Source organism: Veillonella sp. AF36-20BH (assembly GCF_003602765.1).
GTDB classification, from domain to species: domain Bacteria; phylum Bacillota; class Negativicutes; order Veillonellales; family Veillonellaceae; genus Veillonella; species Veillonella hominis.
On the sequence record NZ_QTLR01000003.1, the window covers coordinates 1 to 230,686 of the forward strand.

Genomic DNA, 230,686 nt, shown 5'->3' on the forward strand with positions numbered 1-230,686 from the left:
AGATCTCCAATATGAGTCTTTTTATTTGTCGCAATATATTTTACAATTCATCACATACAAAAAAGGCGCCCCAAAGGGCGCCCTTATTGGACTATTAGATATAACGTATCTTATTTTAAGTTATAAAAAACGTCATTACCTTTATATTGAGCTGTTTCGTATAACATTTCTTCAATGCGAAGTAATTGATTATATTTTGCTACACGTTCAGAACGAGCCGGTGCGCCAGTCTTGATTTGACCAGCATTTACAGCTACAGCAATATCAGCAATGAATGTATCTGCAGTTTCACCAGAGCGGTGAGATACTACGCAAGTGTAACCAGCACGTTTAGCAAGTTCCATAGCATCAAAAGCTTCAGTGAGAGTACCGATTTGATTAACTTTTACAAGAATAGAATTACCTACACCAAGCTCAATACCACGAGCCAAACGTTTTGTGTTAGTCACAAATAAATCATCACCAACAAGTTGTACGCGGTCACCAAGGCGGTCTGTCAACAATTTCCAGCCTTCCCAATCTTCTTCAGCAAGACCATCTTCGATGGATACAATTGGGTATTTACCTACTAGGTATTCGTAAAAGTCTACCATTTCAGCAGCTGTTTTAACTTTGCCTTCGCCAGCTAGATTGTATTTACCATCTTCGTAGAATTCAGAAGATGCAGAATCAAGTGCCAATTTGAAATCTTTTCCTGGTTCATAACCAGCAGCTTTAATAGCTTCACAAATTACTTCTAATGCTTCTTCATTAGATGACAAGTTAGGTGCGAAACCACCTTCATCACCTACTGCAGTACTAAGACCTTTATTGTGAAGTACGGATTTCAAAGTATGGTATACTTCTGCACAGCTACGAAGAGCTTCTGCAAAAGATTTAGCGCCTACAGGCATGATCATGAATTCTTGAATATCTACGTTGTTATCTGCATGTGCGCCACCATTCAAGATATTCATCATAGGAACTGGCAACTCTTTAGCATTGAAGCCACCAAGATATACAAATAATGGCAAGTCCAAAGATTCAGCCGCCGCACGAGCTACTGCCATTGATACGCCAAGAATTGCATTTGCACCAAGGTTAGATTTATTGTCTGTACCGTCAAGTTGCAACATCAAGTTATCGATTGCCACTTGTTCTGTAGCGTCATAACCGATAAGTGCAGGACCAATTTTAGCATTTACATTATCGATAGCTTTTAAAACACCTTTACCGGAGTAACGGGATTTATCTCCATCCCGTAATTCTACGGCTTCAAACATACCTGTGGAAGCACCAGATGGAACAGCTGCTGTCGCAATAGTACCATCTTCTAAACATACTTCAACTTCAACTGTTGGATTACCGCGGGAATCTAAAATCTCTCTTGCAATGACTTGTTCAATTACTGCCATTTTTTCACCTCATATAATCTAATGGAATAACTGCCATCTGACAGCCATTATATATATTGAGCTAAACCTTATAGGCTTATAACTCTAATTAACTACTAATATAGTGAAAGCTCCATATTATGCTTTATGTACCAAGCTGTGACCTGTCATAGCTTTTGGTTGTTGTATCCCAGCTAAATCTAATAATGTAGGAGCAATGTCACATAATTTACCAGCTTCTAATGTAGCTGTTTTTAAACTGTCGCTCATTAAAATTAAAGGAACCAAGTTCGTTGTATGTGCCGTATGTACCTTACCTGTTTCATGGTTAACCATAAGCTCTGCATTACCATGATCTGCTGTAACTAACAGATGACCTTTCTTGCTACGAATAGCCTCCACGATACGACCTAAACAAGTATCTACTGCTTGAACCGCTTTAACGGCAGCTTCAAAGCTACCAGTATGACCAACCATATCTGGATTTGCAAAGTTCAAGATGATCATGTCATATGTTTCATCTTGTATTGCTTGTACAACCTTATCGGTCACTTCATAAGCGCTCATTTCTGGTTGTAAATCATAGGTGGCCACTTGAGGGGATTTTACGAGAATGCGGTCCTCCCCTTCAAAGGGTTCCTCTTCACCGCCATTAAAGAAATATGTAACATGAGCATACTTTTCTGTTTCCGCGATGCGCAATTGGCGATAACCACCTATACTTAGAACTTCACCTAATGTTTCAGATAATGTATCCTTTTGATACACAATATGTACGGGCAAACCATCCTCGTATTTTGTCATAGTTGCCATATATATAGATAGTGGCTCCCGTTTAAAGCCATCAAAATCAGGTAACACTAGTGCCTTTGTAAGTTCACGACCACGGTCTGGGCGGAAGTTACAGAATATAACCGCATCTCCATCTTTGATAGTCCCTGCAGCATCAATCACCGTAGGAAGTACAAACTCATCTGCCGCATCTTTATCATAAGACTGTTGCACTGCTTCACATGCAGATGTAGCTATTTCACCTTGACCATGTACGATGGCATTATATGCCAATTCAACGCGGTCCCAACGATTATCGCGGTCCATTGCATAATAGCGACCACTAACTGTAGCAATTTTACCACAATTGAGATCAGCCATATACGTTTCTAAGTCCTTTAAATAGCCTTGTGCACATTGTGGAGCTACATCACGACCATCGAGCAAAGCATGGACATACACATGCTCGATTCCATTATCATGAGCCCCCTTGATGACTGCCTTAATATGATCTAAGGAGCAATGCACATTGCCATCTGAAACTAGGCCTATAAGATGTAAGCTTTGCTTCTTAGCTACTTCGTATAGTTCCTTCATAACAGGGCGATTATAAAACTCACCAGACTCGACATCTTTAGTAATACGAGTCAAATCTTGATACACTATGCGACCAGAGCCAAGATTTAAATGGCCAACTTCAGAATTTCCCATTTGACCTTCTGGAAGGCCTACCGCAAGCCCTGATGCTTCTAATGTTGTATGTGGATACATATCCCATAATCGATTAAAACAGAGCGGCTTCGCCTGTACTACAGCATTGGTTGTGTCTGATTTATCCCCCAAGCCAAAGCCATCTAGGATGACTAGCATTACGGGAGCCTCTAATTTAGCCATTTGTAACCTCATATTAAGCGCTTACTTGGTTTGCAGCTTTAATAATATCAATAAATTCATCGACCACAAGTGATGCACCACCTACGAGAGCACCGTCAATATTAGGCTCTCCAAGGATTTCTAGTGCATTTTCTGATTTAACGCTACCACCATACTGGATGCGTACTGCATCGGCAGTTTCATTATCATATAAAGATCGAATGTAATTGCGGATTTCTTTGCATACCTCTTCAGCTTGATCAGCCGTTGCTGTCTTGCCCGTACCGATAGCCCAAATTGGTTCGTACGCAATGATTAATTGACTGACTTGTTCTTTCGGAATATCAGCCAAAGCCCCTTTTAGTTGAGACGTAATCCAATCAAGTGTATGACCCGTTTCACGATGTTCTAAACTTTCACCAACACAGACAATAGGATTCAAATTATGATGAAATGCACTTTTAATTTTTGCATTAACGGTCTCATCTGTTTCGCCATAATATTCACGGCGCTCAGAGTGACCGATGATTACATAATTAACGCCTACTTCTGTAAGCATAAGTGGTGAAATCTCACCAGTAAACGCACCAGCATCATGATAATCCATAGTTTGTGCACCTACTTCAATAGCTGTATTTTTCGTCAATACTACAGCACGTTCGATAGCTGTAAAAGGCGGACATACAACTACATCACAGGACAATTCCATATCTTGTAACACGCTGTTAAACGCTTCGATCAGAATTGATCCAGATGCAATGGTGCCATTCATTTTCCAATTCCCTGCAATAATGGGTTTTCTCATATTATGCCTCGGACAATGCAGCAATACCCGGTAGGATTTTGCCTTCTAAGAATTCTAAAGATGCACCGCCACCTGTGGAGATGTGGCTAATTTTATCTGCTAAACCACTTTTTTCAATGGCTGCTACAGAGTCGCCACCACCAACGATAGTCATCGCATCAGATTCAGCTACAGCTTTCGCTACTGCATTTGTACCAGCTGCAAAGTTTTCCATTTCAAATACGCCCATAGGACCATTCCAAATAATAGTCTTCATTGGCGCCAATGCTTCTACATAAAGTTCGCGGGTTTTAGGCCCAATATCTAATATCATCCAGCCATCTTCGATTTGATCAACATCAGCGATTTTAGTATTAGCATCGTTGCTGAAAGCATCTGCTACTACAGCATCAATAGGTGTTAGTAATTTAGCACCTGCTACACGAGCTTCCATAACAAGGTCTGTAGCGATAACTTCTTGACCTTCTTCAAATAAGGAGCTACCAATATTGCAACCTTGCGCTTTAATGAACGCATTAGCCATACCACCGCCGATGATCATTACATCAACTTTAGGCAATAAGTTAGAAATAACGGAGATTTTATCTGTAACTTTCGCGCCACCAATAATAGCTGCCATAGGTGTTTTGGGATGTACTATAGCTGCACTTAATGCGTCAATTTCTTTTTTGAGCAAGAAACCTGCTGCCATAGGGATATAATCAGCAATACCGACTACAGATGCCGCATTACGGTGAGATACACCAAACGCATCATTGATAGCAACATCTGCAAGAGATGCCAATTGCTTAGCAAACTCAGGGTCATTTTTAGTTTCTTCATTGTGGTAACGCAAATTTTCAAGCATCAATACATCACCAGATTGTAATGCTTTTACAGCTTCTTCAACTTTAGGACCAATACAGTCATCTACGAATGCTACAGACTTGTTGATAAGGTCAGATAAATGCTTAGCACATGGTGCCAAAGACATTTCTGGTTTGCGTTCTCCCTTAGGACGACCAAAGTGAGAAGCAAGGATAACCTTTGCCCCTTTTTCGATTAAGTAATTGATAGTAGGTAATGCACTACGAATACGAGTGTCATCAGTGATGACACCGTCTTTCATAGGAACATTAAAATCAACACGAACAAATACTGTTTTATTAGCTACTTGTAAACCTTCAATTGTTTGTTTCATCAAAGCCTCCTGATTATAAGCCTTTGCTTGCTACAAATGCGGCCATGTCGATAAGACGTTCGGAGTAACCCCATTCGTTGTCATACCAAGAAACAACTTTTACCATGTTGCCATCCATAACCATTGTCAAATCAGCATCAACAATGGAGCTACGAGGATCAGAGCTGAAATCACAGGATACCAATGGTACATCAGATACACCAAGAATACCTTTTAATTCACCGGCTGCTGCTTTGCGAAATGCTTCGTTGATTTCTTCTTTAGTAGCCGGTTTTTCAAGTTCGCAAACAAGATCTGTAGCAGATACGTCTGGAGTAGGAACGCGCAATGCAAAACCATCTAATTTACCTTTTAATTGAGGCAATACTTTAGCAACAGCTTTCGCTGCACCAGTTGTTGTAGGAATGATGGACATTGCTGCAGCACGAGCACGGCGAGGGTCTTTATGACGTGCATCAAGAATTTTTTGGTCATTAGTGTAGGAATGAATTGTAGTCATCATACCGCGTTTGATACCGAATTCATCACATAATACTTTAGCAAATGGAGCCAAGCAATTTGTTGTACAAGATGCATTAGAGATAATGTGATGTTTTGCAGGATCATACATATCTTGGTTAACACCCATAACCATAGTTAAGTCTTCGTTTTTACCAGGTGCAGAGATTAATACTTTTTTTACAGTAGGTTGATTCAAATGAACCTTTGCTTCCTCTGCATCACGGTATTTACCAGTACATTCCATAACAATTTCTACGCCTTCTTCAGACCATGGTAATTTAGAAGCGTCGCGGTCATGGAATACACGGATTTTTTTACCATCAACGTAGATATTTTCTTCATCAAATGTTACTTCATTAGGAATTGTACCGTGTACGGAATCGTATTTTAACAATAATGCAGTACCTTCATTATCACCAGTTGCATTAATTGCCACTACATCCACATCAGGATTATTAATCGCTGCGCGAACTACACATTTACCAATACGACCAAATCCGTTAATACCAACTTTTACTGCCATTGTTAGATCCTCCTAATAACAAAAATTCTAACCAAATTCAAACTAAAATTTATAACTACTAATTCGCCTATAAGGCAGAAATTTGTAACAATTGACGCATACCTTCGGCTGCTTGCTCATCAATGATAAGTATCCCTTTCTGGCAAGCTCGCATCACACCTATAATAGCGCTCGCTTTTTCTTGTCCGCCAGCTACAGCAATAACATTGGGAACCTTTACTACATCGGGAAGTGATAAACCAATATTATTAGTAGAATAAATTAACTTACCCTCAATGTCACAATATTGGCCAAGTGCTTCACCTACCGCATGATTATCTACCAACTGCTTACGCACATCATCGGCAATATGGCGCTGATCCGCCATGCGCATTGCAGTACCAATACCAAATAATAGTACGTCAGTCCTACTAATGAGGTCTCCAATTTCTTTAATTTGTGGTTCACAAGTCATGAGCATATGTAATGAGTCTTGTGAAAGTCCATCAGGTAAATGGAGCATCTTATAGGAACCACTTAGTCGTTCAGCAAGCACCGAAGCAATTACATTAGCTTGGTATTCCACTACTTCACCAACGCCACCACGGGCTGGTACCACAGTAGGATTGAAAGGTAAGATAGGCATTTCTTCAGCTATTGCTGCCATGGTGCTACCGCCACTGATGGCTACTACTGCATTAGGTTTCAATAGGTCTTGCAATAACTTTGCCGCTGTAAAGCCTAACTTTTTAACCATCAAGGTTCCTTCTGTAGGTGTAATAACAACTCTATCGATATGAAGTGCTTCAGTCAATCGATGTTCTAGCTCGTTAATACGATCTAGCTCATTTAAAAAATTTCGTAACTTTGGAACAATTGCATGTCCCTCATCAGTGAGAAAAATCCCTGGTTTATAAATGTCTACAAGACCATTAGCACGCATTAACTCAATATGACTTCTTACGGTTCGCTCTGGAAGATCCGTTGCGGTAGCTAATGTTCTACGGCCTATAGGCTCTTCATAAACAAGGTGGTTTAGTATTTTGTATCGCTCCTTCAATACGCTAACAATTTCAGGAACAATACGTTCACATATCATTAGAAATTCGTTCATCGGGTCCCTCCTTTACCCGTTGGGATTACATGAATCGTTTTTCGTCCCATGTGAACAAAATCCGTCCCACCTAAAATAAAAAAATACTTTTACACTTGTATTGTATACCTTATGTAATTTTTATTCAACCCTAAATAAGAGAAAACGACATACGCCTTAGATAATTTGTTATTATTTCAAATCTAATAATATGTCGTCATGTCCCCTTATTATATTCTAATATGTCGTTTTATTGTATTTTATTTTGTACCGAAGATACGGTCACCTGCATCCCCTAAGCCAGGCAAGATGTAACCATGATCATTAAGCTTTTCATCAAGTGCTGCTACATAAATAGGAACATCTGGATGTTCTTTATTTACTGCTTCTACCCCTTCAGGAGCAGCTACTAAGCACATTAATTTAATATGTTTAGCACCTTTTTCTTTTAGCAATGTAATCGCTGCAGCTGCACTACCACCAGTAGCAAGCATTGGATCAGTTACGATGAAGTCGCGTTCTCCTACGTCAGATGGTAGTTTACAGTAGTATTCTACTGGTTTCAAAGTTTCAGGATCACGGTACAAACCAATATGACCAACTTTTGCAGTTGGAATTAAACTAAGCATACCATTTACCATACCTAGACCAGCGCGAAGAATTGGAATAATACCCAGTTTTTTACCTGCAATTCGTTTGCCAGTCATTTTAGTTAGTGGTGTTTCTACCTCCACATCCTCAAGTGGTAAGTTGCGTGTAATTTCATACCCCATCAACATAGTAATTTCATCAAGTAGTTCTCTGAAATCTTTAGAGCCTGTTTGTACGTCACGCATCAATGTAACTTTGTGTTGAATCAATGGATGTGTCATAACATTAACTTTCATGACTGTCCTCCTATAAAACAATATACATATCCCATTCTAGCGATTAACTATCATATTTACTCTATCACAGATTAGAAAATCATGCCATAAAAATATTGAAAGGGATGTGCCGATGGCACACCCCTTTTACACTACCTATAAACTTATAGGACTATAAATATATATTTAATATTAATACAATCGATTAGTACAATGGATACGCTTCACAAAGTGCAGCAACACGTTTACTAGCTTCTTCATGGAGCGATTTATCCTCAGGATTTTTAAGAACCACTGCAATAATATCGGCAATTTCTTCCATATCTTTCACTTGCAAACCACGTGTTGTAAGAGCTGGCGTACCAAGGCGAATACCACTTGTTACAAATGGGCTAGCTGGATCAAATGGAATTGTATTTTTATTACATGTAATACCTACTTCATCGAGTAAGTGTTCAGCTTCTTTACCAGTTAAACCAGTATTACGAACATCTACAAGCATAACATGAGTATCTGTACCGCCAGAAACAATTGTTAAGCCCTTTTCTTGTAATGCTGCAGCCAGCGCTTTTGCATTGTCGATGACTTGTTGTGCATATACTTTGAACTCAGGTTGTAAAGCTTCACCAAATGCTACAGCTTTAGCAGCGATAACATGCATCAAAGGACCACCTTGGATGCCAGGGAAGATGGCTTTATCGATTGCTTTAGCATACTTTTCTTTGCAAAGAATCATACCACCACGAGGGCCACGCAATGTTTTATGAGTTGTTGTAGTAACGATATCTGCATATTCCACAGGGTTTGGATGTAAACCAGCTGCTACAAGTCCAGCAAAGTGAGCCATATCTACCATGAAAATAGCATCTACTTCGTGTGCCACTTCAGCCATTTTCTTAAAGTCGATTTGACGGCTATAAGCACTACCACCAGCGATAATCAACTTAGGTTTTGCTTCCAATACAATTTTACGGAACTCATCGTAGTCGATTTGTTGTGTTTCAGCATCTACACCATAAGGTACTACATTGAAATATGTACCAGATACGTTAACTGGAGAACCATGAGTCAAATGACCGCCGTGGGACAAGTTCATACCCACAATAGTATCACCTGGTTGTAATAATGCGAAATACACGCCAAAGTTTGCTTGAGAACCAGAGTGAGGTTGTACATTAGCATGTTCTGCACCGAACAGGCGTTTTGCACGTTCGATAGCCAATGTTTCAATAACATCAACATTTTCACAACCGCCATAATAGCGTTTGCCAGGATACCCTTCTGCATATTTGTTAGTCAATACGCTACCTTGAGCTTCCATTACAGCTTGAGAAACAAAATTTTCAGAAGCAATCATTTCTAATTTATCGCGTTGGCGTGCTAACTCTTGGTTGATAACAGCTTGAATATTAGGGTCTTGTTTTTCTAAGAAACTCATGAGTATCCTCCTCATATAGAACAACTATCTATAAAGTAATGATGTATTATTTCTCTAATGCTTTTATTTTCTCTACACGACGTGCATGACGTCCACCTTCAAACTCAGTTTCCATAAAAATGGTTACAATATCGTTAGCAAGGCCTGGTCCAATAACGCGTTCACCCATAGTAAGGATGTTCGCATCATTATGTTCACGACATGCGTGAGCAGAAAATGTATCATGACAAAGAGCAGCGCGAATGCCCGCTATCTTATTTGCTGCAATACCGATACCGATACCAGTACCACAAATCAAAATACCGCGATCTGCTTGACCAGATACAACTGCATTTGCTACAGGTACTGCAATATCAGGATAGTCACAAGACTCAGCTGAATAACAACCAAAATCCTCTACTTCATGTCCCAATGCACTCAATACTTCTTTAACAGATTCCTTCAGATTTAATCCGCCATGATCACAACCGATTGCAACTTTCATAATTTCATCTCCTACGCCTTCTGAGGCACTGATGTAAGACCGGCCTCTACTAAGTGATAAATTTGTTCCGCACATTGATTATATACGGTTTGGTCAGATCCATATGGGTCCGTAACATCACCATCTAGACCACCCCACTCGGAAATCGTTTTGATTTTACTTTCCTCAAATGGGAATTGGCGAAGCAGTACAGATTTGTGATCTTTCGTCATACCAATGATAAGATCTGCTGCATTCACGAGTTCCATCGTCAATGGTCTCGATTCATGATCAGAAATATCTGCAATGGAACGGACGGCTTCCACGGCTTGTTCAGTTGGTTTTGCGCCATAAGCGGCAAATAACCCAGCCGATACAGTGGTAACATCCTTATGTTGCTCCGCTGCAAGTGCCCGTGTAATACCTTCAGCCATAGGGCTACGGCAAGTGTTACCGGTACACACAAATAAAATATTCATAATAACATCCTTACTTAATCACATTTTGTGATTACTTTATACATTATAGCAAATCCATCCAATATGTAAAGACATATTTCTATTATCAGTGGACATTTTTATGCTAGTAAATTTACTTATAAATGATATGATGGCTCGATGCCTTCTCCATACGATTCATAATAGCAACACCAAAACCGTCATCATCAACACCTTCTGCCAAGATTAGGGTAACATGCTTTTCATTAAAATGTAATAGACTTTTGTAAAAGTCATGACCTAATGATAAAGCATCACTATGATGGCCAAAACAATGGCATATAAAGCGTGTATCCCCTTTAATCAGGTCGTACGTTTCATGACTTACCAAACAACCTATGGGACCTTCTACCTCTGCAGAAAGCTCTTTGAAAGTACTTGCTACACCTTCTGGACTACCTACAACAACTGTCATAGGTACATCAGGAGCATAATGCGTATACTTCATACCGGGAGCCTTTGGCTTAGTGTTAGCATTAACTAGAGCAGTATCATACTCAACCGTAGACACAACATTTTCAAGCTGTGCTTTTGTAATTCCACCAGGTCTCAATATAATGACCTTATCATCATGGACTTCCACAACAGTAGACTCTACACCAATCGTACATGAACCAGCATCTAAAATATAGGAAATACGGTCCTTCATATCATGATAAACATCTTGTGCCGTTGTGGGACTTGGCCGTCCAGATATATTAGCACTAGGAGCCGCTATAGGTACACCAGCACGCTCTAATAAAGCTCGACAAAGCTCATGATCAGGGCAACGTAAAGCAACACGAGGTAATCCGCCTGTAGCACGATCTGGCACTAAATCTGATTTAGGCAATGTGATTGTCAACGGACCAGGCCAAAACGTATCCATTAATAATTGTGCCGTATTTGAAACCTCTGTTACTAAAGGTTTTATACTTTCACTATTAGGAACATGTAAAATAAGTGGATTATCGGAAGGGCGACCTTTAGCGGTGTAGATTTTATCCATCGCCTCCGGATCTAACCCATTAGCACCTAATCCATATACAGTTTCTGTAGGAATGGACACTAATTCGCCATTACGTAAAGCGCGAGCAAGCATATCTAGTTCTTGATCTGATGGATTTGTAATAATTTGAGTATCCATATTATCCCTCATACACAGCTATTATAACGCGATCATTTCCACCAAGGTCAGTAATACATCGAATATTAGAATACTGCCCTGTTTCCTCTAATAAAGACTTTACAGCCTCAGCTTGATCAAAACCTATTTCAAAAGCTATACGGCCTTGCGATTTTAAATATATACCGCATGATTTAGTCAAAATACGATAAAAATCAAGTCCATCTTCACCACCAAATAAGGCAATATGAGGCTCATTTAACACGTCCTGAGACAATAATTTAGCATCCCCTGTACGGATATATGGTGGGTTCGATACGATGAGGTCAAACTTCTCAGTTTTACCTACCAAACCAGAAAACATATCGGATTCTATAAATTGAACACGATCATTTAAATTAAACCTTTCACAGTTTTTCTCAGCCACTGACAAAGCATCGGTAGATATTTCAAGTCCTACTCCACACGCATTCGGCAAGTAGTGTAATAGACTTAACAATATCGTACCAGGACCTGTACATACATCGAGGACACGCATATCGCTATCTTTTGGATATGTGCCTAGTACATACTCAATCAAAGTTTCTGTATCAGGTCGAGGAATCAATACTTTATCATTCACCTTAAAGGTCAACCCCATAAAGTCCTTTTCCCCAATGATAGCCGCTACACAATGCCCCTTAGCCCGTTGTTGAACGAGAGGTCTAAAGGCATCGAGTTCATCTTGAATAAGCGGTTGGTCATAATGGGTATATAGATAAATCCGATCTTTACCTAAAACGTGAGAAAGCAGTACTTCCCCATCAAGTCGAGGTGTATCCATCTCCTTGCTTTGAAAGTACTGCTCTGTCCACTGGAGAATACGACCGATTGTCCAAATCTCCTTATGCATTTGTATTGGCCTCCTGCATTTTTGCCGCTTGGTCTACAGCATTTAAGGCTTGAATAATTTCATCAAGATCGCCATTTAAAATAGCATCTAATTTATATAATGTTAAATTAATACGATGATCTGTGACGCGTCCTTGTGGGTAATTATAGGTGCGAATACGTTCACTACGATCACCTGTACCGACTTGACTCTTACGATCTGCAGCCATACTAGAAATGGCCTCTTGTTCAGCTTGATCCTGTAACTTAGCACGTAATACACGCATAGCTTTTTCACGGTTTTGTAATTGAGATCGTTGATCTTGACACGCTACAACGATACCAGATGGTAAGTGTGTAATACGAACAGCAGACTCAGTTTTATTGATATGCTGACCACCGGCACCACTCGCACGATATGTATCAATTTTTAAATCTTTTTCATTAACTTCAATATCAACATCTTCCATCTCTGGCAATACGGCTACTGTAACTGTAGATGTATGTACACGGCCTTGTGTTTCTGTAGCCGGTACACGTTGTACACGATGTACACCAGATTCAAATTTCATCTTAGAGTATACATTTTCACCATCCACAGAGAAAATAACCTCTTTAAAGCCACCAAGCTCTGGTTCATTAGCATCGATAATCTCACAACGCCAGCCTTGGCTTTCCGCATATTTTGTGTACATCCGGAACAAGTCGCCTGCAAATAATGCAGCTTCATCACCGCCAGCGCCCCCGCGAATCTCAATGATAATATTTTTATCATCATTAGGATCCTTAGGCAATAATAGAACTTGCAACTTTTCTTCCAATTCCTCTTTTTGAGGTTTTAACTCTTTCAATTCCTCTTGAGCCATTTCTCGGAATTCTTCGTCCATGGATTTATCTTCAATAACTTCCATAGCTTCATCAATACCAGATAAAACTTTTTTGTAAGTACGGAACGTTTCAACGGTTTCAGATAATTGAGCATGTTGACGGGTCAATTTACGCCATTCATCTTGGCGAGCAATGACCTCTGGGTCACTAATGCGCTGCTCAAGATCCATAAATTTATCTTCAATAACTTGTAATTTATCAACTAACATGTTTATTCCTCTTCATATGCGTCACTCTCAGGCGGACGGACCTCTTCTAAAGCTCGTATAGCAACTTCAATTTGATCATCTTCTGGTTCACGCGTTGTCATATATTGTAACGCAAGACCTGGTTTAATAAGAGCTTTCACAAAAGAATGATCGCTACGTCCAGCAAGACGAATTACCTCGTACGCAATACCAGCTACTACAGGCATAAGGAGTACGCGGCTCACGATACGTTCCAACAAATTGGGCCAACCCAAGAAAGCAAATACAAAGATACTAACTACCATAACAATAAGTAAGAAATTTGTACCACATCGCGCATGCAAGCGACTTTGTTGGCGAACGTTTTCTACAGTTAAAGGCAAATCTAATTCATAAGTATGAATCGTTTTATGCTCTGCCCCATGATATTGGAAAACTCGTTGAATATCCTTCGTAAGACCAATCCCCCAAATATAAAGTAAGAAAAGTATTAAACGAATGACACCTTCAATGAGATTTAATACTATATGATTATCCTGTACACCAGGAATAAATTTTACGATAAATGTAGGCAATGCCAAAAACACAGCTATCGCAAACAGTGTAGAAATGACCATGGTAATGGCGATTTCACTATTAGACATTTCTTCCTCTTCATCGCCAGCAGCCTTAGCAGAGAAGGATAAAGCCTTCATGCCTATCACTAGAGATTCATAGAGAGCTACACAGCCACGAAGAAATGGTTTTTTCAATATTGGATATGTGTCAGCAATGGACTTTGTAGCCTCTTTTTGAACTACAATAGTTCCCGCAGGCTCACGTACGGCAGTTGCCGTATAGCCAGGGCCTCTCATCATGACACCTTCGATCACAGCCTGTCCTCCGACAAACTTTTTTATACGTTCTCTGTTCACAAGATCTCCTCTCATAAACAAATATAGGCAGAGCCAACAGCCCTGCCAATACATGTTACATTACAATACAAATTATTTGCCGTAACGTTTGTTAAATTGTTCAATACGACCACGAGCTTGAGCCGCACGTTGTTGACCAGTGAAGAACGGATGGCATTTGGAGCAAACGTCTACACGAAGGTCTTCTTTTACAGAGCCAGTTTTGAATGTGTTGCCACAACCGCAAGTTACTGTAGCTTCTTTATAGTCTGGATGAATACCTTGTTTCATTCTATACACCTCTTTCCAGCAATCAATATTATTCTTATAGATTATAGCATGACACCTGTACAAATGCAAGTAACCAATACTATTCCTTGGACGCTTGCTTTTCTTCAATAGCCTCAGCTAAAATAGCTTCCAAGTCACTTTCGTTGAGGATGTCACGCAATGCAATAAGCTCCTCTAAAGAAAGGGTAATACCTTTTTTCATGCTTGTATATTCACTATCCCAAGCACGAAGATCAAACTTAGGATTGTATTTTCCCCAACTAGTACATGTTAATTGTTTTTTCCAACCATCTTTATCTTCAGATAAAGTACCAATAACCTTGAAGATTTCAAAATTAATAACTGCCATAGGTCCTCCTTTCTTACATATTCATATGCTATGTTTCGTATCTACTATATTTAGTAGTTTATATTTTTTAGGATACGATATATTTTAAACCAAAATTATATGATTTACAATTCTTTTTTATAGTCACTATAATCTTCAATATCAATAGAAGCTGTAGGTGGCATAACTTGTGCCCCTAATGAATCTACGGTCTCTTTCCAACTCCTTGTAGCCTCCGTAACAGCCTTGATATATGCCTCGTCAGCAGCCTGTACAGATTTAATTAGTTGGGCTTCATTCTTTACATCTAATACGCGACGACGTACGCTACTAAGCATATAGCCAAAGGATTCATCTGTTTGAACGAGCATGGAGATTTCTTGAATCAATGTTTGACCCGTAGTGCTGCAGAAATAGGCATACCACATATATGCTAATTCAGCATCTGGGAACATCCAGTACATATCATCTACAGGCACTTCTGTCGTAATATCTACATCAATATGATTAGTATGACGTTTAAAAGTAAGAAAATAAGCTCCACTTTCAATAAGAGCAGTGCGACCTAATTCAGATACACGGCTATCAATGCAATAAATACCATCTTGACCTAAGGCTACGTCCGTTTGACCGCCGGGCAACAAAATAGAACGCAAGGACAAGCCATAATTTAATACCGTAAATACTGGCAATTGCGCAAATACACCATGAGGTAATGGAATATAATTAATTGTTTTCCACTCATCCCCTACACGTTCACGAAGACCAACACGCATTTTTTTTACATCGTATTTACCATATACGATTTCATAAGCCCCTAATGGAGTCCATTCTCGTATAGCTTCTACTCGTTTTTGGTTCAAGAAAAATTGCAACGCCATATTATTTAAGCCCAATTGATTTTGTGCCATTGTAGCAGGTAAGAATAATTGAGCAGTCCCTTCTGGAACCAAGTTATGTAATCCGTTAGCGACCTCTTCTACAATATCTTCAGAGGATTGGAACATACCAACTGTGCCTGTAAAGATATGATCAAAATAGCTACGATGAGGCCATTGATTAATGATTTGAGCCATCGGATATAAACGTGTCAAAATGCTATAACACACGGGAGATGCCGTATACAGAACGACTTTTTTATCTTCATAAGATTGAAGAATCTCTTCAACCATGCCTGCATATTCTTCTACATAAGCATACAGAACCAATTCTCCCGTTTTACTATGAGCTTCGATACTTTCACGAACAGGAGTTTCCCAAATAGTGCCTACATCTAGACCTTCTAAAATGCCTGTGTCACTAATAAAATCAAACAATTCCACTCTAAAGGATGGTCCATAAAGAGCTTGGAATGTATTCAAATCATATGGTACAGGACCAAAGGATTCTACTGTGGATTTTTCTGCTAACGCATATAAATCATCTGCCGTTACCCCCCACTCACGGGAGCTAGCATTACTAGAAATCAATTGATCTAGCACTTTAAAACGCATTAACTCATTTACAATATCAATTCCCTCAATACCATGATTAGCACAAAGGGCAATAAATTCTTCGTTATTTACTTTCATATTAAACCTTTCCGGCTGAAGGACATAGATGATTTAAAAAACATTCATTACACAAAGGCTTACGAGCCTTACACACTCTACGGCCATGATAGATTAACCAGTGGTGTGCAGCAGCCCAATCCTTTTTTGGAATTGCCTTTTGTAACTTTTGTTCCATCTCTTCTGGCGTCTTAGCAATACCTAATTTTAATCGGTTAGACACGCGAAATACATGTGTATCTACCGCAATGGCTGGTGTACCAAATAAAACGGATACCACAACATTTGCTGTTTTACGCCCCACACCAGGCAATTCAACGAGTTGATCAAACTCACGAGGCACCTCTCCATGATATTGTTCAACTAAAATTTGACAAGTAGCAATTAAGTTTTTTGCCTTGGACTTATAAAGGCCGCAATCTTTAATGAGAGTCTCTAACTTAGCAACTCCGATTTCAAGCATCTTTGCAGGATGATTAAGTTCTGGGAACAGTCGTTTAGTAACAATATTAACCCGTTCATCCGTACATTGTGCAGACAAAACTACAGCAACTAATAATTCAAATTCATTTGTATACTCAAGGGCAGGTTTTGCATCAAAATAATGCTCTTGTAACAGTTTCAACTGCTCTGCCTTTATCGCTTTTGTTACACGCATACAGTTCTCCTTTCTCACCTGTGAAAGTACAGACGCGTACAACTTATATCTTACCATACGTATTCATTAAGTTCTATGTTATAATAAAACATGCTATTCTAATATAGAATACAGGAGGCGCATATGAGTCATATTAACGATACATTAAAACGAATAAATGAACTAGCTGCAAAGAAAAAATCTGGGCAAGAATTAACACCAGAGGAATTAGCAGAAAAAAAAGAATTATACGAAATCTACTTAAGCTTCATTCGTGGTCAAATTACAAGCACCTTGGATCGCGTTGAGTTTGTAGACCCAGATACAGGTGAAAGAACCGCTCCTAAACGAGCTCTTGAAAACTTGGCCAAAGAAGCTGAGCAAAACATTAAGGAACATAAGGATATTCATTAATATAAAAAGCCACTTGATACGTGTATCAAGTGGCTTTAAATATAAGTTTTACTTATCGATTATAATTTGCCAAGACGTTTCATAGCGGTATAAATTTTTCCTGCAAGTCCTGTCATTTGTTTTTTAGGAATACCACAGGCAGCTATACGAATACCATTTGCTAATGCAATAATATAAATATGTTCTTTCTTCAACTCTTCACAGATAGCATTTGCAGAGTCTGTAGGAATTGTAATAAAGAAACCACCGCGGTAAGGTAACATGGGAAGTCCCACTTGCGCTGCTTCTTGTTTAAAGATATCAGCACGATCGCGAATTAATTGATAATAGCAATTGCGTTCAGCTTCATATTCTTTAAACTTAGCTTGATCAGCCACAATATTAGCCATTGTACGCATTGCGGGACGACAAATATTGGACCATGTGGCACGACTTGTAGATTTGTTAACTTCAAAAAACTCATCAGCTATTTCTTCATCGTCAGAGATCCCAATCATCGCACCAACGCGCTGACCATACATAGTGAATCCTTTAGATAAGCTATAACACACACAGGTGAGTATTTCTTTTGGTAAATGACTAAATTTATTGAAGAACGCACGTACCTCATCTTTTTCACCAGAGTAATCAAGATATGCTACATCAATACCAATAATCACATTATTTCGACCAATAGCAACTAAATCCTTCAGGAAATTAAGGATAGAATCCCAATCTTTATCCTCAATAGAGTAGCCGGTTGGGTTATTACCAGGTGTATTAAAGATAACAACCACATTTGTTTGTTTAGCCGCCAATTCGTTTACACGATTTTGGAATGCTTCATGATTAAAGTTATTATGTTCATCAAATAAGGAATACGTAACTAGTGTACGTCCAGTATCACTACAAATAACACGGTATGCACCCCAGTACCAATCCGCTGTTAATACTTCATCACCAGGCTCTGTATAGTTATGAATCAAATGATGAATGCCACCAGTGCCACCTGCGGTAGCAATGCTACGAATATGACCTTCTGGACGGAAATTTCCAAAACATTCTTTTTCAGCAGCACACAAAAAATCTGGAATACCCGCAATTGGTGCATAACCAACATGTTCACAATCCGAAAGACTCAAATATTCTTCTTTAACGGTCTTAAGAAAAACTAAGTTTCCCTCTTCATCATGAATAGCACCCAACGTACCATTTACAACATTCTCACGGCCATTTTCTTTAGCATCAGCTTGAGCTTGACCAGCAGTTACGAAGATCACATCTTTTAATTTTTTTCCTTTTGCATGCTTTGCAGCAACACTTGTCATAACTAGCACCATCCTATCTGAAATGAATATTACATATTTATCATACCTAAACTAATTTAAATATACAACGTATATTCAGTAAATATATTGTATACATAGAAGATTTAACTAACTATTAGTAACTCAACACTTATTAAATATATATAGAATATATTAAGTACCTTATTTAGGAAGAATAATTAACAAATATACAATAAAACAGTAAATATATAAAAAAAGACCACTCAAAAGAGTGGTCATCATCATCCTTAGAAGGAATAGCCTACACCAGCGTGTAAACCTTTTGCAGTTTTATCATTGCTATCTACACTATATTTATCATAGCCATAGTATACATTCAAATCTACATCAGGGCGTACTTCATATTGAGCACCTACTTGATAAGTTTGCTTAATATCATTACCCCAACCAGCCTTAGCAAAGCCGTTTACTTTATTAGTCAAAGGTACATGACCGATAACACCAGCTTGGAAACCAAGTTCAGTATCATTTGTACGAATCGCAGTACCTGCACCATATAAATTTACATTTGGATGTACTTTATAAACCAATGCTAATTGATGATCTTTAATATCACCATTTTTTGCATTTAATTTATCGTAAGAGTATTGTAATGCGGCTTTATTGGAAAGGTCGTGTTGTAAAGAAACACCGAAACCATCATTACTATTGCCGCCACCATTAGATACGTGTTGTTTAAAAGCATAATCAGCTTGTACCTTAGTGGATCCATCACTAATTTTCGTTACAGGAGCTGCAGCAAATGCACTACCGGCTACAACTGTAGCTGCTAAAGTTAATAATACTAATTTCTTCATTTTTACCTCCTATACACATACCAACGGTATGTCTTAATAAGTTACTAATCAATAGGTATAGTAATTATACAATCTATAAATTAGCGTTTCATGAATACAGGGATATCAGGGATACCACTGTTAGTATTTGTAGTGGATGCCGGACGGGATGTAGTTGTTGTTTTACCGAATTCAGGTACATTCTTAGTATTTGAATTAAAACCAGTTGCCACAACAGTAATTTGAACTGTATCGCCTAAGCTTTCATCGATAACGGAACCGAAGATAATATTTGCATCAGGATCCGCCGCTTCAGAAATAATTTCGGCAGCTTCATTAATTTCAAACAAGCTTAAGTTAGCACTACCAGAAATATTGAGTAAGATGCCTTTTGCACCATCGATAGATGTTTCCAACAATGGGCTATTAATAGCCATTTTAGCTGCGTCAGCAGCGCGGTTTTCACCTTCGCCAACGCCAATCCCCATCAATGCTTCGCCTTGTTCAGTCATGATAGTTTTAACATCTGCAAAATCAAGATTGATCAAGCCAGGAACTTGAATCAAGTCTGAAATGCCCTTGATACCTTGGCGAAGTACATCATCAGCTGTACGGAATGCATCGCTTAAGGAACATTTTTTATCTACAACTTGCAACAATTTATCATTAGGAATAACGATAATAGTATCTACTTTTTGAGTCAAGAATTCAATGCCTTTTTCCGCTTGTGCACGACGGCGTTTACCTTCAAAAGCGAACGGTTTAGTAACGACACCGACTGTCAATGCACCGATTTCTTTAGCACATTCTGCAACGATAGGAGCAGCACCTGTACCAGTACCACCACCCATACCAGCAGTTACGAATACCATATCAGCACCTTCAAGAGCTTTTATAATTTCTTCGCGGCTTTCTTGAGCAGCCTCTTCACCGATTTGTGGATTTGCGCCTGCACCAAGACCTTTTGTAACCTTCTCGCCAATTTGGATCGTTACATCCGCTTTAGATAATTCAAGCACTTGGCTTTCAGTATTAGCGGATAAAAATTGAACACCTTTAAGATCGCTATCTACCATGCGATTAACAGCGTTATTACCGCCGCCACCAACACCGATAACTTTAATATTTGCAAAATCAGACATTGAACTTCCTCCTCTTATCGTTATCTATCGTATCAATATACGTCCCAATGTATCGATTTATATACTGACAATCTTATAACAATTACATTTATTTTACACTAAAATTTAAAAACTTTCCACTATATAGAATGTGATTTATTAGAATCGCTTAGTCATAATAATCTTGCGTATAGCGCCTACATTAATAAATACATGCAATCCAAAGCCAATAAGAGCTACGTAATATAGGTTAATTCCTATGAGGTCACCTACATATACAAGAATAACAGCTAACACAACATTTGAAAAGAACCCAAGCACAAAATTACTAAGATCAAAGGTTCGTTCCAATGCAGCTCGGCTACCACCAAATACAGCATCTAGTGCAGCCAGAACAGCAACTGATGTGTAATTTGCATAACTTATAGGTATATGAAATGGTGAAAGCCACCCTAATGTAGTACCTACAATTAAACCAACAATGGCAAAGATATAAATATTCATTCTTTACCTCCTGTTTCATTAGGCTTTATATGCTCTTCTCTGAAGGTTCCTGTAAAAGCTGGAATAGCTAATTCATTTTCTTCCTTTATGGTTACCTTTATGCCCCAGTGTTTCAAGGAATCTACCACACCGCCTCGCATGGTGAGCGCAGAATTTAATGTTTTTGGATCACCAATCGCTTTAACTGTAAAAGGAGCCCCAAAAACCTTACCATTCACAGTAATAGTTGGACCAGAGCATCGTATTTCAGAAGTTCCTATGAGACGTTGATCATTGATAGCTATCGCCTCAGCCCCACCAGCTCGTAATTCATTAACAATACGTAAAATATCTTCATCATGAATTACATATAAATTAGGATTTTCACCACTTTGAATTGGCTTTAAGCTATCCTCGATTAATACACTAACACCCGTACCTTTAACATTTGTTAAAGCAGCTTTCATCATCAACTGTTCGTCTGCTTTAACATTGCCAGTAGCACCAGACTGTTTAAGCTCTTCTATTTGTTTTAACAATGCATCACGTTCACTTTGGGCCTCTCGCAATTGTACAGCTAAATCACCAGCTCGTTGTAAACGGATATTTTCTTCTATATTATCTTGAGTCATCTTATATTGGGTGACAACCATGAAACCCAATATACAGCTGACTAAGGCTATTGCCCACCGTTCGTGTCTCACGACAATCATCTACCTTTTATCTTCAACATGACCTTGCTTATCTTGTTTTTTATCATCCTTCTTAGTAGATGAATCTTCTGTATTCTTTGTTCCAGGCTGATGCTTTTTAACTTCCGGTATTACATCAGTTTTTATATATGGCGATGAAACATTAACATCTATATATTGTACATTGCTATGTGTTGTCTTAATATCTTGTAACATGGACTGAGTTAACTCAGCTTTTTTAGGTAAGTCTTTACTATCCCCTAATCTAATTTGCACCCCCGATACGGTATAAGCCATTATTGCATCAGGATCTCCTATATTGACTTCTGCAATATTCTTGAATGTGCTCTCATCAAGAGAGTTTAAGTATTCAAGAGCCGCCAAAATGGGCTTATCCACAACGGTATCACCTAACAAAATATTTCCCGCCTTAACGCCTGATATCATTGGTACCGACGTATCTTGTATTGCAGGCTCTGATGCAATCACTTGACCTTTACTGTCAAGTGTTAAATAACCAAACTGAGCTGGTACAACTGCAACAGCCTTGCGTTCTATGACACGTACAACCATTGTAAATGGTAATTGATAACTAATTTGGGCCTCTTCAACCCGTAAGTCTTTCGCCAATCTAGTTTTTAATTTCTCTGTACTAATTTGCAATATATTTACAGGTTCATGAATATCCCCTGCTACCATTACATCTTGTACAGTTACCTTATCCGATCCTATAATTTTTAAGGATCCAAAAGGAATAGGTAGTGTAAACAATCCCACCAACACGAGAGTAACTGCACCACCGATTTTTAACACTCGTTTTCTAAATACAGCCCGTTCATCTTGAACAGGTGTAGAAGACTGCATCTCCCCAGAGTTGGATGGATGGTATTGCTTATCATCCATAGATAACTCCTTATGTTCTATTCAGCCCTTAAAATTTCCCTATACTAGCTGTTAATAGAATCTTTTCACATAATGTTGGAAAGTCAATTCCCATTTCTTTAGCTGCCTTTGGTACTAAAGACGTTGCCGTCATACCTGGCACAGTATTGTATTCTAGAACATACATATTATCTGCATGATCTGTCATAATATCAACACGAATAACCCCACTGCCTTGTACTTCGCGATACACAAGTTCCCCTATGCGTTGCATTTCAGCAGTCATTTCTTCACTAATAGGCGCAGGTACTAAATATTCTGTAGCACCTACAGTATATTTACTGGTATAGTCATACTCACCAGAATGTGGACGGATTTCAATTACTGACAATGCCTTCCCGTCAAGAACGGATACTGTAAATTCGCGACCATCAAGAAATTGCTCTACTACAAGAATCGGATCATATTTTAGCGCTTCTGTAACAGCAGCCTCCAATTGTGCCTCATCACGAACGATGGTAACGCCAATACTAGAGCCTTGAGTAGCAGATTTCACCACTACAGGAATCGTAAACTGTTTACGAATATGTCCTATAATGGCTTCTGCAGATTCTAAATTACCATTAAAGGATTCAGAAGTAGCTGTTGGAATATTAGCCCCTTTGAAAACATCTTTGCTTACTTTTTTATTCATTCCTACCGCATGAGCCATGATGCCCGATCCAGTATATGGAATTTCTGCCATTTCAAGTAAGCCTTGTAATGCACCATCTTCACCATAACGACCGTGAATTGCATTAAATACAATCTCTCCACCTAAGGATTCAATGTCTCTTAAAACAGTACGAGGATTAAGTTCTAATGTTTGGGCATTATACCCTTTACTTTCGAGTGCTTCCGCAATAGCAGCGCCAGTACGACGAGATACTTCAGCCTCTTTGGAAGGGCCACCCATCAATACGATTATTTTTCTATCTTTCATTGTAAGCCTTCCTCCAATATAGCTAATAATTTAGGTCCATATTGATTAATAGAACCGGCACCCATTGTGATAACCAGATCATTAGGTCGCACAATTTTTGCCAATACAGCCGGTATATCATCAACAGATGGTACATAATGTACAACCTTATTTGTAGCAGCTTCAACAGCGTCAGGAATAGTACGTCCATCGATACCTGCAATCGGATCTTCACCAGAACTGTAAATATCTGTCATATATATTTCATCAGCACTTGTAAAAGCAGTGGCAAATTCATCTTTCAACAAGCTTGTACGTGTATACCGATGCGGTTGAAACACACAAATAACGCGATGTTTTTCAAGTTCTTTTGCTGCTCTTAAGGTCGCTTTAATTTCTGTTGGATGATGTGCATAATCATCGACAACCCAGACGCCAGCAACATGACCTTTTGTTTCAAAACGTCGTTTTGCACCGATAAATTTACCTAACGCTTTTGTAATAAAGCGATTTTCTACACCGCAACATTCATGAGCCACAATAAAGGCTGCCAATGAGTTTAATACATTATGTTCTCCAGGCACGCGCAAGCTGATACGGCTTATATTAATACCTTTATGATATACATCATATACCAAGGAAGAGTCCACATAATGAATATTTTTTGCTACATAATCATTATTATCCTCTAAGCCATACGTAATAAAAGTACGTTTTACGCGGCTCATAACATAACGAATATTTTCATTATCACCACATACTATAGCCTTGCCTGCTTCTGGTAACGTTTCGACGAACTCACAGAAAGCGTTTAACAAGTTATCCATAGTCTTATAATGATCCATATGATCATCTTCAATATTAGTTATAACGATAGTATGTGGATGCAATTTTAAAAATGAACCATCGCTCTCATCCGCTTCCACAACTGAAAAATGGCCTTTCCCAAGGCAACTGCTACCTTTGAGATAATCTACTTCGCCACCGATAATTACCGTAGGGTCCGCATTAGCCTCCACTAAAATTTGTCCAATCATTGAAGTTGTAGATGTTTTACCATGCGCACCAGCTACTGCGATACCATCTGTTACATCTAATACAGCCTTTACAATATCAGAACGATGTAAAATGGTAATCCCTTGCTCTTTAGCGGCAACAATTTCAGGATTGTCTTCACGAATCGCTGTAGAACGAACTATGGCATCAACACCATTTACATATTCTTTATTATGACCGATATGCACCGTGGCACCCATATCTCTAAACTTAGAAATTACTGCAGATTCAGCAATATCTGAACCAGATACATCATAACCTTTTTGAATCAAAATATTCGCTATCGCACGCATACCAGATCCACCAATACCGATAAGGTGAATTTTGTGAATACCGTCTAACATAAAACCTCTCCTTGTTACTTTGCAATAGATAAAGCTAATTTTGCAATATCATGAGCCGCATTCGGTTTCCCCAATTGCAATGCTCGGTCTCCCATTTGTGCCAACAAATCACGGTTGGCCATAAACATCTCGATTTCCCCTATTAAATCGTGAGCACTCAACATTTTATCTACAATCATATGCGCCGCCCCTTCTTGTACAAAGATACGTGCATTATAGGTTTGATGATCTTCCGCTGCGTATGGATACGGTATCAATACGGATGGAATACCGCGAACTGCTAATTCTGCAAGACCTATAGCACCAGATCTAAATACTGCTAAATCGGCTGCTGCTAGTGCTTTTGGCATATCATGTAAATACGGCAAAATCAAAGATGAACTACCTAAACCATCCCCATCGGTAATACCCAATTGGGATAAAACAGATTCATATTCTCCGTTTCCCGTAATATGGATTAATTTAATACCTTTCACACCTTGGAAGTGTTTATGTACATCTATCATAGCATTGTTAATAGTTCTCGCCCCTCGAGAACCTCCAGCTATGAGTACTGTAAAGGTATCATCACTTAAATTGAAATAGTTACGTCCCGCTGTTCTCGAATCAACTAGCACATCTGGACGAACAGGATTCCCTGTATAGACTACGCGCTTTGCTTTAGAAAACGATGCTTCTGCATCCTTATAGCCTAGGGCTACCACATCAACAAAACGACTCAGAATTTTATTAGTAATGCCTGCTATGACATTCTGTTCTTGAATTATAGTAGGAATATTATGTAATGCTGCAGCCAAGAGAACAGGCCCACATACATAACCACCAGTACCAATAACCACATCAGGTTTAAACTTACAAACTATGGCATTAGCTTTTACAATGCCTAAAGCAGTTTTACCTAATGTAACTAATGTACCTAACGATAATTGACGCTGCAAGCCTTGCACAGGAATCGTAGTAAACTCTATCCCCTCTTTAGGAACTAATGTAGCCTCGAGACCTTGCTTGGTACCAACATATAACACCTTTGCATCAGGATTTTGTTTCATAATTTCCTTATATATAGTTATTGCTGGATATATATGTCCACCAGTGCCACCACCTGAAATAATAACACGTTTCATTAATGGTGTCCTCCCTCTTGCAACATATGAACACAACGTTTAAAGTCATCTCCACGCTCTTCAAAACAGCTGTACCAATCAAAGCTTGAGCAAGCCGGAGATAATAGCACAATATCGCCAGTCTCTGCCAATTTATAGCCTTGTTCTACGGCTTCTTTCATGGATAAAGCACGATAAATCGGCTTCACACCAGCCTCTTTTGCAGCCGTCTCAAAACGATCTGCTGCTTCCCCCATGAAAATAACAGCTTTAGTCTTCTCCTTAACTAACTCCATGAAGTCTTCTAAAGGCGTCATTTTATCATGACCACCAGCTAATAGAATAACTTGTTGATCAAAGGATTCTAATGCTTTAACCACAGAATCTACATTAGTCGCTTTAGAATCATTATAAAATGTAATACTATCAATCGTCTTAACGCGTTCTAAACGATGTTCAACGCCATGGAACTCACTAATAATACGATGAATTGTTTCTACAGGTACGCCCAATGCATGAGATAAAGCAATAACGGTCAATATGTTTTCAATATTATGACTGCCTGGAATATGAATATCTTCATTTCCAATAACAAATTTTGCTACCCCATCTTTAGCAATATAACATTGCCCATCAGCATAATAAGCGCCATTCTCTACGGCTTTTTTTTGACTAATTTTTAGAATATGACTAGGCGCACGATGTTCCATATCAGCTACAACGGGATCATCTATATTCAACACTAAATAATCTGTACTTAATTGATTTTCAAAGATGCGTTCCTTCGCAGCAATATAGTTTTCCATCGTCTTATGACGAGCTAAGTGATCTGGAGTAATATTGAGCATAATAGCCCCAATAGGCCTAAAATGCTTGATTGTCTCTAATTGATAACTAGATAATTCAGCTACTAAAAAACCGTCTGCAGGCATAGAATACGCCACTTCACTAAGAGAATCACCAATATTTCCACCGACGTGGACTGGTTTTCCAGAGCCTTCTAGTACTTTAGTTAATAAGGTTGTTGTCGTAGTCTTACCATTTGTACCAGTAACAGCTACGATAGGTGATTTAGATACTTCATAAGCTAATTCTACTTCGCTGACCACGTCAATACCACGGGCCTGTGCTGCTTTTACAATCGGAATGTCTAAAGAAATACCTGGAGAAATAACGATACGATCCACGCCATCTAGCAAGGATTCATCTTGACGCCCTGTAATAATATTTACCCCTGCCGCAACGAGTCGTTTCTCCTCAGCCGTAGGCAGTGTCATAGGCTTATAATCATTTAACACAACATGCGCACCCACTTGGGCTAATACCCAAGAGGCACCTATACCGCTAGCTCCAGCGCCAAGAACAAGTATATGTTTATCTCCATATTCCATCTATATCACCTAAATTATTTATAAAATTAATGTATCCTATCTAATAAGCATACCATTATTTACAACTTCCGTTAAGTATTATCTTATAAAGTTATAGTCGCTAAAAGTACACCAATAATGGCTAAAACAGCGCCACCAAACCAGAAACGATTAACAACTGTTTGTTCTGCCCATCCGGAAAGTTCAAAATGGTGATGAATAGGACTCATCTTAAATACACGCACACCACGTGTTTTGAAAGAAATAACTTGAATAATAACAGATAATGCTTCCATAACAAAAATGCCACCAATCACCACAAGTAGCAATTCTGTTTTAGTTAAAATAGCCATTGCTGCAAAAGCACCACCTAATGCCAAAGAGCCTGTATCCCCCATGAATACTTTTGCAGGGTTCACATTATATACCAAAAAGCCAAGACATACAGCTGCTATTATAGCGCCGAAGTACGCAACACTTTCAGCACCAATAGAATTTGTCATCGATGCAGCCATCAAACCAATAACAGAGAATGCTATCGCCGCCACTGCTGATGTACCACCAGCAAGACCATCAAGACCATCTGTTAAATTTACTGCATTTGTAGCTCCTACAATAATCAAAAATGCCAATACATAATAACCCCATCCCAATTGTAATTGTGTATCTACAACAGGAATCCATAATGTGGTAGGAACAACCATAATCTCAGTAATGCAATAACAGAATACGGCAGCCAATATAAATTGTCCAAGTAATTTTTGCTTCGCTGTTAAACCAAGATTGCGTTTTTTTACAGCTTTTACAAAATCATCAAAAAAACCTAATAAACAATGACCCAGTGTTAAAAATAATAACATTCCTGTGCCCACATTCCATGGTGCAAACAATGCCACGCCAATAATAAGGGCCACCATCATGAAAGCACCACCCATTGTTGGCGTACCGGCTTTTGCTTGATGACTTTCAGGGCCTTCTTCACGAATACTTTGTTGTGCGTGCAAAGAACGCAACATAGGAATAGCAATTTTACCTAGCACTACCGTAATGATGAAAGTCGCTACGAAGGCTAATAGAATGTGATTTATCATATGAATCCTCTACTTATTAATAAATAGGACGGCTAGATATAACTAGCCGTTACCTATTATTCTCGATCCTTTAATTCTTCAACAACGCGCTCCATTCGTAAACCACGGGAACCTTTCACAAGAATAACATCCCCTTTTTCACGAATATCACTATATGCGTTGGCCATTTCTAAATGGCTGTTACAACGGAATGTAGTTAAACCTGCTTTTTTTGATTCCTTTGCAATGAAGGCAGCAGCATCACCAAAGGTGAATACAACACTATAACCCTCTTCAGCAAGCAAATGACCGATTTCACGATGTGCTTCTTCAGAGAAGTCGCCGAGCTCGAGCATATCGCCTAGCATCGCAATTTTACGCTTACCTTCTAATTGACCAAGTGCTTTAATAGCTTCTGCCATGGATGACGGGTTTGCATTATAAGCATCATTTAAGATAACAATATCTTCAAATGGGACGATTTCTTGACGCATTGGAGTTCCACTAAACTCACTCAAACCTTTGCGAATTGTGTTAGATTTAATGCCTAGCACTCGACCTGCAACGATAGCCGCCAATGCATCATATACATTGTGTTCACCAATCATAGGCAAAAAGATATCAAAAACTTCATCATAACACTTACAAGTGAACTTAATACCGTCTTTTTTATAGCGCAGATGGCTACCAATACAAGTAGCATTCCGTTCAATACCATAGGTAATTGTTTTACCCTTAGCTAAACGATCCATAGCTTTTACATATGGATCATCTTCATTAAGGATAGCCACACTATTTTCAGGCAAGCAACGAATCAACTCACCTTTCGCTTCAGCAATGGCTTCGCGAGAACCTAAAAGCTCGATATGACTAGTACCAACATTAGTAATAATCCCCATCGTTGGTTCTGCAATCAAGGCCAGTTCTTCGATTTGTCCGAGCCCACGCATACCCATTTCAACAACACAGGCTTCATGCTCAGCGGTCAAACGTAACAAGGTTTTTGGCAAGCCAATTTCATTATTAAAATTTTTCTCAGTTTTTAATACATTAAATTCTGTGCCAAGTACGGCTGCCACCATTTCTTTTGTTGTTGTCTTACCAGAGGAACCAGTAATAGCAACTACAGGAATATCAAAGCGGCGACGATGATATCGTGCTAAGTTTTGATATGCTACCAAAGTATTGTCTACCTCGATGCAAGCAATACCTTCTACAGAACGTCCTTTTTCAACGATAGCCCCTGTAGCACCTTTTTCGATAGCCGCATTGATAAAATCATGGCCATCAAAGGTATCACCTTTTAAGGCTACAAATAAAAAGCCTGATTCAATAGTTCTTGTATCAGTAGATACATCTAAAAACTTAATATTGTCGGTATGTGCACTCGTCCCCTGTGTGGCTTCCAGTACTTGAGACAATGTAAATTCTGCCATATTAGATCTCCTTGAGGGCTGCTCGCGCCTCTTCACGATCATCAAAATGAATCGTTTTATCCTTTAAGATTTGGTAATCCTCATGCCCCTTACCTGCAATGAGTACAATATCCCCAGGTTTTGCATGTTGTATTGCATGTTGAATCGCTTCTCGACGATCAACGATAACTTCATAGTGAGTTCCTTCTCGAAGGCCGTCTTTAACGCCGACTTCCACATCTTTAACAATTTGTACAGGATCCTCTGTACGTGGATTATCAGATGTAACATACACAACATCACCGTATTGTGCCGCAATGCGTCCCATAATAGGACGTTTCGTTGCATCTCGGTCACCGCCACAGCCAAAGACTACAATAATACGATTTTCTTGAATAGCCTTTGCTGTTTGTAAAATATTTTCTAACCCATCTGGTGTATGTGCATAGTCTACAACAACAGCAAATGGTTGACCTTCTTCAATCAATTCAAAACGACCAGGTACAGCACTAAATGTTTTCAACGCTTTATCGATGTCTTCCATGGAAATACCTTCTAATAGGCAGGCACCAATAGCTGCTAATGTATTATACACATTAAACAAGCCAGTCGTATTCATTGCAACTGTATAATCATGACCATCATAAGATACAGTATAACAGCTAGACTTTGGCGTCATATCTACGTCATGAGCATTCAATGTGCCGCTACCATCAATACTATAGGTAATGATAGGGGCTGTAGTTTTTTCAACAACCCGATGCCCATAGGTATCATCGATATTGATAACAGCACCTTTACCAGATTTTATTTGGTTTGATTTGCTAACTTGTTCAAATAGTTTACATTTAGCTGCCAAGTAATTCTCAAATGTTTTGTGAAAATCTAAATGATCTTGTGTAAGATTTGTGAATACAGCCGTATCATACTCAACACCAGATACGCGTCCTAAAGCCAACGCATGAGAAGATACTTCCATTACACAATGTGTAACACCCTCTTCTACCATTTGATGCAAAATATGTTGTAAATCCACTACGTCAGGAGTCGTATTATGAATCGGATATGATGTATCACCAATCATGATATGAACAGTACCAATCACACCGACCTTATGACCTTGAGCTTTCAAAATATGACGAATCATATGAGTTGTAGTCGTTTTACCATTAGTACCAGTGACACCAATCATGCGCATGGAATTGGCTGGATAATCAAAAAAGTATGGCACACAGGCCATCATAGCCGCACGTGTATCTTCAACAGTGATAACACAAACGTCACTACTTATCTCAACAGGTTTAGATACTAATACGGCTACTGCCCCAGCCTCAACAGCTTTATTAACATAGTCATGTCCATCGACAGTAGCACCATCTAAAGCAATAAATAAACTACCTGCTTTTACAGCACGAGAATCAGCGGTTACATCTAAAATTTCAACAGCTGTATTACCTTCTACATGCGGTGCATGTAAGGTTTTTACTATATCTTGTAAGTGTTTCATATACAATCTCCTTTACACGCAAAGGAAAGCAGCCCAATACGAGCTGCTTCGCCTGCTAGTCTATAATTTGCTGTTTCTCTTGTACATTACGTTCAGTAACAGCGCTTTTTGTGCTATAAACAAAAGAATCAGGCAAAACCATTCCTAGTTGTTCTTCTGCGATTTGTTGGATACGTACAGGAGACTTCAAGGAAGCCACTTCAACGTCCAATGCATCGTTATCTTTTGTTAATTGTACTACAGCTTGCTGTGTTTTAACTACCTCATAGCCCAACTTTGTACTGTATGCATTCATAACCATCATGATAAGTAAGCATGCAACTAATGCAGCAATACCATATACAACTTGCCACATCATAGGGCTTAAATCTAAAGCTACGTTTGCACTACGTCTTCTCCCTTGTGCAATGACCAACATATCACCTTTTACTTGGCCCACAACAGCCTTTCTCGCTAACATAACACTTAACCCCTTCCAAATCTACGACTTTACTGCTACGCGCAATTTAGCGCTTCTAGCTCTCGGATTAACTTCAATCTCCCCTATACTTGGCTCTATAGCCTTATTCTTTGCCTTTACAACTGCCTTGTGATTACAAACACACACAGGCAATTGTGGAGGACATATACATGCAGTACTTAACTCTTTAAAAGTTTGCTTTGTAATTCGATCTTCCAAGGAGTGGAATGTAATAACTCCAATCTTTCCCTTTGGTTTTAACATCGATACAGCATCTACAAAACTATCATGCAAAATTGCTAATTCTCTATTTACTTCAATACGTATGGCCTGAAACGTCCGTTTTGCCGGATGAGGTCCATCTTGTCGCGCCTTTGCAGGTATTGCATTCTTAATAATTCTAACTAACTCACCAGTAGTAGTAATTCTTTTTTCTTGACGTGCTTCAACAATAAACTCGACAATTCGTTTAGCCCATCGTTCTTCCCCATAATCGCGGATAATTTGCAGTAATTGTTCACTGTCATATTCATTGACAATTTCCTCTGCCGTGAGAGGTGCATCTTTATCCATTCGCATATCAAGAGGTCCATCATTCATATATGAAAAACCTCGTTCAGGAGTATCTAGTTGATAGCTGGATACACCAAGATCAAATATAAAACCATCGACTTCATAAATGCCCGCATTTTGGAGGGCTTCTTTTAAGTTAGAAAAGTTTGTAGGTATCGTTAACACCTGACATTTCAAATCAGATAAACGCTGTCGAGCTACACTCAAAGCATCTTCATCTTGATCTAAACCTATAATCATGCCTTCTGGATCTAGCATCTCGCCCACTGCATGAGCATGTCCTGCCCCACCAAGGGTACAGTCCACATAAATGCCTTTTGGATTAGTTACGACGGAGTCCACCGTTTCACGTAAGAGTACGCTAGTATGATTAAATTCCATCATAGCCTCCTATAACATAATCCCTTCAAGCCCTTCAACTAATTCTTCCATACTTTCAGCCACTTGCTCATCATAGAAATCGTATTTTTCACGGCTCCAAATTTCAACGTGGTCTCCAGCACCTACAATAACAGCCTGTTTATCAAGGCTTGCATATTCACGTAATGGTACAGGAATGAGGACACGACCTTGTTTATCATATTCAAGTTCAGCGGCACTACCAAAAACAAAACGTTTTAAAGCACGCACGCTAGCTTTAGTGGAGGATTGTGATTGTAAAGCAGTAGAAATTTTTTTCCATGCCTCTTCGGTGTAAATAGCCAAGCAGTTATCTAGGCCTTTTGTAACGATGCACAAATCGCCTAGTTGTTCACGTATTTTAGCAGGTATAATCATCCGCCCTTTTGTATCAATGGTGTGATTATATTCGCCCATGAACATATGTATCACCGCCTTTACTATTTCTTATCCACCACTATATGGTAAATTCTACCACAATTCCCCACCTTTCACAACAAAAAATCCATTTTTATCCCACTTTTTTATATTTTTCTTGTTTAATCTCTATTTTTCTCCTCTTTTCTACAATACATATGTTCGATTAAATATTAAAAAATAAACAATTTAAACCACTCTCCACCACAATTGCGTAATGTCACTCCTTAAATGGACATAAACCCCACTTTTAGATGTATTATGTTTAGCAATTCAATATATTATGTTTAGTAACGCATAAACGTTAAATATATTTAGGTCTATATTAAAAAAGCAAAAAAACCTCATCAATGTACAACACATACATTGATGAGGTTTTCCTCTATTTATATAATTTTAATTATAGTATCAGAATTTAGATTCGATAGCCGCTTGAAGATCGCCTTTAGGCAAGAAACCAATTTTACGGTCTACTACTTCACCATCTTTTAGAATAACGAATGTAGGCAATACTTCAACTTGTAAGTTACGTGCTAATTCTGGTTCTTCATCAGCGTTTACTTTTACAAAGTTAGCTTTACCTTCAAGCTCACCTGCAATTTCTTCAATGATTGGCATCATACGTACGCAATAACCGCACCATGGAGCCCAGAAGTCAACAACAGTAACACCACCTTGGTTTACTAAATCTTGATATTCAGCAGTTTTTAAATCTTTTAATTCGCTCATTGTACCCTCCTACGGTAATTGAACTAATACACAATCTTGAATGACATGCAGATCTAAAGCATGTGCTTTTTCAACAACAGATGGTTTATCCGCCCCCGGTTGCAACCACACAACAGAAATGCCAAGTTCTTTGCATTCATCAAGTGCAGCTAACCCCGCTACTTCTGGTACAACAAAATCTACCACAGCAGGCACAACGGGAAGTGCAGAAAGACTAGAGTAACAAGTGTCTCCATCTATTTCTGCAATATTAGGATTGACTGGATATACTTCATATCCGTGATCTTTAAGACATTTATAAATCTTATAACCGAACTTCTCGGTTTTATGGGTAGCTCCAATAACGGCCCATACTTTTTGATCTAAAGCTTGTTGAATTGTCATTTCGACCACCTCTTATATACTATTATAAATAAATATCGAATATTGTCAATATATTATATCGAATTATATAGTTGAAGAATTATTCTCTTTTAGCAAACATCCTATAACATAAATCAATACTATTTTATTACTCTATTCTTTAATTTGTATCTCAATCGTTTTCTGACTAAGACTAGGTACATTTAAATCAATCTCAATTAATTCAGATAAACTGATTTCTCTACGACTTAATGTATGAGCTTCAACTAACCCCCCTACAATAGCCAGCTCACCTAAAATCCTATTAGGAGACCATTGATTTTCACGTAATTCACGAATAGTAATACTCTTTTGTCGCTTAGATAATCTATGCCCTTCAGAATCAATTAATAATGGAGCATGCCCATAAGAAGGTAGTTGTATATTTTTAGATTTGAAACTGGTTTGTAATGTTCTATATAAATATATTTGCTGCCCTGTAGTCTCTAGTAAATCGTCTCCACGAATGACCTCCGTTATCCCCATAGCAATATCATCCAGTACAACAGCTAAATTATAGGCATACATACCGTCACCACGACGCAATACATAATCATCTAATTCACCTTCCAAATGAATATGTTGAAAGCCTTGCCAACAATCTACGAAATCTATATCACAGGAATTAACGGCTAAACGCAAAGATGGCTCCTTAGACATCATAAACTCTTTTATCAATTTATCCTCTAGATGACGGCAACGGCCATCATATCGATGTACTACCTCTCCTACATGGGGCGCCGAAGCAATAGAATGCAGTCTCGTGCGATTACAAAAGCAAGGATAAATTAGTTTTTCTGATGCAAGATGTTCTAATATATCTCCATAAAATGCTTGTCGTTCACTTTGCCAATATGTTGATTCTGAGCCACCAACGCGAGGTCCTTCATCCCATTCAAATCCTAGCCACTCTAAATCATCTAATAGAGCTTCCCCTAACTCACGTTTAGAGCGTTGGATGTCTATATCCTCCATTCGCACAACATACTGCCCTTTTTGTTGCTTCGTAGAAATATAAGATAAGAGGGCTATCCATACATTTCCGAGATGGATATATCCTGTGGGGCTTGGAGCAAATCGACCTTTCATGATGCCCTCCTACAGTACAAAACAAGTGGCATATCCCGTAAACTTACACAGAATATGCCACTATAAATAATATAAAACGATTATCCTAGAGAAATAATGTTATCGAATACCTTACCAGCGTCTTTAATTTTTTGTTCGTTCCCCATTGTACAAATGTGATTGTCCTTCAACACTGGTTCAACCACATCTGCTAAAGCAACGATATCCTCTGGCTTACAAGCGATAACTTGTTTACGAAACTCTACCTTATCCTCTAGTTTAGCACCGCTAAAATACATCCCCATCGCACGTGGACCACGCAACGCAGGAGTCATAGGCAAGTCCAAGGAGCTCATAGTACCGATAATATATTTACGCATCTCACGATCAGTCAACGCAAACTCACGAAGGTATTGAGGTAATTCTTTATATACATTTAATGTTTCTACCAAGTTTGGATCGCGATAGCTACAGAAAATCATATTACCATCGTCATAGAAGTTTGCAAAGGCACCGTAAGCACCGCCTTGTACACGAATACGAATCCAAAGATACTCATAACGTAAAATCGTTTCCAATACACTCATTGGGCCTACGTGTTTATACCCATGGTCTATAAAGTTACCACCTTGAGCTACGTATTGAACCTTACCAGCTGTAACGATACCATCATTACCAGACAAACGTGTAATTTTTAATGTATCATTACTTAAGTCAGTAGTATCCCAGGTTTCAATCAATGGTTTCATAAGATTTTCAAAGGCTTCTAATTCTCCTTCTTCACCAACGAACATGATATCCACATTATTAGCACGAAAAATCTTACGAGCCACATCAGCTAATTTTTCCGGCAATAATGGTAATGCCGCAGGATTAGAAGCCAATTCGCTAATCTTTTGATAGTAACCGAAGTTACCATTATCTCTAAATTTACCAACTGCAGATACTTGTGCCATAACACGTTGACTTACAATGGAGTTGCCACGACGAAACGCTTCATTATCCCAAATAGCTTTGCTTTCTTGAACAAGTTCGGTCAAGCGTCTATGGTCACTATAATCTGCTTTTTGTACTACTTCGTTAATCAAACGGCATAAGTCAGGTAATTTAGAATGCAAGGCTTTAGCTCGAACAATCATGAGAGGCGTAAATTCATCACGCTTACCATCTTTGCTAATAGCCGTAATATCTGAGCTTAAACCACCAAGATTCATATTGATATCTTTCGCCAATGCTTCATAGCCACGTTCAGATGTGTTGATACGACCGATAATATCACTTAGAATATCGGCATAGAACAACTCATCTTCTGTAAGACAACTTAAATTAAAGTAAAGACCTACATAGTTGATGCCTTTTGTGAAAGTAGGTACAAAATGTACTGTAGTATTGCCAATTTTACTTTCACGACGTTCTACTTCTTCAATATTAGGATTTAAATCTGATAATTCAAGCAATGGAATCGACGCTAATGCTTCGTCGCTATCTGGAGCCTCTTGACGAAGTTTAAGTCGTTTTGTTTGCTCTACAATCGCTTCGATTTCTTCTGGAGTCATCTTAGCTTTTACAGAAGCTAAATATTCTTTAACCTCTGCATCCTTGCGCTCTTGAAGACCACGTTCAGGATAAATAGAAACAAGCACTTTATGATTGTTATTTAAGATAGATTGACGAATTAAATCTTCAAAGTACGTACCGGATAAGCCCTTGCGAATATTCACTAATGCTTCTTCGTAGTGTAATAACTCAAGTGGGTCATTGTCATATAGCCAATTATCCATCATACGGATAACATAAGCAAGACCAATTGGGCGACCACCAAAGTCGCTTTCACGAAGAGCAAACTCAATGCTATTCAAGGAAGCTTCTAATAATTCTTTATCTAAACCGTTATCACAAAGTTCTTGCAATGTAGATTCCACAATACGCTGCAAGTCAGCTTGTTTATCGAGATTAGAACCAGTTGCTTGCACGGTCCACAAAGGTTGACGAATGCTATCAAGATAATAACCACTCACATCAGAGCCGATACCGGCTTTCACCAAAGCCTGTTTAAGAGGAGCCGCAGGAGATGTCAACAATGCATGTGTTAATACCTCAAAAGCCAAGCTATGCTCAGGAGTTACATCAGGTAACACATAGGCAAAGGAATGTAAAGTTCGGTTGTCTGTTGGCTCTTCAGAACCTACGCTATATGGATAACTTACCACTTTACCTTCCGTAAATGGCGTTTGTATACCAACCTCTGTATTAACCTCAATAGCATCAAAATGACTTAAGTACTCATCATTCAAGAATGCCAATTGCTCTTCAATATTCATATCACCATAAAGGAAGATATAACTATTGGACGGATGATAATGAACTCGATAGAACTCTTGGAACTCTTTATAAGTTAAGTCTGTAATATGGTCAGGATCTCCACCAGAATCAACACCATAAGTGGTGTCTGGGAAAAGTTCACGCATCATTTGGCGCTCTAAAACGGAATCCGGAGAGGAATAAACACCCTTCATCTCATTGAAGACAACGCCTTTATAGGTAAGTTCATCGTCCGCACTATCTAACTCATAATGCCAACCTTCTTGCATCACGATTTCCGCATCTTCACGAACGCGTGGATAGAATACAGCATCAAGATATACGTCCATCAAGTTGTGGAAGTCTTTATCATTCTTGCTGGCTACAGGATACATTGTTTTATCAGGGTAGGTCATAGCGTTTAAGAACGTGTTTAAAGACCCCTTAACAAGCTCAACAAATGGCTCTTTTAAAGGAAACTTACGAGAACCACATAAAACGGAATGTTCCATAATATGTGCTACACCAGTACTATTATGTGGTGTTGTTCTAAAAGCGATATTGAATACTTTATTAGAATCTGGCGAATCAATATAAATTAAACGTGCACCAGACTTTTCATGTTTCATTTCATAAGCGGTACCATTGATCTCATCAATGCGCTCAATACGGTCAAGGCGAAAGCCAGAATAAACCTTATTTATTTCCATGCTGTCCCTTCTTTCTATACTAATATAATGATTTCTCTCTGAATAATTTATTATATCATATCGATGACTCTATATATAGATGTTAAGAATAATTATCGAATTATAAAACCCCATAGGCAAGTATTCCCATGGGGTTCATATTATTTATTATGTTGCATCTGCCACTTTTGATTGCGACGCAAGGTTAATAAGCCTTCTAACACGGCTTCGAATTGTATAAAACTCAATGTATATGGTTGATACATATCTGGTACAACCTTGTAAGTAATAGTAACCTCAGACTTATCGTAATCATAGAAGATACCATGTAAATTACTCATTGTTGTGTAACCAGTTTGAGCTTGTTCCAATGTTGGAATAGGCTGATTTTTTAGATTTCCTAGTAGATCGCTAATGAAACCTTCCTTACGACCTTGGTCATTGAGCATTTCATCCATAAAACTACGTAGACTATCCATGCAGTGATTAACCTCGTTGATCTAACAATAAGCCATTATGAATTACACGAACAGCATCTTTTACGCGATCTTCAGCAACAAGGCAAGAAATACTAATTTCAGAAGTAGAAATGATTTCAATATTGATACCTTCTTGGCTCAAGATATCAAACATTTGCGCAGCTACACCAGGTTGTCCTAACATACCTGCACCAATAATGGAAACTTTAGCCATTTTTTCATCAATATTAACAGCTTCAATATCTACTGCTTTTTGTAATTCTTCTAATACTTCTCGAGCTAATACCACATCATCCATAGCTACTGTAAAGATAAGATCAGTTTTTGGTTCTCCTACGGAACGGATAGATTGAACAATCATATCTACGTCAACGTTTCTGGCAGCTAATGCTTTGAATACAGTCGCTGCAACGCCTGGTTTATTTTCAACGCCTACAAGGGCTACTTTTGCTGTATTTGTATCATCAGCTACGCCAGTAATTACGTGTTTATTTGCTTCCACAGTATAATCCTCCCGAATAATAGTACCTGGTTTATCACTAAATGTAGAACGTACATGAATAGGTACACCATAACGGAAACCCATTTCTACGGCACGCGGTTGCATTACACCGGCACCAAGGCGTGCCATTTCAAGCATTTCGCCATACGTTACTTCTTCTAATTTGAAAGCTTCCTTCGCCACGCGAGGATCTGTAGAATATACGCCGTCTACATCCGTAAAAATCTCACATACATCCGCTTTCATAGCACCTGCCAATGCAACAGCTGTTGTATCAGAGCCACCACGGCCTAATGTCACCATATCACCATATTCAGTTATACCTTGGAAACCAGCAACTACTACAATTTTACCTTCATCCAAAGCTTCAAACACACGATTAGGATCAACGCCCAAAATGCGACCTTTATTAAACGTATCACTACTTGTAATACCTGCTTGATCACCTGTTAAGGATACAGATTCCTGACCACGTTCGTTAAAAGCCATTGCCATCAATGCAATTGTTACTTGTTCACCGGTAGACAACAAGCGGTCCATTTCGCGACCATACGGCTTGGATGTAACTTGTTTAGCTAAGGCCACCAAGTCATCAGTTGTATCACCCATAGCAGATACAACAAGAACGATTTTATCGTCAGCTTGCTTCTCACGAAGAACGCGATCAACAATATTAAATATTTTTTCTGGTGTAGCTACGGAACTACCACCAAATTTTTTAACGATTAAGGCCACAATAATCCCTCATTTAACTATGTTTACTAAATATCAATATGCATATACTTTACCACAAACAAATAGCACTGTAAAGGGATGTATAGCAATTAATCCACTGGAGTGATACAAAACTCCTTTTTATGCGGACATTAAAAATCAAATAATATGTCTATAATATTATGAATATGCATTAAACAATCCTAACATGTATTAGCCATAATGCCATTAAATATCTACTATTAAAAGTTTAACTTTGCCTCATTATTAAACTATGTGAACACATAGATATACAAAAAGACCAGCCCTAGGGCTGGTCTTTATTAGTTGTTTTAGTTAATTAAGCAACTACGATATCTTTTTCGGATTCCCACAAGCCATGGATATTGCAGTAGGAAACAGCAATCAATTTACCGGATTTTTTCAAAGCTACTGCTAAAGTACCTTCAGAAACTGCTGCTACAGGACCTTCGTTTGCAGTTGCACCGTCACCATGAACGTTGAACTCGATAGCGCCAACTTCGAATGGTAATTGAGTGCCCTCAGCTACGAAGTACAATTTAATCCAATCAATGTGATGTTCTACAGTGTTTGGATGTGCAATGTCTTTACCTACGGATAAAGTAACGTGGAATGTTTCACCTGCTTTTACAGTGTCAACTGTTTCGATAACAGGAACGTGTTTTTCAGTAGCGAAATCGCCAGATTTAATGTAATCATGTACAGCCATAGTTAACCTCCTGGTTAGTCTTATATACATACTTAATGTCAAGAATATTGAGCACCTCTGTGCTTATGACTATATTATACATTTTCGATATAGTTTTAGCAAGTTCTTTTTCGATTTTTTTCGATTTTTTTGAATTAAATCAAAATTCTATTCCTTTAGCAGCTTTTATGCCCTTTTCATAAGCATGCTTTACTACCTTCATTTCTGTTACAGTATCCGCCATATCAATGATTTCAGGTTTAGCATAACGCCCCGTCAAAACAACATGAAGCCTTTTTGGCTTATTGTTAAGCATTTCCACTACAGAATGCACATCGATAAGCTCATAATTAATGGCATTATTTATTTCATCCATAACAATTAGATCCCATTTATCGGAGTTTACTTCCTCTACTAATGTACGCCAAGCGGCTTGTGCTGCTTCTTTGTGGCGAGCAAGCTCAGCTTCCCCTACTTCATCCCGTTTATAGTAAATAAAGCCTTTTCCCATAGAGCGAATTTCAACTTGATCACCTAGTTTAGCGAGACCTGCCAATTCACCATAGCCATTGCCGCTCTTAATAAATTGTAATATAAGAACCTTGAAACCTTGTCCGACAGCACGTAAAACAACGCCTAATGCCGCTGTTGTTTTACCTTTACCATTCCCTGTATTAACTAGAATTAATCCACGTTCTTCCATAATAGCTCCTTTAATACGAACTGTCCCACAGAATGTAATTGTGATAACACATAGTCATATAAACCTATTAAATACATTTATACATCTATTACTTTTGGGCTTTATAAGCAGCACATGTATCAACAAAATGTTGTGCCCCTTCATCAGAGCCAGCAAAGTTCAAATGTAAGTAAGAAGCTAATACATTTTTTGTTGCATAGCCGCCGTCATACGATTGAGGTTTACGGCCTCCTTCTAAATGAAAAGCCCATGGGAAGTCATCTATAGTTGGCTCCATTGTAGAGAAATGGAACTCATGACCACGAATAGCTGTATTCATAGCGCCTAATAAAGTATCTCTCTTTGCAGTTGCTGTAACATACCCCACCTTTTGAAGCTTTTGTTGCATCACACAATTGGCAGGTACAATACCTACAGTTTTATATACAGAGCCTTCAAAGTCATGAATGCTTTCACAAAGATACATAAGGCCACCACATTCGGCATAAATAGGCATACCTTGTGCATTAGCTTGGCGGATAGATTCCTTCATAGACTCATTGCTAGATAACTGGAATAAAAACATTTCTGGAAAGCCACCCCCAAATACAAGTCCGTCTACATCGGGAATTACCGAATCATTAAGCGGACTAAAGTAAACAAGCTCAGCCCCTTTTTCCTCTAACGCAGCAAGACTAGCTGGATAATAAAAAGAGAATGCCTCATCATAAGCTACACCGATTTTCACACGTTTTTCAATGGATTTAACATCTATAGCATCTGGTAGTTCGATAGTTGGTGCATTGGTAGCAATTTCCAATAGTGCATCGAGATTTACCATCTTCTCAACAGCTTCTCGAATCGTATTAATCGCCTCTGTTGGATCGATTTCAGTAACTGGTGTAAGTCCTAAATGACGCTCTGGAGAATGCATACGATCATCACGATAAATGGCACCAATAACAGGTACACCAATTTTATCCATCCCTTCACGAACCATACGCTCATGATTAGCAGAGCCTAAGCGGTTCAAAATGACACCACCAAAGTTTACCTCTGGGTCATAGTCACGGAACCCTTTAGCAATAGCTGCTGCACTTTCACCCATAGCCTTACAATCAATAACAAGCACCACCGGTGCATTTAACTGTTTAGCAATTTGAGCCGTAGAACTAACGCCTTCTCGACCACCATCGTAAAGGCCCATAACACCTTCAATAATGGCAAGGTCTACATCATGTGCCATTGTAGCAAAGAAAGGAGTCAACTTGTGAGGTGGCACAAGCCACGTATCTAAATTATAGCTGTCACGGCCGGATGCAATTTTATGAAAGCCCGGATCAATATAATCCGGGCCCACTTTAAAAGATTGCACCGTACGTCCACCATTTGCATAAGCGGCCAATAAACCCGCTACGATAGTTGTTTTACCAACACCAGAGTTGGTACCAGCAATGACAACACGTGGAATCTGTACTGTGTTCATAGATATTACCTCGTAATACGATGTGTTTGTTAACGATCCTTGCGTTTTGCAAGAATTGTAGATAAGTAGTTGAGTTTAGTATCTTTTGGCATATTATCTAAACCTACGAATACTTGCTCATCAGGCAAACCTACACGGCTAATCATAACCGCATCATCTGCCATATTATGTTTAATCAAGGTTTCTTGTACTTCATCAAAGTTTTTATATACCTTCATAATAACTGCATCATCTGCAACAGCCAATACAGCATCGATTTTTTCTTTAGGCGCTGTAGCTGGAACGATGGCCAATACCTCTTCCTTCTCTACGATTGGATAGCCAAGGTGAGATCCGATAGCACAGAATGCAGTAACGCCAGGAATTGTTTCAATTTCATGCCCTGTGTTTTCAATCAAACGGTATACATACATATATGTGCTGTAGAACATAGGATCACCTAATGTTAAGAATACAACACTTTTACCTTCATCCAAATAAGACAAGATAACGCGTTTAGCCTCTTGCCAGCCTTCCTCTTGCGTAGAATCATCCAACACCATTGGGAATACTACGGGAACGATTTCTGTATGTTCTTGGATATATGGGGATGCGATATCAAGGGCTACGGAACCATCTTTCTTTTCTGTTTTAGGTGTGATAATAATATCTGCTTCTCCTACGATGCGAGCAGCTTTCACAGTCATTAATTCAGAATCGCCAGGGCCTACGCCAATACCATATAATTTACCTTTCATGGGTATCTCCTATTCTTATAGTCACACTCTATTTATAATTGCAATATCTTTTATTATAACCAATTTATACAATATATACAAAGATACTATTTAATATTTGGTATTGCAGGACGATGTGGGCTACGTTTGCCATACAAATCGTCGATACAATCTTGCACATGTTGACGGAAAATATCATGAATCGCTTCATATTCACCTAGAGCACTATGAATTGGTTTAACCTCATATCCTGCTCCAGCGAGTTCATTCACTATGCTATCCTCTTCGTCACCAAATAAATCATTTTGTGCATGATCCCCGAGTACCAATAATAAAGGATGTACATAAATTGTTTTTGGGCGTTTACCATCAAGCCATTCCCAAGGCATTGCTACATCTGACACATATGGTGCGTTTTCAAGTACAGCAATACGCACATTCGTAAGTCCATTACGGATTAGCTTAAACTGTAAATTACCATATGAAGAATTGCCAGAACCAAGACCTCCATGACCAACCAATAACAAACCATCATCTTTGGAAATATTAAGAGATTTAATGAAACGGTCAATCAAAATTTGGTAATCATCTGGATGCTCTTCTTGTCCCATGTAGTATACGAGAGGTCTACCTACACGCAACACTTCGAGTTGTCCTTCACCTTCATGAGCAAGGATATTATTTTTTAATTTATCGAACTCTTCACCACCGGTGAAATGAAGTGGCTGCACATATACATGTGTATAACCTTCTTGAATCAGTTTCTCTAACGCCCCTTGTTCAGTAGGAATCTCAATACCACGCTCACGTAAGCGCTTAACGATGATACGAGACGAAAAAGCTAATTCTACAGTATAATCCGGATACGATTTACGAATATGTTCTACTACAGAATCGATATTATGTACACGAGCACTGTCCACAGTGGACCCAAAGGCAACAACTAAGATAGCTTGTTTCATGAATGTCTCCTTATATTAACTAATAATGTATCTTAATCATACCATAGACCATTCTCTAGGGGCATACCATGGTACGTATAAAATGGAAATTATTCTTATCTTTCATGGTAAAAGTAAAAATCCTCCTCATTGGATATCCAACAAGGAGGATTTTTATTAATGTGAAGGAGTGCAGTAATGTATGTCTAATTATGTAATAGCAAATATCAAGAAATCAAACCTTGCGCTTCCAAGCGAGAATTTGTCATCACAGGTTTTACGGATTCTCTAGGCATGGGCCGCTTCCGATCAGACATGCGGATAGCTTGACCTAAATGTTTCAAAAATAAATCTTGTACATGTGGGTTTTCCCCAAGCCCTTCATTCCAGATATCAACATTATAGCCTTCCTCAGCGAGTAAAGCATAAATGGAATCGGAGCGTTCACCGCCAAGATAGTCCATTAAATGTGTAGAACCTATGAGAGCCAATGGTACAACTAATAAATCTTTATGCCCCATACGATCCAAGAAAGTAAGAGCTTGTTTAAAAGTAGGGAAACCATTTGTAGTAAATACTACTACGTTTGGTGCTGCACCATACATTGCCTTTAATTGCAATGTACTGAACTCTAATTGATTTTGGCCATTCGCCATGAGCACAACAGATTTATTAAGTGCTTTTGTATTAACGTGACGAACAATGCTTTCTAATGTTGCTTCATAATCATCGGCATAATTTTTTACACCTAAAGAGGTAAGCAATGGTTTACCGATATTTACCTGGCTAAAACCATATTCATTGCTATGTAAAAACTTTAATGCTTGTTTGCGCATTTGTTGGTAGCACTGATCTGCCACCAATGTAATAGGTTGAATGTACACCTCATCAATTCCCATGCGAGCGAAATCTTGCATAGCCTCTGTGAAAGAAGAAATCTTATCTTCGTACTTCTCATTCCACTTCTCTACTAATGCATCAGATAAGAATACGCGGCGTACCTCCATATCACTATACATGGAACGTACTTTTTTCTCTATACTGCCAATGGATTTCTCCACAGCATCTTGGTAAATTGATCCAAAGGATGCAATAATTATGCCTTTCATATGTGACCTCCATATTACTCATACATGAAACAACTTTCACAATTGAAAACTGTTATCAACTACTATGTAATAATAGTACAAGATTAATCTATAGAAGTCAATGAGAAAAAATATCAAAATTAATATTTATAACGATTAATTTAATTGTAGTAATATTATGGGGCCCCATCAAAATAATCCTAAATAAAATTACTTATATATTCACATATTCATATCCTTATAACCAACAAGAATATAATTATAAAATGTACTATCATACTTTATTCATCACATTAATTTATTAAGGATTTCTTAATTTCTCTATACTTCTAGGGGTATAGGGTTTATTGACACCCCTTTTCCCTTTTGCTACGATTGAAATAAGGTTATATATATGCGATGAATCCATAGTTTTCATTATAATAGAGCTATGTAAATGATTGCATATTAGTGTAGTTATAGTTATAGATAGGAGTATAGAAATGAAAAAACAATTAGCTTTAGCATCCGCTATTCTAGGTCTTGCAGTATCCTTTGGTGCACCAGTTGTATCTAATGCTGCATATCAATTAAATGAAGAAGTAAAAGATCCTACACCAGCATTGAAAGAAGCCGCTGCAATTGGTGTTCGTACACATAATACAGAAGCTTTACAAAACTTGCCAAACAAAGATGCTATGGTTGTTATGAGCTTTGGTACAACTTATAAAGATACTCGTGTGAAAACAATCGATGCTACTGTAGATGCTATTAAGGCAGCACACCCAAATACTAAAGTGATAACTGCTTTCACAAGCCATATTATTCGTGATCGTATCCAACAAAAAGAAGGTATAACATACCCTACACCTGAAGAAGCTTTAGCTGAACTTAAAAAAGATGGTTACACTCGCGTTGCATTGGCATCTCTAGATGTAATTCCTGGTATGGAATATAACTACGATGCAGCAGTATATAATTTATACAAAAATGATTTCAAAAAAATGACACTCGGTACTTCTCTTATGTACTGGATGGGTCAAGAAAACCAAACTGACCAAGTTATTGAAACATTAAAAGCTGTTCAATCCCAATTCCCTAAATTAGGTAAAGAAGATGGTCTTCTTATCATGGCTCATGGTACTCCAGATCCTTCCAATGCATACTATTCTGTAATTCAAGACCGTATCCATACTCTTGGCATGAAAAATGTATTCATCTACACAGTAGAAGGTACACCAAATCTTGAACAAGTTATCCCTCAATTGAAATTACATGGTATTAAACATGTTACATTGATGCCTTTCATGATGGTTGCTGGTGACCATGCAAACAACGACATGGCTGGTAACGAACCAGATTCCCACAAATCCATTCTTGAAAAAGAAGGCTTCAAAGTTGACACTTACATCCATGGTTTAGGTGAAAACCAAAACATCCGTAACTTATTCGTTGAACGTGCTAACGAAGCTTGGGATGCATTAGAAAAATAATCAATATAACTAAGATCGTTATTGCATATATAACATTCATAGGAGTACATCATGAAAAAACTACTACTCGGTAGTATCGCTTTGGTTATGATTGTACTAGCACTAGCTGGGTGTGGTAAAACCACATCCAGCTCTTCTGCTACTACGAAGGAATTGACCTTTAATGGCCAAACCTATACTGTACCAAAGGATCCACAAAAAATTGCTGTATTATCTAATTCTGTTTTATCTATGCTTTATGCTGTCGATGGTAAAGCCATTAGCCGTGCCAATACAACGGATAAATTAGCCCCAGAATTAGAAGCTCTACCCGCTCTTGGTCAAACTGCAAATATCAACATGGAACAACTATTAGGCTTGAAGCCAGATGTGGTATTGGGTTTAGTAAATCAACATAAAAAATATGAATCCCAATTACAAGCTAATAATATTCCAACCGTACTTTTTGATTACGATGGTATTAAAGATAATGTACCAATGTTAACATTCCTTGGCGAGTTAACCAATCATCAAGATAAGGCTAAATCTATTATTAATACCTATGAAAGCAATATTACCAAGGTAAAAGATGCTGTTAAGAATCAACAGCCTGCACGTGTTGCCGTATTACGTGCCACAGGAAAAGGTGTAACTGCCGAAACTGATGAAGCAGTTACTGCATCTATGGTAAAAGAACTAGGCATGACAAACGTTGTTGCCTCCCACTTAGAAGGTACAACCAAGGATAAAACTGTCCCTTACTCTCTTGAAACATTGACTGCAGATAACCCTGATATTATCTTTGTTGTTACAATGGGTAAAGAAGAAGAAATTACAAAAGCTATGAAACAAGCTATGACAGATAATCCTGCATGGGCTAATTTAAAAGCCGTACAAAATAACCGCGTAATATACTTACCATCTAAACTATTCCTATTAAACCCAGGACTACAAACACCTGAAGCTATGGCACGTTTAGTTAAAGAAGCATACGGTATTAATGTTACATTCTAACATATTGTATCATGCGAAAGAGGGCATCCCCCAAATAGGGAATGCCCTCTTTTTCTATTAGTATCAAGCTACTCAACTAATCCTTTTACGCGCACATATTTTTTATTATCAAATGTATCAAGTTGTACATCTACAGAGAATACATCTCTAAACAACTCATCCGATATAATTTTACTTGTCTCTCCTGATGCTACTAAATGGCCTTCTTTTATAACAGCCATATAATGTGAATATTGAACCGCCTGTGTTAGTTCGTGAAGTACCATGAGAACGGTTAAATCTTGTTCCTTATTTAATCGTTTCAATAACTCCATAATTTCTAATTGGTGATTAATATCTAAATATGTTGTTGGTTCGTCTAAGACTAATAATTTTGGTTGCTGTGCTAGCGCCATAGCAATCCAAACGCGTTGCCGTTCACCACCAGATAGGGATGGGATTAATTGTTCTCGCAAATGATTCGTTTTCGTGATATGTAACGCATAGTCAACAATCTCACGATCTTCTTTAGCCGTGTTTTTCCACCATGTTTGGTATGGATACCGTCCACAATATACCAATTCTTCTACAGTCATATCCTTTGGCATATTCGGTACTTGTGGCAAAAATGCCATTTGCCGTGCCAGATTGTTTTGAGAATATGATTGTAACGGTTTATCAAATATGGTAATACATTCATGAGGGCTATGAATATATCCGATCATAGATCGTAAAAGCGTACTTTTACCACAGCCATTAGGCCCTATTAATGTCGTAATTTTACCGATAGGAACCGATACATTAATGTCATGTAGAATATGACGATTGCCAAGAGTTACGGATAACTGTTTTACATCAATAGCGGTATTCATTAGTTATCCCTCCTCAATAGATACAAGAAGAACGGCGCTCCAAAGAATGCCATAATAATGCCCACTGGTACCTCTATAGGGCTCCACATAACACGTCCTATTGTATCACTAACAACAAGAACTAGAGCGCCTAATAATGCAGATCCAGGCAGTAAATATGCATAGTCATTACCGATTATAAGACGTAACATATGGGGAATAACCAAACCTACAAATCCGATAAGCCCAGCTATACTTACAGCACCAGCCGCTAAAAGAGCAGCCACTGCAGTCATAATAAACCGTGTTTGTTCTACCTTAAGGCCTAATCCCTTTGCAGTTTCATCACCCAAACTTAAAATGGTAAGTCGTTTAGCTCCTAAACAGGCAAAAATAAGGCCAACTATAGCATATGGAAACAGCACTTCTACCTGAGGCCAACTGCGTGCAGCGAGTCCTCCTACCATCCAAAGCAATGCCCCTTGTACACGATCACCGAAGAATACAAGTAGTGCTGAAATACCTGAGCCTAAAAAGGCTGCGACCGCAACACCAGCTAAGATAATACGACTAGGTCGCACTCCATTTTTCCATGCTAGTGCATACACCATGAGTGCTGCAGCCATAGCACCTAAAAAGGCTACCAACGGAACTATATGATCATACCCAGGGAATAAAATAAATATGATAACACCAGCCAGCCCTGCACCAGAGGATACCCCTACAATCTGTGGATCTGCTAGAGGATTTTTCATAACTGCTTGCAAAATTGCACCAGATACAGCTAGACAAGCCCCCACTAACGCAGCTACAATATTGCGAGGCAATCGAATATTCCAAATAATTTGTGAAGATGTGTCAGTTAGCTCACTAGACCATAATGTATGCCAAATCTCAGCTAATGATACGGATGTTGATCCCCAAATAAGAGATATAATCATGCTCATAATAACGGCGATGATTAAGATACAAATCACTGATACACGAAATAATTTTCGTTCATTACTAGATGCCATATGAACCCCCTCTCAAAACCTACCTAATGTAATATAAGTCTCTTATAAAATGAACTCTATTTTACAGATACTACATTATAAGAAATTTAATATAGCATAATTACTGTGTTTATCTAATTTATGTTTAGCAATTATTGTGAAAAATATATACAGTAAAACCCGAATCGCAAAACTACTAAAACACGATTCGGGTTTTGTACTATTTAGATTCTTTGCCTTCTACGAAGAGCATGTCATTGCGTTTTACGTCTGTGTAAAGTAATGCATTACATACGGAAGCAGCGATTGGGCTACCACCTTTGTTGCCTTTTACAGTGATGTAAGGAACTGGGGATACTTCCATCAAATAGTCTTTGGATTCTGCAGCACCTACGAAGCCTACAGGAATACCAATGATAAGAGCTGGTTTAATGCCTTCTTCTAAAGCAAGGCGCAATACTTCGTACAATGCAGTTGGCGCATTACCAATAGCTACGATTTGGCCTTCTAATTGTTTGCCAAATGTACGCATAGCTGCGATGGAGCGAGTCACGCCTAACTCTTTAGCCATTTTAGCTACGTTTTCGTCTTTAATCAAGCAGTGTACTTCGTTACCGCGAATTTTAAGAGCTGGTTTAGAGATACCTGTGCGAACCATTTCTACATCTGTATAAATATCTGCACCATTATCCAAGGCTTCAATACCTTTTTGAACAGCATCAGGGCTCATTTTTACAAGTTGAGCATATTCAACATCGCCAGACGCATGTACTGTACGAGATACAACGCGCACTTCATCATCTGTTAAGCCTAAATCCTTTACATAATCGTAAATGATTTCCATGCTTTTATCTTCAATAGCTTTAGGATTTTTAACGTAATCCATTAGTGTCCTCCCATAATTTAAAGAATTCATCATTTGATGATACCACGTGACTTTCAAGTTTAACACGCGGACGATCGATAACAATAACATGGATACCAAGATCCATAGCTGCTTGTAATTTTGTATCAGCACCACCTACAAGGCCAGAGTTTTTCATAACTACAACGCTTGCCTGTGTATCGTGGAACATGATGCGGTTCATATCATAAGAAAATGGACCTTGGACAGCAACAATGCGCTTAGGACTCACGTTGAGGTCTTCCATCATTTGTAACACCTCGGCGGTCGGCAAAATACGTGTCCATACTTCACAATCTTGTAAAGCCTCAGATTTAGCAAAGATGTGCATTGTCTTACTACCTGTGGTCAAATACACATGTTTATTGTTTTCCTTTGCCAATTTGCCAGCTAAATTAGCGGCTTCTACCTCATCCACTACGATATGCAATTTATCATAGTCTGGCAATGGCACCTCTTTACGTTCAAAGCGAACAAAAGGAATACCTTCAGCTTTTGCTGCATCTTGAGCCGTAGCTGTAACAATAGCAGCATACGGATGGCTTGCATCGATTAATAAACGTACGTTGTGTTTCTTAATCAAATTTTGCATAGCCTCTTGATCAAGACGGCCCGTATGAACAGTAATGCCTTTATGGGCAGCAAGCTCTGCCCCATACTGACTCACAACAGTAACGAGAACCTCTTCACCTGTCCGTTCTTGGATGTCTACCGCTAAGGTACGACCATCCAAGGTACCAGCGATGACCCAAATCATAATTTGTAGCCTCGAGGTGTAATCATGCGACCATTTTCAACATAGGTTTGACTATTGCCGATAATAACAAGTGTTTGCATATCCACTTCTTCGTTTGTGAAATTCTCAAGGTCAGAAATTACCATGTGTTGCCCTGGACGACCTGCTTTTTGCACGATACCAACAGGTGTTTTAGGATCGCGGTATTTAAGAACGATTTCACGAACTTCATCTAAATGAGTAACGCGTTTTTTACTGCGCGGGTTGTACAAGGAGATAACCATGTCACCTTGTGCACAAAGATCAGCACGTTTTTTAATTAAATCCCATGGAGTCATCAAGTCACTAAGAGAAATAACTGCAAAGTCATGCATCAACGGAGCGCCTAAAACAGAAGCCGCTACGTTTACAGCACTAAGGCCAGGTACGATATCTACGGAAGGACGTTTTTCTGCTGGTACTTTATTAGCAAGTTCCAACACAAGACCTGCCATGCCGTATACGCCAGAGTCACCAGATGATACAACTACGACTTGATGGCCTTCTACCGCTAAATCAACAGCTTGTTGGCAACGATCTACCTCTTGCATCATGGCAGTGCCTACAGTTTCTTTACCTTCGATAAGGTCTTTAATCAAGTCAAGATAAGTCAAATAACCTACAACACGGTCAGCCGCTAAGATGGCTTCGCGCGCTTGAGGCGTCATAAACTCTTCATCGCCAGGGCCGATGCCAATTACTTTGATGTTACCTGTGCAATGGCTACCGTTGTTTTTGGATAAATTGTTTTGTGCTGTATTAGTGTTCGGCTCTTGGCCGCTAGTAATGCCGTTGTCTCGCATACGTTTCCTACTCCTATAGTTCCTTTTACAAAATTAGATTCTTTTAATTTTTCTTCTTCAATGAGTGGTGCCATCTCGTCCTGTGTATAGAACACGATAGGCCACCCCATAATTTGCATAACCTCTAACAGGCCTACTTCATCTTGTTTAACGATGACCGATGCCGCCGTTACAATGCTCTTTGGTGAAAGCTTATGCTCTGCCAAGGATTGTTGAATGGCGTCAAGGATCAATTCCTTTGGTGTGTCTCGGCGACAACCAATGCCCATCGTATACGTACGAGGACGTAAAATCAATTGATAACCATGCTCGGTAATTACTTTATCCGTAATGACTACACGAAAAGCACCCTCTTCAGCGCTTTTATTTTTACATGGAATAGACTCTAGTTGCTCCAAAGAAACAACGTGAACTATACCATGTTCACCAATATGAGCTTTCGCAGCTTGTTCTAGTTCCTCTGCATTCGGTAAGCTTTCATCGATATAATAATCAATACGCTCTCCCCCAACGATGGCAGAGTTCACATTGATTAAGGTTTGAAAATCATCTACCAACAGATGCTCGTGGCGCGCTAACACATCAGGCGCTGGCAATCCGTTTACATCCGTTGCAGTTGTAATAACAGGGTCCGCATCGATGGCCAGTGAAATGGACTGTGTCCATTCGTTGGCACCCCCAAGGTGACCAGATAATAAACTGATTACATGATGCCCTACTTCGTCCATTACGACTACCGCAGGATCCTTAGATTTATGCTCAATATACGGTGCAATCATGCGCACTACAATACCGAGTGCCATGATGCATAATACTTGATCGTAATCCTTAAAAATCTGTCCGATATGGCTTTTGAGGGAATCAAAATAAATAGCCTCACCACCAGAAGGACGGTTTTCTTTTTCAAAGCAGTCTGCATGAGGTGCCACCAAAGACTTGATGCGTTGACCTAGCTTTGCACCTCGTTCAGATACAGAAAGAATAGCCGTTCTATTCTTCTTAGCTCCCGTCATAGGCACAACAGTTTCTAGTTCTTTCATTATACTAGTCCTTAGCACTGCGGTACATATGAGCAAAGCCTTTATCATAGAGTTTAGACAATTCGTATTCACTATCTAATACATGGCTTACAACGATCATAGCTTGGCGCAATACGCCTTCTTTAGCTACGATGTCCGCAATAGTTTCCAATGTGCCACGAATAATACGTTGGTCTGGCCAAGAAGCTTTTACCACGATAGCCACTGGAGTCGTTTTGTCATAACCGCCCTCGATGAGTTCAGCTACAACCTTATCTAACATTTGAACGCTAAGGAAAATACACATTGTCGCTTCATGAGATGCTAACATGCGCAATTTTTCCTTTGGAGGCATCGGTGTACGACCTTCCATACGCGTAATAATGACTGTTTGAGATACATTTGGCAATGTATATTCTTGTTTCAATGCCGCAGCTGTAGCAAGGAAAGAGCTTACACCTGGTACGACTTCATAAGAAATCCCCATGCTAGCAAGTGCATCCATTTGCTCTTGAATAGCACCGTAAATAGCAGGGTCACCTGTGTGAAGGCGAACTACGCTTTTACCAGCCTCAACAGAAGCTTTCATAACAGCCAATACCTCATCAAGGTTCATAGTAGCACTGTTATGGATTTCACAGCCTGGTTTACAAGCCTCTAAAATGGCAGGGTTTACCAAGGAACCCGCATAAATTACAACATCTGCCTCTTGCACTAAACGATACCCTTTGCGAGTAATTAACTCAGGATCCCCAGGGCCTGCGCCTACAATATATACGTCAACCATATTACTCTCCTTCTGCGATACGCGTTGCAGATACAATGAAAATTGGACTCAATGGGTCTAACAAATGATAAGGCCCAGCCTTGCGGTAACGACTGATGGACATTTGGTAACCTTCATACGTGAAAGGACGACCTTTCAACTCTTTAAGGATTGTATAGCCAGTTTCCATCGTTACAGCAGTTACAACTAAACGGCCACCTACTTTTAACAGACGTTGCGCCTCGTCCATGATGCCTGTCATGCCACCAGCGCTACCACCGATGATAACCGCATCAAGCTTAGGCAATTCTTCCATGCCTTCCGGAGCTTTGGACTTGATAACAGTCATATTAGTTACATTAAATTTCTTCATGTTCTCATTGATAAGGTCGATGCCTTTATCAAAGCGCTCAATCGCATATACATGCCCTTTAGGAGCTGCCAAGGCTGCTTCAATAGAAATAGAGCCCGTACCAGCACCTACGTCAAGGACAATGCTATCTTCCTCGATGCGTGCCTCGTTCATAACGGCTTTGCGAATCTCGCATTTCGTCATCGGCACGTCGCCGCGGATAAATTCCTCATCGGGAATTCCGAAAAAATGTCTCATCCTAGTACCACCATTACAGAGTGACCAAATCCTTCGAGCTCCGTTAACACCTCTAACGTAGAGTCTACAATTTTTTCATCATCATAACTCAAACGCTCTAGCGCTGCCGCTCTCGTTTCTTTTGGCCAACCTGCATCTATTAAAATACGCGCAATATGCGCTGGATTATATTCAGGATCCGTTAAGAATCCCATCTTTTTACCTGCTTCATATACGAGTTTTTCGGGCGCCGGTTGACGACCGTGAAAGCTCATTAAATCCGCATCATGCCATACCTCATTAAGACGGGCAAAGGCAAAGGTCATAGAGCTAATGCCTGGCACCACCTCAATAGGGTTAGCAGTAAATTTTTTCTTTAAATAGGGCAATAAGCTATAATAGCCTGTATCGCCACTAACCATAACTACAACGTCATGGTCGTTGAGTTCACGCTCAATTTGCTCCGCTAATACGCTGAGCTTACCTGTTACAGGATATGTAGTTTGACCAGGCTCTTGAAAGTCCTCTAAGGACCGTTCACTGCCTACCAATACTGTAGCATGTTTAATTAAATTAAGGCCTCTAGGCACCACATAATCAGGATTACCCGGACCAATGCCTACGATATACAAGGTATGTGCCAATGTTCAAGTTCTCCTATCTCTTTTGCATGCTTATCCATTGCCAAAATCTCGCCCTTTAAGGTCGTAATGATGATGCCCACCTCTGCTTCGTTAGCAATATAGCGCTCACTACGCAAAGAGGCACGATCTACAACACGTTGGTATACACCAGTCAATCCTTCTCGCTCCAGGATAGGGAATGTAGACTCTGTGGTTTGGCAATTAAATAACTCTTCACACACCTCTTGGGATGCTCCTTCTAAAGCAGCATAGGCCACGATACTTTCCATACGGCCATCACTCATGCGATTATGAGTATGGAAGCTACCACTAGCTAGTTTGATTAATTTACCGATATGACCGATGATTAATATTCGTTTGAATCCAATCTGTACAGCCTTTTCAAGCATAAATCCAATAAAATTACTCGTTTCTGCCATTTGGTTCTTATGAATACCTAATACTTGCTCTGCAAGATCTTGACCAATACGCCCCGGTACGAGAACAGCTGTTTCACATCCGTTAGCCTTCATAACTTTCAACTGTGGCACTAACGAGTTCTTAAACCCTTCTTCACTCATAGGCTTAACAATACCGGTAGTACCAATAATGGAAATGCCACCTTCGATACCAAGTGTATGATTTAATGTTTTCTTGGCTAATACCTTACCATTAGGAACACTAACGGTTACCGTCACACCTTGACCATGGACACAATGTTCTTCAAAAACTATTTTCATCATTGCCCGGGGCCCTGGATTGATAGCCGGTTCTCCTGGTGGCATAGCAAGGCCTGGTTTCGTTACAGTACCTACACCAAAGCCGGCTCGGAATCGCAGTTCACCAGTATTATCAATGGTCACTGTCGTTTCCACATCATTGCCATGGGTTACATCAGGATCATCGCCGCCGTCTTTCATAACAGTCACCTTCGCCTCTGTATCGGATATAACCTCTACCGCTTTAATAGGAACCTCAATGTACTGACCTTGAGGGTTCTCAATGACCACTTGGTCCACAATATTCTTATCTAAGAGGGCCAATAAACCAGCTTTCATACCTGCCGTAGCACATGAACCTGTGGTATAGCCACCCTTCATGTCCTCCACTTTCATAAGGCCTCCTACACTGATAGTATTAGCGACTCAAACGAGTCTAACTAACCCTATCCTATGAACATATGTTATTAGGAACGGAAGTTAACGAATTGCAATTCTACAGGAATATCCAATTGTTTTAACATTTGGATTACTGCTTGCAAATCATCTTTATCCTTACCAGATACGCGCACTTGATCCTCTTGGATAGATGCTTGTACCTTAATTTTCATGTTTTTAATTGCTTTTACTACTTCTTTAGCATTTTCTTTAGTAATGCCTTTTTTAATAGTAATGATTTGGCGAACTGTTGCACCTGCTGCTGGTTCAACTTTGCCGTAATCAAGATTTTTAATCGCTACATTACGTTTAACCATCTTGCCTTTTAAAACATCGATAATGGCATTCAATTTGTATTCATCATCACCGATGATCTTGATAGTGTCGCCTTCAAGACTAATTTCTGCTTTAGAGCCACGGAAATCATAGCGCGTACCAATTTCTTTTTTTGCTTGGTTTACAGCATTATCTACTTCCTGCATATCCACTTCAGACACAACGTCAAAGGAACAATCTTTAGCCATTTTATACCTCCTACACCTGAACCTGTTGGGCATAAGGTTCATAGCATTACTTTCATCATCCTCATATTCCAAGTGAAAGTGTAAAACTACACCAAATCGGAATACATCTCTATAATTATACCTTAAAACAGGCTTATTTTCTAGGTAAATCGATTTTCTTAATTATAATTGTTAGCTATGTATTAATGAAGCTTTTATAAGTATAGTGGAAGTTCTCTAATACGGTACACAATGCAATACATAAGGCCAATAACACAAAAAAACTAGCAACATACATAATACATGTACATTGCTAGTTTCTGTATAACGATATTATGTTGTATTTAGTTTATAGCTAAGAACTATAACTAAAAAATACTAATTAAGCCAGAACTAAAGACAATACAAATTCAAAAGAATTCTACAACCAATTATATTATAAAACGTTTACCGCATCATATGTAGGTTGTACAAGCCATTCACCTTTGGAGTTCATGATTCCCCATTTGCCTTTAGACTTAACAGAGCTGAAACCATGGTTAAAGGACTTAGCGTCTTCAATAAGTTTGTTTGTATCTCTAAATAAAATATGACCATTATTATCTATAATTGTATAGCCCTCTTTACCAGTATGAACCCATGTTACAGTATCGTTGTTGAATGGTTCAATAGTTGCTTCTGTTTGAGCAGAATACAAGGATTTACCACTATTCATATCGATAAGGTTTTTAACATGATCTTTCACAACTACTAAACGATCAGTCCCTGCAAAGGAAATAGAATCATATTTGAAGGTTACTACTTGCTTACCTGTTGATACATCGAAAATGCCCCATTTCTCAGTCTTATTGTCTCTTAACGCTAATAGACCATTTAATTTATCCATTTCACCTGCATCGTAATCGCCTGGTTGAATAACAACTTCACCTTTACGGTTCACAAAGTATAAGTTACCAGCATCTTTAATTACTGTGCCATAGGCTGTGATAGGCCATACTTTATCTTTTTTGCTGTCGATTACAATATTACCAGAGCGATCGATATAGCCACGTTTTGCACCATCATAAGCAAAACCACCTACGTGATAATGTTGACCACCTAAAAGCGCACCTCCAAGGATACCGCCCACGATGAAGCCACCTACAAGGCCACCTAAATTAAAGCCACTCACGGAGCGGCGGTATTCAGCCAGACCATTACGGTATCTATATACCTCTTTAGATGGAGCATTAAATAATTCTTTACCAGTACCATCAATAGCTACAATTTTACCTTTAGCATTTTTAACAAAAGCACGGTCTTCGCTAAATCCAGTCACGATTTGACGGAATTGTGGAGCAATCACTACTTTATCATCAGTAGTTTTAAAGCCATATTTACCTTTTTCTTTAAACTCTACATAGGAATCGCTTGGATACTCTTGAGTTGCTTCTTGTTTTACACGTTCTTTTAAAGCTTCCTCTTCAGAGATTTCTACCCCCTTAGGGGTAACCCAAGTGTCTGTTTTCTTATCTACTTGAGCTAACACATTACCCGTTTTATAATCAACATCTTTAATTTCTTTATATTTAGGCTCAATAGCAACGGTACCATCTGGACGGATAACACCCCATTTACCACCTTGTTTCATAGCTGCCAATACACCATGTTCAAGCACTTCGTCATTTTTGAAAGTAGTGCCTTTACCAGATTTTAAAGATTTAGGAGCATTGCGATAAGGGTTTAATGCGCTCGCCACATCAGCTGCGATATAGCCAGAAAGTGCACTACGCTCTTCAATTTTTTGAGGAGTCATAACGCCTACACTAGCTTTTGTGCTTTTAGAAGAGCTAGAGCTCTCTGTACGAACAGTAGAAGTTGATGTAGTCGTTGTATGTTCCTCACGAGTTACACGTGTACTAGTAGATGTTGGTGTATCGTGGTTTGTTACCGTTGTACTACTAGTAGATGTTGTAGTAGATGCCGCAAAAGTTGTTGTAGACATAGCCGCTAACACACATGCGACTAATACAGATTTCTTGTTAATATTCATAAACCTCTCCTTTTATAGAATAAGCTATAACCATATAGTCGTTAACATACATATATAGTTCATAAAATATACTGTTAGAACTAAACACACAGTATTATAGTAAAAAGTTCACACATAAATAATGTATAAAATTAATAATTCAAATTATACTATATGGACCTTCATAAATACAACGAATTATGAAAAATTCTTCATTTATATTTTATTTGTTATAATAATACGTATGAAAGCAGCAACGATAATCGATTTGATTGTAAACTCTGATGTACACACACAGTCTATAAATCATATTATAAAACAACAGCATATTTCCCAGCGCATGAGACGCCGTTTACGAAATGATGGCATCATAACAGTTAATGATAAATTTGCTACCTGGAATATGCTCATTCATGGTGGCGATCATCTCGTTATGAAGTTAACACCAGAGCAAGAGTTTAGTTTAAGCCCTATGGAACTAGATATCATATATGAGGACGAATATATTTTAGTCATTAATAAAGCGGCTGGTATTCTGATGCACCCTACTTCTACCATACGAGATCATACACTGGCAAATGGTGTACTTCATTACTACCAAGAAACAAATCAGTATTATGATTTCCATCCCGTACACCGATTAGATAAGGATACCTCAGGTATTGTCATCATTGCTAAAACATCGGTGGTCCAACATGCTTTTGATAAAAAACACACCCATTTTTACAAAAGCTACGACGCCATTGTAGAGGGACATCTCCCTGCTGTGCCTATAAGCATTAACTGGCCTATAGGTCGTAAACCAGGCAGTATCATTGAGCGTTGTTGTACAGGCCAAGGAAAGCCGGCTCGCACGAATATAACTATTATTAGTAAAAATACAAGCAAAATCAGTAGTGGTAAGATTAATTCTGATGATGTAATTACGATGAATAATAATAGTAATGTATGTTCAACTGACAATTCGCTTACATCTTATAATCAGTTTACCCATGTACGATGCTTATTGCACACAGGACGCACCCATCAGATTCGAGTTCATTTATCTCAACTAGGGTATCCACTAGCTGGTGATGACTTATACGGTGGTCATCTAGAATCTATCCAACGCCAAGCACTACACGCAGCGCGCGTAAGCTTTTATCATCCCATAACAAATGAATGGCTCGAACTGCATGCAGAAATGCCAGAGGATATGAACGTATTGCTAAACGATTGAGCTGATATAACACCAATAAATAAATGCTCCTACACAGAAATAACCCACATGGGTCACAAAACAAGACGAAATTTATGCATAAGTTATACAAAAAATATTGGCCCTTTATAGTGTTTCTTGATATACTTAACTTGAATTGATATATGATTGCAATAACACTAGTTTTTTATCTAGCTCATATGCGCTAGAAACACTAGCAGTCACAGTATTAATAACATGATATGACAGGCCCTATGGCCAAGGAGGACAACATGCCATTAGTTACTACTACAGAAATGTTCAAAAAAGCCTATGAAGGCGGCTATGCTGTTGGCGCTTTCAATGTAAACAACATGGAAATCGTACAAGGTATCGTAGATGCAGCGAAAGAAGAACAATCCCCTCTTATCTTGCAAGTATCTGCAGGTGCTCGTAAATATGCTAAACATATTTACCTTGTTAAACTCGTAGAAGCAGCTCTTGAAGACAGCAACTTACCGATCGCTCTTCACCTTGATCACGGCGATTCCTTTGAAATCTGTAAAGACTGTGTAGATGGTGGTTTCACATCCGTTATGATCGACGCATCTCATTATGATTTCGATGAAAACGTAAAAATCACAAAACAAGTTGTTGAATATGCTCACGCTCACGGCGTTGTAGTAGAAGCAGAATTGGGCCGTTTAGCAGGCGTTGAAGATGATGTAAACGTATCTGATGCAGATGCTCGCTTCACTGATCCTGAACAAGCTGCTGAGTTTGTCCATCTCACAGGTGTAGACTCCTTAGCAATCGCTATTGGTACTAGCCACGGTGCATACAAATTCAAAGGCAACCCTTACCTCGATTTTGATCGTTTGAAAAAAGTTGGCGAATTATTGCCTAACTTCCCAATCGTATTGCATGGGGCATCCTCCGTATTGCCTGAATTCGTAGCAAAATGTAATGAATTTGGTGGCAACATCCCTGGTGCACAAGGCGTACCTGAAGAAATGCTTCGCAAAGCAGCTCAAATGGCGGTTTGCAAAATCAATATCGATACAGACCTTCGCCTTGCTATGACTGCATCTGTACGCGAATACTTGGCTCAAAACCCATCTGAGTTTGACCCACGTAAATATTTAGGACCTGCTCGTGATGCTATTAAAGGCATGGTAGCTCACAAAATCAAAAATGTATTAGGTTCTTCTAACAAACTATAATCAATGGCTAGTGGATTTTTAAAAGGAACCTTAATTTTAACCATTGCCGGTTTCGTAGTGAAAGCCATCGGTAGTATCAACTGGATTCTTTTATCCCGCATCTTGGGCGGTGAAGGGATCGGCATCTACCAGATGGCCTTTCCTATCTATTTGTTACTATTGCAAATTTCGAGCGCAGGTGTGCCGATTGCCATCTCTATTTTGACGGCAGAACGATTAGCCTTACACGACTTTAGTGGTGCTAAGAGAGTATTCAATATTTCTTTTACAATGTTGACTATTACAGGTTTTATCGCCAGTCTTGCCATGTACTTTGGTGCAGATTGGTTAATTTCTAGTGGTCTCATTGCTGAAAGCCGTGCCTACTACTCTATCATCGCGCTCGCTCCGGCAGTATTCTTTGTAACATGGATTTCCTGTTTCCGCGGGTATATCCAAGGCTATGAAATGATGACGCCCACAGCGATTAGCCAAATTGTAGAACAATTGCTACGGGTTATCGTTATGCTAGGTGCTGCTGCTATTTTATTACCTTACGGTTTACCGGCCGCGGCAGGTGGCGCTAGCTTGGGTGCAGGTGTAGGTGCTTTTGGTGCCTTCCTAGTGCTCTTGTACTACTACTATAAATTACCTAAGGCAAGTAGTACTGGTGAAAGCTACGATGGTCCCCGTGAATCAGCTAAAGAAATTCTGTCACGACTCTTAACATTGTCCATACCAATTTCCTTAGCAAGTATCATGTTACCGTTGACGGCGAATCTCGACTTACTTATCGTACCACGTCGCTTATTAGATGCTGGGTTCCCAATGAACGAAGTAACAGAACTCTTCGGTTATCTTACTGGGATGGCGGTACCGCTCATCAACTTGGCTACCATCATTACCGCAGCCCTTGCGACAAGCATTGTACCAGCTATCTCTCATGCCTTTGCAAAACGCGATCATCAAGGTATATATGATCGCACTGCTGGCTCTATGCGTTTAACATTTATGGCAACCGTACCATTTACAGTGCTATTATATGTACTTGCTGCCCCAACTGTTACACTGATTTACAATGCGCCTAAGGCAGAACTAGCAACGCAAATCACGGCATTCTCTATATTCTTCCTAGGTGTACATCAAGTAACAACAGGTATTCTACAAGGTCTCAACAGACCACGTATTCCAGTCATAAATATGGGGATTTCCCTCATAATCAAGGTCATCCTTAACTGGACACTGACTGCTATTCCTTGGCTTGGCATCGGCGGTGCCGCCTGGGCAACCGTTGCTGATATTGGCTTTGCCGCATTACTTAACTTGATTTATATCAAAAAATACACAGGCTACTTTCTTGATATTTCCTTACTATGGAAAAATGTGGTCAGTGCCGGTATTATGGGTATACTTATTTTCATGAGTTACCATTACTTAATAGACATTCTACCAATGTGGGCTAACTTTATACTCACTGGTATTGAAGGATTACTACTGTACGTAATTATCATGGTTCTTTTAAAAGGCCTTAATAAAAACGATGGTGCTAGCATGCCTCTAGTGGGTAGATTCTTTAGATAAGTTGTATATACTTACATAAAAATAGGTTCCTAATAGTCACCTATATGACCATTAGGAACCTATTTTTTATTTACTTATTTTAATCTTTTCCTTATTTTAAGCCTGTATACCTATCATTGTTAAAATTTCCATTATAATTGGAATTACTACAACAAATAATATGGTACTAATCATAACTAGACCTGTAGCAAATGGCAAATCAGCTTTTGATTCATTAGCTACAATTGGCAATACTGCAATGACAGGTCCTGCTGATTGTACAACAAAGGTAATGATTGCAATTGGTTCTAGAACTATGCCTGCTCCATATTGTAAGACCGTAATCAAACAGAACATGATAATCGGGGAAATGACAAATCGTCCTACAATCCCACCGATGGAGTCTTTATTTAAACGCATGCTTTTTAAGCCCGCATCATGAAGTACAATACCTATATAAATCAAGGATAATGGGGTTACCATATCACCTAAGTAATTCAAGGTAGTATGCAAAATTGGAAGTAAAGGAATTTCAAAAAACAAGAAGATTAAGGCCACAAAAAAACCTATCAATGGTGGTGGTAATAACTTCTTCCAATCAAATTTAGGTTTCTTGCTTTTACCTTCAGTAGATTCTGAACTATTATTTATACTATCAATCTTATAGGAGCCATTATTAAAATCTACTTCAGAATTTGGCAGTGGATCTAGTTCTATAAGGAATACTCCCACCATCCATACGGAAATAGTGTTACCGATGTAATATAACAAGAAATACGGCAGCGCATCTTGACCAAATAGTGCAATTTGCACTGGTAACCCAATAAACAAGCAGTTATCATTTACTACCATATTGATAAAAATACCACGTCGTCCTTTAGGAACTTTCAACATTTTCATCATAATAAACGCTACGATATATGCGATAACATATGTTAGGACAACCACTAACATGCCATATCGTAAATTCCATATATCAGAAGTATGTAGGTGATGTAATACAGATACAAATACTCCCGCTGGTAATGCAACCGACATGATAAATCGCGATAAATTACCGCTAAAGGTAGGATTAAACATGCCCCGCCCTTTTAATATATATCCTAACAAAATAAGTAGTACAATAGGTATGATACTTTGTAAGGATGTTAGAAAAACCATAGTAAACCTCCCGCACAGTTCATTCGTAGTCTATCATACCATGTTTCGCAATAAACAGATACAACTATATCTTGAAAGAAAATATAGTAAAATGTATCAACTTTAACATATTTTCTCTATTATAAGTCTTATAATTATATCTATTAGTAGTGTTTTTATCCATAAAATCTGATACACTAACATAAGGTTGTACAGTTTTTTACACATATGAGGTGATATTATGATGAAACCATTCATTGGCATATCTGGCAATATCTCACGAGATAATGGTGGTCCTTACGTAGATTTATTGCGTTCTTACGTAAACCAAGACTATCCTCGTTCTATTGAGGAAACTGGTGGCATTCCTGTTATAATTCCATTTACCGAAAATCTTGATGTAGCTCGCGAAACGGTAGCAAAGCTTGACGGCTTACTATTATCCGGCGGCCATGATGTATACCCTCTCCACTATGGAGAAGAACCTTTGCAAGGTATTGGCGATGTATTTCCGGAGCGCGATCAATTCGACTTTGCTTTAATCAAAGCAGCAGAAGAAAGACAAATTCCTATCTTTTGCATCTGTCGTGGCTTACAAATCTTAAATGTATATCGTGGCGGTTCTTTATTCCAAGACTTAAAATATGATCAAAACTGTATAATAAAACACTCTCAGAATCAAACACCTTCTCTTGGTACCCATACTGTAGAGATTGAGACCAACTCAAAACTAGCTAGTGCTATAGGTTGCAATACTTGGATTACGAATTCCCATCATCACCAAACAGTTAAAAATGTCGGTAAAGGATTACAAGTTGTAGCAAGAGCTAAGGATGGTACTGTAGAGGGTTTAGAGGATCCATCTTATCCTTGGTTAGTAGCCTGTCAGTTCCACCCAGAAATGATGTCTACAAATGACGATAATGCCAAGCGTTTATTTACTGCATTCGTAAAAGCAGTTCAAGAAAATATAACTAAATAGTAGGAAGATTGTATCATGAAAGAAACAGGAAAATTTGGCTTTTGGAGTATTGTACTCCTAGGCATCAATGGTATTGTAGGAACAGGTATTTTCCTACTACAAAACAAAGCATATTCTATAATTGGTTCCGCTAGCTTAGGCGTCCTGTTATTTGACGCCGTTATCGCAGGTTGTATCGCCCTTTGCTTTGCAGAGGCAGCCAGCCTATTTACACGTAATGGAGGTCCTTATCTATATGCAAAACATGCTTTAGGTGATTTTTGGGCCTTTGAAGTGGGCGTTCTAAAATGGATCGTCACCGTTATTGCCTGGGCGGCTATGGCCGTTGGCTTTGCTACAGCATTAGGTGCTGCAGTACCAGCTTTAAGTGGTGATTTTGCAAAGGATGTCATTTCATTTATCTTAATTGTAGGTCTTACCATTGTAAATATATTTGGTGTTAACGTATCCAAATTCGTTAACAACTTAATCACTATTTCTAAACTAGTCCCTCTTGCCCTATTTATTGCAATTGGTATTTTCTTTATAAATGGAGCTAACTTTACACCAGTCTTCCCTCAAGACATCTATGTAGATGGATCATTTGCTCAAGCTGCAGTTCTTCTATTCTTTGCCTATACAGGGTTTGAAGTTATTGCCATTGCTGCAGAGGATATGAAAAATCCTAAAAAGAATTTACCACGTGCTATTATCATGTGTATGCTTCTCGTATCGGTTCTGTATATGGCAATCCTCGCCGTATCTATTGGTGTACTTGGTACTGATTTAGCAAATACCAAGGCTCCAGTACAAGATGCATTCAACGTAATTGTTGGTCCTATTGGTATGTATATCGTATTAATAGGTACATTGATCTCTATGGGTGGTATCAACTTTGCCGAAGCTTACTATGCACCTCGTGTGGCAACATCCATGGCGGAAGATGGTATGCTACCAAGTGCTTTGGCAAAACGTAATCGTTATAATGCACCATATATAGCAGCTATCGTTACTGCCATTGCCAGTGTATTACTTGCCTGGTCTGGTTCCTTTACTACACTAGCAGCCATCAGCGCAGTATCTCGTTTTACACAATACCTACCAACATGTTTAGCTGTTATCATCTTCCGTCGTAAATGGTCAGATAAAGCTCGTTCCTACACAATCCCTGGTGGCTACTTAATCCCAGTCATCGCTATCGGCACATCCCTATGGATGCTTGCCCAAGCTCAAACTAACCAATTATTATGGGGTCTAGGCGGCTGTATCGTAATCTTGCCGTTCTACTACTCCTACTGGAAAAAGAAAAAAGCTGGTCTCATTAAAGACCATGATGAAATGTAAATAATACAAAAAACTACCAGTTATTCATAATATCTAGTGGCTTATCCTTCCATAGCAGAAGATCTGTTTAAAAGATATATGTTTAACTGGTAGTTTTTATTTTATCTATTAATTCTAATTAGATTAGATATATCAAATGAGTAGTATCGACTAATATAGATCCTCTTCAATAATAGTTTCCTTCGTTAAGTCCTCTTCGATATAACCAACCTCATCAGTCGCTTCATCTTCATCGCGTATATCGATATAGATACTGATAAGTGCTAATGCACCTTCTTCATTAAGTGTAGCAATAGCACTCATAGGACCATAAGTCAAAATAAGACCATCTTCTTCATCGCGAATAATATGAGGCACCGCATCAAAGTGTTGGTTCATTAATTGATCAAAGTAATCCTCTACATCAAGACCGCTTTCAAGAGTAATCGATTCAGCATCACCTTTTTGGAATACAACGCGCGTGTCTTCATCGATATATTGATAGAAGTCATCAATATCTACATTTGCCGTTTCTAACCACATACTAAGGACTGTAATCCAGTCTTTCACTGTGGTTGGCGAAGTCGTGAAAGCATATTCGCTTTCATCAGAACTAAAGCGGAGATCATCATACTCAATACTATAATTTTCTTGGCTTGAAACGATACGATCTACAAGGCCTTCATCATTTACATCTACAAAAATCATGTACACATAGTTATCGCCACTTTCATAAGAAACGGTTAAACCATGACGACCCTCGTGAAATAGCGCATCCTCCTCATACACATCGGTAATGTGCATCACCTTACATGTAACAGGCACATTATCGGCCTTAATCGACTCAGCCATAGAGGACAAAAATTCGATTGTTTCATTACGATTACGCCCAATAATGCCACGGCCCGTAGACATATATTCACAATCTTCACTTAAAATATGTTCAATACCATGAATATCTGCGGATTCGAGAATAGATTTTATTAATAAAAGAGCTTGTATTTCAGTCATAAGTTACCTCGCATAATACAACAGCCAACTACATTACATTATTGTAACATAGTCGGCTGTGTATAAATACAAAAAGCTATATTAAAGATCTAATTTAGCCATCATTTTATTAATTTGTTCTTGCATGGTATTGATTTTTTCGTCTTGTTGTTTAAGCTTTTCATCTTGGTCGTTAATAACCTTAATAAGCCCTGCCTTGGAATACTCCGCATAAGGATTACTTTTACCAAATTTCAGACTAACACCTAGGTTAAGGAGATCTTCGCCTCCGCCGAAGCTTCCACCAATAGAGAATAAAGCTTTACTATTAGGGCGATAGAAAACACCGAGCGCTATGGCATTAACGCCACGATAATTGCCATACCCGGCAGCAATATTCCATTTATCATATGGATCAAACTCTTGTGGATGTAATGCAGCCAATGCCGCTGCACCGGCCCCTACACGCTTAACTCGAGTATCCACCTGATTAATATGAGTATCCACTTGACTGAATCGGTGTTCCATAGTAGATGCAGATTCTGTGGCAATCCATTTTAATTGAGCTACATTGACCGCATCTGTATCTTCACTACCGGCTGCAACATTCGTAATTTGGCGTGTCAAAACCGTATCCCCTGTTGAATCCCCTACCGAAAGGGCTGCTGCAGTGGACTTCCAAGTTGGGGAGCCTTCTGTCGAGGTAGCGTTCCTAGAAGGATCATAGCCAGCAATCCCTTTATCTCTAGAAGCTACTGAATCACTACCTAACGCTACACCACCATTATTTTTAACATCCGTATTATATCCGAGCATAACAGCATTTTCAATATTAGCCGTATTGCGTCTCGTAGGAACTATTTCCTTAACCGTATATTTAGTTTCACTACCATCCCAAGAATTTTTAAGGGTCTTTGTTACTTCTTTTTCCTCTGAAGCCATAGAGCCTAGTACGACATTATGTTTGCCACCATCAAGCTTATGAAAGTCACCGATAACCACATTGTCTTCGCCATTTTTTAGACTATTACCTGTCCCAACTATTGTGGTTCGGCTAATGTTACTACCTTCATTGCCATATCCACTCATGTTATTATAAACATTCATGTGCCCTTCTTGGCCTTTTAACGCATTATTAGTACCCGATATTTGGGAACGCATCGTATAATCAACGCTATTACTATTGCCTAAAATAGATACGGCACCAGCATGCCCCGCCATATAGGCCTTCATGTTTTTACGACCAGCCTCTACGGTTCCTTCATGATTTCCATTTATCTTATCCATGCCAGCTATTTCAGCGCTTTCAAGATAAAAGTTCCCCAAAGTAGTCCCTAATTCAGGAAGAGGTATCACAGAGGCCTTAGAATTTGTTACTTCATTCCCGGAACCTACAATCATGGTTCCTGTTGATCCAGAGGCTCTATTCAAACTACCAGTTATCGTATTACCGATACTATCAGCTTCATCATTTTCAGTTGAAGTACTTTCAATACTATTAAAACTACCATAGGATGACGAAAATGCTCCCGATGAACGACTCATCTCTGTTCCACCCTCTATAACAGAACCATGACCGGTTAGGGTTTGAAAAATACTATTTGCCTTTGAGTGATTACCAATGACTACACTGCCTCCTGAAGAATTGGCTGAGTGATACCCAATAATAGTACTACTTCTACCGACTGTATATTTTTTATCCCTCGAATCACTTTCTGATTTTTCAGCCTGTTCCGCCGGAGACATACTGCCTATAACAACAGAATCTCTTATGGTATCAAGATTTTGATTGTCCCCGATAACAATACCTGCAGCAGGGCCACCGGCAGATTCTACACTATATTCAGCTTTGTTATTGTTCCCAATAACGGTCAATGAATCCCATTCATTTCGATAGGTGTCATTACCACGAAGGAAATTGCCTCTACCGATTGTCAAATCAGACGTATTCGGCTCCCGCCCTGTTTTATGCTTATAATCCGTAACAGTTCCCTTATCACGAGCAATTAATGTATTATTGTCACCAATAACATGCTGTCTACGACTACCTTGAACGGTATTGTTTGAACCTACAATTCGCACATCTTCGCTGCCCATGGAGTTAACTGGTTTCCCCTTCTCGTTTGGAAAGGTTTTACTGATTGTGTTATTATCCCCTACGATAGTAGCATTTTTACCACTAGTTACCGTATTCTTTTTACCGGTAATATTGGTATTATCACTAGCTAAATACTCATTACCATTACCATCAGTAACAGGAGTTTCGCCATAAACAGGACTACCCCATAAACAACCGCACGTACTTGTTACTAAAACAGCAGTCAAGAGAGCTTTATATCTGCTTGGCTGTTGCCCCATTTTCTTTTCCATGTTCTACGCCCCTTTTACATAACAACACAAAAAATACATCACATAATAACAAACGTTTCTAATTAAAGGGTACGCCTATTACATAGGGCTTGTCAAAATGTTAAAAATTATGCGCTAAGCCTTTTGATTTTCTCAACGTACATCATATATCAACACATCATTTATCACTAATTCTAATAAATGATTATGTGAATATAATTTTATAATTAAACTCAATTAGGAAATACCTAGGTCCTATGCACCAAATACATCGACAAGCGTTAAATAATATCCTAGATAGCATTGTACTCCTTAATCTATAACAAATTTATATACATTAGATACTAATTCTGATAAAAGCGTAGAAATATATAAGGTTAAAATCTTATTCCTCATTATTTCTTCGCTTTTTATATGTTTTTAACGTATTTCTTTATATGCGTTTTAGGCATACATCTATGACTCACTCTATTGCCTTAAAACTGTGATATATGTTACATTTATGGGGCAGTACTTTCACAATGGTTATCTGTCAATTCAGTACACACAGTATTTAATAGGAGATGACAATAGTTGTAATCATGTGAAGATTGGGCTGTGTAGTTGTAGTTAGTTGACGGAGAAATGAGGAACAAATGGAAAAGGAAGTAAGAAAAGTTGAAATGAGCGAAAATGTAGCGGATCCTACTGGTCTTGGTCTACTTGGTCTCGCTGTAGTATGTTTTGTGGTATCCACGTCCCGCGTAGGCTGGTCTGGTCCAACAACATCCGTTATTATACCTTGGGCAGTTTTATTAGGTTCATTGGCCCAATTAATCGCAAGTTATTTTGATTTCAAGAAGAACAATCCATTCGGCTCCGTTGTATTCGGTGCATACGGTTTATTCTGGTCCGCTATGGCTGGTGTTTGGTTGATTCAAATGGGCGCCTTCGGTCCTGAAATTCAAAAAGGCTTTGATGTAACGCAATTAGCATTCGCTTTTGTGGGCTTCTTAATCTTCTCTATTTTCGGTACTATCGCATCTTTGAAAACAAACAAAGTTGTATTCGCTATTATGGTTCTTATCTGCTTCCTATTCTTTGGTCTTTCAACAGATCTATTCTTGGGTGGTCGCACAGGCTTCTTTGCTCTTGCAGCATGGTCTGAATTATTCATCTCCCTCTTGGGCTTCTACGGTTCCGGTGCGGTACTTGTTAACAAAGTATTCGGTAAAACTGTATTTCCTTTAGGTAAAAGCATATTATAATAGTTTGAAAACTATATAAACTCTTGCACAACAAAAGAGGTTCCTAATGGTCACAAGTTGACTCATAGGAACCTCTTTTTAATTTACTTTTACTATACCCGTTCAGCTAAATATTACAGACTGACTAAATATATTATGATAAACAAATATGGGAGTCTACCTTATTTATAACTAAACTGCGCATCCATAATCATTTGGCGCAACTGCTCAATGCGAACACCATTTGGTAGCTTGTCTCTATAAAATTGCAACTTATAATAGTAACGAGTGTCTTCATAATCAGTAACTAATACCATGTCCGTCCTATTATGTAATGGCCAGCCATACATAAATTCGGCCAGTAAGCTGCGCACACCATCATTATAGACCTCTATTACATCATGCTTAACAGGCAATACCATCTTTACCGTAGGTTCAGGAACCGTTCTATCTTTAACAATTTTTTCAATCTCATTATCTAAGGTCGCATTTGTATTATCGATAGATCCAGCCTTCACATGCATAAAAACACCATCAGAGGTTCTAAAGGCTCTCCCATCTATATCTTTAGTTTCCCCCTTAGTCTCCACAGAGTCCTTCAATACACGGAACTGATACGGACCAAAAAACTTGGTTTCTGTAATAGCATCTAAACCCTCATCATATTGACCATTATGTACATTTGTAACATGCATAACAGGTTTGATATCACTAGCTTGTGAAAGCATTGGTAACGCTAAACATAGACCTAAAGTAAGTGCTGTAATATAACGTTTCATATACAATCCCCTCCCTATAAAACACTCATATTAACTGTATTGTAACATAATTAGACTGCTTTTATGAAAGTGGTTGTCCTCTAGCTGAAAGCTAGCTTTCTAATTGGGGAATGAAAAAAGGCCCGACATAGAAGTCAGACCGTTTCTTCAACATTAAATTCTAGAAGCGAGGTCTGGCGACCAAACTATTTATGCCTCACTTTAATATAAATTATATCATATCTAAACAGGGAAAGGAGTCTCATACGATTTCTTTTTTGTTTTAAAGCATAATGAACCTAAGAAAAAAATAATATGTAAACTAATCTTCAGTATCGTCAATATAAATATGTACAGAATTTGCTGGTCCCGCTAAACTACGGCCGATTTCAATCGTCATAGGTCCATACTTTATAAAGGATCTATTATTCTTATCATGAATTATATGTGGCATAGTATAGAAAAATAAATTCATTATCTTACTAAAGTCATTTATAATTTCTTCCTTACCTAACAATAAAATAGGTTCTTGATCTTTTCTTTGAAAATGTACACAGCACTCATCAGCAAGTGAATCATAAAAAGAATGCTCATCTACATGTCCAGTTTCTAACCAAATACTAATAGCCGTAAGCCAATCCAAAAAATCAACAGGCGTCTTATAAAAAATGTAATCTATAGGAGGGGACTTATGTTCAGCACGATATTTATCAAGTCTAAAACTCGGAATTTTATCACTAATAATAACTTTGTTAATAAAATTATTTGAATCTAACTCAATAAACATACCTATAGCATAATTGTCTATTTCATTGTATGCAATAGCGAGCCCTCTTTGACCTTCATAAAACAACTCTTTTTCTTTGATTTCTCCCCTAAGTGTCATCATATGTGCATACACGGCTACATTTTCATCTCTGGTTCTTTTTGCTATTGAATTTAGAAAATCATATACTTCTATCTTTCCATTTTTTAATATATTCCTCTCAACATTAATATACTGACAATTGTCTGCTAACAAATTATTAATCCCCTTAAAATCAGCATATTCTAATGCAGATTTAAATATTAATAATACATGATTTACATTCATCTAGGACACCGCTTTCAATAAAAGAAAAACTAATCATTAGCGCCTTAATAACTGAATTGGCTACAATAAAATAAATCATACCACGTGCATCTCATAATAATTTCATTATATAGTAAAAATTTATTGAAATAAATCTATAAAACCAAAAATTCAGAACGATAGATAGGCCCCTTTTTTGCTATAAGATGAATTCTAAAATATATTGCGAAAAATAAAGAGATATCGATAAAAATAATTACAAAGCGAAAGAGGTTCCTATTGGTCACCTAGGTGACTATTAGGAACCTCTAATCTATTTACTTTTATTATCAACAACACTATATTAAGCTTGAGTCCTCTAAATGGGTCCAGCCTTTGCTAATCTTCTAGAGATTGGCGGTGAGAAAACGCATGAAAAAAGGCCCGACATAGAAGTCAGACCGTTTCTTCAATTCAATAAATCTAGAAGCGAAGTCTGGCGTCGAAACCATTTATGCCTCACTTTGATATAAATTATATCATATTTAAATAAGGAAAAGAATCTAAGGATTTCTTTCCTTGTTTTCTTTTATAAATCCTCATAGTGCATACGATAGTGACTTATATCACCGACAAGATGTCCTTTCAATTGCTATATTTGTAATATATTCCTACTGGGCTGACGGATACGTAGAATTAACTACATGCACAGTAGCACACATCGTGTGACAGCCGACCGTCTGGGCAAGCTTTTGTTCAGATGGTCTTTTTTATCGCCTTCTCGTAACAAATGCTTCTTTATCTATATCTGAATATCTCACCTATATGAAAGGAGTTTTCTTATGAGAAATCGTTGGTTTATTGCATTAGCAGCCATTGGTTTGCACATATCCATTGGTAGCGTATATGCATGGAGTGTACTCACACGTCCTATTATGGCAGATATGGGTTTTACTTTATCGCAAACAACATGGACATTCTCACTAGCCATTTTAATGCTCGGGCTATCTGCGGGCTTTCTTGGATCCTTTGCAGAAAAAATTGGTCCTAAGAAAAGTGGACTTCTCGCTATGTTATTCTGGGTAACCGGATTATTGGGTACGGCCTACGCACTTAGCATACACAATCTTACCTTACTCTATCTCTTCTACGGCATCATCGGTGGCATTGGACTAGGCATTGGTTATATAACACCAGTTTCTACACTCGTGAAATACTTTCCAAATCGCCCAGGATTTGCTACTGGTTTAGCTATTATGGGTTTTGGGTTTGCTTCTCTCATTGCAGGGCCTCTTATGCAATACCTTGTAGCTCAGGTTGGATTGGTGGATACTTTCATTATCCTCGGTGTAATCTATCTCGTAATTATGGGCGCCTCTTCACTCTATTTGAAAGCACCTCAACCGAAACACCCAACTCGAACTACGAAAGATAAATCCACCATGTACGTTCATACCCATGGCATGCTAGCCAATGATGCCATGAAAACTTGGCAATTCAGGGCCCTTTGGTGGGTATTCTTTATTAATATTACCTGTGGTATAGGCCTACTATCCTTAGCGTCCCCTATGGCGCAGGAAGCCATTGGTATGACACCTACAGCAGCTGCATCACTGGTTGGTATCATCGGTATCTTCAATGGCGGAGGGCGCATTGCATGGTCTACTATCTCCGATTACCTTGGACGAGCACAAACTTACATACTATTCTTTATTATAGAAATCGTCGCATTCTATCTACTCGCCCAAACCAATAGCGCGCTAACATTCCAAACTTTAATCCTTCTCATTATCACATGCTATGGCGGCGGGTTCTCCTGCATGCCAGCATATCTAGCTGACCTCTATGGTATACGTCAACTATCGACTATTCATGGCCGTATTCTAACTGCTTGGGGATTAGCGGGCATCGCAGGCCCTATGCTCGTATCATACTTTCACGAAGCAGGATATGGCTATACTACTGCTTTAGAATGTTTTGCCGCTCTATTTGTGTTAAATACAATTATTGCTATAATCTTAAAAATATACAGTAAACGAGGACTGCATAACTAATACGTACTGCCAAATAAGGAAATCTCCCTAGTTGCTATCATATTACAACTAGGGAGATTTTTTACTTATGTATATATCTTTTACAATTACTATTAAGATATGATCGAATTATAATAGTCGATTACATCCTTAAGGTTTATATATTCCTCACGAATATATAGACCATCAATGTGTTGTCTATCAACGTGTACTACAGTTCTCCTTTCACCTGATGTAGGTATGATTAAAGCATTTCTAATAATGGCATCTTTATATTTACCACGCAAATAATAGTAATAAAATGCTTGCTTATAATTAAATGCATTCACATCATTAGAAAAATACTTGGAATCAAACAATAAGATTAATGGTTGAGTTCTACTAGTTACAATTTTTAAGTAATGATCAAACTGTATTGAAAATCGACTACGTTCACCATTTTTACGTTGCTCGATATCCATGTTATCTGGTTTTATTATATTTAGCTTGGTAGGTTGTAGCTCCGTTGTAATTTCATAATCATCACCCGAGATTAGTACATGATTAGACAAATACGAATGTACCATACGTTCCCAAAACCATTCAAAATACAGAGTTAGAAACTCAGAGGACTTACTATGATTACTTTTCCATTGAAAGTATCTTATCAAAGAGTTCAACAACAACCGTTCATGATCCTTGAAAAGACGACCAATTAATGTTTGTAATTTAGAGATGCAAAAATTGTACTCGTCAAAAATAGGATTATAAAATTTACGTTTATAAGGATGGATATCATCTAATAAAGATTGAAATGATTTATAAAAATCATATAAGACATAATCCATACACTCAGTTATAAAAATTGACTCATCATATTCACAGTTAACTATAAATGGAGAATATATAAAATTTCCATCACTTAATAAAGGACGAATTGAATTTATTGTTTGATGCCAATTGATGTGCCCTTTATAACCTTTAGAGGTATCCCTTATTTGACGATGATATAATCCAAGCTCTAAATAATATCTAAGAATATAATGATATGCATCTACAGGAATCGTGTCAGTTAATTGTCCAGGCTCAACCCCATACAATTGTCTATCTTGCTCTATAATATGTAATATGTCTTTCATCGATTGTAATATCCATAACTTCTCATCTCGTGAAGTGACTTTACCAACATTATAGTTCTTAGGAAAGGATAGTAGAATATTACCTTCTTTCACTACCATCCCTACAAACGAGCAGCTCAACCTCTCATTATATCGATCACAATATGGATAAATATCCCAATCATCGCAAAAAGACTCTGTCAAATTATCACCATCATTAATAATTTCAAAGTGATAGTCCAATACATCCTTTTCCATATCATAACTTCCCATATTGCTCGATTACAGATTTACTTAAAATATTTTCTCGCTTCTCAAATGCATAATATAATTGACTAAAAGATGTTATACCGTCAGCAAAAAGGCTTCCACTAGTATACGAAACACGCTCTACATCCTGCCATAAGTAATGTAATAATTTATTAGCAACTTGATCTCTATTTAAGTCATCATTACCTTTATCCTTTAAGAAGAAAGGCCCTAGCTGTTTGTCTTCTGCTAATCCTAAATCATTTATTATAACATGATTGATTGCTTGATATAGTTTTACCCACTCATACTGATTGTCACTTGTAAAATTAATACTAAAATTATTGACGTAGCCATTATTATTTGACTTAATAGGTTCAACTCCGACATATTTAAAATCGAATCTTCGTTTAAACGCAGTATCAATAACATTAACATTTTGATCACTTGTATTAACGGTACCTATGATATGTAAATTCTTTGGAATAACAATCTTATATCCTGGCTTTATAGCTCCATTTAAAATAAGGTATTCATAAATGGATTTATTGTTAATACCATACATGCTTTTACCTGTATCATCTCTATCCAATAGCTGGAATATGTCACCAAAAATACTAGCAATATCACCACGAGACATTTCCTCTAAAATAAGATATACATCTATACCACTATCTTGATTTCTTAACGCAGCAAATAGAGCAGTTGTAAAAATTCCTGGTACAAATTCATAAGAAATTTTCCCATCTTTTGTTACAGGCATAATATTACCTACAAAATCAAAGTAAGAGTAATCACGATAAATAGTGGTACGGAAAACATAAGGGTTATCATCACATTCATTGAAGCTTGGATAACTTTGTCTTATTAAAAAGCTTATACTATAACTTTTGCCAGTACCAGGTGCACCATACAACATTATCTGTAGTGGATGTTCTCTTTGATCTATTGGTAAAAATATTTTACTACTTTTTATAAAGGGTGATAATTTAGGTATAATACTTTCAAATTTATTAATAATAATATCTGCTTGAGTATCTGAAATTGAGGCAAGCCCACCTTGAAGATTTAATGAACTTCCATCATTAAACCAACTATTAATCTCATAAAGACTTATTGGGTTATCAAATTTATGTACACAACGTAATACGGCTTTGTTAGTTTGTAAATCAGGTAAAATTAAATAATCAACAATTTGAAAAACACAAACTATGGAACCCGCAGGTTGATTAGAGCCCGCTCCAGAATCTTTATTATACCCTAAGCCAAATCTTCCGATTTCTATGTTCTTTTCAGTTGCATAGTTGTACGTAACAACATCACCAACTTCAAGTTGATACCAAGAGAAACCAGATTCTTTAAAGTTTGCAGTTGCCCTCCATAGCAACCTATTTTCATTTTTTGCTACATTATCTGTCTTTGATTTTTTTCCAGTTACCTTTTTTCTTCTTTCCTTCCAATGATTTTGCGCTTTAACCCTAATTTCTTTCTCGACATTTAATGCTGATATATCTACATCTTGACCTTCTTGTGTTAGTAAAATACGGCTCTTTTTACCTTTCCCCTCACGACTTAAAAGCTTTAAAACCTCTAGCTCTTTAATTGCAAGACTAAATCTTTTAGTAAAATCCTTATACGGTTTTCCTGTTTTTCCTGAAGTATATAGAGCTTCAGCGTATTCAGCAATATATGGATCTAGCTTAATCATTTGAGAGCATATCTCTGCGGTCGTTAATGGCCTACTTGATTGACTAAGTACCTTTAAAATAGGTTTTATTAAATAAGAAACTCTTTCCTCTGTGTTTAAAGTATCAATATAGCCCATATTATCCCCCACATCGTTCCAATAAAGAAGTATACTAAAGCTCAAAATCTAACTATATTACTAATATTTTATCATAAACAGTTTAAATTATGAATATTTGGTGAAGTCGTATGGATATAGATTTTAGTATTGGAAATAAAAAAGCTCCTAACAGACAACTTAATGACTATTAGGAACTTCTAATCTATTTACTTCTACTATCATCAACATTGCTTAATATTTCTCACTTACTTTATACAAAGATTATGAAAATAAGCTATTAAGGCATACGAGAATATTTATCTATTCGTTTGGATAAATAATTCATTCTTTCATATTAAGAATATCGTATATGAATACTATATTTAAATAATATCAGTAAATTAAGATACTTTAATTCATCTATAACAATACAGCATTGAAGGAAACAATAGTATAATATCCAATGTTAACAATTATAACTCTATTCAATAAATAATCTTATTGCTTAATTGTAGAATGAAATTGAACAACCAAAAATCCATAGTGAACCTTGTGTTATGATTTAAGTGACCAAACATAATCTAACTGAGGTAATCACTATGGACTATATTAATCATAACACAACATTACGTACAAACACTTAAACCTAGAAGAACGCTTTTATGTAGAAAAGAGAATCGCCGCCAGCGATTCTGTTACAGCTATTGCAACCGTATTAGGACACTCTAGAACCACTATTTATACAGAACTAAAACGGGGTTCGGTTGTCCAAATCCGGTAAGGTAGAGCTCGTCTTGTCTATTTAGCAGATTCAGAGCAATTAACATATGAACAACAACGTCTTGGCTCATTTAATACAATAAAATTAGGCTTCATAGAGTCTTTCATACTCTGGATTGAAGAAAAAGTATGTAAAGAACATTGGTCCTTTGATGCTGCTGTCGGATATGCTAAACGTCATTGTATATTTGCACGTAATGAAATGGTTTGTACTAAAACTTTATATAACTATCTTCATCAAGGACTACTTGGGGGAAAAGCTATTGATCTATCTCTAGTAACACGTCGCTCACTAAGAAAGTCCGTTTTGAGTAAGTATAAACGTGAACTGGGAAAATCAATAGAACTTCGTGATGCTACGATTGAAACTCGAGAAGAGTTTGGTCATTGGGAAATAGACACTGTTCGTGGAGCAAAAGATAAAACAGATGATGTGTTGATTTCTTTAATAGAACGAAAAAGTAGATTATATATAGCTTTACGCTGTCCTTCTGCACGTGCTCATGATGTAAAAGAAACATTAGAAACGTGGTTAAGTACATTTAGAAGCAATGTGGAGTTAGGATTGTTATGTAAGACGATAACCGCTGATAATGGTTTAGAATTAGCGGATATATCTGACCTTGAAGATGAGATACTATCTATCTATTTTGCAAGGCCCTATTCAGCTTGGGAACGAGGCTCTAACGAAAGACATAACGGTTTACTTCGTCGTTTTATTCCAAAAGGAAAACGAATAGAAAATATCTCAGAACATACACTACGCCGAACTCTTCACTGGTGTAATAACTTACCACGTAAGATATTACATTACAAAACACCACAAGAAGTCTTTTTAGAAGAAGTTAATAAAATAGTGGATTTAAATACTGTTCAATTTCATATTGCAATTTAAGATAAAATTTTAAAATATAATATATCAAACTATCTCTAATTTATGAGATCTAATATTTTTAATGAACCCTTTAACTACTTCTTCTGTTAGATCAACATCTTGTAAATCATGTAAAAAATCTTCATTTCTATGATATACCGCTCCTAAAAAAAGTGGCCCGATTGCAATATATTGATCTTCACCATTATATCTCTCAAAGTCAATGTGAGTATCTACTCTAATCACTCCATTCGTCTCCCCTAGTTCTAGATACCCACTTCTAATATCATTTGTATCTACTTCTATCTCACCATTAACAATAGATTTATAATAAGTTTTCTTATCATTAATTTCATAAGGTTCCAGATTTTTAATTTTTAATATATATAGTGAAGTATAATCAGATACATCAGCATACAACCAAATTTGTTCCAAAGAAAATTCCAAAACTAAATTTAAATCTTTTAACATAAGCTGAACTATATTACTTTCAACATCATAGTTTATATTTTTTAAAATTTGATTACTCCAACCTGTAGAATACCATATGTCTATTCTCCCTATATATTTATTAATAAAAGCATTTAAATCAGTTAAAACTCGATTAAAATATGCTTCACTCTCAATAACGCTTATATGACTATGCGAATTAGGATAACTATGTCTAATCAAATCAGTAAAAAGCCTATTCGCCTCCAGCCTTTTTTCATAAATAAGTTCTGACTGATGCATAGACTCTATTCTAGCTAACCTTCGCTTCTCAGCTTCTATAAATTCTTCAATTTCTTCTATTGATTGGAATCTTTCTTCCACATTATACTTTAAGCACTTTATAAGCAATGGTTTTATAAGATTATTTTCATATTCATCAATATCAAGAGTGCCTGCATAGGTATGACCTTCAAGTAGCCAAAAAATTAATTGACCAAGCGCAAATATATCAGCAGATTTAGTAATTGGAGTACCTTTTTCACTTTGTTCTGGTGCAGAGAACTTATAATTAGCTAGCCTATCTCCAACTTTAGTCATACTGTTATCACAATATTTAGCTATTCCAAAATCAGATAAATAAAACTTGTCATTACAGTCCACTAAAATATTTTCAGGTTTTAAATCACGATGAATTATATCTTTGCTATGGATTTGTTTTAAACTTTTAAGCAAAAAATATAAGACTTTCTCACACAATTCAGATTTATCCCCTGTATACACCAAAACATAATCTTTTAATGTGGACTTATACCTTTTCATTATATATAAAAAAAATAAATCGTCTTCAATCTCAATACTATCAAAGTTTATATATGAAGCTAAATGTGTTTTTTCTGCATTCTCTAGTAACTGAATATTAAAATATTCATTTTTAAACCGTTCAAAATCGTTACTAGAAGAGTTTTTATAAAAAAACTTTAAAATCACGTCGTTATCATTATATTTTCCAGAATAAACAAGACCACTTCCACCTTGTCCAATTTGTCTTAGATCTGTAATAGCCCCCCAAGGAAAAGTTATCTCATTGTCTTTGTATTTTATAAATGAGCTTATTTTTTTTGCATAATTATTAATTAGTACCATCTAATTCACCTTACCATCCCAAACCTAAACTAAAATAAACTCACAACCTAAAAAATTTACTTAAAGTACTTATTAAAATTCATTTCATTTATGCCTAACTAACGTATAAAACAATACATTCAATTCAATAATAATCTATAATTAATCTATAAGCTAAATACAAGCATTATTTTTTATCTGCTTAACTATATTTGCAATTTCAACAGCTTCAGCTTGATCAAAAAGTTTCCACATATCAAAAGGTCTATCAAATGGAGGGTCCATTAACATATTGGGAGATTCCATATATCCATTAACCGCAATATAGTTAATAACTTGTTTAATAAAGTTAATTTGATCACTATTCATAGACTTGGTATTAATCAAATCTGAAAAGGCATTCTCAGCAGCTTGTGGGCTCATCTTTACGATATCTCGAACAACCAATCCAAACTCTTTACCTTTAAAACGTTTTTCATAGTCATCTTTACTTCCTAATTCATGAGTAAAAATGTATTCCAACGCTTTGTAATCTGATTCGTCAATTGGATAATTATTGATAAGTTTTTGAATTGTTGGATGATTTTGATGTGATAAGAAATAAGACTCAACTTTTTCTTGATAACTCTCAAAAACTTCAGGCATAAGAGTATCGCCTTCTCTAGTTAATAATACTGAATCCGTAATTGTTGTTATAATAACCCTACGTTCTGCAACATCAAGAAACTGGACTAAATCTCTGAGCTCTTTTCTCATATGATTTAACCGCAAAGCATCGATTATTTGCCAATACGCATCTTCTTTTATTAACTTTAAGAAATCTTGCTTCTTTCTAATTTGTTCAATGCTAATTTTTTCTAGTAAAGCATTGGAAAGGCTAATTACACGTTTCTTAAAATAGTCAATAGATTGCCCATTAAAAAGATTCAAAATCCCTTCATATACAAAGTTATCAAATCCTCGTGCCAAATTTTCTTTAACATCAGCACAAATCAAAGGTGCAACATAGGTAATTAAGTCATGTTCATCAATATTTGACAAATAATCAAATGAAGTTTTAACGCTATATTTGTCTACATATTTTAACTGTAAACGAACAACCGGTTTTGTTACGTCTAAATCAGTAATTTCCTTATAGCACTCATCTACAAGTTCTGAACGCCAACTTTGATAGTCTTCACTACCATATCTTTCTATTTGTAGTCGTGCAATAATTTGAATCCGCTTAGCAAAGATTCTTTCACCTAATGTAGCACTATTACCTTTTAGTTCTACCGTATTTTTTTGATTTCTAAAATACTCAAAATTTTTACAGTAATCAAAGATATAGAAGTACTTCTTACCTACATAATCACCATTGTTTTTATCAAAAAACTCCTTCTCTGGACAAAGTCGAGTCCCACGCCCTATCATTTGCCAAAATTTAGTCTTTGATTTTATACGTTTAAAAAATACCAAATTAACACATGCTGGCACATCAATTCCAGTATCTAACATATCTACCGAAATTGCTATATCCGGTTCACCATCTGAAAATTTAAATTGATCAATTAAATGTAATGCATGTTGATCAGAGCTAACAATAACACGTGCCTTCTTACCTTTTGAAGAACGATATAACCAATTAAACCTTTCTTCAATTAGACGAGCATGCTTTTTATTTTGAGCAAAGATAATTGTTTTGCCTAAAGAGTCTCCATTATGAATTTTAATACCATTCTGGTCTAATTCTCTTAGAACATAGTCTATTGTATCTGTACTATAAATAATAGAGTTTACTTCCGTAGCAGAATAATTACCTTGGAACTCCCCGGCCTGATCCATAGCTTCATCTTCCAGTCGTTCCTGATCTTCTTTTGAAAGTTCATCATAAACAATACCATCAGATAAAAACTTTGATTCCATCTCAAAGTTATAATATGGAACTAAATAATTATCTCTTATAGCCTCGTCATAGCTATATGCATATGTAGGAACTCCGTTTTCAACCTCAAAGAAGTCAAATGTATTTCTATCCACCTCAGATTTAGGCGTAGCAGTTAAACCAACAAGAATAGCATCAAAGTATTCAAATATGGCTCTATATTTTTTAAAAATACTACGATGGCTTTCATCTACAATTATTAAATCGAAATGACCCGGTGTAAAAAGGCGTTTTCCATCACCATCAAGAGATTTTTCGATAGCATTTAATATTGTAGGGTATGTAGAAAAAACTATTCGAGCATTTTTGTCATCTTTACTTTCACAAAGATTACATAACGATGCAGATGGTAAATGTTCTCTAAATGCATCCTTGGCTTGACTTACCAAAGCAATTCTATCTGCTAAAAACAATACATTCATCACTTGGTTACTACGGAAAAGCACATCAACTAAGCTTACCGAGGTTCTAGTTTTACCTGTACCAGTTGCCATAACAAGTAAGCTTCTTCTAACCTTGTTTTCAAGATTTTGACAAACGGCTCTAATCGCTTCCTTTTGATAATAGCGAGCTGAAATATCATCATTAATTGGAATTGTACTCAAGATAGGCTTAGTTAAATTTCTACGAGTAATCAGTCGTTCTAAATCACTTTCACCATATACACTACTTACACGACGCATATTCCATTCAAGATCATCCCACATATGAGTCTCATACCCATTAGAAAGGAAAATAATTGGACGCTGCCCATATTCACTCTCCAATGCATTTGCATAAGCTAAAGCTTGCGTCTTACCATCATTTATATCGCGACTTGTTTTCTTAGCCTCAATTAATGCAAGAGGCTTACCATCACGTCCCATTAATACATAATCTACACTAAGATTTGATCCCCCTGAAACATATGGGTTTGAAACTTTTAACTCTTCAAACACATTTTTATTGGGACCATCAAATTCCCATCCCATCAATTTAAGATCAACATCTATTATATACCTACGCGTTTCAGCCTCTGTTTCAGGAACTTTAGGTAAACTACGAGTTATAATATGCTCTGATTTTGCAGAAGATAGTAGCTTTGAAAGCTTTTCAATTTCTAAATATAGATTTTCAATTTGTTGGGCATTTTGAGCAATCAAACTTTCTTGCTCTTTGATTGTCTTAATATCTACTGGAATTATAGTTTTAGGAATTGCATTTTCATCAAATGTACGTTCCACATAGTCATAACCATAACAATAATCAATCCATTCAATAAAATTGAATAATGCCTGTAATGAAATAATAGCCGTTCTTGGCAAAATTTTTGTATCGGAATGGACAGCTAAATTCCCCATTTTTACGATTGGTTGTAATTCGCGCCACAAAGATTCTGGCAACTCATCTTTAAAGGATTTTGCATGTAAAAGTGATTGAAGATTATCTTTATAAGGCATAATCATGCTAGTATCTGCAGTATATACCCACTTAACAGCTAACTCTAACGCCTTACGACAACCAATTGCACACATAGATGGTGATGAGTGAAATACACGCTCCGCCTCAATAGCTGCATCTGCAAAAACCTTATACTCAACTATATCCTTAAGAAAATCAAAATTAGACATATATAATCCCCTATACATGTAACTTCATCTTTTTTATATAATACTTAGTTTAATTATACACTATTTAGGCAAATTTCAATTTGTTGATTTGATTTACAACTTTAATAAACTCGTATTGAAGATTCATATCAGGCACAAATCCTTTTAGCTTTTTAATTCTACCTTGAAATAGATTCGCTTGAGATGAGGTAGTTTTTAAACTGTTAATTTGTCTTTGAAACCAATCACTGGTTATCATATGCTCAGCAAAAATAGGGGTAATTTCACTTTTGAATCTTATTAATGCAACACTTCTTACTAATTGAAATTTTATTTCCATTGGTGCCATACAACAACGGCCTACAGAACCAGAGCAAGACAGTAATATATCTCCAGCTTTTGGGATAACTCTTTTAGAAATCCTATCATATTCGGCTTCATCAATATAGTCAACATCATCTAATTTAAGAGAATGGTTCAAAATATTTCTTGCAGAAAGTAAATAAATTCCCTTATCACATCTCTTTGGCGTTGAATGTTCACCGTCTGTCATTAACTCAGCTAACTCTTCAAGTGCTATAATAGGCCAATTCTTAGTATTACAGTCTATATCACCAAACATTTCAACAAATCGGGATTTAATAAGTAAATCGTATAATCTTAATAACTTCTCTCTAACCTCTATTTGTCGTTGCACAACTTGTAAGATATTACTAATCTTAATTTGTTCCGAATAAGGTTTATAGTCAATGATTAAATTTTCTAATTGACTTCGATTAATAGACTCAAATGTACTCCCTGTTGATATATGTCTTAATTGAGGTTTCAAATATTTTAAATGATAATATAGGTACATCATATCAACATCAGGTTTACATGTTATTGCCGCTAAGCCTCTACCAATACAGCTTTGCTCATTATTTATATTTAAATCCCCGACAGGTGCCCTAACAGAGATTAAGATATCGTTTGGTTTTGCCTCTTTTTTAGATTTACTACACCATATTTTAGGTGTAGGATTTATTCTACCAAAATCAGCTTTCCCCTGATAAAAAGGAAGCCCTATTTTATCATAATTATAGAACTTAGAGTCAGGAGATTGCCCCATTTGAATATCAACAAGATCTTTTAAATACATATTATCTCACCAAATATGAATTTGATTATCCGATAAATTTTCTATGAGATATTTTTACATTGGATTGATTAACCATTGCATAATGCATTGTAGTATCAATTTGTTGATGTCCTAATAACTTCTGTACTTGTTCAATAGGCATGCCTTTATCAATAGCCCTTGTTGCCATAGACCGTCTAAACTTATGAGGATGTACCCTCTGATCTAATAAAGCTAATCGACCTAATTTTCTAAGTCTAATTTCTACACCACTAATTTTTAATCTTTCAAAAGGACTATCTAATGTAACAAATAATGCATCATTATAATCATTTCTTTGTTCCAAGTATCGTTTAAGGTGAACTTTAGCTTTAGCATCAAAATAAACCTTACGTTGTTTATTTCCTTTACCATAAACAATACATTCTCTTTCTTCAAAATTTATATCACCTATATTAAGGTTTACTAATTCACCAACTCGAATACCTGTTGAGTACAAAAGATCTATCATTGCTAAATCACGAATATGTAAACATGAATCTCGAAGTCTTTCAATACACTCTTCAGATAATGTTTCTTTAACTTTACTACCCGTTCTTATCTTATGAATCCGTCTAATAGGACTTTTAATTATATAATCCTCCGCCTCAAGCCATGAAAAAAAACTAGAAAGATTTCTTCTAATATTATCTACAGTGGTTTTACTACAATTATTTCTTAACTGATATTCTACTAAATAAGCTCTCAAATCATCAGTATTAACTTGGCGTAATGGCGTAACTATTATACTAAGCATATGTTCAATCGTAGCTTTATAATAAGATAAAGTTCGCTCTGAGCAACCTTCAATTCTTTTAGCAGAAATAAACATATCCATATACTCAATATTAGTATATGGATATGTTTGATTATTCTGTGTATTTAGTTTCTTTTGTAAAACAATCTGTAAAGCATACAAATCTTTAGCAGATAAAACCTCACTCATATCATGTAAAATATCATTGATCAACTGTTGCATAGGTATACCTCTTTCCTTTTTATATCAGTATACCAAAAGAATCTTAACCAAAATATTCTTGCATTAATGAGTCCATTAATAACTGAGTCTCATCAATAGACTTTTGAACGTCAGATTTCAATTTGTTGATTTGAGAATGATATAAAGCAAATCTATTTATAGTATCCATATCAGGTAAGGGAATTACAATAGAATTAAGCATTCTAGTTGTTACCTGATTAATAGTAGTTGTAGCTCCAACTGAAATAAGTCGTCTAAAAGCCTGACTCCTAAAGTATTCAAGCAAATATACATAGTACTTACTAGATATTGCCATCATAAAAGCCCCATATGTTGTATTCGATATATCATTTTCAATAAGTGCAACTTTACCAACTAATGATTGGCTCCCATTTCTGGCACACATTAAAATATCATGCTTTTTTAACAGCAACTTAGACTCCACCTTACTATTAACATATATAGTATCTTCATAACATAATTGACTATTTTTTATGTTTCCTGATCTTAAAACAGCTATTCCACTACTTGATACCGCTTCTGGTTTATAGGTTAAGCCAATTCTATATTCTGCTATATCACTTAATTTAACTAATGGCCAATTCAAAGTATTAAGAACAACATCACCAAATAACTCAACAAATCGGGATTTAATTAATAAATCCAGTTCATTTATTATATTTTGTTTCTTCTCTATGATATATCTTACTAAATCTAATCTATCTACTATAGCTTTTTGATATTCTACTGATCTTTTAGGAATAATTAGTTTTCTTAATGCCGCTTGAGTTAGCTTTTGCCTTGTCGCGCCATTAATATAACCTTCAATTTTATAAAACATTAAACTATAGCAAATATATTCAGCTAAAAAGCCTTTTTTAGCACGTAATACGTGAGCATGATTATTAACCCAACACTTACCATTTACTAAATAAGCAATTGATTTTGTCTTCGAGCCAAAATGACCGCCATCCTCTGCAACAAGAACTAACTTACCATCAAAAATATATTGATTAATTGTGCCTTGTATCCCATTAGCACCATAGTATGGATACCTTCCGGGAACCCTTTCAGATTCTGTAATTGGTTTACGTTGTGAATCTAAAATCTCACAACAATCTTCCACTCTTATAAATTCCATTCATCTCACCAAATATGAATTTATTCATTTAATAATCGTTCTAGCTCAGCCATATCAGCCATAATTTGTTCATTTAAAGCCTTAATATTAGCTAATATTTCGCTAGTTGGAGGATATACGACCGGGATATATTCAATCTCTTTATATTTATTAATAGATAAATCATATCCATTATCCACGATTTCTTGTTTAGGTACTAAGAAACTTTGTTCAGTACGCTTGCGTTCACTTTCACTATCGATATGTTCAAAACGATCAATAATATCTGTAATATCATTGTCTTCAATAGGTTGTCGTTTATCATCTAAACTAAAACCATCTGCTTTCATATCATAAAACCAAACATTATCGGTTCCACCAGCTTGAGTTTTCGTAAAAATCATAATCGCTGTAGACACACCTGCATAAGGTTTAAAAACCCCTGAGGGCATAGATATAATTGCACGCAAATGATGATTCTCAATAATTTCTTTTCGTAAAGCTACATGTGCTTTAGATGAACCAAATAGTACCCCATCTGGTACAATACAAGCACAAGTACCACCTTTTTTCAAAATTCTTAAAAATAGTGCCAAAAATAAGAGTTCTGTTTTTTTTGTATTATTAGTAATACTTCGTAAATCACCATGAACTGTTGCTGCATCCAAACTTCCCTTAAAAGGTGGATTAGCTAAACAAATAGTATATGAATCATGTACATCATTTTGTTTTGATAGACTATCTTTGTAATCAACCTGAGGGTATTTAATGGAATGCAACATTAAATTCATTGCAGATATACGAAGCATTGTCGTATCTGTGTCAAATCCACTAAACATATTACTTTCATAGTGTTTCCAATCATTTTTATCCATTTTTTCACTATGATTAGCTCGAACATATTCTGCAGCAGATACTAAAAAACCAGCTGTTCCACATGCAGGATCACAAATTATATCCTGGGGTGAAGGCTTTAATAACTTAACCATCATTTCCCGAATATGCTTTGGTGTTCTGAATTGACCATTCGTTCCAGCTGTAGATAATTTTGAGAGCATATATTCATACAGATCACCTTGCATATCTAAATTTGCAATGTCATGAGTGTATAAATCATCTAAGCCTGTAATAATTTTTTCAAGTACTTGTGCGGTCGGAACTATAAAAGTAGCTGTTGACATATGCTTAGCAAAAAAATCAAAACCATCCTTTGTTTCATCCGTATCAGGAATGGGGATTAACTTTCCATGTTCATCAAAATCTGGCAATTTTCCATGCTTCATAGCCTTAATAGCTGGGAATACAAAATTAGAAACAATATTATAGATTTCATCAGCGTTTCTAAATTTAAAATTACCCCAACGCATAGCTTGACCAATATCTGACTCTGGGAAAATTAATTCCACATCCGCACCTAGTAAGGTCTTACTGCGAATATTATTAATTTCTTGATCATCCAATGCACGTATAAACATCAAATATGTAATTTGCTCAATTACAGATAAAGGATTTGTTAAGCCTGCAGCCCAGACATTCTCCCATATCTTATCTACTTTATTTTTAATTTCTCCTGTTATCATATATATTCCTTTCTTTTTGTTTATTATAGGCAATACGATGATCTAGTTCACGTCTTAAATCAGTAGGAGTATATAAATTTCTACGAATATCTGAATTAAATTGCTTATCTGTATAGTTTGGTAAACCAACAACATCGTTTATTTTTTTATGTTGTTGTAATGCATCATTAAACTTTAAACGCATTAATAACTTTAGAGTTACTCTAATTAATTTATACTGATAAGTATAATACTTTAAATTAGAGAAAGTATCTATATTATCATGAATAAATTGAATTTCCATCTTTATAACTTCTATGGCATCAGTAATACATAGATCTAATCGCTGATTTTCATTCAATATATGTACATTTTTTTTATTATATGAATCTTTAGTGTAACCTAAATCAAAAATAACTTTTAAAAAGCTACGTTTAATCTTTAGTAAATCATGTTCATTTAAAGATGACTTTTGTTTATAAAAGTATTTAAATGCCAATATTAAATAACAGTTTAATACTGCACTAAATTTATGTAAACCTATAGAATCAAGCAAACTAACAAAAAACTCAACTGCATCACCATTCAATGAAATCCCCGGATATTTTGAAGTGAAATATTCTCTTATCAGCTTAATATAATGTAAATTTGCTTCCTCTTTAGTCCAAGTATATATCAAAATTTTATATGTATCTAAATATACCATCCAAGGTTCTATATTATAAAAATAAGATACTTGCAATGTATCTTTACCCCAAAAATGTAATTTGAATATATTATAGGCATCAATTTTCCAAGTAGGTGACTTGAGAATATCTCTTAATCCAGAAGCAATTTGTTCATAATTTATTTGATAATCTAATCCAAACATAATATAGTGATACAATGCAGTTTCTAATCTTTTATATTTATACCAGGATTGAATATTAGAATCTAGGTCTTCAGGAATATTTAAAAGGAAATAAACTAGCATTTTCATAAAGTTTAGTCTATTAAATTTCAGAGAAATGTCTGAATATTTGGCTAACCCACAATGAAATTTGTGCTTAAATCCTTGTGGTAACACAATATTATTATCAACTTCTATCTTTAAATTATCTAAAAGTGATAAATTTGTATTTAGACTATTATATATCTCTGGAATAAAATGTTTAATATAACAAGCTATAATTAAAGTTTCTTTTAATATCACCTGGTTCTGCATACTATCAGGCATTGTTAAAGATACTGACTCTAACTCTTCTAGAAAAAACTTAATAGTCCTTATATTATGATAATCTCGAAAATATGCATTAATCTCTTCAGTATTTAATAAATTCAACCGATTATGGATTCTTGACAATATCTTCTCTATTAAAAATCTATTTTTATTTATAAATGAATTTGCTCCTATGTCTTGAACTATTAAAGTATTTAAAATAGAGTAAAAAGTTATATCAGTTAAACGGACTTTATTAGGAATATATTTTTGTAAATATATCTCACTAAAGCCTTGTTCTATTAACTTTTCAGAATTATAAAGCATTAGAAATTTTAAGTTACTATTACTAGAATTACTTAATTTCTCACTAATAAAAAATAGTTTTTTTAAATGATCAACTTGATTAATTCTATCCACATCATCCAAAATAACAATAATAGGTTTTCTTAGTCTACTAATCCCCACCTTAAATGACTCAAAAATATCATAATATGAATCATCATCGTCTAACAATACATTATATAAAGGTTTATATTTATTTTGTAGAATAGCCAATAACCGACTTGCACTAAAATTACGAATACCGTCCTTCAATAAAAAGAAGTTAATCTTTTTTATTAATAAATCAATTGTATTATCTAAATTTAAAGATAATACATCAATTACTATAAATCTATAGTTATTGTTTTCCTCTTTAATTAGATGATTTATTAAAGAGGTTTTTCCCATTCCCCATAAAGCATCAACACCGAGTAAATTAGATTTATTTTCCTTTATAAGCTTTCTAATATTATATAAATCAAGTTTCCGTTCTCTAAACAAATCATCCTTATCTATTTTGACTAATATTTCTTTAGGATATTCTAAAATTTCAAAAATTAAAACGCTCAAAAATGTGTACATATTTGCATAAACTAAACCTCCATACTTATCCATAAAAATAAATTCGGAAAATAGATTGCTACCAATACTTGGTAAAACAAAATTAGTTACAACATAAAATCCTATAGCACCTAGAATATATAAAATTAGATATCTAGGAACTTTAAAATAATACCCAGTAACCAAAATAAATATTCCTGAAAATAAAATACTTCCTATTATATTATCATTAATTAAAAGAAATACTAAAAACATAATTATTGTAGTACAAAGAATCAGTCGTTTTAATACGCCAAAACAGATAATTAGTTTATTCAAAATTAAGACTCCTCTTTTAAATAGAATTAATATATCCAACAAAGCACCTCATGTATTTTTCATTTTACTATAAAAAATACCACATATAAACACTTTACAATGATAATAGTGAATATATGTGGTAAAACTTGCATATATATTTTTATGAAATTAAACTTGAAATTAAGTCAAGATTATATGTGAGGTTGACTATTTTTCCCTTATTTTACAGATGAGTTTTCATATATACCTTTTGGCATAGCACCCATTCCAGCTTGGCTTTTAGCGTATTTGTCTTTGTCATTTGCATTGTCTACATATTGAACTATATCACGCAAGTCTTTTGCTGGTGTTTTATAATCTAAATCAGCCATTATAAAGTGAGTATATAAATATTTATCATCATATAGCGATTGAATGTACATTCTAGATTGAGATCGTTCTACTTCCATATACATAGCAGGAGTAGCATCATTCCAAACTGTTGCGTATTGAATTGGCTTAAAATCAGAATATGGCTTATACATAATGAAGAATCGTATCAATTTATAATTAATTTGATGACGATTAGCCAACTCTTCCGGTTTTAATTCTCTCACCATGATACCTTCACGATATTTTTTACCATCATAGATATAAATTGAATCATTATCAGGGCCATGATACACTAAATCACTTGATTTTAAAGTTTGGAAAGTAAATCCATTAATAGTTATGGGTTTAGTTTTTGAAAGTATTTGTTTTGCAGGTTCAATAGAAGGTAGTACATAGTTAACTAAGGGTGACATCAATTCTTTATACACATATTCCTGATCATGTGTCTTTAATAGCTCTAATTCCTTTTTCTTAATTAAATCATAACTAATATGATAAGACAGCGAAGGATCGGACTTTACGCCAAAGTTAATAGCCCCTTCTAAAGCTCCACTTTTAGTCTGCCCAATCTCCCATGTAGCATTTCTAACAGTAGGATACGAGACCGAATTTTCTTTAACTTGACTTTCACCACTCTTACGAATGGTATAATGTATATTGCCTTCAATTAAGCGGAAATTTCCTTTTTGAACATCTGTAGTTAATGGGTCCCCTTTTATAGTTTTACCAAATTGACTACTCTCTGGTACAGTAAATTTAATATTTACCCCATTATCCTTAAGAATAAAAACAGAAGATGACTGTTTTGTAGAATGATACAATTCTTTTGTAAAGTATAGCAATTCATCTAGTGTCCATTTTTTAGACCCATTATTGTTATATTCATCTCGTATTTGATTAGCTATAATATTTTCAGTCTTTTGGACTTCATTATCAGTCTTACGATAGTTTTGATATGCCTCCTTTGATATGGTAGGATCCGCACCTGGTATATTAATATCAATCGCATGACTTCCTAACGTAACACAGCTTAAGCATAGTGCAGCTATCAATACACGTTTCATAATAGACTCTCATCCTTTCACATAATGTCTCTCAAATAGTATATATGTATAGAATATCATATTTTATTTGACCTATAGTAGTACAATATAAGTATAGAATTAAGGAGATGATACATATGAGATTTACCAAACGTATGCTCGTCATGACCTTTTTAGCCGTGACTGCTGCAGTATCTACAGGATTTGCTTATGATTATGTATGCAATGGATCACAAGCAAATTGCAATACCAATGCTCAGTATAAATGTAATGCAGATACTCAATACAATTGTAATACAAACGCTCAATACAACTGTAATAATAACAATACAGTTTGTAACAATACTAGCCAAAGTTATTGCGGTCCAAACTCTAATACAAGAGGATGCGGCGGATATAGAAAATAATATACCAGATACGACAAAAGCCTATAGTACTGTATATGTACTATAGGCTTTTATAGAGTTTATAACAAGAATACTATTTAATGCATCAATGTACTGATAAGACACAATTTAAAGCTACACTTGTATTAGGAGTTCATGCGATTAAAGTATTCAATGGCTTTTGGTGTAAAACCAATATAGGTATTACCAGCTGCGTACGGTCCTAGTTCATATGGTTGGTAAACTAGATCAATGTTCCCCTTACCGCGTAAGCAATAGTTATCGGTTACATATTTTACACTCCATCCACTTGGAATATAGCTCTTTGTATGATTACCTGTATAATAACTTAATACATGGGATCGTAAGCCGTTATCCATTTGTGCTGCATTCGCAATTTTTATATAGTTATATAATGGAATGCGTTGACCTGTTACTTTATTATATACAAGACCTCTTGTATTATACATACCATGAGCAGCTCCGGCGTAGTAATAATAGGTAGTTAGTAGGATTGAAATAACTTGACTATCCTCATAGGTAACCTTATAGTTTTGAGAAACTTGATAAATATGTTGGTTGTAATACATATCCTTTGCTTCGAGTACATAATTTGCAATATCTGTATTAATAACTCTTTGAGCATAAGCATGATCTGTATAAACTAAAGGATACTTTAAATCTAAATTTACATCTGATTGACTGCCTGTAACAACAGTTGCATACGTTGGTACAGTTAACATAACACCTAACATAGAGGTCATACATAGCTTTTTAAAGATTCCCATAATAATGTCTCCTTTTACAAGCACCTTAAATAGGTTTATTACTATGTTAGTTCTACAAGCTATAATAAAACTCCTCTTTTATATTTTACTTTTTTGATAGTTTATTTCACTTTATAAAACAGCTAAAACGATTTAGTATTTTACACTAAAATATAAATGTAGCTATATCATACTTTCACCATACAAATAAGGACCCTCCAAAGAGAGTCCTTAATCTGTATTGCTATGCTATTAAGCATTTTTAGCTACTTCCATAAACTCATTTATTTAATTTCTTATGAAGAGTCATATTTTCAAAAGCTGTACCATAAGCTTCTTTAAAGATATAGTTACCTACAACATATTTAGGATCACGCAAAGCCACATCAACATATTGTTGTGGAATATTACCGAAATTCCCCAAAGCCACACCTTCATAATTAAAATCTTCCACACTATTTATTGTTAATTTCATACCAGAGTTAGCTTGTTTAGCATATATGAGACGTGAATAGTCTTGTGCATACTGTGGAGTACGTAATACGGTGGCTACAGAATGGTTTATATCATAACGATAAGTAACTAAAACCTTGTGAATATATGAGTTAGTTCTACTACTATTATTATTTTCAACCTCATATACAACTGCCTGTACTTTATAAATAAACTGGTTCTCTTCTACTCTTTTAATGGAACGCTTATCTACAAAATACGTAATAGTATTTTTTCCCCTAAGAATAGGAACATTATTCTTATCATTTTTAATAGCTTCCATTGATATAGCTTGGATCTGTAATGGTATTACCATACATACTAACAATAATATAGAAAATAACTTTTTCATTATTTTAATTCCCCTCTTTCAATATTTATCACACACATTCTATGTATAGAATATCATATTATATAAGTATTGATAATCTATTACTTTCACCACATAAAAAAAGGACCCTCTAAAGAGAGTCCTCAATGTATATTGTTATGCTATTAAGCGTTTTTAGCTACTTCTACAAGTTTAGCGAATGCTGCTGCATCGTTAACTGCCAAGTCAGCCAACATTTTACGGTTTACTTCAACGCCTGCTTTAGCTAAACCAGCGATGAAACGGCTGTAAGTTGTACCGTTGATGCGAGCCGCTGCGTTGATACGAGCGATCCATAATTGACGGAATTCGCGTTTTTTCGCACGACGGTCACGACGAGCGTAGTACAACGCTTTCATTACTGTTTCGTTAGCTTTTTTGAACAAACGGGAACGTGTACCGCGGTAACCTTTAGCTAATTTTAAAATCTTTTTATGACGTGCATGAGCTGTAACGCCCTTTTTCACTCTTGCCATTGTATATTCCTCCTAAATTACGATGTATCGATCTAATAGTTAACGATTAAGCGTATGGTAAGCATTTAGCTACGCGTTTGTGGTCAGCTTTTGCAACCAATGTAGCTTTACGTAAATTACGTTTACGAGCTGGAGATTTTTTCTCAAGAATGTGGCTTTTGAAAGCTTTCGCACGCTTGAATTCACCAGTACCAGTTACTGCGAAACGTTTAGCCGCTGCGCGACGAGTTTTAATTTTTGGCATAATATAATCCTCCCAATACCTTATTTACTTACTAAAATCATGGTCATGTTACGACCTTCTAATTTAGCTGCTTTTTCAATAGACGCCGTTTCTTTGAGTTCTTCAGCAAAACGTGTCAACACTGCCATGCCTAGTTCTGGATGTGAAAGTTCACGACCGCGGAACATGATAGTTACTTTTACTTTGTTACCTTCAGCCAAGAATTTGGATGCATTTTTCATTTTTACGTAAAAGTCATGGTCTTCAATATGTGGACGTAATTTGACTTCTTTCAAAGTTACGATTTTTTGTTTCTTTTTCGCTTCTTTCTCGCGTTTTTGTTGTTCATAACGATATTTACCGTAGTTCATAATGCGAGCTACTGGTGGTTTAGCGTTAGGTGCAATTTCCACAAGATCAAGATGCTGTTCTTCAGCCAATGCCAAAGCCTCACGGCCAGACATAATACCGATTTGTTCGTTTTCAGGACCTACGACACGAAGTTCACGAGCACGAATCTCTTCATTAATGCGTGGTGTATCCTTGCTAATAGCGTTCACCTCCAAGAGAATAAAAAAACGGACGGCAAACACCATCCGAATAGAATTCTCTATATTAACCTCATACTTCTTGGTATTAGGTGAGTGGCGGATGGCCTCTGCTTCATAAATTACTTAATTATAATAACAAATTAGATAATGAAAGTCAACAACAATCTTAAGTTGCTCTCAGCAATTTATTATTACAACTCTTATAGTATAACAGAGATTATAAGTTCTGTATATAGGCATACTTACTGACACCTATCCCCCTTTATGTATACAATATTTCTATAATATAATTATTAATTCTATAGAAAAATACAATACAATAATATATATAATATATTCTACCTAACTAGGTATTATACAGTAATAGGTATTACACAAACTGAAAGGGGTTTTATCATGAGTGTAACAACTAGTTCGCCTCCGCAAAAGGCTCGTACAACAGTTCAAAATATTGGCCTTATTCTCGCCTTTATTGTTCTAGGTAGTATTTTATTATTGCCTACGCCAGAAACATTATCTACCGGTGGTCATCGCATGATTGGTGTCCTCGCCTTTGCTATCATCTTGTGGATGACATCGGCTGTATCCTATCCGGTAAGTGCGACCATGATTACGGCACTCACTGCCTTATTACTAGGCTTCTCTCCAAATCCAGAAGCGCCAGCGAAAACTATGGGCACAGCCAATGCCTTGAAACTAATTATTTCAGGTTATTCTTCCCCTGCGATGATTCTCGTAGGTGCAGCGATGTTTATTTCCGTAGCCATGCGTAAAACAGGTCTCGATCGTCGCATTGCTATGCTCGTATTATCTAGTGTAGGTACAAAGGTCAGCCGCATCTATTTAGGTGTTATTATTACAGGCCTTATTCTCGCCTTCTTTGTACCAAGTGCAACGGCTCGTATTGCTTGTTTGGCTCCAATTATTATCGGTATCGTCGAAAACTTAGGTATTGAACGTAAAAGCCGTGTAGCAGCCCTGCTCATGGTAGGTGCCGTACAAGCAGATACATTTTGGAATATTATGATTCAAACAGCTGCCGCTCAAAACCTTGTAGCTGTTGGGTTTATGCAAGCACAGATGAATACATCTGTAAGTTGGATTGATTGGCTCACAGCAGCTGCACCGTTCTCCATAATTATGGCTATTATTACCTACTTTGTAACGCAAGCTTTTATCAAACCAGAGTTTAAAGAGCTCGTTGGCGGTGATGTACAACTCGCTAAAATGCGTAAAGAAATCGGTCCAATGACATTTGATGAAAAGAAACTATTATGCATCTCCATTGGTTTATTAGCATTGTGGGCCACAGGGGGTAAACTACACTCTATCGATACTACAACAACTACGATTATAGCAATTGCCTTATTCTTCTTCCCTAAAATTGGTATTATGGACTGGACGTTTGCACAGCCAAATATCGACTGGGGATCGATTGTTATGTTTGGAGCTGGTATAGGACTGGGTTCCGTATTACTTAAAACAAAAGCTGCTACTTGGCTCGCACAGGTATTTGTAAATGCCTTCTCCCTTGAAACAGCAAGCGTGTTCCTTTTGATTGCTATTATGGCTGCCTTCCTGATTTTAATCCATCTTGGATTTGCATCAGCTACAGCTCTATCATCTGCCATGATTCCTATCGTAATATCCATCGTTATGGGACATTCCGCAGAAGGACTTAATCCGCTTGGCGTAACAATGCTCATGCAATATGCAATCTGCTTTGGTCTGGTATTACCAGTAAACTCACCACAAGGCATGGTAGCTTATGGTACAGATACATTCGATGTAAAAACATTTATGACTACAGGGATTCCCTTAACCATCATCGGCTATGTCATGATGCTCGTATTTGCACTGACATACTGGCATTGGATTGGAATTGCGTAAGTCTAAATATTCTAAATAGACCAAACACTCTAAATAATTCTAATATTTTAAATTAAACATACTATAAAAGGCTCTGTCTTAAGACAGAGCCTCTTGATTTTTATATGAGTTTCAATATAAAACGTCTATATTCTTTTCGATGTAAAGCTTTCACAAACAATTATTTATTCTAATTCCTTACCTTTAAGTTCCGGAATCAAGAATACGGTTGCCAATATATCGATTACATAGATAATAGCCAAGAATGCAATTGCCACTTGGTACGAGTACATTGAGATAATCATACCTACTACCATTGGGCTAAAGCCACCTACAGCGCGACCGATGTTAAATAATACATTTTGAGCCGTTGCGCGAGCACTTGTTGGATAAGCTTCTGCCATTAAGGCACCGTAGCCACCCATCATGCCATTTACAGAGGCCCCTAGAATAGCGCCGGCAAATAGCATAGCTGTTGGATCAGATAGTTGAGAGTAAATCAAGATAGATGCCACAGCACATACTTGGAACAAGATAAATGTTGGTTTACGACCAATTTTATCCGCCAATCGTCCGAATAACCAAATGCCAAGCATCATGCCACATACAGTTACGGCAGTCCACAGACCCGATTTTGTAAGAGAAAAACCTAATTGCTTACTCAAGAAGTTAGGCAACCAGATCATAATACCGTAATAACCAAAGTTTTGAACAGATGTTAAAACAGCAACACCTATAGATGTTTTTGTAGTTCTTACATCTTTTACTAATAACTTGAATGAGTTCGTATAGGAATGGTCCTTAATTTCTTTACTTTGAACAAAGATTTCTGGTTCATGTAATTTCGCACGGAAAATCCATGCCACAAAGGCAGGAATAATGCCAACCAGGAACATACCACGCCAACCAATATAAGGAAGTAATACGGGAGTTAACAGTGCTGCGGCCAATACGCCTAACTGCCAACCGATGGCAACATAGCTTGTTGCCTTTGCACGGTGTTGTGCCGGCCAAACTTCAGCTGCTAAAGCCATACCAATACCGAATTCACCGCCTAGACCGATGCCGGCAATTGTACGATATATGAGAAGATCCCAATAACCTTGTGCAAAAGCACAAAGCCCAGTGAATACAGCAAATAATACAATAGTCCATGTCAACACACGAACACGACCAAACTTATCTGACAAGGTACCAAAGATAAAACCACCGATTACGGCACCTACCAAGGTCCACGTCACAAGTGAACCTGCTTGACCAGTAGTCAAGCCTAAGTCCCCTGAAATCAAGGTTAGCATAAAGCCAAGAATCAAGAGATCAAACCCATCCATGGCATAACCTATAGATGAACCAATAACAGCTTTCCAACCGTATGAATTTACTTCTTTCATAGTCATTTCCTTTCGCTACTCACAGGTAACAATTAAAGAGAATATAATAATAAAATCCCCCTCATATAATCTCACCACTAATAAATTATACAGACTAATTATAATTGTGCAAGATGTGAGGGGGATTTTTATCAATATAAACAATAGATATTTAATTAATTACGTTCTTTAATTTCAATCTTAATAGAATTAAAGAATTCTTCAAATGGTACAGAACCTAATTCATCACCACCGTGTTTACGAACGTTAACTGTGCCTTCTTCAACTTCTTTATCACCCACAACAAGCATGTAAGGAACTTTTGCCATTTGTGCTTGGCGGATTTTATAGCCGATTTTTTCACTGCGATCGTCTACTTCTACGCGTACATAGTCGCGGTGCATTTGTTTTGCCAATTCCTTAGCATATTCAACATGTTTTTCAGAGATAGGCAAAATTTTAACTTGTACAGGAGCCATCCATGTTGGGAATGCGCCTGCATAGTGTTCAGTTAAGATACCAATGAAACGTTCCATAGAGCCGAAGCATGCACGGTGAATCATGATAGGACGATGTTTTTGACCATCTTCACCAATGTATTCAATTTGGAACCGTTCAGGCAAGTTCATATCCAATTGAATAGTACCACATTGCCATGTACGACCTAAGGAGTCTTCGATATGGTAGTCAAGTTTAGGACCGTAGAATGCGCCGTCGCCAGGGTTGATTACGTATGGAATACCTTTCGCTTCGATAGCATTACGCAATGCTTCTGTCGCTGCTTCCCAAATTGCGTCATCACCCATTGCATTATCAGGTTTAGTGGACAGTTCTACATGATATTTCAAGCCGAATTGACTATAGATACGGTCGAACAATTCGATAACTTTCATCAACTCAGTTTGCATTTGATCTGGCAACATGAATACATGAGCATCGTCTTGTGTGAATGCACGTACACGGAATAAGCCATGTAATGCACCGGATAATTCATGACGGTGAACTAAACCGAGTTCAGCGTAACGCAATGGGAAGTCACGATAGGAATGCATTTCGTTTTGGTAAACCAAGATACCACCTGGGCAGTTCATAGGTTTAATTGCATATTCTTCATCGTCGATGATTGTAGTATACATATTTTCACGGTAATGATCCCAGTGACCAGAAGTTTCCCACAAATGTTTACTCAAGATGATAGGTGTACGAATTTCTTCATAGTCAAAATCATGGTGAACTTCACGCCAGAAGTTTTCTAATTCGTTGCGAAGAGCCATACCTTTTGGTAAGAAGAATGGGAAACCAGGACCTTCTTCTTTGATAACGAACAAACCAAGTTCTTTACCAAGTTTACGATGATCCCGTTTAGCCGCTTCTTCAAGCATATGAAGATACGCATCTAATTCTTCTTTTTTCTCGAATGCTGTACCATAAATACGTTGCAACATTTTATTCTTTTCATCGCCGCGCCAGTATGCACCTGCAATGCTTTGTAATTTGAAAGCTTTCACCTTGCCAGTGGATGCCACGTGAGGTCCTGCGCAAAGATCGATGAAATCCCCTTGAGAGTAGCAAGAGATGATTGCATCTTCAGGAAGGTCTTGAATCAATTCTACCTTGTAGTCTTCATTTTTAGCTTTGAAAAATTCGATAGCTTCTTGACGAGGCATAACGGATTTAGTAATCGGTAAATTTTCTTTTACAATACGGCTCATTTCCTTTTCGATTTTACCCAAATCTTCAGGAGTCAAAGTATGTTCCATATCGATATCATAGTAGAAACCTTTGTCGATAGCTGGTCCAATAGCCAATTTAGCTTCAGGCCATAAACGTTTGACAGCTTGAGCCAAGATATGAGAAGCTGTGTGGCGCAATGTATGTTTACCACCATCTTCTTCGAATGTTAAGAATGCTACTTCAGAACCATCTACAAGTTCTTCGCGAAGGTCTGTTAATTCGCCATTTACGTTAGCAGCTAGTACTTTTTTAGCCAAGCTGTTAGATAGTTGTTTTACTGCTTCCCCAAGAGTAGTGCCAGCAGCATATTCCTTCGCACTACCATCAGGTAAAATGATTTTTACATCTGCCATTTTTCTTTCCTCCAATTTATAAACTAGGATAGCATCGATTTTTTACTGTTACCAATATGCTCACGTGCCACACAATACATGTACATTGAGTAAATATCTTGAAGAAATTGGGTAATAAAAAAAGACCTTCTATCCCTACAAACAAGGGACGAAGATCATTCGCGGTTCCACCCTAGTTAACTACCTATACGAATATATGTGTATAGTTAATTCACTTCATTAAGCCCGATAACGGTGGCGGCCGTATTTGCCTACTTAGGTTCGACAAATCAGTTTAAAGGGGGTAACTCAAATATATGTGTAAGGCATTTCCAGCATCTGCCTCTCTCTGGTACACAGGGATAAAAGAATCATGTCCTTTGCATCACTTTTACTAGATTATAGTATCATAGAGAATTAAAAAATTCAATACAGTTTAACTGGAAATTTTATAAATTCTATACATTAAAAATAACGGCCCGAATGTATCGAGCCGTTTTGTAAGATCTATTAACCTTTGAAAATTTTGCTAGCTCTATTAACGTTTGAAGTTTGTAGACAGCATAGCACCAATTACTTTTTCCAATTTGCTAGTGGAAAGATCTGGACCTTTATAGAGTGTTAAGAGCACGTCATTAGAGTTATCTTGTTTAGATACCATCATAACGCCACTACCGCGAGCACCGTTATCATCATAATCTTTCGCTACGATAACAAGGTTCAAATAATGGTCCTTCATGTATGTATACACCTTGCTTGTACGCGCAGAAGAGCCGATCATTTTTGCCATATTCATACCACGGTTAAATACGATTGCATTTGCATTATGAGGATTTGCCGCTAATTGTTGCTTCTCTTCTTCATTTAGAGGCATGAGGTTTACCATGAGGGAGTCACCCATCTTGCCGCGGAACATGGCTGGCATCGTTTCGCGCACGTCATCAGGAATACCTGTGTCAGCAGTCAATTTCAATTCCTTAGGCACGGTCATGTATAAAACACCCTTGCTATTGCGGCCCACCTCTGTTGTACTGAGGTCTACAGCGCTAAGCATAATGGAGTCTTTAATGGTCGCCACTTGGTTAGCCAACGGTTTTTCAGGAACGCCACGGCTCGCCAATTGTACATCGCCAGATTTAGTTTTCTTCAATGTTTCCACATTCCAGCTTGCACCTTTTTTATCTGCATCGCTAGCTTCTGTGAAAGCATTCGCCCCGTCTTTTGTGCCTACATATACATAGGTTTGAGCCGGGATGATGGTATCTGGTGCACCAGATTTATTGAATGCCGCACCATATACTACATTAGGAATCACAGTAGAGCCAATTTGTAAATTGTTGTTAGTTTGGCTTTCCACATCAAAATTGATATTCCCTGTAAACGTCATATCAGGACCGTGGTTGATAACAACCACATCTCCTGCTTGAGGAATGATTACAGGACCAACAGGACCCGCCATAGCTACACCTGCCATCGATACTCCAAGGCAAGCTGTTAATAATGCGCGTTTCAAAATAGATTGTTTCATAGATATACTCTCATTTCTCTATAATTTGTATACATTTGATGTAATTGTAAATCTAGTATAGTCATAAAATTCCCTCATACGATTTACAATCAAAATTATACTTAACCTTCTATAGTGACATAGTCGGATAAGCTACTTAATACTTCAAGCGCCAAGGACCTTGTAGATGGTGTGCAACGCAACATGCAGCGCCCACTCGCCTCTACAGAGGTCATAACACCTAAATATTCATAGCCTTCAATGATGCGATTGATGAAATTCGTATGCTTAGGATCAATGTGAAAGTACACATACGCTTCTTCTCCAGAGGTTGCTAAATCGGGTACATCTGGAAATGCACCGATTGATTTACTCGGCTCTAAAGCTGTACTGCTCATAAACTATTCATCCTCTTTAGGTTTGCACTCACGGCGCATCATGGAGTACGTTTCAAGTGGTGTATCCATGTAAATGCGTACTTTCATTTGTGCATGCGGTGCTACATCGATAGGATTACCATCTTCATCTGTCATTTTTTCTATAACAGTTTCAACTAGTTCTCCTTTTGGCTGGCAGAATTCTACCTTATCGCCCACCTTGAAGTTATTACGTTGTTCAAGATCAACGTATTTTTCTTCTTCGTTGTAGCCCATAACTAAACCGATGAAGTCATGACTTTGAGTATTCGTAGATTTACCATAGTTTTGCGCCGTTTCATCAGGACGACCTTCAGCAAAGCCGTCTGTATAAGGGCGATGGGAAATCTTTTCTAATTCTGCAATCCATTCTGGACGAACGTACCAATCTTTACCTTCTTTAAGGTATGTATCAATCGCTGTGCGATATACTTTTGCCACTGTGGCACAGTAGTGAACGGATTTCATGCGACCTTCGATTTTAAGACTATCAATACCAGCTTCATATAGATCTGGAATGCGGTGAATTAAACACAAGTCTTTAGAGTTAAAGATATACGTGCCATGTTCATCTTCTTCGATTGGGTAATATTCACCAGGTCGATTAGATTCCACAAGAGAATATTTCCATCGACAAGATTGAGAACATTGACCACGGTTCGCATCGCGATTACCTGTCATATAGTTAGACAATAAGCAGCGACCAGAGTAAGAAATACACATAGAACCATGTACGAAGGACTCAATTTCAATATCTACATGATCCTTCATTTCTTTAAGGTCTGCTAAGGATACTTCGCGAGCCGCTACAACACGTGTGGCACCAAGTTCTTTCCACATTTGAACTGTATGCCAATTCGTAGTGGAAGCTTGTGTACTTACGTGAAGCTCTAAACCTGGAGCCACGCGCTTAGCAAGGCTAAAAATCCCCATGTCTGCAACGATGATAGCATCAACACCGATACTTTCAAGGAATTTCAAATAGTCCTCTAAACCTTCGAAGTCCTCGTTGTGAGGAATGATATTACATGTAACATGAATCTTTTTACCATGTGCATGTACAAATTCTACAGCTTCCTTTAATTCCTCGTCGGAGAAATTAGAGTTGCCTGCGCGCAAGCCAAAGCGTTTACCTGCGCAATATACGGCATCCGCACCATAGCGGATAGCCATTTTAAGCTTGTCCATATTACCTGCAGGACAAAGCAATTCCATAAAGTGTTCTGCCATTATTTGTTGTGCCCTTTCCACACACTCACACTCATACCATCACCCATTGGGTAAATAGTAGTGTTAAACAATTCTTTATTTTCAACATATGTTAAGTATTCTTGTAACCGTTTTACGATAGTTTTGAACCGTTTTGGTGGTTCCTTATCGCCCCTTACATAGCCTCTAAAGAGTACATTATCTGCAAGAATGACGCCCCCTTCTTTCACATGTGGCAGAATAAGTTCAAGTTGTTTTAAATATTGCCCCTTTGGACCATCTAAAAACACTAGATCATATTCGCCTGTGAGTTCCGTTAAGACTTGAGACGCATCGCCTTTCAGCAATGTAATTTTATCAGCATAATCGGATTGGTTAATATAGTATTTCGCCATTTCGTAACGCACATCATCCAGTTCAATGGATGTAATATGCCCCTCTTCCTCGTAAAGTAGCGGAGCCATCAACAAAGCGGAGTAACCAATGGCGGTGCCCACCTCTAACACAGAGGTGGGCCGGTACAAACCTATTAATTCTTCAAATAGATGAACCTCAGATTCTCGTAAAATCGGCACATCATTAATCATCGCGTAAATACGCTGTTCATTTAAAATATCATTTAATGTCATGAAAGTAGATTAAATCTCCTACATTATCTATTGTTAGTACCACTAGGAACTACCAACGTAGAGCGTTCAGCAGGATTTGCAGGTTCTACCTGAATTTGTGGTACTTGTTGTGCATTAGGAATAACGTTCTGCATCGATTCAGGTACAGGTGTCGTCGTTGGTACATACGTATTGGTATTTGTATTATTTCCATAGGATGGAGCAGTTGGCGTAACTTGCGTCGATGATTGATTTTGTGTTGAACCTGGTACCGGATCTGGAATCTCAGCTGCTGGAACTGTAGTTGGTGTGTATTTATAACTAGGTTCTACGTCAACATATTGAGAATCTGCTTCCACCGCTTCTGCAGAACTATAATTATAATTAGGCTCTGTAGTCGCTACTGCTACGTCATAGTTAGGACCAGCTTGTGCAGCTACTTCCGTATTAGCAGAAGAATTTTTTACTGTGTCAGCACCATAAATTTTATTAACCGCTGCTAAATGTTCTTCGTAAGATTTAGAGAAGTGATTATGCCCCTCTTTATCTGCTACGAAGTATAAATAATCTGTATTTTCAGAATGTAATACTGCATCTAGAGCTTTTTTACCAGGATTTGCAATTGGTCCTGGTGGTAAACCTTTAGATACATATGTATTATATGGGCTTTGCAATTGTGTATCACCAATCGTTACATTTTCTTTCGCATAGCCAAGTACATAGGAAATAGTCGCATCAGATTGCAATGGAATACCATGAGCTAGACGCTTTTTGAATACCCCTGCAATAGTTGGACGGTCTGCATCAAATAAAGATTCTCGTTCAACAATAGACGCCAAGGTTACAAAGTCATGAATACTCATATGTTGAGCTTGAATTTGTTTCTTCACAGCTGGTGTAAGGTAACGATTCATTTCGTCAGCCATCATTTGAATAACATCACGAGGCGTAGCACCTACAGGGATTTCATACGTGCTTGGGAACAAGAAGCCTTCTACAGGATATGTAGCAGGTTTTGTACCTTTCATATAAGGGTATGGTACATAGGTCTTAGCTTCAGCTAAGAAGTCCTTCGCCTTCATAATTTGATTCTTTTCAAGAACGATAGCAATATCACCAACTGTATATCCTTCTGGAATTGTAACACGAATAGATTCTACATGACCTTCTTGTAACAAAGAAATGAGTTCGCGCACAGTTACTTTATTAGGTATTTGATAATGGCCAGTTTGAAGCTTATCATTGGTACCGCTCAAATATAACCAGAGCTTAAAGCCTTGAGTTGAACGAATAAGCCCTCTTTCAAAAAGCATATCTGCAATTTCAGTACCCGTTTGACCTTTTTCAATAACGACTACTTGTGTTCCATCATCTTGAGCAAAGGTATTCGGTACAAAGTACAATGCACCTAGGCCTCCACCAATAATTAATATACCTACAATAACTAGGATCAAAATATATCTTAAGGCTTTTCTCACGTTGTTGAGTTCCTTTCTGTAACATAACAGTATATCAATTCATTATACCATAAACTCTATATTTCCCCTATATAAAAGGGCAATGATTCCACTTATTCCATTTTATGCAATATATTAATTTTATATATTTGTTATGCCCTTAGCATGAATGAAGTCCCTTCTTTGTACAACAATGATAAGGTATAACAAAATAAAAATAGCGCATTGTCCACTGACAACACGCTAAATTTATGCTAAAAACGATTATTCGTCTTCATCCATGTCTTCATACAATTTTACTAGAGTTTCAAAGTTTTCATCTTCTTCATCCAAAGGTACGTATTCTTCTACGCCTTCTTCATTTGTTTCGATGCGAGCCAAGATCATGTATGTGTCATCTTGACCTTCATGATCGGCATCTTCATCTTGTACATGTACAAGAACGGCATACTCTTGACCTTCATGGCTCAAGATAACATCTTCTGTGAAGTATTGTTTATTACCATGTTCGTCTTCGAATTCCAAATAATACACTTCACCTTCAAAATTTTGGTCAACCATTGGAAACCCTCCTTAAGGAAAAATACTTATTTATTAAACTGCAAGCGATCTAGATATCCTTGCAAAATTACAACCGCTGCCATTTTATCGATAACGGATTTACGCTTTTTACGGCTCACGTCAGCTGCGATGAGTTGACGTTCAGCCATAACAGTAGATAACCGCTCATCCCAATATGTAACAGGTAAATCGATGACTTCCTTCATTTTTGCAACGAATTCTTCAGTCTTTTCAGCCCGTTCACCTTTTGTACCATTCATATTTTTCGGCATACCTACCACAAGTTCATGTACTTCATATTCAGAAATGAGTTCTTGTAAGCGATTAAAGTCTTTTTCCAGAGATGTTCTACGAATGGTTTCAATACCTTGTGCAGTCATGAGCAGTGCATCGCTACAGGCAATACCAATAGTACGGCTGCCTACATCTAATGACATAATTCTCATTATAATTGTTTAGCCTTTGCGTATTCTTTCAACAATTCTTCAATCAAGTCATCACGCTCTAAACGGCGGATATCGGAACGCGCATTATTATAACTTGTTATATACGCAGGATCTCCAGAGATTAGATACCCTAAGATTTGATTAATTGGATTGTAACCTTTTTCTTGAATAGATTGATAAACACGCGTAAGCACCTCTTCAGCGGTCATCGGTTCATCGTCTACTTTACGGAATAACATGGTTTCATCTGAAACGTTCATCGTATCCCTCCTTTTTATTACATCGGCAGATTTCACTATACAAGTGAAATCTCACCTACTATTATACTTGAATTAAAGCTACAAAGTCAGTAACTTTTTATGCATTATAAAAAATTTCTATAACAGATACAAGTATAATTATAAAATTATATGCCTATTGTAACATAGATTTTAAGGCTTCACCACCAGCTTTTAATGCTTCCATTAATTTAGCTGGCTCTTTGCCACCTGCTTGTGCCATATCCGGACGGCCACCGCCATTACCTCCAGCTACTTGAGCTGCTGCTTTAACAATATTACCTGCTTTTGCACCTTTAGCAACAACATCTTTAGATACTTTACATACAAAGTTTACCTTATCATCACCCATAGCAGCGCCTACAAGAACCACACCAGAGCCATTCAATTTATCAAGGCCCATATCAGCTAAATCACGCAATTCATCGATGGAGGACGCCTTTACAGCTGCGGCAACAAATTCAACATCACCTATCACAACTTTACCAGCAACGATGTCAGCTGCACCCGCTGCAGAAACTTCTTTACGAATTTGTTCTAATTCTTTTGCTGTGTCTTTAGCTTCTGTCAACACTTGGTGTAAGCGTTCTTCTATTTGAGGTGCTTTAGTTTTAAGCTCGCTTGCCATGCGTTCAATAGTCAAACGATCTTGTTTTGCTGCATCGAGAGCTGCACGACCTGTAATCGCTTCAATACGACGTACACCAGAACCGATACCAGCTTCAGATGTTAAACGGAAGGAACTAATGAAAGCTGTGTTGCCTACATGAGAACCACCACATAATTCAACGGAGAAGCCAGGAACCTCTACAACGCGAACTACATCACCATATTTATCTCCAAAGAGTGCCATCGCACCTTTCGCTTTTGCTTCGTCCATGGACATTTCAGCGATAGCTAGGTCCGTAGCTTTTAAAATTTCTTCGTTTACAAGTGCTTCGATTTGATCAAGTTCCTCTTGTGTTACAGGGGAGAAATGAGTGAAGTCAAAACGCAAGTAATCAGGAGTTACTAGAGAACCAGCTTGGTTAACATGCTCGCCAAGAACCTTTTTCAATGCTGCATGTAACAAGTGTGTTGCTGTATGGTTGCGGGCCATTGCTGCGCGACGATTTATATCCACTTCAAGCGTTACATCGTCACCTTCAGAAATAGAACCTTCTACAACAGTACCGATATGATATACAGTACCTTCTGGTAAACGTTTTGTATTATGAACCTCTACCTTACCCATTGGGCCTACGATAAAGCCTGTATCACCTAATTGACCGCCCCCTTCAGCATGGAAAGGAGTAGTGCGTACGATAACAGTAATTTCATCGCCATCAGCTGCTGTTTGCAAGCGTTCAGAACCTTTACCAAGCATCAATACGGCGGATGCAGTTTCTGCCTCATCTTCAACAAGTTCTTCATCTTTCAAGAATGTAATGTCTGGTGTTGCTACCTTCGCATCTTCTTTTACACGAGCTTCACGAGCGCGTTCGCGTTGTTCTTTCATAGCAGCTTCAAAACCTTCATGGTCGATTGTAAAGCCGCGTTCAGAAGCTATTTCCTCTGTTAATTCCCAAGGGAATCCATATGTATCATATAGTTTAAATACTTCTGTACCAGGAACAACAGTTGCTTTTTCAGCAGCAAGTGTATCAATCAAGGAGTTTAATAACTCAAGACCTTGTTCCAATGTTTGGTTAAAGCGTTCTTCTTCATTTTGTACAACACGCTTAACGAAGTCTTGTTTTTCAGCGATGGATTTAATACCATGGCCAAGAATGTCTACGACTACATCAATAAGTGGTGTTAGGAAGATACCTTCAATACCAAGTAAACGGCCATGACGTACAGCACGGCGTAAAATACGACGCAATACGTAGCCGCGACCTTCGTTGGATGGCAATACGCCATCGGAGATCAATGCAGTGACAGCACGAGCATGGTCAGCAATAACCTTCAAAGAAACATCTGTATTTGGATCTTCGTTATATTTCACACCGGCCCGTTTTGCAGTGGCTTCAATAATTGGGAAAATCAAATCGGTTTCAAAATTTGTTTTACAACCTTGTAATACGGAAGCCAATCGTTCAAGACCGGCGCCTGTATCAATATTTTTGTGTTGTAATGGTTCATAAGACCCATCTGGCATTTTATTGAATTGTGTAAATACTAAGTTCCAGATTTCAAGATAGCGATCACAGTCACAACCTGGTGCGCAATTAGGGTCATCACAACCATGTTCAGGACCTTGGTCGAAGAAAATTTCACTGTCAGGACCACATGGGCCTTCACCAATTTCCCAGAAGTTATCTTCAAGGCGTGTAATATGGCTTTCCTCTACACCACAATCATTATGCCATGTATCATACGCTTCTTGGTCATCTGGATATACAGTGACATATAGTCTATTTTTATCGAGTTTAATAACTTCAGTTAAGAACTCCCATGCCCAGTGAATCGCTTCTTTTTTGAAGTAATCACCGAAGGAGAAGTTACCAAGCATTTCAAAGAATGTATGGTGACGAGCCGTACGACCTACGTTTTCAAGGTCACCGGTACGCATACACTTTTGGCTTGTTGTAATACGGTGACAAGGAGGTACCAACTTACCTGTAAAGAACGGCTTCAATGGCGCCATACCTGCCCCAATCAATAACAAAGACGGATCGTTTTCTGGTATAAGAGAAAAACTATCTAATTTTAAATGTCCTTTACTTTCAAAAAACTGCAAGTATGCTTGACGCAGTTCATTACCCTTCATGTGTATATTCCTCCTAAAATTATTTACTCTTCATTATAACTCAAAAACGATATAAAATCTATTAAAAACATTGAGATTATGCGGAATTTACGCACTTTCACACCAATTCAAGCAAACCGCAAAAAATATAATTTTAAATCCATATTTTTTACAATAAAAGTAAAGGTCAAATTTAGTCAATGCTAGTTAAGTCATAAATAATAAACATAAAAAGAGGTTATACAAATCAACAAAACAAAATTGATTCGTATAGCCTCTTTTATAGCTAGTTATTAAATTAGCGTACAACGCGTTTTGCGCCGATGTAACGTTCACCCCAATAGCCAGTATCAAGATCTGCTACTGCAACACCACGACTGGAAGTGGCGCTGATGAACTTGCCATCGCCAATATAAATACCGGAGTGAGATGGACCTGGTTCATAGGTTTCGAAGAATACCAAATCCCCTGCTTTCAAGTTCGCACGAGAAACTTCAACACCTACGTTATACTGTTCATCTGCCAAACGCGGTAAAGAAATACCTTGTTTTTCAAATACATATTTAACATAACCGGAGCAGTCAAAGCCACTTGGAGTTGTACCGCCAAATACATATGGTACACCACGGTATTTGTCAGCTTCTGCCAAGATTGCGTGAATGCTACTAGGTGTTTCATTTTTCGTAATATTGTTTAATTTAACGTTCTTGCCATTAATGGAATGACCAGCGATACGACGGGATGTCGCATTACTGTTTGTAAAAGCGGATTTCGTTGCTACTGCTTTAGTCGCTGCATTTTGGGTCAATACTGCCTTCGTAGAACGAGGCGCACCCATCAATGCATTATACGTAGCAGGGCCTACGATACCATCCACCGGAAGGCCACGATCTTGTTGGAACAGACGAACTGCCCACTTCGTTTCCTTACCATATACACCATTTTTATCTGTAGCATTATAGCCGTGTTTAATTAGTTGTTGTTGAACCGCTGTAACACTTTTGCCCTTATCACCATATTGTAATGTTGTTGCGCCAACCATGGCTGTTGTGGCACACACAAAAGTTAATGTTAATGCCGTTATTTTAACCTTACTATATTTTGACTTCATATGCTTCCTTTCCAAAAAACTTTTAAAGTAAGTTATTTATTCAAAATATACTAACCGTCTATTTATTTGCATTCACAAATACAGCTAGTCTTCTTTGCTTTTGTTAGTATAAGCCTCTGGTGCCATAAAAACATCTGCACTACTTGGTCCGAGTAACGGAGCCTCTTCATGCTCTTCAAAATTTATAGCTGACTTAACCCAATACAAAGGCCGTTGCTTCACCTCTTCAAAAATACGACCTACATACTCGCCAATAATTCCCAGTCCGACGAGTTGAATTCCACCAATAAACAAGATTGATACACCCAAGGTTGTCCACCCATTCAAAGCTTGTCCTGTAAGATATACATACAAAAGATGTAAGATGAGCAAAAAGCTCATTCCACCACAAAGTACACCTACATACAAGGCGGCCCGTAAAGGCACCCTTGAAAAAGCGGTTACACCATCGAGAGCAAATCGAATCATTTTACGCACACTAAACTTTGAGACACCTGCAAATCGAGGTGGTGCCACAAAGTGCAACTCTGCTTGTCTGTACCCTAAGGCGCCGACAATACCACGCAAAAATCGACCATGTTCTCTGAATCGTTTCAACGTGCCCAATGCTTTACTATTCATGAGGCGGAAATCGGACCCACCTTCAACAATAGGAACATCGGCCATTTTGTTCATCAGTTTGTAATAATACTTAGATGTGAAAGATTTAGCCCAACTAGCGTCATCAGTTGAATCGCGTATGGTACGCACCACGTCATACCCTGATTCCCACAACCGAACTAGTTCAGGAATCAATGCAGGTGGATGCTGCATATCACCGTCCATTGTAATGACTGCATCGCCATGAGCATAATCAAGCCCACATGTAAGTGCCGTTTGATGCCCAAAGTTACGAGCTAGCAATAACACTTTAACATGTTTATCATTGAATGCAATTTCACGCAGTATCATAGCTGACGAATCACTAGATCCATCATCCACGAAGATTAATTCATAATCATACGTGAGACCTGACATAACATCAGTTACAGCTTTATAAAAGTTCGCTATATTTTCCTCTTCGTTATATACAGGCACTACAATAGAAAGTAACATAAATCCTCCAAAGTATTTTACTCACATATTTTATGTTAATTAGTAAATTAAGGCAAATGCTAAAGGTTAACAATAGGCCTAATAATGTTTATAAAGCCAGTAAATAAGCTATTTCTCTGTAAAACGCCAATGAAGCACTTCATTTATCCTTTATATAAGCTAAACGAATTAATTTTATATTTATTTATTTGTAAGACTACTTAATAAAGCAATTTATAAAAAATATTTATTTTAATATTACATAAATAAATACGATTATTTCTGGCTTTATCAACTATTAATCAAAAATTTATATGAATTTTTATCATAAAATTATCAAAAACGCCTAATTTCATCTATTTTTCATGAAAAAGAGACCCGTTAAGGGTCTCCTTTACTATAATCCAGCAGCATCAATCCAAGATTGTAAATCTTCCTCCGCCAGTTCCATATCTTCTATATAAGCACCAGCTACAACTGGATATTTAGCAACCTCTACTGTATGTAAAATGGAATCATCGCGACCATTTTTATAAGTCCCAATCCAGATTCCAGAAAATTGTGATTCATACCATTCTACAGGTTGATCAGTTTCATTAAAGTTAATCGTAATATGACCGCGTCCAAGTGTTTCTAATACTTCAACTTGTTCTTCCTCTGTTAAACCTGTTTTTTCAATATAAATCGAATATGTCTCACCATTTTCACGCAAATTCTTTAGAGCCAAACGCAACTCATTTAAAACGGCGCGAACATTACCATAATTTTCAATCATAAATACTCCTATACAGAAACTATCTTTACATTCTATAAGCTATCTATACATTATATGAAATTTCCACGTTATGCTTTAGGCTCAACTGTTACGCCCCATTCTCGTAGGACATGCAAAATACGTTTTTTAACCTCAGGCAAGGCACATTGTACCGGCTCGCTAGGTTCAAAACCAATTTCCAATGATTCCGGTTCTACACCAATAACCACTGCATCTTCTAATGGATCTTCTTGAATAGCACGGATGCGTAAAATATCTTGCATTCCTACTTCATGTACAGAAATATGTTCCGTAAAATATTGTTCCAATTCCTTATGAGGAAATTCATATATAGTTCCTGGAGCATCTCCACCATTAATAGCGTCTACAAGAAGAATTTTCTTCATACCACGCATATACGTGAGTAATTCCATCCCCATAGTGCCACCATCAATAATGGAAATTGCAGGTGTAAATGTGAAAGATTCTTTCAATTCTTTTACTACATGAACACCTAACCCCTCATCGGTAAGCAAAATATTACCGACTCCAAGTAGGACAATTTCATTATCTCCATCATCATAAAGGCTGTTTAAATCAATACGCGGACCCTCTGAGTCCGCGTATTGTTTCAAGCCACTGATGATATCAGTACTTGTATTAGTCATTTTCTTGTAATTCTCTTTCTCTAGGATCATTAGGATCACTTGGACGATATGTAGTACCAGATGGTTTATCAATACGTTCCCCACGACGGCGTTTACCATTGAGGTCTTCAATATCAATTGGGTCATGAGCGTAATATTTCATACCCGAAACCATAGCAGATACTTCGCCGGATTCCTCCATAACGTCTTCTCGGAATGCCATATACACGTGAACAATAGTAAAGAACAAGAATCCCCACGCAATGTAGTGATGGATAACATGGACTTTATATTCACCACCAAATAATGTAATCACTGGTGCAAATAAAGTTCCTAGAATACCATTAGGATTAACCATCGAATACATTGCAAAACCCGTTAAAATTTCAAAGAAGAACATAATGTATACCATCATATACGCAGTTCTAGCTAAGGAATTACGAAGCCAATGATGTTCATGTTTTTGAGGAATCATTAAATAGTGCAATGTTGTTTCTTTAAGACCGTACCAATACCGTTTTTGACGGAATTTAGGTAATAATCTATCCCCTCGGTTCCAAAGAGCGCCTGCAAAACGGAAGATAAAGGAGAATGTTAAGATAACACCTGCAATGAAATGAATACGCCGCATAGTTTCCATAGAGAACCAGCCATCAATAGCAAAAGTTGGTTCAGGGTTACCCGTAATCGCAGCAAAGCCTGGATCACCAATATATAGTCCTGTCCAGAATAAAGCCGTTACACTAAGCACCATAGTCCAGTGGAATATGCGCAGCCATAGACTAAATACGACATACGCCTTTTTGTCAGTATGTATTAACATAAACCCACCACCCTTTATTTACACAATGCATCTGTATTGACGGAAACAATTTTTTCGCCTTTTTTATTGTATAAATGGGTTGCACATGCGAGGCATGGATCAAAGGAGTGAATTACCTTCAAAATTTCAAGTGGTTTATCTGCAATTTTTACATGTGTATCAATCATGGAATCTTCATAGGCACCATGTTCATTAGCTGCAGTTTTAGGGCACGCATTCCATGTAGATGGTACGATACATTGATAGTTTGCAGAGCGTCCATCTTTAATATGTATCCAATGACCCAAACCACCACGAGGCGCATCTACAAGACCAACACCTTTAGCATCTTTATCCCATGTGTTTGGCTCAAATTTAGTCATATCTGCTACTGTAGTATCACCATTTTTGATATTAGATACAAGTTTGTTAAAGAAGTATTGACTAATATTTGCTGCCACTTGTGCATCAAGGCCACGACATGCTGTACGTCCCACCATAGTAGTCATCCATACATGAGCTGGTACACCCAATACTTGTGATACTGTATCAATTTGACGAACAATCATAGATTCAGCCCAAGTTGGGTCTTTGATTATGCCTTGTTTTACTTTTGTATACACAACAATATATTTTGCTAATGGACCAACCTCTGCGGTTTTCCCTTTGAAAGTTGGAGATTTAATCCAAGAGTATTTTTTATCTTCATCAAGGAATTCCCATTTTTCTTTTGTACCAGATTTAGGACCCGTAAATTTAGGATCAGTAACACCTTCAATAGGATGAAGTGTTTTTGTTCCGTCCGGGTATGTAAACCAGGAATGATCAACCTCTTCACTAAGATATTGAGGATCCATAAAATCCTTACCTTCTAATGGGATGAAGGTTGCTTTATCTACACCTAACGCAAAGTTTTCAACGACGCCATTGGAACGAACAATACATTTCTTATGATAGTCACCATTAGAAGTGCCTGTGTAAGTATCATCTGGATAATCACCATAAGACATAACACGTTTCTTCGCAAGCCCACCACCATCAATCATACCTTTTTCTACATAGATTTTGCCAATAGCTAGTAAATCTGGTAAATAAAAATTATCTACTAAGTCTTTAGCTAATGCAATAGATTGTTCAACAGCTCCTAGGCGTTGTGTATTGATAGGTGCATTCATATCATTCATCGAGATAGAACATGGCATGCCACCTACAATGTAATGAGGATGAGGGTTTTTACCACCAAATACAACGTGAGGAATTACAATATCCCGTTGACGGTCAAGAATATTCAAGTAATGGGATACAGCCATCAAATGAACCTCTGGTGGCAACAAATTATAATCAGGATGATCCCACCATTGCGCAGAGAAAATACCTAATTGACCAGATTCAACTATTTTCTTAACCTTTTGCTGTACAGCCGTAAAGTAGGCTGTAGTAGCCTTAGGAAACTCTTTAGGATAAGCAGAGTCTTTGGATGCTGTTTCAGCAGGTGCTAAACCGCTTACATTATATGTAGCCAATACATCATTTTGTAATTGTGCGGTTTTAGCAGGGTCGGCACTAAGAGCTGCTACCGGGCTAACCCAGTCAAGGGCATGTAAATGATAGAAATGCACAATATGATCATGCACATCTAGACTACTATGCATAATATTACGTATATAGTTTGCATTTTTAGGAATTGTAATACCAAGCGCATCTTCAACAGCTCTTAACGAAGCCAAGGCATGTGTTGTAGTACATACACCACAAATACGTTGTACGAACGCCCAAAGGTCACGAGGATCGCGGTCTTTAGCAACAAGTTCGATACCGCGCCAAGCAGTACCAGAAGACAATGCATCCTCTACTTTACCACTCGCTTCATCAACTTTTATTTCAACCCGTAAATGACCTTCAATACGGGAAATCGGATCTACTACTACGCGTTTCATTAGTGACCTCCTCCATTATTATGTTTCTTTTCATCCCATAAGCCTTGTTCTTTTAAGCGTTTTTCTTCTTTCATATCAAGAATTTTATTACGCGTAAGAGTTGCAGCACCATGAACGATAACTGCTGCAGTAGCACCAACAGCAGCTACTGTACCGATTGTATCAGCAGTCGTGATGGTATTAGCCAATGGAATATCTGGTAAACGTTTGTAGAATACGTCATTATCCCAAAAGCCCTTTTCAGAGCAACCAATACAACCGTGACCGGATTGAATTGGATAGGATAAACCATTCCACCAACGCAAGTTACCACAAGAATTATATGTTTGAGGTCCACGACAACCTACTTTATACAAACACCAACCAGATTTGGATGCATCATCGTCGAATTTTTCAACAAAAAGTCCAGAGTCAAAGAAGGCACGACGGTAGCATGTGTCGTGAATACGATTGCCATAAAATTGTTTAGGACGGCCTTGAGAATCAAGAGGTGGAATTTGACCGAATAATGCATAGTGCATGATTACGCCAGTCATAACCTCTGGAATTGGAGGACAACCAGGGACCTTAATAATTGGCTTGCCAGATACAACGGAAGATACAGAAACTGTATTTGTTGGATTTGGTTTTGCCGCCTGTATACCGCCCCAAGAAGCACAAGAACCATATTCTATGATTGCTGCAGCTCCTTTAGCTGCTTCTAATAGGGATTCTTTAAATGTACGTCCACCTACTGTGCAATAAACACCATCTTCATCAAGTGGTACGCCACCTTCAACAGCCAAGATATATTTACCGGCTTTTTCTTTGATGATTTTTTCTAAATGTTCCTCTAATGGTGCACCAGACGCTGCCGCCAAAGTATCATCATATTCTAAAGAGATCATGTTTAAAATAACATCAGAAGTAAAGGGAGAGGATGAACGGATAAAAGATTCACTACAACCAGTACATTCATGACCATGCAACCAAATCACTGTAGGTAATTCAGTTGTTTCGGCAGCCTTAACAACGGTGTCTAACATCGTTGGAGGTAGTCCTAAAATAGCAGTGAGTGCTACACAGGATTTCATAAATGTTCGTCGACTCAAACGGCGTTCTTGGAAGAGTGTCCACAAACTATTTATACGATTCTTCATGGAATATAGCCTCCTTACAACAACTTTGCGCAATATAATTATATTACTTAATAAACTACAACGTTTATGACGGAAATCATTTTATTAGCGTCCTCTATCACTTTGAAGAAGTTCAACCAACATGATGACAATCATATTTCTACTATTTTATTATATCACTTAACATTTTTGAAAACTATGAAATTTAACAAAAAAGCTGTATATAAGAAATTAACTTTCCTTATATACAGCCTCATGTTATTCATTTCCTAAGAATTCCTAGTTATTAATTAATCAGATAACTTCCTTTATTAGAGACTCAAGCATATCTGCTTTTTTATAGCCCACAAGGGAATCGAGCATTTTGCCATCGCGGAAGAATACTAAGGATGGAATACCATCAACATCTTCTTTTAACAAAATACCGCGAAGATTTTTATCTTCTGCATTAACACTAAAGAATTCTACTTGACCTTTTAAACGCTCTGCTACATCTTCAATCTCTGGGCGCATAACAGTGCATGGTTCGCACCAACCAGCCCAAAAATCAACAATAGCTAAACCTTTAGCGCCAAGCACTTTCTCATCAAATTCTTGTACACTAGTAATTGCTGTAATTGCCATGAAGTTCTCCTAACAAAGATCTACAATCTTATATACTATCAATTATATGTTAAATATAGAAGCAAGCAATCAATAAGCCGAGTTCTGTTCCACTTGCGCGGTGACGATTATCTTTCTAGGCGTACAGTCACCTGCACGCTCGAGCGACACAACCCGGAAGGTAGGCGGGACCACCCTTAACCCTTCCCTATTCGGTCTTGCTCCGGATGGGGTTTACCGAGCCAGCCTGTTACCAGACTGCTGGTGAGCTCTTACCTCACCTTTCCACCCTTACCACTTACGTGGCGGTTTCCTTTTCTATGGCACTTTCCCTAAGGTTACCCTCGCCAGACGTTATCTGGCATCCTGCCCTATGGAGCTCGGACTTTCCTCGAGTCTTATAGACTCGCAACCGTCTTTCATACTTGCTTCAATTCAGTTTATCATAGCTAACAATTTGTTGCAAGAAAATGCATCATTACACAAAGAAGAAATCATTTTGTTCTGTGAAAGCTTTCACAGGAACAGCAAGCCCTGCAGAGATTAAATAGTCACGTAAACCATGTGCCACTATAGACTCAGTTCCAAAATGCCCCGCATCAACTACGAGTAAGCCTAATTCCTTAGCCATTTGCGCCTCATGATACTTCACATCACCTGTAATATAGGCATCTACATGTAACCGGGCAGCATCCTTAATAAATTCTGCACCTGCACCAGAGCATAAAGCAATGGATTGAATCGCTTTCGGCACAATACCAGCAAAACGAATGTTAGCATCAGGCAACGCTTCTTGTACCCACTCACGGAAAGAATCTAAGTTTAATGCATTAGGCAAGCGACCTACCCGTCCTAGATATTGAGTTGAACTAGTAGGCTCGACTATATTCAAAACCTCATAAGCAACTTCTTCATATGGATGAGCAGCTTTCATAGCCGCTACGACTTTGCTTAAATGCGTACCATCAACGATAGCATTCACTTGTACCTCAGGAACCACTGTCAAAGCACCAGCTGCCCCAATGACAGGATGAGAATCTTCATTACCAACAAAGCGTCCTTCCCCATGGATACTGAAACTGCAATGCTCGTAATTACCAATTCGGCCTGCCCCTGCATCACCCATCGCCAATCGAACCGCATCAGCCGAGCTTTCAGGTACAAAAGTGGTCACCTTATAAAGCGCCTCTTCACCAGTTTTAATGAAGCCCTTAATATCTATAAGTCCCAATTGCTTCGCCAACATATCATTTAGACCGCCTGGTGCGATATCAAGATTTGTATGAGCACTATATACGGCAATCTTATGTTGAATCAGCTTATTAATCGTACGCCCATGAGCAGTATCACATGATATCTGTTTCAACCCTTTAAAGATTAATGGGTGGTGGCTAACAATTAAATTACAATTTTGTTCAATAGCATATTCTACGGTTTCTTCTGTTACGTCTAACGTAGTCACTACACCTGTAACAACTACATTCCGATCGCCCACCATTAAACCTACATTATCCCAAGACTCTGCATAAGAACGCGGTGCTAATTGCTCCATCAAGGTAATAACTTGTTGAACCGTTATCATACAACTCACTTCTTTCTATTTATTCTCTAAAAGATTACGAAGAAAATTAACTTCCTGCTCTAAATCCTGATATTTATCAGTATGATTTAATTTCTCTGTCATATCATCTAATGCACATTGTCGTTGATATATTAAATACTCTATATATTTCATCCAAAGTGGTGGTCTATCTTGTTCCAATAAAGCCCCTACAGACCACAACAAGGAGTCTTCCGGTAACGATTGATAAACATCTACATATTCAGTCATACCTGTATAAGCTTCCACGCAGTCATTGCGCACGGCTAAAAATGCTGTATAGAGCTTACCAGCATCTTCTACGATAATTTCTAGAACAATAACATATCCCTTTTGAACCATATATTGACGTAATTCTTTTTGTCCATTCTGTGGTTGGAGTACATAGAACTCTAATGGTTCTGGGCCTGCATCTACAATATCTCGCATTAAAAATCCACCCATACCACAACAAATGGCGCCGTTCAACTCGCCCTTTTCTGTCACTTTAAGACCATCGCCTAAACGACAATCTACTTTATCGGCTAGTCCACAAGACTCAACATATGATCTTGCAGACTCTAACGGACCTTTATGTACATCACCGGCAATGACATATTCAGCGCGTTGACGGTTGATGAGCTCTACCGCTAAATAGCCATGATCGGTACCGATATCGGCAATGGCATGAGCCTTTGGTACGATTGAGAATACCGCTTCTAGGCGGTCCATCATAGGTCTAGGTTCCATAACTTCCTCTACTATCACTAATTATTTATTCGTAATTACTAATTCTTGATTATTTTCTTACTTATTTGTTCTCGTTTATATATGTCTAAATACAATACTATTCTGAAATAATATCTATTATGTTGCCTCAAAATGAGTTACATATAAAAATAACCGCCCTTGAAATCTCAAGGACGGTAGATATCAACATAATGGTGGGCCCACCTGGGTTCGAACCAGGGACCGACCGGTTATGAGCCGGTTGCTCTACCCCTGAGCTATAGGCCCTCAGTTAGTTTCTAGCTTATTAATTATACCGAATAGACTATTATTTAGTCAAGGCAACTCAAATCTTAAGACTGTTTCATTAGCATAAAACGGTGAATCATATGATCTTCGTTAAATACGCCTTTAGTAGTTAGTGTAGTCGTTTGGCTATCTGTAGATTTAATACCTCGTGCACTCATGCAGCTGTGAGACGATGTAATATGCACAATAACATCATCAGACCCTGTTGCTAAAGAAATTACTTCCGCAATATCTTCACCAATTTTTTCTTGTAGTTGTAAACGCTTGCAGCACATTTCAGCTATGCGGGGAATCTTAGATAAACCTATGACACGACCTTTTGGAATGTACCCAATACTGATACTCATATCATACATCAATGCCATATGATGTTCACAATGAGAGAAGCAAGTAATATCCTTTACTACTACCATTTGATTTGTATCTACAGCGAAGGTCTTACCATACATGTCTGCAATCTCAGCATTTGTATACTGAATGCCTTCATATACCTCTTCCATCATTTGAGCCACCCGTTTCGGCGTTTCTAACAAACCGTCCCGATTAGGATCCTCACCTAATGCTTCTAACAACTGATATATAAGCGATTCTATTTTTTTTGTATCCATATTTACCCCTTTATATCAAGATTTCATCAGACCTCATATCATACCATAGAAAAGATACTGATACTATACAGCCTAACAATACTATACACCCTTTGCATCTGGATCCCAGACAAATTTATGGATTTGCAGTTGGAATCGTACATTCTGCAAATTATATGCTTTCATATACTCGATAATTGATGCCGCCTCAATCTTCCCCCATACAGGAGATACATATATTTGAGCCTTTGTAGAATATTTACCAATTATGTGACGCATACGATCCAAATCTTCTGGAGAACCAACGACAAACTTAATCAAATCACGTTCTGTAGCCACCTTGAATATATCTATATTCATAGACTCTTCAGCTAAAGAGGACGGCGTTTTATAATCGTAGGTAAACCACACATTATCTCTATGAAAGCTCGGTACAATTGTGCCATTTGTTTCAATATTGAAATCATAATAGCTAATATTAGGTATCTTTCGTTTATCAAATTTATCTACATCATTGATAGGATTCAAATCACTTTGACTTGATGGACTGTTTTGTATCTTTAAAGCCTTCCGACGATTTAATTCATCAATTAACTCTACAACAGCAGCTTCTTGTAATAGAGGCTCCCCACCAGTAATAGTAATGCGATGATTGCCTAAGCTTTCAATAACATCCGCCACCTCACATATAGTCATCTCTGTGAAAACACTATCAATGCCATAGCTATAAGTCGTGTCGCAATAGGAACAGCGAATATTGCAATCATGGAGGCGTAAAAATGTAGTCAGCAAGCCTTGCCGACTACCTTCCCCATCAATAGAGGCAAAAATCTCAATCACGTTCATAAATAGCTGTGTTCCCTTCAGATTCTTGAATCTCTACTTTAAAGCATTTTGGGCCCAATTCATCAGCGATCCATTTTGCCATATTCTCCGCAGTAGGATTTATATCGCCTAGTACATCGTTGATATGGCGATGGTCCAATCGACCATGAATTTTTTCTTTAATAATCGTAAAGTCGATGACCATCCCATTATGATCTAACTCTTCAGAACGTGCATGAACTGTAATAATCCAGTTATGCCCATGAAGATTTTGACATTTACTCGGATAATCTAGTTTTAATTGATGAGATGCACTCACCTCTAACCGTTTAGTAACTGTAAACATTATATCTCCTATCTATTACATAAGCTTTCAACTTATATCTATTACATAAAACTTATCGCTATTACATGAAACGCTTGTCTATTACGTAAGTCTTATCATAAATTACTTTTTATTGTAAGATATTACCATTTTTTATTATAACACAAAAGGGTTGCAATACAGTGCTATACAACACTGCATTACAACCCTTAAGAGATTCAAAATATTATAAGAAATCTTTGATTTTATCACGTTTACCGCGGTTGCGCAATTTAGTAAGCGCTTTACCTTCAATCTGACGAATACGTTCACGTGTAACATTGAAATGTTGACCAACTTCTTCCAATGTACGAGGCTTACCATCCTTCAAACCAAAACGTAAAATCAATACTTGTTGCTCACGATCAGTCAAGCATGTAAATACATCTTCAATTTGTTCTTGCAATAAAATGTAGCTAGCTGCATCATCTGGAGCAATTGCATCTTGGTCCTCGATGAAGTCCCCTAAATGGGAATCTTCCTCTTCACCAATCGGAGTTTCCAAGGATACTGGCTCTTGGGCGATCTTTTGAATTTCACGTACCCGCTCTACAGTAATTCCCATACCTTCAGCAATTTCTTCTGGCAATGGCTCACGACCTTTGTCTTGCAACAATTGTCTAGAAATACGAATCAATTTATTAATTGTTTCTACCATATGTACAGGAATACGAATCGTACGAGCTTGGTCTGCAATAGCACGCGTAATCGCTTGACGAATCCACCATGTAGCATACGTTGAAAATTTATAACCTTTAGTATAATCGAATTTATCTACCGCTTTAATCAGACCTAGGTTACCTTCTTGGATTAGATCCAAGAACAACATACCGCGACCTACATAACGTTTCGCGATACTTACAACTAATCGCAAGTTAGCATCTACCAATTTTTTCTTAGCCTTTTTGCTAAGTTGAATATCTTTATATGTAGCATCCTCTTGTGCACCAGCTTCGATTTGCTTAGCTAATACGATTTCTTCGTCAGCTGAAAGCAATGGTACGCGACCAATCTCTTTTAGGTACATTCGTACAGGGTCATCAATATTAACACCAGAATCAACACTTAAATCGATAGAAATTTTCTTCTCGCTAGAAACTTCGTCTTCATCTTCATCCGTTTCAATTGTATGACTATCTGTATCATCAGCATCAATATCTGCCACAATCTCAACATTCAATTTACCCAAAGTCGTATAAATATCATCTAATTGTTCCGCAGTAATTTCCGTCTGCTCATGAAGAGCATCTGAAATCTCGGATTGTGTCAACACACCGCTCTTACGGCCTTTTTCAAGAAGTTGCTCAACAATCTCCTCTATTTGACTTTTTTGTACTTTCTTAGCCACAGCGCTCTCCTTTTTAACCATTAATGATTTACTTAGACCATTCTCTAATTAAATTCTGTATTTCCTGACACTTATGTAATTCGCTAATAAACGTCGAATCTCCTGCTCGTTTTAATTGATCCGCCATAATTGAATGCGCTTTATACTGTTCACGCAATGAATGGAGCCTTATCTTGCGGATTAATGCAGGCACTTGTACCTTGTAGTCATCGTCACTCATGACGACCAACCTAGAGTAAATATCGTATTCTTGAGAAGATAAAACAGATTGAATTGCAGTTTCATCTAGACGACCTTCGGACTTATACAAGGTGAATAGCTTTTCTATTATACCTCGATATTCAATTTTTTCAAAGTCCTCTAATGGCAAATAGCTCATCATATGTTGTAATACTTCGCCATCTGTGAAAGCTAAGGACAATAATTTTTCCGCATCCCCCTTTGGTAAATCCTGTGTTGGCAAAGGTGTTGATGCAGTATCCACTAATTCAATTTGTCCTTTTTTCACATAATCTCTAAAGTATCTAAAAATAGTACTATTATCAAGCCATAATGGCAATGCCAATGTTTTTAAAGCATCATCTCTCTGTGTTTGACTATCTATATTTGCAATATATGGGAAAACATCTGCCATAACAGCCTGCTTCCCTTCTGTATCATTTGTATCGTGTTTAATCAAAGACTCACTTAATAGATAATCAAGAGGTTTAACAGCTTTAGCAACTAACTCCTTAAATGCCTGTCCCCCATGATTACGCACATAATCATCTGGATCTTTACCGTCTGGCATGGCAAGGACACGCACCTTAAAATCCGTATTTTGCAATAATTCAATAGCCCTAGCAGCCGCTTGACGACCAGCACCATCCATATCATAAGCTAACACGATTTCTTCAGCTTGCCTCATCAAGATATGCCCATGATCTCTTGTATAAGCAGTCCCCAATGATGCGACTACATTAGTAACACCATGATTATGAGCGGATATAACATCCATATAGCCTTCTACAAGAATAGCTTGTTTTTCCTCACGAATAGATTTATAAGCCTTATCAAAGGCAAATAAGAGTTTACCTTTTTCAAAGATTGATGACTCTGGAGAGTTTAAATATTTTGGTGTACTATCATCCATAACGCGTCCACCAAAAGCAACTACTCGCCCTTTACCATCCATAATAGGGAACATAATTCTATTTCTGAAGAAGTCATAAAATTGACCCTTTTGGTTCTTTCGGACAAGATTCAACTCTAAAAGAATGGAATCATCAATGCCACGCTCATGAAAGGCACGATATAACTTATCCCAACCATCAGGAGCAAAACCAAGCTTAAATGTTTCTATGGTCTCTTGTGTGAGCCCTCGCTTTTTCAAATAATCTAATCCCACTTTACCAATAGACGTTTGAGTGAGACAGTTATGGAAAAAGGTAGACGCTAAATCAGAAGCTTCATACAGTTTTTTGCGCCTTTCATCTCTAGCTCTTTGTTCAGGTGAAAGTTTCGCCCCTGGCAATGGAATATTAGCTCGATTAGCTAGCCGCTCTAGGGCTTCTACAAAGGTTAAATGCTCTAATTCCATAAGAAATTTAATAGCATTTCCTGATGCATGGCACCCAAAGCAATAATAAAAACCCTTTTCAGGGGCTACACTAAAGGATGGCGTTTTTTCATTATGAAATGGACAACAACCCCAATAGTTCTTGCCGCGTTTCTTTAAGGCTACATGCTCGGATACAACTGACACGATATCATTAGCATCTTTGATTTGTTCAATCAACTCATTTTCAAAATATCGGCTCATAGCCAACGCCTCCTTCCCCATATATATATTAATTCTATATACAAATAAAAAATCCTCTATTTGTAAAGCATTTCAATCAATTAAATTATTAAAAAAGTATAAATAACTTGATACGAATCATAGGAATCATCATCTACAACGCAATGTAAATGATGATTCCTATACGCCGTATATAGCAATATATAATTACCGAAACTTTGATAACAATAGGCTGCAATGAAAACATTGCAGCCTATACTTATCGCTTATAGCATATTATTTTGCGTAATCCACAACGCGAGTTTCACGAATAATTACGACCTTAATTTGGCCTGGATATTCAAGTTCTGACTCGATGCGTTTTACGATATTCCGAACAAGTAATGTAGACTCAGCTTCATCAATCTTATCCGGTTTTACTACAACGCGAATCTCACGACCGGCTTGAATAGCAAAACATTTTTCAACGCCTTCGAAGGATTCAGCGATTTCTTCCAATTTAGATAAACGTTTTAAGTAGTTTTCTAATGTTTCTCGACGTGCTCCTGGACGGGCAGCGGAGATAGCATCAGCGGCAGCTACTAATACAGCTTCTACGGTTTGGAACTCTTCATCACCATGATGAGCACCAATACAGTTAATTACTGCTGCACTTTCACGATATTTACGAGCCACATCAACACCGATTTGAACATGAGAACCTTCAAGTTCACGGTCTAATGCTTTACCAATATCATGAATCAAACCACCTCGTTTAGCCAAAGTTACATCACAGCCTAGTTCAGCTGCCATTAAACCTGCTAAATGAGATACTTCAATGGAATGTTTCAATACGTTTTGACCATAACTAGTACGATATTTCAAACGGCCTAAAATCTTAACAATTTCAGGATGTAAGCCATGAACATCAGCTTCAAATGTCGCTTGTTCACCAGCCTCTTTAATAGTTTGGTCCACCTCTTTACGAGCTTTACCAACCATTTCTTCAATACGAGCTGGATGGATACGACCATCTACAATCAATTTTTCCAGCGCAATACGAGCCACTTCACGACGAATTGGATCGAAGCCGGAAAGAATAACTGCTTCTGGTGTGTCATCGATAATCAAATCAATACCTGTTAATGTTTCGAGTGCACGAATGTTACGGCCCTCACGACCGATAATGCGCCCCTTCATTTCATCATTAGGCAATGCCACTACGGATACGGTAGTTTCCGCTACATGGTCAGCTGCACAACGTTGGATAGCAGAGGAGATAATTTCTTTCGCTTTTTTCTCCGCTTCATCCTTAGCTTGCTGCTCCATTTCCTTAACCATAATCGCCGTTTCATGACGGATTTCTTGTTCCACATTCGTTAACAAGATATTTTTTGCTTCTTCGAACGTCATGCCAGAAATACGTTCCAATTCTGCCATTTGTTTTTCATACAAAGCTTCTACCTTTTCACGGCTTTGGGCTAAGTCAGCTTCTTTGCGATGTAAAGCTTCCTCTTTGTGCTCAATATTGTCTAATTTTTTATCCAAAGATTCTTCTTTTTGAAGAATACGACGTTCCATACGTTGAAGTTCAGAACGACGATCTTTATTTTCTCGTTCTACATCAGAACGGAGCTTATGAATTTCTTCTTTCGCTTCTAATAAAGCTTCTTTCTTTTTAGACTCAGCTGTGCGTTCACCATTTGCAATGATGCGAGCAGCCTCTTGTTCAGCTTGATTCAGTTTTCCTTCAGCAATATTTTTTCTTAAAAAATAGCCTACCCCTAGTCCAATCAGTACCATTACCACTGCAATTAGACTATACTCTAAAATTTCTTTCACCTCCTTTTTATTTCTCAAAATTGAGCTTTCATGCTCCTTTTTATGCCCTTTATGCATTAAATTATCAATTAGCCATATCATCATATAAATAAATAAGGCTATTATTAATTTTAGACTTCAAAGCCCTTTCTGTCAAGATTTTACAAGCCTACCAAGGCCTCTCAAAAAGCAGAATTTATTCATAAAAATCATTGCATACAACTTGAATTGTGCTTGTTGAGAACCCCCTGTATTTGAGAAAACTAAAAACTTTTACCCGAGGAGTCTTTTCTTCATTGAGAATAGATCCAAATTTTTTCTCTACCACCCGATAAGCAGCTTTTACCTCATCATAAGCAGAAATTTCTTGAGGAATCGCAAGTCCTCTAAGTTTCATTTTTTGCTTAATCATATAAGCACCGTATTTCTGTTCTTTCATCAAATACGCTAATACCTGCTCAGATAAACGTTCATCATTAATGTAATCATAATCTCTAAGGCGCTCAAGGACCCTCTCAATGATAGGGTCCTCGAATTGTTTACGTCTCATTTTTTTCGTCAGCTCATAAGAACTAAGGAAGCGTTGGGCTAGGAAGCGATACGCTTGATCCATAGCAGCTTGCATCGTTTCGTCACTCATGATTATACTTCTTCAGTTACTTCTTCACCAATTACATCGATTTCTTCAGTGCCAACAGCCAATGTATCACGAATAATGCGATCGATTTCATCAGCTATTTGTGGATTCTCTAACAAGTATTGTTTAGCCGCTTCCTTACCTTGCCCCATACGTTCCCCATTATAGGAGTACCAAGCACCAGATTTATTAATAATTTCCATATTTGTACCAATATCAATAAGTGTGCCAGTTTTAGAGATACCTTCGCCATACATCAAATCAAATTCAGCTGTCTTAAATGGAGGTGCCACCTTATTTTTGACAACTTTGACTTTTGTTCGAGCGCCAACATTTTCGTTATTTGCTTTAATTAATTCCCCTTTACGAACATCAAGTCGCACGGAAGAATAGAATTTCAACGCACGACCACCAGTTGTTGTTTCAGGATTACCGAACATAACACCTACTTTTTCACGCAATTGGTTGATGAAGATAACAACTGTTTTGGATTTACTGATGATACCAGTCAATTTGCGCAAAGCTTTACTCATCAAACGAGCTTGTAAACCTACGTGAGCGTCACCCATTTCACCATCGATTTCCGCTTTAGGAACCAAAGCCGCTACGGAGTCAACTACAACGATATCTACTGCACCACTGCGAACAAGAGCTTCTGTAATTTCTAGAGCTTGTTCTCCATTATCTGGTTGAGAAATCAACAAATTATTGATGTCTACCCCCAAGTTGCGAGCATATACAGGATCCATCGCATGCTCCGCATCAATAAATGCCGCAATACCACCTTGTTTTTGAGCTTCTGCTACAGCGTGAAGAGCCACTGTTGTTTTACCAGAAGATTCTGGACCGTAGATTTCAATTACACGGCCACGAGGGAAACCACCTACACCAACAGCAATATCGATAGCAAGAGAACCAGAGGAAATCACCTCTACATTCATGCGATCTGCCGCTTCACCAAGACGCATAATAGCACCTTTACCAAAATCTTTTTCGATTTGTTTTAACGCGTTATCCAACGCTGCTTGTCTGCCATCTACAGCCATTATTTTATTTCTCCTTTTCTGTTATATAAGTATAAACATAGTATAGTGCTAGCTCTGCCGCACTTTGTCTAATATCTTCTCGATTGCCAATTAAATTAGCTTTATGGGCCACTGTGCCATGTGGACCAGTAACACCAAACCACACTAGTCCAACGGGCTTTTCTTGAGTTCCTCCACCAGGACCGGCTATCCCCGTTGTAGAAACAGCATATGTTGTTTGGCCAACAGTTCGTGCCCCCTCTGCCATAGCCTTAGCCACTTGTTCACTAACAGCGCCATATATATCTAACATATCTTGTGGTACACCTAAAACACGATGTTTCAAATCATTACTATACGAAATGACACCACCCATATAGTACTCACTACTACCACTGACATTAGTAAGAAGCTTACCAACTAATCCTGATGTACATGATTCAGCAGTACTAATAGTACTATGTTTCTCTAACAAGGTTCGGCCTAGAGTTTCCTCCATAGAAATCGTTAAGTCGCGTCCTACGCGAGAACCTAATCGCTCTCGTATGATTGCATCCCATGGATTTAGTAGGTCTTGGGCCGCTTCTAATGTTTCAGCTTTAGCCGTAATGCGTACTTCGATATAACCTTTTTTAATGAGTAAAGCTATGGTTGGATTTGATTGCTGCTTAATGAGATCCATCAAGGTGCTTTCTAAATCGATTTCACGAATATCATACACACCATAACGATAAGATGTAACAACACCTTGAGAACCAAATCGGTTATTCAAATAAGGAACTACGCTCTCTTGGAACATACCCTTCATTTCACCAGGAGGACCTGGCAGAAGTATGTATGTAGTATCTCCATCTTCAACGACGACACCTGGTGCAACTCCAACAGGGTTATATAATACTTTCGCCCCTTCTGGTAATTGTGCTTCTCGCCGACTCGCATCAGGTATAGTACGGTTTACACTTTTAAAGAATCTTTCAAGCTCATCCATGGCCTCTTGATTAAATACAATAGGTCTGCCAATTGAATCGGCAAGTACATTACGTGTAATATCGCCCTGCGTAGGTCCTAGCCCACCAGTACTAATAATAATATCAGCCCTTGTACTAGCGAGCTGAAAAACTTCAGCCATTCGTTTCGGATTATCACCTACCACCGATTGATGGGCAATGGTATATCCTAGTTTATTCAACTCTTGTGCTAGCCATGATACATTCGTATTTACTGTATCACCTAACAATAATTCTGAACCTGTAGAAATAAGTTCTACAATCATCAGATCACCTCCACAATCGAATATATCGAACTGTGCATTATTCTACAACTGTAGCTACTACATCATAAGCAAAGCCTTGCTCTACTTGTACCTTAAGAATATCACCAGGTTGAATGTCTTCACCGCAGTCTTCAATGTACATATTACCATCTACATCAGGTGCTTGAGATTTCAATCGACCTTTTGCAAGCAATGTGTTATTCTCGCCTTCTTCGATTTCCTCTACCATCGCATAATCAATGGTACCTTCTAAATTGCGATTATTCTCTTCAGAGATAGCAGCTTGGATGGACATAAGAACGTGATAACGCTCTTCTTTGACCTCTTCTGGTATTTGGTCTTCACGAGCACCAGCTGGTGTACCATCCTCTTGAGAATACGTAAATACGCCCATATTATCGAATTTGATTTCTTTTACAAAGTCACAAAGTTCCTCAAATTGTTCATCTGTTTCACCAGGAAATCCAACGATGATAGAGGTGCGCAATGTAATATGAGTCGGTGCATTTCTAATCTTCTTAAGCAAGCGCTCAATATCATTGCGATCGTCTCGGCGATTCATTTGTTTCAAAATATCGTTATTAACATGTTGCAATGGAATATCTACATATTTACAAAGCTTTGGCTCATTAACGATAATATCTAACAATTCATCAGAGAAGAATGTCGGATATAGGTATAGCATGCGAATCCATTCTATACCTTCTACAGTTGTTAATTCCTTTAACAATGTCGTCAACAATGGTTTTCCATCATTAAGGTCAATACCATAACTTGTTGTATCTTGAGCGATAAGAACAATTTCCTTAACCCCTGTCGCAGCCAATCGTTCCACTTCAGCCTTAATAGACTCGATAGTACGACTACGGAATGCACCACGTACCTTAGGAATAATACAGAATGTACACCCGTTATTACAGCCTTCTGCAATTTTTACATATGCACTATAACGAGGTGTTGTTTGAATACGAGGCATGCGCTCATCATAGATATTCGTAATATTTTCCATGATACAACTGCGATTGCCGTGCTCAATAGCATCAACGGCTACCATAACTTGATCCCATGCACCGGTACCGATTAATGCATCAATTTCAGGAATTTCTTGGAATAATTCATCCTGATACTGTTGGCTAAGACAACCTGCTACGATGAGGCCCTTACAAGTACCATCCTCCTTATATTGGGCAACCTCAAGTATAGTATTTATAGACTCAGCCTTAGCTTTTTCAATAAAAGTACAGGTATTTACAACGATAAGATCTGCTTCGCTTAAGTCTTCTGTAATCGAATAGCCATTATCTCGCAATAAGCCTAACATTACCTCTGTATCTACTAAATTTTTAGCACAACCTAGGCTAACATATCCTAATTTTTTCCCCATTCTATATCCTTTCGTCACTAGATTCTTATTTATTTCTTGGATTTATACAACTGACTTAGTCCTTACGGAATCGTACTTGGCTAACCCAATGATTTAATAGTAACTTTTTACCTTCTAGAGTATAACCACCATTCACAGGCCATAATACTAAATCATGCCCCATAGAATCTTTTGGCTCATCCATCTCAGGATTAGTAAATATATAAGTAAAATTCTTTTCTACCATATATTTCGCCGTTTTAGAAGATAGTAACCAATTAATAAACTCTACACTATCTGCTTTATGTTTTGAATTTTTTAAAACGGCAGCACCAGTCACATAATAAGACGTACCATCTTTAGGATAAATGATCTTAATTGGATACCCATGATGACTATATTGCGCCGCATCAGACAAGTTACCAATACCAATATTTGTCTCCCCTAGCGCAGTTAGTCGTATTGGAGTAGACAAAAATTTAGCATGTTGAACCACATGGGGCTTCAAACTATACAAGTATTCAAGAGCCTCTGGTTCCCCTTTATACTCTACCATATTATATAGCAAATTGGCCGCATTCTGAGATGCTACAAAATCAGTCATAACGATAGACCAATCACCTTGTTTTCCCAATGTATCCCATGTAGTAATATATTTACCAATGCCATTATGGAAGGTATCATTCTGAACAAATACGATGGGATCATACCAAATACCAACCCAATAGCCATTTGGATCCTTTAGATTATCACGTACCTCGTCAATACGTTCATTGACGATGGGCATATATTTACCTGCATTGGCACCAATTACGAGATTATCTTCAGAAGTTAGCACCAAATCACCAGAAGTATCAGCCACTGTAGAAGCCGACCGTTGCGACATTTGTTCCTCTGTAAGAGGCATTACAGTGACTTTTACCTTTTGTTCCTCTTCATAACGCTCAGCAAGCATAGCTGTCAAAGTATTAGGTAAGTCCGTATAGACTATAATTTCACCACGAATAGGCTCTTTGGCCTGTTCTATTTGTTCTTGTTGGTAAAAGTTTATGCCATAGATCAACATTCCTACCACAAATAATGCTAAGATGCTCGGAGCAATCCATCGTTTCATATATGCCTCCCATAAGACATAAAGTATCTTAAAATGAGAGTAGCTAGAGCTACTCCCTACATGTAACGACCACCAAAACTTTTATTAGATGTACGAACTTTAGTCACATCTCTACTACGTTTTTTTCCAGTCTGGCATCGATTCCTAGATTCGCAACCTCGTTTGCCATTACGAGATTTACTAGATTGGCTAATACGCTTAGAATTTCCACCAATTGGTCGGGGTGGAATTAAACATTCTGGGCCAAAGCCAATTAAATCACGTCGATTGGCTTCTATGAGAGCCTCTTTAACAAGGTCATAGTTTTCAATATTTTTAAACTGCATCAATGCGCGCTGTTTTGCTTTATCTCTACCCTTTTTAGCAACATAAACAGGTTTTCCATCTAGTGGATTAATGCCCGTATAATACATACAAGTAGAAAGGCTACCCGGCGTAGGAATAAAATCCTGTACTTGCTCTGGGTACATATGGTGATCTCGTAAAAATTCCGCTAATTCAATAGCATCCTCTAGGGCACAACCGGGATGAGAGCTCATAAAGTACGGCACTAAGTATTGTTTCTTACCAAGCTTTTTATTTGCCTCTTCAAACCAAGACTTAAAGGTTAGGAATTCTTCTTTACCAGCTTTCCCCATCATATTGGTAACCCGTTTAGATACATGTTCTGGAGCTACCTTTAGCTGCCCACTTACGTGAAACTCGCAAAGTTCCCGCACAAAATCTTTATTGTTATCGGCTAGTACATAGTCATAACGCAAACCAGAACGAACAAATACCTTTTTTACACCTTTTAGTTTACGTAATTTACGCAGTAAAGCAATATAGTCATCATGATTTGTATTCAAGTTTTCACAAGGCTCTGGAGCCGCACAAGTACGACCTTTACACGCACCATAGACAGCTTGTTTATCGCAAGCTAGATGGCGGAAGTTTGCCGTAGGACCCCCTACATCATGAATATACCCTTTAAAATTGTCCATCTTGATCATCATGTGAGCTTCTTCAATCAAAGACTCATGACTACGATTCTGAATGATACGCCCTTGGTGATTAGTAATAGCACAGAAAGAACAACTGCCAAAGCAACCTCGTTGGCTCACAAGGCTAAATTGAACTTCGCTTAATGCTGGCACACCACCCTTATCATCGTATTTAGGATGCCACTTTCGAGTATATGGCAAGTTATAGACACCGTCCATTTCCTCCTGTGTCAATGGCAAGGCAGGCGTGTTCTGAATGAGATATCTATCACCATGCTTTTGGACTACAATACGTCCATAGAACGGATCTTGTTCATCGTATTGAATGCGGAATGCATCGGCAAAATCCATCTTATCCGCCTTAATAGCTTCATACGATGGGCACTCTACATAGTCAATGGTTGGAATTTCCTTTGCCATGTAGCAAATGCCACGTATAGATGGCAAAGACTCTTTAAATCGACCCTGATCTAAGGCATCAGCTAGTTCAACGATTTGAAGTTCTCCCATGCCATAGACGAGTACATCGGCCTTAGAATCTACTAAGATGGATCGACGCACCGTATCTGACCAATAGTCATAATGACCAAAGCGACGCAAAGACGCTTCTATACCACCAATGATAAGAGGTACATCACTGTAAGCCTCCTTCATACGGTTAGCATATACCAAGGTAGCACGATCTGGACGATGACCTGACTCACCACCTGGAGAATAATCATCTTGACGGCGAACTTTCTTTGCTGCCGTAAATTTATTAAGCATTGAATCTAAATTCCCTGCCGTAACAAGGGATGCTAGACGTGGTTTACCTAGTTTTTTGAAAGCCTCTACATCATTCCAATCTGGTTGATCTATAATGCCTACACGATAACCTTTGGATTCCAAGTATCTACCGATAACTGCAGGCGCAAAGGATGGATGGTCCACATAAGCGTCCCCACTGATGAGAACGAAATCTAATTCAGCCCAACCACGTTCCTTCATATCCGAAGGTTCTGTTACTAAAAATCTATCCATTGATTGTGTAAATGCCTTTCTATCATGCCTAATCAGATACTAGAACAGGAATAACCATAGTAAAAATAATGCCATACAAACTAAAATAATCCCTAAAATAATGCGTTCTTGTACAATAGAGCGTTGACGTTTTCGTTGACGCGTTTCTAAGGACATACGCTTTTTAGATGTTTGATATTCAACAAACTCACTTTGTACCAAATTAGGAGTTGCTTGAGCCTTCCGTCTTGTAACAGAACGTAAAGAAAAGGTATCTATGTCTCCTACTTGGCCCTGATATACTTTCACCAAGCGATCCCCATCAAGATCTAAGTAGTTACCATAATTTCGAATAAAACCTTTTACGTAGACTTGACCAGGAATGATATCATAGTTACCATCTTCGATAGCCTCTAAATAGGTTGTTTTAATGTGCAGCACTTGCTCCACATCTTTAAAGGTTAGATTACGTCTTACCCGTTCACGTCGTAATTCTTCGCCTAATTCAGCCATTTTCGTTCCTTTCTAAATCTACGTAATATTCATATAGTAATTAGCTAATTATTGCTCATCATTGGAATTGGAGAAATATCTAGCCTTAGCTTGTTCAGGGCTCATTAAAATTTCTCGAGCCTTACTGCCCATGCTAGGGCCAACGATTTTAAGGTCTTCCATTGTATCTACAAGACGTGCCGCACGGGTGTAACCTATACGGAAACGACGTTGCAACATCGATACGGAAGCTTGACCAGATTCCATAACGAGATTGACAGCTCGCTCTAATAATTCATCGCGGTAAACATCATTAGCATCATAAGATTCTTTTTCAGCTTCCTTTTCCACTTCTTGAGTTACCGTATTATCATATTCTGGTTCTCGTTGAGCTTTCACAAACTCTACAAGTTTTTCTACCTCATCATCAGAAATGAAGGCCCCTTGTACACGAATAGGTTTATTAGCACCAATCGGAGCAAATAACATATCCCCTTTACCCAATAGTTTCTCTGCTCCTGCCATATCAAGAATGGTACGGGAGTCAATTTGAGAGCCTACAGCAAAGGAAATACGGCTTGGTACATTAGCCTTAATAGAACCGGTAATAACGTTAACAGATGGCCGTTGTGTCGCAAGAACCATGTGAATACCTGCGGCACGAGCCATTTGTGCTAAACGACTAATAGATTCTTCAATATCATCAGGAGCCGTCATCATAAGGTCAGCTAACTCGTCGATAATCAACACGATTAGCGGCATAGCAGCCTTAGGATGCGCTTCATTGTAGCTCTTGATATCACGTTTACCAGATGCAGCAAACGCCTTATAACGAGCCTCCATTTCACGAACGGCCCAACGCAATACAGCTGCTGCTTTTTTCATATCCGTTACAACTGGAGCCATCAAGTGCGGGATCCCATTGTAAATAGACAATTCAACCATCTTAGGGTCGATTAATAATAACTTAACCTCTTCCGGTTTGCGGCTAAAGAGAATACTAGAAATTAATGTATTTACACATACGGATTTACCAGAGCCAGTTGTACCAGCTACGAGCAAGTGAGGCATCTTCGCAAGATCCGTAATAACAGGCTTACCTGCAATATCCTTACCAAGACCGACAGGAATACCTCCACGAGCATCTTTAAAGTCACTGCAATCAAGTACATCGCGTAAATGAACGGCTTCTGTCGTTTTATTAGGGACCTCAATACCGATGGCAGATTTCCCTGGAATCGGAGCCTCCATACGAATATGTTGCGCTGCCAAATTGAGGGCAATATCGTCTGTTAAATTAACGATACGACTCACTTTCACGCCTGGTGCAGGTTCAATTTCATAACGTGTAACAGTTGGCCCTTGTGTAGCATTAACAACCTTTGCAGTAATACCAAAGTCACTCAATACATGTTCAAGCATCATCGCATTTTGTGCTACTTCTTCACCATTATTTTGACTCCCCTTCCCTTTCGCCAAAATATCTAGGCTTGGGAAATGGTAAGGTCTATCATAGGACCGATGAATCTGTCCATCTTTAGATACAGCTACTTGCGCCGTATCTTCTGTAGTACTAATAATGGACGGTACTTGTAACCCCATACCTGCCATACCAGCTCCAGCACTTACAGAACTTGCAGCTGCACCCGTTCCTGGCACAGCGGAGGCAATAGCACCGTGATTCGTTTCCAATGGCTCTATTGTTGTATTTTGATAAGAGAATTCTGGTTCTTTATCATCAGAATTTTCTACAATTCCAACCTCATCTGAATACTCTTCATCTGGTGTATATGCATAGTCCTCATCTGGAACATATACATAATCATCACTCGTAGTTCTATGTGTATCAGAGAATTGTTCAAAATCATCAGCTTCATAAGACTTCGCATCACCAGATGCTTCAGATATATTAGCCAATTGCTCAGCCGCACGATTACGTGCTTCTATCTCAGCCAATTCCTTCCAAGATGTAGGAGTTTTTTGTGACTCCATAGTAGTAACTGTATCTTCAATAGGATCAACATCTATAGCTGTGGTAGAGTCAAAGAGGTCTCTACCAGTAGCAATACCTTGTTTTTCTAGTGCATCTAATGCTTGATCTGCTGCATCAGCAAAGCGTGTATCTTTTTCCCTGTTATAAGCTTTACGCTGTTCTGCCGCTTCTTTACGTTGTTCATTCCAATCTTCAAACACTTCTTTTGCAACAGCAACCTTCTCAGCAGCTACCTCTTTTGCAACATCAAGGCCAACCTGTGTTTTGTCCGCAGCCTTTTGTAATCCACTACGCAAAGACAAACGTGTCACCAGTAATCCAAAAGCTATGAGTAAGAATACATCAAGAATAATAGCCCCTAGGTTACCTAATAGTGTACGAAGGAATGTAGCAATTGCGCCACCTACGAAACCACCTTGATTAGCTAGTTGCGTAGTTATGAGTTCCTGCCCCTCAGGAACTCGCCACAAGGGAACAAGAGCTAACAAAAATAGGAAAAACAAGGTCATTACAACCCCTCGTTTTGTAATGGAAATAAATGTATCCTTATATAATAATCTCCAACCTAACCAGAAAACGCATAAACAAGGAATAATACCACCTAGGCCAAAGCCATAACGGAATATACCTGTTAAAATCTGTCCTACAAGGCCGAGTTCAAAGCCAAAAAAGCCCAGAAAGGAAATCACAGCAAAGGCAATGACAATAAGGCCTTTCACTTCGCTGCGCAAAGAAAAGCTTTGCGACTTTGATTGCTGTTTTGTACTTGTTCGCTTACGGCGTGTGTTGCGTCTTTTGGTGGAAGTATTTTCTTCTGCCATAAATCTATACAAACCCCTTACTTATATAACATTACAGTAAATTAACTTATCATTATATTATAGCATATATCGTAATATTAAGTTAATTTTTACAACGTTTCTCCCAGTCGTGAAGTAACTGTTCCTCAGTCCCTCTCTTTATGCCCTTATAGTAGGTTGCATCGACTAGAGGCGTTGGTAAATACTGCTGTTTTACAAATCCATTAGGATAATTATGAGCATACTTATAAGCTTTCCCATGGCCTAATTTACTAGCCCCGCTATAGTGACTATCTTTCAAATGATCCGGTACTTGTCCACAATCCTTATGTCGCACATCAGATATCGCGGCATCAATAGCTACATAAGCAGAATTACTTTTAGGTGCGAGAGCAACATAGCACGCAGCCTCAGATAATATAATGCGCGCCTCCGGAAAACCTACCATATGAGCCGCTTGAGCTGCTGCATTTGCGAGTATGAGAGCTTGTGGATCCGCAAGACCTACATCCTCTGCTGCACAAATAACAATACGACGAGCAATGAAGTTAGGATCCTCTCCGGCTTCAATCATACGCGCTAAATAATGTACTGTTGCCTGCACATCGGAGCCACGCATACTTTTAATAAAAGCTGAAATTGTATCGTAATGACTATCACCTTTTTTATCATATGTATATATGCGACGACCTACGACCTTTTCGAGAACTTCAATAGTAATCATCCCCTCATCAGGAACCATAGCTGCTGCTTGTTCAAGAATATTGAGAGCCATACGCCCATCGCCATTGACGAAAATCCCCACATCCTCCAGAACTTCATCGGTTACCTGTAGATGGCGTTTGCCAAGGCCTACCTCTTCATCGGTAATGGCGCGACGTAAAATTTGACCGATAGCCTTTGGTGTAAGTGCTTCTAATGTAATAAGACGCAAACGAGATAAAAGTGGTCTATTAACTTCAAAGAACGGATTCTCTGTAGTAGCGCCAATAAGAATGATAGTACCATCCTCTACACAGGGTAACAACACATCTTGTTGGCTTTTATTAAAGCGATGGATTTCATCGAGGAATAGAATTGTTCGTTGCTGTAAAGAACGAACCCGTTTTCGCGCGTCTTCAATGATAGTACGCAACTCACCAATACCAGCGTTAGTAGCATTCAGATTTACAAAATAACTATTGCTCACCTTAGCTATGATTCCGGCTAATGTAGTCTTACCCGTTCCACAAGGCCCATAAAAAAGCATAGATGGTATTGTATCCTTCTCTACCATAGCTCTCAAGAAAGTCCCCTTACCTACGGCCTTCTCTTGACCATATAAATGATCTAGTTTAGTAGGACGCATTCGTACAGGAAGCGGCTCGTATGTATTTGTAGGTGTCATATCAAACAAACTATCCATTCTATCACCTCAATTCTCACTCAGTTTAACTGTCGTATTTTCATATCTATAACTATTCAATCAAAAAACAATTACTTCCCCGTCATAAAAGCCTAATAACATCAGTAACTCGGTAACACTGATAATATTGGCAAGACATTTATGACGTTTATGACATTTAGGACTCTTAAGATTTTAAAAAGTTTAAATTCTTACCAAAGATATATTTATAGTATATGATATTTCAGTCTATTTTTACACGCAAAAAAGCCCCACCATGCCGTAATGTACCGCGTTTTGATCCTGCAAGGGCAGGTGGGTGTCCTCCTCATCCTGCAGTTGTCCCGTAAGGGCGTAACGTTCAGACGAGAGTTCAGACTCCCAAAGTAAATGTGTTGGCTCAAAACTGCGATATCACACGCACATGGCAGGGATATCTTATACATAAATAGTATCAGAAAGATTAGCAATTAACAAGTCTTGACATTTCAAATTTAATCAATTCTTGCCTATGTTTTTACACTAAAGATTGCTCTTGTTCTTCTTCTACATCTGGTTTAATATGCAACTCTTTTAATTGCTTAGGTTCTACTTCAGATGGAGCTTGGCTCATGATATCAGAAGCAGATTGAGTTTTAGGGAATGCGATTACGTCGCGGATAGATTGACGTTTTGCCATCAACATAACAAGACGATCAAGGCCAAATGCACAGCCTGCATGAGGAGGTGCACCGTATTGGAATGCATCAAGCATGAAGCCGAATTTAGATCTTGCTTCTTCAATAGACAAACCAATTGCTTTGAATACTTTTTCTTGTACGTCAGCTTGGTAGATACGCAAGGAACCGCCACCGATTTCTACGCCATTCAATACCATGTCGTAAGCAATCGCTTTTACACTGCCAGGATCGGATTCTAATTTATCAAGATCCGCATGGCGTGGCATTGTGAACGGATGATGCATTGCAACATAACGTTTTTCGTCTTCGTTATATTCGAACATAGGGAAATCAGTTACCCATGTGAATGCCAATTTATCTTGGTCAATCATGTTCATACGGCGTGCCATTTCAAGGCGTAACTCGCCTAATGCACGTGCCACAGTTGCAGGTTTATCAGCAATCATCAATACAAGGTCGCCACCTTTAGCGCCCATTTTTTCACCAATATTGCGGATTGTATCTTCACCTAAGAACTTCATGATTTGAGACTTAATAGAACCATCTTCATTGAAGCAAGCCCACGCAAGGCCTTTAGCGCCGTAACGGTTTACATACTCAACAAAATCATCAAGTTCACGGCGAGGAATGCCAGCGTCACCAGGCACAACGATACCTTTAACTACGCCACCATTGTCGATAACAGAGCGGAAGACTTTGAATTCTGTATCTTTTACAAGATCAGTTACATCAGTAAACGCCATATCAAAACGAAGATCCGGCTTATCAGAGCCGTATTTATCCATTGCTTCGTCCCATGTAATACGAGGCATAGGCAAAGAAATTTCTTTACCTAATGCAGTTTTAAATACATGAGCAATCATCTCTTCAAGCAATGCATAAATATCTTCTTCATCAACGAAGGACATTTCTAAGTCAAGCTGAGTGAACTCAGGTTGACGGTCTGCACGCAAATCTTCATCGCGGAAGCAACGAACGATTTGGAAATATTTTTCGTAACCAGCAACCATCAAGATTTGTTTGAAAATTTGTGGAGATTGTGGCAACGCATAGAATGTACCAGCATTTACACGGGACGGCACTAGATAGTCACGAGCGCCCTCTGGCGTAGATTTAGTAAGCATTGGAGTTTCAATTTCCAAGAAATCGCGGCTATCAAAAAAGTCGCGCATTGCTTTTGTTACCTTGTGACGTAAAATCAAGTTACGTTGCATTTCAGGACGACGCAAGTCAAGGTAACGATATTTCAAACGAATATTTTCATCTACATCGATATCATCTTGAATATAGAAAGGAGGAGTTTTAGCGGAGTTCAATACGCGCAACTCTTCACAGAACATTTCGTATGCACCTGTAGGAAGGTTAGGATTAATAGCAGAATCATCACGTTTTGTAATAGTTCCACGCACGCAAAGCACATATTCATTACGAACATCCTCTGCTTTGTGGAACGATTCTACGTTGTGATCTGGGGATGCCACTACTTGTACTACGCCAGAACGATCGCGTAAATCTAAGAATATCAAACCACCATGGTCACGACGGCGTTCAACCCAACCACATAATACGACCTCTTTACCTACCTCTTGTTCAGAGATGGTGCCACAACCGTGCGTACGGTGTAAGCCTTGCATTGTTTCCATTCTAATTGTCATCCTTTCACCAAAGAAGTTATACGTTCAGCCACTGTATCAAGAGATACAGTCTCTTGTTCACTAGTATCCATGAATCGAATTATGGCTTCTTTACGAACCAATTCATCATCACCCAATATAATAACATATTTCGCATTAATTTTGTTAGCGTATTTTAATTGTGCCTTCATACTTTTGCCCTGCCCGTCCATTTCAACAGGAATATCAAGACTGCGAAGTTTTTGGCAAATTTTGAAAGCCTCTACCTTAGCCGCATCACCAAGAGCTACTACGAATGCAGATGGTTCTACAGTTGGTTCAGGCAATAGGTTTTGTTTTTCAAGAGCTAATAATAAGCGCTCCATGCCCATAGCAAAACCGATAGCTGGGGTATGCGGTCCATCGAGCTCTTCTACGAGACCATCGTAACGACCACCACCGGCTACGGCACTTTGAGCACCTAAAGGAGTATATTGTACCTCAAAGGCTGTCTTTGTATAGTAATCAAGGCCACGTACGAGACGAGGATTTAAAGTATATTGCACATTAGCTGCAGTTAAATAGGTTTTCAATTCTTCAAAATGATCATGACACTCTTCACATAAATGTTCGTGAATTTCAGGAGCACCTACGGACAAGGATTTGCATGTTTCATTTTTGCAGTCCAAGATACGCAAAGGATTTTTGTACAAACGCTCTTGGCAATCGCTACATAATTGTTCCTTTTTAGGTTCAAAGAAAGCGATTAATTTTTCTCGGTATACAGGACGACATATTGGGCAACCTACGGAGTTTACTTCTACATTGAGGTCTTTAAGGCCAAAGTCTTTTAATAACTGTACAACCATACAGATAACTTCACTATCTACCACTGGAGATTGCGAACCTAGTACCTCTGCACCAAACTGGTGGAATTGACGATAACGACCCGCTTGCGGTTTATCATGACGGAACATAGGGCCCATGTAATACCATTTTGTGAGACCTTCTTTACCATATACTTTATTTTCTAAGTATGCGCGCACAGCAGACGCCGTATTTTCAGGGCGTAAGGTAAAGCTAGAACCACCGTCATCACCAGTGGTAAAGGTGTACATCTCTTTTTGTACTACATCTGTAGTCTCACCGATACCGCGTAAGAATAATTTAGTTTCTTCAAAGGCAGGTGTGCGAATTTCATTGAACCCATATACTTTACAAATTTCGCGCATACGTTGTTCAATATAATGCCAATGTATCATCTGTTCTGGCAAAAAGTCTTGTGTACCTCTTGGTTTTCTTATAGCCATTACACAACCTCCCAAAATCTTTCACAAATTCTATGTCGTTTCTCTAAAAGTGCATCTATCGTTTCGTGATAAACATCTACGTCTTTTGGCATATGCTGTTTAAGTTGACGATATTCAGGGGCGCGCATCCACTTGGATGAACTGCCAGGCCCCATAGATAGAATACTCTGCCGTTCTTCCATAATCTGGATATTATATTCACACGCTTTGCCAGGCAAGGTATAGCCAATATTCTCTAACTGCCCTCTCATATATTGTTGGCGATATAAATAATATGGCACATAACCAGCCGCTTCAAGACGCTCTTTACCATATTGTACCATTTCCGCCACAAGATGTTCTTCAGGAATATCATCTTCCATATGTAAATCGTACAACGGGCTACCACGTTTTAATGCTAACGTATGAATTGTAACATTTTCCGGCAGATTTTGACATACATAATCCATATTCTCTATCATGTTTAACATCGTTTGATTAGGCAAGCCTGCAATAAAATCCATATTTACGGCTAATGATGTATTGTTTTTTACATATTGTAAAAGTTCATCAATATCCCGTACACTATGGCCGCGTCCAATACGACGCAAAATATCATCTTGCATTGTTTGCGGGTTAATGCTAATACGATTCACACCTAGCGCAAGCATGGAACGTAGCTTTGTAGGATTAACAGAATCAGGTCGTCCTGCCTCTACAGTAAATTCATGACCTTCTGGTACGAGTAGAGACAACTGTTTTAGAACCTGGTGAAAGTCTTCATCCTTTAGCACTGTCGGAGTACCACCGCCCATATAGAGGGTATCTACGGTTAGATTATAAGATTGGATAATAGCTTTCATATCTTCTATATCACGGGTTAAAGCCCTTAGAAATTGACTTTTACCAGCATAATCCTGATAGAGACCATATGGAAACGAGCAATATACGCAACGCGTGTCACAGAAAGGAATACCACAATAGAGACTTACCTTTTTATCATCTGTATCAGATAGAAATGGACGTTGATACTCGCCAATGGCCCCCAAAGTAGCAAGCTTTTCTATAGACACAGAAAACTCGTCCCGAATGTGACGAGTTGCTGCGTGGACAGAGCCATATGTATCTATATATTTATGTAGTAGCTTTGTAGGGCGCACACCTACCATGGTTCCCCACGGAGCCTCAGCAGGTAAGCCTTGATATTCACGCAAATAGCGCAACAAGGCTTGTCCAATTTGACGACGCCCCATAGAGGAAACAGGTCCTTCAAAAATCTGAACCGAATCACCAATAGTAACAGTTAATGTGTACATCCCTTCCATTTCATGCGCTTCAAGGATAACCTCTGGATGTACCTTATCAGAAAAGAGTCCTGCCGCGCCACAGTTATGAGCTACTACGGAGCCAAGTGGTAATGGCCCCGTATATAGATAACCATTAACCATGATGGGACATACGCTCAAGCTTTTCTAATTCTGCTTCAGTCATATGATTTTGGCAATCGCTACAGTAACCATATACTTTCAATTGATGATCAATGGTACGGAAGTTTAATTTCTTAGCGATAATAGACTCCAATGTTTCAAGCATGTCGTCTTCAAACTCAGATACTTTACCACATTTTACGCAAATCAAATGATGATGGAAATGAGCGAATTCTTCGTCATTTAATTCATAGCGATTACGGCCATCACCAAAATCAAGACGTTTTAACAAATCAAGTTCTGTGAAGAGATCAAGAGTTCTGTAAATTGTTGCCAACCCGATATCAGGTGCCACCTCTTTTACAAGAACATATACATCTTCAGCACTCAAGTGATTTTCATCAGCATCGATGAATGCTTGCAAAATTGTTTGACGTTGAGTTGTCAATTTGTACTTTTTGTCTTTAATGCGTTCTTTTAATTTTTCTAATGTTGTGTTCATAATAAATTTCCCCTCGACTGTAAAAAATAATTCGTTTAAACCTACTGACCAACGAATGGGTTGTATTGTTTTTCATACCCTATATTTGTTTCCGGTCCATGACCAGGATAAACCATTGTATTATCAGGCAATGTATAAAGCTGAGTCTTAATAGATGATATCAGGGTCTCATAAGAACCATTTGGAAAATCTGTACGGCCTACGGAATCTCTGAATAGAGTATCCCCTACAAATACAAGACCTTCCATATAATAACACACCCCTCCTGGCGTATGACCTGGTGTTTCAAGCACCTCAAGATCGATATCACCACATGTAATGTGATCACCTTGTTTAACCTCGATAATTTCCGCTTTTACCTTAATTGGCGTTGGATTGCTATAAGCACTAAGATTAAGTTCAGGATCAGATAAATACGGTACATCGCCTTTATGAATATATACAGGCACATGATAGATGTTTACAATCTCTTGAATGCCACCAATATGATCTCCATGACCATGTGTCAGTACAATCGCCTTCGGCTTTAAGTCATGTTTTTTTAGCGCATCTAGTACTTCAGCTGTTGCAGGATCGATAATGAAAGCTTCACCTATCGCTTTATCACCGATAACATAGCAATTTGTTCCTAGTGGACCTAAAGGCATGCGCATAAGCACTAATTGTTGTTCGCTCATTAAGCCCCTCCTTTACTACGTTGAACAGTATACACTTCACGAATACGACGCAATTTAGTCATTACGAAATCTAGTTGCGAAATATCCCGAATATCAACCACCAAATTGATGCTTACATTTTTTGTATCTTCTTGAACCTTAGCATTGATGTTAGTAATGGTGATTTTCAATTCTGAAAGCACCGCCATAACCTCCATGAGAATGCCAGCTCGATCATAAGCTTGAATATCAATGCCTACGTGGAAAGATTCGCCAGAAGAACCGTCCCAAGAGACTTCTATCATCCGCTCTAAATCTTCAGGTGAATGGCCCATGCTAGGGCAATCACAACGGTGAATAGAAACGCCACGACCACGGGTTATGTAACCTATAATATCATCACCAGGTACAGGATTACAGCATTTTGCCATACGCACCATCACACCAGCTTCACCTTTTACGAGAACACCAGTGCCATTTTTAGTTTTCTTTTGTCCTTGAGATTTTAACTTCTCAATAATTTGCTCTGTACTGCGCTTAGATTCCTCTACCTCTTTAGACTTTTTATAAAGTTCAATTAAACGCAAGAGAACCGTGCTTACAGGAATACCGCCATAGCCACAGGCTGCAAACATTTCCTCTTCTGTACCGGCTTTAAGTTGTTTCGTTACATGTTGTAAACGGTTGTCTGCACATAATTCTTTCCAATTATGATTCAATCGTTTTGCTTCTTTTTCAAGAGCTTCTAAGCCTTTTTCAATATTTTCAGCTTTATTTTCACGCTTGAACCAATTGCGAATTTTGCTCTTACTTTCAGAAGAACCTACGATATTCAACCAATCAAGGCTAGGACGACCTGTTTTGGATGTGATGATATCAACAATATCACCATTTTGCAAGGTGTAATCCAGCGGTACAATTTTACCGTTTACCTTAGCACCTACACAATGATGACCTACATCGGTATGAACTCGATAGGCAAAATCAAGAGGTACAGAGCCTATTGGCAACTTAACAACGTCACCCTTTGGCGTAAATACAAATACCTCACCAGAGAAAACGTCTAATTTCAAAGCATTAACGAGTTCCGTTGGATTACTAGTATCTTGCCATTCAAGAACCTGGCGCAGCCATGCAACCTTTTGATCAAATTCTTTATCGCCGTTTTTATTTCCTTCTTTATATCGCCAGTGAGCGGCCACACCATATTCAGATACACGGTGCATTTCCCAAGTACGGATTTGAATCTCTACCGGTTGCCCCATCGTGCCGATAACGGTTGTATGCAAGGATTGATACATATTAGACTTCGGCATGGAAATATAATCTTTGAAGCGATAAGGCAATGGCTTCCACAAGCTATGTGCAATGCCAAGTACTGCATAACAATCAGGGATGCTATCAACGATCACACGAACGGCAAGCAAATCATAAATTTGGGATAAATCACGATTATCCTTTTTCATCTTCTTATAAATACTGTAGAAGTGTTTTGGACGACCTTTGATATCCGCCTTGATATGGGCTTCACTTAAGGCCTTTGTAAGTTGCCTCATCGTATCATTAACGATGTCTTCCCGGACTTGGCGTTTTTGTTTCATTTGATCGACTAGATCATAGTATTTTTCCGGCTCTAAATAACGGAAGGATAAATCTTCCAACTCCCATTTCACATTGAAGATACCAAGACGATGTGCCAAAGGTGCAAAGATTTCTAGGGTTTCCTTAGCAATACGCTTTTGTTTGTCACTACGCATATGCTTTAAGGTGCGCATATTATGTAAGCGATCACCCAATTTAATAACTACGACACGTACGTCCTTCGCCATAGCTAAAATCATCTTTCGATAGTTTTCCATTTGGCGATCTTCTTTGGTTTCATACTGGAATTGGTTTAATTTTGTTACCCCATCAACGAGGAATGCTACTTCAGAGCCAAACATCTCCTCTAGGTCTTCCTTCGAGTAAGATGTATCTTCAACCACATCATGCATTAGAGCTGCCATGAGTGTAATATGGTCGATTTGTAAATGTGCCAAAATATCAGCTACAGCTAGAGGATGCATGATATACGGTTCACCGGAAGCTCTAAACTGACCTTCATGAGCCTTATCAGCAAGCTCAAAAGCTTTCAATACTTGGTCACACTCATCATCTGTTAAATACGTATGGATATACTCCATAAACTCAGCTAAGGCTTTACTTTTATCAAATGTACTTTGTTCTACCAAAGCTTTGCCTTCTTCATTTACAGTTGTCATGATGTCACCTCCTATACACTATAAGTAAGGAATGTTACGGATGTGACAAGATCTAATTTTCCTTCAATGGCGTTCCATCTAAGCATTAATTGACCATCATCACTTGTATATTCTTCAACAATGCCCAATTCTTTAAATACATCAATAGATGTTAGAGCACTGCGATTATTCTGATCTGCCGGCTTACGGCGCAATATATCTTGTTCTACATTATAAACCGATTGACTACGACCTCGCATGGACTGTTTTATTATGACATACATTTGTCTAAGCCCTTCTGTAGAAAGCTTAATCGGCTCTTCAGTCAATGGTTCAATAGCTTGAATCATGAGTTGCGGAGAAACCATGCCTTGCCATTCATTCTTTTGCAAAGAAAATGCCACTTTTACCACAGTTCCCACAAAGATAAATTTAAATAAGTCTGGACGATTCCAAGCTATAGCATCTAATGTACCATTCGAAGTTTCAAATATTATCTTACAATGATTTTTTAATTGGCCCATGAGCATAATATCTTGCACGGTAGCTTCCATAATAGCAAAGACTGGCGTGCTATTGGCCATTCCATAAGGTTCAAGGTCTGATACGCGGTCAATGATATCGACATCGATATCATCAACAGGTAGTTCCGCATCAATAGCAACCACAGGAATATATTCCTCATCTGTAATAACTGCTTTGCAATACTTGGTTAACCGTTCTCGTAACTCATCAATACGATTTGCATCGATGCTAAAGCCTGCTGCCGCAGCATGCCCGCCAAACTGTAGCAAGATATCCTCACAAGATTTTAATGCATCATATATGTTAAAGCCATCTATACTACGGCACGAGCCTTTACCAACGCCATCATGAATACTGATGACTAAGGTTGGCTTGTAAAACTCCTCTACTAGACGAGAAGCAACAATACCAATGACTCCTGGATGCCACTCTTCGCCGGCCACAATAGTTACATAATCAGCTTTATGTCCTTGATTAGCTACATCAACACGAGCCAACTCATGAATATTTCGTTCTAACTCTTGTCGTTCACGGTTCGTTTCATTTAGTTCCTCCGCAATTGCCTCTACTATATCCTCGTCATCGGTCACAAGTAATTCAACTGCACGCGTTGCATGCGTTACGCGACCCGCTGCATTAAGACGAGGTGCTAAGGTAAAACCAATATGTCCAGATGTAATAGTTCGTTCATGAAGCCCAGCTACATCAATAAGCTTTTTAATCCCCAAGTTAGGTTCCCTATTCATCTTCTCAAGGCCTGATTTTACAATGATACGGTTCTCACCGACCAAAGGCACTACATCTGCCACAGTGCCAAGTGCAACGATATCTAAATCATCTAAGTACCATTCTCCGTGCTTTGTAAGCCACAAGGCTTGGCATAACTTAAAAGCAACACCTACTCCAGATAAGTTTTTATCCTTATATGGACAGTCCTTTTGCTTATGATTTATAACGGCCTTGGCTCGTGGAATCATATCAGGAGCCGTATGGTGATCCGTAATAATCATATCGATGCGGTCTCGTACAGCCTCTACAATATCGTAAGAACTAATGCCGCAGTCTACAGTAATGACTAAAGCCGTTCCCCGTTCAATAAGGTGCTCTAAAGCCTCTAAATTGAGGCCATACCCTTCACTTTGACGTTCTGGTATGTAATAGGTAACATCGGCACCTAATTTCTTTAAAAATCGATAAAGTACTGATGTTGCAGTAATACCATCTACATCATAATCACCATAAATGACGATTGGTTTGTGACTTTCAATTGTTTCCAGAACTAGTGAAACAGCCACATCCATATCTTTTAATGTAAATGGATCTAACAAATCTGACAAAGTACCTTGTAAAAACTGACGACCTTCGTCTACATCAATGTGACGATTCACCATTAATTTAGCCACAATAGGGTTTACACCAAGTTCACGGATTAAGATATTCTCTTTCTCTTGATCACCTTTACAAAGGCGCCAACGTTTTTTCTTAATCATCATATCCCTCAGTAGTTTATAATCAATATTATTCTTGAATTCAACGTATTATCATTATCATTTTTATTTATTATACCTTAAAATGCAAATAAAATAAACTATTTTATATATTTTATTCTCATTTAAAGCTTGCTATTTTCTCAACAAGAAAGAGCCTCCTATTATCAATAGGAGGCTCCATATCAGTGAATTCCTTAGAACCGGAAGTCCCGTTCGCCGTCTTTCATCTGTGCAATATAAGCTTTAGCTTTATCTTTAACTAAATCATTTTTGATATTTTCTAACTGTTGTTCAATAACCTTAGAACCATGAGCCTTAGTTTCATCATTGCCGTAATCCATGATATATTCGTTCAATGTCATCAACGCATTTGGTTGACAACAGTTGTGAATTTGACCGGATTTTGCAAGAGCCATGAATCGATCCCCAGTTCTACCTGCACGATAACAAGCAGTACAGAAGCTTGGAACATACCCAAGGTCTAGCAACCAGTTAACGATTTCATCTAATGTACGCGTATCACTACGATCGAATTGTGCCGTATTATCTTCTGGCTTTTCTTCTTCTTTGTAACCACCTACACTAGTACGAGATCCACCACTAATTTGGGAGATACCTAATGCCAAGCCACGTTCACGCATGGATTGACTTTCACGAGTGGACATAATCATACCTGTATACGGTGTGGAGACGCGGATAAGAGCAACAATTTTTTCAAATACATCATCAGGTACAGCATTACTGAAATCATCTACATCGATATCATCCGCTGGACAAATACGAGGTACAGAAATAGTATGTGGACCTACCCCATACACAGCCTCTAAATGTTCTGCGTGCATCAACAAACCAACGAAATCGTATTTATAATGTTCCAAACCATAAAGAACTCCGATGCCTACATCATCAATACCACCTTGCATAGCGCGGTCCATCGCCTCTGTATGGTAGGCGTAGTCGCTCTTAGGGCCTGTAGGATGTAAAGCTTCATAGTTTTCTTTATTATATGTTTCTTGGAATAATGTATACGTGCCAATACCAGCTTCATGTAATTTTTTGTAGTCCTCAACGGAACAAGCTGCAATATTTACGTTTACACGGCGGATTTCACCATTTTTATTTTTGATACTGTAAATCGTCTTGATGGATTCCAAAATATATTCCAGTGGATTATTAAGAGGATCTTCACCAGACTCAATTACAATACGCTTATGGCCCATCGCTTCTAACGCAATAACCTCTTCTCTGATTTGGTCTTGCGTTAATTTTTTACGTTTAATATCGCGGTTTTTGGAGTGGTACGGACAATACACACATCCATTGATACAATAGTTAGACAAGTATAACGGTGCAAATAGAACAATACGATCGCCGTAGATAGCCTTCTTGATTTCCTTTGCTAAAGCAAAAAGCTTTTCCTTATATTCAGGTAACGGACATTCTAAGAGAACTGCTGCTTCTCGGTGGTTTAATCCCTTAAATGTAGCAGCTTTCGCTAAAATAGCATCTAACAACTCCCTATTTTCCTTGTTTTCCTCTGCATAGGCAAGTGTGTCAAGGATTTCCTGATGGGAAATAAATTCCTCCGCCTTTGGAGATTTTACATCATACATAGTACTTACCTCAAATCTTTCTAGTGGCAATGCCACCCCTCTTTAGGTTTATGAAAGTATATGACAACCAGTCTTCTGGTATTTCACTGATACTGTACATAGTATACCACTATTCCTACTAAAAAGCACAGGAATTTGATACATGCAAAAAGGTTGCCACCTCATAAGAGGAAGCAACCTTTATATCATGGGAGTTTCTAATCTATATCGATTATCTATATCGAACATGACTAAAATGTATGTATGTATTTTTACACGAGATAAACCCTTACATAATAGTACTAACTATATATTACAAATGTATTTAGTCCTATTCTCCCCATGTATCATACAGCTCTTTCATAGCACGTTCTTTCGCAATAATACCATGGGCCATCCACAAAGTACTATCCACTTGCAATACATGATCGGCTTTTACAGCAGGCAAATTTTTCCACAACTCATCTTTTTTAAGATTTGCCAATCGTTGGTCTGCTACACCTTGATTATTAGCACTAGAAGCACCGTAACCAGCAGAAACGATTAAATAGCCTGCATCAAGATCGGGTAATCGCTCTAAAGAAATCGCATTGTTCGTAGGGTTAAGTTCTGTTTCTAATACCATATCAGGCGGTTTAATATTAAGTAATTCAGCCATAAAGACATTCAAATCGCTTTTCATATACGGATACAATCGTATTTCTTTATTTAAAATTCTTAGAAAAGCTACGGTTTCCCCTTGCATATGTTCAGCTAAAGCTATCCGTGTTTTCTTAGCCTGTGAATAATATTCTTTCAAACGAGCTTCCCCTTTTTCAGGGACCCCAAGTGCTTTAGCAATAGTTAGTAGTGCAACTTCTTCCTTATTTACGTTGACAGAAATGGTTGGAGCAATTTTAGAAAGTGCATTATATGCCGCTTTGCCATAAGAGTCACGCATAATAATCAAATCCGGTTTTAAAGCCTGAATCTGCTCATAGTTGATAGTCTTTGTTTCATCATTAATACTAAAATTTTGAACATTACGATTACTTAATTCATTATAAAGATAGCTTTTTTCATTAAAATTTGCCCCTATAAAAGATTCATCTAATGCAATCATAGGATCTTCTGTCCGAACAACCACGATACGTTTATGTTCTTTGGGCATAACTGTTGTCCCGAGCTTATGAGTGACAATAATCTTATCTCCTTCAACAGTAACAATTTTATCTGCTGCCTTTTGGATAGCCGTTAATCGCTTCTTAAACTCTTTATCAATGTCTTTCGGATCATTTGACCGTTCAAGGGCTGTTTTTACCTTATCATCAAGATTAGCATAGATAGCTTCATGAGTCATACCATTTTCCTGTGGACCACATCCTGCAATTCCCATGAGCATACAAGCCCCCAAAAGACCAGAAATTAACAAACGCTTCATACTACACCTCACGTGCCGTATGGCCATAATTTTTCATAGAATAAGGAATACAGAACGGACGATCTGTCTTAGGGTCATTCATGATTGTAGAATCTACACCAAATACATCCTTCAACATTTCATTATGGAAGATAGTATGAGGCGTACCTTCGTATTGAATTTTTCCATCCTTCATGGCAACTAAATTATCAGCAAAACGAGCGGCTTCATTAAGTTCGTGAATAACCATAACAATCGTTTTGTTATAAGCTTTATTCAAATGCTCTACTAAATGTAATACATCCATTTGGTGAGATACATCAAGGAAGCTAGTAGGCTCGTCAAGGAATAGAATGTCTGTATTTTGAGCGATAGCCATGGCAATCCATGCGCGTTGCCGTTGCCCCCCAGACATATTTGTAATGCCACGATCTGCAAACTGAAGTAATTCAGTCTCCTTCAAAGCCCACTCTACAATTTCTTTATCCTCTTTTGTAGTACGGGCAAATAAGCTGCCTTGATGCGGTGCACGACCGTACATAACAAGTTCACGAACTGTAATTTCACCAGGTGCCGTTGGATTTTGAGGCAAAATAGCAACCTTTTTTGCTAGTTCTCTACTACCATAAGAACCGATAGATTTACCATCTAGTAAGACATCGCCATCCATTGGTCGAATAATACGACAAATAGTTTTTAGTAAAGTAGATTTACCACAACCATTAGCACCAATTAATGCTGTTACCTTGCCTTCTGGAATCGTAAGATTTAAGTTCTCTATAATTTTTGTATCACCGTAACCAGTAGTTAGGTTTTTAACTTCTAATTTCATTTATATTTCCCCTTTTACGCTTTTGTTTTTGCTAGAATATACAAGAAGTATGGTGCCCCGATTAAAGCTACAATAATCCCTAAGAGGATTTCATCAGGCGCAATAATGGATCGGCCAATCCAGTCAGCAGTGACCACTAAAATAGCTCCAATTAGACCTGTTAATGGCAAGAAATAGGCATGATCGGCACCGACTAAGCGGCGTGCAATATGCGGGGAAATAAGCCCTACAAAACCAATGCTGCCACCGATAGCTACACAGAACCCAGATAAAAGAACTGCAATAATAAGGTATACAAATCTAGAGCGATTTATATGTACACCAAGCCCAATCGCTGTTTCATCAGCTAGGCTCAATAAATTTAGCTCCATATAACGGGCATAGAGAATGAGTGATAATACAATGACAACTGGCGCAAGCACCCATACATGCTCCCATGTATTACCCGAAATAGTGCCGATGGTCCAAGTATTAACTAAATAAAATTTATTAGGGTCCAAACGCGTTACGAGTAAGACTTGCAATGCATGGAGTCCTGCACTCATAGAGATACCTGTTAAGATTAAACGATATGGAGAAATAATATCTCTACCGCGACAAGATAGAAGATAAATTAAAATCGCTGCCACAACAGCCCCAGCTACGGCAACAGTAGGTAATGTCCAAATCCCCCACGCCGTTGTAGAACCTGCAAAATATACTAAAAGAACTACACCTAAACCAGCACCAGCATTTACGCCTAACAAGCTTGGACTAGCCAATTCATTCCGAGATATAGTTTGAAAAATTGCACCAGACATAGCAAGGCCCATACCAATAAATACAGCCAAGATGGTGCGAACTAAACGGAAATCAAAAACTGTGAGTTTTTCTACATCATTACCACCGCCAAAGAGAATGCGAATAAGATCAGATGTAGACATATCACTAAAGCCTGTATGAAGATGTCCATACATGGCACCTAACAACATGAGCGTCATAACGAAAGAGTAGGCAAAAAAGCGTTTTTTCATCTTATTTTCCTCCCTTACGATTTGCTAAATAAATAAAGAATGGAACACCTACAAGAGCAGTAATGGCACCTAATGGTGTTTCGAATGGAGGATTTACGATACGAGCTACAACGTCAGCAATCATAACAAGTACTGCACCAAAGAGTGCAGAGAATGGAATTACAAGACGATAATCGATGCCTACCAGTTTACGTGTTATATGTGGAATAACGAGACCTACAAAGCCGATCGGACCGGCTAGAGCAACAGCAGAACCGCTAAGAATAAGTACAGTCAAACCAGATAATACACGTACACGATTTAAATTACTGCCAAGACCAATAGCTACCTCTTCGCCAAAGCTTAAGAGCGTAACAGATTTAGATACGTACATGGCAATAAGAATACCAATGAGTGTCCAAGGTAATACGAGTAATACTTGTTCCATACGAATACCACTAATACCGCCTGCAGTCCAAAAGCTTAACTCTTGTGCCACTTGGAAGTACACAACAAGCATATGTGTAACAGCCACAAATACTGCACTAATAGCCGTACCTGCAAGTGCAAGATATACAGGAGTAGCTTTACCACCTACGCGTTTAGCAAGAGCTAAAATGAACAGTGTTGCCAATGCGGCCCCACCGAAGGAAAACAAAATACTTCCATTTAAGGTTAAATAAGGAAATAAAATCATCCCAACAGCTAAACCAAAACTGGCACCTGCGTTAATCCCCAAAATAGAAGGACTTGCCATAGGATTGTTGGTAACACCTTGCATCAGTGCACCTGATACGGCAAAGCTGATACCTACAACGATACCTGCTATCATACGTGGCAAGCGCAATGTTTGAACGATCATCTGACCTATACTATTAGGATCATAGTTAGTAAAGGATAAAATAATATCATCTAGGCTGATATAGCGTATCCCAATGAAGAGTGAACCAAGAGATGTGGCAATTAAAATAGCTAAAGCCAGTATACCTAGTAGCGTAGTTTTAGCTGCGCGCCCTCCCCTTGTTTCTACGTCATAATTGCTCATAAGAACTCCTTACAATACAAAATACTATAGAATTTACTGATACATTATATCAACAATGCTCTATCTATTTCAATAATAAATCTCAGTATCATTTATAGCAATAATGCAATGTTAAAAACAAAATAAGTAAATCTTTATAACTATACAGAATTATATCCAACAATTTTTATTCCTATAATCATATATAAACATTATTTCTATAAAAAAAGAGCAGTAACCTTAAGGCTACTACTCTAAGTTATGAGTAAATATTCTGATTTGATGTACAATAAAATATATTTAAAGTACTAAATTTACCTATTTAATTGATTCCTATTATTAAAAAATGCTCTATACGCTAATTGACAAGTAATAAAGCAAGCAATCGATATAGTAGATAAACTCATAAATGTCACGATCATTTGATATTTTACAGCTTCAAGTGGAGGCATTCCCGCTAAGATTAGACCTGTCATCATTCCTGGTAAAGCCACGATTCCTAAAGTCTTAGCGCTATCTACAGTAGGTTGCAATCCAGTCTTTATAACATCTCGCACGATGGCTTTTGACGCTTGCTTAGGCGTACTTCCTAACGCTAGTTTAATTTCCACCTCTTGTTGGCGTAACTCAAAATTTGATAGCATTTGTCGATAACAAAGGCCAATTGCCACCATAGCTCCACTAATAACCATCCCTCCAACAGGAATCACCTGATAAGCAGTAAAGTTAAGCACACCTGTTAGAAGCAAAATCGATAATGTAATGCTTGCACCTACGGTTATGGCAAACCAAGAAATCCACAATGCATATGGTATTCCCTTACCGCGTTTAGAAGAATTATAGGCTGCATTAATAGCCATAAAACCTAATAATCCGATTATGAATATAGGACTTTCAGTACTAAAAATATAAGCTAAAATAAAGCCTATGGCAAATAACTGTATGGTAGCTCGTAAAGCACTTATAAAAATATCTTTCTCTAACTTCAACTCCTGCCGATAGGACATAAACATACTTATAATAACTAATATAGATGCAAGACATAATGACATGGCTGAAATAGCATGAAATTGACTCACCGTAATACCTCCTCTTTAGCTAATGATCCATCTACAATTGTAATGCGGCGATTAGCCTTACGTAAGCTTTGTTCCTCACTATGTGTTATTGCTATGATGGTCATCCCATTATTATGAAGTTCATCGATTACCTGTTCCACGATAGCCGTGTTAACAGCATCTAATGCAGAGGTAACCTCATCTAAAAGCAATACTTTAGGTTCAAAGATAAGGCTTCGAATGAGACAAATCCGTTGCATTTCTCCACCAGATAGTTCATCATTATGGCGCTCAAGATATTCAATAGGCATATGAAGTAAATCGAAAAGATATTTGATACGAATCATATCAGGTTCCATACCTCGAATATCATAAGGGAACAAAATATTACGACGCACCGTTTTTGCAAACAAGTAAGGTCTTTGAAAGCAATAACCTACCTCTTTTCGATAACTTTCTGGATCTATAGTGGTTAAATCACGTCCATTATAAGTAATAATCCCTGAGGTAGGACTAATCAAATCACTGCATAATTTTAAAAGTGTACTTTTACCACTACCAGAAGGGCCTACAACAGTGAGATACTCTCCTTCATGTACAGATAGAGACACATCACGGATAATAGACTTTTCGTTTACAACATAGGATATATTAGATAACTCTAATAGTGCCATAATGCCTCCGATCATATTTCAAGACTCTATGATATATTTAATAATCACTTTAAATTATATTATATTATACCAATACAACTTACACCATAATAAACAATAAAAAATCCCTAGTGGAAACCACTAGGGATTAATAGTCTTGTAAAATTAAGCTTCTACAGGGTATACGCTAACTTTACGGTTATAACGACCAGCACGTTCAAATGCTACTTTACCAGGCACAAGTGCGAATAAAGTGTCATCTTTACCGATACCTACATTAGTACCAGGGTGGAAGTGAGTACCACGTTGACGAACGATGATGTTACCGCTCTTTACGATGGAACCATCATGGCATTTAACACCAAGACGTTTAGATTCACTATCACGACCATTACGAGTACTGGACACACCTTTTTTATGTGCGAACAATTGCAAATCAAAAGTAAACATTAAGTTCACCTCCTATATTTCGTGAATTTGGACAAACTCTGGATATTGACGGCTAATTTCCTCTAAACCGAGAAGCATAGTCCCCAGAATATCCTGTCCACTCTGATTAATCGTACCAGAGAGAACTATATCACATTGACCTTCGCTATTCGTATACTCACCTTCTTGTTGAGCAATTTGGGTGAGGCCTAACATCGCCGTTGCCGATAAGGCAGACACTGCAGCACATACGATATCGAAGCCATGTTCATCATATCCTGCATGACCGGACATATGACAACCAATAACTTGACCATCACTATTCCGCTGGATTCCAATGGAAACCATAATTAAGCTTGGATAGATTCAATACGAACTTTTGTGAACGGTTGACGATGGCCTTGACGACGACGGTAGTTGGATTTAGCTTTGTATTTGAATACTAAAATCTTTTTACCTTTACCATGCTCAAGAACTGTACCTGTAACTTTTGCACCGTTTACAAGAGGAGCGCCAACTTTAACGTCGCCGTCATTCACTACAGTCAAAACTTCTTCGAATGTAACGGAATCGTTAGCAGCTGCTTCCAATTTTTCGATAGTAATTACATCGCCTTCAGCAACGCGATATTGTTTACCACCAGTTTTAATAATTGCGTACATGAGAACACCTCCTTGTTATCGAACTCGCTGAATTCGGTATCCCGACCCGAACTTCGGTCGGGCGTTTAAACCTGCTTCACGCGGATTGCAAAGTTCAGAAAACCGAACTAATACTGATATAGTATATACTATTTACACTATCATGTCAAACCAAAAACTACAGAATTCGCCTAGTTTTTAACACTTATATATACAGAGCTTTAAAATTCTCCGATAATTCCAAGGTGCTGTAAGAGTATCTTTGTACCGATGAGAATTAATACACCTCCACCAACTATATCTGCATATTTTCCAACAAATTGGACCATAAATTTACCTAAGTACACACCAATTAAAGAAATGCCAAAGGTAATAATACCAATCATGGTAGAAGCTTCCCATACATTAATAGGTAAGAACGCAAAGGTCAACCCTACAGCCATCGCATCGAGACTGGTTGCTACGGAGAGCATCACCATCTCCCAGACACCTAAAAATTGCTTATCATCGTCCTCTTCATCATCATCGCTAAGCCCTTCTCGAATCATAGCGATACCTAAATAGCCAAGAAGACCAAAGATAATCCAGTGATCCCAATCAGATATGACATCGATAAATTGACGTCCTATGAGCCAACCGATGAGGGGCATTAGGAACTGAAACAAGCCAAAGAGAAAGGCCAAAGTGACCTTCCGACTATTCTCACCTACAGGCATTGTCAGCCCCTTACCAATAGATACGCCAAAAGCATCCATGGCAAGACCAATACTAATTAATACAATTTCAAATATAGACACTATACTCACCTATAAACAAACTACTTACTTATTCGGCTATAGCCATCAAGGAATATCCTTCTCGACTAATTTGTGGATTTACTACAATAGAAATCTTGCGACCTATAGACCCACCTAAATCCTCGACAATAGCTTTTGTTAAATACTGAGCCACCTCCGGATGAACTTCGATTTCTAGATTCGTTTTAATACGTCCTGATTTAAATAACTCGCGGATGCGACGCACAATCTGCATATATACAGTACGACCCGACAACATATAGCCCGTACCACCGCATTGAGGGCATGTATCAAACATCAAGGTTTGCAAGCCTTGGCGAGCTCGTTTTCGCGTCATCTCTACGAGGCCAAGCGAACTAATGCCGCATACAACGGTTTTCATTTTATCTAACTTAGCTTGTGCCCCCAACAATTTTAATAACTCTTGTTGATGTTCTTTATCTTTCATATCAATAAAATCGATGACGATAATACCACCGATATCACGCAAGCGCAATTGACGACAGATCTCTTTTGCCGCCTCTTTATTGACTGTAAAAGCTAAATCTTCTAGTTTATTAGATTTACCAGTATAATGAGCAGAATTTACATCAAATACGGTGAGAGCCTCCGTATGATCAATACGGATTGACCCTCCAGAAGGAAGATTAATATCGCGAGAGATAAGATCTTCTAATTGCGGTTCAATATGGTTTGCTTTAAAGATAGGTGTGCTATCGCGATGACGTGTTACTTTAATTTGTTGCGATGTAGGGCCATGACCTAAGAGATCCATCAATCGATCTTCACCCATATCGGAATCGACGATGATTTCTTCTACATTGCGATGAGCATAGTCCCGCACAAGACGGAACCAGAAATCTGCGTCACTATATAAATCTGTACCGCTCTTAGCCACCTTAAAGCGCTTCAACACATGTTGCCATGTACGCCACAAGTAATCCATGTCACGGCCTATTTCATCAGCACTAGCCTTAGCTGCCGCAGTGCGAATAATAAAACCGCAACCTTCTTGTACATAAGGTGCTGCTAATTCTTGCAACTTTGCACGCAAGGCTTCGTCAGTAATCTTTTTAGAAATATGCATGCCTTCAGAATACGGTAAAAGCACCATAAAGCGGCCCGCCAAACTGACATCAGCAGTTACGCGAGCACCTTTACCAAGCATTTCTTCTTTCACTACTTGAACGAGAATTTGTTGCCCCACAGATAAGCGTGGCAAAATTTTCTGTTCCTTCCCTTGTTGTAAGTTCAAGTACGCATTTTGAGAGCCCCCAATATCAACAAAGGCCGCTTGCATACCATTCAATACATTCTTTACTGTGCCTTTGTACATATGATTTGCCATATGAGACTCATCGGTACGCTCCAAGACAAAGTCCACTAGCTGACCTTCTTCGTCTATAACAGCCATCCGAATTTCTTCGCGCATAACATTGACCAAAATTTTATGCATCCTATCCCTCCCTTCTTTGTCATCTAAATTATAATTAGTAATTAATCTCTAAAGGCGTATAACGGCCTTCTTCATTTTCTACCATAATTGCTTTACGGTGAACTTCGTAGCTAGTTGTAATAGGCCAATTATATTGGTCCTTACCTAGATTCCACACTTCGCTAGGTTTAATAGTACCTTGCGGATAAATGCCGATACCCATTGTAAGGGTCACCATACCGTCCTTAACGGAGGCTACGATGGGTTCTTTTACAAACTCTTTTACATCAATGGTACGAGTTTTCTTAGGTGTTACCTTTTCATAAGAAATTTCCGTTGCTTCATTAAAAGGTTTGAGTAACGCATCCCAATCAGCATTTTCATCTGTCACAGGACCTGTTACCTCATAGATAGCAAAATTACAGATGGCCATCATCTTTTTCACCTTTTCAGGCATTTCTTTACCGTCTAGTACTTCAAGTCCTGGAGGTGCTACGCGATTTAAACGGTCCATAATGGACTCTAAACTATCCTCTTCAAGCACATCCATATCGATATATTCAGCCGCTGCCGTTACGCCTAAAGCAAGAGCAGAGGAAAAGCTAATTTTCATATGAGGGTTAAAGCCTTCAGAATATGCCATTTTAATTTCTGCTCGACGTATCATCCGCTCTACAGCTTGAGCATAATCAAGGTGTGACAGGAATCGTAATTCTTCGCCCTTATTTAAGGCCAAACGTAACTTTTTCAACTCTGCCACCCTCCTTATAGTCAATAATAGCTGTATTGAGCTCTGGACATACATTACAGCCCTTACATGGAGCTCGACGACAATCGCCTGTAAGATTAGCTGCTACCGCTTGCTCCCACTCACGCTTTAAGAAAGCTTTACTTACAGTACAATCTAAATGATCCCAAGGCAATGGCTCATCGAAATCTCGTGTACGACGTGCAAAATACGCAGGATCCAATCCGCAGTCAGCGAATGCTTTCAACCAAGCTTCATAGTTAAAGAACTCAGTCCAACCATCAAATTTACAACCAGCTTTCCAAGCCTCTACGAGAACTTTAGATAGTCTACGATCTCCGCGAGCAAAAGCGGCTTCCATGTAGCCAGTATAACCATCATGATAGTGATAAGAAATGTTACGATTATTGATGAGAGACTTCAAGTAACGTTGTTTACGATGAATCTCCTCCACATCTTCTTGACCATACCATTGATATGGAGAATGTGTTTTTGGTACGAAGAAGGATACGCTCACCGTTACAGAACCATTACGTTTGCCTGTAATATCACGGTGCAAGTCAAGCACCTTGTACGCAAGATCTGCAATACCAGCCAAATCTTCGTCTGTTTCTGTAGGAAGCCCCATCATAAAATACAATTTAACCGTGTTCCATCCTGATTTGAAGGCATTAGTACATGCGGCCAACAAATCTTCTTCACTAACGCCCTTATTGATAACGTCACGCATCCGTTGCGTACCTGCTTCAGGCGCAAAGGTAAGACCACTCTTGCGCACTTGCTGTACCTTTTTCGCAATATCGATAGAGAAGCTGTCGATACGCAATGACGGTAAGCTAACGCTAACTTGTTTATCTTTAAACTCTTCCATGAGCATATCTACGAGTTCAGGCAATTTAGAATAGTCCGCAGAGCTCAAACTCATCAAGGATATTTCATTGTACCCCGTATTGGCAATTGTATCTTTAGCAATCTGTAACAAACGTTCTGGCGTCTTTTCACGAACCGGACGATAGAGCATACCGGCCTGACAGAAACGACAACCACGCGTACAGCCACGGAATAACTCCAATACAGCACGGTCATGCACTATATCAAGGAACGGTACAACAGGCTTTGTTGGATAGAATACATTCTCTACATCCTCTATAATACGTTTCTCAACGGTTGCAGGTACGTCTTCGAAACGCGGCGTAATCGATTTAAAATCGCCTTGTTCGGTGTATTCTACATCGTATAAAGCCGGGCAATATGTGCCAGGAATTTGGGCTACTTTACGCAAAAAGCCTTCTTTGCCACCTGGGAAGCCTTTGGCTTTTTCTGCTTTAAATAAGTCGATGAATTCATCGCCCCACTCTTCGGATTCACCGAGGGATACGATATCAAAGAAATCAGCAATAGGCTCTACATTATACGCACAAGGGCCACCGCATACAAGCAGTGGAAAATCTAAATCACGCTCCTTAGCATACATAGGAATGCCTGCTAAATCGAGCATATTTAAAATGTTAGTAAAACTCATTTCATATTGAAGCGTAAATGCTAACACATCAAAGTCTTTAATAGGCGTACGTGTTTCTAAGGAAAATAATGGAATATTACGCTTGCGCATTTCCTCTTCCATATCGTGCCACGGTGCAAATACGCGCTCGGCTACCGCATCTTCACGACGGTTTACGAGACCATACAAAATCTTGATGCCCAAATGACTCATGGCCACTTCGTACACATCGGGAAAACCTAAAGCCATAGTTACATCAACAGTACTGTGATCTTTCACGATACTATTGTATTCGCCGCCCGTGTAACGAGCGGGCTTTTGGACATGTTGTAACCATGACGTATCTAATTGAATCATACATCCTCCGTCTTTAATGAAAGACTTCTTTCACAATCAATCCTATGAAAGGATATTAAAATATATATTTTGTCCGCTGTCTAGCAATATTTAATAAAATGCCAATGCTCAGCATATTAGTTGTTAGCGCACTAACACCATAGCTAAGGAATGGCAACGGAATCCCCGTTACAGGCATGATACCAATCGTCATGCCTACGTTTACGAGCACTTCAAAGGCAAACATCGTACCAATACCCGTTGCTAATAACATACCGAAATTATCATTGCAGGTATATGCTACTTGAATGCTGCGATAAATAAGCATAAACAATAATAGCAATACTACAATGCATCCTACAAAGCCAAATTCTTCGCCGATTACAGAAAAGATAAAGTCCGTATGATTTTCTGGTAAAAAGTTCAACTGACTTTGAGTACCATTAAAGATACCTTTACCAAAAATCATACCCGACCCGATGGCAATCTTAGATTGAATAATATGATAGCCAGAACCAAAGGGATCGATATCTGGATTTAAAAATACTAGAATACGTTGCTTTTGGTATTCTTTCAGTACAAACCAGCCCAAAGGCATCAAGAGTAAAGCCACACTCGCAATAATTTTTATAAGCTTAGTTTTGATACCAGATATAAAGAGCATCCCTACAAATATAGCAATATATACGAGGGATGTCCCCAAGTCAGGTTGTAAGAATACGAGAAGGATAGGAATCCCTACATATAACACTGGCATCAATAGGGATTTAAAAGTATCTAACTTGCCAATGCGCGGTTCTAACATTTTAGCCATACAGATAATCATCAATAGTTTAGAAAACTCTGAAGGCTGAATAGTAATTGGCCCCAGTTGAATCCAACGCTGTGCACCTAGTGCGGAGGTACCAACTACCATAACTGCAATTAACATAAGCATGGTAATCACATAAATCATATTCCCCCATCCTTTAAGGCGATGGTAATCTAGAAATTGCATGCCTATAACGACAGCTATATTTGCTAAAAAGAATACGAGTTGTTTTACCACTAAACTACCAAAACCGATAGCCTCATGATTCACATGGGTAGCACTACCAATAGCTGTAAGACCAATTCCGACAAGTAATATAGTACATATGATGATAGTCCAATCGCTATCTGTCCATATTTTACGCCACATCATATCACCTATTTCAACTTGCTACGGCGCCACAAGCTTTGTTTCCCTTGCACCAATAAGCGTTGCGTGGTCCAACCGCCACGATTAATGTAATGAACATTGTTAGAATCCTCAAAAATAGACTCACCTACTGTTGCAAGACTTGGTGTACTATCTTGCTCCTTCGATGTTTTTTTCTTAGTTACATAAGCATCGAAGTGCTTTTGTACATCGTAGTCTTCCCAACACTCACCGGTAGTTACATAATCAACAAGAGGTGCTAACATAGCTTTTAGTTCGCTAGAAACAAATTCTAACAAACGACCATCTTGTGTATAGGTCAAAATATCCTCATCATAAGGGATTATAGCCCCTACATATTCAGCGCGAAGGACTTCTAACATATCATATAAATTGATATTCTCTCCATCGATAGGTACTGCATTAAAAGCAATAGCATAATCACGAATATTATGTTCTTGACATACTTGAATCATGCGCGCCCCATTACGTAAGGACACCCATAAAGGATGCGTCACCACGATGCAGCGATTTACTAATTCTAAAATAGACTCTATGCCCTTACCGATACCAGCAGGAGCATCAATTAAAATATAGTCATATGTCTCAGAGAGGCGACGAACTAATTTTTTATATTTTTTACGACCTATATCTTCCCAACGAGCACTTTGGCTAGCTGGTAGAAAATCTAAGTTTTCAGCAATTGATACGATGGCATCATCCATATAGTCTTTATCTTCGCTCGCATCTAATGCGTCGTAAATAATTTCATTTGCCACTCCTAACACAAGGTCTAAATCGCGCAATCCAAAATCTCCATCACAGAGCAATACGTGATGCCCTGCATTGCTTAAGGCTGAACCCAAGCAAGCGGTAATCGTAGTCTTACCTACGCCCCCCTTACCGGATACAACGCCGATTATCTCGCCCATACTAATCCTTTCTTGGTTGTCCACTAGTTACCGCATTCTGAGGTTTTTGCCCTTTATTAATACTTGTCCCCGTAGCAGTTTCCTTATTGCTCTTACTATTTGTATCATTAGATTTCTTATTCACTGGTACATTGAAGTACGCAGCCAATATATCTCGTACGATAGGCCCTGCAGAGCCCGCACCAAAGCTACCTTGCTCAACAAGTGCAACCACTACAATTTGTGGCTTATCATATGGTGCATAGGCTACAAACCAGCCGTGATCTCTGCCATGTGCATTCTCTGAAGTACCTGTTTTACCAGCTACATCAATAGGGAATCCTTTAAACAACTCCCCTGCTGTACCACCTTCATTAGTAACATCACGCAAGCCTTCGCGAACAAAATCCATAATATTTTTTGGTACAGGTAAGATACCGAGCTTGTCTGGGCCAAAGATTTCTTTTGGCGTGCCATCCTTATTATCAATACGGCTCACTACATATGGGCGGTATTTAATGCCACCATTTGCTACTTCACTGAGCATAACAGCCATTTGTAATGGTGTCACCAAAGTAAAAGACTGACCTATGGCCGCATCAAAGGTTTCACCTAAATACCAATCTTCATCATACACTTTGCGTTTATAAGCAGGACTTGCCATATTACCAGAGGCCTCACCAACAAGATTGATGCCTGTCTTTTCGCCAATACCAAAGTAGCCAGCATATTTTACAAGTCCTTCTATGCCAACGCGATTGCCCATTTCATAGAAGTAAACATTATCTGATTTTGCAAGAGCTTTATTAAAGTTAAGCCACCCTAATGCTTCACCTTCTGCATTTCGTTTATCGATAAGCCAATGTTTACCACTATCAAAAATCATTTCTTCAGGGGTAACCTTTTTCAGGTCTAAAGCCGCCGTACCTGTAATAATCTTGAACGGAGAACCTGGTGGATATTCACCAGAAATAACCTTATTATCAAATGGATGATTCTTATCGTTATTCAATTGATTCCACTGTGCCGTTGTAATCCCTTTCGCAAACCAGTTAGGATTAAACTCAGGGGCGCTGACCATGGCCAAAATGGCACCCGTATTTGGATCCATTGCTACTACAGCAGCTCCTTGAGCTGGAATGCCTTGGGCACGCAACTGTTCTAATTGGTTCTTAACAGCTTCTTCAGCAGCCTTTTGTAGATTTGCATCTATTGTCAAATGGATATTAGATCCAGGCACTGTATGCTTTCTATCTACCTCCGCAACCGGTCGGCCTGTAGCATCAACCTCTACCTGTTTACCACCATCAGTACCACGCAAGATGGAATCATATAGTTTTTCAAGACCAGAACGGCCTAAAATAGTACCACCACTAATAAGGGTATTTGGATCTTGCTGTTTTAGCTCTTCTAATTCTTCTTCGCTCACTTCACCCACATAACCAAAGAGCTGAGAAGCCATCGTTTCATATGGATAATAGCGAAGTGGTTCTACATCTATGGTAACACCTGGTAATTCATGACGATGCTCTTCGATGCTTGTAACTACATCCATAGAAATATCATTAGCAATACGAATTGGCTCATAACCATATTTATGATCATTTACCTTTTTTGTAATATCTTCTGGTTTAATTTTCAGCAAAGTTGCCAACTTAGCAACTTCACCTTCGTCTAGAGCCTTCCCCGTAGGCAAAATGGAGATAGTGTATGCCGGTCTAGAACCTACTAAGATCTGACCATTTCGATCGTACATAATACCACGAGCAGCTGTCATGGATACCATGCGCAAACGGTTGCCTTCTGCCTTAGCTTGGTAATAACCACCAGACAAGATTTGCAACGACATCAGGCGTAATGCCAAGACTATAAATATGCCGGCTACAATGTAAAAGAGTACATCAAAGCGATTCGTTTTTCTTCGTTTATAGAGGCCTTCAAGCACTCTTTCACCCCCTTAATCCTTACCAAATATAACCTTGTTGTTCATCATCTTTACGCCATAACAAACCATGCACAATAGCGCCTAACAAGCCATTCCAGAACATCACGGGTAATACCATATGCCACAAGTATAGTCCAAAGTGCAAATCGCCACCACTAGCTAATATCATAAAGCTACGAATAACGCCATCTAGTAGCGTACAAATAGCTACTATACCGCTAGACCAATACCAGCGTTCTTCATAGATACGATGCTTTACGGCAGATAGTAGGTATACCACAATTACGTAAGGGAATAGATGGAGCCCAAAAAAGTTAGATATCAATACATCATGTACGATACCCCCAACAACAGCGGATATCAGCCCCATACGACGACCTTTAAATAAAGTAATCATAACAATTATCGTCAAAATTAAGTTTGGTAACCAATTTGTATGAAAAATAGTAGGCAATAATTGCGCTTGTATAAAATATATTAAAAATCCAGAGAGAACTAAAGCTAGACGCATCATTGTTTAACGGCCCCCTTTGCACCCTCTACTTGATCTCGTTGTGTTTGAGGCACAAGTTTAGGTTCAAGTTCTGGTTTTTGTGGTGCACTTAGAGAAGACGAGGTAAGCACAAAAACTTCTTCTAAACGATGAAAATCTACACTCGGTGTGACTACCGCATTTTTAACAAATCCTTCCGAATCATTTTCGATAGATTGCACGTTGCCAACAGGTAGACCTTTCGGATAAATGCCTCCATATCCAGAGGTAATCAACTTATCACCTACCAATACATCACCATCGCGAGCAATATTTACCATAGATGGTGTACGAGGTGTATTGCCATTACCTTTTACAACGCCAGACAAACGAGATTCAGGTCGTTGTACAAGGATACCTATTGCGCTACGCGGATCAAGAATGGTTTGAACGCGAGCAGAATGCGGATATACATCTGTAATAAAACCAACGACACCACTAGGTACAACAACAGCCATATTAACTGCCATACCTTCTTCACTCCCTTTATCAATGGTGAAAGTATTTGTCCAAGTACCGTAATCCTTTGTAATGATACCTGCTAGGGTCATGGAGAATTCTGGATGGCTACTCTTATAGTTTAAAAGCTGACGAAGGCGAATATTCTCTGCTACTACTTCATCGTAGTTAACTACCTTTTGTTCCAATGTAGCTTTACGAGATGCTTCCTCTTCACGTTCGATAGTAGAGAAAATAGCATTATTAAGTACTGTAAAGCTAGTTTGGACGCCCTCTAATAAACGAGCTGACCCATAAGAGAAAGGCGTTGTAATTCCTTCAAGGGTAACCGTAACAAAGGGAATACTAGTCCGTTGCTTCCACGCAAAGCCGAGCAATGCCATTAGGATACAACCAATGACAACGATGATAATTAACTTTTTATCTGACTGTATCATGCTAGTCTCGGCCCTTTCTATTCTTAGAATTTACAATAAAACGCGATAAGCTCACCAAATCAGATGAGGCCCCATTAAGGCCTACCACAACTTTTGTTTCAGGTGCTTCAGGAACGTGAACAGGTACACCTACTTCAGTACCAATCCGATCCGCTAAGCCAGATAGTCTTGCCGTACCGCCAGTAAGCCATATGCCATGTTGCATAATATCAGCCACGATTTCTGGTGCCGTAGCACGAATCATTTGCTTAACCTCATCCAAGAGTCCTATCAAACATTCATTTACAACTTGGTACACTTCAGATTGATGAATCACACAACGTCTACCTAAGCCGTTCATCATATCGCGCCCCTGAAAGGCATACTCTGCATCCTCTAAAGGAGCGATAGCTGTACCTAATGTATGCTTAATATCTAATATGGTCTCATCAGATACGATAACGCCAAAACACTCACGCACATAGCGCAATAAGGCATTATTAATATCAGAACCACCAAAACGAATTGTTTTGCTATCTACGATACCACCTAAAGAAACAATCCCCATATCAATAGTGCCACCACCGATGTCAATAACCATAGATCCTTGCGCTTCAAAGATAGGCACACCACAACCAATAGCAGCTGCCACAGGTCGTTCAATGAGGAATACCTCTCGAGCACCAGCTTGAATAACAGCATCCATCATAGCTCGTTGCTCAACATCGGTCATGCCACAAGGAACCCCTACGACAACGCGGGCTCGACGCAACGCATTAGACACCTTATTAAGAAAGTAGCTAAGCATAGTATGCATAACACGATAGTCAACGATAAATCCATCCTTTAAAGGCGTTAACGGACGCCACATATCGGGCATGCGCAATACGAGGCGCGCCGCTTCATCACCAACGGCTACTACTTTTTCTTGTTTTGTATCAGTTGCTATAATCGATGGTTCGCTTATAACAGTCCCTCGCGTCCCCCCCATGAGGCGCGTTTGTATGGAACCAATATCTATACTTACATCTTTTCCTAGAGTAGGTAAAATGGAACTCATAGTAATTTCTCCTTCATTACATCATCATTCCATTTTACCATATATAACGCGACTTTTTCCATTGATATCAGTACCTTTCCTTTTGTTAAAAGCACAGATAACGCATAATCCCTGTACTCATAAGTCATACATAAAAATTACATAACTTCATACATATAATCTCATACACAATAAGGAAAAGCACTCATTTATAGGAACTTACCCATGCGTCAAAATTAGGTATAGTTCAAAATGAGTGCTTTTAATAATCTTACTTGGCTTTGTTCAGTTTATTTAGGCTCAGCTCAATTTACCAATTTCGCTGAGGCTCGTAAATTCATTATCCCCTATAACAATATGATCAAGTACAGGAATCCCCATAAATTGACCAGCACTAACAAACATTTTCGTTAGCCGTATATCTTCATCACTTGGTCTACTATCACCTGACGGGTGGTTATGGATTAGAATAATAGCCGCCGCATTGCATGCTATAGCTTTTTTAAATACTGCTCTTTGCTCTACAAGGCTTGATACCAATCCACCATTAGAGATATGCTCCAACTGAATAAGCTTATTTCGAGATGTTAGCATGGCAGCCCACACATGTTCCACATCTTCGTGCCGCAGTCGTTCCATCACATATTGAGCTATTACAAAAGGTTGCGAAAAATCTTCATAAGTCTCTTTAATCTTAAGCTCCCCTAGACGCCTACCCATTTCAAGTGCTGCACATAGCGTCACTGCTTTATCTCTACCAATACCCTTGATTTTGGTTAGATTATCTACGGTCATTCGGTTAAGACCATATACGCCATCATCAAAGGATTGTACGATATCACTTGCCAAAGAAATCGCAGATTGCCCCTTTACCCCTGTACGCAATAAAATAGCCAACAACTCCTCCATCGCCATATGTGAAGGGCCTAAGGCGAGAAATTTTTCTCGCGGGCGCTGGAATGGTAGCATATCTTTTACACTTACTGTTGGTACTTCCATAGAATCTCTCCATTCAAATAGATAACACCATTTGTAAATCAAACAATAAACACATCTACTCTCTTAAAAATTATTCAGCACAGCACAGCACAGCACAGCACAGCACAGCACAGCACAGCACAGCACAGCACAGCCAATTATATCACTATCTGTCTAATACGCTAGTACTATTTTGCCCCTAACGCCTTGCACAGTTCCTCGTATACATGTTCAACTGGTAACCCTACCACATTAGTATAAGAGCCCTCTATTTTATCTACCCATAATGCACCTTTTCCTTGGATGCCATAAGCTCCAGCCTTATCCATCGGTTCCCCACTAGCAATATAAGACTCAATTTCAAAGGGTGCTAATTGTTTAAAATATACTTTTGTTTCATTGTGAAAAACTATCTCCTCCCCTTTGATGAGTAACGCGACTCCAGTGATTACAGAATGTGCTCTACCCGATAAATGCTCCAACATATGGCGTGCATCGGATTCATCATGTGGCTTTCCTAATACTTTATTATCAAGGACAACAATAGTATCTGCGCCTAACACAATACTTCCGTCTGGAACACCTACAGCACAACGAGCCTTACCTAATGCTTGGGCTTTCACCATTTCAATAGGGTTGTCGTAACCCTCATTAGATTCCTCATAAGTACTGGATACAACAGTATGATCAATCCCAACCTGTGTTAATAATTCAGTTCTACGTGGTGATTGACTCGCCAAATATAATCCAGCCATATACGCTCCTTCGTATTAAAAAACTTGTACATAAAATTCTTGGTATAACTAAACTATCCTGCCTATCCCCCAGAACTTACCATCCCTTACATAGTTGTTCCTTTATCTTCTTTTGAAGAAATTAATCTTTCATAATATTCTTGTACATCTTCCCCATGTTTTACCGCATCAGCTCGCACCGCTGCATAAAATACAATATCCGCTTGAGGCACACGAATACGGCCAGGCACATGCTCTTCTAATATTTCAAAGAATCTATCGTCGGCTTTCAACAGCAAACGACCATTTTTAACTTTATTTCCATCTACAATAGAATACACAAGAGACCAAATCGGGCGCGGGTCAGAGGTAGAACATTTTCTATATTTATAGCGGTATTTAATATTTGTCAACAACTCACGTTCAAACTTGAACACCCCATCAATCATGTTATAATCTACTTCAAAATGACGATTTCTAAAGATAGAGTGCTCTTCAATCACAAGCTTTGTATCTGTCAAAATATATGTATATCTACTAACAGCCTGTTTAACCATAACAATGATGGCCATGATTTCAATAAAATACTCAGCTAATAAAACCGTATGTAATTGAATACTGCGATACGTTGTATAAGCTGCTGCACACAACAATAAAATCACAAAAAATACTACCAATAACTCTGCACTTCTGGTGCGCTGAGATTTTTCTTCATATAATACTGTCATGCTTTACCCCTTTTAAAGAAATCACTAATTAATAACTATACATCCTATTATAAGATATTCTATGCATAAAAACTACAAAAACCCCGTCCATATCCGAGATATAGACGGGGTTTTATGACTCTATTAGTCACTCAGTTCAGATGCGAACTATATTATTTTTTCAACGCTGCTGTAATACGTTGAGTATCACGAGCAATCATGATTTCTTCGTTTGTAGGAATTACAAAGATTTTAACCTTAGAGCCTTCAGCACTGATTTCTTGTTCTTTACCACGAACATTATTGCGTTCAGAATCAATACGAGTACCTAAATATTCCAAACCGTTACAGATTGCATCACGGTTACCAATACCGTTTTCACCAATACCAGCAGTAAAGATGATAGCATCTACACCGCCCATAACAGCAGCAAAGGCACCGATTACACGGCGAACTTTGTAATGGAACATATTCAATGCCAATTGTGCGCGTTTATTGCCGTTAGCAGCAGCTTCTTCAATCACACGGAAGTCATTGGATACACCAGAAATCCCTAATACACCGGATTCTTTATTCATAACTCTATCGATTTCTTCATAGGTCATACCTGTTTTTTCCATCAAGAATGGAACGATAGCAGGGTCAATATCACCTGTACGCGTACCCATGATCAAACCGGACAATGGAGTAAAGCCCATTGTAGTATCGATGGAGCGACCACCTTTAATAGCAGCCACAGAGGAACCATTACCCAAGTGGCATGTGATGATACGAAGATCAGTCATATGTTTACCCATTAATTCTGCACAACGTTGTGCTACATATTTATGGGACGTACCATGGAAGCCGTAACGACGAATACCATAATCTTCATAATAAGAGTAAGGAAGCGCATACATATATGCTTCTTTTGGCATAGTTTGATGGAATGCAGTATCAAATACAGCAACTTGAGGTACACTCGGCATAATAGCTTCACAAGCTTCAATACCTTGAATGTTTGGTGGGTTATGTAATGGTGCAAGAGAAGCACATTCTTCCAACGCTTCCATAACTGCTGGTGTAATCAATACGGAATCAGCAAATTTTTCACCGCCGTGTACTACACGGTGACCTACAGCATCAATTTCATCCATCGAAGAGATAACACCAAATTCAGCATCAACTAAAATATCTAGCAAAATACGAAGCGCTTCTTTATGGTTCAAAATTGGTTCAACGCGTTCTAATTTATCTGCATTAGGACGTTTGTGAGTGAAGATAGCATCTTGATCACCAATCTTTTCAAAAAGGCCTTTTGCCAATTCTGTTTCAGTTGTCATATCAAGTAATTGATATTTCAAAGAAGAACTACCGCAGTTAACTACTAATACGTTCATCGATTAACCCTCTTTCTGTTGTGTAACTTGAATCTTGTTTTGAATTTCTTTGCTGATATCAGCACCTACCTGATCCTTTTCAGGATATTGGTAGATTATATTCCACAATACGCCATGATCTAAGAATACGTATTGAGAAAAGCTAAATGTTTGCCCTTGTGTTGTATACGTCACATCAAGCTTCTTTGCAGATGTACCTTGTAAAGCTACAGATTCTTCCTTGATGGTTGCGCCCATCTTCGTGAATTCAGACTTGCTGCGATTTAAAAACTCATCAACCGTAGGCAATGGTTTATTGTCACCAGCACGCAATGCTTCAACTTCAATCACCATATGTTCTGTAACGGAACCATAAATATCAATTGGATACCCATCATCAGTCATATTTTTTGTACTTTTACCCATTTCATAAGGCAAGGCAATGGTAATTTCAGATTGACCAACACGGATAACTTGATGGCCAAAACTATATGTATCCATTACATTTGTAGAGCCACATCCCGCCATTGCTAGCAGCACAGCACCGAGCAGAGTCCCTTGTAATGTACGTTTCCAATTTTGTTTCATCATATACCTCACATCAATTCAGCATTTACAGTTAATTATAGCCTATAGTGTCAAGAAAATCTATACTAAACTTAATATTTACACATAACATCATTTCTATAAACAAGCCTTTTATATGGATATCATGAAATGTAGTTTACAGCATTTCTTCGCTTTGTTACACTAACAATAATGAAAGGAGTCACTATGAAAACAATCGGTATCATCTGTGAATATAATCCATTTCACAATGGACATGCGCATCAATTACATACCTTAGCACAAGAGCATCCTGAAGCGCTGCGCATTTGTATCATGAGTGGTTCCTTTGTACAACGAGGAGAACCTGCTATTTTTTCTAAATTTGACCGTGCTCGTTGGGCTATTCTCGGTGGTGCAGACATCGTTATCGAGCTACCTACACTCTATTCTTTGGGTAGTGCACAACTGTTTGGAACAGGCGCTATTCGCATGGTAAAAGCTTTACATATCGATGCACTCTCCTTTGGTTCTGAAACGGCTGATCTAGATACACTCGTTGATATAACTAAACGTATGGATTGTGAAAGTACTCAAATAGTATTACGGACCTATATTAACGAAGGCATGTCCTATGGCTCTGCCTTCCGTAAAGCCCTTAATACAGAGATGCTCAACACCCCTAATGCACTGTTAGGACTTGAATATATTCGGGCAGGACTTACCTATTATCCTTCCTTAAAATATATACCAATCTTACGCACATCAGATCATCACGACGCGAATATTACAAAAGATTTTCCTTCTGGTACAGCATTGCGTAAACTCATAACAGAAATGGCTACAGGTAGTAACAATTGTAATAAAAATAGTATCTACACTTTTACAGATATAGATACAACGACAAGTACAAATTCAAATTCAACTGCAACTGCAACTACATTAACAAAATTAAATGCACTAAATAGTAAAATAAAATTACAACTTCAGTCAATCGTTCCTAAAACTATTGCAGACGATATGACTAATATAATTTCTAATGGTGCTTATGTAAACTATAACCGCTACTATGATATGGTCCATACCTTAAGTCGTCGTACTTCAACTAAGGAGCTAGAAAGCTTTGGAGAGTTCAACGAAGGCATTGAACACTTATGGTCCAAAGCGGCCCAACAACCTACGTGGAACTTGGCTATGAAGCAAATAAAATCAAAGCGCTATACCTATGCCCGTTTACAACGAATGGGAGCCTATCTCACCTTAGGAATACAAAAAGATTTACTACAAAGTGCTATACAGGAAGCGCCACAATATGCTCGCTTGCTAGCCTTCAACGATAGAGGTCGTCAATGGCTTCGAAATGATTTTGAAATACCACTTATTCAAAAATGGGCCAAAGCACCTAATGAATTAAATACGTTGGGACAAACGATGCATCAAATCGATACATTAGCTACAGATATACAGGCCTTATGCTTACATAATGAAGTTAAACGAATAGGTCATATGGACTACACCTATACGCCACAATACATAAAATAAGCAGAACTACAATCTGGTAGAAACATTCTGCACATAAATATAAGAGTCAAATAATTTAATTTTATTAAGTTAATCATCTTATTATATAGTAATACTCAAAAAGAAGAAGGGGTTACAATACAGATTATTCCTGTATTGTAACCCCTTCTTCACCATCCAGATCAGCGACGGCAACGCGTACACTTTCAAGATGTGATGTAGGAATATTTTTACCTACATAGTCCGCTCGTATAGGCAATTCACGATGACCACGATCGACGAGGACGGCCAATTGAATAGATCTTGGTCTGCCAGCCGTCATTAATGCATTTAAAGCAGCACGAATAGTACGGCCCGTATACAAAACATCATCTACAAGGATAATTGTCTTTTCCGTTGTATCAATCGTACACGGTTCCCCCTCTTTAGGACGAGCATCACGATCATCACGATACACTGCAACATTCAAAGACTCACAATCAATATGAATACCTTCTATACGCTCAATTTCCGCTTGTAAACGTTTTGCCAAAATGACACCACGCCGTTCAATACCTACAATTAACGCATTAGATAAACCTTTATTGCGTTCTAAAATTTCATGACTAATACGACGAATCGCACGCATTATAGCGTCTTGATCCATTAATAAGCGTTTCTTTTCCATATATACGCCCTTACAGCATAGGATTGTTCTATGCCCCTATATCCAAATAAGTAGTAAAAATAAGTACTTAAACAATCAATGTAAACATTTAGACTATTTTCGTTTATCTTCACGGTAGGTCTTAGCAAATTCTAAGCACGCCTCAAAATCAGCTGGTACCGGTGCTTCAAAGTGCATTTCTTCACCTGTAATAGGGTGTTTAACATCTAACGATTTAGAATGTAATGCTTGCCCTTCTATAGGAAAATCCATACGTCTATATCCATAAAATGGGTCATTAACAACAGGATGTCCAATATGAGCAAAGTGAACACGAATTTGATGGGTTCTGCCAGTCTCCAAATTACATTCAACCAATGTTTGATGACCATAACGCTCCAATACTTTAAAATGTGTTACTGCATCTTTACTGTTTTCAAAGACAACAGCCATTTTCATACGGTCCTTAGGATGGCGTCCAATAGGCGCCTTTATAGTCCCCTTTTCTTCTACAATATTGCCTTGTACTAGCGCCCAGTACGTACGTCTTGCAGAATGTGCTTTTACTTGTTCTGCTAAACCAATGTGCGCTGCATCATTTTTTGCCACCATCATAACGCCAGACGTATCTTTATCTAAGCGATGCACAATACCTGGCCTAATTTCACCATTAATGCCTGATAGGTCCTTACAATGGAATAATAGAGCATTTACAAGGGTTCCAGAATAATTTCCTACTGCAGGGTGCACCACCATGCCACGAGGTTTATTAACAATAACAATATCGTGATCTTCGTATAAATAATCTAAAGGGATATCCTCAGGTTTAACCTCAATCGATTCAGGCTCTGGGATTTCTACATGAATTACGGTATCAGGTGTAAGCCGAAGATTAGCCTTCCCTACTTTATCACCTACTGTAACATGACCACCTTTAATTAAACTTTGAATATAGCTACGAGATCCTTCCATCTGTTCAGTTAAAAATACATCTAGTCTCATGCCTTCTTGCTCAGCACTTACAATATATTCATTCATCCTCTATTCCTCTTTGAGTCAAGTATAAGATATATATTTATTGACGAATCAAGTCAATGATTTATAAAGGGTCCTAATGATGAAAGTTATTCATGGTCCTCTTTCAATGAAAACAAATAAAATACAACAAAAGCTACACCTATACAAATACCAATATCTGCCACATTAAAAATAGGCCATACACGAAAATCAAAAAAGTCCACTACCCCATGAATCATGTATCGGTCAATGCCATTACCAATTGCACCTGCGACTAATAAGGCGGATCCGATTTGCAAAGTCCAATGGCCCTTAGCTAATCGCTTCCAATAAAAAGCACAAACAGCTAATAGAATAAAAGCTACTAGTAAAAAAAACCATCGTTGATTCGCTAACATGCCAAAGGCTGCACCGCGATTGATAATATAGGTAAGATGAAATACATTAGGAATAACAGGTAAAGATTCACCTAACAAAAAATGATTCATTACATAATATTTAGTTAATTGGTCCAATAATAACCAAATGATAAGTACTGTATAAAACAAGATTAACTCCCTTACTATAATATAATTCTTAATAGTCCTATTATACTAAGTTACGCAAATTTAGGCAAAATAAAAAGCCCCTCAATGAGGGGCGTGTTTTATTTGTGATTACTCAGCGGAAATTACAGAAACTGGGCAAACGGATTCGCAAGAACCACAATCGATGCAAGCATCGCCAATTTCGTATTTAGTTTCGCCTTCAGTAATGCAGGAAACTGGGCAAACAGATGCGCAAGAACCACATTTAATGCAACCATCAGCAATAACTCTCATAATTAGGACCTCCATCAAAATATAGATCAGAACTTTTTATTATCATTTAGAAAGGCACTTGCCTCAACTTATGTTCTCATTATCACACAGTTCAAATTGAAAGTCAAATGAAAATGATAAAAAATTATATAATATTTTGCATAATAATTGTTCCTTTTTATCATAAAAAGCCTATATTTATATATATTTTGATATTTCTTTTCATTTATGTAATTGAGTTTAATAATCAATAATTGAGAATACACTAATTATCATTTCAATTAAAATACGTACTACTATACTAGGAATTCAATTATCAATATTTATTATCATAAAAACTATTTTTTTATTACAACAGATTTAACGCTTATCTATATTTTAATCTAACATATAAACTTCACTCTAAAAAAGGCCGAATCATACGATTCGACCTCATTTATATTTATAAAGTAAAGTAATATCTTTACTATTATTCACTATATAACAATAATACTATTTTTTTCTTATAGCACTTAGAAAGATGTTAAGAATGTTAGTGTACCTAAAATAACGCCTGCAAGGTTTGGTACGATTAAAATATAATCACGTTTAGGTGATTTTGTCCAACCATATAATACCCAGATCAAACAGGATACTGCTGCAAATAATGGTTGCCATGGTTGACTAGGTTGACCATGAAGATTAGCAATTATTTGTGGGATATAGGCTAAAAATACAAATACACCAATAAATGCACCAATAGAACCAACTAACATGTTAAATCTTTCTTTTGTCATAGATGACCTCCTTATTCAACATTACATTATTATATCTTACACAATATACTATATCATATTTTTTCGATGTAGTCAATTGTGTAAAATTAATCATGCAAATTAGTTTAATTCATATTGCTTTTGATTACACTTATATGTAATCTATATTAAAATCATATAGACTAAAATCATAAAAAACGAGGCCGAATCTTACGATTCGACCTCGTGTGTGCTTGTATAGTAGAGTAACCTATTCCCTATTATTTACCAGGGAAGAATGGCCATACCATTGGAATGATAATTAAGCTTACTACGAAGCAAACTAAAATCAATGGAACGCCGGCTTTTACATAATCTGTAAATTTGTATTGGCCAGGACCAAGTACTAGTGTATTTGGAGGTGTACCTACAGGTGTACCGAATGCACAAGATGCAGCAACGCCGATAGCCATCAATACTGCATGAGGGTCAGCGCCCATACCTTGAGCAATGGAGATACCGATAGGTGCCAATAATGCACAAGATGCAGTGTTAGACATGAATTGAGTCATGATACAAGACAATGCAAATAATACTGCTGTTGCAAAGTAAGGGCTAGGATCAGACCCCATAACACCGATTACTGCATCAGCAATCATTTTACCTGCACCAGATTGGTCAAGTGCAGTTGCCACTGGCATCATACCAGCGAATAAGAAGATTGTTACCCAGTCAATAGATGTGTAAGCTTGTTTTTCGTTCAAGCAACCAGTTAATACGCAAAGCATTGCGCCAATAACTGCAACCATGCTCAATGGTAAATTAATACCAAAATATGTTTTTAGAGGATCCCCTAAAATCATAGCAATGATTACACCTAAAAGAATAAGACCAGAGTATAATTGTTTCTTAGGATCATTAGAAATATCTTCAGCAGCTACTTCTTGTTCAACATCACCAGCATCAGTAATTTCATGTTTAGGTAATAGATGTTTACCAACGAGCATCATGAATACGATAGTAGCGATAGTCAAAGGAATACCAATCCAAGCAAATTCAAAGAAACCAAATGGTTCAATGCCAAATTTAGATAATGTACCACTTACAATGATATTAGGTGGTGTACCAACCATTGTAATGATACCACCGATACCTGCAGCAAATGCTAAAGGCATTAATTGGCGAGATGCAGGAATCTTAGCAACAGCACAGATACCAACAACCACAGGAAGTAACGCAGCTGTTGTACCAGTATTAGATAAGAATGCGGACATGGTAGCTGTTACGAGCATAATCGCAAGCATCAAGCCATTTTCGCTAGTCCCTGCATGAGATACTACGGTTTCCCCAATTTTTTGAGCCAAACCAGTGTAGAATAATGCAGCACCAACAACGAACATGCCTGCAAACAACACAACTGTACTATCAGATAAACCAGAGAATACAACCTTAGGAGTAATAATACCCATAAGGCCTAATGTAATTGCGCCGCCTAAAGAAGTAATAGCTAGAGGAATAATTTCCGTAACGAATAAAACAGCCATGACTGCAAGGACGATTAAGGTTTGTTCTGCAGTACCCATACATCATCATCTCCCTTCAGAGAAATGCACTGATATAGTTATAATAGGTATAAAATATAACCTACGATACCAATGGCAGAGGCCATTATAAAAGTAATCCCATATCCCTCTCTTGTTTTAGGATACCCAAATAATAAAGTTTCACCAAGAAAACCTCGGCGATTAAACCAAGAATATTTAGTTCTCTGCTGAAACCATTTAGCTTTACCTTCAGCACCGATAATCAGTGCAGTAATAAAAAAAACAATAAATGCCCAAACAAAACAAATCAGTATTTTTAATTCAATTGATAACAAGTGACCACCTCTACTATATTTAAAGCACTAGAAGGTTATTCTGTGAAATCTTGCTAATCACCTAATGACCGATCTGAAAAGCATTTATTGCAAATATTCCCTTTTATGTATGATTACATAATGACCAAGGGCTTTTTGATTCACCAATAGGTGTACCTATTTAGGTACACCTGGGTGAATAATTATTAAATTATTAGTGGTTAGACAACATAGCAAGCATTGTACCTGCAGCTACTGCTGTACCGATAACGCCAGCTACGTTAGGACCCATAGCATGCATGAGCAAGAAGTTAGCTGGGTTAGCTTTCGCACCTACTACTTGAGATACGCGAGCCGCCATTGGAACCGCGGATACACCGGCAGAACCAATAAGTGGATTTGTTTTACCACCATCTACTAAGCTCATCAATTTACCAAATAATACGCCACCAGCAGTACCACCGATAAATGCAACTAAGCCTAAGCAGATAATAAGAATTGTTTGTACGCTTAAGAAATGTTCCGCACTCATTGTTAAACCAGTACCAGTTGCCAAGAAGATTGTAACAGTATTGATTAACGCATTTTGAGAAGTATCGGACAAACGTTCAGTTACGCCAGATTCACGGAACAAGTTACCTAACATCAACATACCTAAAAGGGATGTAATGGAAGGAAGCAATAAGGAAATGAAGATCGTTGCAACAATTGGGAACACGATTTTTTCAAAACGTGTAACTTCACGCAATTGCTCCATAACAATTTCGCGTTCTTTTTGCGTAGTGAATAATTTCATTACAGGCGGTTGAATCAACGGTACCAAGGACATATAGGAATATGCGGCAACCGCGATAGCACCTAATAAATGAGGAGCTAGTTTAGTAGCTAAGTAAATGGATGTAGGGCCGTCAGCACCACCGATGATACCGATAGCAGCTGCTTCTTGAGCTGTGAAGCCAAGCATCATTGCGCCACCTAAAGCAACGAATACGCCGATTTGAGCGGCAGCGCCTAAAAGCAATGTTTTAGGATTAGCAATGAGTGGACCAAAGTCAGTCATTGCACCTACACCTAGGAAAATTAAAGGTGGGAAGATTTCTTGGGAGATACCTGCGCTAATAAGTGCCATAACGCCTTCTTCGAAACCATTACGAGGAATATTGGCAAGTATACAACCAAACGCAATCGGACCCAACAATAAAGGTTCAAACTCTTTAGCAAATGCCAAATACAATAGGATCAAACCTACAAGAATCATAATAGCATTGCCTGTTGTAAATGCGAGGAACCCGCTATCTGTAATAACGGATTGAATCGCAACAGCAAAAGCCTCCATATGCGTTCCCCTTTCACAAATATAAAATTGTTAGATGACGTGGCGCAGCCACGTCATACAACACTTGGTATTAGCCAAGAACAACCATGTCATCGCCAGTGGATACAGTTTGGTTAGCAGATACGCGAACTTCGGAAACTACAGCATCATGAGGAGCTGCGATTTCATTTTGCATTTTCATAGCTTCAAGAATCAACAAAGTTTCGCCTTTTTTAACTGCTTGACCAGCAGATACTGCTACAGATAAGATTTTACCAGGCATTGGAGCTTTTACAGTTTCAGCACCTGCTGGAACTGGAGCTGCTGCTGCAGCAGGAGCTGGTGCTGGTGCAGGAGCTGCTTTAGGAGCTGGAGCTGCTGCTGGAGCTGCTTTAGGAGCTGCTGCTGGAGCCGCTGCTTTCACTTCATTAACTTCTACATCATATGCTGTACCATTTACTGTAACGTTGAATTTTTTCATTTTAAATTCCTCCAAAATGTGTAATTTCTACACAAAACTTATAAATATTTTTACACATATAATTGAGTAATCCTATGGATTATCAAATTAGCCAATTATCTTATCGATTACCACGCAAACGGCCTTCCATTTTCCAATTGTAGCTTACGATTGGACGGATATGCGCGATTTGATCAGCGGAATAACCCATTGCCGCTAATGCACCAACGATTACTGCCACTACATCTTGAGATGGAGCTTTACCGTTAGTTGTTGTAGCATTGCTCATTACAAATGCCTCCTAAAATTATTTTAACCTCTACCGCTTAAGCGACCTTCCAAGCGCCATTTAGCACTAGTTGCTGTAGGTCGAATAGATGCAATTTGTTCAGATGAGTACCCCATCGCCACAATGGCACCTACGATAGCTGCTACCACTTCATCCTCATTTTGAGCAGATGCATTTGCTGGAGCTACAGGAGTAGCTATTGGAGTAGCAACAGGAGCAGTTGCTGCTGGTGCTTCTTTTTTCTTCCTAGTAGGATCGATTAAATGTACGATTTCCATAAGAATACCTAAAGCTATCAATACAGCAAATACAACTGTCATATTAATCGCCATGATTAACCAAGGATTGGTAGTAACTGCTTGTCCTTCCATAATCATTCCCCTTTCTAAAAAAGTAGTAAAGAAAGGTATCTCCCAAATTCGATGATATGTTTACCGAATCGAATTATAATGGAATATTACCATGTTTCTTTGGAGCACGGTTTTCGCGTTTACTTGCAAGCATTGCCAAAGCGTTGATAACTGCTGGACGAGTTTGTTTAGGTTCGATTACAACATCTACGAAGCCACGTTCTGCAGCTTTGTAAGGAGTCGCAAACTCTTCTACATATTTAGCTGTTTTAGCATCTTTATCTTCGTCTTTCTTGAAGATAATATTAGCTGCACCAGCAGGACCCATTACAGCGATTTCGGATGTAGGCCAAGCATATACTTGGTCTGCGCCTAAATCTTGGGAACACATAGCGAGGTAGGAACCGCCATATGCTTTACGAGTGATAACAGTAATTTTTGGTACTGTAGCTTCAGAGTAAGCATATAACATTTTAGCACCATGACGAATGATACCGCCCCATTCTTGATTTGTGCCAGGCAAGAAACCAGGAACGTCAACGAAGTTAACGATTGGAATATTGAAAGCATCACAGAAACGGATGAAACGGGAAGATTTGTCAGAAGCGTTAATGTCCAAGCAACCAGCCATTACTTTTGGTTGGTTAGCAATGATACCAACGGATTGACCATCAAAACGAGCGAAGCAAGTAATGATATTAGTAGCATAGAATGGTTGTACTTCATAGTATTCGCCATTATCTACAGTAGCTGCAATAACATCTTTCATGTCGTAAGGCATGTTACTGTTATCTGGCAACAAGCTATTCAAGCTTTCATCCTCACGAGTTGGATCGTCACCAGTATCTACCAATGGAGCATCTTCCATATTGTTGGATGGCAAGAAGCCTAATAAGTAACGAATTTGAGCGATACAATCATCTTCATTTTCAGCTGCAAAGTGAGCAACACCAGACACGGAGTTGTGAGCCATTGCACCACCAAGATCTTCAGCGGTTACTTCTTCACCAGTTACAGATTTGATTACTGCAGGACCAGTGATGAACATTTGAGAAGTATTTTTAACCATGTAGATGAAGTCAGTCAATGCTGGAGAATATACAGCACCGCCCGCACATGGGCCCATGATTACGGAAATTTGTGGAATAACACCAGATGCATTTGTATTTTCAAAGAAAATTTTACCGTAACCAGCAAGGGCATCTACTGCTTCTTGAATACGAGCACCGCCGGAATCGTTGATACCAACAATAGGAGCACCCATTTTCATTGCTAAACGTTGTACTTTAACGATTTTAGCAGCATGCATTTCACCAAGAGAACCACCTTCTACAGTGAAATCTTGTGCGAATGCATATACTAAACGACCGTCGATAGTACCATAACCTGTTACTACACCTTCGCCTGGTAATTCTTTCTTGTCTTGACCGAAGTTAACACAACGATGTTTAACGAATTGATCAAGTTCAACGAAGGAATTATCATCGAACAATTTAGCCAAGCGTTCGCGAGCAGTCATTTTACCTTGAGCATGTTGTTTCTCAACGCGTTTTTCGCCGCCACCAGCTTTAACTTTAGCTAGTTTTTCGTGCAATAACTCGATTTTTTCCTGCACTGTTGCCATTATAGCACCTCCAAATAAAACTTGTTACAGTATCATTTTATTTCATAAATGAATAAAGTTCAAGAAGCATACATATTTAATATATAACGTAGGATTATATGTATATGTATATCTACAACTCATATATAATGATGTGAATTGGATACTGTATTATTTCATACGTTGACATAATTCAAGCAAAACACCGCCAGTTGCTTTTGGATGTAAGAAAGCAATTGAGGAGCCGCCTGCACCATAACGAGGTTTTTCGTCAATCATACGAACGCCTTTAGCCATCAAATCAGCAATAGCATTTTCAATATTATCAACGCGCAATGCAACGTGTTGGATACCATCACGACCGCCATTTTTTTCGATAAATTTACCGATAGGGCCATCTGGAGTTGTAGTTTCTAAGAATTCAAGTTCAGCATCACCACAAGGGAAGAAGGATACTTTTACCTTTTGTTCTTCTACGATTTCGTCTTCAGGAAGATGTTCAATGCCTAATGCATTTTTATAGAATTCTTTAGTTGCTGCTAAATCATTAACACCAATACCGATGTGATCCACTTGTAATACTTTAAAAGCCATTTTGATTATCTCCTTTTCAAGGCTAAATCTCTAATGCTATGTAGTCGCCGTCTACTTTAGCACGCTTGTCATTACGCCATTAACAACTGTATATGGATCGCTTTCGCGTTCATTAACAGCTGCCACTTGGCTATTAAATTCGTCGCTTGTAACAATTTTATCAGCTACATAACGACCAATTTGTTCATTAATCATTGCGATGATTTCATCACGAGTACGTTCTGCCCGACGAGATTCCAATTCACCAGAATCTTCAAGATACTCAAAATGTTCATCTAAAGCGTCGATAAGTTCATCTACGCCTTGGTCTTTACTAGCAATTGTGCGCTTAATTGGTGGGCGCCATTTTACTTCACGAGAATCTAGGTCAAGCATCATTTCAATTTCTACATTCAAACGATCGCAACCATCTCGGTCAGCTTTGTTGATAGCAAATACATCGCCAATTTCAAGAATACCCGCCTTGATAGCTTGGATATCATCACCGAGACCAGGAACCAGTACAACCAATGTAGTATCAGCATTTTTTACAATATCTACTTCAGATTGACCTACGCCTACAGTTTCAATAATTACTAAATCCATGCCAAAGGCATCCATGAGTTTTACAACGTCTGCAGTCTTCTTAGATAATCCACCAAGACTACCACGCGTGCCCATGCTTCGAATGAACACATTTTCATTTAATGTTAAATCATTCATTCGAATACGGTCCCCCAAAATAGCACCTCCAGAGAATGGGCTAGTTGGGTCGATGGCAACGATGCCGATTTTTTTACCTTGATCTAAATAATGTTTAACCACCTTATCGGTCAAAGTACTTTTACCAGCACCAGGGGCCCCTGTAATACCGAGAATACGTGCGTTCCCCGTTTTAGGGTAAATTGCCTTCATAATATCGATGGCATTATCATACTCGTTTTCTACAGCTGTTATGGACCGTGCTAAGGCTAGTCTAGAACCTTCAAAAAGGCCTTTAACTAAATCCATTCGCCTCACCACCTATCTTCGAATATGGGAATAGAGGGGAGCCAACTATTAGAGTTGCACCCCTCTTTGCCCAAGCAATTATTTTACGTTTTCTTTAATAAAGTTAACGATATCGCTAGTTGGTGTGCCAGGTGTGAATACTGCCGCTACGCCAGCTTTTTTCAAGCCAGGGATATCAGCGTCAGGAATAACGCCACCACCGATTACAAGAACATCCCCCATGCCTTTTTCTTTCAAAAGTTCAACAATTTTAGGGAACAATGTATTGTGAGCACCGGAAAGAAGAGATAATGCAACTACATTAACGTCTTCAGAAAGCGCTGCTTCAACGATTTGTTCTGGTGTTTGACGAAGACCAGTGTAGATTACTTCGAAACCAGCATCGCGAAGTGCGCGTGCTACTACTTTTGCACCACGGTCATGACCATCAAGACCTGGTTTTGCTACAATTACTCTAATACGTTTTTCTGCCATGATATATTACCTCCGAAATCAGCCGATATTATAATGTAGAATGAGCTTCGTATTCACCGAATACTTCGCGCAATACATTACAAATTTCACCCAAAGTAGCATATGTTTTAACTGCTGCAAGAATTAATGGCATCAAGTTAACAGATTCGTCAGCTGCGCCAGCTTTCAAATCAGCTAAGGCTTTATCAACTGCGGCTTGATCGCGGTTAGCACGAACTGCTTGAGTTTTCTTAGATTGGTTAGCACCTACGGAAGCGTCTACGCGAAGCAAGTCTTTTGGAGCTTCTTCTTCAACTTGGAATTTGTTTACGCCAACGATTGTGCGTAAGCCAGATTCAACTTCCATTTGCCATTTGTAAGCGGATTCTTGAATTTCTTTTTGGATGTAGCCTTTTTCGATTGCTACTACAGCGCCGCCCATTTCATCAATTTTCTTGATGTATGCCATAGCTTCGTCATAGATAGCGTTAGTCATAGCTTCAACATAGTAGGAACCGCCCAATGGGTCAACTACGTCAGCCAAACCAGATTCGTAAGCCACGATTTGTTGAGTACGAAGAGCTACTTGTACAGATGCTTCTGTAGGAAGAGCCAAAGCTTCGTCACGAGAGTTTGTATGTAAGGATTGAGTACCGCCCATTACAGCAGCTGCAGTTTGAAGAGCAACACGAACGATGTTGTTATCAACTTGTTGCGCAGTCAACATGGAACCAGCTGTTTGAGTATGTACACGAAGCATCATGGATTTTGGTTTTTTAGCACCAAAACGTTCTTTCATGATTGTTGCCCATAAGCGACGAGATGCGCGGAATTTAGCAACTTCTTCAAGTACATTATTATGAGCATTCCAGAAGAAGGAAAGACGACCAGCAAATGTATCAACATCAAGACCAGCTTTCAAAGCTGCTTCTACGTATGCGATACCATCAGCAATTGTAAATGCGATTTCTTGTGCTGCTGTGGAACCTGCTTCACGGATGTGGTAACCGGAAATAGAAATTGTATTCCATTTTGGAACGTATTGAGAACAATATTCGAAGATATTAGTGATCAAACGCATAGATGGTTTTGGAGGGAAAATGTAAGTACCACGAGCTGCATATTCTTTCAAAATATCATTTTGAATAGTACCTTTCAATTCTGTGGAAGGTACACCTTGTTTTTCAGCTACTGCGATATACATTGCCAACAAAACGGATGCTGGAGCGTTGATTGTCATGGAAGTGGATACTTTGCCAAGGTCGATGCCATCGAACAAGATTTCCATATCTGCCAAAGAGTCAATCGCTACACCTACTTTACCAACTTCGCCTTCAGCCATAACATCATCAGAGTCATAACCGATTTGAGTTGGCAAGTCGAACGCACAGGAAAGACCTGTTGCACCAGATTCGATTAGGTAGCGGTAACGTTTGTTAGATTCTTCAGCTGTAGCGAAGCCTGCATACATACGCATTGTCCAGAAACGACCACGGTACATAGTAGGTTGTACGCCACGAGTATAAGGGAATTCGCCAGGCATTCCCAAATCGCGTTCATAATCAAAGCCTTCAATATCAACTGGTGTATACACACGGTTGTATTTTAAGTTTTGACGTTCTGGAGTTTTTGCGCATTTTTCGTCACAAAGTTTGTTGTACTCAGCAATTTGGGCTTTTAAGTTTTCGTAAGCCATGTTTTCATCATCCTCCTAAAAAAACAGGTTATTTTTTCATGCTTCCAGTTTCTGTGAAGCGTTTATGCCAAGAAAGAGCTTCATCAAGCAACATTGGTGTATGGGCATTCTTTGTTGCAGCTAATGCTTTTTCTAGGTATTCAGTTAACATAGGTTTGTAGTCTGGGTGAGCACATTTTTCAATAATCAAACGAGCTCTTTCCACTGGGCTCAAACCACGACAGTCAGCAACACCTTGTTCTGTACAGAAAATCATAGTGTCATGTTCTGGATGATCCACATGGGATACATATGGAACGATAGAACTGATGTCGCCATTTTTAGCAACGGAATTGGTACAGAAGATAGTGAGATATGCACTACGTGCAAAGTCACCAGAACCACCAACACCATTCATCATTTTGCTACCCATAATATGAGTAGAGTTTACATTGCCAAAAATATCAAATTCGATAGCGGTATTCATGGCAATGACACCAATACGACGAGCAATACCAGGGTTATTGGAGATTTCTTGCGGACGAAGAATAATTTTTTTACGATATTCATCAATATTCGCATAAAAACGTTTCAATCCATCTGGAGAAGGACTCAATGCAGTACCGGAACATACAGTTACTTTACCAGCATCGATCAAGTCAAACATACCGTCTTGAATTACTTCTGTATAAATAGATAAATCTGTGAAAGGCCCTTGAGCCAAGCCACTAATTACCGCATTTGCTACAGAACCTACGCCGGATTGCAATGGAAGCAAGTTTTTAGGCAAACGACCTTCTGCAATTTCTTGTTCAAAGAATTTGATAAGATGTTGACTCATTGCCTTTGCATCATCATCAATAGCAGCTAAAGGTCTTGTTGTATCAGGTACATCACTTGGAACCACAGCAATAATTTTGCTAGGATCACAAGGTATTGCTTCTGTACCGATGCGATCGCCGGCCTGTTCCAACGGAATTGGTTTACGATGTGGCGGATCCAACGGTTCATAGATATCATGCATACCAACTAAGGATAATGGTTGAGATACATTTACCTCTACGATAACCTTTTTAGCTTGACTAACAAATGTTGGAGAATTACCAACAGAGGTAGTCGGTACTAAAGAACCATCTTCGTTGATTTGACATACTTCAATTATTGCTACATCTAAATCTCCGAAAAATCCATAACGAATATTTTGTGCCATTGTGCTTAAATGCATATCGATGTATTTAACATCTCCACTATTTAAAGCCTTTCTCATATCTTTATTGGTTTGATATGGAAAGCGGCGATTAATACCATTAGCACGAGTTAACGCACCATCAGCTTCATCACCTACGGAAGCACCTGTCCACAAATCGATTTTGAATGGTTCTTTTTCCATTCTTTCTGCCAATGCCAATGGCACAACTTTTGCATAACCCGATGGTGTAAAGCCGGAAATACCAACTTTGTCATTAGGGTTAATCAACTGAGCTGCATCATAAGCAGTGACAATTTTACCTTGCAGGTCCACATTTTTTACGCGGTCTTTGATGTCTATCACCATAACCATCTCCTTTAAGAGTAACATTGTTAAACGACAATTGAATCTCTTTGGTCTAATACGTTCCTTAAACCGACTTCATCGTAGTCCACATCCAATGTATTGTCAACTTATATGACTAAAATGTATTTTTTATCACACTCCGACTGTGCATTATGACCAAAACGCATAGGTTTTTACATTTTCACATAAGTTTTATTCACACCGATATAACTCACAGGAATTATCAATTTAATAGTATATATTGTTGTTTTTTATGTATATCGAACTATCTCAATACAATATATAGAGCCTTATCAATATAATAAAAAAATAATATATACAGAAACTGACCGCTACACCTCCTATAAAAATATAGATATACAAAAAACCGGTTTTCAAATGCAAGCAATAATGTTCAATTATTCTAACATTAGAAAACCGGTTAAATATACTTAAGCTTACCCTGCTAAGGTATGTATAAATTATACCATACTATGAAATTGTATCGCTACCATAAAACTTACTAATTATACAAAATATACCTTTTACATATGGGCCTTTGTGGAAAGTTGTACTTTCACAAAGGCCCCAACCCAACCAAGGAGTTGCCAAAAAACAATAGTAACTTGATGGCTATAGAGCTCAAAATCAGACAATCCACTAAAAAGAACTCCGATAGCTAAAGCGCCTATACCTATCTGTGCAGCTTGTCGGAACATATCCCCTTTCAAACGAACAGATGTAATAACATGACCGACGATAACTGCTAGGAATGATAGCAAGCCAGGAATACCTGTTTCAGCCAATATATTTAAATATAAATTATGGGCATGATACATCAACACATTAGGACCTTGAATGTAATAGTTATACTCTGGATAAACTAAGTAGAATGTATTCCACCCAATACCAAAGATTGGATTTTCTCGTACGATATACATTGTGCTATCCCATAGAGCCCAGCGAAGATCTGATGACGTATCATGACCTTGGAATATAGACCAAAGTCGCGAAGCAACTTCCCCTTCATAGAAGTATAGAATTAACGGTACCACTAACAAGGATAAGAATAGTCTTCGTTCTACGAAAATAACCCAATACAGAATCATGGCCGCAAAACTAATCCAAATACCACGCGAATAGGTTAATAACATCGTTAAAAATAATACAACACCAATAATCAGCATTGTAACAACTTCACGAGTACGATTCTCTTTCATATAAACAAGAATATAGCTAATACATACACTTAGTACCATCAATAGATAAGCCCCTAACAAGTTAGGATTTTGCAATGTAGACGCCATTCGACGCATCAATTTAGGGAATTGTGCTGCATCTACCCATTCTTTTATATGTATATTAGGAACAAATATATACTGATAGGCCCCAATAATGCATACAAGAACGGCTGTACCTAAAAAGGCACGAAGAAAATAGTTCCACTGTTTAGGTGTTCGGATATAGGTACGAACTAAATAGTACATGCCCCCACCCGCTACAATTTGGTAGAACCAGCTCTGAATAGACCAATCCCAGTTTGGGGACATTAACGACGATATACCTGTCCAGATAACAAAGATCATAACAGTCCAAGATAAATAACCTGTCGGCAAACTCAATGATTTACTAGAAATCAAATCATATAATGCTAGACCTATAGCCAACCAGAGAAGTACATCTCCCACCATTGGCTGAAGTGGCATCGCAATGACAACACCATAGATTAATCGTTCAATATAAAAGGTAAGTCGTTTCTGATTAGGAATGAGTGAGAGTTCCATATTCTCACCTCAATGGCTCATCTCATGGAAAAACCACTGACGAGCATCTCCTAGAATATATAAAGAACCACATACAGCAATGATATCACCAGTCTTTGTATGTTTATAAGCCAATGCTAATGCAGCCTCAACAGATTCTGCAGTTTGAGCCGTCACCTTAGGTACAGTACGACGAATCACTTCAACCAAGTTTTCAGGTACCTCTGTTCTATCTGTTGGTGCAGGTACAGCGAGGACTGTGTCGCCAGATTTAATTACTTCACGAATAATAGCCTCTTGATCTTTATCTTTAAGGATAGCCATTACCACCGTTTTCGGTGTGTCCTTAAATAATTCATTGTACGTCATGGCAAAAGACTCAGCCCCTGCCGCATTGTGAGCACCGTCAAATATAAAGGTACGATCTAAGCCTCGTTTAACTTCAAAGCGCCCCGCCCACGTAGTGCGGGCAAATCCTTCACGCATCGTTTCTTCACTGATGTTCGTATCCTCTTTCATCAATAAACGTACGGCCATCAATGCACAAGCGAGATTTACAGATTGGTGAATGCCAGCCATCGTCGTAAACAACATAGCAGGTGCAGCATCGTTAGAACTAATCGTAATCATTTGACCACCCGTTACAGCGCTGCGGCTATCAATACCAAAATCTTTATTAAAAACATAAAGCTTGGCATGTCGTTTTTTAGCTACGTCCTCAATGATATTAAGAGGTGTATCTTGTGCAGCTGTCACTACAGGCACCTTAGGTTTAATAATCCCCGCTTTATGGCGTGCAATTTCCTCGACAGTATCACCACAATATGCTTGATGATCTATTGTTACATTAGTAATAACAGATACTTTTGGAGTCACGATATTAGTAGAATCTAGTAAGCCACCTAAACCAACTTCTACTACAGCATAGTCGACACCTTGCTCCTTAAAGAATAAAAATGCGGCAGCTGTTAATATTTCAAATTGTGTTGGCGCTTCTATTCCATTGTTAATAATAGTATCTACGGCAACCTTTACGCGACTAATTAATTTTCCAAAGGCTTCCTCTGTTATATTTCCATCATTAATTTGAATACGCTCCGTATAGGATTGAAGGTGAGGCGATGTAAATCGCCCCACCCGTAATCCACTTGTAAACAGTGCGTAGGAAATATATGAGGTAACCGAGCCCTTACCATTTGTACCTGTAACATGAACAATTTTATAATCTTCTTGTGGATTCCCTAACACATCCATAAGAGCCGTAATTCGTTCAAGACCAGGTTTAATACCAAATGAAGATGCCTGCTCCAAATAGGCTAAGGCCTCCTGATATGTCATATAAACCTCCTATTATAAGGTTTCAAGGAACGCTTCACGTTCCAATAACGCTTGTTGTTTTTGTTTATATTCTTCTAACTTTTCTTTTTCTTTTGCTACTACAGCTTCAGGAGCTTTTGCTAAGAAGCCTTGGTTAGACAATTTACCTTCCAAACGAGAAATTTCTTTTTCCATTTGGATTTTTTCCTTTGCAATACGCTCTCTTTCTTTTTCACCGTCAATCAAGTCTTTAAGTAAGAGATATACTTCCATACCATTGACAACGGTTACAGTCGCATTTTCTGGTTTTGGATCATCGATACTAAGAATTGTTACTTTCTCAGCCCAAGCCAATGTTACGAAGTAGTCACTATGTTCTGCTACAGTTTTAGCTAATGCTTCATCTGTTGGCGCTACGATAACCTCAGCTTTTTTACCTAAAGGCACATTCATTTCAGCACGCATGTTACGAATACCTTTGATAGCATCCATCATAACTTCCATTTGACGTGCTGCCCCTTCAAGATTATCGAATTTCAATGCTCCAGGCCATTTAGTAACAACGATGCTGTCCCCTTCGTGTGGCAAATGTTGCCAAATATGTTCAGTTACGAACGGCATGAATGGATGTAATAATTCGAGCATATGACGTAAGATTGTTACAAGTAAATATTGAACTGTACGACGATCACGTTCGTTGCTTTCACTATACAAACGAGGTTTCGCTAATTCAATGTACCAATCGCAGTACGTATTCCAAATGAAATCATATACGGAACTTGCCGCTTCACCAAGTTCGAATTTATCGAGATTAGATGTTACGCTTTGTACTGTTTCATTGTATTTTTGAACAATCCATTGGTCTGCTAATGTCAAATCATCTGCTGTTGGAACGAAACTTTCATCATAATTTGTAAGGTTCATCAATACAAATTTTGATGCATTCCAAATCTTATTGGCAAAGTTACGGTTAGCCTCAACACGTTCCATATAGAAACGCATATCGTTACCAGGTGTGTTGCCAGTTACAAGAGTAAAGCGCAATGCATCAGCACCATATTGGTCGATAACTTCAAGCGGATTAATACCATTGCCCAAAGATTTACTCATTTTACGGCCCTGGCTATCGCGAACAAGACCATGAATAAATACATGTTTAAATGGAATTTCATGTTCAAACTCAAGAGCCATAAAGATCATACGAGCAACCCAGAAGAAGATGATATCGTAACCAGTTACAAGCACACTTGTTGGATACCATTGTTTAAGTTCTGGAGTTTGCTTAGGCCAACCCATTGTAGCAAATGGCCATAAACCAGAGCTAAACCATGTATCAAGAACATCTGGATCTTGTGTAACATGACCGTGGCAATGAGGACATTCTGTAATATCTTCACGGCTAACAATCGTTTCACCACAGTCATCACAATACCATGCAGGAATACGATGGCCCCACCACAATTGACGAGAAATAGTCCAATCACGGATATTTTCAAGCCAATTCACATATGTTTTTGTAAAACGTTCAGGAACGAACTCTACTTCGTGGTCTTTAACAACCTTAAGAGCTGGCTCTGCCAATGGTTTCATATCTACGAACCATTGTTTAGATACCATTGGTTCGATGATTGTATTACAACGGGAGCAATGACCTACTGCATGGTCATGATCATCAATTTTTTCAAGTAGGCCTAATTCTTTAAGTTCTGCTAATACTTGTTTACGCGCTTCTTCACGAGGTAAGCCATTAAATTTGCCAGCACCTTCATTCATTGTTGCATCATTGTTCATAACAACGATGGATTCCAAATTATGACGTTGGCCCATTTCAAAGTCATTAGGGTCATGAGCAGGTGTAATTTTTACACAGCCTGTACCGAAGCTAGCATCTACATAGTCATCGGCAATTACAGGAATTTCTCGATTAACAAATGGCAAGATCAATGTTTTACCAATGAGATCTTTATAACGATCATCATCAGGATTTACTGCTACTGCTACGTCACCAAACATTGTTTCTGGACGAGTTGTAGCAACAACAACAAAACGATTATCTTCACCTTTTACAGGATATTTAATATGCCATAAATGGCCATGTTCGTCTTCATGCTCAACTTCAACATCAGATAACGCAGTGGCACAACGAGGACACCAGTTGATGATGCGTTCACCGCGATAGATCAACCCTTTTTCATAAAGGCTTACGAATACTTCGCGCACTGCATGGTAATACCCTTCATCCAAAGTAAATCGCTCACGGGTCCAATCACAGGATGCGCCAAGGCTACGGATTTGTTTTACAATAGTATCACCATATTCTTTTTTCCATTCCCACACGCGCTCTACGAATTTTTCACGGCCCAAATCATAGCGAGATTTTCCTTCTTCTTTAGCAAGCATCTCTTCTACTTTGATTTGTGTAGCAATACCAGCGTGGTCTGTACCTGGCATCCACAATACATTGTAGCCTTGCATGCGTTTGAAACGGATGAGGATGTCTTGTAATGTGTTATCAAGGGCATGCCCCATATGTAACATACCAGTTACATTAGGAGGTGGTAATACGATACTAAATGGCTCTTTATTCGTGTCTACTTCTTCGTGAAAGTATCCTTGATTTTCCCAATAAGAATACCATTTGCCTTCTATTTCACCAGGATTATATGTGGTTAAATTTTCGTAGGTTTTCATCGTTCCTCCTAAAAGACTCCTTAGCGCTTCATAATCTTAGCCAATACAAATAGGCTTGTTTCATATAGCAATATCATAGGTAATGCAATCATCGTTTGAGAGAACATATCCGGTGTAGGTGAAATGACAGCACCTATGATAAAGGATATAAGAATAAATATCTTTCGCTTCGTTTTTAAAAAGCGTGATGTGATTAAGTTGAAATATCCCAAAATAATTAAGATCAACGGCAACTCAAAGATAAATCCAAAGGGCAGTACAAAGGATAATACAAAATCCATATACTGACCAATAGAAAACATCGGTTGTAATTCATCTGTAGCAAAGCCCATAAAGAACTTCACCGCTGCAGGCAATACGAGAAAATAAGAAAATACAATACCTATCCCGAATAGACCAATTGCTACTGGTAAGATCCAGTTAGATAGCTGCTTTTCTCGCACAGTTAGTGCAGGCTTAACAAATAGCCAAATCTGATGCAATATAATGGGAGCGGCTATGACTAGGCCACCTACAACAGACACCTTCATATATGTAAAAAATGCTTCAGTAGGTCTCATATAATAGAGCTTGCCAGCCGGTTTTAGGAGTATTTCCAATAATAAGTCTACATAATAATAAGAAATACAAGTTCCCACAATAACTGCTACAGCTATTATAATCAATCGTTTTCGCAGCTCTGAAAGATGTCCTACAAGAGACAATTCCCTTGCTTCATCCATCATCTTCTGCTCTATAGCCGTATAAACTGGTTCATCTTCCACATCCTCAGGAATGTGTTGAGTTGCCACCTTATATCGTTCTTGCTCAAACTTTTGTTCTGCTTCACGCCGTTTTTGACGAACTACACTATCAAAAGAAGGTTTTTGCAGGGGATATTCGAAATCCGATTTTGGTTCGAATGGTTCCATATTATACCTTTCTATCAGCCAGATTTTCTACAGCCATCACAAGGAATTCCTTCCCTGGGAAATCACGCACTGCAGCGAGTGCCGCTAGAGCATCTTTACAATATTTATCAGCTACAGCTAATGTATTATCAATTCCACCTTGAGCAATAACATAATCAATAATGTCTTGCTCATTACCACCATAATTTAAGCCTTTAATATCTTCAAGCAATTTATCTTTATTACCATCGTTAACGATGCTTAATAACGGATACGTCAATAGTCCCTCTCGAAGATCATTCCCTACAGGCTTTCCCGTTGTTTCCGCTGTTTCACGATAATCCATAATATCGTCTGTAATTTGGAATGCCATGCCTAATGCATGACCATATTTTTTCAACTCTATGATTTCATCCTCTTGCCAACCTCCTAAGAGACCACCAAGCTCCATACAGCCTTCCATGAAGTCTGCTGTTTTCTTTTGCGTCTTTGTCATATAACGCTCTATGCCTTGATCGATGCGATATACATCTTCCATTTGCATGAACTCACCTTCTACGAGGCATGTAATAATATGAGAGAATACTTGAAGATACTTCATATTCGTCATTTCAGATACGATTTTAAATGCTTTGGCAAATAAATAATCACCACTAAGGATAGCTACCTTATTGCCTTTATGCATGTGAATTGTATCCTCCCCACGGCGAATTTCAGCTTGATCTAAAACATCGTCATGGATAAGTGTTGCTAAATGAAGCATTTCAACAGCCTCAGCAATTTTAATGCGTTGACGCTCTATAGATGTACCTGCATTAGCAATCAATAGACACAATTGAGCGCGCAAACGCTTACCACCTGCTGCTGATAACGGTCGAATCAGTGCATTGAAGTCCTCTGCACCGGTATTAAAAGATGATGCAAGAGACTCTTCGACACGCTCTAAATCTAGAGCAATGCGTTCCATAATCTCTAATTCGTTCGTTTGACTCATGCTTCATCTCCTACCAAAATTTTATTGATTCGTTGTTGTAAAAGCTCACGTCCAGTATGCTTTAAAGAGCTGTACAAAATCGGCGGGGTAGCCGTTGGATATAGCTCTTTAATAATAGACAAGTTTGCAGACTTTTCTTTAGCCGTCAATTTATCGGCCTTGGTCACTACAATTTGTAACGGAACACCGGCTTCGACGAGCCAATCAAAGGCCACCTTATCAATGGCCATTTCAGGATGGCGACCATCGATAAGTAAACACAACAACATCAATCGTTCAGAATGTAAAATATAATCGGCAATAAAGGAAGACCACAGATTGCGGTTTCCTTTATTTGTCTTTGCAAAACCATAACCAGGAAGGTCAACGAGAAACCAGTTATATCTGCGTTCCTCGGTTTCAGAAATATCCTCTTTTGATTCAATATCAAAGTAGTTTATCGTCTTAGTCTTACCTGGCTGACCACTAACGAGGGCTAACCCACGATAGTTACATAAAGAATTAATCAACGAAGACTTGCCCACATTAGAGCGTCCAAGGAAAGCGATTTCTACGGTATCCCCTTCAGGATATTGATCCGCCTTTACACAGGAAGTATTATATTTTGCAGCTATAATACGAGGCCCCTTTGGTTCTTTTCGTGTATATTGTGGTTTTGGGCCCATTGGTTTAGTGGATTTTTTCTTCTTTTGCATTACACAAGTGCCTTTGCTAATACTTCATCCATTGTCTTAACTGGCGTAATGATGAGGCCTTCTTTCACAATGTCAGGTAATTCTGCAATATCCTTTTCATTGCCTTTTGGAATCAATACCTCTTTTATACCATGAGACAAGGCTGCTAATAATTTTTCTTTTAAGCCGCCTATTGGTAATACGCGGCCACGCAATGTGATTTCACCAGTCATGGCAATATCAGAACGAACCTTGCGGTTAGTCAAAATAGATACCATAGCTAATGTCATTGTAATACCTGCTGAAGGACCATCTTTAGGGGTTGCCCCTTCTGGCAAGTGAACGTGAATATCAAGCTTTTTATAAAAATCTTCTTCAATCTTTAAAGCTTTTGCATTATGGCGAATATAACTCATAGCCGCTTGACCAGACTCTTGCATAACCTTGCCGAGACTACCAGTTAAAGCCAATTTACCGGTACCATTCATAGTTGTAGCTTCACATGGTAATACTACACCACCAACAGATGTCCAAGCTAATCCATTTACATAGCCAACTTGTGCTTTCTTTTCTCGCTCTTGGTCAACAAAGATTGGTGCGCCTAAGAATTCGTGAAGATTCTTAGTAGTGACTTTTGGTGCGTCTCCGCCTTCTTCAACTACTTTAAAAGCAATCTTACGGCAAATCTTAGCAATTGTTTTCTCTAAAGTACGAACACCTGCTTCGCGAGTATATTCGGAAATTACCTTTCTTAACACAGCATCAGATAATTTAACCTTGTAATCTTCAAGGCCATTTTTCTTAATTTGCTTAGGTGTTAAGTAACGCTTAGCAATTTCTAGTTTTTCTTCTTCCATATAGCTGGACAACTCAATAATTTCCATACGATCTAACAATGGACCAGGAATATTAGATGCTACATTAGCCGTAGTAATCCAGAAAACTTCAGAGAAGTCGAACGGTACTTCGATAAAGTGATCACTAAATGTGCTATTTTGTTCTGGATCCAATACTTCTAATAACGCTGAAGATGGATCACCTTTATAATCAGATGCTAATTTATCAATTTCATCCAATAAAAATACAGGATTCTTAGTACCTACATTTTTTAACCCCTGAATCATACGACCAGGTAAAGCACCAATATAAGTACGTCGATGTCCACGAATTTCAGCTTCATCACGAACACCACCTAAGGATGCACGGATAAACTTACGATTCATTGCTTTAGCAATAGAGGTAGCCAAAGAGGTTTTACCAACGCCTGGTGGGCCTACTAAACAAAGAATAGAGCCACTATTTTTACCAGTTAATTTACGAACCGCTAAAAATTCTAAAATGCGTTTCTTAACCTTTTCAAGGCCATAATGATCGGCCTCGAGCATAGCATGAGCGCCCTTAATATCTAAACGGTCTTCCGTTAATTCGTTCCACGGTAATGCCAATACCCAATCTAGGTAATTGCGCAAAATTGTTGCTTCCGGCATCAATTGAGGCATGCGGCTGTAACGAGAAATTTCTTTATCAATACGCGTATGTACGTCTTCACTTAGATTAAGTGCTTTTAACTTAACTCGTAGTTCTTCTGCCTCCTCCTCGGGATCCCCTTTATCACCCAACTCATCGTGGATAACGCGGATTTTTTCGCGCAAGAAATATTCCTTCTGCGCTTTTTCCATAGATTGACGCACTTGATTATTGATGGAATTTTCCAAATCAGAGATTTGTAATTCCATATTTAAAATGCCTACAATCATGTTAAGACGACGAGCCACAGATAATTCTTCAAGTAACTCTTGACGTTTCAAATTATTAATAGGCAATAGAAATGCAACTTGGTCAGCTAATTCACAAGGATTGCGTAATTCCATAACGCGCGTTACACCTTCATCAGTAACTGATTTAGCTTCTTCTGCCCATTCGCCAAATTTAGCTTGAACCAAACGACGATAAGCTTCAAGCTCTACATCGTCTTCAAATTCAGACGCCACTCGTTCATAGTCTCCTATATAATAAGGGTCCATGCTAGTAATATTCATAAGACGAATACGAGTGATGCCCTCTACAAGAACACGTACTATACCACCTGGTAAGCGCAACATTTGTTTAATTTTTACTAATGTACCCATTTGGGCTAAATCATGAACTGTTGGTGCATCTACAGCATCATCTTTTTGAGTTACGACGGCTAAAATGCGGTCCTCATTCATTGCGGCTTCCACCGCCTTAATGGATTTGTCTCGACCGATATCGAGGTGAATCACGATATTCGGGTATACTACCATGCCTCTGAGAGGTACGGTAGGGATCCCAACTTCGAGTAAATTCATACTTCCTCCAGGTATATATATTATGAAAAGAAACTCATTCCTACACAGAAATGAGTTTCTTCGAATTACGATTTCAACTGGATGTCTTGGTCTGCCTCATTTTTGAGTATAGGTTCACCTGTGCTTAATACGGATTCACGATTCACAATGCACTTAGTTACTTCCGGCATGGAAGGAACCTCAAACATTACGCGTTTCATCACCTTTTCAATGATAGCACGCAAACCACGAGCACCTGTTTTTCGCTGTAATGCTTCATCAGCGATTTCTTCTAATGCATCTTCAGTGAAAGTTAATTCTACACCATCAAGGGATAGAATTTTTTCATATTGTTTTGTTAATGCATTTTTAGGCTTTGTCAAAATTTGAATTAACGCATCTCTGTCTAATTGATCTAATGTCACCATTACAGGCAAACGTCCAATAAACTCAGGAATCAAACCAAATTTTAATAAATCTTCAGGTACAACATCTTTTAAGATAGCCGATATATTACGTTCTTCTTTACGCTGTACATCTGCACCAAAACCAAGTGTTTTCTTAGCGGTACGCTTAGTAATAACCTTGTCCATACCATCAAATGCTCCACCACAAATAAAGAGAATATTCGTAGTGTCGATTTGAAGCATTTCCTGATTAGGATGCTTTCTACCACCTTGAGGAGGAACAGAAGCAACGGTACCTTCTAAGATTTTAAGCAATGCTTGTTGTACACCTTCACCAGACACATCACGTGTAATAGAAGGATTTTCAGACTTACGAGCAATTTTATCGATTTCATCGATATAGATAATGCCACGTTCAGCCCGAGCTATATCATAATCTGCAGCTTGAATAATTTTGAGTAGGATGTTTTCTACATCTTCCCCCACATACCCAGCTTCAGTTAAGCTTGTAGCATCTGCAATAGCAAATGGTACTTCTAGCATTTTCGCTAAGGTTTGAGCCAATAGTGTTTTACCACTACCAGTAGGACCAATGAACAATACATTAGCCTTTTGTAATTCTACATCATCTACTACATTATCTGTTTGTAAGCGTTTGTAGTGATTATATACGGCCACAGCTAAAGAGATTTTAGCATCATCTTGACCAATAACATATTCGTCAAGATGAGCTTTAATTTCTCTAGGCGTTGGCAATTCTTTTAAATTGAAGTCGTCCGTCTCAACCGCACCCAACTCATCTGCAATGATGCGTTCACAAACTTCAACGCATTCGTCACAAATATACACGTTAGGACCCGCCACTAATTTGCGGACTTCTTCGCTTGTGCGTCCACAAAAACTGCAGCGCATAGTATCTTTATCTTTTGCCAAGGGGCGCCTCCATTACTTGCTTTCTACAGGTTCTCTTGTGAGTACCTCATCGATTAAGCCGTATTCAACGGCATCCTGAGCACTCATGAAGTTATCGCGATCTGTATCGCGAGCTACTACTTCAATATCTTGTCCACTGCGAGAAGCTAAGATACCATTTAACTCTTCACGCATGCGAAGAATCTCACGGGCATGGATTTCAATTTCAGATGCTTGCCCTTGCACACCACCTAATGGTTGGTGAATCATGATGCGCGCATGAGGCAACGCATATCGTTTACCTTTAGTGCCAGCTGTTAAAAGCACAGCACCCATGCTCGCTGCAGAGCCTACACAAATAGTAGACACATCTGGTTTAATATATTGCATCGTATCATAAATAGCCATACCTGCGGTTACAACACCACCAGGGCTATTGATGTACAAATGGATATCCTTATCAGGATCCTCTGCTTCTAGGAATAACATTTGCGCAATAACCGCATTTGCCACATTATCATCGATGGGGCCACCAAGGAAAATAATGCGATCCTTTAACAAGCGAGAGTAAATATCATAGGAACGCTCTCCGCGTTCACCTTGTTCAACTACGATTGGTACATACATATAATCACCTTTTCATGTACCTAGTTGAGCAAACTATTATTCAGCCGCTTCAGCGCCTTTTGCATTATCAATAATGAATCGAGCTGCTTTTTTGCGAGCTACAGAGCCTGCCAACATAGCTACACGACCTTCTTTTGCAATAATATCCCAAACTTCTTTAGGATCTGCCCCAAAGTTTTGAGCCATAATGAAGATTTCACGGTTCATATCATCTGGAGTTACTTCGATACCTTCAGCAGTTGCAATAGCATCCAATACTAAATCAGCGCGTACGTTTTCAGCTGCGGAATCTTTGTATTCAGAGCGTAAATCTTCGATAGTTTTATTGGAGAATTTCAAGTAGTCATCAAGTTTCAAGCCACGGCCTTCCATATTCATAGCCAATTCTTGAATCATTTGTTCTACGCGATCTTTAATCATTACTTCTGGGATTTCTACAGTTGCATTTTTAACAGCTGTTTGAATCAAGTCAGCATTGTAAGTATCGATTGCACGACGGGAAGCTTCTTCCTCCATTTTAGTGCGAAGATCTTTTTTCAATTCTTCAATAGTTTCGTAAGAGCTTGCTTCTTTTGCAAATTCATCATTCAATTCAGGCAATTCTTTACGTTTAATATCATGGATATGAGTTTTGAATTCTGCTTCTTTACCAGCAAGTTCTGCTACGAAGTAGTCTTCAGGGAATGTTACTTTTACAGTTACATCATCACCAGCTTTAGCGCCAATTAATTGATCTTCGAAGCCAGGAATGAAGCTACCAGAACCGATTTGTAGTGGGTAGGATTTACCTTCACCACCATCAAAAGGTTTACCATCAACGGAACCAGCAAAGTCGATTACTGCGAAGTCATCTTTTTGAATTGTAGCGCCTTCTTCAGCAACAACCATTTTTGCTTGTTGTTCACGAATATTGTTCAACTGTTCTTCGATTTGTTCATCAGATACTGTAGCATCTTGTTTTTCTGCTTCTAAGCCTTTGTAATCGCCAAGTTTAACTTCAGGGCGTTTAGTTACAGTAGCTTTGAAAATCAAATCTTTGCCTTCTTCGAATTGTTCCCGTTCGATTTCAGGTTCAGATACAGGCACGATATCATTTTCACGAAGTGCAGCACTATAGTATTGGCTAGCCAATACTTCAAACGCTTCTTCCAAGATAGCTTCTTTGCCGAAGTTCATTTCCAAAATACGGCGAGGCGCATGTCCTTTACGGAAGCCAGGGATGTTCACTTGACCTGCAATGCGTTTTACAGCTTGTTTAATGCCCTTATCTACTTCTGCTGCAGGTACTTCAATAGTTAACGTTACTACGTGTTGATCAACAGGATTTACAGTTGCTTTCATTTAAAATATGTCCTCCTCAAAGGGCAATATGCCCAAATTTCTGTAGTATATTATGCACTCCTAATAATAACATAAATGCAAGGTCAATGCAATTCTTCTCAATATACACTAAAAGACCACCCCAAAATGGGTGGTCTTTACATATTTTACATAATTATGCTAATTAGTTATCTTTAGCAATCAATTTGATAATGTCACGACGAGACAAAATCCCGATCAAACGATACTCTTTATCTACAACTGGCACATTTTTCAAATGTTGATCAAGCATAACAGATACAATTTCTTCTACATCTTTATCCGGTGTGGTTGTAATTACTTCATCAGTCATCAACTCATGAACGTGAGATGCCAATAATTTTTTGAATTGAGCATTGTATTCGCCAATGCCATTGTAGTAGATGCTAGCGCCTAATACATTAACATAATGAGGCACATGAGGACGTACCTTTTTGTATAGTAAATCACCTTCAGAGATAATACCTAACAACTTATTATCATCATCCACTACGGACACAGCTGTTAAATTATATTTAACTAATAAATCAGCTACATCAGAAATCGGCGCATCTTTGCCAACAGTAACAGGGTATTTATTCATTACTTCTTGGATTTTCATAGTGAATTCCTCCTTATAAATACATCTTGCTTTATTATACTATTCGCCACAGTATAATAAAACTCCTTTTTTCTGAAAGTATTATACAAATAATTTTTAGGTATACGTCTTCTACCAATGATAAGGTTCATTGCGATTAATTTTTGATGCTCGATATATTTGCTCTACAAGTAACAATCGAACCATTTGATGTGTAAAAGTCATAGGGCTAAAGGATAATTTATAATTTGCAGTCTGACGTAATGTATCACTCACCCCAAAGGCACCGCCAATAATGAAGGCCATATCGCTCACACCATCCACCTCAAGTTTAGATACCGTCTTAGCGAGTTCTTCAGAGGACATCGTTTTGCCATACACATCAAGTAATACGGTATAAGCATTTTTAGGAACCGCTTTTAATAAACGGTCTCCTTCTTCGGCAACAACTTGTTTGCGATCCGCATCACTCGGCTTATCTCCAATTTTACTTTCATTCAACTCTGTAATTGTAATACCACCATAGGGACGCATACGTTTCACAAACTCTGCTACACCCTCACGTAAATAAGCATCTTTTAATTTACCAATACAGACTATATAAAATCTCATTTTTACCTCTTCACAGATTGGATGGACACGATTTCATTAGGTTGACCATGTTGCAGCTTCATTTCAGGTCCAATACGAACACCACCATCCACAAGCATTTTACCAATAGTTTGAGTAACAAGGACAGCGTTATTATTATTTTCAGATCGATGAGCCAATATAACTTGCATAAAATTAGGACGCTTCATCATGAGTAGAGCTTGTGCAGCCATTTCATTACTCAAATGACCTTCATCACTAGCCACACGTTGTTTTAAAAACGGCTGATAGGGTCCGAAACGCAACATATGCGGATCATAATTTGCCTCTAGCACTAACAGCGTCGTATCATCAAGCCTGCGTAAAATATCATCTGAAATCACACCTGTATCAGTAACAACAGTTGCCTTATCGTTCCCAGTAAACACATTTATTCCAATTGGATCAGCCGCATCATGACTTACCGAAAACGGCTCTACGGTGAGACCGCCCAACGTTAAACTGCCCTTTGTAAGCTCAATCAATCGATTCTTCGGTACGATTAACTTATCTTGAATTTCACGCCATGTGCCCTGCTTCGTATACACAGGAAGATCAAATCGTTTTAGTAATTGTTGTAGTCCCGCAATATGATCACTATGTTCATGACTGACGAATATGCCCTCCACCTGAGCCATGTCTATATGCAATTCTTTTAACCCATTGACAATGCGCCGGCAACTAATGCCTACATCATGCAATATGACAGAGTTCCCTTTTTTTATTACTGTACAATTGCCCTTGCTACCACTGGCAAGGACATGGACCTCCAACGGTGATGATTCACTCATCAAAACACTCCATATACTTAATCATAAATCTATTATTTCTGTAAAAGTCAATAGCTTAGTTATTTAGTTAAACATTGTATTAACTCATTTAAATTCAAGCTATTATTACGTTCTTTCAGATAATTTAGTCAAACGCTCTACAAAGTACGACATATTAGCCTCAATATCTGGTCCTCGACGGAACATGTCACCGCCAACGAGGAACATAGTATCATTTCCGTACAGCTCAACGAGTTCATTAAGACGAGCATCTGTAACACCACCACCCGGTGCCGGGCAAGCTGCTTTCATCAAGCCCATTGGTCGTTTAATGTAAGAGGAAATTCTCTTGCATTGTTCCTCTGTAAAAGTAAAGCGTCCACCATAAGATACGAAAATTGGCATATCAGCCCCAAAGATACGAGGTAATAAACCTAGTTGTAAATAGTCAGCTACTCCAGATACACCAGGGCTTACAAATCCACCAGAATAAGCTGGATGATGAATAATGGGCAATCGTAAGTTTTCATCAGTAGCTAATTTGTGTAACCAACCGAAACCAACGAGACCTGAGGCCACCATGAGAGCTGTAGCACCAGCCTCTTTGGCAAAATAAGCGCGTTCTAACACATCTGTACCATCACCTGATACGTTTGCAGCATATAAAGTATGTGTACCATGTACAGCATTCATTTCCTGTACCATAGCAGCACATCGTTTTACACGATCTTTATATTGAGAGAAGGACTGATTAGAAATACCATGATCATCCTTTATGACATCTGCACCACCACGTGTGTAAGCGCCACACATACGAGCCAATTCCTCATTTGGTGTGCCCATCGGCTTTACAACGGCTTGAATCATTGGACGCGTCGGGGTTTCCACTAATCGACGAATTCCTTGTAAGCCAAATCGTGGTCCCTTAAACACATCGTAAAGTGTTGGACATAGTTCAATATCTACTACCCAAATGTGTGGCTGTAACGAAGAATTACCAAAGACAACATTTAAAAATTGTGTAGCCTCTAAGGCCGTGGTATCTACGTGATATGAAATACGAGCCAAATAGTAACGAGAGGTGTCAATTACAGCATTTAGCATCACACCTACATTGATATAAGGAGAGTCTTCTACTATAGGTTCAAGAGATTCTAGTCGACCAGTAATAGTTTCTTTAATGTATGTATCCGTTACAAACTCATAAGGAAATTCTATAGTTTGCTCCACTTGAACAGCCCAAGCAATTGATTTTGCTTCTTCATATGTACTCGCTTCTATTCTATATGTAACTATAAATCGCTCGTCTTTCATAATGCGTCTCCTTTGCAATAATATTATTTAATTATATACCAAAGTAGTATACGATTCCATAAAAAAAGACCTCACTCCAAATCAGAGTGAGATCTTTTTAACAAACAAAAACATATATATTGATGTTTTACCTATACTAACAAGGTTTCTACTGTGAGAGACAATACATATAATCGCATGAGAGTAAACTCGTCTAACTATATCTTATTGGTAGAAATGTTTAGGATAACCTTTGAATCGTGTGAAGTGGCGATATTTACGAGTCGCACGATTAGGTTCGTTAACAGTTTTATAACCAAAACCATTAAACATTACATTTAAAATAACAGCTACTATACTACCAGCTGTGATACCAGATTTCAAAAGAATTTGAGCCCATGCTGGAAAGTGTGTATAGAATTGAGGTGCTGCAAGAGGAATCATGGATACCCCAATACTAATGGCAACTAGCATCAGGTTATAGTTACCATCGAAACTAACTTTACCAAGAGAACGAATCCCACTGGCGATAATCATGCCGAACATAGCAATCCCTGCGCCCCCTAGTACAGCATTTGGAATACAAGCTACGATAGCGGCTAATTTAGGGAAAAGGCCTAATAAAATTAAAATTACACCAGATGCTGCTACAACGAAACGACTCTTAACACGTGTTACAGCAATAAGACCTACGTTTTGAGCAAATGCTGTATACGGAAAACTATTAAGGATACCACCAATAATAGTAGACAAGCCATCCGCGCGAAGTACCGCAGCCAATTCATTTTGACCAATAGGTTTATCTACAATTTCACCTACCGCAATACTATCACCAGTTGTTTCTACCATAACTACGAGCATTACAATAATCATAGATACAATAGAAGCAAAGTCAAAGGTTGGAAGACCAAAATAGAATGGTGTTACAACAGAAATCCATTGAGAACGTCCTACCTCTGAAAAATCTGTAATACCAACAATCATAGCTAAGGCTGTACCAAGAATAAGGCCAACTAAGATTGCCAAATTACCAAGGAAACCTTTACCAAATCGATAAGTTAATATAACGAGAACAAATGTAGCTACACCAAGAGCTATGTATAGTGGATCGCCAAAGTTTTTATTGCCTACGCCACCCCCCATCCAGTTAACAGCTACTGGCATCAAGTTGATACCAATAATAGTAATGATAGTACCTGTTACTACAGGTGGGAATAGCCGAATCAAACGACTGAAAAATGGTGCCACAAGGAATGTAAAGAGACCAGCTACGATAATCGCACCGTAAATCGTATTGATATCATGCTGTTGACCAATCATAATCATAGGGCCTACAGAAGCAAATGTAACACCTTGAATAAGAGGAATACGCCCGCCAACAGGTCCGAATCCTAATGTTTGAATCAATGTAGCTACACCACATGTAAATAAGTCAGCTGTAATCAAACGAATTAAATCTTCAATTGGCAAATGCATAGCTTGTGCAATAATAATTGGTACAGCTACTGCCCCAGCATACATAGCCAGAACGTGCTGTAAACCATAAGCGAATAACTGCGGGATTGGCAGCATACCATCTACATGGTCGACACCAGATGCACCTTTACTCATAAGAATCACCTCATATCTTACGTTTTAGTTACTAGTTAAACAATATAGTCATACTATCGTACATGATAGAGTTTAGAAATCTCATCGACTTCACGTGGGAACCTTGATGGCTAGGGGCAAAAGCCCCTACCATTAAGCAAATATTCTATTTTTTATAACCTGTATGTTTAATCGGCAAGGACCTACGTGGTTCTCCGTCGATACGACGATACGCATTTGCAATAGCCGGTGCAATCGGAATGCTAGAGATTTCGCCAATACCTTTAGCTCCGTATGCATATTGTTCTGGTGTCCCTTTTTCGATAAGACTTACATGAATTGGAGGACATTGGGTAGCTCTAAGAAGTCCTAGCGTACCGTATTTAGATGTTACATACCCTTCTTTATAAGGGAAGTCTTCTGTAACTGCATAACCCATTCCCATAATGGCGCCACCTTCGGCCTGACCCGTACAGGATTGAGGGTTCACTACACGACCTACATCGTATGCTACATGTAAATTAGCAATCTTATTGTCTTCACCAATTGTTGCTACACATGCACCATAACCATAGGCAACGTGATTTTTTGGATGCGATTTATCAGAATTAAATGGATCTGTTTCACCGAGGAACTCTTCATAAATCTCTACGCCATTCAGTTCTTCTAATGTTTTAGTATTTAACATTTCTTTTAAGCGAAGACTTGCTTTGCGCGTTGCTTCACCGGTAAAGAGTGTTTGGCGAGATGCAGTAGTTGTACCAGAATCTGGTGTGCGTACTGTATCAGGACGTTCTACAAATACTTTATCCGCCGTTAAGCCTGTTGTTTCACAAAGTACTTGTGTTGCCATAGTAGCCATGCCTTGACCAATACAAGCAGCACCCGTACGAATACGAACTTTACCATCACGTACTTCTAAAATAACGCGACCCGTATCAGGTAGTCCTACACCAATACCACTATTTTTCAAACATACCGCAAGGCCAGTACGATCAGAGGCATAATATGCATCTTTTACAGCTTCCAAACATTCTACTAAAGCGGTTTCTTTGGAACAAATTTGGCCGTTTGGTAATGAGTCACCAGGGCGTACAACATTTTTGTAGCGGAATTCCCAAGGATCCATGCCTACCAACGCAGCTAATTCATCAATATTTTGCTCTTGACCAAAGATAGTTTGTGTTACGCCAAACCCACGGAATGCACCACCAGGAACAGTATTTGTATAAACACATACACCATCAAAGGCAAAATTATCAAAGTGATAAGGGCCACAAGAATGAGTACCAGCACGTTGAAGTACAGGACCACCTAAAGATGCATACGCGCCACAATTAGAAACGATATTTACCTTACTTGCTACCAAATTACCTTCCGCATCACAAGCTGTTGTAATATCCATTTCCATCGCATGACGTTTAGTATGAATATTGAGACTTTCTTGACGGGAGAAAAGTACCTTAGTTGGTTTTCCTGTAAGCCAAGCTACGAGTGATGCATGATGTTGTACGGTCATATCCTCTTTACCACCAAAGCCACCACCTACGAGCATGCTATGAACCTTTACAGATTCATTTGGAATGCCAAGCATACGAGCAACTTCACGCCGATCATCATAAACATTTTGGCTACCTGAATACAGATGAATTTCGTCTCCCTCACGATATGCAACGGCACATTCTGGTTCCATAAATGCATGGTCGGTTTGAGGCGTGGAATAATGATTTGTTACTACAAAAGCAGCCTCTGCAATAGCCTTATCTACATCGCCACGAGATAATGTTTGACGAGATAATACATTTCCCTCTGGATGTAACTGAGGAGCATCTGGTTTTAGTGCTTCCAATGGATCTAGTACGGGTTCTAATTCAGTATAATCAACTTCAACTAGAGCCAATACTTCGTCTAAGTATTTCTTTTCTGTAGTTGCAACAAGTGCAATTGCATCGCCTACATAACGTGTAATATCACCTTCGGCGATAAGTACATCCCAATCCGGTACTAAATGACCAGTCTTATTGAATGGTACATCCTTAGCAGTCAATGCCGTTACACATGCTGGATGTTCAAGAGCTTTAGACACATCAACACGATCAACTCTAGCTCGTGGGTATTTAGAACGCAATGCTTTGGCATAAATCATGCCATCCATATAGATATCATCAGAGTATTGTCCAGTACCTAATGCTTTTTCCTCAGCATCTACACGGTGTAAACGAGCGCCTACATTACCATTTGTATCCTTTTCTGGAACTGGTAAGTTCTCACGGAACATTTTTGCAGCTAGCATAATGCCCTCTTCAATTTTTACATAGCCTGTACAACGGCAAATATTACCTAATATCGCCTTTTTAACATCGTCAGGTGTAGGGTCATTATTTTCGTCAATCAATACTTTTGCACTAATAATCATACCTGGTATACAGAAACCACACTGCACCGCTCCGCATTCACCAAAAGCATAGGTGTATACTGCTTTTTCTCGTTCAGATAAACCTTCAATCGTGACAATTGATTTACCGTCTAATTGAGATAGTTTGCTTACACAAGCCTTTGCTTTTTTTCCGTCTATAATTACTGTACACGTACCACATGCACCAGCACTACAACCTTCTTTAGTGCCCGTCAACTTTAAATCAGCTCGCAAGAAATCAATTAAACGTTGATCCTCTTGAACCTCATATTGGGTGCCATTCACTTGAAAGCGGTACATATATAGCCCTCCTCTCATTAAGGAATACATTCACCAAGATACGATTCTGTTAAGGATCCATCTTGTACCACATGGTGACCTCTAAGGATAACATCTCGAACCTTGCCAGTTACAGATATTCCTTCGTAAGGTATATAGTCAGCCTTTGTATGGGCGGACTCTTTTGAAAGCATATGTTCTATATGCTTATCTACAATTGTTATATCCCCATCACTACCTACAGCTAATGTACCCTTCTTGGGATACATGCCATATAGCTTTGCTGGGTTTTCACTAACTAATTTCATAAAATCTACAGCGCTCATATTGCATTGGTTAACCAACACATCATAAGCAATGATGCCCCGTTCTTCGGCTCCAGGAATACCTCCAGGAATTCGGGTAAAGTCATACCGACTCTTTAATTTTTGATCATTAAAGGTAAAGCTACAATGGTCGGAACCAATGGTTTGGAATACACCATTTACTAGTGCATGCTTCAATGCCATTTGGTCTTGTATCGTTCTAAGTGGAGGACTCATCACAAATTTAACCCCTTCAAAATCAGGTAATTTATATCGTGATTCATCAAGCACCAAATACTGTGGACATGTTTCACAAGTCACTTGATGTCCTAATGCCCGCTCACGTAGAACTTCATCTACGCCTTCTTTAGAACTTACATGCACAATATGCACGGGATACTCTAATGCAGCACCAATTGTACTAAATCGCTTAATCGCTTCCGATTCAATCATGGCCGGTCTTGTGAGTGGATGATTGTCTACATCTAATTCACCACGTTTACGTTTATCTGCTACAAAGGCATCGATAAGATCACCGTTTTCACAGTGAGCCCCTACAAGCGCACCCGTTGGTTTTATAGCTTCAATAGCATCATAAATTTCTCGATCTGTTAAACGGAAGCCATACGCTAAGTACACTTTAAAGGACGATACACCAGCTTCTACAACCTTTGGTATTTCATGAGATACCTCTTCATTCATTTCTACAAGCTCCATATGGAATTTGTAGTCACAGGAGCAGCGCCCTGCGGCACGCTCCTTGTGAACTTCTAAACCTTTACAAAGGGAGCCATCCTCGGGAGAAGCAAAATTGATGATTGAAGTAGTCCCACCAAGTATAGCAGCCTTCGTACCACTATCAAAATCATCCGCAGTCGATGCTAAAGTATTGGTCATTTGAAAGTGCGTATGAGGATCTATAAATCCTGGGAATACGTAGCAACCTTTTGCATCAATTACTTTAGCCCCTTCTGGAACAGGAACGTGTTCATCGATGGCGACAATTTTGTCGCCATCAATTAATAAATCTCCGGTAAGGATTCGATCAGCTAAGACCAATTCCCCTTGTTGTATGATAATCATGATACATAGTACACATGCTCTTTACAGAAGGCATGTACAACTCCTTTCAATTCTTTAGGTAATGCATCAATGTCACATACGGCTTCTTCACCTTTGAAGCGATAACCACAGCTAGTACCTTTGATGTAGAAACCATCATTTGTACTATCTGCTAAAGCTTCAGCATTGTGGAAGAATGTAATGCGATCCTTGTATGGTTGACAAGGTTCTACGCAATGACATGCACAGTTACCACACTCATTACAGCTTTGATCAACATGGACGATCAATTTAGCATCATTTACAGTAACGACTTCATTACATCTATTAGGACATACGCGAACACAAGCACCACACACTACGCGACAGTGGTAGTCAGAGCTATGTGTACCAGGGAAGGATGGCATTGCTTCGCGTTTTTTCTTCATAGCATCGCTCTTCTTGAAGATTTTGTTCTCAGCGATGTCTTTAGCGAGTTTAGCTATAAGTTCTTTATGAACTTTTAAAGCAGCATTGTAATCAGTAGATTCCACTTCGTCTGCTAAGCCTTTGAAAGTATTGTAACCTTCACCTTGTAGAAGAATTGTACATACTGTTACAGGCCAGATACCACAATCAAAGATAGCTTTGATATTTTGTTTTACAGCACCACCACTATAAGACATTGGTAAACGTTCGCCGAACTGAGCACTTAGGAGCTCAGCCACACCAATTGTTACAGGTAACAAGGATTTACCAGACATGTACATTTGCTCGCCTGGCAATTCATTATTATGAATTTGTACAGGGAATGTATTTGTCAATTTAACACCGAAAATCTTATTGTGTTTTTCACCAAGAGCTATAAGACGCTCTAACATTGGAACAGCTTTATCGAATTGAAGGTCAACTTCAAATTGATGATCTTCAAAGTCAATGTACTCAAAACCAGCGTTATCCAATAATTCTCTAATGCGTTTTGGACCTAACAATGTAGGGTTGCATTTTAAGTATAGGTGAAGACCTTTTTCACTGATAAGGTACGAACAAATGGATTCGATTTCTTCTGCTGGGCAACCGTGCATTGTGGACAATGTAATTGCTTGGCAAAGTTCATCACTAATAGAGTTGATATAATCAGCATCAATATGCTCAAATTCATCTACATGGTCAAGACACCATTGTTTACATGTATCCCACACAGGAGATTGAGATGCACTGCGCATTGTGTTAATGAATTTATCAACCATAGGGCTCTTGATACCAGCCAAATTGTAGCCAACACTCATGATGAATAAGAAGCCATCTGGATCACCTAATCCTAATTCTTTAGAGATTAATTTCAATGCGAACCAAGCTTTAATGTATTCATCAGCAGCTTCATCACAGCTATATTCAGAAGACCATTCTACGTTATATGCTTCGTCTACAGAGTAGATACAAGGTCTAGGAATACCTAGTTCTTCACCATACATAATTTGTACGGTTTTTAATTCGATGCAACGAGCACCAGCCACATAGGATGCCACAATGTTTTGTGCCAACTGTGTATTAGGACCAGCTGCTGGGCCTACAGGATTTTCAATAGATTTACCAAAGATAGATAAGCGTTGATTATGATTCGTACGATGAATTTTATTTACATTGTAAATACGATTGTACATCTTGTACTCAGTCATAATGTGGTTCATCAAATTTCCGAAACTTACCGGATACATAATGTCACTCATAATGTCACACTCCTTTAAAGCGTTTGCGTTATGGGTTTAGTCGTTTCCATAAACCTTTAGATGTTGCTAAAACTTCGTTCATTACTTCAGCTTTATCAATGCCTTGTAATTTACGATCAATCATGCGTGGTACACCATCACTAATAGTTGTTACCACATACATACCATTAGCACCGAATAGTAAATGACCATTGATGTTGTTTTCATCAAGTGGTGTTGGTGCTGCGTAATCAAGAACAATTACGTCAGCTGCAGCACCTTTTTTAAGGATGCCTACCGTAGTATCGAAGAATTCATTAGCCATTTTGCGGTTGTTTTCAAATAGCATATGAGGTACTTCGCCCCAGCCTACATATGGTTTATGTTGCTCATGTTTCACGAGACAATTCGCTACTTTATAAGATTCGAGCATATCATTTGTATAACCATCTGTGCCAAGCCCAACAGTGATCCCTGCATCTAATAGTTTTAAGATATCTGTCGTGCCTACTGCATTACCCATGTTACTTTCTGGGTTATGTACAACCTTAGCTTGAGAGTTTTTCAATAATGCCACATCTTCGTCAGTTACGTGTACACAGTGACCAGCGATGCTCTTAGGGCCTAAAATACCTGCCTCTACGAGGCGTCTAACAGGTGTCATGCCATATTTTTCTTTACTATCTGCCACATCTTCTGGGCCTTCAGCAACATGAACGTGATATCCTAACTTGTCTTCATTTTGTGCTTTCACATAATCTAATGTTTCAGGACTTAGAGTAAAGGATGCATGTAAGCCCATCATAGCAGCGAGTCTAGATGGATCTTTTTTAGCCTCTTTACCAAAACGTACATTTTCTGCAACAGCGGCTTTCATCTGATCAACACCGTTACGGTCAGACACTTCGTAGCACAAGCAAGAGCGAACACCAAACTGTTTAGCTACATCTGCAATGATGGATAAGCTGTTAGGCACTTCACCATAACTTGCGTGATGGTCAAAAATAGTAGTTACACCATTTTCGATACAGCCTAAATACGTAAGTAATGCACTTGCTTTTACATCAGGAGCGGTCAATTTATTATCTAAGTAGAACCAAAGTCCTTCCAAGATTTCACCGAAGTTAGTCGGTGCCGGACCTGGCAATGATAAACCTCGTGCAAGAGCGGAATAAATATGGTGATGTGCATTAATGAAACCTGGCATAATTAGGCCACCATGAGCATCAATGATTTCTGCATTTACATACGTTTTACATAATTCATCATATATACCAATATCAACAATTTGAGTCCCGTCGATAGCAACAGCACCATCATAAATGATAGGTCTATCAGCGTCGCGAGTAATAACAGTACCTTTTCCTAATATAATCATGTGGGCACCTCCTCAACGATTCGTTGAAATGCATACTTATAAACTTATATATTATTATAATACGATACGTGTGCCTGTTTTTCCTGCTATACCATCTTTAGATTTCTCTAATAATGTGATAATTGAAACACGGCCTTTTTTGGATTCTGCAAATGCTATAGCGGCTTCTACCTTTGGTTTCATCGAGCCTTCTGCAAACTCACCAGCTGATACAAATTCTTTAGCTTGTGTAACGGTTATTTCATCAAGCCATTTTTCATTTTCTTTACCAAAATTAATGGCAACCTTTTCAACAGCTGTTAAAATAACGAGAACATCAGCATCAATTTCTTGGGCCAATAAACTACTAGTCCAATCTTTATCGATAACAGCAGCTGCACCATGAAGTTCATTACCTTCTTTAGTTACTGGGATACCTCCCCCGCCACAAGCAACAATTAATTGTTTACCTACTAAACCTTTAATTGCTTCTAGTTCAATAATTTCTTTTGGTGCTGGAGATGCCACCACACGACGATAACCACGTCCCGCATCTTCTTTTACCACATAATCGTAATTCTTTTCTGCGTATTCAGCTTCTTCCTGAGTCATAAAGTGTCCAATTGGTTTTGTAGGATTTTGAAAAGCTGGGTCATTTTGATCAACAAGTACTTGTGTAACCATAGTCATTGTTGGCAAATCTTTTATACCACGATTTAAGAGCTCTTCGTGAAGAGCATTTTGTAAGTCATAACCAATATAAGCTTGGCTCATTGCTACACATACAGATAATGGAGTGTTTGGTTGACCTTCTACTTCACGAGTCAATGCAGCCATCGCATTGTTGATCATACCAATTTGAGGTCCATTACCATGTGTTACCACTACATCACAATCAGCTTCTACTAAATCAATAATTGTTTTAGCTGTACTTTTTACAGCAATTTTCTGTTCTGGTAAGGAATTGCCTAATGCATTTCCCCCTAATGCTACTACAACTCTCTTTTTCATGTTATGCCTCATAACAAACTATTAAGAATAAAAGGAGCCATCAATACGGATGGCCCCTAAACTTTACTTTACGGTTGAACTCGTTCGGTTCCCTTCCGTTCTAATTCTTTTAAGGTTTCTACAGGATTTTTAAATTTGCTAAGGAAAATCATAGCTGCAATAACATATGGTTTGTAGCTTGCTTCCTTATAAAGAGGTATGCGGTAGCGATCAAATACTGTTGCATCTACTTCGCCTTCTTCACAACTTACACCTGTAATATCTGCTGGTAAGCAATGTAAGTAAAGAGCTTTGCCGTCCTTTGTGAGACTCATCATCTCTTCCGTACATGCCCAATCTTTATGTTTACCATTTTCTTCAAGAAGAACTTTTTCTAATGCTTTAATACCTTCATGATCATTTTCACCATACAGTTTTGTACGTTTTTCCATTGCACCGAATGGAGCCCAGCTCTTAGGATATACGATGTCTGCATCTTTGAAAGCATCCTTCATGTCGTTAGTTCTACGGAATGAACCGCCGCTAGCTTCAGCTTGTTTCTTAGCGATTTCTTCAACTTCCGGCATTACTTCATACCCTTCTGGATGTGCTAATACAACTTCCATACCGAGACGAGTGAATAAGCCAATAGCACCTTGAGGTACGGATAAAGGTTTACCATAAGATGGGGAGTATGCCCAAGTCATAGCAATCTTTTTGCCTTTAAGGTTTTCTACACCGCCGAATTCTTTGATGATATGAGCTGTATCAGCCATGATTTGTGTAGGATGGTCAATATCACATTGTAGGTTTACAAGCGTTGGGCGTTGCTCTAGTACACCATCTTCATGACCTTCTTTAACTGCATCAGATACTTGATGCATATAAGCATTCCCTTTACCAATATACATATCATCACGAATACCGATAACATCTGCCATAAAGGAAATCATATTAGCTGTTTCACGAACTGTTTCACCGTGAGCGATTTGAGATTTGCCTTCATCTAAATCTTGAACTTCAAGGCCTAGCAAATTACAAGCGGAAGCAAAGGAGAAACGAGTTCTTGTAGAGTTATCGCGGAATAAGGAAATGCCAAGACCGCTGTCAAATACTTTAGTGGAGATATTGCGTTCTCTAAGAGCACGCAATGCATCAGCTACTGCCCAAACACCTTTTAATTCGTCATCAGATTTTTCCCAAGTTAGGAAGAAATCTTCGCCGTACATTTTACTAACATCTAAGCCTTGTAGTGTTTCAATACTTTTATTGAAGTCTGTCATCTGTAAGTCCTCTCTTTCAATTCCCTAAAGGGCTACTTAGGATCTAACTTTATACGATGCCTCATCAAATGTTGAGGTACCATATGAAATTCTTAATATCAACTATTTTCAGTTATTTTCGTTAAAATAGATCTAATTCAATATATGTGATATTAGTCTTTGCAGTATACGGATGGTAACAATGCATATACAGCGGCACATGTTACAAGATCTTGTTTCCATGTAATTTCGTTAGGAGCATGTGCTTGTGCTTCTGCGCCAGGACCGAAGCCAATACAAGGGATGCCATTACGACCCATGATAGATACACCATTTGTGGAGAATGTCCATTTATCAGTTAATGGGCGAGCTTTACGCATTTCAACTGTATCTTCTGCACCAATACGTTCGTTGCCATATAAGCTAGTGTATGCTTCTTCCAAAGCTTCTGTTACTTTATGATCTTTAGGAATTACCCAAGTTGGGAAGTAGCATTCGATTGGATAGGTTAAACCAGTCCAAGATGGACGAGCATATTCGTACATGGATACTTTCGCACCATATTCTTTAACATGTGGTAATTCTTCGATTTCTGCCAAGCAACTTTGCCAAGTTTCACCAGCAGTCATACGACGGTCCAAGGAAATAGCGCAGGAGTCAGCTACTGCACAACGGCTTGGAGAAGTATAGAAAATTTGGGAAGTAGTTACTGTACCGCGACCTAAGAAGCGAGCTTCTTCATAGTGGTCAGGGTTAAATTTTGGATCAAGCATTTTAACAAGGCCCTTAATTTTTGTGCTTTCATCAGCAGAGTTAGCATTCAATTCACGGATGTCTTGAAGAATATCTGCCATTTTATAAATTGCGTTGTCACCGCGTTCAGGAGCAGAACCATGGCAAGATACGCCTTGTACATCTACACGAATTTCCATACGACCACGTTGCCCACGATAGATACCGCCATCAGTTGGTTCTGTAGATACTACAAATTCAGGACGGATATTACGTTCTTTAATCATGTATTCCCAGCAAAGGCCATCACAGTCCTCTTCTTGTACGGTGCCTACAACAAGTACACGATATTTATCACTTAGAAGTCCTAAATCTTTCATAATCTTAGCGCCGTATACAGCGGATACGATACCACCCAATTGGTCAGATACGCCACGACCACCAATTTTAGTTTCGTCTTCGAAACCATCGTATGGATCAAAATCCCAATTATCACGATTGCCAATACCAACTGTATCAATATGTCCATCAAAGGCAATGAGGGTTTTTCCTGTACCCATATATCCAAGAATATTCCCCATAGGATCTACTTCAACTTCATCAAATCCTAGATCTTTCATCTCTTGTTCTATACGTTTTACATGATCTTTTTCTTCAGCACTTTCACCTGGGAATGCTACGATCTCACGTAAAAACTTTGTCATCGCTGGGCCATAAGTTGCCGCTGCTTGTTTAATTGCTTGTAAATCCATAATTAATGCCTCCTAACGATCTTCACCATACCACATAATATTTTTATATCTTTCAGGGTCCGTATCACCTTCAGTGGAGAAACAGAGTACCTTTGAAGACGCATCTAGTTCTAACTCTTTCCGTAAGTCTTCATATTCCGGCATTGTCATAATTGCCATTACAAGACCTAATGGAACTGCACCAGACTCTCCAGTAGTAATTGGAGTATCGCCTTTAATCGGTGCACCGCCAACGCGCATGCCTAAACGTGCCACCCAGTCAGGCGCAGAAACGAATACATCTGCATGATTTCTCAAAATATCCCAAGAAACTGTGTTCGGTTCACCACAAGCTAAGCCTGCCATGATTGTTTCTAAATCACCCTCTACGATACGAGGTTTACCATCATCAGCTACAGCTCCTTTGTATAAACAAGCTGCTGCTGCCGCTTCTACAACCACTAATTTAGGTTTTTTAGCCACATTGCTGTATAGATTAGTGAAGTAACCCACTACAGAACCGGCAAGGGAACCTACACCAGCTTGTACAAATACATGTGTAGGAACTTTACAATTATCAGCTTCTAATTGATTTGCTGTTTCCATAGCCATTGTGCCATAGCCTTGCATAATCCAGTTTGGAATTTCTTCATAACCTTCCCATGCAGTATCTTGAACTACAACACCGTTAGGAACTTCTTTAGACTTTTTAGTTGCTAAGCGTACACACTCATCGTAATTGAAGTCTTCGATTGTTACGGTAGCGCCTTCATTTTCGATTTGTTTTCTGCGGTATTCTGTAGAGCCCTTTGGCATAAATACTACAGATTTTTGACCTAATTTATTGGCTGCCCATGCTACACCGCGACCGTGGTTACCATCAGTTGCAGTAAAGAATGTAGCTTGACCAAACTCTTCTTTTAATTTTGCAGATGTTAATACATCATATGGTACATCCTCAACAGCTTTACCAGTTTGTTGCGCCACATATTTTGCCATCGCATAGGAACCGCCTAATACCTTAAATGCATTAAGGCCAAATCGGTAAGATTCATCTTTTACAAAGAGTGCATCAACACCGATATAAGACGCTAAATTCTTAAGCGATACAAGTGGAGTAATGCTATATTGTGGAAAACTTTCATGAAACGCTTTAGCTTTCTTAACCTCTCTAACATCCATAACGGACAAAAACTTGTCACTTGATGGTGCCATCGTATTACGCTTCCACTGAATTCGTTCCATATTTGCCTCCTAGGATTCTTCCTTTATAGTATTTAAATCACTATAAAGAGTAAACTTAGAAATATTAAAATACTCTGCTATCTTCTCAGAAGACTTCGAGATAAGAAAAGCCCCTTTTTCGTTTAAGTAGGTTATAGCTTTTAAGCGTTCCACCTTATTCATCAATGGTCCTGGTTTACCAACTATACGTTCTATATCTAGTAATAAATCATCTAATAGCTCCGATACACTTGTCGTAATTTTTTCAACAGATCCTGCATCTTCCTGACCTGTATTGACCAGACTATCCAAAAGTCGATGCATCAAAACAAACTCTGTTATATCTTGGTTAATCCCCAACAAGTATGCTATACGACCTGTATCATCACGAATATACATGGTAGAAGATTTTAATATTCGGCCATCTTTAGTTTTTGTGAGATAACCAAATCTACCCTCGCTACCATCGTCATGACTCAGCACATCTAAAACCACATGCGATGGACCATCACCAACATGTCGATTAGTTATAGTTCCATTCTCAATATATACAAGAGACGAATTGATATCCCCTTTTAAATCATGAATCAATACTTCACAGGATGGGCCAAATTGCGCCGCTAATCCATGGGCTATGACTTTTATTCGCTCTAATGTACTCATTGAAATAACCCCTCTTCCAATGTCATTAATTAACCTTTCCAATTTAAATTACGCCAGCCCGATTAATAGCTAATATAAAATTAACCCTAACTATTTTTGTATTAACCTAAATTTTTGTTAGGTTCTTTAACTAAATTATAGGACTATGTGTACAAAAATGCAATATAATTATGCATTAAAGTTATTTATAATTATACGCTTATATACACGAATAGAGATAAAGATAAATAAATATTATGATTTTCATCACATTTACTTAATGATATTAAAATTTTTAATGACCTATGCTTCATCCTATCAATCATAAATACATACAAAAAAGGCTGTAATAACGACTTATCGTCATTACAGCCTTTTTATTATTAACTATTAGTATTTATTTAGTAGTTGAAATCAAATTAAGCATTTGCTAATGTTTTACCTAATTCTTGGCATTGTGCATTACCATCATCATCAGGTTCGCCCAAGATTGCTACGCCATCAGCCACTAATTCGCCACCAGCATCTTTAATTCGAGTGCCCCAGTCTTCCAACCAAGTGCCACCCCAACCATAGGAGCCAAAGATCGCTATTTTTTTACCACTCAACTTGCCTTCTAGTTCAGTGTAGAATGGTTCAAATTCGCCTTCTTCTAATTGTTCTGCACCCATATCAGCACAGCCAAGAGCTAATTTTTCATAAGCTGCTGCTTCATCAACAGATACTTCAGAAACGGATTTTACTTCAACTTCTTGACCTGCAGCTTTAATACCTTCAGCTACTTCATAAGCCATGCGTTCTGTATTGCCTGTACCGGACCAAAAAATTACACCAATCATCTTGTACCTCCTAGGCCGTTCTTGCGACCAATGAACTAAATGTTTTTCCCAACATCAATTGAGTTTGACAAAATTCACGACATGCTTTGTAACACAAGAAAGAGCGTTGCGCATTTACCACATCATGGTAAACCTTCCACTCTCCGCACATTCGGTATCCTCCACCACGATAAGAAATAAAACATTTCACATCCTTTAATGGGTAACCTAAAAAAATGCCGATTTCATGTGGAAACTCAATGCTTACTTCCATACGATATCTAAGATGTTCAAGCATCTCCATAATGCTCATTTGATCATGATAACCGTAGGCTTTCAAAAATAACATCACCGCAGGTTGGCGTACATAGTCTCTTAATTGCTTCTCACGGAATACCAATAATAGTCTTCGCGCTTTACAACGACATAATTCAAAGAAGAACAATCCTTTTTCATTGAACGCTTTATTATACTCTATCAATACAAATTGGATTTGTTCATTCATGTCCCGTGGAATAGAAACCAAGTTCGATAGCTTAATACCTCGAATTGCCGGTGCACAATGATATCCAATGATATGGTCAATTGAATTCATCATAATAGTACCTGCCTGTTGCACATCGTTAGAATTACCTCTAATGAGAATAATTCCTATAGGCTCATAGTACTCTTGATGAGAAAAATTGTCAAGAATAATTGATATATATTTTCAATAATTATTTATTATTTGGTATGTAATAAACCTTTAACTTTAGGGAATACAACACTATCATTAGCTTCATCAACAGCGATTAAATGAGCATTTGGTCCTGTATATTTATCTTCAGAAATACTAATATGTAATATCTCATTATAAGAATTATTATTAGCTACACTTTTATATTTCAATGTACCTTCATAGGCATTGCCTTGTTTTACTAATGGATTTATTACCGTAAAAGTGCCAAGCGCAGGGCTCTCACCCTTGTTAATAGCAGCGGCCAATGCACCAATTGAGGAAGAATCTGTATTCATATGTTTTGCTTCACTCATACGACCAGATAATTGTTTACCTAATACAACATTAGCATAAACAGCATATCGCATTTCGTTTTCTGTTTTAATATTTAATGTATATACATCTGCAGAAGATACACCTGCTTCAAGAAGTACAGATTTAACGTCTTGTTTCCCTTCCCCTGCAAATAATGCTTTAGGATTGTTTTGATACATAGTAACACCTTCAGGCAATTTAACACCTTGATATGTTACAGTTTGACTTCTATTTAAAATGGACTTGATATTTGCTGCAGAACCAGTAGCTGGCACAGATGCCAACACAGCCGCTGCCGTAGCAAGTAATACTAATTTCTTCATGTTTTTCCTCATCAAAGCTTTAATATAATAAGCTAGCAATACAACATCTAGAGATTAAAGCCAAACAATGGCTTAGGCTATTCTAAATATCTATTGTCATTAAAGTATTTATAGTAATAACCCAGTGTTAAAGAACCGCCCACCAAGGAGCGGTTCTTTAACATTATAGTAATATAAAATAAGCGTTATATTATTTCTTTTGTGCCTTAGCCCAACTATCGCGTAAACCAACAATACGGTTCATCACAATATGGTCTGAAGTACTGTCTTTATCAGTTACAAAGTAACCTTGACGCAAGAATTGGAAATGATCACCTGGTACAGTATTAGCAAGACATGCTTCCCCTTTACTATGGAATACTTGTAAGGAGTCATGGTTGAAATCGCCCAAGAAGTCTTTACCATCCGAATCTTCTTTAAGTAAATAATCATATAAGCGAGATTCAATATCTACTGCAGTAGATGCTTCAACCCAGTGCAATGTCCCTTTTACCTTACGAGTGCAACCGCTACCACTCTTAGTTTCTGGATCATATGTACAGTGTATTTCTGTAATATTGCCATTTTCATCTTTAATAACATCAGTACATGTAATGAAGTATGCACCTTTTAAGCGTACTTCTTTACCTGGTGCCAAGCGGAAAAATTTCTTAACTGGTTCTTCCATAAAGTCATTGCGTTCAATGTAGATTTCACGACCGAATACAACTTCACGGTTACCCAACTCTTCATTTTCTGGATTGTTTTCAACTGTGCAAAGTTCAGTTTGACCTTCTGGATAGTTCGTAATAACAACTTTCACAGGATCAATAACTACCATAGGGCGTGTAGCTTTGAGTTTCAAATCTTCACGGATACAGAACTCAAGCAAAGCAATATCAACAACGCTATCCGCCTTCGCTACACCAATGCGATCACAGAAATCACGAATAGATTCCGGTGTATAACCACGGCGGCGCAAACCTGAAATTGTCGGCATACGGGGATCATCCCAACCAGCTACAAGGCCTGCCTCAACAAGAGCACGCAATTTACGTTTGGACATAACCATTTTAGTTACATTCAAGCGAGCAAACTCAATTTGTTGAGGAATTTCAGTATCATCCCATTCCTCTAACACCCAATCATATAATGGCCGGTGAACTTCAAATTCCAATGTACAAATAGAATGCGTAATGCGTTCAATAGCATCTTCAATAGGATGGGCAAAATCATACATAGGGTAAATTTTCCACTCATTACCCGTATTATGATGCTCTGTATTTACAATACGATAAATAACAGGATCACGCATTACGATATTAGGATGCGCCATATCGATTTTTGCACGCAATACCTTTTCCCCATCTTTATACTTGCCAGCCTTCATTTCTTCGAAGAGTGCCAAGTTTTCTTCTACACTACGCTCACGGTATGGACTATTGACACCAGGAGTAGAGAAATCGCCGCGATTTTGTTTAATTTCATCTGCACTTTGATCATCTACATAAGCCTTGCCAAGGGTGATTAATTTCTTAGCATACTCATACATTTGGTCAAAATAATCAGATGCATAGCGTGGTTGTTCATTCCAATCAAATCCAAGCCATTTAACGTCTTCCATGATGGAGTTTACATATTCGACATCTTCTTTTACAGGATTTGTATCATCAAAGCGAAGATTTGTTAAGCCATTGTATTGTTTACCAATACCAAAGTTGAGGCAAATAGATTTAGCATGTCCAATATGCAAGTAACCATTTGGTTCTGGTGGAAAGCGAGTCAATACACGGCCACCGTATTTGCCAGTTTCGTTATCTTTGTTGATAATAGCTTCAATAAAGTTAACAGATACAACTTCTTCAGGAGCTACATCTTTTTCAATGTCTTTATGTTCCAACGTTCTTACCTCCATAGGAAAAATATTCTTTTATTTTACCATATTTTGTATAAAACCGCATATCTTTTAATGTCTTCCACTTTTAGTCGAAATCAGTTAAATCAACGCCAGCCTTTTTAAGCTCTTCTAGCGCAGACTCTACATCCATTTGAGGTTTCTTATAATTTACTTCTTCATTTACACATGTTTTTAAAGGTTTCTTATGAACGCCGGCAATAATATTATCCGCTGTCAAAATAGACATGTCATAACGAGTTCTATCTGTGTAAGAGCCAATATGCGGTACAATAAGGCAGTTTTCTACATCTAACAATGGATGATCCGCTGGTAATGGTTCTGGATCCGTTACATCGAGGGCAGCATAATCGATTGCACCCGTTTTAAGAGCATTGATAAGTGCATCAGTATCTACGATAGGTCCACGACCAACATTAACAAATAAAGCTGTATTCTTCATCTTCTTGAAAAACGCTTCATCACACATATGATATGTTTCATCTGTCAATGGAGCCATAACGCATACTACATCACTAATGGCTAATAAATCATCTAACTCCATATAAGTAGTCTTATGAATCTTATCATCCAAACGTTGATTACGATTATGATACACAACAGTCATACCAAACGCACGGGCACGTCGAGAAATGGATACGCCGATAGCCCCCATGCCAATGATACCAAGAGTGCGACGACTTAAATCAAAACCTTTAATATTAGAAGGTCTTTGAGCCCAACGACCGTCTTTTACAAAGTTAGCATTTTCTATAATACGACGACTAGCCGTGGCAATCAACGTAAATGCAAGTTCTGCTACCGTTTCATTGAGAACACCTGGCGTATTGCCATAAGGAATACCTGCCACTGTTAGTTCATCAATATTTACATTATCATAACCTACGGCCGCTTGTGCTATAACCTTTAAATTTGGCGCATTCTTTACAAGATCACCATCTACATCTAAAGGTCGTACACACCACAAACCATCCGCATCAATGAGCCATTCCTTCAGTACCTCACGAGGCATCACTGTTTTTTCAGTCCATTGGCGCACATCTACATGCTCTTTTAAATATGCAATCGCATCTTTGCGAACCAGTCCATTTACTACTACTAGAGGTTTCTTTTCCATGTATATCCCTCCCTAAAAAATTCAATATATTATAATTATATTTTATACTAGAAAGCTAACGTAATACAACAAAAAGGAGTAAGGTCAAAACCTCACTCCTTTTATGTATAATTTAAATTTGAACTAGTTCAAATCTGCAGTACAGTTAGGGCATTTAACTGCATTGATATTGATTTCAGATTTACAGAATTGACATTCTTTCGTTGCAGGTGCTTCTGCAACTTCCTCTTCTTTCGCAGATTTCATCATTTTAGCCAAACCACGAACCATCAAGAATACAACAAATGCCAAAATCAAGAATTGAATCAAATCAGTAATAAATGTACCATATGGCAATACAGATCCAGCTGCACGAGCTGTAGCAATATCAGCACCAGACATGAATGCATCTTTAGAACCTGTGCTCAATGGCAAGTACAAATTACTAAAATCAATACCACCTGTGAATACACTGAGAATAGGCATGAATAGGTTGTTTACAACAGAATTAACCAATGCTGTGAAAGCAGCACCAATAATCATACCAATAGCTAGGTCCATCATATTGCCTTTGAAAGCAAATGCTTTAAAGTCATTTAGAAAGTCTTTCATTTTCATACTCCTAGATACGTTTAATTGAGAATGCATTAATAACAGTACTAATCATAAAATAAAGATAAAAAGATGTCAAGAAATTTCGATGTAGTTTTTAAAATTTAGTTAATATAGTTTTTTATAATTCTATCTATTATAGTAATAAATCGCTTATTATGCGTATTTTTTACACCATATTTCCTATGCCTACACTCTAAAACGCTATGTTACCTTCGAAAAAATAGAGTCTAACAAAACTTTGGTCAGACTCTATTAATTAGAAGTAGTAATGTATTACTCCATTAACCTAAGCCTAGCGAAAGAAGTTTAGCACGCTCTATTACTGCAATAAATGCAGGTGGTATCATGGAAGCATCTAAAAATTGACTAATACGTCGCCCTACAATTACTCCTTTATTAGCATAAAACCAAGAGAAGTAATAGATATGTAAATCATCCAACTTACGATCCGAAATATTTGGTAAACATCGTTGTACAATTTGGCTTTTAGTAATACCTAATTTAGCATAACCACGCCGCGCCATATCCTTTGTTACCATTGGACGAGCGTCATCAATAATGTCCTTGATGATGGCATCCATTATGGAACGCTTGTGCATCGCAAGTAGATACGATACAAAATCCATTTCAAAACAAATTTCCTCCGTATAGAATATATTGCTATGTGCTTTTGCATATTTTCCCTCTACATCGCGATCATAGAGAGCTACTGTAGGAATAGAGAATCTATTAAACAATTTTTGCAATTTACTGATAGAGGACTCGCCCCGAGCGTTGATAAGACAGATTCCAAAATAGTCAAAGTCCACGCCTAATTTTTTACCAAAGCCTGTAAAGCTACCGTACTCAGTCTCCCCTTCTACGATGATAATACACCGAGCGTATAGAGCCTCTTTTGCCTCAGGAAAATGCATAATCAAGTGTTTCTCTACCTCTTTAGGAAAATTGAAAGTAACTCCACATGCTGCACAGACCATATTATTTTCATCCCGATAAAGCCGAATAATATGACGATAATCGTCAACTAGCGCATCCGTACTGTGAGTAACCACAAAGAGCTGTCCTAACAATCCATCTATTTTAAAAATATCTCGCAGCAATGCTAAAAACTCTTCATTTTCATTAGTTGCAATTTGACGGTAATAATTGAGCACAGCCCGTTGCAAATACGGACTTAAATGTAGCTCAGGCTCATCCACACTTATAAAGATTGGTAAAAACTTGTATCCCTTTGCATCATATACAAGTAAAGATTCTAAATTTGTAGTTGCACTACTCACTTTCATATAAATTTGAGCCAAAATCTTGAGAGCCACAGCCATAATCAATCGTACATTATCAGCAGAATACTTACGTTCCATAGCGGAGGATGTAGACAATACCTCTACAAGATGTTGAATATTGAGCATACAGTAAGGATCTAAATCCTTACGTAAACTAACAATTTCACGCTGAAAATCATCAGTAGGCATTTCTAATCGAGACACATAAGCTTGTAATAGCTGTCCTAATTCTACATATATAGAGGACGGTATAGAAAACAGTTCCTGCTCTGAGGTATCGCGATGACACACATATAAAGCATGACGAATCATAGACAACGGCATAGGCTCAATCCCTGCATCAGTGACTCTGTATAATCGTGGATATACCTCTTGTACAACTTGTTCAAGTCGTAAACGGTAGGTAGGTCCCTCATCAGCAGTATACATGCTTTTATAATTTAACTCACCTAGAGATATTTCAAAATCAATGCGAATAGGCTTATTTACATCCGTAAAATCACTTTCAATAAAACCATGGCACTCCATGATAATTTCTAAGAGATCTAAAAAATTAGACTTACCTACCGCATTTTCACCGACAAAGTAATTAATATCATTGTGAAAGCTTAGCGTTACATCGGCTAAGTTCCTATAGTTTTCAATATGCATCCATTTTATATACATAGCTCCTCCGTCTGTAGCTACTTTCAAAATGAAAAAGCTCTAGTATATTTCATTACAATAAATCACTAACTAATACCCCTGTAT

General features: G+C 38.2%; 208 protein-coding genes, 1 tRNA gene, 2 other RNA genes, 1 pseudogene and 1 other annotated feature. Of the genes and pseudogenes, 15 read left to right on the plus strand and 197 right to left on the minus strand.

Translation table 11 applies throughout. The features are described 5' to 3' along the window. Nucleotides 1-110 precede the first annotated feature (110 nt). The 18 genes from eno to nth form a co-directional block, all read right to left on the minus strand. On the minus strand, nt 111-1,394 hold the full coding sequence (eno, locus tag DW000_RS04285; protein ID WP_120055285.1) for a phosphopyruvate hydratase: 1,284 nt from the start codon (nt 1,392-1,394) through the stop codon (nt 111-113). A gap of 117 nt (nt 1,395-1,511) precedes the next feature. Continuing rightward, nucleotides 1,512-3,038, minus strand: a complete 1,527-nt coding sequence (gene gpmI, locus DW000_RS04290) for a 2,3-bisphosphoglycerate-independent phosphoglycerate mutase (RefSeq protein ID WP_120055287.1) — start codon at nt 3,036-3,038, stop codon at nt 1,512-1,514. Between the two features lie 13 nt (nt 3,039-3,051). Beyond that, nucleotides 3,052-3,822 (minus strand): triose-phosphate isomerase, encoded by a 771-nt coding sequence (gene tpiA, locus DW000_RS04295; RefSeq protein WP_024061891.1) that lies wholly within the window; start codon nt 3,820-3,822, stop codon nt 3,052-3,054. Nucleotide 3,823: 1 nt separating this feature from the next. After that, complete coding sequence (locus DW000_RS04300) at nt 3,824-5,002, minus strand: phosphoglycerate kinase (protein ID WP_120055289.1); 1,179 nt, start codon at nt 5,000-5,002, stop codon at nt 3,824-3,826. A 13-nt stretch (nt 5,003-5,015) separates the two neighbouring features. Then, nucleotides 5,016-6,026 carry a type I glyceraldehyde-3-phosphate dehydrogenase gene (gene gap, locus DW000_RS04305; protein ID WP_004697289.1) on the minus strand — a complete coding sequence of 337 codons (1,011 nt, stop codon included), beginning with the start codon at nt 6,024-6,026 and terminating at the stop codon, nt 5,016-5,018. A gap of 67 nt (nt 6,027-6,093) precedes the next feature. Then, nucleotides 6,094-7,119 (minus strand): sugar-binding domain-containing protein, encoded by a 1,026-nt coding sequence (locus DW000_RS04310; protein WP_008714121.1) that lies wholly within the window; start codon nt 7,117-7,119, stop codon nt 6,094-6,096. Between the two features lie 239 nt (nt 7,120-7,358). Then, nucleotides 7,359-7,985: a uracil phosphoribosyltransferase gene (gene upp, locus DW000_RS04315; protein WP_008601199.1), complete on the minus strand. Its 627-nt coding sequence runs from the start codon at nt 7,983-7,985 to the stop codon at nt 7,359-7,361. Between the two features lie 184 nt (nt 7,986-8,169). Further along, entirely contained in the window at nt 8,170-9,402 is a 1,233-nt protein-coding gene (glyA, locus tag DW000_RS04320; protein WP_101928355.1) for a serine hydroxymethyltransferase, read from the minus strand. Nucleotides 9,403-9,448: 46 nt separating this feature from the next. Further along, entirely contained in the window at nt 9,449-9,886 is a 438-nt protein-coding gene (gene rpiB, locus DW000_RS04325) for a ribose 5-phosphate isomerase B (RefSeq protein WP_004696955.1), read from the minus strand. An 11-nt stretch (nt 9,887-9,897) separates the two neighbouring features. Further along, a complete protein-coding gene (locus DW000_RS04330) occupies nt 9,898-10,344 on the minus strand; it encodes a low molecular weight protein arginine phosphatase (protein ID WP_120055291.1) in 447 nt (148 codons plus the stop codon). Nucleotides 10,345-10,456: 112 nt separating this feature from the next. Next, nucleotides 10,457-11,488: an L-threonylcarbamoyladenylate synthase gene (locus tag DW000_RS04335; RefSeq protein ID WP_120055293.1), complete on the minus strand. Its 1,032-nt coding sequence runs from the start codon at nt 11,486-11,488 to the stop codon at nt 10,457-10,459. A gap of 1 nt (nt 11,489) precedes the next feature. Beyond that, the gene (gene prmC, locus DW000_RS04340) at nt 11,490-12,359 is read right to left on the minus strand and encodes a peptide chain release factor N(5)-glutamine methyltransferase (RefSeq protein WP_120055295.1); all 870 of its coding nucleotides are present in this window, start codon (nt 12,357-12,359) and stop codon (nt 11,490-11,492) included. Next, nucleotides 12,352-13,434: a peptide chain release factor 1 gene (gene prfA, locus DW000_RS04345; protein WP_120055297.1), complete on the minus strand. Its 1,083-nt coding sequence runs from the start codon at nt 13,432-13,434 to the stop codon at nt 12,352-12,354. Before prfA ends, prmC begins: the two co-directional genes overlap by 8 nt. Nucleotides 13,435-13,436: 2 nt before the next feature. Further along, on the minus strand, nt 13,437-14,342 hold the full coding sequence (locus DW000_RS04350; protein WP_120055299.1) for a DUF1385 domain-containing protein: 906 nt from the start codon (nt 14,340-14,342) through the stop codon (nt 13,437-13,439). A gap of 57 nt (nt 14,343-14,399) precedes the next feature. Continuing rightward, nucleotides 14,400-14,597, minus strand: coding sequence for a 50S ribosomal protein L31 (gene rpmE / locus DW000_RS04355; RefSeq protein WP_004696185.1), 198 nt, complete (start codon nt 14,595-14,597; stop codon nt 14,400-14,402). A 79-nt stretch (nt 14,598-14,676) separates the two neighbouring features. Beyond that, nucleotides 14,677-14,946 carry a PC4/YdbC family ssDNA-binding protein gene (locus DW000_RS04360; protein WP_004696187.1) on the minus strand — a complete coding sequence of 90 codons (270 nt, stop codon included), beginning with the start codon at nt 14,944-14,946 and terminating at the stop codon, nt 14,677-14,679. A gap of 104 nt (nt 14,947-15,050) precedes the next feature. Continuing rightward, nucleotides 15,051-16,496 carry a hypothetical protein gene (locus DW000_RS04365; RefSeq protein ID WP_120055301.1) on the minus strand — a complete coding sequence of 482 codons (1,446 nt, stop codon included), beginning with the start codon at nt 16,494-16,496 and terminating at the stop codon, nt 15,051-15,053. A 1-nt stretch (nt 16,497) separates the two neighbouring features. Continuing rightward, nucleotides 16,498-17,133 (minus strand): endonuclease III, encoded by a 636-nt coding sequence (gene nth, locus DW000_RS04370; protein ID WP_118091303.1) that lies wholly within the window; start codon nt 17,131-17,133, stop codon nt 16,498-16,500. A gap of 123 nt (nt 17,134-17,256) precedes the next feature. Between nth and DW000_RS04375 the strand changes: the two genes are divergently transcribed. Next, nucleotides 17,257-17,526: a DUF896 domain-containing protein gene (locus DW000_RS04375; RefSeq protein WP_120055303.1), complete on the plus strand. Its 270-nt coding sequence runs from the start codon at nt 17,257-17,259 to the stop codon at nt 17,524-17,526. 59 nt (nt 17,527-17,585) lie between these two features. Here the strand turns inward: DW000_RS04375 and DW000_RS04380 are convergent, their stop codons facing one another. The 28 genes from DW000_RS04380 to DW000_RS04515 form a co-directional block, all read right to left on the minus strand. Then, nucleotides 17,586-18,833, minus strand: a complete 1,248-nt coding sequence (locus DW000_RS04380) for an aminotransferase class I/II-fold pyridoxal phosphate-dependent enzyme (protein WP_120055305.1) — start codon at nt 18,831-18,833, stop codon at nt 17,586-17,588. 248 nt (nt 18,834-19,081) lie between these two features. Then, entirely contained in the window at nt 19,082-19,651 is a 570-nt protein-coding gene (locus tag DW000_RS04385; RefSeq protein ID WP_004696198.1) for an outer membrane beta-barrel protein, read from the minus strand. 80 nt (nt 19,652-19,731) lie between these two features. Next, entirely contained in the window at nt 19,732-20,772 is a 1,041-nt protein-coding gene (ftsZ, locus tag DW000_RS04390; protein ID WP_004697140.1) for a cell division protein FtsZ, read from the minus strand. 138 nt (nt 20,773-20,910) lie between these two features. After that, nucleotides 20,911-21,255: a small basic family protein gene (locus tag DW000_RS04395; RefSeq protein ID WP_004696202.1), complete on the minus strand. Its 345-nt coding sequence runs from the start codon at nt 21,253-21,255 to the stop codon at nt 20,911-20,913. After that, nucleotides 21,252-21,947: a DUF881 domain-containing protein gene (locus DW000_RS04400; RefSeq protein ID WP_042986433.1), complete on the minus strand. Its 696-nt coding sequence runs from the start codon at nt 21,945-21,947 to the stop codon at nt 21,252-21,254. Before DW000_RS04400 ends, DW000_RS04395 begins: the two co-directional genes overlap by 4 nt. Next, the gene (locus DW000_RS04405; RefSeq protein WP_120055307.1) at nt 21,948-22,829 is read right to left on the minus strand and encodes an FtsQ-type POTRA domain-containing protein; all 882 of its coding nucleotides are present in this window, start codon (nt 22,827-22,829) and stop codon (nt 21,948-21,950) included. 28 nt (nt 22,830-22,857) lie between these two features. Continuing rightward, on the minus strand, nt 22,858-23,790 hold the full coding sequence (locus DW000_RS04410; RefSeq protein WP_120055309.1) for a D-alanine--D-alanine ligase: 933 nt from the start codon (nt 23,788-23,790) through the stop codon (nt 22,858-22,860). Then, a complete protein-coding gene (gene murC / locus DW000_RS04415; protein WP_008601228.1) occupies nt 23,787-25,169 on the minus strand; it encodes a UDP-N-acetylmuramate--L-alanine ligase in 1,383 nt (460 codons plus the stop codon). Before murC ends, DW000_RS04410 begins: the two co-directional genes overlap by 4 nt. A 14-nt stretch (nt 25,170-25,183) precedes the next feature. Beyond that, the gene (gene murG / locus DW000_RS04420; RefSeq protein WP_021148272.1) at nt 25,184-26,293 is read right to left on the minus strand and encodes an undecaprenyldiphospho-muramoylpentapeptide beta-N-acetylglucosaminyltransferase; all 1,110 of its coding nucleotides are present in this window, start codon (nt 26,291-26,293) and stop codon (nt 25,184-25,186) included. Then, nucleotides 26,293-27,663: a UDP-N-acetylmuramoyl-L-alanine--D-glutamate ligase gene (gene murD, locus DW000_RS04425; RefSeq protein WP_021148273.1), complete on the minus strand. Its 1,371-nt coding sequence runs from the start codon at nt 27,661-27,663 to the stop codon at nt 26,293-26,295. Before murD ends, murG begins: the two co-directional genes overlap by 1 nt. Before the next feature lie 83 nt (nt 27,664-27,746). Beyond that, complete coding sequence (gene mraY / locus DW000_RS04430) at nt 27,747-28,733, minus strand: phospho-N-acetylmuramoyl-pentapeptide-transferase (protein ID WP_008601232.1); 987 nt, start codon at nt 28,731-28,733, stop codon at nt 27,747-27,749. Nucleotides 28,734-28,789: 56 nt separating this feature from the next. After that, complete coding sequence (gene murF, locus DW000_RS04435) at nt 28,790-30,148, minus strand: UDP-N-acetylmuramoyl-tripeptide--D-alanyl-D-alanine ligase (RefSeq protein WP_120055311.1); 1,359 nt, start codon at nt 30,146-30,148, stop codon at nt 28,790-28,792. A gap of 1 nt (nt 30,149) precedes the next feature. After that, nucleotides 30,150-31,634: a UDP-N-acetylmuramoyl-L-alanyl-D-glutamate--2,6-diaminopimelate ligase gene (locus DW000_RS04440; protein WP_120055313.1), complete on the minus strand. Its 1,485-nt coding sequence runs from the start codon at nt 31,632-31,634 to the stop codon at nt 30,150-30,152. A 55-nt stretch (nt 31,635-31,689) separates the two neighbouring features. Then, nucleotides 31,690-32,094 carry a cell division protein FtsL gene (gene ftsL / locus DW000_RS04445; protein WP_004697156.1) on the minus strand — a complete coding sequence of 135 codons (405 nt, stop codon included), beginning with the start codon at nt 32,092-32,094 and terminating at the stop codon, nt 31,690-31,692. A 21-nt stretch (nt 32,095-32,115) separates the two neighbouring features. Next, nucleotides 32,116-33,048: a 16S rRNA (cytosine(1402)-N(4))-methyltransferase RsmH gene (gene rsmH / locus DW000_RS04450; RefSeq protein ID WP_120055315.1), complete on the minus strand. Its 933-nt coding sequence runs from the start codon at nt 33,046-33,048 to the stop codon at nt 32,116-32,118. A gap of 9 nt (nt 33,049-33,057) precedes the next feature. After that, a complete protein-coding gene (gene mraZ / locus DW000_RS04455) occupies nt 33,058-33,489 on the minus strand; it encodes a division/cell wall cluster transcriptional repressor MraZ (protein ID WP_004696227.1) in 432 nt (143 codons plus the stop codon). Nucleotides 33,490-33,891: 402 nt separating this feature from the next. Then, the gene (gene trxA, locus DW000_RS04460; RefSeq protein ID WP_004696229.1) at nt 33,892-34,212 is read right to left on the minus strand and encodes a thioredoxin; all 321 of its coding nucleotides are present in this window, start codon (nt 34,210-34,212) and stop codon (nt 33,892-33,894) included. A gap of 9 nt (nt 34,213-34,221) precedes the next feature. Continuing rightward, nucleotides 34,222-34,596 carry a CoA-binding protein gene (locus tag DW000_RS04465; RefSeq protein ID WP_120055317.1) on the minus strand — a complete coding sequence of 125 codons (375 nt, stop codon included), beginning with the start codon at nt 34,594-34,596 and terminating at the stop codon, nt 34,222-34,224. 132 nt (nt 34,597-34,728) lie between these two features. After that, nucleotides 34,729-35,703 carry a tRNA glutamyl-Q(34) synthetase GluQRS gene (gene gluQRS / locus DW000_RS04470; protein ID WP_120055319.1) on the minus strand — a complete coding sequence of 325 codons (975 nt, stop codon included), beginning with the start codon at nt 35,701-35,703 and terminating at the stop codon, nt 34,729-34,731. Nucleotides 35,704-35,783: 80 nt separating this feature from the next. Then, the gene (locus tag DW000_RS04475; protein WP_120055321.1) at nt 35,784-38,693 is read right to left on the minus strand and encodes an insulinase family protein; all 2,910 of its coding nucleotides are present in this window, start codon (nt 38,691-38,693) and stop codon (nt 35,784-35,786) included. 140 nt (nt 38,694-38,833) lie between these two features. Next, entirely contained in the window at nt 38,834-39,151 is a 318-nt protein-coding gene (locus tag DW000_RS04480) for a hypothetical protein (RefSeq protein ID WP_004696238.1), read from the minus strand. A 7-nt stretch (nt 39,152-39,158) separates the two neighbouring features. Beyond that, nucleotides 39,159-40,388 carry an aspartate kinase gene (locus DW000_RS04485; protein WP_004696945.1) on the minus strand — a complete coding sequence of 410 codons (1,230 nt, stop codon included), beginning with the start codon at nt 40,386-40,388 and terminating at the stop codon, nt 39,159-39,161. A gap of 319 nt (nt 40,389-40,707) precedes the next feature. Further along, entirely contained in the window at nt 40,708-41,097 is a 390-nt protein-coding gene (locus tag DW000_RS04490) for a class II SORL domain-containing protein (RefSeq protein ID WP_004696242.1), read from the minus strand. Nucleotides 41,098-41,236: 139 nt separating this feature from the next. Next, the gene (gene cobO, locus DW000_RS04495) at nt 41,237-41,779 is read right to left on the minus strand and encodes a cob(I)yrinic acid a,c-diamide adenosyltransferase (RefSeq protein WP_008714156.1); all 543 of its coding nucleotides are present in this window, start codon (nt 41,777-41,779) and stop codon (nt 41,237-41,239) included. A gap of 88 nt (nt 41,780-41,867) precedes the next feature. Then, on the minus strand, nt 41,868-43,244 hold the full coding sequence (locus tag DW000_RS04500) for a cobyrinate a,c-diamide synthase (RefSeq protein ID WP_021148280.1): 1,377 nt from the start codon (nt 43,242-43,244) through the stop codon (nt 41,868-41,870). A 29-nt stretch (nt 43,245-43,273) separates the two neighbouring features. Further along, nucleotides 43,274-43,981: a precorrin-2 C(20)-methyltransferase gene (gene cobI / locus DW000_RS04505; protein ID WP_012864519.1), complete on the minus strand. Its 708-nt coding sequence runs from the start codon at nt 43,979-43,981 to the stop codon at nt 43,274-43,276. Nucleotides 43,982-44,067: 86 nt separating this feature from the next. Then, nucleotides 44,068-44,922, minus strand: a complete 855-nt coding sequence (locus tag DW000_RS04510) for a sirohydrochlorin cobaltochelatase (protein WP_120055323.1) — start codon at nt 44,920-44,922, stop codon at nt 44,068-44,070. A 206-nt stretch (nt 44,923-45,128) separates the two neighbouring features. Continuing rightward, on the minus strand, nt 45,129-46,010 hold the full coding sequence (locus DW000_RS04515; protein ID WP_004696252.1) for a sirohydrochlorin cobaltochelatase: 882 nt from the start codon (nt 46,008-46,010) through the stop codon (nt 45,129-45,131). A gap of 461 nt (nt 46,011-46,471) precedes the next feature. On the opposite strand from DW000_RS04515, the gene DW000_RS04520 reads away from it, so the two are divergent. After that, a complete protein-coding gene (locus DW000_RS04520) occupies nt 46,472-47,461 on the plus strand; it encodes a sirohydrochlorin cobaltochelatase (RefSeq protein WP_004696254.1) in 990 nt (329 codons plus the stop codon). Nucleotides 47,462-47,512: 51 nt separating this feature from the next. After that, nucleotides 47,513-48,454, plus strand: coding sequence for an ABC transporter substrate-binding protein (locus DW000_RS04525; RefSeq protein WP_120055325.1), 942 nt, complete (start codon nt 47,513-47,515; stop codon nt 48,452-48,454). Between the two features lie 68 nt (nt 48,455-48,522). Here DW000_RS04525 and DW000_RS04530 read toward each other — a convergent pair whose 3' ends face one another. From DW000_RS04530 to DW000_RS04585, 12 genes are all read right to left on the minus strand, one after another. Beyond that, entirely contained in the window at nt 48,523-49,305 is a 783-nt protein-coding gene (locus DW000_RS04530; RefSeq protein ID WP_105086614.1) for an ABC transporter ATP-binding protein, read from the minus strand. Then, nucleotides 49,305-50,300 (minus strand): iron ABC transporter permease, encoded by a 996-nt coding sequence (locus DW000_RS04535; RefSeq protein WP_021148283.1) that lies wholly within the window; start codon nt 50,298-50,300, stop codon nt 49,305-49,307. The genes DW000_RS04530 and DW000_RS04535 overlap by 1 nt, the downstream gene beginning before the upstream one ends. A gap of 199 nt (nt 50,301-50,499) precedes the next feature. Then, nucleotides 50,500-51,165, minus strand: a complete 666-nt coding sequence (locus tag DW000_RS04540; RefSeq protein ID WP_004696261.1) for a precorrin-8X methylmutase — start codon at nt 51,163-51,165, stop codon at nt 50,500-50,502. Beyond that, nucleotides 51,152-51,940 (minus strand): precorrin-6A reductase, encoded by a 789-nt coding sequence (gene cobK / locus DW000_RS04545; protein ID WP_008714166.1) that lies wholly within the window; start codon nt 51,938-51,940, stop codon nt 51,152-51,154. The genes DW000_RS04540 and cobK overlap by 14 nt, the downstream gene beginning before the upstream one ends. Next, nucleotides 51,937-52,626 (minus strand): precorrin-3B C(17)-methyltransferase, encoded by a 690-nt coding sequence (gene cobJ / locus DW000_RS04550; protein ID WP_004696265.1) that lies wholly within the window; start codon nt 52,624-52,626, stop codon nt 51,937-51,939. The genes cobK and cobJ overlap by 4 nt, the downstream gene beginning before the upstream one ends. A gap of 29 nt (nt 52,627-52,655) precedes the next feature. After that, nucleotides 52,656-53,801, minus strand: coding sequence for a cobalt-precorrin 5A hydrolase (locus DW000_RS04555; protein ID WP_120055327.1), 1,146 nt, complete (start codon nt 53,799-53,801; stop codon nt 52,656-52,658). Between the two features lie 4 nt (nt 53,802-53,805). Further along, nucleotides 53,806-54,567, minus strand: coding sequence for a precorrin-4 C(11)-methyltransferase (gene cobM / locus DW000_RS04560; RefSeq protein ID WP_012864529.1), 762 nt, complete (start codon nt 54,565-54,567; stop codon nt 53,806-53,808). A gap of 1 nt (nt 54,568) precedes the next feature. Next, a complete protein-coding gene (gene cbiT / locus DW000_RS04565; RefSeq protein ID WP_120055329.1) occupies nt 54,569-55,156 on the minus strand; it encodes a precorrin-6Y C5,15-methyltransferase (decarboxylating) subunit CbiT in 588 nt (195 codons plus the stop codon). Next, nucleotides 55,153-55,779: a precorrin-6y C5,15-methyltransferase (decarboxylating) subunit CbiE gene (gene cbiE / locus DW000_RS04570; protein WP_012864531.1), complete on the minus strand. Its 627-nt coding sequence runs from the start codon at nt 55,777-55,779 to the stop codon at nt 55,153-55,155. Before cbiE ends, cbiT begins: the two co-directional genes overlap by 4 nt. Next, nucleotides 55,755-56,873 (minus strand): cobalt-precorrin-5B (C(1))-methyltransferase CbiD, encoded by a 1,119-nt coding sequence (gene cbiD / locus DW000_RS04575; RefSeq protein ID WP_012864532.1) that lies wholly within the window; start codon nt 56,871-56,873, stop codon nt 55,755-55,757. Before cbiD ends, cbiE begins: the two co-directional genes overlap by 25 nt. Nucleotides 56,874-56,944: 71 nt before the next feature. Next, a complete protein-coding gene (locus DW000_RS04580; protein ID WP_004696277.1) occupies nt 56,945-57,439 on the minus strand; it encodes a YajQ family cyclic di-GMP-binding protein in 495 nt (164 codons plus the stop codon). Nucleotides 57,440-57,854: 415 nt separating this feature from the next. After that, entirely contained in the window at nt 57,855-59,450 is a 1,596-nt protein-coding gene (locus tag DW000_RS04585; RefSeq protein WP_120055331.1) for a WG repeat-containing protein, read from the minus strand. 223 nt (nt 59,451-59,673) lie between these two features. Here DW000_RS04585 and DW000_RS04590 point away from each other — a divergent pair, with 223 nt between their 5' ends. The 3 genes from DW000_RS04590 (at nt 59,674) to DW000_RS04600 (ending at nt 63,389) form a co-directional block, all read left to right on the plus strand. Further along, the gene (locus DW000_RS04590; protein WP_120055540.1) at nt 59,674-60,648 is read left to right on the plus strand and encodes an RluA family pseudouridine synthase; all 975 of its coding nucleotides are present in this window, start codon (nt 59,674-59,676) and stop codon (nt 60,646-60,648) included. Nucleotides 60,649-60,899: 251 nt separating this feature from the next. Continuing rightward, nucleotides 60,900-61,829, plus strand: coding sequence for a class II fructose-1,6-bisphosphate aldolase (fba, locus tag DW000_RS04595; RefSeq protein ID WP_120055333.1), 930 nt, complete (start codon nt 60,900-60,902; stop codon nt 61,827-61,829). Nucleotides 61,830-61,832: 3 nt separating this feature from the next. Further along, nucleotides 61,833-63,389 (plus strand): polysaccharide biosynthesis protein, encoded by a 1,557-nt coding sequence (locus tag DW000_RS04600; RefSeq protein WP_120055335.1) that lies wholly within the window; start codon nt 61,833-61,835, stop codon nt 63,387-63,389. Between the two features lie 96 nt (nt 63,390-63,485). Here DW000_RS04600 and DW000_RS04605 read toward each other — a convergent pair whose 3' ends face one another. Beyond that, on the minus strand, nt 63,486-64,529 hold the full coding sequence (locus tag DW000_RS04605) for an AEC family transporter (protein ID WP_012864537.1): 1,044 nt from the start codon (nt 64,527-64,529) through the stop codon (nt 63,486-63,488). 220 nt (nt 64,530-64,749) lie between these two features. On the opposite strand from DW000_RS04605, the gene DW000_RS04610 reads away from it, so the two are divergent. Both DW000_RS04610 and DW000_RS04615 read left to right on the plus strand, forming a co-directional pair. Beyond that, nucleotides 64,750-65,490 carry a gamma-glutamyl-gamma-aminobutyrate hydrolase family protein gene (locus DW000_RS04610; protein WP_120055337.1) on the plus strand — a complete coding sequence of 247 codons (741 nt, stop codon included), beginning with the start codon at nt 64,750-64,752 and terminating at the stop codon, nt 65,488-65,490. A 15-nt stretch (nt 65,491-65,505) separates the two neighbouring features. Next, nucleotides 65,506-66,813: an APC family permease gene (locus DW000_RS04615; RefSeq protein ID WP_120055339.1), complete on the plus strand. Its 1,308-nt coding sequence runs from the start codon at nt 65,506-65,508 to the stop codon at nt 66,811-66,813. A 150-nt stretch (nt 66,814-66,963) separates the two neighbouring features. Here DW000_RS04615 and DW000_RS04620 read toward each other — a convergent pair whose 3' ends face one another. Both DW000_RS04620 and DW000_RS09960 read right to left on the minus strand, forming a co-directional pair. Next, nucleotides 66,964-67,803: a hypothetical protein gene (locus DW000_RS04620; protein ID WP_120055341.1), complete on the minus strand. Its 840-nt coding sequence runs from the start codon at nt 67,801-67,803 to the stop codon at nt 66,964-66,966. Nucleotides 67,804-67,884: 81 nt separating this feature from the next. Further along, nucleotides 67,885-70,152, minus strand: coding sequence for a YadA-like family protein (locus DW000_RS09960; RefSeq protein ID WP_120055343.1), 2,268 nt, complete (start codon nt 70,150-70,152; stop codon nt 67,885-67,887). Nucleotides 70,153-70,766: 614 nt separating this feature from the next. On the opposite strand from DW000_RS09960, the gene DW000_RS04630 reads away from it, so the two are divergent. Further along, entirely contained in the window at nt 70,767-71,378 is a 612-nt protein-coding gene (locus DW000_RS04630; RefSeq protein ID WP_120055345.1) for a GPR1/FUN34/YaaH family transporter, read from the plus strand. A gap of 161 nt (nt 71,379-71,539) precedes the next feature. Here DW000_RS04630 and DW000_RS04635 read toward each other — a convergent pair whose 3' ends face one another. Continuing rightward, nucleotides 71,540-72,136 carry a hypothetical protein gene (locus DW000_RS04635; protein ID WP_120055347.1) on the minus strand — a complete coding sequence of 199 codons (597 nt, stop codon included), beginning with the start codon at nt 72,134-72,136 and terminating at the stop codon, nt 71,540-71,542. Between the two features lie 301 nt (nt 72,137-72,437). Further along, on the minus strand, nt 72,438-73,208 hold the full coding sequence (locus DW000_RS04640) for a hypothetical protein (protein WP_120055349.1): 771 nt from the start codon (nt 73,206-73,208) through the stop codon (nt 72,438-72,440). An 800-nt stretch (nt 73,209-74,008) separates the two neighbouring features. On the opposite strand from DW000_RS04640, the gene DW000_RS04645 reads away from it, so the two are divergent. Further along, on the plus strand, nt 74,009-75,220 hold the full coding sequence (locus tag DW000_RS04645) for an OFA family MFS transporter (RefSeq protein ID WP_120055351.1): 1,212 nt from the start codon (nt 74,009-74,011) through the stop codon (nt 75,218-75,220). 92 nt (nt 75,221-75,312) lie between these two features. Here DW000_RS04645 and DW000_RS04650 read toward each other — a convergent pair whose 3' ends face one another. Next, nucleotides 75,313-76,554 (minus strand): LlaJI family restriction endonuclease, encoded by a 1,242-nt coding sequence (locus tag DW000_RS04650; RefSeq protein WP_165850998.1) that lies wholly within the window; start codon nt 76,552-76,554, stop codon nt 75,313-75,315. 1 nt (nt 76,555) lies between these two features. Then, entirely contained in the window at nt 76,556-78,370 is a 1,815-nt protein-coding gene (locus tag DW000_RS04655; protein WP_120055355.1) for an AAA family ATPase, read from the minus strand. A gap of 637 nt (nt 78,371-79,007) precedes the next feature. On the opposite strand from DW000_RS04655, the gene DW000_RS09970 reads away from it, so the two are divergent. Continuing rightward, complete coding sequence (locus tag DW000_RS09970) at nt 79,008-79,112, plus strand: hypothetical protein (RefSeq protein ID WP_347736253.1); 105 nt, start codon at nt 79,008-79,010, stop codon at nt 79,110-79,112. Between the two features lie 75 nt (nt 79,113-79,187). Next, nucleotides 79,188-80,006 (plus strand): annotated as a pseudogene (locus DW000_RS04660) (IS30 family transposase); the annotation flags it as partial. 24 nt (nt 80,007-80,030) lie between these two features. Here the strand turns inward: DW000_RS04660 and DW000_RS04665 are convergent. The 8 genes from DW000_RS04665 to DW000_RS04700 form a co-directional block, all read right to left on the minus strand. Continuing rightward, nucleotides 80,031-81,560 (minus strand): protein kinase, encoded by a 1,530-nt coding sequence (locus tag DW000_RS04665; RefSeq protein WP_120055357.1) that lies wholly within the window; start codon nt 81,558-81,560, stop codon nt 80,031-80,033. Nucleotides 81,561-81,713: 153 nt separating this feature from the next. Beyond that, a complete protein-coding gene (locus DW000_RS04670; RefSeq protein WP_120055359.1) occupies nt 81,714-85,073 on the minus strand; it encodes a DEAD/DEAH box helicase family protein in 3,360 nt (1,119 codons plus the stop codon). Nucleotides 85,074-85,137: 64 nt separating this feature from the next. Continuing rightward, a complete protein-coding gene (locus tag DW000_RS04675; RefSeq protein ID WP_120055361.1) occupies nt 85,138-86,190 on the minus strand; it encodes a restriction endonuclease subunit S in 1,053 nt (350 codons plus the stop codon). Between the two features lie 25 nt (nt 86,191-86,215). Then, nucleotides 86,216-87,187 carry a site-specific tyrosine recombinase/integron integrase gene (gene xerA, locus DW000_RS04680; protein WP_120055363.1) on the minus strand — a complete coding sequence of 324 codons (972 nt, stop codon included), beginning with the start codon at nt 87,185-87,187 and terminating at the stop codon, nt 86,216-86,218. Nucleotides 87,188-87,230: 43 nt separating this feature from the next. Beyond that, a complete protein-coding gene (locus DW000_RS04685; protein ID WP_120055365.1) occupies nt 87,231-88,328 on the minus strand; it encodes a restriction endonuclease subunit S in 1,098 nt (365 codons plus the stop codon). A 20-nt stretch (nt 88,329-88,348) separates the two neighbouring features. Then, nucleotides 88,349-89,887, minus strand: coding sequence for a class I SAM-dependent DNA methyltransferase (locus DW000_RS04690; RefSeq protein WP_120055367.1), 1,539 nt, complete (start codon nt 89,885-89,887; stop codon nt 88,349-88,351). Continuing rightward, nucleotides 89,868-92,267 carry a P-loop NTPase fold protein gene (locus tag DW000_RS04695; protein WP_133300041.1) on the minus strand — a complete coding sequence of 800 codons (2,400 nt, stop codon included), beginning with the start codon at nt 92,265-92,267 and terminating at the stop codon, nt 89,868-89,870. The genes DW000_RS04690 and DW000_RS04695 overlap by 20 nt, the downstream gene beginning before the upstream one ends. A gap of 200 nt (nt 92,268-92,467) precedes the next feature. After that, nucleotides 92,468-93,685 carry a hypothetical protein gene (locus tag DW000_RS04700; RefSeq protein ID WP_120055371.1) on the minus strand — a complete coding sequence of 406 codons (1,218 nt, stop codon included), beginning with the start codon at nt 93,683-93,685 and terminating at the stop codon, nt 92,468-92,470. Between the two features lie 116 nt (nt 93,686-93,801). On the opposite strand from DW000_RS04700, the gene DW000_RS04705 reads away from it, so the two are divergent. After that, nucleotides 93,802-94,071 carry a hypothetical protein gene (locus DW000_RS04705; protein ID WP_120055373.1) on the plus strand — a complete coding sequence of 90 codons (270 nt, stop codon included), beginning with the start codon at nt 93,802-93,804 and terminating at the stop codon, nt 94,069-94,071. Between the two features lie 125 nt (nt 94,072-94,196). On the opposite strand, the gene DW000_RS04710 is transcribed toward DW000_RS04705, so the two are convergent. From DW000_RS04710 to infC, 5 genes are all read right to left on the minus strand, one after another. Then, nucleotides 94,197-94,838, minus strand: coding sequence for a DUF4163 domain-containing protein (locus DW000_RS04710; protein ID WP_120055375.1), 642 nt, complete (start codon nt 94,836-94,838; stop codon nt 94,197-94,199). Nucleotides 94,839-95,097: 259 nt separating this feature from the next. Further along, nucleotides 95,098-95,661: a hypothetical protein gene (locus tag DW000_RS04715; RefSeq protein WP_120055377.1), complete on the minus strand. Its 564-nt coding sequence runs from the start codon at nt 95,659-95,661 to the stop codon at nt 95,098-95,100. A gap of 143 nt (nt 95,662-95,804) precedes the next feature. Then, nucleotides 95,805-96,155, minus strand: a complete 351-nt coding sequence (gene rplT, locus DW000_RS04720) for a 50S ribosomal protein L20 (RefSeq protein WP_004696335.1) — start codon at nt 96,153-96,155, stop codon at nt 95,805-95,807. Between the two features lie 46 nt (nt 96,156-96,201). Then, nucleotides 96,202-96,399: a 50S ribosomal protein L35 gene (rpmI, locus tag DW000_RS04725; protein WP_004696338.1), complete on the minus strand. Its 198-nt coding sequence runs from the start codon at nt 96,397-96,399 to the stop codon at nt 96,202-96,204. Nucleotides 96,400-96,419: 20 nt separating this feature from the next. Further along, complete coding sequence (infC, locus tag DW000_RS04730) at nt 96,420-96,974, minus strand: translation initiation factor IF-3 (protein ID WP_021148309.1); 555 nt, start codon at nt 96,972-96,974, stop codon at nt 96,420-96,422. Between the two features lie 351 nt (nt 96,975-97,325). Between infC and DW000_RS04735 the strand changes: the two genes are divergently transcribed. Then, a complete protein-coding gene (locus DW000_RS04735; RefSeq protein ID WP_120055379.1) occupies nt 97,326-98,819 on the plus strand; it encodes a DASS family sodium-coupled anion symporter in 1,494 nt (497 codons plus the stop codon). A 164-nt stretch (nt 98,820-98,983) separates the two neighbouring features. Here DW000_RS04735 and DW000_RS04740 read toward each other — a convergent pair whose 3' ends face one another. The 71 genes from DW000_RS04740 to DW000_RS05090 form a co-directional block, all read right to left on the minus strand. Further along, nucleotides 98,984-100,189 carry an MFS transporter gene (locus DW000_RS04740; RefSeq protein WP_120055381.1) on the minus strand — a complete coding sequence of 402 codons (1,206 nt, stop codon included), beginning with the start codon at nt 100,187-100,189 and terminating at the stop codon, nt 98,984-98,986. 155 nt (nt 100,190-100,344) lie between these two features. Further along, the gene (gene thrS / locus DW000_RS04745; protein ID WP_120055383.1) at nt 100,345-102,255 is read right to left on the minus strand and encodes a threonine--tRNA ligase; all 1,911 of its coding nucleotides are present in this window, start codon (nt 102,253-102,255) and stop codon (nt 100,345-100,347) included. 141 nt (nt 102,256-102,396) lie between these two features. Then, nucleotides 102,397-102,629 (minus strand) — a binding site (T-box leader). 143 nt (nt 102,630-102,772) lie between these two features. After that, nucleotides 102,773-103,762 (minus strand): hypothetical protein, encoded by a 990-nt coding sequence (locus tag DW000_RS04750; RefSeq protein WP_120055385.1) that lies wholly within the window; start codon nt 103,760-103,762, stop codon nt 102,773-102,775. Nucleotides 103,763-103,863: 101 nt separating this feature from the next. Next, nucleotides 103,864-104,139 (minus strand): DUF4911 domain-containing protein, encoded by a 276-nt coding sequence (locus DW000_RS04755; protein ID WP_120055387.1) that lies wholly within the window; start codon nt 104,137-104,139, stop codon nt 103,864-103,866. A gap of 3 nt (nt 104,140-104,142) precedes the next feature. Further along, the gene (locus tag DW000_RS04760; RefSeq protein WP_120055389.1) at nt 104,143-105,387 is read right to left on the minus strand and encodes a U32 family peptidase; all 1,245 of its coding nucleotides are present in this window, start codon (nt 105,385-105,387) and stop codon (nt 104,143-104,145) included. Further along, nucleotides 105,387-105,995 (minus strand): O-methyltransferase, encoded by a 609-nt coding sequence (locus tag DW000_RS04765; RefSeq protein ID WP_120055391.1) that lies wholly within the window; start codon nt 105,993-105,995, stop codon nt 105,387-105,389. Before DW000_RS04765 ends, DW000_RS04760 begins: the two co-directional genes overlap by 1 nt. 23 nt (nt 105,996-106,018) lie before the next feature. Further along, nucleotides 106,019-107,452, minus strand: a complete 1,434-nt coding sequence (gene mltG, locus DW000_RS04770) for an endolytic transglycosylase MltG (RefSeq protein WP_120055393.1) — start codon at nt 107,450-107,452, stop codon at nt 106,019-106,021. Between the two features lie 243 nt (nt 107,453-107,695). After that, nucleotides 107,696-107,992, minus strand: a complete 297-nt coding sequence (locus tag DW000_RS04775) for a DUF1292 domain-containing protein (protein WP_008601328.1) — start codon at nt 107,990-107,992, stop codon at nt 107,696-107,698. A gap of 26 nt (nt 107,993-108,018) precedes the next feature. Continuing rightward, a complete protein-coding gene (gene ruvX, locus DW000_RS04780) occupies nt 108,019-108,438 on the minus strand; it encodes a Holliday junction resolvase RuvX (RefSeq protein WP_004696363.1) in 420 nt (139 codons plus the stop codon). Next, nucleotides 108,438-108,698, minus strand: a complete 261-nt coding sequence (locus DW000_RS04785) for an IreB family regulatory phosphoprotein (RefSeq protein WP_004696366.1) — start codon at nt 108,696-108,698, stop codon at nt 108,438-108,440. The genes ruvX and DW000_RS04785 overlap by 1 nt, the downstream gene beginning before the upstream one ends. 154 nt (nt 108,699-108,852) lie before the next feature. Further along, nucleotides 108,853-111,468 (minus strand): alanine--tRNA ligase, encoded by a 2,616-nt coding sequence (gene alaS / locus DW000_RS04790; protein WP_120055395.1) that lies wholly within the window; start codon nt 111,466-111,468, stop codon nt 108,853-108,855. A 277-nt stretch (nt 111,469-111,745) separates the two neighbouring features. Continuing rightward, complete coding sequence (locus DW000_RS04795) at nt 111,746-112,558, minus strand: NlpC/P60 family protein (RefSeq protein WP_004696370.1); 813 nt, start codon at nt 112,556-112,558, stop codon at nt 111,746-111,748. 84 nt (nt 112,559-112,642) lie between these two features. After that, nucleotides 112,643-113,653, minus strand: coding sequence for a glycosyltransferase family 2 protein (locus DW000_RS04800; protein ID WP_004696372.1), 1,011 nt, complete (start codon nt 113,651-113,653; stop codon nt 112,643-112,645). A gap of 376 nt (nt 113,654-114,029) precedes the next feature. After that, the gene (locus DW000_RS04805) at nt 114,030-114,407 is read right to left on the minus strand and encodes a hydrogenase expression/formation C-terminal domain-containing protein (RefSeq protein WP_004696374.1); all 378 of its coding nucleotides are present in this window, start codon (nt 114,405-114,407) and stop codon (nt 114,030-114,032) included. A 68-nt stretch (nt 114,408-114,475) separates the two neighbouring features. Beyond that, the gene (locus DW000_RS04810) at nt 114,476-115,054 is read right to left on the minus strand and encodes a HyaD/HybD family hydrogenase maturation endopeptidase (RefSeq protein WP_021148321.1); all 579 of its coding nucleotides are present in this window, start codon (nt 115,052-115,054) and stop codon (nt 114,476-114,478) included. Then, a complete protein-coding gene (cybH, locus tag DW000_RS04815; RefSeq protein ID WP_004698529.1) occupies nt 115,047-115,856 on the minus strand; it encodes a Ni/Fe-hydrogenase, b-type cytochrome subunit in 810 nt (269 codons plus the stop codon). Before cybH ends, DW000_RS04810 begins: the two co-directional genes overlap by 8 nt. Nucleotides 115,857-115,870: 14 nt before the next feature. Next, complete coding sequence (locus DW000_RS04820) at nt 115,871-117,772, minus strand: nickel-dependent hydrogenase large subunit (protein WP_024061955.1); 1,902 nt, start codon at nt 117,770-117,772, stop codon at nt 115,871-115,873. Continuing rightward, nucleotides 117,772-118,911, minus strand: coding sequence for a hydrogenase small subunit (locus DW000_RS04825; protein ID WP_004696383.1), 1,140 nt, complete (start codon nt 118,909-118,911; stop codon nt 117,772-117,774). The genes DW000_RS04820 and DW000_RS04825 overlap by 1 nt, the downstream gene beginning before the upstream one ends. A gap of 273 nt (nt 118,912-119,184) precedes the next feature. Continuing rightward, a complete protein-coding gene (locus tag DW000_RS04830) occupies nt 119,185-119,514 on the minus strand; it encodes a thioredoxin family protein (RefSeq protein ID WP_004698670.1) in 330 nt (109 codons plus the stop codon). Nucleotides 119,515-119,571: 57 nt separating this feature from the next. After that, nucleotides 119,572-119,922, minus strand: an RNA gene (gene rnpB / locus DW000_RS04835) — RNase P RNA component class A. Nucleotides 119,923-119,971: 49 nt separating this feature from the next. Further along, nucleotides 119,972-121,075: a Nif3-like dinuclear metal center hexameric protein gene (locus DW000_RS04840; protein ID WP_077708557.1), complete on the minus strand. Its 1,104-nt coding sequence runs from the start codon at nt 121,073-121,075 to the stop codon at nt 119,972-119,974. Nucleotides 121,076-121,090: 15 nt separating this feature from the next. After that, the gene (locus DW000_RS04845; RefSeq protein ID WP_077708558.1) at nt 121,091-121,822 is read right to left on the minus strand and encodes a class I SAM-dependent methyltransferase; all 732 of its coding nucleotides are present in this window, start codon (nt 121,820-121,822) and stop codon (nt 121,091-121,093) included. Nucleotides 121,823-122,014: 192 nt separating this feature from the next. Then, nucleotides 122,015-122,089: transfer RNA gene (locus DW000_RS04850), tRNA-Ile, on the minus strand. A 65-nt stretch (nt 122,090-122,154) separates the two neighbouring features. Then, entirely contained in the window at nt 122,155-122,718 is a 564-nt protein-coding gene (gene folE, locus DW000_RS04855) for a GTP cyclohydrolase I FolE (protein ID WP_004696390.1), read from the minus strand. A gap of 81 nt (nt 122,719-122,799) precedes the next feature. Further along, on the minus strand, nt 122,800-123,543 hold the full coding sequence (locus tag DW000_RS04860; RefSeq protein ID WP_101928401.1) for a 4Fe-4S cluster-binding domain-containing protein: 744 nt from the start codon (nt 123,541-123,543) through the stop codon (nt 122,800-122,802). Continuing rightward, entirely contained in the window at nt 123,530-123,868 is a 339-nt protein-coding gene (gene queD / locus DW000_RS04865) for a 6-carboxytetrahydropterin synthase QueD (RefSeq protein WP_120055397.1), read from the minus strand. Before queD ends, DW000_RS04860 begins: the two co-directional genes overlap by 14 nt. A 205-nt stretch (nt 123,869-124,073) precedes the next feature. Continuing rightward, a complete protein-coding gene (rpoD, locus tag DW000_RS04870; RefSeq protein WP_004696398.1) occupies nt 124,074-125,234 on the minus strand; it encodes an RNA polymerase sigma factor RpoD in 1,161 nt (386 codons plus the stop codon). Between the two features lie 28 nt (nt 125,235-125,262). Beyond that, nucleotides 125,263-127,035 (minus strand): DNA primase, encoded by a 1,773-nt coding sequence (gene dnaG, locus DW000_RS04875; protein WP_120055399.1) that lies wholly within the window; start codon nt 127,033-127,035, stop codon nt 125,263-125,265. A gap of 255 nt (nt 127,036-127,290) precedes the next feature. Continuing rightward, nucleotides 127,291-128,892 (minus strand): ribonuclease Y, encoded by a 1,602-nt coding sequence (gene rny, locus DW000_RS04880; RefSeq protein ID WP_004696400.1) that lies wholly within the window; start codon nt 128,890-128,892, stop codon nt 127,291-127,293. A gap of 118 nt (nt 128,893-129,010) precedes the next feature. Continuing rightward, nucleotides 129,011-129,454: a regulatory protein RecX gene (locus tag DW000_RS04885; RefSeq protein ID WP_120055401.1), complete on the minus strand. Its 444-nt coding sequence runs from the start codon at nt 129,452-129,454 to the stop codon at nt 129,011-129,013. Nucleotides 129,455-129,456: 2 nt separating this feature from the next. After that, the gene (recA, locus tag DW000_RS04890) at nt 129,457-130,497 is read right to left on the minus strand and encodes a recombinase RecA (protein ID WP_004696404.1); all 1,041 of its coding nucleotides are present in this window, start codon (nt 130,495-130,497) and stop codon (nt 129,457-129,459) included. Nucleotides 130,498-130,501: 4 nt separating this feature from the next. Next, complete coding sequence (locus DW000_RS04895; protein ID WP_120055403.1) at nt 130,502-131,749, minus strand: competence/damage-inducible protein A; 1,248 nt, start codon at nt 131,747-131,749, stop codon at nt 130,502-130,504. Nucleotides 131,750-131,786: 37 nt separating this feature from the next. Continuing rightward, nucleotides 131,787-133,133, minus strand: a complete 1,347-nt coding sequence (gene rimO / locus DW000_RS04900) for a 30S ribosomal protein S12 methylthiotransferase RimO (RefSeq protein WP_021148332.1) — start codon at nt 133,131-133,133, stop codon at nt 131,787-131,789. Nucleotides 133,134-133,188: 55 nt separating this feature from the next. Further along, the gene (locus DW000_RS04905) at nt 133,189-134,226 is read right to left on the minus strand and encodes an extracellular solute-binding protein (protein ID WP_008601367.1); all 1,038 of its coding nucleotides are present in this window, start codon (nt 134,224-134,226) and stop codon (nt 133,189-133,191) included. A gap of 56 nt (nt 134,227-134,282) precedes the next feature. Then, complete coding sequence (locus tag DW000_RS04910) at nt 134,283-136,229, minus strand: YgiQ family radical SAM protein (RefSeq protein ID WP_021148333.1); 1,947 nt, start codon at nt 136,227-136,229, stop codon at nt 134,283-134,285. A 39-nt stretch (nt 136,230-136,268) separates the two neighbouring features. Next, the gene (locus tag DW000_RS04915; RefSeq protein ID WP_004698676.1) at nt 136,269-136,721 is read right to left on the minus strand and encodes a helix-turn-helix domain-containing protein; all 453 of its coding nucleotides are present in this window, start codon (nt 136,719-136,721) and stop codon (nt 136,269-136,271) included. 48 nt (nt 136,722-136,769) lie between these two features. Further along, nucleotides 136,770-139,514, minus strand: a complete 2,745-nt coding sequence (locus DW000_RS04920) for a DNA translocase FtsK (protein WP_120055405.1) — start codon at nt 139,512-139,514, stop codon at nt 136,770-136,772. Between the two features lie 82 nt (nt 139,515-139,596). After that, a complete protein-coding gene (locus DW000_RS04925; protein ID WP_004698739.1) occupies nt 139,597-140,898 on the minus strand; it encodes a replication-associated recombination protein A in 1,302 nt (433 codons plus the stop codon). A 244-nt stretch (nt 140,899-141,142) separates the two neighbouring features. After that, nucleotides 141,143-141,314: non-coding RNA, 6S RNA (ssrS, locus tag DW000_RS04930), on the minus strand. Nucleotides 141,315-141,394: 80 nt separating this feature from the next. Next, complete coding sequence (aspS, locus tag DW000_RS04935) at nt 141,395-143,200, minus strand: aspartate--tRNA ligase (RefSeq protein ID WP_120055407.1); 1,806 nt, start codon at nt 143,198-143,200, stop codon at nt 141,395-141,397. Between the two features lie 8 nt (nt 143,201-143,208). Further along, nucleotides 143,209-144,480: a histidine--tRNA ligase gene (gene hisS, locus DW000_RS04940; RefSeq protein WP_120055409.1), complete on the minus strand. Its 1,272-nt coding sequence runs from the start codon at nt 144,478-144,480 to the stop codon at nt 143,209-143,211. Continuing rightward, nucleotides 144,480-145,907, minus strand: a complete 1,428-nt coding sequence (gene hemZ, locus DW000_RS04945) for a coproporphyrinogen dehydrogenase HemZ (protein ID WP_120055411.1) — start codon at nt 145,905-145,907, stop codon at nt 144,480-144,482. Before hemZ ends, hisS begins: the two co-directional genes overlap by 1 nt. After that, nucleotides 145,900-146,388, minus strand: a complete 489-nt coding sequence (locus DW000_RS04950; RefSeq protein ID WP_004696420.1) for a Fur family transcriptional regulator — start codon at nt 146,386-146,388, stop codon at nt 145,900-145,902. The genes hemZ and DW000_RS04950 overlap by 8 nt, the downstream gene beginning before the upstream one ends. Before the next feature lie 41 nt (nt 146,389-146,429). Further along, entirely contained in the window at nt 146,430-147,065 is a 636-nt protein-coding gene (locus tag DW000_RS04955) for an MBL fold metallo-hydrolase (protein WP_120055413.1), read from the minus strand. Beyond that, nucleotides 147,065-149,305 (minus strand): bifunctional (p)ppGpp synthetase/guanosine-3',5'-bis(diphosphate) 3'-pyrophosphohydrolase, encoded by a 2,241-nt coding sequence (locus DW000_RS04960; RefSeq protein WP_004696424.1) that lies wholly within the window; start codon nt 149,303-149,305, stop codon nt 147,065-147,067. The genes DW000_RS04955 and DW000_RS04960 overlap by 1 nt, the downstream gene beginning before the upstream one ends. Nucleotides 149,306-149,316: 11 nt before the next feature. Continuing rightward, nucleotides 149,317-151,299 carry a single-stranded-DNA-specific exonuclease RecJ gene (gene recJ, locus DW000_RS04965; RefSeq protein ID WP_077708569.1) on the minus strand — a complete coding sequence of 661 codons (1,983 nt, stop codon included), beginning with the start codon at nt 151,297-151,299 and terminating at the stop codon, nt 149,317-149,319. A 194-nt stretch (nt 151,300-151,493) separates the two neighbouring features. Beyond that, the gene (gene hydG / locus DW000_RS04970; RefSeq protein WP_077708570.1) at nt 151,494-152,912 is read right to left on the minus strand and encodes a [FeFe] hydrogenase H-cluster radical SAM maturase HydG; all 1,419 of its coding nucleotides are present in this window, start codon (nt 152,910-152,912) and stop codon (nt 151,494-151,496) included. Between the two features lie 310 nt (nt 152,913-153,222). After that, a complete protein-coding gene (locus DW000_RS04975) occupies nt 153,223-154,311 on the minus strand; it encodes an ABC transporter substrate-binding protein (RefSeq protein ID WP_024061977.1) in 1,089 nt (362 codons plus the stop codon). Nucleotide 154,312: 1 nt separating this feature from the next. Then, complete coding sequence (locus DW000_RS04980) at nt 154,313-155,122, minus strand: ABC transporter ATP-binding protein (protein ID WP_120055415.1); 810 nt, start codon at nt 155,120-155,122, stop codon at nt 154,313-154,315. 14 nt (nt 155,123-155,136) lie between these two features. After that, nucleotides 155,137-156,135 carry an iron ABC transporter permease gene (locus tag DW000_RS04985; protein ID WP_120055417.1) on the minus strand — a complete coding sequence of 333 codons (999 nt, stop codon included), beginning with the start codon at nt 156,133-156,135 and terminating at the stop codon, nt 155,137-155,139. 1 nt (nt 156,136) lies between these two features. Then, nucleotides 156,137-157,159, minus strand: coding sequence for an iron ABC transporter permease (locus DW000_RS04990; RefSeq protein WP_120055419.1), 1,023 nt, complete (start codon nt 157,157-157,159; stop codon nt 156,137-156,139). A gap of 293 nt (nt 157,160-157,452) precedes the next feature. Continuing rightward, the gene (fetB, locus tag DW000_RS04995) at nt 157,453-158,217 is read right to left on the minus strand and encodes an iron export ABC transporter permease subunit FetB (protein ID WP_004698663.1); all 765 of its coding nucleotides are present in this window, start codon (nt 158,215-158,217) and stop codon (nt 157,453-157,455) included. Then, on the minus strand, nt 158,214-158,870 hold the full coding sequence (locus tag DW000_RS05000) for an ATP-binding cassette domain-containing protein (protein ID WP_119563216.1): 657 nt from the start codon (nt 158,868-158,870) through the stop codon (nt 158,214-158,216). Before DW000_RS05000 ends, fetB begins: the two co-directional genes overlap by 4 nt. A gap of 144 nt (nt 158,871-159,014) precedes the next feature. Further along, nucleotides 159,015-159,299 carry a 50S ribosomal protein L27 gene (gene rpmA / locus DW000_RS05005; protein ID WP_004696430.1) on the minus strand — a complete coding sequence of 95 codons (285 nt, stop codon included), beginning with the start codon at nt 159,297-159,299 and terminating at the stop codon, nt 159,015-159,017. A 12-nt stretch (nt 159,300-159,311) separates the two neighbouring features. Beyond that, the gene (locus DW000_RS05010; RefSeq protein ID WP_004698521.1) at nt 159,312-159,626 is read right to left on the minus strand and encodes a ribosomal-processing cysteine protease Prp; all 315 of its coding nucleotides are present in this window, start codon (nt 159,624-159,626) and stop codon (nt 159,312-159,314) included. A gap of 2 nt (nt 159,627-159,628) precedes the next feature. Then, nucleotides 159,629-159,940 carry a 50S ribosomal protein L21 gene (gene rplU / locus DW000_RS05015; RefSeq protein ID WP_105086659.1) on the minus strand — a complete coding sequence of 104 codons (312 nt, stop codon included), beginning with the start codon at nt 159,938-159,940 and terminating at the stop codon, nt 159,629-159,631. Nucleotides 159,941-160,140: 200 nt separating this feature from the next. Next, nucleotides 160,141-160,716 (minus strand): manganese efflux pump MntP family protein, encoded by a 576-nt coding sequence (locus DW000_RS05020; protein ID WP_120055421.1) that lies wholly within the window; start codon nt 160,714-160,716, stop codon nt 160,141-160,143. 28 nt (nt 160,717-160,744) lie between these two features. Next, nucleotides 160,745-162,172, minus strand: a complete 1,428-nt coding sequence (locus DW000_RS05025) for an Rne/Rng family ribonuclease (protein WP_105086661.1) — start codon at nt 162,170-162,172, stop codon at nt 160,745-160,747. A 34-nt stretch (nt 162,173-162,206) separates the two neighbouring features. Next, nucleotides 162,207-162,902 carry a TIGR03936 family radical SAM-associated protein gene (locus tag DW000_RS05030; RefSeq protein WP_120055423.1) on the minus strand — a complete coding sequence of 232 codons (696 nt, stop codon included), beginning with the start codon at nt 162,900-162,902 and terminating at the stop codon, nt 162,207-162,209. Next, nucleotides 162,874-164,757 carry a TIGR03960 family B12-binding radical SAM protein gene (locus DW000_RS05035; protein ID WP_004698741.1) on the minus strand — a complete coding sequence of 628 codons (1,884 nt, stop codon included), beginning with the start codon at nt 164,755-164,757 and terminating at the stop codon, nt 162,874-162,876. Before DW000_RS05035 ends, DW000_RS05030 begins: the two co-directional genes overlap by 29 nt. A gap of 55 nt (nt 164,758-164,812) precedes the next feature. Continuing rightward, nucleotides 164,813-165,916, minus strand: coding sequence for a rod shape-determining protein RodA (rodA, locus tag DW000_RS05040; protein WP_083791376.1), 1,104 nt, complete (start codon nt 165,914-165,916; stop codon nt 164,813-164,815). A gap of 8 nt (nt 165,917-165,924) precedes the next feature. Next, a complete protein-coding gene (locus DW000_RS05045) occupies nt 165,925-166,848 on the minus strand; it encodes a P-loop NTPase (protein ID WP_105086663.1) in 924 nt (307 codons plus the stop codon). 1 nt (nt 166,849) lies between these two features. After that, nucleotides 166,850-168,772, minus strand: a complete 1,923-nt coding sequence (gene mrdA, locus DW000_RS05050; protein WP_120055425.1) for a penicillin-binding protein 2 — start codon at nt 168,770-168,772, stop codon at nt 166,850-166,852. A 19-nt stretch (nt 168,773-168,791) separates the two neighbouring features. Continuing rightward, complete coding sequence (mreD, locus tag DW000_RS05055; protein ID WP_008714280.1) at nt 168,792-169,286, minus strand: rod shape-determining protein MreD; 495 nt, start codon at nt 169,284-169,286, stop codon at nt 168,792-168,794. After that, complete coding sequence (gene mreC / locus DW000_RS05060; RefSeq protein WP_004698531.1) at nt 169,283-170,200, minus strand: rod shape-determining protein MreC; 918 nt, start codon at nt 170,198-170,200, stop codon at nt 169,283-169,285. Before mreC ends, mreD begins: the two co-directional genes overlap by 4 nt. Before the next feature lies 1 nt (nt 170,201). Continuing rightward, the gene (locus DW000_RS05065; protein ID WP_004698656.1) at nt 170,202-171,239 is read right to left on the minus strand and encodes a rod shape-determining protein; all 1,038 of its coding nucleotides are present in this window, start codon (nt 171,237-171,239) and stop codon (nt 170,202-170,204) included. A 279-nt stretch (nt 171,240-171,518) separates the two neighbouring features. Continuing rightward, a complete protein-coding gene (gene radC / locus DW000_RS05070; RefSeq protein WP_004696456.1) occupies nt 171,519-172,217 on the minus strand; it encodes a DNA repair protein RadC in 699 nt (232 codons plus the stop codon). A 167-nt stretch (nt 172,218-172,384) separates the two neighbouring features. Further along, nucleotides 172,385-172,951 carry a Maf family protein gene (locus DW000_RS05075; protein WP_004698546.1) on the minus strand — a complete coding sequence of 189 codons (567 nt, stop codon included), beginning with the start codon at nt 172,949-172,951 and terminating at the stop codon, nt 172,385-172,387. Nucleotides 172,952-173,037: 86 nt separating this feature from the next. Beyond that, nucleotides 173,038-173,658 carry a hypothetical protein gene (locus DW000_RS05080; protein ID WP_105086664.1) on the minus strand — a complete coding sequence of 207 codons (621 nt, stop codon included), beginning with the start codon at nt 173,656-173,658 and terminating at the stop codon, nt 173,038-173,040. Nucleotides 173,659-173,810: 152 nt separating this feature from the next. Continuing rightward, nucleotides 173,811-175,016 carry an acetate kinase gene (locus tag DW000_RS05085; protein ID WP_004696461.1) on the minus strand — a complete coding sequence of 402 codons (1,206 nt, stop codon included), beginning with the start codon at nt 175,014-175,016 and terminating at the stop codon, nt 173,811-173,813. Nucleotides 175,017-175,019: 3 nt separating this feature from the next. Next, nucleotides 175,020-175,583: a hypothetical protein gene (locus DW000_RS05090; protein ID WP_077708578.1), complete on the minus strand. Its 564-nt coding sequence runs from the start codon at nt 175,581-175,583 to the stop codon at nt 175,020-175,022. A gap of 186 nt (nt 175,584-175,769) precedes the next feature. Between DW000_RS05090 and DW000_RS05095 the strand changes: the two genes are divergently transcribed. Then, nucleotides 175,770-177,083, plus strand: coding sequence for a nucleotidyltransferase family protein (locus tag DW000_RS05095; RefSeq protein WP_077708579.1), 1,314 nt, complete (start codon nt 175,770-175,772; stop codon nt 177,081-177,083). Between the two features lie 124 nt (nt 177,084-177,207). Here the strand turns inward: DW000_RS05095 and pyrR are convergent, their stop codons facing one another. The 48 genes from pyrR to DW000_RS05330 form a co-directional block, all read right to left on the minus strand. Further along, a complete protein-coding gene (pyrR, locus tag DW000_RS05100) occupies nt 177,208-177,729 on the minus strand; it encodes a bifunctional pyr operon transcriptional regulator/uracil phosphoribosyltransferase PyrR (RefSeq protein ID WP_004696466.1) in 522 nt (173 codons plus the stop codon). Nucleotides 177,730-177,822: 93 nt separating this feature from the next. Then, nucleotides 177,823-178,746 carry an RluA family pseudouridine synthase gene (locus DW000_RS05105; RefSeq protein ID WP_021148361.1) on the minus strand — a complete coding sequence of 308 codons (924 nt, stop codon included), beginning with the start codon at nt 178,744-178,746 and terminating at the stop codon, nt 177,823-177,825. An 86-nt stretch (nt 178,747-178,832) separates the two neighbouring features. After that, nucleotides 178,833-179,276 carry a signal peptidase II gene (gene lspA / locus DW000_RS05110; protein WP_287501933.1) on the minus strand — a complete coding sequence of 148 codons (444 nt, stop codon included), beginning with the start codon at nt 179,274-179,276 and terminating at the stop codon, nt 178,833-178,835. A gap of 105 nt (nt 179,277-179,381) precedes the next feature. Further along, nucleotides 179,382-179,546: a 4Fe-4S binding protein gene (locus tag DW000_RS05115; RefSeq protein ID WP_004696472.1), complete on the minus strand. Its 165-nt coding sequence runs from the start codon at nt 179,544-179,546 to the stop codon at nt 179,382-179,384. A 491-nt stretch (nt 179,547-180,037) separates the two neighbouring features. Next, nucleotides 180,038-180,301 carry a SemiSWEET family transporter gene (locus DW000_RS05120; protein ID WP_004696474.1) on the minus strand — a complete coding sequence of 88 codons (264 nt, stop codon included), beginning with the start codon at nt 180,299-180,301 and terminating at the stop codon, nt 180,038-180,040. Nucleotides 180,302-180,540: 239 nt separating this feature from the next. Then, nucleotides 180,541-181,842 (minus strand): SLC13 family permease, encoded by a 1,302-nt coding sequence (locus DW000_RS05125; protein ID WP_008601431.1) that lies wholly within the window; start codon nt 181,840-181,842, stop codon nt 180,541-180,543. A gap of 38 nt (nt 181,843-181,880) precedes the next feature. Next, nucleotides 181,881-182,138 carry a hypothetical protein gene (locus DW000_RS05130; RefSeq protein ID WP_004696478.1) on the minus strand — a complete coding sequence of 86 codons (258 nt, stop codon included), beginning with the start codon at nt 182,136-182,138 and terminating at the stop codon, nt 181,881-181,883. A 193-nt stretch (nt 182,139-182,331) separates the two neighbouring features. Further along, nucleotides 182,332-183,453 (minus strand): sodium ion-translocating decarboxylase subunit beta, encoded by a 1,122-nt coding sequence (locus DW000_RS05135; protein WP_008601435.1) that lies wholly within the window; start codon nt 183,451-183,453, stop codon nt 182,332-182,334. Nucleotides 183,454-183,523: 70 nt separating this feature from the next. Further along, a complete protein-coding gene (locus DW000_RS05140) occupies nt 183,524-183,913 on the minus strand; it encodes a biotin/lipoyl-containing protein (RefSeq protein WP_004696481.1) in 390 nt (129 codons plus the stop codon). Nucleotides 183,914-184,013: 100 nt separating this feature from the next. Continuing rightward, complete coding sequence (locus DW000_RS09815; RefSeq protein ID WP_004696483.1) at nt 184,014-184,181, minus strand: hypothetical protein; 168 nt, start codon at nt 184,179-184,181, stop codon at nt 184,014-184,016. A gap of 23 nt (nt 184,182-184,204) precedes the next feature. Then, nucleotides 184,205-184,552, minus strand: coding sequence for an OadG family protein (locus tag DW000_RS05145; protein WP_120055427.1), 348 nt, complete (start codon nt 184,550-184,552; stop codon nt 184,205-184,207). Nucleotides 184,553-184,625: 73 nt separating this feature from the next. Next, a complete protein-coding gene (gene mmdA, locus DW000_RS05150) occupies nt 184,626-186,155 on the minus strand; it encodes a methylmalonyl-CoA decarboxylase subunit alpha (RefSeq protein ID WP_008714294.1) in 1,530 nt (509 codons plus the stop codon). Between the two features lie 150 nt (nt 186,156-186,305). Next, entirely contained in the window at nt 186,306-186,728 is a 423-nt protein-coding gene (gene mce, locus DW000_RS05155; protein ID WP_004696488.1) for a methylmalonyl-CoA epimerase, read from the minus strand. 51 nt (nt 186,729-186,779) lie between these two features. Beyond that, nucleotides 186,780-187,718 carry a methylmalonyl Co-A mutase-associated GTPase MeaB gene (meaB, locus tag DW000_RS05160; RefSeq protein WP_004696489.1) on the minus strand — a complete coding sequence of 313 codons (939 nt, stop codon included), beginning with the start codon at nt 187,716-187,718 and terminating at the stop codon, nt 186,780-186,782. A gap of 78 nt (nt 187,719-187,796) precedes the next feature. Then, on the minus strand, nt 187,797-188,192 hold the full coding sequence (locus tag DW000_RS05165) for a cobalamin B12-binding domain-containing protein (RefSeq protein ID WP_004696492.1): 396 nt from the start codon (nt 188,190-188,192) through the stop codon (nt 187,797-187,799). Nucleotides 188,193-188,220: 28 nt separating this feature from the next. Further along, complete coding sequence (locus DW000_RS05170; protein WP_004696495.1) at nt 188,221-189,867, minus strand: methylmalonyl-CoA mutase family protein; 1,647 nt, start codon at nt 189,865-189,867, stop codon at nt 188,221-188,223. Nucleotides 189,868-189,895: 28 nt separating this feature from the next. Further along, nucleotides 189,896-191,401, minus strand: coding sequence for an acetyl-CoA hydrolase/transferase family protein (locus tag DW000_RS05175; RefSeq protein ID WP_004696497.1), 1,506 nt, complete (start codon nt 191,399-191,401; stop codon nt 189,896-189,898). Nucleotides 191,402-191,925: 524 nt separating this feature from the next. Next, nucleotides 191,926-193,164, minus strand: coding sequence for an O-antigen ligase family protein (locus DW000_RS05180; protein ID WP_120055429.1), 1,239 nt, complete (start codon nt 193,162-193,164; stop codon nt 191,926-191,928). A gap of 9 nt (nt 193,165-193,173) precedes the next feature. Then, nucleotides 193,174-194,481 (minus strand): folylpolyglutamate synthase/dihydrofolate synthase family protein, encoded by a 1,308-nt coding sequence (locus DW000_RS05185; RefSeq protein WP_008714299.1) that lies wholly within the window; start codon nt 194,479-194,481, stop codon nt 193,174-193,176. 12 nt (nt 194,482-194,493) lie between these two features. Further along, a complete protein-coding gene (locus DW000_RS05190; RefSeq protein ID WP_120055431.1) occupies nt 194,494-197,151 on the minus strand; it encodes a valine--tRNA ligase in 2,658 nt (885 codons plus the stop codon). 20 nt (nt 197,152-197,171) lie between these two features. Next, nucleotides 197,172-198,062, minus strand: coding sequence for a twin-arginine translocase subunit TatC (tatC, locus tag DW000_RS05195; RefSeq protein ID WP_120055433.1), 891 nt, complete (start codon nt 198,060-198,062; stop codon nt 197,172-197,174). Nucleotide 198,063: 1 nt separating this feature from the next. Then, nucleotides 198,064-199,035, minus strand: coding sequence for a polyprenyl synthetase family protein (locus tag DW000_RS05200; protein WP_120055435.1), 972 nt, complete (start codon nt 199,033-199,035; stop codon nt 198,064-198,066). Continuing rightward, nucleotides 199,032-199,730 (minus strand): ribosome biogenesis GTP-binding protein YihA/YsxC, encoded by a 699-nt coding sequence (gene yihA / locus DW000_RS05205; RefSeq protein WP_024062006.1) that lies wholly within the window; start codon nt 199,728-199,730, stop codon nt 199,032-199,034. The genes DW000_RS05200 and yihA overlap by 4 nt, the downstream gene beginning before the upstream one ends. Next, entirely contained in the window at nt 199,730-202,039 is a 2,310-nt protein-coding gene (gene lon / locus DW000_RS05210) for an endopeptidase La (protein ID WP_004696511.1), read from the minus strand. Before lon ends, yihA begins: the two co-directional genes overlap by 1 nt. Before the next feature lie 65 nt (nt 202,040-202,104). After that, the gene (clpX, locus tag DW000_RS05215; protein ID WP_004698679.1) at nt 202,105-203,358 is read right to left on the minus strand and encodes an ATP-dependent protease ATP-binding subunit ClpX; all 1,254 of its coding nucleotides are present in this window, start codon (nt 203,356-203,358) and stop codon (nt 202,105-202,107) included. Between the two features lie 12 nt (nt 203,359-203,370). After that, a complete protein-coding gene (gene clpP, locus DW000_RS05220) occupies nt 203,371-203,964 on the minus strand; it encodes an ATP-dependent Clp endopeptidase proteolytic subunit ClpP (protein ID WP_004696517.1) in 594 nt (197 codons plus the stop codon). A gap of 36 nt (nt 203,965-204,000) precedes the next feature. Further along, nucleotides 204,001-205,305, minus strand: coding sequence for a trigger factor (gene tig, locus DW000_RS05225; protein WP_120055437.1), 1,305 nt, complete (start codon nt 205,303-205,305; stop codon nt 204,001-204,003). Nucleotides 205,306-205,468: 163 nt separating this feature from the next. Further along, nucleotides 205,469-205,924 carry a CBS domain-containing protein gene (locus tag DW000_RS05230; protein WP_004696521.1) on the minus strand — a complete coding sequence of 152 codons (456 nt, stop codon included), beginning with the start codon at nt 205,922-205,924 and terminating at the stop codon, nt 205,469-205,471. 111 nt (nt 205,925-206,035) lie between these two features. Next, nucleotides 206,036-206,515, minus strand: a complete 480-nt coding sequence (gene rlmH, locus DW000_RS05235; RefSeq protein ID WP_004698704.1) for a 23S rRNA (pseudouridine(1915)-N(3))-methyltransferase RlmH — start codon at nt 206,513-206,515, stop codon at nt 206,036-206,038. Between the two features lie 2 nt (nt 206,516-206,517). Next, complete coding sequence (locus tag DW000_RS05240) at nt 206,518-207,324, minus strand: MBL fold metallo-hydrolase (RefSeq protein ID WP_105086671.1); 807 nt, start codon at nt 207,322-207,324, stop codon at nt 206,518-206,520. Nucleotides 207,325-207,429: 105 nt separating this feature from the next. Next, entirely contained in the window at nt 207,430-208,617 is a 1,188-nt protein-coding gene (locus tag DW000_RS05245; protein ID WP_120055439.1) for a RuBisCO large subunit C-terminal-like domain-containing protein, read from the minus strand. Between the two features lie 204 nt (nt 208,618-208,821). Beyond that, nucleotides 208,822-210,207: a nucleobase:cation symporter-2 family protein gene (locus DW000_RS05250; RefSeq protein ID WP_004698561.1), complete on the minus strand. Its 1,386-nt coding sequence runs from the start codon at nt 210,205-210,207 to the stop codon at nt 208,822-208,824. A 145-nt stretch (nt 210,208-210,352) separates the two neighbouring features. Next, nucleotides 210,353-212,902: a selenium-dependent xanthine dehydrogenase gene (xdh, locus tag DW000_RS05255; RefSeq protein WP_120055441.1), complete on the minus strand. Its 2,550-nt coding sequence runs from the start codon at nt 212,900-212,902 to the stop codon at nt 210,353-210,355. A 17-nt stretch (nt 212,903-212,919) separates the two neighbouring features. Continuing rightward, nucleotides 212,920-214,269, minus strand: a complete 1,350-nt coding sequence (gene hydA / locus DW000_RS05260; RefSeq protein WP_077708588.1) for a dihydropyrimidinase — start codon at nt 214,267-214,269, stop codon at nt 212,920-212,922. Further along, nucleotides 214,266-215,957, minus strand: a complete 1,692-nt coding sequence (locus tag DW000_RS05265; RefSeq protein ID WP_120055443.1) for a selenate reductase — start codon at nt 215,955-215,957, stop codon at nt 214,266-214,268. Before DW000_RS05265 ends, hydA begins: the two co-directional genes overlap by 4 nt. Before the next feature lie 28 nt (nt 215,958-215,985). Then, entirely contained in the window at nt 215,986-217,314 is a 1,329-nt protein-coding gene (gene ssnA, locus DW000_RS05270; RefSeq protein WP_120055445.1) for a putative aminohydrolase SsnA, read from the minus strand. 54 nt (nt 217,315-217,368) lie between these two features. Beyond that, the gene (gene arcC / locus DW000_RS05275; RefSeq protein WP_060919220.1) at nt 217,369-218,304 is read right to left on the minus strand and encodes a carbamate kinase; all 936 of its coding nucleotides are present in this window, start codon (nt 218,302-218,304) and stop codon (nt 217,369-217,371) included. A 68-nt stretch (nt 218,305-218,372) separates the two neighbouring features. After that, nucleotides 218,373-219,566, minus strand: coding sequence for a knotted carbamoyltransferase YgeW (ygeW, locus tag DW000_RS05280; protein WP_004698646.1), 1,194 nt, complete (start codon nt 219,564-219,566; stop codon nt 218,373-218,375). 152 nt (nt 219,567-219,718) lie between these two features. Beyond that, nucleotides 219,719-221,029 carry a YgeY family selenium metabolism-linked hydrolase gene (locus DW000_RS05285; protein ID WP_004698551.1) on the minus strand — a complete coding sequence of 437 codons (1,311 nt, stop codon included), beginning with the start codon at nt 221,027-221,029 and terminating at the stop codon, nt 219,719-219,721. 12 nt (nt 221,030-221,041) lie between these two features. Further along, nucleotides 221,042-222,253 (minus strand): diaminopropionate ammonia-lyase, encoded by a 1,212-nt coding sequence (dpaL, locus tag DW000_RS05290; protein ID WP_012864621.1) that lies wholly within the window; start codon nt 222,251-222,253, stop codon nt 221,042-221,044. A 9-nt stretch (nt 222,254-222,262) separates the two neighbouring features. Further along, nucleotides 222,263-222,895, minus strand: coding sequence for a helix-turn-helix transcriptional regulator (locus DW000_RS05295; RefSeq protein ID WP_012864622.1), 633 nt, complete (start codon nt 222,893-222,895; stop codon nt 222,263-222,265). Between the two features lie 398 nt (nt 222,896-223,293). Beyond that, nucleotides 223,294-223,713, minus strand: a complete 420-nt coding sequence (locus DW000_RS05300; protein WP_004696544.1) for a flavodoxin — start codon at nt 223,711-223,713, stop codon at nt 223,294-223,296. Nucleotides 223,714-223,723: 10 nt separating this feature from the next. Further along, a complete protein-coding gene (locus DW000_RS05305) occupies nt 223,724-224,311 on the minus strand; it encodes a DUF3793 family protein (protein ID WP_008601461.1) in 588 nt (195 codons plus the stop codon). A gap of 104 nt (nt 224,312-224,415) precedes the next feature. Next, nucleotides 224,416-225,048, minus strand: a complete 633-nt coding sequence (locus DW000_RS05310; RefSeq protein WP_004698726.1) for a hypothetical protein — start codon at nt 225,046-225,048, stop codon at nt 224,416-224,418. A 190-nt stretch (nt 225,049-225,238) separates the two neighbouring features. After that, on the minus strand, nt 225,239-226,927 hold the full coding sequence (locus DW000_RS05315; protein WP_105086679.1) for a glutamine--tRNA ligase/YqeY domain fusion protein: 1,689 nt from the start codon (nt 226,925-226,927) through the stop codon (nt 225,239-225,241). Between the two features lie 82 nt (nt 226,928-227,009). After that, nucleotides 227,010-228,059 carry a D-glycerate dehydrogenase gene (locus tag DW000_RS05320; RefSeq protein WP_120055447.1) on the minus strand — a complete coding sequence of 350 codons (1,050 nt, stop codon included), beginning with the start codon at nt 228,057-228,059 and terminating at the stop codon, nt 227,010-227,012. 123 nt (nt 228,060-228,182) lie between these two features. Further along, complete coding sequence (gene mscL, locus DW000_RS05325) at nt 228,183-228,650, minus strand: large conductance mechanosensitive channel protein MscL (RefSeq protein ID WP_039965058.1); 468 nt, start codon at nt 228,648-228,650, stop codon at nt 228,183-228,185. 284 nt (nt 228,651-228,934) lie between these two features. Next, the gene (locus tag DW000_RS05330) at nt 228,935-230,602 is read right to left on the minus strand and encodes an AAA family ATPase (RefSeq protein ID WP_039965060.1); all 1,668 of its coding nucleotides are present in this window, start codon (nt 230,600-230,602) and stop codon (nt 228,935-228,937) included. Nucleotides 230,603-230,686: the final 84 nt, after the last annotated feature.

Excerpts from the sequence above, each read along its gene's own strand:
- nth (WP_118091303.1), bottom strand. The coding sequence starts at position 17,133 with ATGCGTGTAACAAAAGCGATAAAGGCAGAGCAGTTGAAACTGTTACAA.
- DW000_RS04410 (WP_120055309.1), bottom strand. The coding sequence starts at position 23,790 with ATGAAAGATAGAAAAATAATCGTATTGATGGGTGGCCCTTCCAAAGAG.
- DW000_RS04380 (WP_120055305.1), bottom strand. The coding sequence starts at position 18,833 with ATGACAAGTGTTGCTGCAAAGCATGCAAAAGGAAAAAAATTAAAAGAT.
- ftsL (WP_004697156.1), bottom strand. The coding sequence starts at position 32,094 with ATGTTAGCGAGAAAGGCTGTTGTGGGCCAAGTAAAAGGTGATATGTTG.
- DW000_RS04915 (WP_004698676.1), bottom strand. The coding sequence starts at position 136,721 with ATGGCTGAATTAGGCGAAGAATTACGACGTGAACGGGTAAGACGTAAT.
- DW000_RS04775 (WP_008601328.1), bottom strand. The coding sequence starts at position 107,992 with ATGGTTGACCAAAATTTTGAAGGTGAAGTGTATTATTTGGAATTCGAA.
- DW000_RS04350 (WP_120055299.1), bottom strand. The coding sequence starts at position 14,342 with ATGAGAGGAGATCTTGTGAACAGAGAACGTATAAAAAAGTTTGTCGGA.
- xerA (WP_120055363.1), bottom strand. The coding sequence starts at position 87,187 with ATGCAACAGTTGATCAATGATATTTTACATGATATGAGTGAGGTTTTA.
- DW000_RS04795 (WP_004696370.1), bottom strand. The coding sequence starts at position 112,558 with ATGAAGTCAAAATATAGTAAGGTTAAAATAACGGCATTAACATTAACT.
- tpiA (WP_024061891.1), bottom strand. The coding sequence starts at position 3,822 with ATGAGAAAACCCATTATTGCAGGGAATTGGAAAATGAATGGCACCATT.
- DW000_RS04845 (WP_077708558.1), bottom strand. The coding sequence starts at position 121,822 with ATGGAACCTAGACCTATGATGGACCGCCTAGAAGCGGTATTCTCAATC.
- DW000_RS05085 (WP_004696461.1), bottom strand. The coding sequence starts at position 175,016 with ATGAACGTATTAGTAGTTAACTGCGGTAGTTCTTCTTTGAAATATCAA.
- DW000_RS04710 (WP_120055375.1), bottom strand. The coding sequence starts at position 94,838 with ATGGGAATCTTTAAAAAGCTATGTATGACCTCTATGTTAGGTGTTATG.
- DW000_RS04375 (WP_120055303.1), top strand. The coding sequence starts at position 17,257 with ATGAGTCATATTAACGATACATTAAAACGAATAAATGAACTAGCTGCA.
- DW000_RS04950 (WP_004696420.1), bottom strand. The coding sequence starts at position 146,388 with ATGAACACAACATTAGAAAAATTAAAAGAACGCATTAAAGACAAAAAG.
- DW000_RS04585 (WP_120055331.1), bottom strand. The coding sequence starts at position 59,450 with ATGAATATTAACAAGAAATCTGTATTAGTCGCATGTGTGTTAGCGGCT.
- DW000_RS04490 (WP_004696242.1), bottom strand. The coding sequence starts at position 41,097 with ATGGCTGTACATGATTACATTAAATCTGGCGATTTCGCTACTGAAAAA.
- DW000_RS04510 (WP_120055323.1), bottom strand. The coding sequence starts at position 44,922 with ATGAAACAAGCTATCTTAGTTGTTGCCTTTGGGTCCACTGTGGACAGT.
- DW000_RS09815 (WP_004696483.1), bottom strand. The coding sequence starts at position 184,181 with ATGAGCAATGCTACAACAACTAACGGTAAAGCTCCATCTCAAGATGTA.
- DW000_RS04480 (WP_004696238.1), bottom strand. The coding sequence starts at position 39,151 with ATGGATAGTCTACGTAGTTTTATGGATGAAATGCTCAATGACCAAGGT.
- DW000_RS04895 (WP_120055403.1), bottom strand. The coding sequence starts at position 131,749 with ATGATTGTAGAACTTATTTCTACAGGTTCAGAATTATTGTTAGGTGAT.
- DW000_RS04840 (WP_077708557.1), bottom strand. The coding sequence starts at position 121,075 with ATGATAACGGTTCAACAAGTTATTACCTTGATGGAGCAATTAGCACCG.
- cobM (WP_012864529.1), bottom strand. The coding sequence starts at position 54,567 with ATGGTTGACGTATATATTGTAGGCGCAGGCCCTGGGGATCCTGAGTTA.
- aspS (WP_120055407.1), bottom strand. The coding sequence starts at position 143,200 with ATGGAAACAATGCAAGGCTTACACCGTACGCACGGTTGTGGCACCATC.
- cobI (WP_012864519.1), bottom strand. The coding sequence starts at position 43,981 with ATGAAAGGTAAATTATATGGTATTGGCGTAGGCCCTGGCGATTCTGAA.
- DW000_RS04990 (WP_120055419.1), bottom strand. The coding sequence starts at position 157,159 with ATGAGCAATTATGACGTAGAAACAAGGGGAGGGCGCGCAGCTAAAACT.
- mmdA (WP_008714294.1), bottom strand. The coding sequence starts at position 186,155 with ATGGCAACAGTGCAGGAAAAAATCGAGTTATTGCACGAAAAACTAGCT.
- DW000_RS04960 (WP_004696424.1), bottom strand. The coding sequence starts at position 149,305 with ATGACAACTGTAAATGAAGAAGGCAAAGCTTTGGTAGAACAAAGTACA.
- lon (WP_004696511.1), bottom strand. The coding sequence starts at position 202,039 with ATGAATTTACTCGAAGTTGGGATCCCTACCGTACCTCTCAGAGGCATG.
- mraZ (WP_004696227.1), bottom strand. The coding sequence starts at position 33,489 with ATGTTCATGGGCGAATATAATCACACCATTGATACAAAAGGGCGGATG.
- DW000_RS09960 (WP_120055343.1), bottom strand. The coding sequence starts at position 70,152 with ATGGAAAAGAAAATGGGGCAACAGCCAAGCAGATATAAAGCTCTCTTG.
- DW000_RS05250 (WP_004698561.1), bottom strand. The coding sequence starts at position 210,207 with ATGAGTAAAGGTGCATCTGGTGTCGACCATGTAGATGGTATGCTGCCA.
- murD (WP_021148273.1), bottom strand. The coding sequence starts at position 27,663 with ATGGAATATGGAGATAAACATATACTTGTTCTTGGCGCTGGAGCTAGC.
- cbiT (WP_120055329.1), bottom strand. The coding sequence starts at position 55,156 with ATGAGACATTTTTTCGGAATTCCCGATGAGGAATTTATCCGCGGCGAC.
- DW000_RS04335 (WP_120055293.1), bottom strand. The coding sequence starts at position 11,488 with ATGGATACTCAAATTATTACAAATCCATCAGATCAAGAACTAGATATG.
- DW000_RS04615 (WP_120055339.1), top strand. The coding sequence starts at position 65,506 with ATGAAAGAAACAGGAAAATTTGGCTTTTGGAGTATTGTACTCCTAGGC.
- arcC (WP_060919220.1), bottom strand. The coding sequence starts at position 218,304 with ATGAAAAAGAGAGTTGTAGTAGCATTAGGGGGAAATGCATTAGGCAAT.
- pyrR (WP_004696466.1), bottom strand. The coding sequence starts at position 177,729 with ATGGAAAAGAAACGCTTATTAATGGATCAAGACGCTATAATGCGTGCG.
- cobK (WP_008714166.1), bottom strand. The coding sequence starts at position 51,940 with ATGATTTGGGTCATCGCTGGTACCTTGGATGGTCGTACCTTAGCGGTA.
- DW000_RS04635 (WP_120055347.1), bottom strand. The coding sequence starts at position 72,136 with ATGAAACGTTATATTACAGCACTTACTTTAGGTCTATGTTTAGCGTTA.
- DW000_RS04600 (WP_120055335.1), top strand. The coding sequence starts at position 61,833 with ATGGCTAGTGGATTTTTAAAAGGAACCTTAATTTTAACCATTGCCGGT.
- DW000_RS04555 (WP_120055327.1), bottom strand. The coding sequence starts at position 53,801 with ATGAAAGAACTAGAAACTGTTGTGCCTATGACGGGAGCTAAGAAGAAT.
- thrS (WP_120055383.1), bottom strand. The coding sequence starts at position 102,255 with ATGGCAGATGTAAAAATCATTTTACCTGATGGTAGTGCGAAGGAATAT.
- DW000_RS04360 (WP_004696187.1), bottom strand. The coding sequence starts at position 14,946 with ATGGCAGTTATTAATTTTGAAATCTTCAAGGTTATTGGTACTTTATCT.
- DW000_RS04800 (WP_004696372.1), bottom strand. The coding sequence starts at position 113,653 with ATGTTACTTTCTATTGTAGTGCCTGTATATAACGAAGAGGAAAATATA.
- DW000_RS04590 (WP_120055540.1), top strand. The coding sequence starts at position 59,674 with ATGAAAGCAGCAACGATAATCGATTTGATTGTAAACTCTGATGTACAC.
- DW000_RS05125 (WP_008601431.1), bottom strand. The coding sequence starts at position 181,842 with ATGGGTACTGCAGAACAAACCTTAATCGTCCTTGCAGTCATGGCTGTT.
- DW000_RS05230 (WP_004696521.1), bottom strand. The coding sequence starts at position 205,924 with ATGAAAATCCAAGAAGTAATGAATAAATACCCTGTTACTGTTGGCAAA.
- DW000_RS05065 (WP_004698656.1), bottom strand. The coding sequence starts at position 171,239 with ATGAGTTCCATTTTACCTACTCTAGGAAAAGATGTAAGTATAGATATT.
- glyA (WP_101928355.1), bottom strand. The coding sequence starts at position 9,402 with ATGAGTTTCTTAGAAAAACAAGACCCTAATATTCAAGCTGTTATCAAC.
- DW000_RS04525 (WP_120055325.1), top strand. The coding sequence starts at position 47,513 with ATGAAAAAACTACTACTCGGTAGTATCGCTTTGGTTATGATTGTACTA.
- DW000_RS04750 (WP_120055385.1), bottom strand. The coding sequence starts at position 103,762 with ATGAAACAATCTATTTTGAAACGCGCATTATTAACAGCTTGCCTTGGA.
- DW000_RS05285 (WP_004698551.1), bottom strand. The coding sequence starts at position 221,029 with ATGGATTTACAAGCAATTAAACAAGCAGCGGCAACTTATGGCCCAGCG.
- eno (WP_120055285.1), bottom strand. The coding sequence starts at position 1,394 with ATGGCAGTAATTGAACAAGTCATTGCAAGAGAGATTTTAGATTCCCGC.
- DW000_RS04985 (WP_120055417.1), bottom strand. The coding sequence starts at position 156,135 with ATGAAAAAACGCTTTTTTGCCTACTCTTTCGTTATGACGCTCATGTTG.
- DW000_RS05180 (WP_120055429.1), bottom strand. The coding sequence starts at position 193,164 with ATGGAACTCTCACTCATTCCTAATCAGAAACGACTTACCTTTTATATT.
- rpmA (WP_004696430.1), bottom strand. The coding sequence starts at position 159,299 with ATGTTTACTTTTGATTTGCAATTGTTCGCACATAAAAAAGGTGTGTCC.
- DW000_RS04700 (WP_120055371.1), bottom strand. The coding sequence starts at position 93,685 with ATGAAACGTGTATTGATAGCTGCACTATGCTTAAGCTGTGTTACGTTA.
- DW000_RS04825 (WP_004696383.1), bottom strand. The coding sequence starts at position 118,911 with ATGAAGAATCGTATAAATAGTTTGTGGACACTCTTCCAAGAACGCCGT.
- prmC (WP_120055295.1), bottom strand. The coding sequence starts at position 12,359 with ATGCATAAGGAGATTTGGACAATCGGTCGTATTCTCCAGTGGACAGAG.
- DW000_RS04405 (WP_120055307.1), bottom strand. The coding sequence starts at position 22,829 with ATGGATGATAAGCAATACCATCCATCCAACTCTGGGGAGATGCAGTCT.
- DW000_RS04805 (WP_004696374.1), bottom strand. The coding sequence starts at position 114,407 with ATGATTGAAAATTATGGTAATGTTCGCGCCGTTTTAAATGAGTTGCGT.
- gluQRS (WP_120055319.1), bottom strand. The coding sequence starts at position 35,703 with ATGAAAGGTCGATTTGCTCCAAGCCCCACAGGATATATCCATCTCGGA.
- DW000_RS05045 (WP_105086663.1), bottom strand. The coding sequence starts at position 166,848 with ATGGGCGAGATAATCGGCGTTGTATCCGGTAAGGGGGGCGTAGGTAAG.
- DW000_RS04300 (WP_120055289.1), bottom strand. The coding sequence starts at position 5,002 with ATGAAACAAACAATTGAAGGTTTACAAGTAGCTAATAAAACAGTATTT.
- DW000_RS05170 (WP_004696495.1), bottom strand. The coding sequence starts at position 189,867 with ATGGCTTACGAAAACTTAAAAGCCCAAATTGCTGAGTACAACAAACTT.
- tatC (WP_120055433.1), bottom strand. The coding sequence starts at position 198,062 with ATGGAACCATTCGAACCAAAATCGGATTTCGAATATCCCCTGCAAAAA.
- DW000_RS04605 (WP_012864537.1), bottom strand. The coding sequence starts at position 64,529 with ATGGTTTTTCTAACATCCTTACAAAGTATCATACCTATTGTACTACTT.
- ygeW (WP_004698646.1), bottom strand. The coding sequence starts at position 219,566 with ATGACAGACTTCAATAAAAGTATTGAAACACTACAAGGCTTAGATGTT.
- DW000_RS04400 (WP_042986433.1), bottom strand. The coding sequence starts at position 21,947 with ATGATTGTCGTGAGACACGAACGGTGGGCAATAGCCTTAGTCAGCTGT.
- rsmH (WP_120055315.1), bottom strand. The coding sequence starts at position 33,048 with ATGGAATTTAATCATACTAGCGTACTCTTACGTGAAACGGTGGACTCC.
- DW000_RS04955 (WP_120055413.1), bottom strand. The coding sequence starts at position 147,065 with ATGAGCGAACAACAATTAGTGCTTATGCGCATGCCTTTAGGTCCACTA.
- DW000_RS04540 (WP_004696261.1), bottom strand. The coding sequence starts at position 51,165 with ATGGATTACGTTAAAAATCCTAAAGCTATTGAAGATAAAAGCATGGAA.
- DW000_RS05300 (WP_004696544.1), bottom strand. The coding sequence starts at position 223,713 with ATGATTGGTGTAATTTTTTGGTCCGGTACAGGCAATACAGAACGCATG.
- DW000_RS04665 (WP_120055357.1), bottom strand. The coding sequence starts at position 81,560 with ATGGTACTAATTAATAATTATGCAAAAAAAATAAGCTCATTTATAAAA.
- infC (WP_021148309.1), bottom strand. The coding sequence starts at position 96,974 with ATGGTGTTTGCCGTCCGTTTTTTTATTCTCTTGGAGGTGAACGCTATT.
- rodA (WP_083791376.1), bottom strand. The coding sequence starts at position 165,916 with ATGTGGCGTAAAATATGGACAGATAGCGATTGGACTATCATCATATGT.
- mraY (WP_008601232.1), bottom strand. The coding sequence starts at position 28,733 with ATGATAAATCACATTCTATTAGCCTTCGTAGCGACTTTCATCATTACG.
- DW000_RS05105 (WP_021148361.1), bottom strand. The coding sequence starts at position 178,746 with ATGAATGAATATATTGTAAGTGCTGAGCAAGAAGGCATGAGACTAGAT.
- recA (WP_004696404.1), bottom strand. The coding sequence starts at position 130,497 with ATGGCTGTAGATGGCAGACAAGCAGCGTTGGATAACGCGTTAAAACAA.
- rplU (WP_105086659.1), bottom strand. The coding sequence starts at position 159,940 with ATGTACGCAATTATTAAAACTGGTGGTAAACAATATCGCGTTGCTGAA.
- DW000_RS05145 (WP_120055427.1), bottom strand. The coding sequence starts at position 184,552 with ATGGAAGGACAAGCAGTTACTACCAATCCTTGGTTAATCATGGCGATT.
- DW000_RS04620 (WP_120055341.1), bottom strand. The coding sequence starts at position 67,803 with ATGACTGAAATACAAGCTCTTTTATTAATAAAATCTATTCTCGAATCC.
- DW000_RS05320 (WP_120055447.1), bottom strand. The coding sequence starts at position 228,059 with ATGGAAAAGAAACCTCTAGTAGTAGTAAATGGACTGGTTCGCAAAGAT.
- DW000_RS04760 (WP_120055389.1), bottom strand. The coding sequence starts at position 105,387 with ATGGCAGAACACTTTATGGAATTGCTTTGTCCTGCAGGTAATATGGAC.
- DW000_RS04810 (WP_021148321.1), bottom strand. The coding sequence starts at position 115,054 with ATGACTAATACAAGTACTGATATCATCAGTGGCTTGAAACAATACGCG.
- DW000_RS05000 (WP_119563216.1), bottom strand. The coding sequence starts at position 158,870 with ATGGCACTATTAGAGTTATCTAATATATCCTATGTTGTAAACGAAAAG.
- cybH (WP_004698529.1), bottom strand. The coding sequence starts at position 115,856 with ATGTTAATACATACTGACAAAAAGGCGTATGTCGTATTTAGTCTATGG.
- DW000_RS05295 (WP_012864622.1), bottom strand. The coding sequence starts at position 222,895 with ATGAGTACATTAGAGCGAATAAAAGTCATAGCCCATGGATTAGCGGCG.
- alaS (WP_120055395.1), bottom strand. The coding sequence starts at position 111,468 with ATGAAGGGTAATGAACTGCGTCAAGCATACTTGCAGTTTTTTGAAAGT.
- DW000_RS04655 (WP_120055355.1), bottom strand. The coding sequence starts at position 78,370 with ATGGGCTATATTGATACTTTAAACACAGAGGAAAGAGTTTCTTATTTA.
- DW000_RS05245 (WP_120055439.1), bottom strand. The coding sequence starts at position 208,617 with ATGAAAGACGAGCGATTTATAGTTACATATAGAATAGAAGCGAGTACA.
- DW000_RS04980 (WP_120055415.1), bottom strand. The coding sequence starts at position 155,122 with ATGAAATTAGAAGTTAAAAACCTAACTACTGGTTACGGTGATACAAAA.
- hydG (WP_077708570.1), bottom strand. The coding sequence starts at position 152,912 with ATGTATGATGTAAAATCTCCAAAGGCGGAGGAATTTATTTCCCATCAG.
- DW000_RS05165 (WP_004696492.1), bottom strand. The coding sequence starts at position 188,192 with ATGGCAGAAAAACGTATTAGAGTAATTGTAGCAAAACCAGGTCTTGAT.
- yihA (WP_024062006.1), bottom strand. The coding sequence starts at position 199,730 with ATGCAAAAGAAGAAAAAATCCACTAAACCAATGGGCCCAAAACCACAA.
- gpmI (WP_120055287.1), bottom strand. The coding sequence starts at position 3,038 with ATGGCTAAATTAGAGGCTCCCGTAATGCTAGTCATCCTAGATGGCTTT.
- DW000_RS05120 (WP_004696474.1), bottom strand. The coding sequence starts at position 180,301 with ATGACAAAAGAAAGATTTAACATGTTAGTTGGTTCTATTGGTGCATTT.
- DW000_RS05010 (WP_004698521.1), bottom strand. The coding sequence starts at position 159,626 with ATGGTTTCCATTGGAATCCAGCGGAATAGTGATGGTCAAGTTATTGGT.
- hydA (WP_077708588.1), bottom strand. The coding sequence starts at position 214,269 with ATGATTATCATACAACAAGGGGAATTGGTCTTAGCTGATCGAATCCTT.
- xdh (WP_120055441.1), bottom strand. The coding sequence starts at position 212,902 with ATGTACCGCTTTCAAGTGAATGGCACCCAATATGAGGTTCAAGAGGAT.
- DW000_RS04385 (WP_004696198.1), bottom strand. The coding sequence starts at position 19,651 with ATGAAGAAATTAGTATTATTAACTTTAGCAGCTACAGTTGTAGCCGGT.
- DW000_RS04535 (WP_021148283.1), bottom strand. The coding sequence starts at position 50,300 with ATGGCATCTAGTAATGAACGAAAATTATTTCGTGTATCAGTGATTTGT.
- gap (WP_004697289.1), bottom strand. The coding sequence starts at position 6,026 with ATGGCAGTAAAAGTTGGTATTAACGGATTTGGTCGTATTGGTAAATGT.
- rimO (WP_021148332.1), bottom strand. The coding sequence starts at position 133,133 with ATGGGGAAAAAATTAGGATATGTTAGCCTAGGTTGTGCTAAAAATTTA.
- DW000_RS04905 (WP_008601367.1), bottom strand. The coding sequence starts at position 134,226 with ATGAAACGATGGATTGCTCCGAGCATCTTAGCATTATTTGTGGTAGGA.
- prfA (WP_120055297.1), bottom strand. The coding sequence starts at position 13,434 with ATGTTAGTTGATAAATTACAAGTTATTGAAGATAAATTTATGGATCTT.
- ssnA (WP_120055445.1), bottom strand. The coding sequence starts at position 217,314 with ATGATTATATTAGGAAAAGGTACTGTTATTACTCGCGACGCTGATAGA.
- hemZ (WP_120055411.1), bottom strand. The coding sequence starts at position 145,907 with ATGGTTAATGGTTATCTATATACGGGGCCATTACCACTTGGCTCCGTA.
- mreD (WP_008714280.1), bottom strand. The coding sequence starts at position 169,286 with ATGATGCGTCTAGCTTTAGTTCTCTCTGGATTTTTAATATATTTTATA.
- clpP (WP_004696517.1), bottom strand. The coding sequence starts at position 203,964 with ATGTATGTACCAATCGTAGTTGAACAAGGTGAACGCGGAGAGCGTTCC.
- rpmE (WP_004696185.1), bottom strand. The coding sequence starts at position 14,597 with ATGAAACAAGGTATTCATCCAGACTATAAAGAAGCTACAGTAACTTGC.
- DW000_RS05175 (WP_004696497.1), bottom strand. The coding sequence starts at position 191,401 with ATGGTGATAGACATCAAAGACCGCGTAAAAAATGTGGACCTGCAAGGT.
- DW000_RS04785 (WP_004696366.1), bottom strand. The coding sequence starts at position 108,698 with ATGAACGTTTCAGATGAAACCATGTTATTCCGTAAAGTAGACGATGAA.
- queD (WP_120055397.1), bottom strand. The coding sequence starts at position 123,868 with ATGTTTACAGTTACTAAACGGTTAGAGGTGAGTGCATCTCATCAATTA.
- DW000_RS04885 (WP_120055401.1), bottom strand. The coding sequence starts at position 129,454 with ATGAGTGACGAAACGATGCAAGCTGCTATGGATCAAGCGTATCGCTTC.
- murG (WP_021148272.1), bottom strand. The coding sequence starts at position 26,293 with ATGAAACGTGTTATTATTTCAGGTGGTGGCACTGGTGGACATATATAT.
- DW000_RS05265 (WP_120055443.1), bottom strand. The coding sequence starts at position 215,957 with ATGAGTGACATTATGTATCCGGTAAGTTTCGGAAATTTGATGAACCAC.
- DW000_RS04440 (WP_120055313.1), bottom strand. The coding sequence starts at position 31,634 with ATGAAACACTTACAAGATATAGTAAAAACCTTACATGCACCGCATGTA.
- DW000_RS04715 (WP_120055377.1), bottom strand. The coding sequence starts at position 95,661 with ATGAAAAAGTTATTTTCTATATTATTGTTAGTATGTATGGTAATACCA.
- DW000_RS04465 (WP_120055317.1), bottom strand. The coding sequence starts at position 34,596 with ATGACAATTCAACAAGCTTTAGATCAAAAAGTATGGGCCGTTATTGGA.
- dpaL (WP_012864621.1), bottom strand. The coding sequence starts at position 222,253 with ATGGAACGAATTCAGTGGAAGCGTAATACGATGGCACCATCAAGTGAC.
- DW000_RS05190 (WP_120055431.1), bottom strand. The coding sequence starts at position 197,151 with ATGAAAACCTACGAAAATTTAACCACATATAATCCTGGTGAAATAGAA.
- DW000_RS04765 (WP_120055391.1), bottom strand. The coding sequence starts at position 105,995 with ATGACATTAAATGATATTTTAAATGAACAGCGTATTTACGCGATGATT.
- mce (WP_004696488.1), bottom strand. The coding sequence starts at position 186,728 with ATGGCTTTTAAAGTATTACAAGTGGATCACATCGGTATTGGTGTTAAT.
- rlmH (WP_004698704.1), bottom strand. The coding sequence starts at position 206,515 with ATGAGATTTTATATAGTCTGTATTGGTAAATTAAAAGATGCTTATTTA.
- DW000_RS04650 (WP_165850998.1), bottom strand. The coding sequence starts at position 76,554 with ATGGAAAAGGATGTATTGGACTATCACTTTGAAATTATTAATGATGGT.
- DW000_RS05035 (WP_004698741.1), bottom strand. The coding sequence starts at position 164,757 with ATGATTCAATTAGATACGTCATGGTTACAACATGTCCAAAAGCCCGCT.
- fba (WP_120055333.1), top strand. The coding sequence starts at position 60,900 with ATGCCATTAGTTACTACTACAGAAATGTTCAAAAAAGCCTATGAAGGC.
- DW000_RS04310 (WP_008714121.1), bottom strand. The coding sequence starts at position 7,119 with ATGAACGAATTTCTAATGATATGTGAACGTATTGTTCCTGAAATTGTT.
- DW000_RS04580 (WP_004696277.1), bottom strand. The coding sequence starts at position 57,439 with ATGGCTAAAGATTGTTCCTTTGACGTTGTGTCTGAAGTGGATATGCAG.
- DW000_RS05240 (WP_105086671.1), bottom strand. The coding sequence starts at position 207,324 with ATGAGTGAATCATCACCGTTGGAGGTCCATGTCCTTGCCAGTGGTAGC.
- cobO (WP_008714156.1), bottom strand. The coding sequence starts at position 41,779 with ATGGAAGAACGTGGATTAATTCTAGTTAATACAGGGAATGGTAAAGGT.
- DW000_RS05200 (WP_120055435.1), bottom strand. The coding sequence starts at position 199,035 with ATGAGTCAAACGAACGAATTAGAGATTATGGAACGCATTGCTCTAGAT.
- DW000_RS04515 (WP_004696252.1), bottom strand. The coding sequence starts at position 46,010 with ATGAAAGGCATAATTATTGCATCCTTTGGATCAATTTACCAAGATGCT.
- recJ (WP_077708569.1), bottom strand. The coding sequence starts at position 151,299 with ATGATTAAGAAAAAACGTTGGCGCCTTTGTAAAGGTGATCAAGAGAAA.
- DW000_RS04630 (WP_120055345.1), top strand. The coding sequence starts at position 70,767 with ATGGAAAAGGAAGTAAGAAAAGTTGAAATGAGCGAAAATGTAGCGGAT.
- DW000_RS04820 (WP_024061955.1), bottom strand. The coding sequence starts at position 117,772 with ATGAAACGCGTAGTAGTAGATCCGATTTCCCGTATTGAAGGTCATTTA.
- DW000_RS04690 (WP_120055367.1), bottom strand. The coding sequence starts at position 89,887 with ATGATAACAGGAGAAATTAAAAATAAAGTAGATAAGATATGGGAGAAT.
- cbiD (WP_012864532.1), bottom strand. The coding sequence starts at position 56,873 with ATGAAAGTGGAGGACATGAAGGGTGGCTATACCACAGGTTCATGTGCT.
- mscL (WP_039965058.1), bottom strand. The coding sequence starts at position 228,650 with ATGAAAGACTTTCTAAATGACTTTAAAGCATTTGCTTTCAAAGGCAAT.
- hisS (WP_120055409.1), bottom strand. The coding sequence starts at position 144,480 with ATGGCTATAAGAAAACCAAGAGGTACACAAGACTTTTTGCCAGAACAG.
- dnaG (WP_120055399.1), bottom strand. The coding sequence starts at position 127,035 with ATGAGCCGATATTTTGAAAATGAGTTGATTGAACAAATCAAAGATGCT.
- murC (WP_008601228.1), bottom strand. The coding sequence starts at position 25,169 with ATGTTAGACGGTATTCACAAAATTCACCTTATCGGTATTGGTGGATCT.
- DW000_RS04610 (WP_120055337.1), top strand. The coding sequence starts at position 64,750 with ATGATGAAACCATTCATTGGCATATCTGGCAATATCTCACGAGATAAT.
- DW000_RS04475 (WP_120055321.1), bottom strand. The coding sequence starts at position 38,693 with ATGGAAATAAATAAGGTTTATTCTGGCTTTCGCCTTGACCGTATTGAG.
- DW000_RS04675 (WP_120055361.1), bottom strand. The coding sequence starts at position 86,190 with ATGTATTTAAAAGATCTTGTTGATATTCAAATGGGGCAATCTCCTGAC.
- folE (WP_004696390.1), bottom strand. The coding sequence starts at position 122,718 with ATGGATACAAAAAAAATAGAATCGCTTATATATCAGTTGTTAGAAGCA.
- radC (WP_004696456.1), bottom strand. The coding sequence starts at position 172,217 with ATGGAAGTACCAACAGTAAGTGTAAAAGATATGCTACCATTCCAGCGC.
- upp (WP_008601199.1), bottom strand. The coding sequence starts at position 7,985 with ATGAAAGTTAATGTTATGACACATCCATTGATTCAACACAAAGTTACA.
- DW000_RS04735 (WP_120055379.1), top strand. The coding sequence starts at position 97,326 with ATGAGTGTAACAACTAGTTCGCCTCCGCAAAAGGCTCGTACAACAGTT.
- DW000_RS04365 (WP_120055301.1), bottom strand. The coding sequence starts at position 16,496 with ATGAAAGTAAATAACGAAGAATTTATTGCCCTTTGTGCTAATCATGGT.
- cobJ (WP_004696265.1), bottom strand. The coding sequence starts at position 52,626 with ATGACGCCTCAAGCGCGCGAAGCCATCTTAGCGGCTGACCGTGTTGTA.
- DW000_RS05330 (WP_039965060.1), bottom strand. The coding sequence starts at position 230,602 with ATGTATATAAAATGGATGCATATTGAAAACTATAGGAACTTAGCCGAT.
- DW000_RS05090 (WP_077708578.1), bottom strand. The coding sequence starts at position 175,583 with ATGAAACAAAATTGGAAACGTACATTACAAGGGACTCTGCTCGGTGCT.
- ruvX (WP_004696363.1), bottom strand. The coding sequence starts at position 108,438 with ATGAGAATTATGTCATTAGATGTAGGCAGCCGTACTATTGGTATTGCC.
- DW000_RS04640 (WP_120055349.1), bottom strand. The coding sequence starts at position 73,208 with ATGAATGTAAATCATGTATTATTAATATTTAAATCTGCATTAGAATAT.
- murF (WP_120055311.1), bottom strand. The coding sequence starts at position 30,148 with ATGGCAGAATTTACATTGTCTCAAGTACTGGAAGCCACACAGGGGACG.
- DW000_RS04670 (WP_120055359.1), bottom strand. The coding sequence starts at position 85,073 with ATGTCTAATTTTGATTTTCTTAAGGATATAGTTGAGTATAAGGTTTTT.
- trxA (WP_004696229.1), bottom strand. The coding sequence starts at position 34,212 with ATGAGCGAATTAAAAGATTTAAAAACTGCTGAATATCAAGATTTAGTA.
- DW000_RS05075 (WP_004698546.1), bottom strand. The coding sequence starts at position 172,951 with ATGGCTGGATTATATTTGGCGAGTCAATCACCACGTAGAACTGAATTA.
- DW000_RS05080 (WP_105086664.1), bottom strand. The coding sequence starts at position 173,658 with ATGACAGTATTATATGAAGAAAAATCTCAGCGCACCAGAAGTGCAGAG.
- DW000_RS04920 (WP_120055405.1), bottom strand. The coding sequence starts at position 139,514 with ATGGCAGAAGAAAATACTTCCACCAAAAGACGCAACACACGCCGTAAG.
- rpmI (WP_004696338.1), bottom strand. The coding sequence starts at position 96,399 with ATGCCAAAAATTAAAACTCGTCGCGCAGCGGCTAAACGTTTCGCAGTA.
- meaB (WP_004696489.1), bottom strand. The coding sequence starts at position 187,718 with ATGGATTTAGTTAAAGGCCTTTTTGAAGGTTCTAGACTAGCCTTAGCA.
- rny (WP_004696400.1), bottom strand. The coding sequence starts at position 128,892 with ATGCATAAAGGGCATAAAAAGGAGCATGAAAGCTCAATTTTGAGAAAT.
- DW000_RS04395 (WP_004696202.1), bottom strand. The coding sequence starts at position 21,255 with ATGAATATTTATATCTTTGCCATTGTTGGTTTAATTGTAGGTACTACA.
- mreC (WP_004698531.1), bottom strand. The coding sequence starts at position 170,200 with ATGATACAGTCAGATAAAAAGTTAATTATCATCGTTGTCATTGGTTGT.
- DW000_RS04520 (WP_004696254.1), top strand. The coding sequence starts at position 46,472 with ATGAAAAAACAATTAGCTTTAGCATCCGCTATTCTAGGTCTTGCAGTA.
- DW000_RS04330 (WP_120055291.1), bottom strand. The coding sequence starts at position 10,344 with ATGAATATTTTATTTGTGTGTACCGGTAACACTTGCCGTAGCCCTATG.
- DW000_RS05310 (WP_004698726.1), bottom strand. The coding sequence starts at position 225,048 with ATGAAGAAATTAGTATTACTTGCTACGGCAGCGGCTGTGTTGGCATCT.
- DW000_RS04685 (WP_120055365.1), bottom strand. The coding sequence starts at position 88,328 with ATGGAATTTATAAGAGTGGAAGATTGTTGTGAGATTTTAGATTCACAA.
- DW000_RS04740 (WP_120055381.1), bottom strand. The coding sequence starts at position 100,189 with ATGAAAGAAGTAAATTCATACGGTTGGAAAGCTGTTATTGGTTCATCT.
- DW000_RS04975 (WP_024061977.1), bottom strand. The coding sequence starts at position 154,311 with ATGAAGCGTTTGTTAATTTCTGGTCTTTTGGGGGCTTGTATGCTCATG.
- DW000_RS04705 (WP_120055373.1), top strand. The coding sequence starts at position 93,802 with ATGAGATTTACCAAACGTATGCTCGTCATGACCTTTTTAGCCGTGACT.
- DW000_RS04925 (WP_004698739.1), bottom strand. The coding sequence starts at position 140,898 with ATGGATAGTTTGTTTGATATGACACCTACAAATACATACGAGCCGCTT.
- DW000_RS04860 (WP_101928401.1), bottom strand. The coding sequence starts at position 123,543 with ATGAACGTGATTGAGATTTTTGCCTCTATTGATGGGGAAGGTAGTCGG.
- rplT (WP_004696335.1), bottom strand. The coding sequence starts at position 96,155 with ATGGCAAGAGTGAAAAAGGGCGTTACAGCTCATGCACGTCATAAAAAG.
- DW000_RS04830 (WP_004698670.1), bottom strand. The coding sequence starts at position 119,514 with ATGGCAATTACAGCAATTACTAGTGTACAAGAATTTGATGAGAAAGTG.
- DW000_RS05140 (WP_004696481.1), bottom strand. The coding sequence starts at position 183,913 with ATGAAAAAATTCAACGTTACAGTAAATGGTACAGCATATGATGTAGAA.
- DW000_RS04530 (WP_105086614.1), bottom strand. The coding sequence starts at position 49,305 with ATGAATACCGCTATTGATGTAAAACAGTTATCCGTAACTCTTGGCAAT.
- DW000_RS05095 (WP_077708579.1), top strand. The coding sequence starts at position 175,770 with ATGAAAACAATCGGTATCATCTGTGAATATAATCCATTTCACAATGGA.
- DW000_RS05025 (WP_105086661.1), bottom strand. The coding sequence starts at position 162,172 with ATGCATAAAATTTTGGTCAATGTTATGCGCGAAGAAATTCGGATGGCT.
- ftsZ (WP_004697140.1), bottom strand. The coding sequence starts at position 20,772 with ATGTCTGATTTTGCAAATATTAAAGTTATCGGTGTTGGTGGCGGCGGT.
- DW000_RS04500 (WP_021148280.1), bottom strand. The coding sequence starts at position 43,244 with ATGAACACAGTACAGATTCCACGTGTTGTCATTGCTGGTACCAACTCT.
- DW000_RS04755 (WP_120055387.1), bottom strand. The coding sequence starts at position 104,139 with ATGAGCAGTACAGCTTTAGAGCCGAGTAAATCAATCGGTGCATTTCCA.
- DW000_RS04910 (WP_021148333.1), bottom strand. The coding sequence starts at position 136,229 with ATGGATAGATTTTTAGTAACAGAACCTTCGGATATGAAGGAACGTGGT.
- DW000_RS05185 (WP_008714299.1), bottom strand. The coding sequence starts at position 194,481 with ATGACATATCAGGAGGCCTTAGCCTATTTGGAGCAGGCATCTTCATTT.
- tig (WP_120055437.1), bottom strand. The coding sequence starts at position 205,305 with ATGAAAGCAACTGTAAATCCTGTTGATCAACACGTAGTAACGTTAACT.
- DW000_RS05135 (WP_008601435.1), bottom strand. The coding sequence starts at position 183,453 with ATGGAGGCTTTTGCTGTTGCGATTCAATCCGTTATTACAGATAGCGGG.
- DW000_RS04645 (WP_120055351.1), top strand. The coding sequence starts at position 74,009 with ATGAGAAATCGTTGGTTTATTGCATTAGCAGCCATTGGTTTGCACATA.
- DW000_RS05115 (WP_004696472.1), bottom strand. The coding sequence starts at position 179,546 with ATGAGAGTTATTGCTGATGGTTGCATTAAATGTGGTTCTTGCGCATCT.
- rpiB (WP_004696955.1), bottom strand. The coding sequence starts at position 9,886 with ATGAAAGTTGCAATCGGTTGTGATCATGGCGGATTAAATCTGAAGGAA.